The organism is Nibribacter ruber, assembly GCF_009913235.1.
Classification (GTDB): Bacteria; Bacteroidota; Bacteroidia; order Cytophagales; family Hymenobacteraceae; genus Nibribacter; species Nibribacter ruber.
On sequence record NZ_CP047897.1, the window covers coordinates 1095361 to 1326046 of the forward strand.

Consider the following 230686-nt stretch of genomic DNA (forward strand, 5'->3'; position numbering starts at 1 on the left):
GGGTGCTTCCAGTAAGGTTTAAAGAAGAAGTAAGCTATAATTCCACTTACTATCCACCCAACTACTTCAAACATTTTATATTTCTTTTATTATTGCCAACTATTGTATAACCATAGCCTCCTATTCCGGTTATAGATTTTATTCAGGTTATAAGCTCAATATATGGAATAAAACCTCCTCTTTCCATACCTACGGGAGACAATAACTTGAAAAGACGCACCTCAGCACTTATAAAAACTAAGAAACCGTTTTTGGGCTGTTTTCTGAGAAACAGCCCAAAAACGGCTTTCGTCAAAATAGGGCCTCTCCTATTTTTTGGCCTCGGCGGCAGGGGCTTCCTCGTTGATGAGGTTGATGGCTTTTTGGAGCAATTGATCTTTGCGGGCCAGAACGCCTTTCAGGGTGGGGTGCGCCTCCTGGTCAAGTCTTATGCCTTTGCGCTGGGTGGCGCTTTGGTTGGGATAATAAATGGCGTTGCCAGAGAAGGTGGCCTCGTAGCCGCCCGGCAGCGGAAACTTCTTCACGTCACCATCGGCGCCGGCGGTTTGTTCACCCAGGGTAATGCTGTTGGGGAAGAGGCGTTGCAGGCTCATGACGTTCCATTCCCCAATGCTGTGGGTGTGGCCGTTCACCAGAATCACCACCTTGCCCTCATAGGCAGTGCCCTCAGGCGTGAGGTTATTGGGGTAGTAGACCTCGGGTTGGGTGAGCAGGCGGTAAGTGCCCAGCTGGTACGGGTTCATTTGGTAATAACGCGCAAAATAGTGGTTCTTCTTCCCGAACTTCTTGTACAGGTACTGATACACAAAATCGCTGTTGTCTGGCTCGCCGCGCATGTCAAAGATGATGCCTTTGGCTTTGGCGGCCCGGTTCAGGAGGGTATCCATGAGCACGGCGTCTTCTTCTGGGGTGTCATCATTGATGAACCTAAACGTGTCATCTATCTTGAAATGCACAATGTCTTTGGCGACGTAGGACAGGTTCTTGCTTTTCTTGGCGGGCGTGGCGTGCACTTTCTTGAAGTAGGCGTCAATGAGCTTGGCCTTGGCGGGCAGCACCGGGTCCAGTAATCTGAGCGTGGTAGAAAGCGTCTCCTCCCCGCGCAACAACTGCAACTGCATCTGGGCATCTTCTGACCGGAACAGCAGGTTATCGCCCCACTCTCCTACCCGCGCCCACAGGGCCTGCTGGTTAGAGACCGCCAGCACCTGCTTCAGGGCACCCACCCACTCCTCTACGGCCACGCTGTCCAGGGCAGTGATGATATCGCCTCTCCGTATGTTGGACTGCCGGCACAGTACCGGGTCAATGATGGCTGTGACAATGATTTTCTTCTCCGCCACGCGGTAATCAAACGGCGGAAAGTAATGGTTCTTGAAAAGCTTTTCACGGTGTTGCAGCTGCCGGAAGAAGGAGAACGCCTGCGTGTCATCCAGGTGCGCGTTGACCACCAGCAAAAGGCGCTCGTACTCCTGCCGGCTGTCACACTGAGCAAACAGCGGAACGGCCACCTGAATCACGTCTTCCCAGTTTTTGTCCATGAGGTGCTTGTACGGGTACAGGTAGTCTACATAGGTCTTGAACTTGGCCAGCGCCAGCATGCGCAGCGGGTAAGTAAGGTTTTCCTGGGGTTTGCGTACGTAGGCCAGCTCATGGGGCACGGTGCCGCCGTACGGGTTGTAGCGCACATAGGTATAATGGTGTTTGGAGCCCGTGTACCGGCGTTCAAACAACTTCTCCAGGTGCTTTCTTACGTCACTGCTCAGGTATTTAGATTTGTTTCGCCAGGCATCGTCTACGTTCTTGAGCAGATACGCGCCTTTGGGGTTGTCTTCCTGCGGTTTTATTTTGTCGCCTTCGGGTAGGCCCACGCTTTGCAGCATCTCTTTGAACACCGCATTGGCCTGCTTTTCATTCTGCGCCGAGTCTACCTTGGGCAGGTACAGGAAAAACAAGGAGTCGGCCTTAAGCCTTCCTTCGGCCGAGGCCGGATGGTAGTACTTCACAAACCCCCAGATGCGGTAGAAATTGAGGTGCTTCTCTGGGTCTGCTCCCTCCTGCGCCTGGGTTTTCTGGGGCATGGCCAGCAACAGACTTCCCAGCAGAAGGCAGAAAACCGTAATGGAGCTCCTAAAAGAGTGTACTAACCGTTGACGAGAGTAAGCGTGTGTCATGAAAAGAAATGCGTGTAGTATGAAAAGCCCTTGCCGGCCCATGGCGCTAAAGATAGAACGAAGAAACGGAACCAGACGCGTGTAGCAACCCAATGCAGGCAGCAAAGTAATACACAAGCAAAGCCCACCAGCCAGATTCAGGCGCTTGTACGGAAAAACCAGAATTAAGTGCCGCCTCTGTATTTATTTTCTTACAAGCCAAGGTAGCCAGCAGCAAGGAAAACCTCGTTTTTGGCGTGTTTTCCAGAAAATAGGCCAAAAACGGCCGGCGCGGTGTCAACAGTTTTTGGCTTCCAGCGTAAAGGCACGGGTCTTTAGCATTATATTTGTAGCAGTGATTAAAAAGGAATCACTCACTTAACCCCCTTCACATGACGTTAAAAGCAATTACTCGCCTCGCCTTCGCCCTTACCCTGGCCTTGACCACGGTGGCCTGTTCCAGCAGCCGCAAGACGGGCAGCGTGACTTCCCGCTTTCCGGGCGGCGTAAAACGCGAGGGTTCTGACCGCAGCACCCGTTACCCAGACGGCTATCCGCTGCCAATCCCTGGCACTTCTACTTCCAGATCCACCAAAGGCATGCCTCCGGGACAAGCCAAGAAAGTGTATGGTGACAAGTCTGCCAAAGCCTACGCGCCCGGCCAGCAAAAGAAAAAGGGCCATGGAAAAGGAAACGGCAAAGGCAAAGGAAAGGGCAAAGGCAAAAAGCATTAAACCCAACCTGCCAACGCTTATGGCACTAAAACAGAAGAGCCGCCTTTCTTGCAAGAAAGGCGGCTCTTCTGTTTTAGGTGGTTTTAATTACTTCAGCAGCAAAATCTCCTGCTCATTCAAATAGCCGGATTAAGTGTCTACTGAAGTAGGTTTCACAACCAGTTCATATTGGTTCGATTTTTCAGGTAAGACGTCACATCAATATATTGCCTGAGCTGATTTGGGTTCTTCTGGCCTTCTCAGCTTTGGTAGAAGTTATGAGCAACCTACAAGCTTTCTCTAAACAAGGCCGCGCCGTTTTTGGCTTGTTTTCTGAGAAATAGACCAAAAACGGCGCGGCAACTTATATTACCCATGCAAATACTCCTGTACTACTATTTCTTTTGCAGGAGTTGTACCAACTGGTGGGCGGCTTCTTCAGAGGAGGCCGGGTTCTGGCCCGTGATCAGGAGACCGTCTTTCACCACATGCACGGCCCAGTCTTCTTTCTTGGAATAGGTGCCGCCTTTGACTTTCAATTCGTCTTCCAGAAGATACGGCACTACATCCGTAAGGCCCACGGCTTCTTCTTCTGTGTTGGTAAAGCCCGTCACGTTTTTGCCTTTCACCAAGGGATCGCCGTTCTCATCTTTGGCATTGAGCAGGACGGCAGGCGCATGACAAACGGCCACTACCGGCTTCTTGCTCTTCCAGAGGCTTTCTATCAGCTGGATGGAGTCCTGGTTCTTGTAAAGGTCCCAGAGCGGACCATGCCCACCGGGGAAAAACACGGCATCATACTGTTCTGCCTTCACTTGATGGAGCGGCGTTGTGGCTGCCAGTTCCTCCTGAAGTTCTTTGTCTTCCTTGAACCGCTTGGTGGCCTCTGTTTGGTTTTCGGGCGCGTCGCTTTTAGGGTCAATGGGCGGCTGTCCTCCCTTGGGAGAGGCTAAGATAATCTCTGCCCCCGCTTCTTTGAACACATAGTAAGGCGCGGCAAACTCCTCAATCCAGAATCCGGTTTTGTGGCCGGTTTCGCCCAGCTCACTGTGCGAGGTCAACACCATTAATATTTTCATAGCTTACTTCTCTTAGGTTATAATGATTTAGTCACATACGCCGTCTGGGGTGCAAGTACCGCCGGTGGATCCGTCCAAAATGGTGGGTTTTTCTTCTTCCCATACCTTTTCCAGCACTTCTTTGAACAGCTCTGTGGGTTGGGCACCTGACACGGCGTATTTGTTGTTGAACACAAAGAAAGGCACGCCGCGCACGCCTACCTGCTGGGCTCGTACAATGTCTTGCTGCACCTCATCAGCGTACGTTTGGTTTTGCAGGGCTTCCCGCGCCTCAGCACCGTCCAAGCCTACTTCTTCGGCGAGCTTCACCAAAGTGTCTATGTTGCCCACGTCCTGACCTTGGGTGTAGTAGGCGGCAAAAAGCCTTTCTTTCATCTGGTCCTGCTTGTGACGGGTGTGGGCCAAATGAATGAGCTGGTGCGCCAAGAAGGTATTGTTGATGATAGCGTTGTCAAAGTCATACACCAAGCCCTCATCTTTGGCCATGGCCGCCATCTGGTCGTTCATTTGCTTGCCCTGGGCGGTGGTGGTGCCTTTGCGCCTGCCCAAGTACTCGTGCACGCTCTGCCCCGGTATGGGCTTCAGGTCGGGGTCTAGTTGAAAGCTTCGCCATAGTACCTCTACTTTGTCTTTGGGAGAGAACTGCTCCAGGGCCTTCTCAAACTTGCGCTTGCCAATGTAACAGAACGGGCAAACCACATCTGACCATATTTCTACTTTCATGCTGTTGTTTCTAGTCTTCACGTATCAGGGAGCCGGCACCTTTCATTTGGGAGCCTGCCGTTTCTAGCCCTGGCTTTAAATTTTATACTAAGTTAGGACCAGAATGTTTATTTGGGGCGGGCATTTCATGGGGTATACCAGTATGCTTTTCTATACCCACCCTCAGTTTAGGCGGGTAAACGCTCTCCTTCTCACTGCCTGCTTCTCTCAGGTCACCATAACACGTAGCTGCCAATTCTTTTGCCGTCTGAAACTTTACCGAATTAGATAAGTACAAAAGACACGGAACAGTTGCCCTTCTGGGGCAGCCTCATCCCCTTTTCAAATTGTCTTTTTGTTTTACTAAAGCCACCAGAGGAGAATACGTATGTTAGCTATGAATTACCGCGGGCCCTTGCGGGTCCGGATAGATGAAAAGCCTATGCCCAAAATCCTGCACCCGCAGGATGCCATTGTGCGGGTAACCCGTTCCTGCATTTGCGGTTCAGATCTTCACTTGTACAACGGCAACGTGCCAGACACGCGGGTAGGATCCACCTTCGGCCATGAGTTCACCGGCATTGTAGAAGAAATAGGCTCTGAGGTGACCAAGGTGAAAGTGGGCGACCACGTGCTGGTACCGTTCAACATCTCCTGTGGCCAGTGTGCTTTCTGTAAGCAGGAACTATACGGCAACTGTCATGAGTCTAACCCAGAAGCTACGGCCGTGGGCGCCATTTTTGGCTATTCTCATACGGCGGGGGGCTATGATGGAGGTCAGGCAGAATATGTGCGCGTACCCTACGCCAACGTAGGCCCAACCATCATCCCAGAGGGCATGGACCCAGATGATGCCGTGTTGCTGACAGACGTAGTACCCACCGGCTACCAGGCCGCTGAAATGGCTGGTATTCAAAAGGGTGACACTGTAGTGGTGTTCGGGGCAGGTCCCATTGGCATCATGGCCGCCAAATGCGCCTGGTTGTTTGGTGCGGGCCGTGTCATGATCATAGACAAGATTGAGTACCGCCTGGAGTTTGCCAAAAACTATTCTCAGTGCGAGGCTTACAACTATGAATCTGTGGGAGACCCGGTGCTCTTCATCAAGAAAGCCACAGACTGGATGGGCGCCGATGTGGTGATTGACGCCGTGGGCGCAGAGGCCACCGGCAACGCCATGCAAACCATCACCGGTAGAAAACTGCTTTTACAGGCTGGTTCAGCCACGGCACTGCACTGGGCTATCAACTCGGTTAAAAAAGGCGGTATCGTGTCCATTGTAGGCGTGTATGGCCCAACAGATAACCTGGTCCCCATTGGGAATGTGCTCAACAAAGGCCTGACCATCAGAGCCAACCAGGCTTCTGTGAAGCGTCTGCTGCCCAGATTGATTGAACACGTACAGGCTGGAAGAATCAACCCTAAAGGATTGATCACGCACCGCATTCCGTTAGAGGAGGTTTCTGAGGCGTACCGCATGTTCTCTCAGAAACTGGACAACTGCATTAAGCCTATTCTTATTCCACCAAGAGCGAATGTCTAACGCATAACATATTATGGAAAATTCAAGCAGAGATTATTCTCATATCAATGGGTGGGGCATTGACGCAGACCCTAAAAACGACCCCACGTACCCTATGAAGAAGCGCACCAATGAGGAGCACCGCGGCTACAGCTGGCAACGGCCTACACAGCAGGCTGAAACGGTAGAGGTGCTGCACTCCAATGAGCGCCCCAACCTGACGGCCGTCTTCGGGACTACGGTACCGCCTTCTGGCTTGAGTGGCATGCTGCGCCGTTACGCCTTCAAACACACCGAAAACGAGTACGCCCACTGGCTTCCTTTGCTGCTGGCTGACCGCATTAACGTGGTAGAAGGCATCATAGAAGACTTCAAAAACGGCAAAGTGCCCAATATCTTCGCGGAGAAAGGCATGAAAGCCGATTTGCAGCACGACCGCGCCGGCCTCATCAAAAAGGCGGTGATTGGTGGTTTGTTGATTGGCGGAGTGGTGGCCTTTATGGCTGGTAAAAACAGCAACAAGTCCCGTAAGCTGGACTATTAACCCATACCAATTTCATTGAAAGATGCCTGACTGCTTAAAGAGCAGTCAGGCATCTTTTTTATTGGGCTTTAGGGATTTGATCCTCTTCATTTATCTGAAAACGATATAAAACATCACCGTTAAAACAATAGAAAAAAGAATGTTCAGCACCAATCCCGCCCGCATCATGTCCTTCTGGGGTACAAATCCAGAAGAGTAGACCATGGCATTAGGCGGAGTGCCTACGGGCATCATGAATCCATAGGTGGCGGCAATGGTAGCCGGGAACACCAACAGCATTGGATTGATCTGCATCTGATTGGCCATGGTATACAAAATGGGCAAAATGAGGGCAGCACTAGCGGTATTGCTCATAAACTCTGTGAGCAAAATACTAAACAAAACAATGATCCAAAGGAAGACCAATAGCGGAACTACCGTAAGCAAGCCTGCCACTTGCCCCACCATGATGGAGCCTAAGCCGCTTTTGTCTATAATCATGCCCAAGGTTAAGCCTCCGCCAAAAAGTAACAGTACCTCCCATTGAATACTCTTTATAATCTCCTCCCATTGCAGGCTGCCGGTAATAAACACTAAGAATATAGCAATCACGGCCACTAATGAGCTAAAGCTGTCTGTGATGCTAAACAGAGGTGCTAAAACTCCTTCCAACATCCAGAGGGCCACAATGATGAAGAATAGGATGCCTAAGGTTTTGAGCGGTGCCCCAAGGATAGGTTTGAGTTCCATTTCGCCTAGCCTCAGTTTTCTATCTGGCTTAAAATAAAGCGTCAACACCAATACCGTCACCGGGAAAGTCAACAGAAAGATAGGGATGCCATACAGAAGCCACTCTGAAAAAGAAATGCCCATGATGGCACCTCCAATGGCGTTTGGCGGACTTCCAATCAAAGTAGTTATTCCACCAATGTTAGCCGAATACGCAATGCCTAGGAGCAGGAACTTTGATTCTGGCGAAGACTTTTGCTTATCTACCAACACCAGCATTCCCAGGCCCAAGGGTATCATCATGGCTGCGCTAGAAGTATTACTCACCCACCAGGACACCAGGCCCGTGGCCAGCATCAGCAAGACTGAAGACCAGTAAAAATTGCCCTTAGAGAGTTTAATCAGCTTTTGCGCCAACAGCTTGTCTAAGGAATGCTTTGACAAGGCCCCTGCCAACACAAACCCACCCATGAAAAGAAAGATAACCGGATTGGCGAACTCCCTAAATGCGTCTTTGGGGCTGGTGAGTTGCAGATAGATGGCCAGCACTGGAATCATGAGCCCCGTTAATGGCAACGGAATAGCTTCTGTCACCCAGAGAACGGCTACCATGACCAACAAGGCCAGCGCTTTCTGGGCCTGGGGCTCATCTACCACCGGAAAAAACAGCAGCGCACAAAACAATCCCACGGCAATCAGAAACGAGGGAACATGTATCTTCTTTTCCATGGCTGTTATGCAGGGCAGTATGCGCCAGATGTTGACGAAGCCACCTGGACCTCAATTCGTTAAAAATAAGAATTTCTATGAAACCACTTGTTACCGCATCCATCTTCCTACAGCAAAACGGCCGACAGTCAATAAAACCGCCAGCCGTTTCTGGTTAGAATTGGTTAAAAGAGCGAAAGGAGTTCTTGAGAAACTACACTTCCGCTCCATCCCCCAATATTTTGAAAATGAGAGTTAAATCACCTCCCCTTTCTCGTTCATTTTAATCTTCATCCGCCGGTCACCGTTTTCCAGCATCAGTTTATAGACTTTGGAGGTGCCTTTGCGCTCATGGAAGCTGACCAGGTACACATCTTCAGACACGCGCCAGCCAGGGTATTTGCTCAGCAATGACTGTCCCACGGCTTTAGGCAGGATAGTGTTTTTGAACCGTTCAGCGGTGCGCAACAATCTGCCGTCACTGTCATAGGCGGCAAGAATCTTACCCTCCGGCAACTCAAAATTGACATAGTAGGTGTTGGCATCGTCTATATAGTACCGGGAGTCTTTTACATTGAATTCGGCGGCCTTGGTTTGCAACTGTTTCACTGGCGGGGCCACCTCACTAGAGTTCACAGATTCCAGGTACTTGTAATTAATGGCACCAACTTTTACTTCCGGAAAAATGACTTGTCCGTAGATAAGCCCCGGCACGCCTAACAAAAAGGTGCCTAGGATGGCCAGCACAACTATTATTTTTATGGGTTTCATGGCAATAGAATTAAAAGGATTTGTATGACTGAATAGGTAGAATAGCCGGATGCGCGCACCCAGCCCAGGAAAGTTGAAATTCTTCTGAAGACAGACACAGAACGAAGCACTCTTCTGGATTGGGTGAGGAGGCAGGTAGCGCAGTGCGCGCGCCCAAGGCAACAACAGGAAGCCAAAAAAGCAGCGACAGGCGGTCTAGGCCAGGCACATAACTTGGATTCTGTTGTCCAGAAACTTGTAAGTAAAAATAAACCTACCAAAGGGGGCTTGGTAGAAGAACAAAGTGAGAACGGGAATTCACTGTAGGGCAACTTACAGGGTACCTACTTACAGCATTCTTACACTCTAAGCAATAATGCCCTGTCACACATAATCTACGCAATCAACAAAGCACATCAGAACTCTTATAAATACCCACGGGACAGGGTTATAGGGTTCTGTTCACAATTCAATTTCAATCATCTGTCTACTTATCTTTTACGTATTTGGGGCAGGAGTGATTGTACTTTTCTTTAAAATATATTGGAAAAAATTGCCAGTTGTCTAGCCTTCTACCTTAGTAGGTTCACCACGAAATCCTTCTATGATATATCTTACTAGATATCAATGCGATATAAATTTCATTCTCAAAAAAGCTACTGTTTAATTAGTCACCTCTAAACTGGTAGATGACCGTTTTTGGCGTATTTCTGGCAAAAGAGGCCAAAAACGAAAAGGGCCGCTTCTTTTTTCGAAAGCGGCCCTTTTTAGGATATTCTTTACTTAGAAAGGAGGAGCGTCATCAAAACCCGATGGAGGGAAACCGCTGCCACCGTCATTCATCTTGCTGCCTAACCGTATGGTGTTGGGTCCGCTGCCTGATGCGGGGCTGTCAAAGTCTGAAGTTGGGAAGCCACTGCCGCCATCAAACCCGGGTCCACCCCCGAAGCCGTCTTCCAGGTTTCCGAACTTAGTATACTTGCCAATGAACTTCAAGGCCACGCTGCCCACTTCCCCGTTCCGGTGCTTGGCAATAATTACCTCGCCCACACCCTGCGTTGGATTGCCCATCTCGTCCTCAGTGATGCCGTAGTATTCAGGACGGTACAGGAACAGTACCATGTCGGCATCCTGCTCAATAGAACCAGATTCACGTAAATCTGAGAGCATTGGTTTCTTGTCGCCGCCACGGGTTTCCACGGCACGGCTCAACTGTGAAAGCGCAATCACCGGCACGCTCAATTCCTTAGCTAACTGCTTCAATGCCCGCGAGATAGACGCAATTTCCTGTTCACGGTTCCCGCCACCCTTGCTGCCTTCGGCGTTGCCGCTCATGAGCTGCAGGTAGTCAATGATGATCATCTGGATGCCATGCTGCGCTTTTAGGCGGCGGCATTTGGTACGCAACTCCCTGATGGAAAGGCCCGGCGTGTCATCAATAAAGATAGGCGCCTGGCTCAGTCTGGTGATCTTGTGGTTCAGCTGGGTCCACTCATAATCTGCCAGGTTACCCTTCTTGATTTTCTCAGAGTCCAACTCGGCCTCGGCAGAAATCAAACGATTCACCAGCTGAATAGAGGACATCTCCAGAGAGAAAATGGCCACGCCTTTGCTAAAGTCTACGGCGGCGTTGCGCATGGCACTTACCACGAACGCCGTCTTACCCATGGCGGGACGAGCCGCCAGAATAATCAAGTCAGACTGTTGCCAGCCCGAAGTAACCCTGTCTAGGGCATTGAAACCGCTTGGTACCCCCGTCAAGCCTTCTTTCTGGCTTTTCTTGGCTTCCAGTTCCTTGATGGCTTTGTGCATCAAAGACTGCATGTCGTCAAAGTTCTTCCTAATGTTGCTCTCAGACACCTCAAACAGCTTGGCCTCTGTGCTGTCCAGCAGATCAAACACGTCGGTGGTGTCTTCATAGGCCCGTCCTAACACTTCAGAAGAGATGCTGATGAGGTCCCGTTTGATGGCCGCCTCTGTAATGATACGGGCGTGGAACTCTATGTTGGCCGCCGAGTTAACGCGGGTGGTGAGCTGGGTCACGTAGTAGGCGCCGCCCACAAACTCCAGTTCGCCCTGTTCGCGCAGTTCTTGCGTAACCGTCAAAATATCAATGGGTTCTGATTTGTCGAAGAGGCTCAGAATGGCCTTGAATATGCGCTGGTGCGCGTCTTTGTAAAAACTTTGTGGCTTTAACAGGTCAATTACGGCCGTCAAGGCGTCTTTTTCCAGCATGAGCGCACCCAACACGGCTTCCTCCAGCTCCAAGGCCTGGGGCGGAAGCTTTCCTAAACCCGGGGACACGGTCTGCTTGGGGGTCCAAGGTGCCTTGCCTCTGGTCGCTTTCGTTTTCATCTCCTCCATACTAGCAAATGTAAGGGAAGAAAGCACGCAGGTAATCCACAGAACAGGCTCATTTATTCACAATTTCTTTTCCTGCGGCAAAAAGTAATTCTATGCCAAATGGGTGGCGTTTTTGGCTTATTTTCTGAAAAAAAGACCAAAAACGGCTGTTCCACAATTCACAAATCTTTTCCTATCGTTGACACTTTCTCTCTGTTTACTCCTTACTGGTTCCTAGTCGCAGTCTCTTGCTATCCACAAATAAGCACTTACATATCCATAAATCCGTTGGGGCGCAAGAGGTAGCGCATGTGTAGAAATTAGTACATTTGTTCTCTTTGATTTTGCAAGGCATGAGTACAACAGCATACCAACACATTCACATGATTGCCATTGGCGGTAGCATTATGCACAACCTGGCCCTGGCATTACACCGCAAAGGCCTGAAAGTGACAGGCTCAGACGATGAGATCTTTGAACCCGCCAAGGGCCGCCTGGCCGCAGATGGTCTTTTACCTGAGGCCGAGGGCTGGTTCCCGGAGAAGCTGCATAGCAAGCCAGATGCAGTGATTGTGGGCATGCACGCGCGGCCAGACAATCCTGAGCTGTTGTATGCCCAGGAGCACAACATTCCCATCTTCTCGTTCCCCGAGTTCATCTATGAGCAGAGCAAGAACAAGCAGCGCATTGTGATTGCGGGTAGTCATGGCAAAACGTCCATCACGTCCATCATCCTGCACGTGCTCAAGTACCACAACCGCCTGTTTGACTTCGCCGTGGGTGCCCAGCTGGAAGGCTTTGACCTGATGGTGAAACTGACAGAAGATGCGCCTATCATCATTATTGAAGGCGACGAGTACCTCTCCTCTCCTATTCAGCGCGTACCTAAGATTCACAAATACCACCACCACATTGGCGTGATCTCAGGCATCAGCTGGGACCACATCAACGTGTTCCCCACCGAGGAAAACTACCGTGAGCAGTTTAAAATCTTCGTGGACATGACGCCCAAGGCCGGAACCTTGATCTATAACCAGGACGACGAGCAGGTACAGGAAGTGTGCGTGCCCAATAACAGTGACGTGAACTACATTGGCTACACCATCCATGAGCACAAAATCAAGAAGAGCGGCAAGACCATTCTCAAGACGAAGAAGGATGATGTAGAGATTCAGCTGTTTGGCGAGCATAACCTGCGCAACATCTCTGCCGCCAAAGAGGTCTGCAAGCAGATAGGCATCAAAGGCCAAGCATTTTATGAGGCGTTGGCCACCTTCAAAGGTGCCGCCAGAAGACTGGAGAAAATTGGCGAGAACGAACACACCTTGGTGTACAAAGACTTCGCGCACGCGCCTTCCAAACTAAAGGCCACTTCAGAGGCTCTGAAAAAGCAATATACAGAACGTGAACTCATTGCCTGCCTGGAACTGCACACTTTTAGTAGCTTGAACAAGGACTTTCTTCCGCAATACAACGGCACGTTTCTGTCGCCGGACGTGAAGATTGTGTACTTCAACCCGAAGACGCTGGAACATAAGCGCATGCCGGCCCTGGACCCCGAGGATTTGAAAAAAGCCTTCGGCGATGACAGCATAGAAGTGTACACCGACAGCCAGAAACTGAAGGACTACTTGCTGGGCACCGACTGGAAAAACAAGAACCTGCTGATGATGACCTCCGGCAACTTCGGGAATCTGGACCTGCAGCAGCTAGCCGACACCATTACCGCTTCTTAGTTTCAATTTTAAATTGGCTCCGTTGGCAGCATATGCCGGCGGAGCCATTTATATTTCACCTACTCGCCAAAAAGAAGACGCAAATTTGAAGGAATCTGCGTAACATGAGCGCTCAAACCTCTGCCTATGAAATTACACCTACGCAAGCCTATTGTCTTCTTTGACCTGGAAACCACCGGCGTGGACATCTGCAAAGACCGCATTGTAGAGATTAGCATGCTCAAGGTGCTGCCCTCTGGCGAGGAAATCCTCAAAACCAAACGCGTCAACCCCACTATTCCCATTCCCATAGAGTCTAGCATGATCCACAAGATCTATGATGATGACGTGGCCGACTGCCCTACGTTTGCGCAACTGGCCAGAGGCTTGGATGATTTCCTGAAAGGCTGCGATTTGGGTGGTTTCAATCTCATCAAGTTTGACATTCCACTGCTGGCTGAAGAATTCTTGCGCGTAGACATGGACTTTGACATTGAGAACCGAGCCATTGTAGACGTCTGCCGCATCTTCCACCAGATGGAGCAGCGCACCCTCTCTGCCGCCTACAAGTTCTACTGTGACAAAACCTTAGAAAACGCCCACTCCGCTGAGGCAGACACCATTGCCACTTATGAGATTTTAAAGTCGCAGTTAGAAAAATACGAGGGGATGCCTTTACCCGGCGCTGAGGACCAGGCTACTTTTCCGGTGCAGAATGACATGCAGCAACTGCACCAGTTCACGTTCCAGAAGACCGCAGATTTGTCGGGCCGCATTGTCTACAACCACGCAGGCGTAGAAGTCTTCAATTTTGGCAAGCACAAAAACGTTTCTGTTGCTGATGTCCTCAAGAAAGAACCCAGTTACTATGACTGGATGATGAAAGGCGATTTTCCATTGTACACTAAGAAAGTCCTGACCCGCATTAAACTACGCGGCGCTCTGCAGTCCACGGCCTTTTAGTTTGGAGATACTAGACTTAGGACGCTAGATTTTAGATACTAGACATTTGTTTTTGGGGTATTTTCATTAAAACTGCCCAAAAACGGCAAGGCCAACTTTCCCTTGAAAGTTGGCCTTGCCGTTTTTGGTGGTTACTAGTTAATTTTCTCAGAATAAGCGAGCAAGTCTCATGGTTACCATCTTCCAGTACGTTGGAATAGAAGTTTAACCAAGAAGTCCATCTAAATGCTTTCAGCCAATTTGATTATAAGGCCAAAATCTTTTGTCTTACGTCTTAAATCTGGTGTCTAAAAGAAAAGGCTACTCCCCCAGAAGCCAGTAATAGGCGGCGGCTTCGTCCAGGGAAATGTTAGTTTTGAGGCGGCGGTTTAAGGACTCGTCTGCCTGCACCTTTTCTCCTATCCGGTAGATGTCCATGAGGTTGTAACTGGCTTGGTTGAGAATGTAGGAAATGTGTAAGGTCCAGTCTCTGGGCATGGCGGTGTAGATCTGCTGAAGCAGGAAATTCTGGTCTGAGAGATCCAGGAACTGTACTTTACGGCCGTCCACAAGCAGGAAATGCACCTGGCGTTCTGACACAAAGTGCACAATCTGCAAGGCAGCTTCCCTAAACTGGGCGCTGGAAGGATGCTTGAGCCAGGTAGCTTTCAGGAAACGCTTTTCAACGGTTTCTTCCAGCAGCACGGTATCATCTTTGTATACAGATATCAGGCTTTGCATACCCCACGTTGTTTAAGCTAAAATGAAAGATAACAGCGCTTCTCGCCGGGCCTCTCAAAACTTATATACGTTTAAAGCAGAAAAGCCACCGGATTAATAAACCGGTGGCTTTTCTGCTTTAAAAATGGGTAAGAAAATCGCTTTCTTATCTGGTTTTGTCAGATTTCAGAAGGAGGGCCATTAAGACCGCGCCAAATACCAGCCATTTAGAAGGAGCTTTCATGCTTAGCGGGCGTTGTAGTATTTCTTGGCTTCGGGCATGTGCTTCTGAATGTTGCTGATACGCGTGTCATTGCTAGGGTGCGTGCTCAGGAACTCAGGCGTGCCGCTTCCACCGCCGGCGGCCATGCGCTGCCAGAAAGAAATGGCTACTTCTGGGTTGTAACCGGCCATGGCCATGAAAATCAAGCCCAACTGGTCTGCTTCAGACTCCTGGTCGCGGCCGTATTTCAAAAGCCCAACGCCGGTACCAATCCCGTACACGGTGTTGGCAATTTCCTGAGCAGCGCCAGAACGGCCGCCTACCACAGCACCTAAGGCGGCGCCACCGTATTGCTGGGCCATCTGCTGGCTAATGCGTTCGTTGGAGTGCTTGGCAATGGCGTGGGCAATCTCATGACCCATTACCACGGCAAGACCAGCTTCATCTTTGGTAATGGGCAAGATACCCGTGTACACTGCCGTCTTGCCACCGGCCATCGCGAAGGCGTTTTGCTGCTTATCGTCTTGGATTAGGTTGAACTCCCACTGGTAACCTTCTAGTTGTGCAGAGTAGCCGTTCTGGGCCATATAGCGCTCTACGGCGCCTTGTATGCGTTGGCCTACGCGTTTCACCATGGCCGTCTGGGCAGCGTTGGTAGACAATTTGCTTTGTTTCAAGACTTCGTCATAGGCTTGAAAAGACATGGCAATTACTTCCTGGTCGCTTACCAGAGACAATTGTCTACGGCCTGTGATGGGAACGGTAGAACATCCAACGGTCAGCAACACTATAAAGGCAAGCATTGCACTTTTTAACTTATTCATAGTACGTATAGGGTTAAGTGATACAAAAGCAATGGTTCTGGCGGCGGCATTTCTGCTTTTACCAAGAACGTACCCATATACGCAGGTACGCATAGAAAGTGGTAAAGCCGTTAGAATCCGGTGCAAATCTATTTTTTCCTATATACAATTCCATGCCAAATTTTCAACGTGCGCCAGAATATGCCGCTAACATTCCCTCCCACAGGTATTTCCCTTATCTTTGAAAACAAAAAGAGCCATGAAAATTCTAGCCATAGGACGCAACTACGCAGAGCACATAGCCGAACTAAAAAACGAGGTTCCGGATGAGCCTGTGATCTTTTTTAAGCCAGACACGGCAATTCTGCGCAACAATGAGCCGTTCTATTACCCAGACTACAGCACAGACATTCACTATGAGGTAGAGCTGGTGTTGCGCGTGGGCAAGGAAGGAAAAAATATTCAAGCCAAGTTCGCAGACAAGTACATAGACGGCCTGGGCATTGGCGTGGACTTCACCGCCCGCGACCTGCAATCCAAAGCCAAAGCCAAGGGACTGCCCTGGACGCTGGCCAAAGGTTTCAATGGCTCTGCCCCGGTGTCTGACATGCTGCCCATGGAGAATTACCCGGCTTGGGACAACATCAACTTCGGGCTGAAGGTGAATGGTGAGCTCAAGCAACAAGGCAACTCAGGCATGATGATTCATAACTTTGGGGCCATCCTGGCGTACATGTCGCGGTTCATCACGCTTAAAAAAGGCGATCTTATTTTTACCGGTACGCCAGCGGGAGTAGGCCCCATCCAGATAGGAGACCGGTTAGAGGCGTTTGTAGAAGATAAAACCTTACTGAATTTTGAGATTAAATAGCGTACGTTCCCTCATTTTAGCTTACCTGGTAGGCAGTGGTACCTGGGCAAGCGCCCAGGCCCCCACTACCCCGCCAGCCCCGGCCTCGCCGCAACCCGTGGCCACCAGTCCGTTGTTCTTCCCCATTAAACCCGGCACCCAGAACTTTTTGTCTGGCAGCATGGGCGAGATACGGCCCAACCACTTTCACGGGGGCATTGACATCAAAACCGATGGCAAGATTGGCCTTCCCGTCTACGCCGCCGAAAGTGGCTACATTTCGCGCATCAAAGTGTCTAGCTACGGCTACGGTTGGCTCATCTACATTACGCACCCCAACGGGCTGGTGACCACGTATGCCCACCTCAACCACTTTACGCCGGCCATTGGCCAATACATGGTGCAGGTGCAGTACCAGAAGCAGGCCTTTGACGTAGATGTGACCTTGCCAGAGACCCAGTTTCCGGTAAAGCGCGGCGATATCATTGCCTACTCGGGCAACACCGGTGGCTCTGGTGGCCCGCACTTGCACTTTGAGGTGCGTGACAAGGAGGATAAGCTGTTTAACCCGCTGCGGTATACGTTCACTGAGATTCAGGATAACATTGCGCCCACGGTGTATAATTTCGCGCTGGTGCCGCAGGGCATCAAATCACGGGTGCAGGGTCAATTCCAACGCAAGATGTTCACGCCGGTGAAACAGGGCAACCTCTATACTATTGCAGACACTATTCCGGCGGCCGGGTTGCTGGGTCTTGAGATACAGGCCATAGACAAGTATGACGGCGCTCTCAACCAGAACGGCGTGCAAGCCATGGAACTCACCGTGAACGGCGAAACCATTTACCGCCACAACATAGACGGCGTGCCGTTTGAACTGCAGCGCCAAGTGTCTGCCCATATCAACTTTCCAGAACTGAAGCTGAGCAACAAGTCCTTCCAACGCTTGTATGTAGCTGATGGAAACAAGCTGCCCATCTATGAGACCGACATCAGCAAAGGCAAATTCAACATTGAAGCAGGTAAGCTCTATGAAGTGCTGGTAAACTTGTCAGACTCATATAAGAACACCTCGCAGCTCAGGTTCATGATGCGCGGCGAAGATAGCGGCTATTACGCCAGCGGTGCGCCAAAGGTCACGACTCCCAAAATCAACTATGAATTAGCTGGAAGTATTTTAAAAGTAACCGTAGCCGACACCGCCAAAACCGCCCGCAACCTGGACCTTTACATTGGCAACTACAAGTATGCGGTGATACCGTCATATACCACCACGGCCGGCTCTGTGTATTTGTACAACCTCATTGGCGGGCTGCCCGATTCTGTGGAGCTGACCGGCACCAAAACCAGGTTCAAGTTTGAGCAGACCATTCCGCCCAACACAGAGATGCTGTACTCTAACCGGTACCTGGACATCACGTTCCAGAAAGAGTCTCTCTATGACACCTTATACTTACAAACTGATCACAACGCACAGGACGTGTTCAGCATCAACAACCCGCTCACCACGCTATTTAAACCAGCCAAGGTCACCATCCGGCCCCAGAACATTCCGGCAGACAAGTCTAAGGCTGCCGTGTATGGGTTGGGCTGGGGAAAATCCAGTGGATTTCTAGGCGGAGTTTGGGAAGGAGATGCCATTACCTTCTCGGCGCGTGATTTAGGAAAGTTCAAGGTCTTGAGCGACACAGTGGCTCCTACCATCAAATTGGTGCAGAAATCACCCATCCAAATCAGTTTCAAGGTCTGGGATAACCTGTCAGGCATGGCCTCCTGGCGCTGCGAGGTGAACGGCCAGTGGCTCCTGCTCAAATGGGAGCACAAAAACTCCACCCTTACCTCAGAGCGTTTAGATAAAACAGTACCTTTGTCTGGCGACGTAGTCCTCACGGTGAAAGACGCCATGGGCAACGAAGCCGTTTATCGGACTAAAATATAAGAATCGTTGTTCGTTATTGGTTGTTCGTTGTTCGAATTGAAAAATTAGGATTCGTTTTTGGGCTGTTTTCTTGAAAATAAGGCTAAAAACGAACTTTACTCTTCAGAAGCAACAAACAATTAACAAGCAACAAAAACAATAAAAGCTATGCTAGAAGTTGGGAATGTAGCCCCGGATTTTGAGGTAAAAGACCAGGACGGAAACCTGGTGAAGCTGAGCGATTTCAGGGGCAAGAAGGTGGCCTTGTACTTCTACCCAAAAGATGACACCTCTGGCTGCACGGCCCAGGCCTGTGATCTAAGGGATAACTACCAATCACTTCTGGCAAAAGGATATGTGGTGTTGGGCGTGAGCATAGACAGTGAGAAATCACATCAGAAGTTCATCCAGAAATACGACCTCCCCTTCCCACTGCTGGCAGACACAGAGAAAGAAGTAGTAGAGAAATACGGCGTCTGGCAGGAGAAAAGCATGTACGGCCGCAAATACATGGGCACCATGCGGTACACGTTTGTGATAGATGAAGAGGGAATCATCCAGGACATCATCAGAAAGGTGGACACCAAGAACCACGCCGCCCAGTTGCTGAAATAAAACAAAGGCCATCTGCCCAGGAGCAGGTGGCCTTTTCTGTTTTTGGGCTATTTTTCAGGAAACAGGCCAAAAACGACGCATAAAAAGAGCATCTTCACATTTTAAAATCGTTTCATCTTCAAATCACTATAATGAACCCATTTAATTACACGCCTGAGCAGCTGCATGATGTAGCGCACCAGGTACGCAGAGACATTGTACGCATGGTACACGCCGTAAACTCGGGGCACCCGGGCGGTTCTTTGGGCTGCACCGAATTTCTGGTGTCCTTGTACTTCAGAGTAATGGATCACAACCCAACCTTCAACATGGACGGTACCCAGGAGGACCTTTTCTTCTTGTCAAATGGTCACATCTCGCCGGTTTGGTACAGCGTGTTGGCCCGCTCTGGTTACTTTGACGTGAAAGAACTGGCTACGTTCCGTAAGCTCAACTCACGCTTGCAAGGCCACCCCGCCACCGAAGAAGGTCTGCCCGGCATCAGAATTGCGTCTGGTTCTTTGGGTCAAGGATTATCTGTGGCCACCGGTGCCGCACAGTCCAAGAAAATGAACAATGATGACAAATTAGTCTATGTCTTGATGGGCGATGGTGAATTGGAGGAAGGCCAGGTATGGGAAGCCGCCATGTACGCCGCCCACCACAAAGTAGACAACCTCATTGCCACCGTAGACTACAACGGCCAGCAGATTGACGGACCGGTAGACGCAGTTATGAGTTTAGGTAACCTGCGCGCCAAGTGGGAAGCCTTCGGGTGGAAAGTATTGCACTGTGAGAACGGTAATGACTTTGTGCAACTGGTACCTGTATTGGAGCAAGCCAAAGCCTTGACCGGCCACAAGCAACCCATCATCATCTTAATGAACACGCAAATGGGCTTCGGGGTGGACTTTATGATGGGTTCACACAAATGGCACGGCGTGGCACCAAACGATGCTCAGCTAGAGCAAGCCCTGGTACAGCTGTCTGAAACCCTGAACGACTACTAATTTCTGGTTAGCCTAGCTTTCTCCTCATGACCTGGTTGCGCGCATTTTTTGTCTGTCTGCTCTGTCTCCTGCTCTGCGGGATGGCAACACCGTCAGGTGCGCAAAACAAGGCGGTGGCGCCCAAGAAGACGCGTTTGCTGTTTCTCTTGGATGCCTCTGGCTCTATGCAGGCCAAATGGGAAGAAAGCAACCGCTGGCAGGTGGCCAAAACCATGCTCGCTAAAATGGCCGATTCTCTGGATTCTTACGGAAACCTGGAGATTGCCTTGCGGGTGTACGGTCACCAATTCACGGTAGCGCAAAAGAACTGCAAGGACTCAAAGCTGGAAGTGCCGTTTGCACCCAAGAACGCGAAGGCCATAAAGCAGAAGCTGCAAGCCATTACTCCCAAGGGTAATACGCCCATCACGTATTCGCTGCAGCAATCGGCTAATGACTTTCCGCCCGGCGACAACACCCGCAATGTGATCATCATCATCACAGACGGCGTGGAGAGTTGCGGCGGTGATCCTTGTGCCACGTCCATTGCCTTGCAGAAAAAGCGCATCTTCTTAAAGCCGTTCATTATTGGCCTAGGCGATGACCCTGAGTATGTGAAGGCATTTAGTTGCATGGGCCAGTTTTACAGCGCTTCAGACATCAGTACGTTTAGAAAGGTGTTGGACAACGTCATTTCCATCGCGCTGAAGAAAACCACCGTATCTGTGCAGCTCACAGATGAGGCTGGCAAGCCCGTGGAAACCAACGTGAACATGACCTTCGTGAACAACGTCACAGACCAGCCCGAGTACAATTACGTGCACCACATGGACGCCAACGGCAAGCCTGATGCCCTGGAGATTGATGCTTTGCTGAGCTATGACCTGGTCGTGAATACACTGCCTTCTGTGACGTTGCGCAACCTGGACATCAAGCCCGGGCAGAACAACGTGTTCAAGGTGAAAGCGCCGCAGGGCTCTTTGTTCTTGCAGCAACTGGCACCCACGGCCTATGGCCGGGTTGATGCCTTGATCAGGCCCAAAGGAAACACCGCTTTATTGCAGCCGCAGCCCTTCCCTAGCAAAGTGAAGTACCTGGCCGGAAGCTATGAAGTGGAGCTATTAACCTTGCCTAGGATCAGGGAGCAGATAAGCATTAAGCAGGGCCAGACCACGGTACTCAACTTTCCGGCGCCGGGCATCATGAGCATTACGCAGGCGCTGGCCGGCTTTGGCAGTTTGTATGTGCTGGAGGCAGACGGCAGCCAGCGCTGGATTCATAACTTGCCAGAGACCAGTAGTAAAATTAATTTACCTTTACAGCCGGGCCGTTACCGCCTGGTTTTCAAGATGAAGAATGCCACCAGCCTCTTCACAGATGTAAAGGACTTTACCATTAAATCAAATCAAACCACATCGCTAAAACTTTTCAACTAAGATAGATGAAAGATTTCCCATACACCGAATCAAAAGACACGCGCTCCGGTTTCGGGGCTGGCCTATTGGAACTGGGCCGTACCAACCCGAACGTGGTAGCTCTTTGCGCCGACCTGACCGGCTCTCTGAAAATGGACGCCTTCCAGAAAGAATACCCAGAGCGTTTCTTCCAGGTGGGCATTGCCGAAGCCAACATGATTGGACTGGCCGCTGGTATGACCATTGGCGGTAAAATCCCGTTCACGGGTACGTTTGCCAACTTCTCTACGGGCCGCGTGTATGACCAGATCCGTCAGAGTGTGGCTTATTCTGGCAAGAACGTAAAAATCTGTGCGTCGCACGCCGGCTTAACTTTGGGCGAGGACGGAGCCACGCACCAGATTCTGGAGGATGTGGGCATGATGAAGATGCTACCTCACATGACGGTCATCAACCCATGTGACTTCAACCAGACCAAAGCCGCCACTATGGCCATTGCTGAATTTGAAGGCCCGGTGTATTTGCGCTTCGGGCGCCCGGTAGTGCCTAACTTCACGCCCGCTGACCAGAAGTTTGAGATTGGCAAGGCTTTGATGCTGAATGAAGGCACCGACGTGACCATCATTGCCACCGGTCACCTGGTTTGGAAAGCTATCTTGGCCGGTAAGATTCTGGCAGAGAAAGGCATCAACGCCGAAATCATCAACATCCACACCATCAAGCCACTAGACGCCAGAGCCATCTTGGAATCTGTGCGCAAAACAGGTTGCGTAGTTACTGCAGAAGAGCACAACTACATGGGCGGCTTAGGTGAGTCTGTAGCCCGCGTGTTGGCCCAGGAGTTGCCATCTCCGCAGGAGTTTGTGGCCACGCAAGACACCTTCGGGGAAAGCGGAACGCCAGACCAACTCATGGAGAAATACGGCCTGAACGAGCAAGCCATTGTAGCCGCCGTTGAGAAAGTTATTGCCCGCAAGAAACAGTAGTTTCGTTGCTCGTTATTAGTTGTTCGTTATTTGAATAATGGCATAATTAAGAAGGCTGTTCCAAGTTTGGACAGCCTTCTCTCGTTTTTGGGCTGTTTTCTGGAAATAGGGTCAAAAACGAGAGAATGACTATTTTGCTCAAGCATATTTCCAAACACGTAAAACTTACCCTTATCTTTAAACCTCAGCCTTTACTACCCACGTCATAATCTTCGAATAACAAACAACGAATAACCAGCAACGATTGGAAGACCACGAGATACTAGCCAAATTCCAGAACCCGGATTCCCGGAACCTGGCCTTCAACCAACTGGTGCGCAAGTACCAGCAGAAGGTGTATTGGCATATCCGGAAGATGGTGGTGGACCATGATGACGCCGATGACCTGACGCAGGAAGTGTTCGTGAAAGTGTGGACCAACCTGGAGAATTTCCGGCAGGACGCTCAGCTCTACACCTGGATTTACCGCATCGCTACCAATGAGTGCCTCAACTTCCTGAACGCCAAAAAAAAGCGGTTCTTCCTGCCCATCCATGACGTGGCCGCCGAGCTCTCTGAGAAGCTGGACAACTCAGACACGTTGTCTGGCGATGAGATTCAACTGAAGCTACAGAAGGCCTTGCTGCGTCTGCCAGACAAGCAACGGCTGGTCTTTAACATGAAATACTTTGATGAGCTCAAGTACGAGGAAATCTCGGAAATACTGGGCACCTCAGTGGGCGCTCTAAAGGCCTCGTATCACATTGCCGTGAAAAAAATTGAAGAGTTTTTGAAGACAGATTAAACCCTGACCGGTAAAACGCATCTAATCCCTTGAGTATGAAAGAAGAGTTTAACATAAACCGTTTACCCAAGCACCCCGGCTACCAGGTGCCAGAAGGCTACTTTGACAAGTTGCCCCTGCGCATCATGAAGAAGACGGCTTATGCCGCCCCGGTGGCAGAGCCGCTGAAAGCCTGGTTCTGGCAGTTGAAGACTGCCTTGGCTGGTCTGGGAATGGCCATGGTGTTCACGGCGGCTTTTCTCATCACGCAGTACACAGACCAGACCCTTTCCACGCAAGAGGCCATGGCGCAGGTGTCCCAGAAAGACATTTATCAATACCTGCTCAACAACGTGGAGCTGGAAACCTCAGATTTAGCTGAAGCCACCACGGTAAACCCCGTACAGACCCTGGAGTTCTATGACGTGCGCACCGAAGACGTGAGCGAGGTAGTCACCCAGGAACTGCTGGAAGAACAAATGACCACAACCCCTACTAAATAAGAATGAACGTCAAACGTATGATGGCCCTGTGCCTGCTGCTCTTTTGCGCAGTTTTCACGCAGGTGCACGCCCAAACCAAGAAAGAAACCCCAGAGGAACGCAAGGCGCGGTATGAGAAAATCAACAACGCCAAGATTGCCTTCATTGCCGACAAGGTGAACCTCACCGCAGAGCAGGCCCAGCGCTTCTGGCCCATCTACAATGAGCACGAGGCCCGCAAACGCGACCTGCGTCACAAAGCCAAGCAGTTCAGAGATGAGAACCTGGCCAGCATGACCGATGAGCAGATTCAGACGGGGCTTGAAAACCGCCTGGCCTACCGCCAACGCGAACTAGACATGGACAAAGAGTACATGGAACGATACCTGCGGGTCATCACCTCCAGGCAACTGGCCCTGTTCTACCGTGCGGAGCGGGAGTTCACCAAGCTTCTCTTAGACCGCCTGCAAACGGCTAGCAAATAACATTTCGTTTGGTTTATTTTTTGAGAGGGAGGCTATATGGCCTCCCTCTCGTTTTTAGCCTGTTTTCTGGGAAATTGCCCAAAAACGTATTTCCAAGGTTGCACACACCTGACGCAGGTTTCAGGACTCGCGGTGAAATCCCCTATCTTTGCGACTTAAATTGAATCCTATGCTTTCTGCCCGTCAACTCTTTCTGCAACACCAGGCCCAAACCACAGACTTCCCGTTATTGTTAGAAGTAGAGCGGGCCGAGGGCGTGTTTATGTACGGGCCCAATGGGGAGCGGTACTTGGATCTGATTTCAGGCATTGGCGTGAGCAATGTGGGGCATCGGCATCCTAAAGTCATTTCTGCAATACAAGGCCAGTTAGACAAATACCTGCACTTGATGGTGTACGGTGAGATTGTGCAGACCCCGCCAGCCCGGTTGGCGCACGCGCTGGCGCAGACCTTGCCAGCGGGATTAGACAACGTGTATTTTGTGTCTTCGGGGAGCGAGGCGATAGAAGGAGCCATGAAACTAGCCAAGCGGTTTACTGGCCGGACAGAGCTGATTGCCTTTGACAAGGCCTACCACGGCTCCACGCAGGGATCGCTTTCCTTGAACGGGGCGGAGAGTTTCAAACGGTCGTTCAGGCCCTTGCTACCCGACGTCAATCACCTTGAGCACAACCATCTGCCAGACTTGGAGAAAATCACCCGAAGAACGGCAGCCGTCATTTTAGAAACAGTGCAGGGCGAGGCCGGCGTGCGCGTTCCCAGCAAAGCCTACATGCAGGCGCTGCGGGCCCGGTGCACGAAAGTGGGAGCCTTGCTAGTGCTGGATGAGATTCAATGCGGATTTGGCCGGACCGGTACGTTTTGGGCGTTTGAACAGTTTGGCATTGTGCCAGACATTCTCACCTGTGCCAAGGGTATGGGCGGCGGCATGCCCATTGGGGCGTTCATTTCCAGGCAGGAAATCATGCATAGCTTCAAGAATGATCCCATGCTGGGCCACATCACCACCTTTGGCGGGCACCCGGTTTCCTGCGCGGCTTCACTGGCCACCTTGCAGATTATTCAGGAAGAAGGCCTGCTGGAGCAAGTGACAGCCAAGGCCGAGCGCTTCAAGCAACGGTTGGCCCACCCGGCCATCAAGAGCATCCGGAACCTGGGTTTGATGATGGCCGCCGAGATGGAGTCTTTTGAGGTCTTGAAGAAAGTCATTGACACGGCCATCTTAAAGGGTGTTCTAACGGACTGGTTCTTGTTCTGCGACAATTCCATGCGCCTGGCCCCGCCTTTGACCATCACGTTTGAAGAGATTGACCAGGCCTGCGACATTCTGCTGGAGGCCATTGATGAGCATTGCCGTTTTTAGGCTATTTTCTGGAAAAGAAGGCAAAAACGGCAAATCTTCAGCGGGTGCTAACCTTTTCTAGCCGGTAAGAGTACAACACACGAATTGAAGTATCCCCTAGTTCCGTCGGTGAATCCCTCTCAATTCTTTATCTTACCCTAGATTAAACTGCGCTGCCCTTATGGAGATTGCCTTCGTCTTGATTCTGCTTTTGGTGGCTATTATTTTGTTTGCCACTGAGAAGTTGTCAGTAGACGTGATCACGCTGCTCTTGCTCATTGCGCTCACCAGTGCCAAAATCATCACCCCAGAACAGGCCTTTGACGGTTTCAGCAGTGATTTCATCATCATCCTGGCTTCCATCTTCGTGCTGAGTGCGGCGCTGGAAGACACCGGCGTACTGGATTTTCTGGTCAACTGGCTCATGCGCAAGGTGGGCCATAACCCCAACTCCCTCCTGCTGTTCATCATGGTGATACCGGGCATAGTGTCTGCGTTCATGAACAACACCACCGTCACGGCGCTGTTTGTGACGCCCATTGTGGGCGTGGCCAAGAAAATGCACACCAGCAGCTCTAAGTTTCTCATGCCGCTGGCGTACGCGTCCATTCTGGGCGGTACCTGTACTTTGATCGGGACTTCTACCAACGTGGCTGTGAGCGGGTACATGACCAAGGCCGGCTATGAACCCTTCGGGTTCTTTGAGTTCTCGGGCATTGGCCTCATCATCTTCGTGGTGGGCATTGTGTACATGATGACCATTGGCAAACGCATGCTCCCCAAGGGCGTGTCACAGGGCCTCACCTCCAAATACAACATCAAAACCTACCTCACTGAGGTGATGATCATGCCAGACTCGCCCCTGATTGGCCAGGTGGCGTTCACCTCAGACCTGTCAAAAATGGGCTTCCGGATTCTAAACATCATCAGGGCCAAGGAAAACTTTCTGCCAGACTACCGCACCCGCATACGGGAACGCGATGTGCTGCTGGTTGAAGGCGAGATTGATGATTTGATGAAGGTTAAGGAAACCAAGGGCATTGAGATTGTAGCCGATGTGATTATAGAGGATGACCTGGTGGGCGGCGATGTGCGGCTGGCAGAGATCCTGATCACGGGCAAGTCTGACATCATCAAACGCACCGTGCGCGAGTCTGATTTCCTACGCAGGTTTGGGTTGGTGGTGCTGGCGGTGTCCCGGCAGAACGAAACCATCAGGACTAAAATTGGCGACATTCAACTACAGCTGGGCGACATGCTGTTGGTGCAGGGCACCAGTGACCGTTTGGAGTTCCTGAAGACCAACCAACACCTGGCCGTACTAGATGAGTTCAAGCCCATTCTCTTCAAAGGCCGAAAAGGTCTTTTAACGCTGGGTTTCTTTGTGCTGTCCATCATTGTGGGGAGTCTGGGCCTGTTGCCGCTTTCTGTGAGCTTTATGAGTGCGGCGGTGTTGGCCGTGTTGTTCAAATGCATTTCCACAGACCGCGCCTACCAGGTCATTGACTGGCGGCTGCTGGTGTTGATTGGCGGCATGACGGCCTTCGGGATGGCCATGCAAAACACCGGCGCAGACAAATTCCTGGCAGAGTGGATTGTGCACCTACTAGAACCGTTCGGGCTGGTGGTGATTCTAGGCGGATTCATTGTGCTCACGGTGTTCTTAACCCAGCCCATGTCCAATGCGGCGGCGGCCCTGGTGGTGCTGCCGGTGGCCTTGCAGACGGCTATTCAATTAGACGCCAACCCGCGCACGTTTGCCATTGCCATTATGCTGTCTGCCTCTGTGTCATTGATTACGCCATTTGAGCCCTCCTGCATTTTGGTCTACAGCCCCGGCAAATACAAGTTCAGCGACTTTTTAAAGATTGGCTCCGGCCTCACGCTTATTCTCATGGCCATCATTTTAGTATTGGTACCCACATTCTGGCCCTTGTAACCGATCGTTTTTGGGCTGTTTTCGCTAAAAGAAGCCAAAAACGGCTTAACCCGCCAACAGTGCTAGTTGGGTTGCGTAAGTGGTTATCTTATGAGATGGTTTCCCTTGTATCTGATGTTGCTTTTGATGGCAAGTTGCCAGCCCAAAGAGGCGACGGAAGCGGGGCTTGTCTCCACCGGACCAGACACGTTACAGTTGGACGAAACTATTGACTCGGCTAACAACACCAGGCAGGACGGCACCCAGGCCCCAACCGCTCTTCCAGAAGACCCGAAACAGCAACTGCCGCCCACCCTGGAGGTTTACCTGGATCAAACCCATGGCCTATGGCAGCTCCCGGAACTTCGCCCTAAAGACATAACCCGGCTTACTCAAGATCAGCAAGGCCCCTACTTTTTACAGACAGACCTCAACCAAGATAACCAGTTAGACTACGTAGCGCAGTTGATGGAGCGGGACTCGGTTTTTCTGTATGCCTTCATTAGCACCGGGCCAGACGAAGCCTTCAAAGAAGTCTTGTTGGACCAGCGCCCACTGGTGAAATTGGATGGTGAAGGTATAAGCCCTTGGGTTTTGTGCCTACCGCAAGAGCAGCAAACTCAGGATAAATCTGGCAAGGGAACATCGGCGCAAGCCACCGCAGATGGATTTCTGGTACTAGAGGATGAGAACACCACGCTTTACCAATGGCGAAAAGGGACGTTCAGAAAATCGCCCTACAAAGCTGCAGGATTCTAAAACTAAGAAAGGTGATGCTGGCAAGGCAGGTTGTTCTAGGCAATGACCTCAAAATGATTGGCAGGCGTAGTTAGATACTACTGCAGTTCCAGGAAATTGATGGCTTCTTCTTTGATTTCTTCGCGGCCTAAGCCGTCTTTTACGCCTGTGGTAATCTTCTTGATCAAGACCCCCACCACTGCCTTCCTGAAGCCCATTTTCATGGCCATGTCAATACAGAATTCCATCTCATGGTCGTCTACAATCCCATCAGCTAGCATCATTTCCACCAGGTCATAGATTTGGTCAAACCGGTCCATGTCATTGTTGGGCATGGTGAGTTTCACCTTGGAACTGTCAGACAAAAGGGTACGCACTTCCTGGGCGCGCATGCCTTTGCGCTCGCCAATGGAGATGATATGGTCCATCTCAGCCGAGTCAATGTGCCCATCAATTTTGGCCAGAGCTCCCAGATTGATGATATGACTCTTGAGCCGCTTGGTCTCCTCACTCTCAAATAGTGAAAACATAGGTCACTTTTGCTTTAGGTAGGTATTTTTTTGCCTGAGAACGTAGGTCTTAGGGTCAGACACTATCGCCTGATAATTTACGAGTTTCTAAAAAAAACGGTGCTGTTTTCCTGAAAAACTGCCAAAATTATAGGCATTTGTGACAAATACTGAAGACTAGCTAATGCTACTCCCCTATTACTAGGTGCCGCCGTACACCCTGGGTAGAGAGATTGGCCGGCAGCATCTTGTGAATTGTGGTACATTCCCGTAATTTGGTCTGGAGTATAAGAGTAATTATGAAAAAAATAGGAGTATTTACGTCTGGGGGAGATGCCCCGGGCATGAATGCCTGCATACGCGCCGTGGTGCGCACCGCAGTATATCATAAGTTAGAAGTGTACGGCATTGGCAGAGGCTACAACGGCATGATCCAGGGAGAGATCTACCGGCTTTTCTCGCATTCCGTGAGCAATATCATTCAAAAGGGAGGCACCATCCTTAAATCGGCGCGCAGCCCAGAGTTCCAGACGGCAGAGGGCCGCAAAAAAGCCTTTGACCAGATTTCCAAGTTCGGGATTGAGGGCATTGTGGCCATTGGCGGAAACGGGACCTTCACGGGCGCCGAGGTCTTTCACCAGGAATACGGCATTCCAGTGATTGGTTGTCCCGGCACCATTGACAACGACCTTTTCGGGACGGACTACACCATTGGGTATGACACCGCCGTGAACACCGCTCTAGACGCCATTGACAAGATACGCGACACCGCCGACAGCCACGAGCGGGTGTTCTTTGTGGAGGTGATGGGCCGCGACTCTGGCTACATTGCCCTGCCCTGCGCCATTGGCGGCGGCGCCGAAATGGTCATGATTCCAGAGACCACCACATCCATGGCCGAAGTGATTGAAACCCTGCAGCAGGGCTGGCGCCGGTCCAAGACTTCGTTCATCATCATTGTGGCTGAGGGCGACGACGAAGGCGGCGCCACCGAGATTGCTGCCAAGGTAAAAGAAGCCCTGCCGCAAATGGACGCCAAAGTAACCATCATAGGCCACGTGCAGCGGGGCGGCGCTCCAACCGCCGCCGACCGCCTTTTAAGCAGTCAGATGGGCATGGCCGCCGTTGAAGGTCTAATTGCCGGCCGCACCAATGAGATGGTAGGCGTCATGAACGGAGAGATTGTCTACACGCCTTTCCATGATACCATCACCAAGAAGAAGCCCATCAGCGAGAGCTTCCTGAAACTAGTGCAGGTATTGAGCGTGTAGAAAGCCTCACTCCTGCTGTGAGGTAGTACCGCCTCGTTTTTGGGTTATTTTCTAGAAAATAACCCAAAAACGAGGCGGTCTGCTTTGAAAGGAATCTTGGCCTGTCACCGTTTTTAGCCATTTTCTCAGGAAACAAGCTTAAAACGGCGGGCCTTCTTCATAACAAAATCCAATGGCTTGCTAATTTTTCTGGTGCATTCTTTCCTGAAGGAAAGCCAGTATTTCCTGCCGTTGCTCGGGGTGAAACCAGGTAATCTCCGGGTCTCTTCTAAACCAGGTGAGCTGTCTCTTGGCGTACCGGCGGCTATTTCGTTTTAGTAACCTCACAGCTTCTTCATAATCATAGGTGCCAGCTAGGTAATCGAAGAGTTCTGTGTAGCCCACGGTCTGCAAAGCCTGGTGATGCTGGTAGGGCAAGACGCTTTTCACTTCGTCTAGCAGGCCTTGTTCCAACATGAGGTCCATGCGCTGGTCAATGCGTTGGTACAGTTGCTCGCGGTCTCTGGTAAGGCCAATTTTAATGGTGGTAAAAGGGCGGGCCTTCTGGCTGGACTGGGTCCGGAACGAGGAATACGGCTGGCCACTGCTCAGGCATACTTCCAGGGCGCGCATGACCCGCTGCGGATTGTGCAGGTCTACTTGCTGCGCATACACGGGATCCAGTTCCTGGAGTTGTTGGCTGAGAGAGGCCAATCCCTCCTGCTCCAGCCGGGTGATTAAGGTCTCTCGTACGCCTGGTGTTACGTCGGGCATTTCATCCAATCCTTCGCACAGCGCACGCACATACAAACCAGAACCGCCCGTGGCAATCACTACCTGGTGCTCCTGAAACAAGGAATCTAGTAGAGTGAGGGCATCCTGCTCAAAAGCACCGGCGTTGTATTCCTCTGCAATGGAATGCGAGTCTATGAAATGATGAGGCACGCCCTGCTGTTCTTGCGCAGTGGGTTTGGCCGTACCTATGCTCAATTCTTTAAAAAACTGCCGAGAGTCCATAGACAGTACATGCGTGTGAAACTGCTGCGCCAACTGCACGCACAGGTCAGTTTTACCCACGGCCGTTGGGCCTACTACTACCACTAAAAACGCATCTCTCTTCATAATTGGGCATATATCTGTAGCAGGCGCTGGCTTTCAATAGACCAGTTCCAGTTTTGGCGCGCCTGCAGACAGGCGTGTTGCATGCGGGCATAGTGGGGTTGGTCCAGTAACAATCGTTGCAACGCTTCCCTCACCTGCTGTACTTCCAAATCCACTAACAGCGCTACTTCATGCACCTGGTTCAAGGCCCTGTATTCTGGAAAATTCACGCACACCTGCGGAATACCTGCCTGCACGTAATCAAAAAACTTATTGGCCAGGGAGTAATAGTAACTCAATCCAGTCTGTTCCAGAAGCATAATACCGGCAATGGCCTGTTGCGTGAGCATAATTAACTGCTCTGGCGGCACGTTGCCCATGAACTGCACCCTGTCTTCTACCTGTAGCTGTTTGGCCAGGTTCTTCAACTCTTGTTCTAAAGGACCGGTGCCGCAGATCATAAGCCTGGCTTCTGTGCCCTGCAGGGCGTGCAGCAGGCATTCCAGACCGCGGCCAACGTTCAAGGCACCCTGGTATATAAAATATGGCGGTTGCTGCGGCATAGGAAGCATCTCTACCTGAAACGGCATGTTGCGCACCACGGCCACGGGACGTTGGTATTGGTTTTGAAAATACTCGGCCAGCGAGGCGCTTACCGTGTAGGTTTGGTCTGCTCCTTTGAAGGCCAACCGTTCACACCAGGACCAGATTTTTTTGACCAAGGGGCGGTTGACTACCTCGGGCATTTGAGGGAAGAGTTCGTGGGCATCATAGGTTACTTTCAGACGTCTTACTTTAGCAGCCAGCACTCCGGACAGGGCCGTGTCTGCGTCAACTATGCCCAGAATATCCACCGGTGCACGCAAAATCCAGAAAAAGAGACGTAGGTTGAACTCCAAGTAAAACAACGGTCCCTTATGGAAGACGCAGGAAAGCCGGTGTTGGCCGTAGGGCGCAGATGGCAGCGGCTGGGAGTTGGGCAGTTTTCTACCCACCAGGGTCACCTGGCACCCCGCCTGCGCCAAAGTAGTGGCAATGCGCTGCATGCGCTGGTCATGGCGCAAGTCTGTGGTAACCGTAAAAAGGATCTTTTCAGGCATGTGGGGCAGGAAAACGGCACCTAAATTCCTCTGGCCTCTTTCCCTTGAGAATCAAAGACAACTTGCCAATTATCTGGCTTTAAAATGCTAAATTACACGTTTTCTAAACAAGTCCCGAAGAGTTTTGTATACCCCCTTGGGCCAATTGTTTTTTGATTATGACTTTTATGAAGACGTCTGCAGAAGGAAGCTCCATGGTGAAGGCAGCAGAGCACCTCATTGATTTGGCTGAGCATGTGAGCGGCAGTAGAAAAATGATGTTTGTCTGCACGCCCCAGGGAAAAGTGCTGGCTCTTAATGCACAGGCAAGTGAGGTCTTCTTTGAAGGAGAAGCATTTCCGGCGGGCATGAACATCAAAGACCTGTTGGAAGAAAAGTACCTGCCCCAGTTTGAGAAGAACCTTCGGCAGTTGCGTACCCGCAAGAACATCAGCGGCTTTCTCCAGTCAAATGCAAAGGCAGTAGGCAACGGACTTTTGTATTTCAAATCCAGCCTGGTGCACCAGGACGGGCATGAACTGCTGTACATTGCCGTCCGGTCAGCCTCTGCCGAGGTGATGCCCGTAGGCGATATGTTTGCCTCTGAGTCCAGCTACCGCAGCATTTTTGAGGACAGCAACGAGCCCATGTTCATTCTGGACAAAAAAGGCGTTTTCATAGACATCAATAAAGAGGCGCTGGGCCTGGTGCAGTCTACCAAAGAAGAACTGACCGGGCATACCGTGTTTGAAGCCTTTGACCTGAACCCTTCAGAGAAGATAGCGTTCAAAAAACGCATTCAACAAGCCTGTGAGGGCAAGAGCATCAAATTTGACTGGTGGTTTAAAGACAGCCATGACATCCTGCACCCCACCCTGCTTTCCTTTAGGTGCGGCAAGTATTTTGGGCAGGAAGTTGTGCTGGGCACGGCCAAACCCATGGAAGACAAGCGCCAGTGGCAGGAGTCTGGCAAGCAACGCCTGGACCAGCAGGAATTCATGGCTCATCTGGTGCCCGCCCTCTCTGACCTGAAAGCAGCCGATGATATTCTGGCAACCGCCCTGGACGCCTTTTTAAAACGGCCCCATATCATGGGCGGCGGCGTGTATGTGTACCAGCCCACTTCACGCATGGTGCAGTTGGTGAAAAGCAAAGGAGAAGCCTCTTTTTTACTGCAGGAACAGAGTGTGCTGGCCCTCAAGCCCGAGTTTCTGTCCCAGTTGGAAAACAAGCGTAAGAACAGGTCCATCCTGAGCATCTCGCGCAACTTTCAGCACCTTTTCAAAAAGCGGGAAGTGGTAGCCTTGCCCATCAGTACAGATAAAGGCTACGTGGCTGCCATCATTTTATTGGTGGACGATGCCAAGCACATGACCAGCACCCTCACTGAGTTTGTGAACCAGGTGGGGTTTGAGCTAAACTCGTTTCTGTCCAGGTTTGAGCTGCGCCAGGAACTGCATTACTCCGAAGGCAAGTACAAAACCTTATTTGAGTCTTCCAATGACGCCATCTTCCTGCTCAACAACTCTCAAATAGCCGACTGTAATTTTCAGGCGACCATGCTGCTGGATTGTGACAAGCAAGACATCATTGGCAAGCGTCTGGCAGATTTCTCACCAGCTTTGCAGGCAGACGGCAGCTCCTCTCTGGAGAAGTCCTTGCACATGATTGATGAAACATTACTGGCCGGCAACCCGCAAACCGTGGAATGGCGCCTGGAACGCACAGACGGCAACAACATAGACAGCGAAATCAGCTTTAGTGCCATCCAGCTGGAGGGCGTTTCTTTTGTGCAATGCATTGTGCGGGACATTACCCAGCGCAAAGAGGCCCAGGCCCTTTTGCGCAAGCAGGAAGTGCTGCGCGAGTCTATGCTTCAGTTCCGGTCTTTCCTGAGCCAAGTGAATCTCGCCTACATCAGTCTGGACCTGGACCTGCGCGTGCTGTACGTGAATGACTATTTTCTACAGTACACGGGCTATAAGCGCGAAGAAGTGGTGGGGCAGAACTACTATGAGCTCTTCGTGTCTGAGCATGAGCGGCCCAGCCGCGTGCAGGAGATTCAGAAGGCCCTGCATACGCAGTCGTTGCGCAGCTATTATGAGTGGGACCTGGTAACCAAGTCGCATTCCGTTAAAATCCTGCGCTGGAACATCATGTTTGAGATGGATGCCGAAGGTAAAGTGACGGGAATTACCGCCGTGGGCAAGGACATGACCGATAAGCGCATCGCCATGGAAGCCCTCAAGGACAACAAGATCAGGCTGCAGGACTTGTTTGACAACGCCCATGACTTGATCCAGAACATCTCCACTGACAATAAATTCATCTTCGTAAACCGGGCCTGGAAAGAGAAATTGGGCTACAACGATTATGATATTGAAAACCTTACCCTCACCGACATTGTCCACCCCTACTACAAGGCCAAGCTCATCTACCAGCTGCGCAACCTGTACAAGGGCGAGAATGTGAACAAGATAGAGACCGTTTTCCTTACTAAGAGCGGCAAGCCCATTCACTTGATTGGTAGTATCAACTGCAGCTGGCAGGACGGAAAGCCCATAGCCACCCGCGCCATTCTCCATGACATTACTGACCGCATCAAGGCCGAGCGTCTGCAGAAGGTGTACTACTCCATCGCCAACCTGGCCATCAGTTCCAAAGACTTACCCTCATTGTACAGCGCCATTCACCGGGAGCTGAGCAAGATCATTGAGACGCACAACTTCTTCATTGCGCTGTATGATGACACCAAGCATTTGATTGACTTTGTGTACTACGTAGACCAGCTCTCAGACTTGCCGGCAGAGTCTACCTCGCGGCCTTTCTCTTCTGGAATGACCGAGTACATCATCAAAACGGGCAAGCCGCTGTACGCCACCAAAGATGATTTCATGCAGTTGGAGGCAGAAGGCAAGCTATCCATCAACGGCGTCATTCCAGAGGTCATGCTCTTTTCGCCGCTGTCCATTGGCGAACGCATCATTGGCGTAATTGCCGTGCGGGATTACAAAAACCCGGAGGCGTACGTCCAAACCGACATTGAGATTCTGCACTTCATCTCCAACCAGGTGGCCTTGGCCATTGAACGGAAACGCAATGAAGAGCAGATTAACATTCAGAATGCCAGACTCAAGGCTATCTTTGAGAGCGGCACGCATTTGATGTGGTCGGTGAACCGGCAGTACAAACTCACGTCCTTCAACCAGAACTTCTCCAGCGCCGTCCAGAACTGGGGCTCAGACTCGCCAGAAGTGGGCATGCTGCTAGCAGACATGGTGCAGCCTTACATTGCCGGCGAAGACTATGCCTTAATGAAGAGTTCGTATGACCTGGCATTTTCAGGCCATGCCCGGCAGTTTGAACTGGAGCTCAAGTCCACTGACCAGCACAGCGAATGGCTGGAGATTCTGTTGAACCCTATCTATTTGGAAGACGGCAGTTTTGAAGATGTGTCTGCCATTGCCCTAGACATCACCGACAAGAAAATCTCCCAACTGGCCCTGGCTGAGAACGAGGAGAAGTTCCGGAGCATCTTTGAGTCATTTCAGGATATGTACTACAAGACGGGCATTGGCGGCGAATTCCAGTTGCTGAGCCCCTCGGTACAGGACCTGCTGGGCTTCACGCAATCAGAAGCCGTAGGCATGAACGTGAGCGACCTGTACATCCATCCGCAGGACCGTGACCAACTCCTGAACGCCCTCTACACCCAACGCAAAGTGCGCAACTTTGAAACCGCATTGCGCACAAAGGACGAAGGTGAGATTGAGGTGTTGATTAACTCGCGCCTCATCACCAACCTGGAGGGCGAGGCCATTGCCATTGAAGGCGTCTGCCGTGACATCACTGAACTCAAGAACACCCAACGCGAGCTGATACGGGCCAAAGAACTGGCAGAAAACTCCCTGCAGGTAAAAAACCAGTTTCTGGCCAACATGAGCCATGAGCTACGCACGCCCATGAACGGAATCATTGGCATGATAGACCTGCTCTACCATACCGCCTCCACTGAGGAACAGATTGACTACATTGACACTCTGCGCAAGTCCTCAGACGCCTTGCTGGACATTTTGAACGACATCCTGGACCTTTCCAAAATACAGGCCGGTAAGATGGAGGTGAATGAATCGGGCATAGACTTACACTATACATTAGATAAGATTCATTCCTTGTTTGCCAATCGGGCCCAGCAGAAAGACCTGGAGTTTACCTATTTTATTTCTAAAGACACGCCTCGGTACATTGTCACTGATGAAACCCGCCTGTTGCAGATTCTCTCTAACCTCACCTCCAACGCCATCAAGTTCACCAATGAAGGCCGGGTAAGCGTAGAAGTGGCCCAGTTAGAAGTAAAGAATGACCAGCATTTGTTGGAGTTCAGAGTGCGGGACTCTGGTATTGGCATTTCTGAGGAAGACATACAGATTCTGTTCACCAACTTCACGCAGCTGGACAACTCCTCCACAAAGACCTTTGGCGGTACAGGGTTGGGACTGGCCATTTCCAAGCAATTGAGTGAGTTGCTGGGCGGTGAGATTGGCGTGGAGTCAGAGCCTGGACAGGGAAGCACCTTCTGGTTCACCATCCAATGTCGCCTGGCAGAGAATGAGGAACAGATTAATGAGCAATTACAACTGGCCAAGGAAACGGAGACCATTGACAGATTTGACCCTGCTCCGGTGGTGTTGCTGGTAGATGACAACCAGATCAACCAGAAAGTGGCCATCAAGCTTCTGGAGCGTTTGGGCTGTACGCCAGATGTAGCCTCCAACGGGTTTGAAGCCATAGAAAAAGCGACCCAGAACCAATATGAGATCATCTTCATGGACATTCAAATGCCGGAGATGGACGGGGTTACCGCTACCAAAGAATTAAAGCGATTGCTGGGAGAAAACTGTCCGCCCATTGTGGCCATGACCGCTTATTCCATGAAGGGTGAGGCAGAGAAGTTCATAAGTGAAGGTCTAGATGATTATATCTCTAAACCTGTGAGAAGCACAGATCTGGCAGACCGGATCAATACCTGGCGCCAGAAAAATATGGCCATGGCAGACAGCACCCGTACCTTCATCCCGCAGGCTACAGCGCCAAAAGAAAAAGAGGATCAGCAACTGGTAGACCTGTCTGTGGTGGAGCAGCTGCGCAGCATTGGCGGCGTTGATTTTGCCCTTCAGTTATACGTTGATTTTGAAGAGGAAACTACCCACCTGCTGCAGGAAGCTAAAAACGAGGTAGAGGCACAACATTACGAGGCCATTTTAAGTACACTGCATCAGATTAAGGGAACAGCCTCTACGTTGGGTTTAATGACCATCACGTCCATTGCCAAAACCCTGGAGCACAACATCCGGAAGGGAGAAATGAGTGATGTGGCCACTGCGTATGCTGATTTAGAATCTAGTTTTGCTAATTTTAGAGCTCACTATCGTAATATAATCTTACCAAACTAACCATGGCTGATTCAAAAACCATACTTATTGCAGAGGATAGCTCTGTGATTCTGAACCTTACCAAGAAGATCCTGGAGTTGCAGAACTACAAGGTGCTTTCGGCCAAGAACGGCGGGGAGGTGATCAAAAGAATTAATGAGGAGAAAATTGACGCCATTCTCATGGACTTGAACATACCCGTGAAGGACGGGATGGAATGTACCAAAGAGATCCGCACTTCCTCCAATCCAGAGGTGGCCAACATTCCTATCATTGCTGTGACTGGTAACGCCAACAACTACACCCTGGAGGAATTCAAACAAGCAGGCATCAACGCCTACCTGCCAAAACCTTTGGATTTTGACATGTTGGTGCAAACCGTAAAAGAGTACGTGAAATAGCGTACCCCCTTAGAGCTTTCTACATTTATGCAGCTAAAATACACCCGGCCCTTTTTAACCCGGTTAGAGGATATTTTTGCGGAGTCTGAGTACATGCTGCGCTATGAAAAAGGCACCTTTAAGTCTGGATTTTGCATCTTGAAAGACACAAAGGTGGCGGTAGTGAACAAATACTTCCCGTTGGAAGGCAAAATCAACTGCCTGGTAGAGATCCTGCGGGCAATTGAAATGGATGCAGAGGCCCTTCGGCCCGAAAGCCGGGAACTGTACCTGGCCATTAAAAATCAAACCTTGGCGTCTGCGTGAAAATCACCTTACTAGGAACCGGCACCTCACAGGGAGTACCCGTCATTGGGTGCGAATGTGAGGTTTGCCGCTCCTTAGACTATAGAGACAAGCGCCTGAGAGTGTCTGTGCATGTGGAGGTAGAAGGAAAGAGCCTGATCATTGACTCTGGCCCCGATTTTAGGCAGCAGATGCTGCGAGAGCGCATTAAACGGGTAGACGCCCTGCTCTTCACGCACGAGCACAAAGACCACACCGCCGGCATGGATGACATACGGGCATTCAACTTCATGCAACACATAGACATGCCGGTGTACGCAGACCCGCGCGTGCTACGGCAGCTGCAGCAAGAATTCAGCTACATCTTCACCAATACCACCTATCCCGGCGTGCCCAGGGTAGAACTCAATCCCATCCAGAACGAGCCGTTCATGGTGGTAGGCCAGCAGGTGACGCCCATCGCAGTCATGCACCATAAACTGCCCGTCTTTGGGTTTAGGATTGGGGATTTCACCTATATCACAGACGCTAATTTCATTTCTGAGGAAGAGAAGGATAAGATAAGGGGATCCAAGATATTGGTCTTGAACGCCCTTCGCAAAGAACCGCATATCTCGCACTTCTCCCTGCCTGAAGCCCTTTCTCTGATAGAAGAGCTAGCCCCAGAGCAGGCCTACCTTACCCACATCAGCCATTTGCTGGGCCTGCACCGCGAGGTGGAGCAAGAGCTGCCCCCGCACGTGCGGCTGGCCTATGACGGTCTTTCCTTTACCCTGTAAGCGTGCACCAGAATTTCTATTTTATCAGGCAATTGGCCGGGCAGCTGCATACACGACTGCATGGGGCTACTTGCGTGGCAGCCTTTAGCCAGGAAAAGGATGAGTTGATGTTGGAGTTTGACCAGAAAGGAGCCTCCTTCTTCTTAAAAGCCATCCAGACGCCCACTTTCTCCAGCTTGCAGGTTCCTGGCAGTTTCAACAGAGCCCGACAGAACTCAGTAGACCTGTTCCACCCATTGATTGGCCAGCAGGTGCTTGAAGTAGTTGCCCACCAACAGGAACGGAGCTTCTACATAAGATTCACGCATGATAAAGTTCTGCTGTTCAAGCTCTTCGGGAACCGGTCTAACGTAGTACTGTTTGAAGATGACCACGCCACTGACCTTTTTCACCGCAAGCTAGCCAAAGATTTAACCTTAGATTACCGGTCCATGGACCAGCCTTGGCGGTTTGACCGGGCACAGTTCATGAACCAGCCAGGCTCGCTCAAGAAGATGCTGCCCACACTGGGAGAAGTCCCGTTTCTTTATCTGGAGGAGCAGGGATGGACTGAAAGGCCCGTGGAAGAACAGGTGAAGTTGGTAGAAGCCATGCTGGCCCAATTGGAAAACCCCGAAGGCTACTACCTGACCACAGTTCAGAAAATATTGCGCTTATCTTTGCTCCCCGTTGGCATAGTACAGGAAACGTACCAAGACCCGCTTCAGGCATTGAATGCCTTTGTACCCCAGTTCAGGGCGCAGGAATATTTCCAGAGCACCTACCGCACCACGCACCGAGCCTTGGAACGGCAGCTGGAGGTGGCCAACAAAATCTGGTACCAGATACAGGAACAGTTGGAACAATGGCATCACGGCACGCCATACGCGCAAACCGCCGATGTGATCATGGCCAACCTGAGCAACATACCGGCAGGTGCCACGGAGATGGAGTTGTTTGACTTTTACCAGGATCAGCCCCGGCTTATTAAACTGTCCCGCACCGAAACACCCCAGAAGACCGCCGAAAAGCTTTATAAGAAGGCCAAAAACCAGCAGATAGAATGGCGGTTATTGCAGGAACGCGCCCAGCGCAAAGAAGAAGAAGTAGAACGGCTGAGCCAGCAACTACAGGAATTGGAACAGATTGAGACCGCCCCGCTCCTACGCCAGTACGTCAAGAAATACACCGTCACACAGGCCGCTTATTCCCCAGATCTGCCCTATCATGCGTTTGAGTTGGACGGATTTAAGATCTGGGTAGGCAAGAACGCCAAGGCCAATGACGCGCTTACTCTTAAGCATACCCACAAGGATGACCTATGGCTGCATGCCAAAGACGTGCCCGGCTCTCACGTAGTCATCAAGCAGGTACCCGGCAAGGCCATTCCCATGCGCGTCATAGAGACCGCGGCCCAGTTGGCAGCATTCTATTCCAAACGCAAAAGCGACACGCTCTGCCCCGTCTTATACACGCCCAAGAAATATGTGCGCAAACCCAAAAGCGCCACGGCCGGCTCTGTCATGGTAGAAAGAGAGAAAGTGGTGTTGGTTAAGCCTGATAATCCTTTTAGAACTCGCCCCTAGCTACTAAAACATAACGCCCCGTTTTTGGCCTGATTCTTAGAAAACAGGCCAAAAACGGGGCGTTCAATTCTAATATGCTTTACAGCCCTAGGATTGTCTAAACTTACACATCTGCGAAAAGCCACTCCAAGGCATCTTCTTTGTCCAGGAACAGCTCAAAACGCGTCTTGATGCCTAGTGCTTCAGACCCAACCGTCAATTTATCATACACCTGTACAATGTCCATTAATTCCAAGCTCTCTTTGGTGACAAGGCGGGCAAACCTGTGGAGTTTGGACTGTCTCAACAGCGGCATCATGTCATTCAACAGCCAGTTCTGGTTTCCGAACTCCAGGTAGTGAATGGCTCTGGGATCACTCAACCAGTATTTGCACTCAGACTGGACGGTCATCTCAGCTACCTTCTGAAAGGTGGTTTTGAATTGCTGCGAATCTGGGTGCTGGGACCACTCCACGTAAATAAAGGAAAGATTGGAATCCAGTTGCGCCAGAACAAACTCGTCCTGGTACACTGTCTCAAATTGAAATGCTGGGAACATGAAAGAGTAAGGGGGAATAGTAAGCACAAGTATAAAAAGAAAAAGCCCCATAACATCTATGTTACAGGGCTTCATTTTCATTCTGTGCGCGCGGGGAGATTCGAACTCCCACACCCGAAGGCACCACCCCCTCAAGATGGCGTGTCTACCAATTTCACCACGTGCGCAATTGAAACTGCAGGTATTTCTGAGGACTCACCTACAATTCGGTCACAAATGTATTAGTTCCTTTGAATACCTGCAAGCCCTCCCCAAAATTCTTTCCAGCACCGCAAGTTTCACATCTGAACCTAAATCACGTCTATTATATTAAATAAGCAAGTAATTAGAATCTTATATCATTCTTCAAACAGGATATTGTCCATCTAAAAGTTCCCAATAATTAAATCTTTAATTAATCTTTTACGAAAGTAAAACCAACTATTATTCCATATTTTCTCAATATGGGTAGCAACTAGTCAATCATTTTATCAACACTCTATAAATACAATATTAAAAATTAAATTCTCACTCAACAGTACCGAATAAAATCAGTAATAAATCTGTGTTTAAAATTTAATTCTCTACACATACCTAATAACATGGATACTCTTCCAAATCAAGAACGCTAATTATTTATTCAAAGCACATTCCTATTTTTTTCATAAATCATCTATCCTTCCATTAATCATTATCCATTGATTCCAAAACATTACGAACCATCATTTCCTGCATACCATAAGGCATATTCATACGGCTACGAATTCTATAGCACATCACTGCATTTGATTCCGAAGGGCGGCCAACCTTGTGGCTAAAGTAGAAGCGGCATTAATTTGGTGGCAGTAAACTTCCTTTTCAAGATTCTTTTAGCAGCACACATTCCAGGATACGATCTTCCTTTGAAACTGGGATAAGAACAGTTTTCATAATCAGCTATTGGCAGCACCCAAGGAATTCAACGTTGCTTTTTTTTAAAGGCACCATACCTTAATTTTTATTTGCGATTCTATCTGATATTATGGAAGCATAACCATCCTTTCATAATTCCGTTTAGTAAAAAATACGCTTGAAATTTTGCCTACTCTTTTTAGAGGTTTCAAGCGTTTCAGGACCAAGAAGCACCGTCCCTGCACCCGAAACGCTAAGCTTTCCTCCAAAACGCCTCTTTCAGACCTTCACTTAAATCATATCTTTAGTCTGCTGCCTTTAACAATGTTATCAACCAATCATTTATACCTATTCATATAAAGCAACAGTTTATCCTATAATATTGGGTTAAACAGGCCATCACAGCCTGTCTACTCCATTATATCATCAAAATGCTAACGGTTTTGTCAAAGGGAAATAGATTTTAATAAGCTTGAGCCCTATTTTCCTCAATTACATTTTATTGGCCATCAATTCCTTCAGGCCAAGCATAAAGTAAGGTCAACTAACTTCTCTTAAGACGGATTACATTTCATTCTTAGGACACACCTTGTACAAGTCTGTCTGGGTAGATAGGCCATGCTTCCAAAACCTAGAGCCGTTAGATTACGTCCTACGCAACAGAGGCCCTGCTTCATTCGGGTATGTACCCTCTTCCTTCATGGGCAGTCTCTCCATGCTTTTAAAACCAAAACCTTAACATGCAACAGCAGAAGAAAGATTGGATCATCAAGTACGCCCGCGTAGGCTATGTAGCCAAAGGGATTGTCTATTGCTTAATTGGGATATTAACGGCGATGTACGCCCTGGGAATTGGAGGAGAAAAAGCCTCTAAGACAGATGCGTTCATGGAAGTAAAAGAATTACCAGGCGGCAGCTTTTTATTAGGCTTAATTGCCGCCGGCTTAATCGGGTATTCTTTATGGCGTTTCACACAAGCCATTGCCGACACTGAGAACAAAGGCACGGATTTTAAAGGAATAGGCAAAAGATTAGCGTATGCCTTTAGCGGACTTATTTACGGATCCTTTGCTTTTGTGGCATTTAAAATTGCTACAAATACAGGCGGAGGGTCCAGCAATGGCTCTTCGCAAAAAACCTTTTTAGCTGAACTATTAGACAAGCCATTTGGCAAGTACTTAGCTATAATCATCGGGTTAATTACCATAGGTAATGGACTGCTACAATTAAAGCGTGTCATTACCGGTTCCTTTATGAAAGACGTGCATGGCATGCCGCAGGACCAGTTCAGGATTTTGGAAAGAGCCGGCAAAATTGGGTATGCCGCCAGAGGAGTGGTCTTCGGGATTTTGGGGTACCTGTTTGCGAAGGCCGCTTGGAACCGTAATCCGTCACAGGCCCAGGACACCGAGGGAGTGTTCGGCTTTTTAAGAGACAATCCCATGGGAGACTTCCTGCTGGCCGCCGTGGCCATCGGGTTGGTGGGCTACGGTATCTTCATGTTCGTACGGGCCAGATACAGCGAGATTTCCTTCAATTAAAGGGGTAAGGTAGAACGCCAGAAAAGTGTACCTTCAGGCCATGCAAACCTTACCCTTCTACATAGTTGACGTCTTTGCAGACCAACCTTACAGAGGCAACCAACTAGCCGTCTTTTTACAGGCTGGCAACCTACGCACAGAGCAGATGCAGCAGATAGCCCAGGAGATTGGCTTCGCTGAATCTGCTTTTGTGCTTCAGGATACTGCTACTCCTGCCGGCTACCCGGCGCGGTATTTCACGGTAGAATATGAGGTGCCATTTGCGGGGCATCCTACGCTGGGCACCGCCTTCGTCCTCCAGCAAGTGTTGGAGAAGACATCAGTCCCTGAGGTGAAACTGCATTTGCCCGTAGGTACCATACCCGTCTCTTTTTCTTATGACCAGCAGGGCCAACCTGACTTTTTGATGATGCAACAAATCAATCCGGTGTTGGAGGAGCCGCTTCCGGCAGATGACCTACCGCTGGTGTTGGGACTTCCCGGTGAGGCACTGCACCCGGAGTTCCCGGTGCAGGTGGTGTCCACGGGCCTTCCGTTCCTCCTCATTCCGTTGCAACGATTAGAAGACATGCGGCAGATACACATCAAGGAAGAAGTGCTGCTCGCCTTTCTACAGAAGCACCATTTATTTAAAACTCAGCGCGAAGACGGACTATCGGTGGCGCTTTACCTGTTCTGCCCCGAAACCTACCAGAAAGACCGCCAAATCAACGCGCGCATGTTAGCCTATGAGAATGGCAAGGTAATAGAGGATGCGGCCACAGGAAGCGCCAATGGCTGTCTTTTAGGCTATCTGCTCCAACATGAATACCTGGGTCCTGGAGCGGTAGACATTTTGGTGGAGCAAGGCTGTGAAATCAACCGGCATGCCACCATCAGGCTACAAGGGCAGCAACACCCCAACCATCAATTTGACATCAGGGTGGGCGGACAAGTACAGCTCATCTCCAAAGGCGAATGGTATGTACACTAAGAGCATAAACACCATGAGGAAAGCACTTCTGGCCATCCTGATTGTAGGGAGCACCTCGTTTTTCGCTTCTTTTGGCCAAAATACGCCAAAAACGGATTCCATCTTTGTGTTGCGCCCAGACCGAGTATTTGACGGCCAGGACCTGCACCAAGGCTGGGTGGTGGTAGTAAAAGGCGACCGCATCCTTTCGGCGGGGCCGAGCAATAAAGTCTCCCTTCCGGCCAATGCCCGGACCATTTCCTTGCCCGGTCAGACCCTAATGCCCGGACTCATTGAAGGCCACTCTCATTTGCTGCTGCACCCCTACAATGAAACCTCCTGGAACGACCAGGTTTTGAAAGAGGCAGACGCCCTGCGTGTGGCCCGGGCCACAGTGCACGCCCGCAACACGCTCCTGGCCGGTTTTACCACCGTGCGGGACCTGGGCTCTGAAGGCGCCGAGTATGCAGACGTGGGCCTGAAGCAAGCCATAGACCAGAACATCATTCCGGGCCCCAGAATGCTGGTGGCGGGCAAAGCCATCATTGCCACCGGCAGCTACGGCCCCAAAGGATTTGACCCCGCGTTTGAAGTGCCCCAAGGTGCAGAATCCGCCGACGGCGTGGACAACCTCATACGCGTGGTACGCGACCAGATAGGCAAGGGCGCCGACATCATCAAAGTCTACGCCGACTACCGCTGGGGACCAAACGGAGAAGCCATGCCTACGTTTACTGTGGACGAACTTAAACTGATGGTGGAAGTAGCCAAAAGCAGCGGCCGGCCGGTAGTGGCCCATGCCAGCACTCCAGAAGGCATGCGCCGCGCCGCCGAAGCAGGCGTAGAAACCATTGAACACGGGGACAACGGCACTCCAGAAGTCTTTAAATTAATGGCGAAGAAAGGCGTTGCCCTCTGCCCTACCGTGGCCGCCGGCGATGCCATTTTGCAGTACAGCGGTTGGCGCAAAGGCCAGGACCCAGAGCCAGCCCGCATCGCGCAGAAGAGAGCCAGCCTCAAAGCCGCCCTGGCCGCCAAAGTGCCGCTGTGCGTGGGTGGTGACGTAGGCGTGTTTCCGCATGGTGAGAATGCCCGCGAACTAGAATTATTGGTAGACTACGGAGTGGCACCATTGGACGTACTGAGAGCCGCCACCGCCGGCAATGCCAAGTTGTTCCATCTGGACCAAAAACTGGGACGGGTGCAAGACGGCTTGTTAGCTGATCTGGTGTCAGTGGAAGGCAATCCTTTACAAGACATGACCACCCTTAGAAAAGTTAAGTTGGTCATGAAGGGCGGCGTCCTTTACAAGCAACCCTAACCCGCTTTCTCCCATTTTACAACCGCCTGTCGTTTTTGGGCTACTTCTTGGAAAAGAGCCCAAAAACGACAGGCGGTTGTTTTTTATCTTCAGCTACAGATTGTTATTTAACATATTTTTTTCACCCTGTGACATATCTTATTAAAAATGGCGAACTATTGGGAATGAATTGCAACTCTTCTCCTCTCAACTGTTAACTCACCAAGGTGCAAGTGTTCGCTTGTGTCCGCACGCAGGGCTGAATTGGTATACCAAGGACAAGGATTCGCTGTGCCCAAGGATAAGCTGTCTAAGAATGTGGGGGATGCGGATTGTGTGCAGACTGTCCGAGCCCTATTCCTACGGCAGAATCTGACTGCCCTGTAGAAACCATTCACTGCCTTGCCTCACACGCATCGCTCTACCCTACCCGCAGACAAACGCAGGTGTTTAGGCCCTAGCCCGCTTCAGTCACTTAAAGACCGCAACTTTAAAAAGTAAGATTCTCAATCTCCACCCACTTGCTTCTTCCCGCACTCTCAAGTAGTAAAAGCAAGAAGCCTCCCCTGTTCAAAGGAAGGCTTCTGGTTAGCGAATCGTTTTTTGGCTGTTTTCCGGAAATCTGGCCAAAAACGGCTTTACACTGTCTCTCCCTTCAGCTCCAGCATTGGACGAAGGAAGAAGTCATTAATGGGTTTTACGGCCTGCATCACCGCCAGACATTCCTCAAAAAACTGGGCACTGGTTACCACGGCATCTGGGAAGGTATGGCTGGCGTTCCAGCTCTTGTGTCTCAGCAACTCAATGGCGGGGTTCTCGCTGTCATAGCCCTTGGGCGTAGTTTTCAGTTTGTCACCGCCTAGGCCTTTGAAATATTTTTGGAACGACGGAGCCGCTACCAAGTCCTGCAACTCCTGCCAGTTGTAGTCAATCTCCTGTCTGATTGCTTTCAACTCAGGTGCGGGCGGCATCCAGACACCGCCTGCCAGAAAGGACTCGTTGTTGGGGCTGATGTGCAGGTAGAAACCCGGGTTGATGGTCTTTCTTCCGCCGTCTGCCATGTACGCACAAATATGGTCCTTATACGGACGCTTGTCGTTGGAGAAGCGCACATCGCGGTAAATCCTAAAAATAAGGTCCTTGGGCTGCTGGTTGGCCACGGCCGGCTCAAAGGCAGCCACCGCCGGCAGCAGGGTTTCCAGGAAAGCGATGAAGTCATTTTTGGCAGCCTCGTACCGAGATTTGTTCGCGGCAAACCACTCGCGGTTGTTGTTGTTTCTGAGGTCTCTGACGAAGTCTAACGTGGAGGTATCTAAGTATTTTTTCATGTAGTGGATGGAGGTCTTTATGACCTTTCAGGAAACAAGAATAGTGGGTAGTAAGTTCTTTGCTAGGAACTATTCAAAGATAATCTCTGACCTATTGAACGAGTCATTTTATTTCCGAAAGGAAAAGTAAATTACCTTTAAAATAAATTTTACCTGAACACCCAACTGCATTTTATTCAATCAATAAATCAAACACATTGACGATTAAGCAAGCTTATAGACAGTTCCTAGAACAAAATTTCCAAGGTCTGAGAATCAAAGCCCCGTTATTTTTTAATTGGGGTAAGGGATTAAGATTTGATCTCCAAGTGGGAGAAACCGACACAGACCAATACTTTCAGGAGGTGGTTAGAAGGGCAACAGCTTTGTTTGAAGCTACCTTTCAACAAACTGATACCATTTATTTAGTCCTTCAAGAGCGCACTGGCAAACGCGGCAAGATTAGGTTCTCAAATTACTGCTTCAATCAAATTAGTGGGCTTAAGGAAGAGGACGTGGCGTACTCAAAAGTAAATAGACTTTATGACTCCGCAGACAACACTGAAATCTGGAACGTGGCAGTAGTCAAACTCACAATTAACAGAGTAAATTACAAGAATATAATTGAGGCCATTAGCGTGATGGATTTTCCGCCAAGGCAACCAAGACTAGACAGCAGGGGATTCCTTACCAATAAACAGATTTTCTTTCTGAATGTAGACAAGAAACTCATTTACCATATGTATGACGACCGAGGCTTAGATATTGTAGCAAAAGAGAAAGAAACCTTACTACCCGTTTACACCGAGTTCAATGATTGGATTCTTGAATGCAACCGTGAGCAGATTGAAAACACATTTAAGAAGTAGGATCCCTGAACCTTTAAAGAATTAGAGATAAAAGTCCTCGTCCTTTACATTTTTGTCCTGAACTCCTGAAAACAACCCAAAAACGGCATCTCGCTTAAATGCCGCCCATCACATACATGGCTTCCAGCGTGGGGTTCACACTGCCACCTTTCGGTTCAAGGGTGACGGCAAAGGCCTGGGCTTTTTCAATGGTTTTCATTCTAAGCAACGCATCTGATGAAGAAGCCACTACGCCAGCATCTACGGGTTTGCCATCTACCAAGGCCCAGAGCTGGTACTGTCTGTCACTTGGGGCGGCTGGTAAAGAGGCCGGGTCCTGGAACACCTCTTTGGTTTCTTGGTTCCAGAAGACTTTGGCGGCGGCAGTGGCATGCTGAGACACTCCTTTCAAGGCAATGGACTGGGTCTGCGGGTCTCGCACCACAGACAAGAAGTTCTCAGTGCGGTCTGTGCGGTATTGTAACTGGCTAGTCTCATAGGCGTACTGCTTCATAGACTGCTGGGCTATGGCAAGTTCCTGCTCGGCGTCTTTCCATTGATAGAAGAAATAGAAGTTGGCCGCGGCGCTCAGCAAAAGTAAAATCTTGGCGGCCGCGCGTAGGCTGCTGTTCAGCTTGCTGGAGCGGTCAATGTCCTGCGTAGGTCATGTAAAAACTTTGGCCTCCTGAGAAGTACCTGTTGTAGAGGAGGTGTTATGAGAACCGGAAGCACCGGTTTCCTGATGCGCAAACTCTTCAGGAGATTCTTGCACTGACGGGTTGGGGCTTAGGTTCTGGATTTGCCCTGCTGTACCTGTATTATTACCCCGAAGACTATACGACCCTTTTCTACATCGCTTTCATTCCAGGTCTGCTGGCTATTCTGGCTACGTTCTTTTTAAAGGAAAGCAGCGCCAAAAGCGACCAGACACGTAAAGCCTCCACCCCGTTTTTCTCTTTTCTTCATTACTGGAAAGACAGTCCTGCCTCTTACAGAAAAGTGGTCATTGGGTTACTGGTCTTTACCTTGTTCAACAACTCTGACGTCTTCCTATTATTGAAAGCCAAACAAGCCGGGCTGGATGATACCCTGGTCATAGGTATTTACGTTTTTTTACAACCTGGTCTACGCCTTGCTGTCCTTCCCGCTAGGGATTCTGGCAGATAAAATTGGGTTGAAACCAGTCCTTTTAGCAGGGTTTGCGGCTTTTGCGGCCGTGTATGTGGGCATGGCATATGCCACCAACCTATACCTTTTCTTAGGGCTGTTCTTGCTTTATGGATTTTACGCCGCCTCCACCGAGGGTATCTCCAAGGCCTGGATTTCTAACATCACAGATAAAAAACACACCGCCACCGCCATTGGCACCTACACCGGCTTGCAAAGCATTTGCACCATGCTGGCCAGTTCACTCACCGGCTTTATCTGGTATAGGTATGGGGCCACGTCCGCCTTTCTCACCACATCCCTCGCCACTCTGCTGGTGGTCATATATTTCTTTACCGTACCCAGCCCGCAAACCGTTCAAGTAGAGGCTGCTTAGAACCAGAAGTGATGAGCTTACAGATGGTATACGACTCCCCTTCTCTCTTTACAAGAACAATCACCGAATGACAATGAAGAGCGTTTTGGGGCTGTTTTCCAGAAAATAGTCCAAAAACGAAAAGAGCTGCCCCGCAAAGGAGGCAGCCCTTCTGGATGGCATGCTATCTGGCTACGACCAGGCGCTGCCTGTAGGATTGCTGATTGACGGTTACCTCACAGACATAGATGCCGGCGGGCAGGTTGTGCCCGTTCAGGAAGAGTTGGTGCGCTCCTTTACCATAGGCCTTACCTTCTATTGCATGCCTAAGGTGGCCGTTCAGGTCAAGAAGTTTCACGCCCACCTGTGACGACTCGGGCAATTTTACGGTAATGGTAGCCGCCCCAGAAAAGGGATTTGGCACCACTTGAAACAGGTCATTTTTCTCATCAGAACCAATTGGTTGATTTGCCAACATTTTGGTTGGGAGCTGGCCTACGTACAGAGGGCGCATCATGTCATGGTCTTCATGGGAGAGAATATGGCAGTGCCAGGTATACAGGCCTTGTTTGTCAAACGTGGCTATCAGTCGGGTGACCTGGCCGGGCGCTACGGGGTAAGTGTCCTTTCTGCCCGCCTGGCCTGGTTCTGGCACCATGAGCGGGCCTTCTAGCTGCACGTTTGACAGCATGCCGGTCTCCTCATTCACCGTGCCATTGAATTTCTGATTACTCAAGACTCTAAAAGAGACCAAGTGCAGGTGAATTGGATGGGCGTCTGGTGTCAGGTTGTAGATTTCCCAAATCTCGGTTTTGTTCATGCCCGGGTTCTCCGTGATAGGATCATGTGAGCGCATGGCGCCTCCTTCCATGGTCCCCAGCATAGGCAGTAGCCTGCCGTACTCATCCTCGCCTTCAAACAAAATGAGTTTTCTGGTTTTGGTGGCGGGTGGCATCTTTGCCAAAGGTTTATTAAAGGTAGCCGGCAAAAAGGTTAAAGGATAGGCTTTATTGAGCGGAAGGGTCACAGAAAAGGCCATGATCTGCGAAGGGCTGTCATCTGCATCTACGTCATCACCGAAGGGGTATGGCGTACGGGCATTGTTAGTTAGAATAAGCGTCTTGCCCTGTAAGGCGGCATTAGAAAAATCAAGGATAACTTCCTTGCGCTCGCCGGGCCCCAGAAGCAGTTCGTTTTGCAGAATGGGTTGGGCCAGCAGCCCCTGGTCTGAGGCTATCTGCCACATTGCAACCCCTTCCGGAAGCTTTAAGTTATAAAACCTGGAATCTGACCCGTTCAATAACCTGAAACGGTACTGCCGAGGTTCTACTTTTAATTTAGGCCAGGCTTTGCCGTTTACCAGAATGATATCCCCAAAAAACTCTGGCAAGATGCTGGGGCCTGTCGTGCCTTCCACTTCAGACTCAGAAGGATAAAACAACTGCCCGTCTGCGGTGAACATCCTGTCCTGTATGGCCAGGCCAATGTCATAAGGTTGGGCAGGCAGCCAGTTGCTTTGCTGAAGTGCCTTTTCTATCCCATCGGTTAATAGGTAAAAACCAGCTAGCCCCGCGTAGACGTTAAGCCGTGTTATGCCCAACGTGTGGTCATGGTACCACAAGGTGGCGGCCTCCTGGCTGTTGTCATAGTAATACGGCACCTGCTCTCCTTTCTTAAATATGGGTCCTTTGCTTTGACCATAGGGAGTGTACCAGGCCTCTGGCAGGCCATCGCTCGCTGATTCTGTGTGTCCGCCATGCAAGTGAGTGACAATGGGTACTCCCGGAGAGGTGGGTTTTGCCAAATCAATAGTAGGATCTACTGGGAGCAAATGTGGCAGGGCGTTCCCGTTGGCATCTACCAGCCGGTTCAACCATTTAACAGATACCGGCTTGCCTTTGGTAGCTACAATGGTGGGGCCAGGATATTGATCGTTGTACCCCCAAACAGTAGTCAAGATAGGTTTCCCCAAGGCGTCTTTCAATCCCAACCCCAAGTCTTGCTGAAATTGAGACACGGTCATGGTAATAACTTGGTTGCCAGAACCGGGACCCGCATTAATAACCGATGGAATGGGTAAGGGATTTACAAACTTGGGTACGTCCTTTGAATTTAAAAGAATTTGAGCCTCAAGGGGTAGGCTTTGCAGAGAAAAACAAAAAAAAACAGGCATCACCCACTGGAGAGCAGGTTGGTAGAAAATTTTCATAACGCACCAAAGTTAATTTTGAGGAAGAGAGCGGACAGGTAACAAACCACTCCTCAAGGGTAAAAGAAGGGTACAACGACAAGAGAAGCCATTCTCTTGCACTTTGGGAGGAATTCTGTTTAACTACTTGTATTTACGATTTCTCTCCTAGAAAGCTGTCTTTTGCTAGTATTTCTAACTTAAATACAACAAACATGCATTTAATAACTATCAATGGCAGAGCGGATTACAAGCATATTTAAGCCTACACCCATGCAACTCAGGCATTCCTTCTCTCTAAACAAAAAACCCATATTCAACCCAACAAACGGGTGAGCATTGCTTAGAGGAAGGATAAGGAAATACTGGTTGATCCCTATGAAAGGGCTAAATCAATGGAGGAAGTGGAGATAGGTTGCTATTGCAAGACGTGTGACCTGCAGCCATCGTTTTTCGCCTTATTTCCAGAAAACAGTTTAAAAACGCTTTGTCTTTTAGATAGCACCCATCACATACATGGCTTCCATGGTTGGATTGACACTGCCCCCTTTGGGCTCAAGGGTGACGGCAAAGGCCTGGGCTTTTTCAATGGTTTTCATTCTAAGCAACGCATCTGAGGAAGAAGCCACTACGCCAGCATCTACGGGTTTGCCATCTACCAGCGCCCATAGTTGATACTGTTTGTCACTGGGGGCTTGGGGTAAAGAGGCCGGGTCTAGGAAAACTTCTTTGGTTGCTTGGTTCCAGAAAACTCTGGCTGCAGCCTTAGCGTGTTGCGGAGTTCCTTTTAAAGAGACAGGCTTGGTTTCAGGATCGCGTAACACGGCTAGAAAATTCTCAGTGCGGTCTGTGCGGTATTCTAACTGGCTGGTCTCATAGGCGTACTGCTTCACAGACTGCTGGGCAATAGTTAACTCCTTTTCAGAATCCTTCCATTGAAAGTACAGGTAGAAATTGGTAGCGGCACTTATCAAAAGCAGCAATATGGCCGCCACGCGCATACGGTCAGCGGTAGACTTCTTGCGGGCGTTGAAGAAGGCCTCCTCCATAGAGATCACCTTTGCCTCTGGTTCATTGGTGCTGGACTGCTGGGAAGGCTCATGCAACAGATTAATTTCTTGGTGTGGGACAGAACCAGACATGGAAACATCATGTCCTAATTTATGAATCTGCTGAAGAATTCTGTCTTGCAGGTACGCAGGCGGCGTCTGGGCATGGTACAGGGCATAGGCTTCCATGGCCAGATGCGCGTTTTCCAGCGCCGCTTTCACCTCTGGGTCCTGCGCCGCCCTACGGTCCACGTCTAAGCGTTCCGCGTCGTTCAGCCCCCCGGCTGCGTACACTTCCAGAATCCCGGACTCTATATACTCCTGTGTATTCAACGCTATTTGATTAATTTGCCCAATGCTTTAATGGCCATGCGGGCGCGGGTTTTGACGGTGCCTAAAGGAATGTTCAAGGTTTCGGCCACCTCTGTCTGGGTGTAGCCCCCAAAATACATCATGTCAATGATGACCTTCTGGTCTGGAATGAGCTTTTCAGTGATCTCCTTGATTCCAATATGATCTGGTCTAATGCCTTCGCTGCTTACCATGCCCCGGGTGTTGGCGTCTTCCACGGGATCTGTTTTTGAACTTACGCGATATTGCTTTGACCGGATTTTATCAATGGCCAGATTCCGGCTGATGTTGAGCATCCAGGTGAAGAGTCTTCCCTTATGGGCGTCATAGCTGTCAAAAGAAGACCAGATCTTCACAAAACTTTCCTGCAACACATCCTCTGCCACTTCTTCTACCTTTACTATGCGCAGGATCACGCCGTACAGAGCAGCCGAATAATTCTTATACAGCAAGGCGATGGCTTTTTGGTCCTGGGCCCTCAAGCGCTCCACAAGAACTTCCTCAGAATCAATATTTACAGTAGTCTCCAAAAAGAAAAGGACGTTAAACGTAGCAATAATACATAAACCAACCTGTAAGAAAAAAGAGGCGAAGATATTTTGTCTGCCCGGGTAACCATCTTAACCACCGGTTGGTAGATTTGTTTAGGCAATCTGCCGTTTCTGAATACAATGCGTATCTATACGGTACCCATTCAGAAAGACTAAGTCTAAATACGTATTTCTTTCATTTATACCCAAAACCAACGCAATTTCCTCCACTCATGGCTATACAAACCATCAACCCCTATACCAACCAAGTAGTCAAAGACTTTGAGCCCGCCAGCGCCCAACAAGTAGAAAAAGTGCTACAGACGGCAGAAGACACGTTCCAGTCCTGGCGTAGCACCCACTTTGACCACCGCGCCCAGCTCATGCACAAGGCCGGCCAGGAACTGGAAAACCGCACCAACCATTACGCCCGCCTCATCTCCCTGGAAATGGGCAAGCCCCTTAAACAAGCCCGCTCCGAAGTCCAGAAATGCGCCAAGGTGTGTCATTATTATGCAGACCACGCCCAGGAGTTTCTGCAAGACGAGGACATTGCCACAGACGCCACGCGCAGCTTCATTAGCTATGAACCCATGGGTGTGGTACTGGCCGTCATGCCCTGGAACTTCCCGTTCTGGCAGGTGTTTAGGTTTGCGGCCCCGGCTCTCATGGCGGGCAACGTGGGCATTTTAAAGCACGCCTCCAACGTGCCACAATGCGCCCTCGCCATTCAGGAAGTGTTTGAAAACGCCGGCTTCCCGAAGGGTTGTTTCCAGTCCTTGCTCATTGGTTCTAAGGAAGTAGACGCGCTCATCAAAGACCCGCGCATTAAGGCGGTCACGCTTACGGGCAGCGAAGGCGCCGGCGCCAAGGTGGCCTCCACGGCCGGGCAGGAAATCAAGAAGACAGTGCTGGAACTGGGCGGATCAGATGCGTTCATAGTTCTAGCTGATGCAGACATTGACGCCGTTTCTGAGAAAGCCGTGCAGGCCCGCCTCATCAACACGGGGCAAAGCTGCATTGCCGCCAAACGCTTTATCATTGAGCAGTCCATTGCCGAGCCGTTTTTGGCCGCTTTTTCTGAAAAGATGCAAAAACTGAAAACCGGCAACCCGCTGGAGGACGAAGACATTGACTATGGCCCTCTGGCGCGGGTTGACCTGGCCCAGGAACTCACAGACCAGGTAGAGCGCTCTATCCAAGCCGGCGCGAAACTCTATCTGAAAGGCGGCCAGAAGGACAAAGACAGCGCCGTTTTCCATCCCGCCATTCTCACGCACATTGAAAAAAGAAACCCCGCCTACGAGGAAGAGTTCTTCGGGCCAGTGGCGCTGGTGTTCATTGCCCAGGACGCCGAGGACGCCATCAGGATTGCCAATGACTCTCCCTTTGGCCTGGGCGGCTCCATCTGGACCAAAGACATTAAGCGCGGGCAGGAACTGGCCAGGAAAGTAGAGGCTGGGGCTGTGTTTGTGAACGCCGTGGTGGCCTCAGACCCTGCCCTGCCGTTTGGCGGCATCAAGAAATCTGGCTACGGCCGCGAGCTTTCTTATGTGGGCATCCGGGAGTTTGTAAACCAAAAAACCATCTGGGTGAGTACGCCTCAGGAATAGCCCAGTAGTTTGTAGGTAAGAACGCCTACCCATTCATGAAGGAGGCGGGTCCAGTCCTGGAGAGCCTCGGCAGAAGGGATGAGCAGATCATCCAAATGGAAACTCCTATCGTGGGTCTGGAAATCGGCGGGAAACGTGTCGAAGTTCAGGCCCACTTTTTCAAAGCATGCTTGAGCCCGCCGCATGTGAAACGCCGATGTAATGAGCAGCAGCCTCTGCAGTTCTGGGTGTTGGCTTAGCAGCTCCTTGGTGTACAAAGCATTTTCTCTGGTGTTGCGGCTGCGCTGCTCTATTAGGATGTCCTGCTTCGGCACCCCGGCATACAAGGCGGTCTGTTCCAGGTTTTCGGCCTCTGTCCTGACCACGTCCTTGATGGCTCCAGAACCACCCGTGATGATGATCTTTTGCACGCGCCCCATCTTGTACAGTTGCACGGCATCCAGAATCCGTTCGGCGCCTTCGTTAAAATGCACCCGGTCATGCGGCGATCTGTTCACCTCTGTCACGCCCGTGAGCACAATGGCTGCATCATAGTTTTTGACGTCTTTCATCAAAACCGCCTCGGGCTCCCAGGCCAGCCACACCTCATTGGAGATAAACGGATTTGAAAAGAAGAACAGCAGCACCAACCCCACCCGGAACGCCCATCTTTTTTTCCCCTGATTCCTGGAAAACAGGCCAAAAACGAAAACCGCCATGATCCAGAGAAACGGCGAGGTGAGGTACTGCAACAATTTTGAGAGAATGAAAAACATAGTTCGTTCACAGGAGGCCAATGCCATGTTGCATTTCAGGTAGGAATTGGCCACCGCCACCTGGGTTCTTTTTACCCGAAATGCCTACTCAAAGAAACGGCGCACCAGCCAAAGCACCAAACTCAGCAGCACGCTCAACAACAACATAGTGGTAAACGGCGCGAAAAACTTGAACTCAGGTTTGTCTATCCTTACATCGCCAGGCAGCCGGCCAAACCAATCCACCCGTGGTCCCACCAGCCAAAGGACTAAGCCCATGATGATGAGAATGGTGCCGAGGAGGATTAATGTTTTGCTCATTGGTTGCATGAGGAAGCGGAGGTTGGTGTAGCGGTTTTATACGGAAAATTAGGCTTTCGTATATCCATCCGTTTTTGGCTTGTTTTCTGGGAAACAGGCCAAAAGCCCCACCCCAACAGAGAGGGGCTTTTTTATTTACATCTGCTGACGCTGGCGTGAGTCTCCTGACTCGTAACTTTGGATGACGGGTAGTCTCCAGACTACTCTCGCGGGCATCGCGAAGCAAGTGCACATTGCTTTCTTCTGCTGGAGTTGATCAGTAATAGTATTCATGCCCTACCCCCTTCAAATAGGGACGATATGCGTGAGAGACCAGCCAGTGCCTGGTCTCTCACGCATTGCTTTATTCTACCGAGCTTACCACCCCCTATTAAAATAGAAGTGGAGCATTTGATTTGTTGATGCCCCCCTTCGCTCGCCTCAAGAGGGGAATCAGAGGCAGGAGCCGCAATTGGTGCAGAAGCTTGTAGGTTTCACAGATGGTTAGAAACCCTTCCAAAAGACACTTTACTTTAAGGAGGTTTTCAAAAGCCTTTAGATTTCGTTTTTGACCTTCTTTCCAGAGAATAAGCCAAAAACGGCAATTTACATTAACACAGAAAGCCCCTTAGTTTAATCTTAGTCAAACAGATACACTACTTTAAACTCCTCATTCAACTTTAGGGCGGCGTCAAAGCTGTTGCCGGTTTTAGGGGAAATGAAGCCTTTGATTTTAGCGGTCTTGCCTTTGGTGAGCAAGGCCGAGAGGTGGCTTTCGCTTAAAGTGCGGCCGTGTAGTTCAAAGGGAACTACAAATTGACAGCCCTCTTTGTAGCGGCTGCAACCGTAGGCACTTTTGCCTTTGAGCATCTGGCCCTGCTGGCATTTGGGGCAGATCCAGACGGAGGGCTTTTTAGTTTTGGGCTCGGCCTTTTCTGCATGAAGGGCAAAGGCGGCATCCAGCTGAAGGGCGCCGTCAAATTTTTCACCGGAGGAAGCGTCTACCAATCCTTTGATTACCGGGGTTTTGCCTTTCTTGAGCAGGGCCTGCACGTGCTTTTCGGTGAGGGGTTTGCCATGAGTTTGCATAGGCAGTCTGAACTGGCAGCCTTCCTTGAACCGCACGCAGCCGTATGCCTGGCTACCCTTAACCACGTGACCGGTTTTACAGACGGGACAAGTACCCAATCCAGCAGCAGCAGGAGCCGATCCGTTTTTGGCCTCTTTTTTGGGTTTTGCGTCTTTTTTAGCGCCGTCTTTGGGGACAGGTTTAGTGAGTTCCATGGGTTGCAAAGTGACGGACGCTCTGTCTTGCTTTACCTCCTGCACCATCTCCTCTACCAACTGCTGCAACTCGCGCAGAAACTCGGTGGCTTCAAATTCACCGGCTTCAATCTGGCGAAGTTTCTTTTCCCATTGGCCCGTCATCTCCGCAGATTTAAGGGTAGGGTTTTTAATCACCTGAATCAGGTCAATGCCGGTTTGGGTGGGAAGGATTTTCTTCTTCTCCTTCCGGATGTAGTTGCGTTTGAAAAGCGTCTCAATGATGGCGGCACGGGTAGACGGCCGGCCAATGCCGTTTTCTTTGAGCGCTTCTTTCAGTTCGTCATCATCTACCTGCTTGCCGGCGGTTTCCATGGAGCGCAACAAAGTGGCCTCAGTGTAGTCTTTGGGCGGACTGGTCATTTTACGCTCCAGCAAAGGGCTATGCGGACCACGCTCGCCGGCATCAAAATGCGGAAGCACCGCCAACTCCTCTTCCTTCTCCTCTCCATCCATTGTGGTCTTGGGAGCAGTGGGTTTGGCAGGCGTTTTGGTTTCTTCCTGGGCGTACACCACGCGCCAGCCGGGCTCTAGAATTTGCTTGCCTTTGGCCCTGAACGCATGGTTAGCCGCCTCGCCGCTCACCACCGTATTGCTCACAATACAGTCTGGGTAAAAGGCGGCAATAAAGCGCTTGGCCACCAGGTCAAACACTTTTGCCTCTGTGCCAAACAAATTACCCGAAGTCGCTCCCGTAGGAATGATAGCGTGGTGGTCTGTGACTTTGTTGTTGTTAAAAACTTTGGCGCTCTTTCTGATCTTCTTTCCTTGTAGTTCCTGCATCAAATGGCTGTACTCGCGCAAGCCGGTCAAGATGTTAGGAATCTTGGGATAGATGTCATCTGGCAAATAGGTAGTGTCTACCCTTGGATAGGAAACTACTTTTTTCTCATACAGACTTTGCACGGTTTTAAGCGTCTCATCTGCAGACATGGCAAACTTGTTGTTGCACTCCACCTGCAGAGAGGTCAGGTCAAAAAGCCGCGGAGAACTTTCGGTGCCTTTCTTGGTCTCTACGTCCTTGATTTCAAACTCAGACGGTTTGATTTGTTCCAGAATGGCCAAGGCTTTTTCTTCGTCTTTGAACCGCCCGTTGGTGCTGCTAAACGTCACGTCACGGTATACGGTCTTAAGTTCAAAGAAGGGCTCTGGCTTGAAGTTGAGAATTTCCAGGTGGCGCTGCACAATCATGGCCAGCGTAGGCGTTTGCACACGGCCCAAGGAAAGGAGCTGACGGCCTTGCGCATACTTCAAAGTAAATAGGCGCGTGGCGTTGATGCCTAGTAGCCAATCACCAATGGCGCGGCTTCTGCCGGCTTGGTACAACTGGTCAAATTCCTTGCCATCGCGCAGCTTAGAAAACCCCTGCCGAATGGCTTCTTCGGTGAGCGAAGAAATCCAGAGACGCTTGACGGGTTTGCGGCAGCGCGCCTGATACAAGACCCACCGCTGAATCACTTCTCCCTCCTGCCCGGCATCACCGCAATTGATCACTTCCTCAGCGCCGTCTATCAATTGCTTGATGACTTTAAACTGCTGGGCCACGCCTTTGTTCTGAATGAGTTTGATGTCAAACTTTTCGGGCACCAAGGGGAGGTCTGGCAGATGCCAGCGTTTCCAGTGGGGGTTGTAATCATCTGGTTCGTTGAGTTGGCAGAAGTGCCCGAACGTCCAGGTGACCTGGTAGCCATTGCCTTCAAAATAACCGTCTTTCCGGCTATTGGCTCCAATCACATGGGCAATTTCACGGGCTACGCTGGGTTTTTCGGCAATGCAGACTTTCAAGGTATTTCAGGGAAAACAGGTCAAAAACGAATCTCAAAGATACGCATTTTTACCGGCATGGGCTAGCACAAACAAATACATCATGATATAGAACTATTACTATATCACACCCTAAAACCAAGGCAATCACCAAGCAGTTTATCACTTCATTTACAGGTGTTTGTCAAATTCAAATCACTATTCTCACCCACCCTACATTTAGAATATTTTACACATAAGCCTGAACCCGTGTTTACCAGGCTCGTATTAGTTTCTACGGCCCCGTAAGGCCTGCAAGAAACCATCGTTCACCTTAAACTAACAATACACTATGAGAAATCACGAGCAATCCGGTTACGACACATTTAATTCGTACCGTTCAGGTCATGAGAATACCAACCGCCACCAATGGGGCAGCTTGGGCAACCGTGAAGAAGGACAAGGATCAAAAGACTATCAATCATATGGCGGAAGCCAGAACCGCGGAGACAACGGAAACCGCGGCGGCGAAAGCCACTACAGCAGCCACACGTCTAACTATGGCGGCAACATGGGCCAGGGAGGTCAGCATGGCAACAGCAGCGGCTGGAGCGGTCACTCCATGCAAAACCAGGGAGGCTCTGGTTCCTCCATGGGCCAGTCTGGCAGAAGCGGCTCTAGCTACGGTGGAACATCCATGGGTTCTACCATGGGCAACACGGGCAGCTCCAACTACGGCGGCTCTTCTAACTATTCTTCTGGCCAGGGAGGCTACGGTTCTTCGCAGCACCAGCAGGGAGATTCCAGAAGCTACGGCCAAGGCAGCATGAACCAGGGTGGCTACGGCTCTTCAGGATCTGGCTCTTCTTACAGAAGCGGTGCTTCTAACTACGGTTCATCACCAAGCAGCAGCTCTTCAAATTATGGATCATCCCAGCAGAGAGGTTCTTACGGCCAGTCTGGCAACAGCTACTCTGGCAACTACGGTTCTTCTGGCAGCTCTAACCAAGGTGGGTCTTCTTCTTACGGACAAGGCAACTCTAGCATGGGCGCTGGCTCAACCCGTTCTTCTAACATAGGCACTTACGGCGGTGCCAGATCTGGCTATGCCGGTTCTTCTTCTGGCAACAACCCAACCGGCGGCGCTTTAGACAGAGGCAACGCCTACGGCAACTTTGGGTCTACCAATGACTTCCACGGTTCCAATAACTATGGATCTGGTTCGTCTCAATATGGATCTGGATCCACTAACTATGGTTCAGGTTCCTCTCAATATGGCTCAGGCTCTTCTAACCAGGGCAGCTATGGCGGAAGCTCTCAATACGGGAGATCGTCACAGAACCCATCCTCAGGGTCTTCTAACTACGGCGGCTCTTACGGACACAGCGGCACTTCTTCCTACGGAGGGGGTACCGGCTCTTCTTACGGGCAGTCTTCCAGAAACTACGGAATGGGGCAGAATGTAGAGAACCGCGGTGGCTTGGGCTACACAGACCATGACCGCAGCTACACGTCTCTGAACACCAACCAATACAGCGGCACGTCTGGCAACAGACCTACCGGCGGAAGCACCAGCTGGATGGGCGACAATGACAATGAGCATGCGCAGTACAGCCATGGCAACGCCAATGAAAACCGCTATTCTGACGACTACAACCACCCATCCAATAGAAACAACATGGGTGGCCAGTATGAGCAGGACCGGTATGGCCAACACCGTGACAACTATAGAAGCAATGACAACGACCAGAACGACGAAGGCTTCTTTGAGCGCATTGGCCACGGCATAAAAGACGTCTGGAACAGCATTGCCGGCGATGATAATGACAATGACCGCGACAGAGACCATTACACCGGCCGCACTTCTGCGGGTGGCCCTCCTTACGGATATGGGTCAGGTGCCAACACCCCAGGTTGGTAATGGACCAGATTAATTTATAAAAAAAAGCCCTGCCAAATTGGCGGGGCTTTTTTGTGAACCTGAGTTTCTTATTCTCTAAAATGGAGGTTCCTTCTTATTGCATGCCGTAAATGTGTTCAAACCGCTTAATCATTTTGGTCTGCACGTTCAGGTTATGCAAGATGCCGTCATGCAGGTCATATACCAACCCGTGCAATTGCGGCGGCTTTTCATTCTTCATGGCGTTCTGGATGATGGAGGTTTTAGAAAGGTTGATCACCTGCTCAATCACGTTCAGTTCTACCAGTCTTCTAAAGCGCTGCTCCTCATTGTCCAGATCATGGAATTCATCCTCATGCAACCTGATCACGTCCTTGATGTTGGTAAGCCAGTTGTCAATCAAACCAAACTGCTTGTCGCTCATGGCGGCGGCCACGCCGCCGCAACCGTAATGCCCCACCACCATAATGTGCTTCACCTTCAATACCTCCACGGCATACTGTAGCACAGACAACAGGTTCGCATCTGTATGTACCACCATGTTGGCAATGTTGCGGTGCACGAACATCTCACCGGGCGCAGTACCAGAAATTTGGCTGGCAGGCACGCGGCTGTCTGAGCAACCTATAAACAAATACTTGGGGGCCTGGCCTTTGGCCGAGCGTTCAAAGAACCCAGGGTCGTTGAGCATCTTGGTGGCTACCCACTCACGGTTTCCTTTAAAGATGCGCTCCATGTCTGGGTGCAGCGGCTTGTCACTTTTATTAATTGCTTCCATATAGTTCATTGGTTTAGTGCATGTTCATGGTGGCCACAGAAGGAATATCGCGCAGCGTCAAGCGGATGTCTTTTTCTGAGGCAACGGTTTTAAAATTCTCAATGGCTTCTAACACATCATGGTCAATGTAGGTAGAGGCAGACCCGTCAATCAACACCTCACTGTTCTCTGGCAGGTGGTGCAGGGTAAGCGCCACGCTGGCTTTGTTCAGGAAAGTCACGTTCTCACTCAATTTGATGTGAATCTGCTCCCCCGCATGGCCTGCCACTTTCTTAAAGAAGTAGGGCGTTTTGTAGTTGGCCTTGAGGATGTAGAAGATGCCCACCACCAGACCAATGGAGATGCCTTTCAACAAGTCTGTAAACAGGATGGCCACAATGGTGATGATGAACGGCAGGAACTGATCCATGCCCAGACGCCACTGCGCTTTGTACAGTACCGGTTTGGTGAGCTTAAAACCTACCATCAACAAGATGGCGGCCAGCGCGGCCAGAGGTACATGTTGCAGCACACCCGTCAGGAACAGGATACTCATGACCAGGAACAAGCCATGGAAGAAACTGGCCAGCTTGGTTTCACCGCCCGCATTCACGTTGGCAGAGCTTCGCACAATCACCGCGGTCAACGGAATACCGCCAATCAAACCACTGATCACGTTCCCCAGGCCTTGTGCTTTCAACTCGCGGTTGGTAGGCGTGCGGCGTTTGTGCGGGTCCAACTTGTCTACCGCCTCTACACTCAAGAGACTTTCCAAGCTGGCCACAATGGCAATGGTAAAGGCCAGAATGTACACGTTGGCATTGGTCAGAACGGAAAGGTCAGGGAATCTGAGCTCTGCTAATAAAGTGGCCGGCCCTGAGATTTCTGGCAGCTGCACCAAGTGCGTGTTAGCAATAGCCAGGGCGGGGAACGAGCTTTGGAACAGGAAGTTTAACCCGATGGACAAGACCACCGCTACCAAGGCGCCCGGTATCAGTTTAATGGCTTTCACTTTCTGCATGAAGGGCCGCTCCCAGAGCAGCATGAGGGCCAGTGACACCAGTCCCACCACCAAAGAACCCAACTGCAACTGAGAGAGCGCAAAGCCAATCTCAGAGAAGGTGTTGCGGCCGTCTGACTGCAGGAAATTCAGGTCGCCCAGGAAGTCATCATCTGCCCCTAAAAAGTGCGGAATCTGCTTTAAGATAAGTATGAGACCAATGGCGGCCAGCATTCCTTTAATCACCGAAGACGGGAAATACAGACCAATAATACCGGCCTTCAAATAGCCCAGCGCAATCTGGATAATACCCGCCAACACCACGGCGGTCAGGAAGGCTTCAAAGGTTTGCATCTGGGCAATCCCATTGATCACAATCACGGTAAGGCCCGCAGCCGGTCCGCTTACACTCAACTGGGAGCCGCTGGCCCAAGAGACCACCAAGCCCCCCACCACTCCGGCAATAAGCCCAGAGAACAAGGGCGCGCCAGAGGCCAGGGAAATACCCAGACAAAGCGGAAGCGCCACCAAGAACACCACCAGCCCCGCCGAGAGGTCTTTCCCCACGGAATCAAATAATCGTTTTTCTTTCATAGTCCCTACGTCACGTTTGGTATAGGCACTCTGGCCGCGGGACTGTTGCCCAGGGACTCAGAATACACCACAAAGGTGCGGCAGGGAGATTAAGACGAAATTAAAGCCACATTAAAAAGCTATTAAAATAGCCTTAGGCCAAAAAGCCGTTTTTAGGCTCTTTTCTGGGATTTAGATTAAAATCAGATTAAAGCGTATAGACTTGCTTCAGTTTTGGAAAGGAAAGGACCACCTCGGTGCCCTGGTTCAATTGGGAATTCACCTGGATGGAGCCGCGGTGCAGCTTAATGATTTTCTCAGCCAGGGGCAGACCTATGCCATGACCAGAGATGTCGCGTACGTTCTCAGCCCTAAAGAAGGGAACAAACACCTTGCGCACATCCTCAGGGGTCATGCCGATGCCCTGGTCCCGCACTTTCAAGATCAGGTCCTGGGCCTGAACTTCAATGGTCACCGAGATGGCGGCGTCTTTCATGGAAAACTTGCTGGCATTCTCCAACACGTTGACCACGGCAATGAGTAAGAGTGCGTCATTACCCCAGACCTGCAGTTCCTTCTCGTCTTCGGGCATGTTTTCAAACTGCACGTCCAGCATGATGGCGGGTGAGCGCTTCTTGGCTTCGGTGCAGGCCTGCCATACCAGTTCATCCATCTGCAGCGCGGCCATGGGAATTTTAGAGGAGTCTGTACTAGCCTGCACCATTTGCAACAAGCCGTTGGAGAGTTGGGCCAGCAAGTGGGCGTCTTCCAGGGAGGACTGCAAAACCCGCTTGTATTCCGGGGCCTCGCGGTCTTTCATAAGGGCCACCTGTAATTCGCCTATCATGGCTGTGAGCGGCGTGCGCAACTCATGTGAGGCGCTGTACACAAACGTGCGCTGGGCTTCAAACGCGATCTCAATCCGGTCCAGCATCTTGTTGAAGGTCTGAGCCAACTGAGCTACCTCATCAGTGCCCTGCGCTTGCGTTAACCGCAAAGACAGGTCAGAGGCGTTTATCTTCTCTACTTCAGAAATCACTTTCAAGAAAGGCTTGAGCGCGGCGCGCGCAAACACCCAGCCAGACGCCACCACCACCAGCATAGAAGCCACCAGACCAGAGATTAAAAGCGTAAGCAAATGATCCAGTGTGCGCAGGTTGTATAAGTCCACTGAGGAGGCAATGATGACATGTGGCCTGCCCCGGTGCAGGTACCGGACACCCACTATCTGCCGCTCTCCCTGCATGGTGCGTACCTCACCGCTCGCCACTACCTGCTGCAGAAAACCGGGGCTGAGGTTTAAATCGTCCTCGCCTTCAGTAAAAAGCAAGTTAAGGTTCTGGTCGTACACCTGCACAATTTCCCGGGGCAGCATCTGGTGGTAGAGGCGTTGGTCCAGGGCGTGTTGCTGTTCGCTCACCGTGTCTGCATCCAGCACAAAATGAGCGGTGGCATAAGCCCGGTTTAGAATACGGCCATCATAGTCATTCTTGCGGGACAGGGAGCTGAAGTAATACACCGTCAAGCAGAAAAGCAGTAAAATCCCGGCAATGATGCCGGAGAACTGCAGCATGAGTCTGGTCTTGATTTTCATGCCTTACTCCTGTTCTTTTAACACATAGCCCATGCCCACCAGCGTATGAATAAGCTTGGGTGAAAAGTCTTTGTCTATCTTCTTGCGCAGGAAATTGATGTACACGTCTATCACGTTGCTGCCGGTGTCAAAAGACGTTTCCCAGACCTGCTCAATGATGTCTACCCTTGAGACTACGCGCTCCTTGTTGCGCAGCAAATACTGCAGCAGGGCAAACTCACGGGCGGTCAAAGAGATAGGCACGCCGCTGCGGGTCACGGTCTTCTTCTGCACGTCCAGCTCCAGGTCGGCCAACTGCAACACCTCACTGGACACTCCCTCCTGCGTCCGCCTGGTCAAGGCCCGAATCCTGGCCAGCAACTCCTGAAACTCAAACGGCTTCACCAGGTAGTCATCGGCACCGGAGTCCAGGCCCAGGATCTTGTCATCTGTGCTGCCCAGGGCGGTGAGCATGAGAATGGGCAGGTTCTGGTTTTGCTGGCGTATGGTCTTGCACACCTCCAGGCCGTTCATGCGGGGCAGAATCACGTCCAGCACCACCAGGGCGTAGTCATTCTCCAGCGCCAGTTTGGCACCGTAGAACCCATCATAGGCCAGGTCTACCTCATAGGTCTGCTCTTCCAGCCCTTTCTTGATGAAGGCGCTTACTTTGGGTTCATCTTCTATGAGCAGGATTTTCATGGCAATGGTCAGTGGAAAGGGTACGCAGAAGCGGCAAGATACAACCTGCGCGTTTCAGGACAATAGTTACTGTTCCCAGCATATCAGGCGATCCTCGTTTTTGGCCTCTTTTCCAGGAAACAGGCTAAAAACGAAGATGGCCCTCCAAATCTTGTCTTACAGAACCGGTTCCGTGGCTATTTCATCCTGCTCTTCGCGGCTCATGCGTTTCTTAATGACATTGCCGCCAATCAATAAAATGACCAGTCCGGTTACCGTGCAAAGGCCCATCACCAGTACCATGGGCAAAGCCGTGCCGTTGTGGAGCACGCTTACGGCCGCAGACACCAAGGCTCCTACGCCCATGCGTACACTCCCCATCAAGGCAGAAGCGCTGCCCGCGTGCCGGGAGAAAGGCGCCAAGGACAAAGCCGAAGAATTGGGGTTGGTAAGGCCCTGTCCGCAGAGAAAAAGAAACAGCACTACAATCAAAGTCATCAGCGAAAACCACTGCGCATACACGCCATACACCAGCAGCGCCCCAATCACAGCCTGGTACGTAAGCCCCGCCTTGATGATCTGTTCACTGGTGTATTTGCGCAGCAGCAAGTGGTTCAACTGCGGAGAACCAATCAAGGCCACCGAAAGAATGGCGAAGATCCAACCATAGTGCTGCTCACTCACCTTATAAATATTCATGAACACGTCTGGCGAGCCCGCGATGTACGCAAACGGAGCCGCCGAGGCAATGCCGCCCACCAACGTATACACCAGAAACTGCGGGTTCCTGAGCACGTTCCAGAAATTGGAGAGCACCGCCCTGGGCTTCAAGGACATGGTGGAGTCTGGACCCTTGCCCTGGGGCAGCACGAAATAAATACCCAGCAGAATAAGCCCCGTAATTAAAGCTAGCGCAATGAAAACGGCGTGCCACCCAAAGGCCGTGGTCACGTAGCCGCCCACCGTTGGGGCCACCATGGGTGACACCGCAATCACCAGCGTGAGGGTAGAAAAAACCTTGGCCGTCTCTGTCACCGGAAACAAATCCCGTACCAGCGCCTGGGCCGCCACCATGCCTGCGCAACCACCAATGGCCTGCAGAAAGCGCATGGCAATTAGCGCATCTACAGAAGTGGTGAACGCACAACCCACCGAGGCCAAAATGTACAGGAACATGCCCGCGTACAAAGGCATTTTTCGGCCGTACCGGTCCAGCAGTGGGCCATACAGCAACTGGCCGGCAGAAATACCAATCAAATACGCGGTAAGGGAAAGCTGAACCTGGGAGATGGTGGTCTGCAGGTCCTGGGCAATGGCCGGAAAGCCCGGCAAATACATGTCTATGGAAAAGGGACTGATGGTGCAGAGCGCACCCAGAATTAATATGATGGATATATGTTGTTTACGCGTCATAAAAAAAAAGCAAGGGGCAAAGATACGCTCCATTTATCCGTCACCCTACCCTGGCTCAAGATTAAGAGAATTCCGTTCAGTATCTAGGAGTATACTAGCCCTTCGGCCGGAAGTTCAAAGGATGCCTTCCTCCTCTCCTTTTGTCCTATCCGCAGCCCTCCGTTTTTGGCCTCTTTTCCAGGCAACAAGCCAAAAACGTTCGGTCACAAAACAGGGGCTCCCAACAACCGAGGGACTCCAGAGAAAGTGAGGATTGTCATGTGCCAGGGTAATCAATCTCATAGGGTCTGCCTGCGCCCGCCGGTACTTTTGTTATGTGTTACAGAGAGGTCTGTAGCAGTCCGCACCAAACCTAAAACCACCTTATGAAAACCATCCTTACGCCCACAGATTTCTCTCCCAACGCTGTCAATGCCATTGCGTACGCCGCCCAGGTGGCCAAAAAAGTGAGAGGCAAACTGATACTGGTACACGCGCTGCCGTTTCCCGTAGCCAGCACCCCTGAGCTACCCGGCGGCATCACGCCGCAAAAAGCCCTACGTGAAGCCTATCTACGGGAACTGGAGCAACTGTCCAAAAACCTGAGACTAGAGAACGGCTTTGCCTTTGACGTGGAGTGCTACTGCACCCAGGGTCCCTTGTTCCAGAGCCTGGGCACCATGGTAGAAGAACATAAAGTAGACATGATTGTAATGGGTACTAAAGGCGCTTCTGGCTTTATGCAAAAGCTGGCCGGCACCAACGCCCTTACCATCATGCGCCAGGTCAACTGCCCGGTGCTGGTGGTTCCGGCCACGGCCCAATATACGGCCTGGGAAAAGGTAGCCTACGCCTCAGACTTTGAGAAAGAAGAGAAGGTGTTTTTGCAGCAGCTCTTTACAGTGACGGCTCCCTTCGCTCCCATCATTGAGGTCATGAACGTACAAGCCGAAGAGCAACTGAACCTGGTAGCCGATCATCAGATCATCAAAGCCATGGTGCAGGACCAACCGGTACAGATCAAGCAAGTGAAGGCTGCTTCTGTACTGGCCGGCATCAAACAATATATACAGGAAAATCAGGTGCAGGTACTGGCCGTGGCCATTGAGAAACGCACCTGGCTGGAGGCACTCTTCCATCAGAGCGTGTCTGCCCAACTGGCTTTTGCCAGCAACCTACCCATTTTGGCCTTGCCACAGACGCCGTACCAAACCATAGCCCCGCAAGCAGTGGCTAGTAAAGTGGTAAACGTCAACTAATATTACTACCGTGATCGTCATGTAAGGCGAGGACATAAAGAGGCCCGGCTGCCGTTTTTGGCTTGTTTTCTGGAAAACAAGCCAAAAACGGCAGCCGGGCCTCTTGGGTTTACTTGGTTTTGTTGAGCATGCGGCGGCGCAGTTCCTGCTGCACCCGGCGGCGCATCTGGGCTTCTGAACGGTACATGGCCATTACCTGCTGCGGGGTCAGGACGGTCTTAAACTCGGCATAATAGTTTTTGCGCACGGTGCTCAGTTTTACGGCATTCTCCAATAAGGCAGCCACTACTTTGTCGGCTTCTTCATTGGAAAGGTTGGCTAGACGACCGGCTTGCAGCAAATCCTGGCGGGCGAAATGGATGGCGTTGACCTCGGCGTCATAGCGGCGGTAGATGGGGGCCAGCGCGTTCATCTTCTCCTGCGGGATGGCCAGATTTCTCTGAATCTCCCCCAGCTTGGCCTGGGTCAGGCGTTCTTGCAGTTTCACGTTGTTCCGGAGGCCCTGGGCGTGGACCATTCCTGAGAGTAAAAGGCACAAGCCCAGTACCAGAGCTTTAAAAAGGCTATTCATAGGTCAAAGTTTCTCCATATACATATTCTTCGGCTTCGGCGGCCAGGGCTAGTTGTTGCAGCTCCTCATCTGAGAGCGAAGCCAGCAGGTTATCCAGGGTTTCTGGCGCCACCGGCTTAGGTGTTTTATTCAGTTGCTTCTCCTTCTTAGCGGGGCTCACTTTGGCAATGGATTGCGGCTGATGTTTCTCCTGAGGCGCATGGGCCAATTCTTGTGGGGCATTTTCCTCCTTCTGTGCAACCGTAGCGGGCCGCAAGACTGCCGGCTGCTGGGTAACCGTGGCCATTGGCCGAGCAGACTGCTCTGTTTGGCGGGCAGTTAAGAAATAGGCGGCCACCAACAGCACGGCCACGCTGGCGGCTACAGACAACACCTTCCAGAGCGGCAGAAGCGGGGTGCGCGCAGGCTCAGGTTGCTCGCGTCTTTTGGCTTCGGCCAGCGTGGCCTGGGTGATGTCCTTGAAAAAGCCGTCTGGGACGTGGTAGGGCATCTGCTTGCCCACTTTGTCAAAATCAAATTCTTCTTTCATACTTCCTGCAGCATAAACGCCTTCACCTTGGTGCTGGCGTGGTGGTAATTGGTTTTAAGCGAAGACACAGAACTGTCCAGTATTTTGCTGATCTCTTCATACGGCAGCTCATCATAGTACCGAAGCGTAAACACCAGGCGCTGCTTTTCTGGCAGGCGCAGAATGGCTTCCTGCAGCTGCACCAGAATCTTTTCTTCCTGGTTGGGAGCAGTGGTGCTCTGCAGGGAGTCAATCAGTTTTTCGCTGATTTCCTCAAAAGAGCCCAAAAACCGCTTGCGCTCCCGCAGCAGCCGGAGGCACTCATTAGTGGCCACCCGGTACAGCCAGGTATAGAGCTTGCTGTCACCGGTAAAGGTGTGCAGGTGCCGGTACACGTTGATAAACGTTTCTTGCAATAGGTCCTGGGCGTCTTCATGGGTCACCACCAGGCGCCGTATGTGCCAGTACATGCGGGCGCTGTAGGTATCCATCAACAAGGTAAAGCCCTTGTCTTTGGTACGCGCCTCCTTGAACAAGGACAGGATCTGCTCATCTGTTGGCTCACGCATCCCTGTCCAAATAAACATCCGTCATACTGCTTAGAGGCTTCTGGCCCCGAAAGGTTAAAACTGAAAAGAAAATAATTCTTGCGCCACCAAGCTGCCTGTGCCAGCGGAAACATTTTTTCAAGGGTCATTTAACCTTTCCAGATTTTCATACTCCTAGAGATGCCTGTGCCTGGAAAGCCCGTGAGTGTAAAAGTACGGCGGGCAGTTAGCGCAAGCAATCCGTCATAAAATTCATAAACCCAAATCAATCTTACATCCAACTAAAACAAAACCCACATGAAAAAAATGAGACACACCTGGAGTTTGCTGGCCATGTCCTTGGCCCTGGTTTTTACTGCGTGCCAAAAAGAAGAGGCGCCCGCCCCAGACAGCATTGAGTTTGCCTCTGCTGAGTACCAGCTACCCGATCTCCAAGACCTGGAAACCCCAGAGATCTCCATTGGCTCAGAAACGGCTCCTTTCACCTGCACGCCGCTAGAAAACCAACGCGAAAAACTGGAGGCCCTGAAGAAGGCCCTGCAAAGTCTGCACCTGGACCAGAATCAGAGAACCGCCATCAAAGGATTTGTGCAACAGCACCATGCCTGCATTGCCCAACACCTTGCCGCCTTGCAGAACCTGCACCAAAACCTCCTGCAAAGAGCCAACGCCCAACGCGAAGCATATGTAAAAGCCTACAAAGCCGGAGAAATCACCAAGGCCCAGCTGGAGGAAAAACTAACCACCCTGCGGGCAACTTTAAAAGAGCAAATGGCCAAGCATGAGGTGAAAGAAAGGCAGATGCGCCTTCTTCGGAAATGCCGCCAGGAGCTGTTGCAAAAAATTGAGTCGGTTTTGAGCCAGGAGCAGCTCCAGAAATGGAACACCTGGAAAAGCCGCCTGGGATAAGGATTACTTCGCAAGCGAACTAACAAAAAAACGCCCTTCGTTTTTGGCTTGTTTTCTCAGAAACTGGCCAAAAACGAAGAGCGTTTTTCAAACAGAACAACGGCTTCTACCGCCCGAAATCATCCTGCACCCGCACGATGTCTTCTTCATTGGATGGGTTGGCATTGTCTGTATGCTGCCAGATTTCAGCTAGAATGCCCCAGTCCTCCAGGCCCACCAAACGGTGGCGCTCCCCCTGCCGAAGCGTGATTTTCTGGCCGGCAGATAGTTTTTGCAAAGCACCTTCCTCGTCTGTCTCACTGGTTACCACGCCCACGGTGCCCTTGATGACTTGCCAGATTTCGGCGCGACGATGGTGGTACTGCCAGGACAGGCGCTTCTGAGGAGCTACCACCAAGATCTTCGGGCTTAATTTGCCTGAAATCTTGAGGTCTTCCACTGAGATGCCATTGAAATATGTATTGGCAAACTGCTGGGCCTGGTCTTCTTCTATGACAAAAAAACCACCCCAGGGACGGCTTTGGTCCTGGGCGGCAATGGTGAATCCTTGTTGCGTGAGCTCTTGCTCTATCTCCTTAAAAAGGCGCTGTTTCTGGTTTTCTTCTGACATCTGGGGAATAAGTAAAAGTAGTTATTTGGAAGCAGGGGTTACTGCGTGCCCAAAAATAATAGGCTGACGTCGTTTTTTGGCTGTTTTCTGGAAAAGTGGCTAAAAACGGCTTTTCAGTTCTTGGCAATTAGCTAGGGTCTGATCATGTGGATGTGGTCAATGCCGTCTTCGTCATAAACGTCGCCGGCTTGAACAAACCCCAGGTTTTCATAGAACTTGCGGGCATACACCTGGGCTCCAATCTTAATAGGCCCTTCCCCGAACAATTCCTGGCAATAGGCAATGGAGGCTTCCATGAGTTTCTTTCCAAGTCCGGTGCCCCTTGCTGCCTGGCTGGTCACTACCCGGCCAATGGAAGCCTCTGGATAACTCACGCCCGGCGGCACCAGCCTAGACGATGCCTCCAGCACCCCGTTTTGGTACACGAGTACGTGGTGGCAGGCTTGGTCTTTGTTGTCCAGGTCCAGGAACACGCAGGTTTGCTCCACCACAAACACGTCGCTGCGCAAACGCAAGTTCTCATATAATTCAAAAGGCGTAAAATCCTGAAAGGGCTTACAGATAAGGGTTGTTTCCATAAAACGGAAAAAGGAATGGAATAAGGCGCAAAACTACTTAACTGCTTTGACTTTTGAGCCATTCTACCGCCGAAGGAATATCCTTGAAATTTTTGAAGGCAAAGGGAATATTGCCTTCGTCAATTACCTGCAATACGCTGTTTTCGCGCTGGTCATCTTCGGTCATGATTCTGGCAAATTTCTTTAGTTTAGTCGAATACAGATTAAGCGCGAACAGCTCCAGCACCGCTTTGTGCTGCTGAGAGCTCACATCCAAATAAGACAGCCTGGAATCTATCATGAGTTTGGTGATACCGTGCTGCAAAAGGGTCTTCACTACCTCTTTAAAGGCATTGTTAGACTCTTTCATGTTCATGTCCGTGAAATCTGGACAATACCCAAACAGGATGTCATGCGTAGCATCATACTCCAGTTTTATAAAACTGTCTTGGTCTAGGTTTATCCGTTGAGGTTTGTCCATCTTGTAGGGCTCGCGCTTATTATTTCAGGTTCAACAAATTGTAAGCTACCTCTTGTATCCTATTTCTAAGCTATTTCTTTCTGCCATGAAATTGTATCTTACGTAACCGCCCAAATCATGAAGGACTTTGAAATCAAATTGTTACTGTACAGAGGTTAAGGTGACTTTGGCCGATTGTAGCCCTTTTCCCTTTACAGTCAATTCCATGGTTCCGGCTTCCTTAATGGACTGCACCAGCACCACCAATTTGCCGCTGAAGAGTTTCATGGTGGGTAAATGGAACATTTCCAGCGAGGTGGGGTCGCCGTTGCTGGCCGCGCGGTAAGTGCCTTTGCCTTTCACTGAGAAGGCCAACTGATTTGTGGCCTTGGGGCAGGGAACGCCGTTTTTGTCCACCACTGATACCGTTACAAATGACAAGTCCTGGCCGTCCGCTGAAATCTCTTTCCTGTCGGGTTGCAGAATGATCTTGTAGGGTTTGCCGGCAGTCTTCATTTCTCTTTCCGCCACGGCTTTGCCGTCTTTGCCAAAAGCCACCACTTTGACGGTGCCGGGTTCATATTTCACGTCCATCCACATGAGGCGGTACCGGTTCTGGGGCGTGGCGCTGTGCTTTTTTTGGATGCCTTGACTTTTACCGTTTACAAACAGTTCGGCGCTGTCATAGTTGGTATACACAAACACCGGCGTAGTCTGGCCTTCTCTTCCTTCCCAGTTCCAATGCGGCAAGATATGCAAGGTTTCTTCTTGCGTGTTCCAGCGGCTGCGGTACAGGTAAAACCGGTCCTTGGGCAGACCCGCCAAATCGTTTATGCCAAAGTAAGAGCTGCGCGACGGCCAATTGTCATCATAGGGCGTGGGTTCTCCCAGATAATCAAAACCAGTCCAGACAAACTCGCCAATCACCCAAGGCTTGTCATCCTGCAGGACAAAATCGTCATCGGGTACGTTGGACCAGTTACAATATTCCAGATCATAGGAAGAGCTCTGCAGATCTGGGTACTGCTTGTCTATGCCTTTTTCTACCGGGAATTTATAAATACCGCGGGAGCTCACCGTAGAGGCCGTTTCAGAACCAAGGATGAATCCCTGCGGAAAGGTCTTGTACGCCTCTTCATACAAATGCGTGCGGTAGTTAAGCCCCGGAATGTCCAGCAGAGCGCCGAAGCCCGAGGCCATGGTGGCCTTTACCTGGTCCATGCCCACGGTTACCGGGCGGGTGGGGTCTTCGCGGTGGAAGATGTCTTGCAGCGACTTGGCGCGTTTCACGCCCTCGGCTCCCCATTGGTCGGGCACCTCATTGCCCGCGCTCCACATCACAATGGACGGGTGGTTTCTGGTGGCCTGCACCAGGTTGATAATGTCTTTCTCTGCATACTCGTCAAAGAAGCGATTGTATCCGTTTTTCACTTTGGGCTTGGCCCACTCGTCAAAACTTTCGGCTAAGAACATGAAGCCCATCTCATCTGCCAACTCCAGTTGTTCCAAGCTGGGCATGTTGTGCGAACTTCTGATAGCGTCACAACCCATGTCTTTTAAGATGCGCAATTGCCGGCGCAGGGCGGCTTTGTTCACGGCCGCGCCCAAGGGTCCCAGGTCATGGTGCAGGCAGACGCCCTTGAACTTGCGCACCTTGCCGTTGAGACTGAAGCCCACATTGGGCTTGTAGCTGATTTCCCGTATCCCGAAGCGCGTGGTCACTTCATCTTTGAGCGTGTTGCCCACATATAATTTAGTGACGGCGGTGTACAGATACGGCTTCTCGGGGCTCCACAACTGAGGATTCTGCACGGCCAGGTTCTGCTCAAACTCCCTCCCGAACACCTTACTGGTGCTGTCTGCAGCCACTACTTTCCCTTGGGCGTCCATTACCTGCGTCAACAGCCTTACCCTGTCACCAGAAACCTTGGTTTTAATATTAACTTTGGCCAGTTCTCCCGAGATGAACGGCGTGGTGACAAACGTGCCCCACTGGTCAATGCTCTCCTTATTCTTGACGATGACCTGCACCTTGCGGTACAATCCCGCTCCCGGGTACCACCTAGATGATTCGCCCTGGTTGGTGAGATGGACGGCCAAAATGTTCTTCTTGCCTTCCAGCACTTGATCTGTGATGTCAAAATAAAAGTAGCTATAGCCATACGCCCACTCCCCTACTTTCTGGCCGTTCAAGAATACCCTGGGCTCGCTCATGGCGCCTTCAAAGACTATCAACACCTTCTGCCCTTTTTTATAATGCGGCAACGTGAATTCATTACGGTACCAGGCCTCGCCAATGTAGGGTAATGCGCCCGTACGCCCGGTTTTCTCAGAGGCTACCTTTTCGCCGTTTTGCTCAATGGCGACCACCTGCTTGTCAATCTCCTTGTCAAAGGGTCCGTAGATGGCCCAGTCATGCGGCACCGTCACCTTCTGCCAGGCTTTGTCATTGAAATTGACCTGGTAGGCCTGGTCCTGCTTGCCCTTCTGAAACTTCCAGTTAGCCACTAATTCTGTGACCACTCTGCCTTGCGCCAAACCTATTTGTGAAACCAGCAGCAACAATGCCACCATCCATCTATATCTCATAAAACTGTTTATTTAATGCGATGTGAGAAAGTAAATCCTTCTGCTTTCATTTAACCTTAGGCAATAAAGGTCCAGAAAAGGAGCGCTCTTCCTTCAAGCCCTAAATATATCCAACAATTTCTGGTATTGGGTTTGGGAAGCAGTTAAGGCAAGTAAAATTGCGGGTATGCCCTTTTTCCTGATACATTTACAGCTAGAGAAATTGAAACTTCTCCTTCCTTACTTGTCAGGAAATCCGCTCCCCACCATGAAGCACAAACTGCCTTTTCTTCTCTCTTTTCTTTTTCTGAACTTCTTCCATTTCCCGGCTACGTCCCAAACTAGCTATGAGCTGAACGCAGGCTGGAAATGCCAGTCTATTGCTAAAGTGAAAGAAAACGGACACGCCATTTCTAAGGCAACATATTCTACGGCTACCTGGCAGCCGGCGGTAGTACCGGGCACGGTGCTCACCACCCAGCTCGCCAACCAGCAAATCCCCGATCCTTTCTACGGGATGAACAACCAACGCATACCTGACATCTATACAACCGGCCGGGATTATTACACCTATTGGTTTGCAAAGGATTTTCAGGAAGCGCCTCCTCAGAAAAATGAGCAGGTGTGGCTGCACCTGCGCGGAGTCAATTACAGTTGTGATGTATTCTTGAACGGCCAGAAACTGAATGACAAGACGCACGAGGGCATGTTCCTGCGGCAGAGTTACAACATCACCCAACATTTGGCCAAAGACGGCAAGAACCGGCTGGCTCTAGTGGTGTTTCCGCCGGACCCGGTGGGCAACCCCAACGGCGGACAAGGTGGCGATGGTACCATTGCCAAGAACGTGACCCACCAATATGTGGCCGGTTGGGACTGGATTCAACCCATACGGGACAGAAACACCGGCATCTGGGACAAGGTAACCATAGAGAAAACCCAGCTAATCAATGTTAAGAATCCGCATATCATCACCTTGGTGCCGGGCAAGCGGAAACCAGAAGGCACCCAGGCACCAGCCACGGTTAAAGTCTCTGCTGAATTGGAGAACAGTACAGACAAGAAAGTGACGGGCGTGTTGCAGTATACCCTGGATAGGAAAACTGTTTCTCAGAAAGTGACCCTTCCGGCAAAGGCAACCCAACTGGTACGGCTCAAGGACCTGGTGCTGCAGAACCCCAAACTTTGGTGGCCCAATACCTACGGTGCCCAGCCTTTATACCATTTGCAACTGCGGTTTCTGGTGAACGGCAAGACGGTCTCTGACGAAGAAACCGTGCAGGTGGGCATCAGGGAAATTCAGAGAGAATGGAACGTCCACACCCGAAGCATGCAGGTACTGGTGAACGGCCAGAAAATCTTCCTGAAAGGCGCCAACTGGATTATCTCTGATGCCATGCTACGGTTCAGCCCGGCGCGCTATGATGCTGAACTGCGCTTCCACCGCGACATGAACCTGAACCTGATGCGTGTCTGGGGCGGGGCCCTGGTGGAACGCCCTGAGTTCTTTGAAGCCTGTGATAAATATGGCCTGTTGGTGATACAAGACTTCTGGATTACCGGCGATGCGAACGGCAAGTGGGTAGACCCGATGAAGAAAGACGACCAGTGGACCCGCCGTAAATACCCGGATGATCATCACTTGTTCCTAACCTCAGCGGCTGACCAGGTGAAGATGATACGCAACCATCCATCTTTGGCCATGTGGTGCGGCGGCAATGAAATCACACCACCCAAAGACCTGTTAACCGCACTTGAGGATTCTATTTTACCCAGCCTGGACGGTACCCGCTGGTTTATTCCTTATTCCAACGCTGACAGTATGTCCTTCAACTCCATTGGCGGCGGTGGAGACGGACCGTACACCATCCAACCTATCAGTCAGTTCTGGGCGTATAGAACCTGGCCATTTAACTCAGAAGTCGGGTCGGTGGGCGTGGGCGACATGGAGTCCCTGCAACGCTTCCTTCCGAAGGAGAACCTAATAGCACCGCAGTACCTGGGACCAAACAGTAAGCCAACGGAGAAAGTAGATTCGGTCTGGCATTACCATAACTACACCGGCGTGGGGTACGAACAACACCTGCTCCCCTATGGCGCACCCACCAGCATAGAGGACTTCGCCAGAAAAGCGCAGTTGGTGAACTATGACCAGTACCGGGGATTGATGGAGGGCTTCAGCTCACATATGTGGGACTGGTACACGGGCACTATCATCTGGAAAACCCAGAACCCCTGGACCTCCATGCGCGGCCAGCTATACGATTACTACCTGGACCCCAATGCCGGTCTTTATGGCCTGAGGAACGGGAGCGCGCCGCTCCACATCATGTTTGACCCGGTAGACAGCATGGTTCTGGCCGTGAACAACAGCTTTGAGATCAAGCGAGACATGATGCTGGTGGCCACGGCCTATGACATGGCAGGAAAAAGCACCTCTTTGGGGCAGGTCATAGTAGAAATAGGTGCCTCTACTTCTAAGAAATACTTTCCTCTTAAGGGAAGCCTAAGAAAGCTGGCCAAAGACAAAGGCGTTTTTTTATCGCTTCGGTTACTGAATCTGGAGAAAAACTGTATCAGCAGCAACTTCTATTGGCTGGCAGACGCGAAGGGTACTTATTCCGGTTTGCAGGAACTGACGAATGCACCTTTGCAGGTAGCGGCCAAACAATCAGCCAAGAGTAAGATTGAAGTAACGCTCAGCAACCCTGCCGGCCAACCGGTGGCTTTCTTTAACCGGATTTCAGTTGTGCATTCATTGACGGGCCAGCGCCTTCTGCCCGCTTTTTACAGCGACAACTACGTTTCCATTTTACCCGGCGAAAAACAAACCATAACAGTGGAATACACGACCATAGCGGGTGCCCCCTTACCAAGTATCACAGTAGAAGGCTGGAATGTGCCTAAGCAAACCTACTTGGTTAAATAGCAAGACATCATCATAAGACAGTGGTCTTAAACTAGAAGAACATGCACGTAAACGCCTTCACAAAATCGTATTTCCGCTTGGCGGTCTTATTGGTGGTCACGGTAGCGGCCTGTACGCAAACGAATCTTCAAAAGAGCAAGGCTACCCCTCCTTCTCTCACTCAATGGGTAGATCCTTACATTGGCAGCAGCTTTCACGGACACGTGTTCATGGGCGCGAACGTGCCATTTGGGGCCGTGCAATTGGGGCCCACCAACATGTCGCATGGCTGGGACTGGTGTTCGGGGTACCACTACTCAGACTCCACCATTGTGGGTTTTGCGCACACGCACTTGAGTGGCACTGGCATTGGAGATTTGGGCGATATTCTGGTCATGCCCGCCACCGGCAACGTAACCCTGGTGCGCGGCAGTTTGAAGGACCCAAATAGTGGCTATTACTCCCTTTTCTCACATGATGAAGAACAGGCCAAACCAGGCTACTATGCCGTTAAGCTTAAGCGCTACAACATCCAAGTAGAACTCACGGCCACCGAGCGGGTGGGCCTGCACCAATATACCTTCCCGCAGGCAGATCAGGCCAGCATCATCTTTGACCTGAAGGAAGGCATTGGCTGGGACACACCCACCGAGACTTTTATTGAACAATTGAATGATACGACTATTGCTGGCTACCGCTTCTCCAAAGGTTGGGCCAACGACCAGCGCGTTTATTTCACGGCCGTGTTCTCCAAGCCCATCCAAAAATTTGAGAGCTATCAGGTCTATGATACGGCTGCCACCTCTACTACGCCAGCTCAGAAAGGCACCCGCATCAAGGGCATCGCGCGGTTTCAAACCAAGGCAGGCGAAAAGGTATTGGTAAAGGTGGGCATCTCGCCGGTGAGTTCAGAAAACGCTTTGGCTAATATTCGTGCCGAAGTCCCGCATTGGAACTTTGACCAGGTAGTACGCGAGGCAGACCAAATCTGGAACAAGGAGTTGCAGAAGGTAGAAATTGAGGCTTTGGAGGATGCCCAGATGCGCACCTTCTACACGGCGCTGTACCACTCCATGATTGCCCCATCCCTCTTCAACGACCACAACGGCGACTACCGCGGCACTGATAAAAAAGTATACCCTAAAGCCAACTTCACCAACCTTACCACTTTCTCGCTCTGGGATACCTATCGCGCCGCCCACCCGCTGTACACTATCCTGCAAACCAACCGCGTGAATGACATGATCAACTCCATGCTGGCCATCTACCAACAACAAGGCAAACTGCCCGTTTGGCATTTGATGGGTAATGAAACCAACACCATGGTAGGCTATAGCGGCGTACCCGTAGTGGCAGACGCTATCCTTAAAGGCTTTGATGGCTTTGACAAGAACCTAGCCTATGAGTCCATGAAGGCCACGGCCATGGGCAATGAATTCGAGTTGAAGAAAGTGAAGGAACTGGGTTTCATTCCGGCAGACGATGAAGTAGAAAGCGTGGCCAAAGGCTTGGAATATGCCATTAGTGACGGAGCTATTGCCCTGGTGGCCAAGAAACTAGGCAAGGAGCAAGACTATCAATACTTTAGCAAACGGGCGCAGAACTACCAAAACTATTTTGACCAACAGACGCGGTTCATGCGCGGTAGGATCTCCCAGAACAGCTGGCGCACGCCCTTCGACCCATTCAAATCTAAACACCGCGAGGATGACTATGCCGAAGGCAATTCCTGGCAGTACACCTGGCTGGTACCGCAAGACGTGGAGGGACTAGTGAAGCTTATGGGTGGTGAAAAACCGTTTGCCAACAAACTGGATTCACTGTTCACCGCGCAAGGCGATATGGGCGAAGGTGCCTCTAATGACATTACCGGCCTCATTGGCCAGTACGCGCACGGCAACGAACCCAGCCACCACATCACCTACCTTTACCCGTACGTGGGCCAGCCCTGGAAAACCGCCGAGAAAGTACGTCATATTGTGCATACTATGTACACGGATAAGCCCGACGGCATCATCGGCAACGAAGACGTGGGCCAGATGTCGTCCTGGTACATTCTCTCCACGCTAGGCTTTTACCAGGTGCACCCCGCCAACGGCGCCTTTGTCTTCGGGAGCCCGGCCGTCAAGAAAGCGACGCTTCACTTACCCAACGGGAAAACGCTAGTGATATCTGCCCCGCAAAACAGCCGCGAGAACATCTATATCCAGCGCGTGACTCTCAACAGGAAGCCCTACACCAAATCGTATATTTCGCACAAAGATTTAATGCGAGGCGGCACGTTAGAATTTGAGATGGGCAGCAAACCCAGCACCACCTGGGGAGTAGCCAAAGAAAGCTGGCCATCTTCTCAACTTACTGAGTAAACCTACCAACTTACCTGCCTTTAAAAAAGATGACCCGAAAGTGTAAACTTTCGGGTCATCTTTTTTAGCGATGGAGGATTGATTTCTTCTTACCTAATCTATTATTTTCTTCTTCCTACTTTATTGTCATCCTGAAAGGACCATGTGGGCAAGATAGAAAAGCGCTTAAGTAAACGCAGATTCTCCCCTTGACGGGAGCGTAGAGGGGTGTATGTGTCTAAGTCAAATATCTTATTCAAAAAGCTCTCTTGAAATTCTCCTTACACAACAGATAAAAACGAAGCGTTTATTCTCCTGTGTAAACACCACTCTGCGCTCCTCAAGGGGAGAATCTTCGTTGATTAAAGCTATTCGTTTTTGGCTTCTTTTCTGGAAAACAAGCCAAAAACGGCAACTCCTTACCGCTGCCACCAACTCTGCGGAATGGGTTGAGGCTGGCTGCCATCTTTGCTATAGAGCAGTTTAAGGGTGTACCCGCCACCGCCTTCAATGAAGTCCAGGGCGAAGGGTTGCAGCCCTTTCTCCAGGGCCACTTGTCCACTTTTTTCTAGAGGCGCATGCAGGCCGTCATTGTCTACCACCAACCGGTTGGCAATTTTAAGGACGCCTCCATCATCACAGGTCAGGTAAAAGCTGTAGATCCCCGGTTCAGGAATGTTTAGATACCCCTTAAACTGCACGCCGAAGCTCCCGTCCTTTATTGTCTCCGGCACTTTTAACATTTCTACCGTCATCGTTTCGGTTGGCTTTGCAACTGACTGCATTGCCTGGGTATTTTTGAAAAAGCCTTTGTAGTAGGTGGCCGTCAACCCCGGAATGGTTTTAAGAGGTTTAATGGCAGGTGCCAAAGTCTGCTTTTCATAGGCTATCGTATAGGTATCTCCCATTCGACCTTCCGGGGAAAAAGCGGCTACCTGGAGGGTCATTGATTCGGTGATCTCCAGAGGTTTTTCCAGTAATGTGGAGGTTTGGTGGGGCGTGCTTCCATCTGTAGTGTACCTGATGTTCAGGCTTTCCAAAGGCTTTTGGATAGTTAACACAGCTTTGTCAGTGAACACCATGCGGTCGGTGAAACCTTCCAAATCTGGCAGGCGGTAGTGCACATTCAACGCATCCAAGCGAGGGTAATGGTTCTTTAGGCGGTTCAGATAGTTGCCATAGTTCCTTTCTTTAGACCAGACGGCTTCAGAGAGGGCAGTCATGCGGGGCATGTACAGATACTCGGCACGGTTTTCAGAAGGAACATACTCGGTCCAGAGGTTGGCTTGGGCTCCCAGGATGGCCTTTGCTTCTTGATTGTTCAAACCCCTGGGCACCACTTGCAACTGGTACACGTTTTGGAGGGAGTTTTTGTCTGGTAGCGCATCAAAATACAGCGGCGCGTTGGGCGTCATGATGACTTTGTTGCCGTTTTGCGCGGCCAATAACGGGGCATTGGGAACCCAGTTGCGCCAAAACATGACCACCGCCTCAGAATTAATGCCTCCTTCCAGCACCTCGTCCCAGCCAATGAGGGTTTTGCCTTTGCTTTTGAAGAACTTCTGCATGCGGTATACAAAATAGCTCTGCAATTCCTCCACAGTTTTAAGGCCTTCGCGCTGCATCAATTCCTGACAAGCCGGCGCATTGGCCCAGGTGGTTTTCTCTACTTCATCGGCACCCAGGTGAATGTATTGACTGGGGAAGAGGTCTATGATTTCCTGAAAGACGTTTTCTGCGAAGGTATAGGTGCTTTCCTCACAGGGGCAGATAGGCACTGAAAACGTCTTGCCCCAACCCGCCTCTCCGCAGGTAAGGAACGGATAGGCGTCAATGGCCGCCTTCATGTGGCCGGGCATGTCTATTTCCGGGATGATCTCAATGTGTCTAGCCGATGCGTATTGTATAATCTCCCGCATCTCGGCCTGGGTATAAAAGCCCCCGTACAGCGTTTTGCCGTCTTTTTGAAGGATGTGCCGTGGGTCTAGCGCCAGGTCTGGATTCCCTTTTGACATTTTGATGACCGCTGAGTCCTGGTTGTTGAAGGTGCGCCAGGCGCCTTGCTCCGTCAGTTTGGGGTATTTCTTTATTTCCAGACGCCAGCCCTGGTCATCGGTGAAGTGCAGGTGTAGTTTGTTGAACTTGTAAAGCGCCAGCACGTCTATGTACTTCTTCAGATAAGCGGTGGTGAAGAAATGCCGGGACACGTCTAAATGCATTCCGCGCCAGCCAAACGCAGGAGCATCTTGTATCTGAACGGCCGGCAGTACCAGTGCGCCAGCAGTAACGCCGGCCCGCTCTATAGAGGCGGGTAACAACTGCCGAAGCGTCTGCACCGCCCTGAACATGCCCGCGGGCTCCCTGGCCACTAGTTTTACCTGCGTTGGTGAAATGAGAACTTGGTAGCCTTCGGGCGCGGAAATATGTTTATCAAGTAGCAGAATCACGGCATTGGAGGTCTCCCTCTTGACCAGTTTCAAAGGCCTTCCCAGGCTTCTGGAAAATAACAGTTGCACCTGCTCTACTTCGTTCTGGAAGACTTTACTTTCCCTGGGCACCACCAGCTTGGTTTGGGCCGTCACCGTGAAGCTTCCTTGCTGAGGCACCAGCGCGTTAGGATACGGAATGAGGTTGTAGGTATTCTCTGAGGCCTGACCAAAACAGACGCCAGCACCCAATACCATAGATCCAAACAAGAAGAAGAGGGGGAGAATTTTTTTCATCATACTACGGTCCTTATCAGAAGGTCAAAAGTACACAGTAAAATAAAAACCGTTTTTAGCCTCTTTTCAGGAAAACAGGCTAAAAACGGTTCCTTAATTTAACATATTTATTGCATTTGAGACATTGAAATGAGATAAAGCTGAATAACCCTAGGAATCGCATCTGCTATCTATCTAAATAGTTGTGGCACATACTCACCCGTTACAGTTCATTCAACAGCTGCCTTATTTTTCTAACCTGGGCTTCATCTGCCACCAACTGCTCAAATTCTGACAGAGGGCTGTGGCTAGACATGGGTGGATGCTCCTTCCGAAAGACCATCTCCCCGTCCACCCGGCGGCGCACCGAGGCATGCACCTCGGTCACTCCGGTGTGGGTCACTATCTCCAGCACATTCTCTGGGGTGATGCCACTGCCGGGCAGGATAATGAGTTCACCAGCCGCGCGCGCTTGCAACTGTTGTAACAAAGGAATGCCCTCCAGCGCCGTCGCCTGTTGTCCGGAGGTAAGCAAGCGATCAATGTTGAGAGCTAGCAATTGGTCCAGCGCCCGAAAAGGATCTCTGGTCAGGTCAAAGGCGCGGTGAAAAGTGATGCTCAGAGAACCCGCCGCTTCTATCAGCTCCTGAGTGCTGGCTACGTCTATGTCTCCGTCTTTGGTCAAGGCGCCTATCACCACCCCTGCCACGCCCAACTCCCGGCATAGCTGGATGTCCCGCTTCATGATGTCAACTTCTGCTGATGAGTACAGGAAATCACCACGGCGGGGCCGAACGAGAACGTGCACCGGAAGGGAAATACTTTCCTGTACCAGGCTAATCATGCCAGCGCTGGGCGTGGTTCCGCCGCCGGCCAGGTAATCACAGAGTTCCACGCGCTGGGCACCGCCTTGCTCAGCGGCTATGGCAGACGCTACAGAGTCAATGCAAATTTCTAGCGTGAACTTCTGTCTAGAGTTTGTATTTGCCATCAATCAATTTCTTGCCTTTGGCATCATGCACGGCGTAGTTAAAGCCCTTGTGGATGCAGTAGCCACCGTACTCGCCCTGCTTGTTGAGCGCAATGAATCCCACTTGCAGGTCTTTCACGTCTTTGTGCTTGGCAATGATGCGCTCCACGGCCAGCTTGCACGCTTTCTCCGGCGAGTTTCCCTGGCGCATGAGTTCCACCACCAAATGGCTTCCTACCATTCTGATGACGGCCTCACCCAAGCCCGTGGCAGTGGCCGCTCCTACTTCATTGTCCACGAAAAGACCAGCCCCAATGATGGGAGAATCGCCTACGCGGCCGTGCATTTTGAAAGCCGCGCCGCTGGTGGTGCAGGCGCCGGCCAGGTCACCGTTGGCGTCCAAGGCCAGCATGCCAATGGTGTCGTGGTTTTCAATGTTTATGACAGGTTTGTATTTGGATTCTTTGAGCCAGTTCTTCCAGTCTTTCTCAGATTCCTCGGTCAAGAGGTTCTCTTTCTGGAAGCCATTGGCAATGGCAAACTCATACGCGCCCTGCCCTACCAGCATCACGTGCGGCGTGTCTTCCATCACCTTGCGGGCCACAGAGATGGGGTGTTTGATGTGTTGCAGAAACGCTACCGCCCCGCAATTGCTGTCCTTGTCCATGATGCAGGCGTCCAGGGTTACCTTGCCTTCACGGTCTGGGTAACCGCCGTAGCCTACGGTGCGCACCTTGGGGTCGCCTTCCGGGACGCGCACGCCTGCTTCTACCGCATCTAAGGCGGTGCCGTTTTTAGAGAGCACTTCCCACGCCGCCGCGTTGGCCGGAATGCCGTGGTCCCAAGTGGAAATGACAATGGGCTTGCCCGGTTTGGCCGCACCTAAAGAACCGCCAAACGCTTTCACTACCTGAAAGCCTCCGCCCAGCAACGTGGCGCTCACCGCGGATAGCTTTAAAAATTTACGTCTGCTACTCATATGCTGCTTTGATTAAGGTCTTTCTATTTTGAGTTTTGTATTTGAGGGAAATCCTACCTGAAGATTAAGCCTGCCCTCCCTTTGATACAAGGTAAATCCAAAGGAACTTTTCCATCGTTTTTGGGCTGTTTTCCAGAAAATAGCCCAAAAACGAAGACGGTGCGGCTTTTAAGGCTTAGGCTTTTAACAGATGTGGACGCTCGGCATGAAGTTTCAGGATGAGTTCGCCAAAAAGCGTATTGGCCCAGGCAAACCATTCCCGAGTGAACTTAGAAGGATTGTCTTTGTGGAAGGTCTCATGCATGAAGCCAGTGCCGGCGTGCGTGGTTTTTAAGGTGTGCAGGCACTCCTTTATTTCCTGGTCAGACTGGCTGGTCATGGCTTGCATGATAATGCTCATGGGCCAGATCATATCAGGGCCAACGTGCGGACCGCCAATCCCTTTACCCGCTTTGCCTTCAAAATACCAGGGGTTGTCTTTGCTCAGCACAAACTTGCGGGTGTTCTGGTACACGGGATCTTGCAAGGCGCAGGCACCCAGGTATGGCATGGCCAGCAGGCTGGGAATGTTGGCATCGTCCATGAAGAGTTGGTTACCATACCCGTCCACTTCAAACGGAAACACCTTGCCATACTGCAAATGATCCGCTACGGCAAATTGCTTTAAGGCCTGCTCCACTTCCTCAGCTAAGGCAATACACTCAGAAGCCAACTGGTTGTTTTTAGTAATCTTCTGACTCATCTCGGCTAGCTGCCTAAGAGACGTGACCGCAAAGTAATTGGAAGGCACCAGGAACAGGAAAATGGTAGCATCGTCTGAGGGCCGGAAGGTGGAGCAGATCAAACCCACTGGTTGGATGGGATTGCCGTAGCCAGCGCCCGACACGGTGTCGGTTTGTTTGGGGGTGTTGCGTTGGAAGGTGTAGGGTCCTTTCCCCTCTTTCCGTTGCTGCTCCTTAAAGGTCCTTACCACCAGTTGCATGGCCTTCTGCCAGTCTTGATCAAAGGGGCTGGTGTCTTGGGTGGTTTTCCAGTAGTGGTACGCCAGTCGGATGGGATAGCAAAGCGAGTCGATTTCCCATTTGCGCTCGTGCAGTTCAGGCTTCATGGTAGTGAGGTCAGACTTCCATTCACTGCCTTTGGGACCGTCGTTGAAGGCGTTGGCGTAGGGGTCTATCAAGATGCACTGGGCCTGCCGGTTAATCACGCCGGCCACTAGTTTCTGCAGGCTTTTCTCTTCTTTGGTGAAGGGCAGATACGGCCACACTTGGGCGGTCGAATCCCGCAGCCACATGGCTTCAATGTCTCCGGTGATTACAAAGGTATCGGGCTTGCCGTTTATTTCTTTGTACTGGACGGTGGTGTCTAGCGTGTTGGGGAAGCAGTTTTCAAACAGCCAAGCCAGTTCCTTGTCATTGATTGCCTTTTTCACCTCGGCCAGTTTCTTCTCAATGGCCTTGCTGGTGAAGTGTCTTTTGGCCAACGACGGGCGCTTGCTGGTGAAGGATTCATTGGCGGCTAAGGCGTTGAATGGAATACCTACGGCGGCTACGCCCAGCGCGGCAATGCCGGTGGTCTTGACAAACTCTCTTCTAGTGGTCATGCTTTTTGATTATGAAGCATATTAGAAAGAAGTCACAGCTTTAGGAAACGTTTTCAGAAAAATTACCGCTGCACTTCATTTTTAAGCCTTTTATAAAAGCAATTCAGGCACTGGAACAAGACCGGTATCAATGGCGCTTCTCATTTCCAACTACCCACTTTTCATTCCCACCTAACGGAGAAAATCTATTTGATTTCCGCGCCTTCCCAGCTTCAAAATTTCATCCAAGCTCAATAACATTACAAGAACTTCACGGTGATGTAGCTGTTGGTGTTGCGGCCTTGGTCATCTGTGCAGGAGATTTTGAATTTACCGGCCTTGTCTGGCGCAAAAAAGACGCGTTCATTGGCGGCTGCGGCCTGCAGAAGTTTGTCGTTCACGTACCAGTAGACTTTTTTCACTTCATTGATGGTATTGCAATGCAACATGAGTTTCTGGCGTTCGTCTCGCTCCAGCAGGAATTCCATGTTGGCGGTGGGCGACGTGATGACGGGGGCAAACTCCTGGAAGATACGGTTGCAACCTGGGTTGTGCGGCGGAAGCTTTTGGAAGGGAAGATTTTCCTCGGCGTAAAAACTTAAAATCTCTGGAGCCAGGTTAGGATACCACTTCTGCATATACCCTCCGTTGGGCTGACAACTGGTGCAGTAGGCAAATTTTCCGTCTTCAGAAACGGTGACTTTTTTTAGGTGCGCGCACTTTCTTACCGACGAAGTGCCTGGGATATAAGTGTCTAGTAATTGGTCCTGGCAAAAGCTGTTCACCGACAGGCCACTCTCTGGACAAACGGCGCGGTAGCCCATCCCTTTGGGTGCCTGGTACCAGCCGTCGGCGCTGTTGTAGTCAATGGTGTTGAACAGGGAGAATAGCAACGGCGTGGCCGTATCGGTGCCGTTGAGTTCGGGCACGCCTTCACCTGAGAAGTTGCCCACCCACACGCCAATAGTGTATTTCTTGTTGTAACCAATGCTCCAGGCGTCTTTTCGGCCGTACGAGGTCCCGGTCTTCCAGGCTATCTTGGGCAGATACGCGCTGTTCTGGGCATTGTGCGGCAAATCTGGGCGCTGTAGCTGCGTGAGAATCTGGTTGACCATGTAGGCCGCGGCGGGTGACAGCAACTGCTTTTCCTGCCTGGTAGTGTCTCCCTGCAACCACTTTAGCGGCGCCTGCACCCCACTATTCGCGAAGGAAGAGTACAGATTGGTCAGTTCCTCCAAAGTGGCGCCGCAACCGCCCAGAATCATGGACAGACCCATGTGCTGGCCGCGCCGTTTCATCTCGGCAAACTCGGCCTGCTGTAGTTTCTGAACAAAAGCACTTACGCCCAGCTGGTCCAGGACTTTTACCGCCGGAATGTTCAGCGAAGTGGCCAGGGCGCGCTCAATGGTCACGTTGCCGTTGTAGGTGGCATAATAATTTTCAGGACGATACCCGGCATAGTCAATGGGCACGTCTGAGATGATGGTTTTGGGCGTGATGAGGCCTTTGTCAAAAGCGGTGGCGTACAAAAACGGCTTGAGCGTACTGCCAGGCGACCGTAACGCCCGCACGCCGTCCACCTGCCCGGCGTGCATGTCATCCAAAAAATCAGAAGAGCCCAAATAGGCTTCTACCGCCTTGGTTTGGTTGTTAATAACCAGCACGGCAGCATTGTGAATGTTCAGAGCCTTTAACCGCTGCATGTAGTTAAACGCCAGTTGCTGCACCTTCTCCTGCACGGCCGGATTGAGCGTGGTTTTTAGGATGGGTTTGCCTGGGTATTTTTGGCGCATGCGGTAGGCAAAATGCGGTGCCAGCCGGGGAGCTTGTACTCTAAACGCCTCTAAGGGTTCTTGCAAGGCGTCTTCAATGGCCTGCTGGGGGAAGGCGTTCAGTTGGCCGTACGCTTGCAGCCACTTGTTCCGGAAGGCCACAATGCGGTCGTTCTGCTCGCCAATCCTCAACGACGAAGGCTTGTTGGGAATCACCGTCAAGGCCACTGCCTGCGCCAGACTCAAAGCCCGCGGCGACTGCTGGAAATATAGCACCGAGGCCGCCTTCACCCCCTCAATGTTCCCCCCGAAGGGCACCAGGTTCAGGTACAGTTGCAGAATCTCATCCTTGCTGTATTGCCACTCAAGCTGCAGCGCCCTGAAGGCCTCAACCAGTTTGTTGCCGTACGTGCGTTTTTTGGGGTAAAGCAGCCGCGCCACCTGCATGGTGATGGTAGAAGCGCCAGAGGTTTTCCGGCCGGTGGTCAGGTTATTCACAAAGGCCCGTCCAATGGCAAACGGGTTCACCCCAGGATGGTAGTAGAAGTACTGGTCTTCTTTGAGCAGCACCGCTTTTTTGAGCACCGGATTGATTTCATCTGGCTCTAGCTGCATGCGCCACTTGTCATCTTTGCTCAAAAAGGCATTCACCACGCTTCCGTCTGATGCCGTGATGACTGGTGAGTACGAGACGCTCACCCGCAAGGGGAACACCCAGTGCATCAACAAAAGCAGCACAAAGGGAAGAATACCTGCTACCCACACCCATCCCAGCCGCTTCTTTTTCAAAAGCGAATTAAGGGACTTTTGTATGGATGGGACTAGGGGCATTCTATGGCGATTGGTTTCCTGTAAAAGTCGTTTTTGGGCTATTTTCTGGAAAACAGGCAAAAAACGAGTGATTATTTTTTTTGTGGAAGCTTGATGGTTGGCGAATACGCTCGTAGCATGCGGCCGCTAACAGCTTCTGCGCCAACCTCCTAAACCTCAACTTTCAAAAACATCCATCCTGCTGTTTTTGGGCTATTTTCTGGAAAACAGGCCAAAAACGGCACCATTTTACTTCACCCGAACCAGGCCTGCGCCATGGTACGAATGGTATTCGGCGTTGTACATGGCATCTGCGCCAATAGGGCCCATCTGGAACGCGCCTTTGCTCACGGCCCGAACCTGGTAGAAGAAATACTGGGGTTTAGGCGTGGCCGTGGCGTACAGGTTGATCCGGTCGTCGCGGATGTCCATGTACTCTGGGGTGGCGGGATCCATCTTCTGCAACCACTGGAACTCACGGGCGGTCATGAGACGAGGGTTCTCAATCTCAAAGCCAGCCGGCAACATATCTGTGATGGCCACATTGGGAATAGAACGTCTGTCCAGAGACTGCAACTCCACCCGCACAATCACCAGATCATTCTGTTTGAAGGTGTTGTTGGTTATGGCCTTTCCGTTGCGGTCAAAGAAAGTTTTGCGCACTTTCAGGAAGCTGTCCTCTTGCTTGTACGCTCCGCTCTGGCTTATGCCTTCCAGTTCCCAGTAATAATACAGGATGCCTTTACCCTTGCTCTGCAGGCTCAGTGGCACGGTATTCAGTTTGTTCACCAAGGTCAGGTCTTTTCCAGCGTAGCTGCTTATCGCTTTTCCGTTTTGCAGCACTTGCGCGGTTTGGTTGCCTTTGCTTCGGCTGGCCAGTTTGCCTAACGCCAGCAATGCAAACGCGCGTTCCTGGGTATTATACCAGCGCTTGGACTTGAGTTCTTGTGACAAGTGCCTGGACAAAGTACCTACCTGCGGATGCTCTGGATTGGCTTCTACCAAACTGTTCAAGGAAAGAGCCATGTCTCGTACCGGAGAATAGAAACTTCCGTCTAAGGCCCGCACAGATGTTTCGCCCGCAAAGGATTTTGGCAGAATCTGGCTGAAGCTTTGGTAACTCCCATTCAGGGCGTAGGTACTGGCTAATAAATAACGGGAATCCAGCGACAGTTGGTCAGGCTTGGACTTGTAATAGTTCATAGTGGGCCAATCGGGTTTGCCCGCCAAACTGAGCACGTACAATGAATAGGAAGCCTCATGAGCGGCATTCAGTTTGGTTTCTACTTTGCGTTGGGCATTGTAGTATTTGTACACCTCAGTGGCTTTAGTTTTTACCTTGTTCTGCAGATAGCCAACGGCCTTGTTGAGCACCTCCTGGCTTACTGGGTAGCCCACTTTTTTGGCCTCCAGCAAGAAATGGGTGGCGTAGGCAGTGCTCCACCAATCGGTTTGGGTGCCACCGGGCCAGTAGGTGAAGCCGCCGTCATACTGCTGCATGAGCTCAATCTTGGTAATGGCCTCCTGTACCAGGAAATTGGGGTTGAAGGCGCGACCTTTCTGCCCTTGGCTCAAGGCCCGGGCTAGATCTGCGTAATACAAGAGCGGGAACGCCGTGGACGTAGTTTGCTCCAGACAGCCGTGCGGATACTGCAACAGATACGTGATGTCATCTGTGAACTGCGCCAGCGGCGAACTGCTCACCACCAGTTTTGAGGCCACCGATGCAGGAATGAAATCATGCTTGGGCGCAATGGCCGCCGTGGCTGCATCTTTCAAAGAACCTGTTCCCGTGATTTTAGTCAAGGGTGCCGCCGGGCGGACGGTAATGTCTGTAGTACTGCTGAACTGCTCTCCCAAGGCCGCTACATTCACCACCACAGATGCCTGCCCCATGGCCGGTGCCGCCACTATCTGGTAGACTACCTGGGCCTCGGTGTTGCCGTTCACGCTGGAAGTTTTGGTTGTGGAACCCACCACCCGCAGCGGACCGGTCACAGAAATGCTGCTTTTCAGAGAGGTGGGCTTGGCGTTGGTATTGCTGATTATCACTGGTACCTGCAAAGTATCTTTCGGGCTCATGAAACGCGGCAAGGCGGCACTCAGCACAATAGGGTCGGCTACGCGCATTATTTTCTCAGCAGACCCGAACGCGTTGCCTTTGTAAGCCACGGCCATCACCCGCAAAGAACCAGAAAACTCCGGCACTTTCACGTTCACGGCCGCTTCTCCGTTGGCATTTGTCTTTAAATGACCGCTCCAGATGGACACCAGTTTGACGCGTTTAGACGTCAACGGATTCACTCGTTTCTCCAGGTCATAGCCATCTCCGCCCACGCTGGACCGACGGCTGCCAATCTCAGGGAACAAGTATGGGTACAGGTCAAAAGTGCTTACTTCCAGCGCTCGTTTCTGGTAGAAGAAGCCGTGCGGGTCTGGGGTTTGAAAGTCTTTGAGCTGCAGAATGCCTTCGTCTACCACCGCCAGGGTCACTTGCGCATTAGGGACGGTTTTCACCTTCACCAACTGCGTTCTTTTGGAGCGGGTAAGCTCAGGCGCGATTACGGATACGTTTAGTTTGGTTTCCTTTTTGGTCACGGCTATGGCCTTAAACCCTCTGGCAATGGTCATGGGCAGGCTATTGTCTTTTATTTCTCTAATGGCAATGGCCGAGATGTAGACCGTGGGCAGGAATTCGTCTTGAATGGGCAGCGTGAAAGAAGCGGCCTTCTTATCAGTGTCTAGGTAATGGTAGCTTAAGACCTTGTTTTGCTCTACCGTCACCAGAATCTTGCCCGGGAACGGAGACTTGAACAGAACCTTGGCCTTTTCGCCTACTTCATAGGTTTCCTTGTCCAGGGAGATGCCCACCTCTCCTTCTTTGCTCACTTCAAACGAGGTGCTCTGCGTGTCTCCCCAGCCGTACGCGTAGAATTGCTGTGACACGTAGTTGTAGGCATTGGGCCGCATGACCCGCAGCTCATATTCGCCGGAGGCCGAAGGTGTAAACGAGAACACCTTGCCACCCGCCGGTACATCCACCATTTCGTCTACCAGCACCAATTCCTGCCGCTGAGAATTATAGCCATAGCTTTGGTCCATGCGTTCAATCACAGACTCATAGGCGTACCGCACCACCTGCACCCTGGCCCTTGCAAACGTAGGCTTACCGGCGCTGTTCAAAGCAATGAGGGGCACGTGCATGGCGGCCTTTGTGCTCACATACGTGTCAAACTTCTTAATCCCGAAGAAGCTTTCCTGGGTGCTCACGGTAAACCGGTTGAGACGGTTCACTGGCCGACCAGTTTCATCAAACACGGTGGTGAAAACAGAACCCTCCAGCATGCCAATGTCCTTGTGGCCCATCAGGTCAAACTGCTCCTGGCCATTGCCCTGCGCGTCTGTCTGGCCCTGCCGTACGCTACTCTGGATTTCTATCTCATTGGAGGTTTTGATATCGAAGGTATAATCAGCGTAATTCTTAGGCTCTAGGAGTTTCTTCTTGAGGGTCAACTGCACTTCATAGTTACGTCCGGCGGCGGGTGGCCCAAAGAGGTTCAACGCATTCAGGTTCACTTGTACCTGCTCCCCTGTTTTGAACTCGGTTTTGTTGAGTTTGGTGGTGACTTTGAGACGGTCTGGCATGAATTCCTCCACGCCAATCTTCTGCGAGTTCAAAAGCACGTCATTGCCAGAATAGACTTCTACCGTATAGGTACCGGTCACCGCCGAGGCCGGCAGATAGAAGTCCAAGGTGCGGGCGCCTTCCTGGTTGAGCGTGCCTTTCTGGCTTCTATATTCCTTTCCGTTGGGCAGCAGCAGCTTTATTTTGATGGGCAGACCCGCCACCGTTTTCCAGTCTGGGGTGCGCACCAGCGTGTTCACGTGCACGGTGTCGCCGGGACGGTACAAGTCACGGTCGCCGTAGATGAACGCTTCATAAGCAACGCCCTGTAACCGCTTGCCGCCCACATCAAACCGAGACGTGTTCACGGTGGTCTGGCTATATGGCAAATAGTTGAAGTCCTGGCCCTGGCGCGCGGTGATTAGGCTTACGTTAAAATCAGGGGCATTCTTGGCCATATCAGGGAATTTGGCTACGCCGTCCTGGTCTGTGGTGGCCTTGTACACCACCTGGTTATTGGTACTGATGAACCTAACCTCCACACCAGAAAGCGCTTCGGCGGTCCTGATAGAATTTGCAAACACCATCACCTCGTTTTGCCCCTGCTTGGTAATCAACCCAATGTCTGACACCGAGATGATCTTGGAGTCCTGCATCCAGATCTTGTCGCTGCTGGCCACCGTCAGGACATAAAGCCCCTTGAACTGGCTGTCAAAATCTAGGTCGGCTAGGTCCAGGTTGAGCAGCGCCTGAGTGCCGCTTTTCGGTAAACTTCCCGACTCGTATTCCCGCTCATAAATCACCTTCCCGTTCTGCTCACTTACCTGGTAGGTTTCATAGTCATGGTACTCCTCGGTTTCTTCATTGTAGTAGCCATCATATGCTTTGCCCTCTTGCAGGAATCGTAAAATGTTGTTTTCAAAGACCTTGCTGATGGTCACTTTGATGCGCGGCACCTGCGCCAGATTCAAGGCAATGTTTCTGGAACCCTGGCTGCTCAAATACACCGCTTTCTGATCTACAAAAGAGAGGGTGGGCGTTGTATTCCCGAAATCAACGACGTAGTTGGAAGTCCGGCCCAGAGGCTGCCCCACTAGGCCGCCCAGATCACCGGAAACGTAGACTGTGTAGTTGGAGCTTCGGGCAAAATCGCCTCTGAGCACCAAGCCGTTGTCCAGGCGCTCCACCGTGAAAGTGCGGTGCGGGCTCATGGTAACCAAGCTCTGAATGTCTGGATTGGTAACGGGTTGCGAGGTGTAGATGTAAATGCTTTCCTGTCCCTCTTCCTGCCTGCCTACCACTTCCAGCACCTGCATCTGGGCGCGGGTGGGTAAGGATATTTGGTGGTCCATGGCCTGCGGCGTAGCATAAGAACTCCCCGCGGTGGTTAATCCTTTGGCCACCACCACTCGCAGCGGAATGGGGCCGTTGGCACTTTGATTGACCTGTTTTACTTTAAGCGTGAGCTGGTCGCGGTTGCTGCTCACCAATTCTACTGGCAAAGGCGTTTGCTCTTGATATACCTTCAGTAAATCCCGCAGTTGGGCGTACGCCACCGGGTAGTTGAAATCCAGCTGAATACTGGCCTCCAGCTCATTGGGGCTATTCTGATTCTGCACCCAGAATGTTCTCACCTTCTCCAAAGCCAAAAGAGGCGTATGGAAACTCAGCTCCTGCCCCGCCGGAATCTTGTATTTCTGTTCTGCGTGCTTCAGTAAGTTTGGCGTGAGTTCTGCCTGGTACTTGGTAGACGGGGCAAAAGGCTTGGTGGGCGAAAACACCAGTTCGTCTGGTCCGGCCCATTTAAACTTGCCTTCTACCGCCGGCGTGAATTTGATGTAAGGCACCGTGTCCCATTTGTTCAGCAGGGAATCAGACACCAGGCGTTTGTCAAAGGTGAACACCAGGTTCTGCTCCTGCGCAATCTCCTCTTCAAAGTTATTCTGGTCCAGCCGCAACTCATCACTCTTCCCTCGGCAACTGAACGTACACAAAAGAATAAAAACGCCCAGTCCCTGCAGGACTGCACGGAAAGAAGGGAAGGTCACAGAAGGCTTCATGCAAGTAGGAGAAGGAAGGGTTTCGTCTTCTAAACTTACAAATAGTCTGGTTTATTTGACGGGAACTATATAGAATAATTCTTTTGGCGGAAGAGGACTTGTCAGCAGTCTCTATGAAGGCTTATCGTTTTTGGCTGATTTCCCCGAAATAGCCTAAAAACGGCTTTAGAGATAACACTTCACCCGTCATTTCTTAGGTATAAGTGAGATCAGAATGAGGTTAGGGCCCGGCTTATATGGTTTTCATCTCAAAAAAACGAGGACTTTCTGAGAAGTTTAACCTAGCTAGCTTGCTGTCTGTAAATCATGTGCAAACAAAAAAGCCACTTACAAGTTTTACGTTGTAAGTGGCTGATTGTCAGGTGGGCCCACTTGGAATCGAACCAAGCACCTACTGATTATGAGTCAGTTGCTCTAACCGAATGAGCTATAGGCCCGTCCAAACCGTTTCTTTGATTTGGGAGTGCAATTTTACAAATTTGTACGTTAGAAATCAAAACAAAACGTACTCTCTCCGTGGACTTTTCTTCAATTAAAAATATCATCTTCGACTTGGGCGGTGTCATCATTAACCTGGACTATGCCAAAAGTACCGACGCCCTGCGCGCATACAGCAAGGCCAATGATCAGGTAGCCTTCAGTCAAAAAGCTCAGTCTGAACTCTTTGACCAGTATGAGATGGGCCAGATCTCTTCTAATGAATTCCGGCAGATGCTCAGAAAAGAGTATGACCTGGAGGCCACCGATGCCCAGATAGACGAAGCCTGGAATGCCATGTTGCTGGATATTCCGGCGGAAAGAATTGAGTTATTGCGGGAATTGGGCAAGCAGTACAAGCTGTATTTGCTCAGCAATACCAACGCCATTCACATGTTGGCCTTTAATGAAATCATTGCTCAGAGTTTTCAGATACCCAATCTGGATAGTTTGTTTGACCAGGTATACTACTCGCATTTAGTGGGCAAGCGCAAGCCAGACGCCGCCGTGTTTGAGCAGATTTTAGCGGAGAACGGCCTGAAGCGAGAAGAAACCCTCTTCATTGACGACAGCATCCAGCACATTGAGAGCGCCCACAAATTAGGCATCCAGACCCTGCACTTGGCGCCACCGCTCACCATCAACCAAGCGTTAACAGAAGCCCTGCCTGCCCATGAAGGGTAAGGTAGTTCTGCAGGTATTGCTGTTTCTCCTCACGCTGGTCACCACCACGTTGGCGGGCGCAGAATGGCAGACCGGAAAGCTTTTCTTTTTTGATGCCCAAGGCGGTTTTAGCTGGGGTGGTGATTTTACGCGTGCGCAACTCTTGCAGGGGCTGGCCTTCTCGCTGCCCTTTCTAGGCGTTCTCACAGTGCACGAGTTTGGCCATTATTTCACCGCCAGGTATTACAAGGTGAACGTGACCCTGCCCTACTACATACCGCTTTGGCTAGGCATAACCGCTAGCATTGGCACCATGGGCGCGTTCATTAAGATCAAGGATCGCATCTTCTCCAGAAAAGAGTTCTTTGACATTGGCATTGCCGGGCCTTTGGCAGGATTTGCCGTAGCCCTGCCCCTGCTGTGGTACGGGTTCACCCATTTACCGCCCGCAGAGCACATATATTCCATCCACCCAAAGTACCTGCTCTACGGCAACCACTACGCCGACTATGTGTACCAGCAGGGCGGCAACCTCTTCCTGGGCCGGAACCTGCTGTTCCTCTTCTTCGAGCGTTTCGTAGCCGACCCGGCATTGCTCCCCAATCGCTATGAGCTCATGCACTACCCGTTCCTGTTTGCCGGGTTTCTATCCCTGTTTTTTACGGCGCTCAATCTACTTCCCATCGGGCAGCTAGACGGCGGACACATCATGTACGGGCTGTTGGGGTATGAGCGTTTTAACCGGCTCTCTCCCATTCTGTTCGCGCTTTTTATTTTCTACGCTGGCCTGGGTTTGATTCCCGCTGAGATTCCCTTGCAGGAGAGTTACTGGATGTGGGGTGGCTATCTAGTATATTTGGTGATCGTGTTTAAGCCGTTGTTCCCGCAGCTGAAGCAAAGCCTGTTTCTGGTGGCTGGCGTGTTTCTGGGGCACGTGACCATGGCCTTCTTCTTCCCCGGAGTACAAGGCTACAACGGATGGCTGGTCTTCGGGCTTATTCTGGCTAGGTTCATGGGCGTCTTCCACCCTCCCTGCCCCGACGAACGTCCTTTAAGCAACTCGCGCAAATGGCTGGGATGGTTAGCTTTAGTAGTATTGATCCTTTGCTTCAGCCCCGCTCCATTTATTATCGATTGAATGAGTAATAGCCCGCAAGCGCCCGTTTAATGTGGAAATTTGAAGATGTGAAAATGGGTTGCTTCGTTTTTGTGCTGTTTTCAGGAAAAGAGGCCAAAAACGAAGCATGATTTATATGTTAATGAAACTTATACTATGAAGGTGCTTACTAAAATCCTTTTTGCTTTTCTATTGACCACTGCACTGGGGGCATGTGGCAATGAACGGAAGCAGGGCGCTTCCAAAGAAACCATTGTGCGCTATCCTAGCGGTGCTGTCAAAACCAAAACACAACTGCTGGATGGGGTTAGTCTGTATAAAATGACAGAATTTTATGAGAACGGTAAGCTCCATGGCGTTCAATACACAAAAGATGGAAAGAGGGACAGTACTTTCTTGGAACTTCAGGAAAACGGAGACACCATCATGGTAGCCTCAGCTAGAAATGATGAGCCGCATGGGGAAGTCATTGAGTATTTCCCAAATGGCAAGCGGCACAAAGTGATGCATTATGCAGATGGCGTTGCAAATGGGATGGTGGAAAGATATTTTGAAAATGGTCAAAAGGAATTTGAGCTAAATCATAAGAACGGCAAATTTCATGGCATCATGAAAGTCTATAACCAAGACGGCTCCTTGAAAGAAGAAAGACTTTATGAAAACCATGTAGAAATCTGGCGTAAGGATGCGAAAGGGTTACGCATCAATCCTAAAATAAACACCTCACACCTGAGCCCGCTGGTTAAATAAGGACTTCTACCAGTTTAACAATAACCATGCTCCCTTAAAACAAGAAATCCCCGTTTTTAGGCTGTTTTCTGGAAACGACTCTTGCCTTAATTTGCTTTCTGTTAAAGGAGTAGGTCTTTAGTTCGAATCCAAATGGGATCACTAACAGCAAGAAAGGATGCCATCAGACTATTTAAGCAACTGACTCATAATAAGTAAGTGCCTGGTTCCATTTAAAGTGGGCCCGAGCATTTTACGGTGGGAATAGGGAATTTCTCTCTTTTGTAGAGAAGGGCAAATAGTAGAATAGCAACTTCATTCAATTCTCATCCATTCCGCCTTACGCAAAACAACAAATCCCCGTTTTTGGGCTGTTTTCATGAAAACAGCCCAAAAACGGGGATTCGGCTTAAATGGCTTAACTCTTTACTTGGCCTCGTTAAAAGCGATAATGCCGCCCAGCACGTTGCGCACGTTGGTGAAGCCTTGTTGTTTAAGAATGGCCTGGGCCGTAGCAGAACGGGCACCTGAGCGGCAATGGATTAAGATTTCCTGGTCTTTGTATTCTTCCAAATCAGCGATGCGCTCAGGCAAAGTGCCTAAGGGAATCAACTGTGAACCGGCAATGCTTTGCTCTTCGTGCTCCCAAGGTTCGCGCACGTCTAAAAGAATGGGCGTCTCGTTGTTGGCCAGGCGTTGCTTTAGTTCGGCGGCGGTTATGTCTGTTACAATCATAGCTGTAGAATAAGTTTAGTGGTTTTGACTTTGTCTTTATAGTAGCCTTTCAGCAAATATACGCCATTGCGCAGACCTTGTACAGTAATTGGCTGTCCTTGGCTTACTCTCTCTAGTACCAATAACTTTTGTCCGGTGAGGGAATAGACTTCTACGCGATCAAAATTCTGCGTGAACGTGAGCTGGCCCTTACTTGGATTGGGGTACACCCAGCTGTTAGAAACCAGTTCCGCCTCCTCAAAACTGCTGGTGATCGTGCCAGACACTACCGGGCGCATGAGCAGAGCGCCGTTAAAGCCAGTCAGGGATTCCCAGGAAGTAGTGCCGTTGGTGTAGAAGATCTTGCCGTCAGCGTTTTCATTCAGATCAAAGCCCACATTCACAAAGGTAGAGCCGTTGGGCTGGCGGTAGCCCACGTAGAAGCGTCCGTTCACCAGCTGCTGTTGCTTCAGGTCAATCTCCAGCCATTGGTTTAACTCCGTGGCCGCCGGTATGGTAAAGGATTGTTCATAAAACGGTTGCTCTGCAGGTTTTCCGTTGACGTCTTTCCATACCCGAAGCGAGAGGGCCGTACCCGGCACGTTGTTGCCGGTAAAGAAGAAGCGCACTGCATCCAGCCTATCTGGCTTGCTCAGCTCAAACTGATAGGCAACCTGCACCGCGCTACTGGACGGGAAACTGAAGCCTGCTTCTGCCGTGCCGTCATCATAGGCGTAAAAATCCTGCAGATGCGTTTCTCTGGTGATGGTGTCATTGGTGAGCGTGAGGGTATTGGGTTCTTTGGTGATCAGGAAGAACGTGGTCTGTAGAGAATACGGAAGGCTCTGGCTGCTCAGGAAACTAGAATTGGGCATTCCTTGGATAGACAGCGAGGCTTCTGCATTGATGGGCGCGCTGGCCTTGAGGAAAGTGTCTACGGCCAGCGTGGTCAGATTCTGGGTGAAGCCCCGCCAGCTGATGGCCGCCGGCAAGCTGCTGAAGTTCCGGATGCTGGTACCCACTTCGGTTCTGGTCTCACCCTCTGGATTTACTAAAAACTGCCAGATGGGCATGGCGGTGTACCGGCGCAGCAAGGAAGCTATGGGCTGGGTAATGGCCACGTCCAGGTTATTCAGGATGCCCTGGCGTCTATCCTTATCTAGTTGCACGTAATCAAGGTGCCAGACATCCCGGATGGCCGCTTGGTTTCCGCTACTCACCCACCTGAACTGGAATCCGTCAAAGAAATAAGCTGGCTCTTTGATGGCCTGCATCACCGGTGCAAAATCTGTGCTCCTGCCGGTGCCTCTCTGGGTCCAGACGGTGGTCCAGGTGCCGTTGGCTTGTTTGAACTCTAGTTGTAGAGAAAACTGGGTACCACTGGAAAAATTAGGCGCATCTAGCAAACCACCGGCCTGCCAATAAAAGCTTAAATACAGTGAGTCTTTGGGAGCCAGCTTGCCCAGATACAATGGCTTGGAGGTGAGCGTATCTGTTGGTCCTACAGCGTTGATGCCGCCATACGGCTGACCATTTGCTTTTAGTCCGTCAAAGGTGGCGGCAAAGATGGTGGGTGCGTTTTTGGCGTATCGGTTGGTGACGGTGATGCCGCCTCTGTTCACCCAACGGGTAGGATCTGGAGCACCTTCGGCTTTGGAGAAATCATCAAAGAACGGCAAGGATAGCGTATCGCCGGAGGCAAGGGTTTGAGGGGTTGTTGTCCCCTTCTTGGAAAAATTTGCAGGTGGAGACTGATGCGTGAGCGGAGTTAGTAGTTGCGCTTGCGTTTGCCACCCAAGACCCAGTATCACTACAAGCATCAGTCCTTTCCGCATAGGTTTCTATTTATAGCTTTGCCTTCTCTAACGTGTGATGAAAGAACTTATTCTGCACCTTCCATTTATCGCATTTATGAATCTAGCAGCGGTTTTTGGCTTGTTGGTGATGACACCAACAAAGGCAAAGGGAAGCGTAACCCCATGTACCGTTTTTCATCAGTAATGCCTCCGTATTGCCCTCTCTTTCTGTACACTACACAATCCAGCGTTTTTGCCGTATTTTCCAGAAAACAAGCCAAAAACGAATACTAGAAAAGTCTTTAATCTTACGTCTTGCGTCTAACTGCTACTCGACCGGTGCTACGGGTTGAGGACCAGCCACCCACAGGTCAATCAACTGACCCGTTCTGATCATAGCGCCTTCGCCGGATATAGGACGTTGTTTCAATACGGTACCGTTTGCTTCTCCGTTGGGAGCCGCCATGTAAATAACCGTTCCTAGTTGCAAGTTCTGGCCGGTAATCAGGATAGTAGCCTCATCCAATGGCATGCCCAACAAGTCTGGCACCTCCAGTTCTTCGTTGCCGAGGCCGTTGCCTACTTCCAGGTCTACGCGCGAGCCTTTGGCTACCGGTTCGCCGGGCTTGATTTCACGTCCGTTCACAAACTGCTTCAAGACCGCATTTTCTGCCAAGTCTGGTACGTATTTAATTTCGCCCAGGAGCAGGTCGTAGCTTTTCAGGATCATCTCCGCGTTCTTCACCGAGCCGTCAATCAGCTTCGGCATTTTAATGAGCGGCGGGTTCTTCATGTTGATGCTGATGTAAATCTTGCGTCCTGACTTCACCTTCTCACCCGGCTTGGGGTCTTGGGTCACCACTGAGAACGGGGCAACGCCCTGCTGGTAGGTAGAGTCGCTCACGAAGTAACGCAGGTCTTTATCACCCAGGAAATCTTCTAGCTCGTCAACGGTCATGCCCGTGATTTTAGGCACGGTGATGGTGTCGCCGTGGTTGGTGGTGCTAGGCAGGTACACAAAGAAAAACAAGAACAATAGCAACAACACCAACACCATCATAATGAACAGGTGCTTCACTAAATCACCCGCGGTCTGGGCTTTGAGGAAATTAGCCATCTAAGAGATTACTTTTTTGGTTCGCTCCATGCCAAACTGCAGGATGCGGTCGATGAAATCATAAGGTTTATAGCCGTTGATAGCGGTCTGGTGGAAGATGCACGTAGCGGGCGTCATACCCGGCAGGGAGTTGACCTCAATGATGATGGTCTCCACGCTGTTGTCTGGGTGCACGCGCACAAAGGCATCTATCCGGGCGTAGCCTTCAATCCGAAGAATCTCGGCTACCCGCTTCAAATCCTGTTTCACCTGGTCAGAAATACGCTGACGCTCTTTCTGGTCTCTGGCATAACGCGCCGGGGTGATGTTTTGACCTTCGCCGGCCAGGAATTTTTCTTCCAGGCTCAACACCTCCCCTTCGGCCAGTGCCTCAGAGGCTTCAAATACCTCATACTGCACGCGTCCGTCTGGGCCGTAGCTGGTCAGCAAACCACCCGTAATTTCCAAGAAATGCTTCGCGCCTTCTCTTGAAATTAAGTTCTCAATCAGGAAATAGCCTTTCATAGGAACCTCTTCCTTGAAGCTCAGATTCAACACCCGCGCCGGGCTTTCTGGTATCTCCACGTTGCTTCTGAAGATGAGCTCCGCGAAGGCTTCCAGCTCTTCTCTGGTCTTGATTTTCTTCACCGCCGATGAACAGCCGTCATCTGCCGGCTTGGCAATGAATGGATACCTGAAGCTTTGCTCAATCTGGTTGAAGAATGCTCCTTGGTTTTCCTGGTAATCTTTCTTGAAGGCCAACATGTGGTCAGCCACCGGCACGCCGTTCTGACGAAGAATCTTGTTGGTTTCAAATTTATTGATGGTCACCTGGCTAGACTGAATTCCCGACCCATTATATGGGATATGGAATTTCTCCAGCTCAGACTGCAACACGCCATCCTCGCCAGGTCTGCCGTGCAGGGCAATGAACACCGCGTCTACCAGACCGGCCAATTGCTCATAGGTCAGGCGCTGGGGTTTCTTTAAGGTATTGCCAGCATACAGGCTGGTGATGCTGGATGCTGACTCAGCAATCTGGGCCAAAACCTGGTGTGCAGGAACGCCTGCCTCAGAGGCATCAATCTTTTCCTTAATGTCATCGGCATTGTCCTTCAACATGATGTTGATAGGAATCTGGTACAACTGGTGCGTCTGGTCATCGCCCATCAAGAAAATGGGAATGGGCTCATATTTGGTAGACGAAGACAGCTTCTCATAGATGTTACGACCACTCTCTACAGAGATATGACGCTCACTAGAGTAACCACCCATAATCACGCCCACGCGCAGTTTGTCATGGCGGTGCGCGCGCTCATCATGCATTTGCTTCTCCAAACCTTGCAACGTACGCGTCAAGGCGGCCGTATTTTTACCCGACTTGATGCGTTCTGCCAAAGACGTTCTGATAATGTAAGTCAGGAACTGAGAAGGGTTCAAGCCAATCTCGGCGGCCTGGTGGAAGAAGAACGAAGACGGCAACATACCCGAGGTGGTGTTGGGGTCGTTCAGGAAAATCTCACCAGTTTCTGTGATGAAGCCGTCCAGACGCGCATAGACGTTAAAGCCTAGGCTGGTGTAGAGGCGCTCGCATTGCTGGCGTATTTCCTGTATCTGCTCGGTGGGCAGGTCAATAGGTGTAATCTTCCGGCTTAGGCCCGGCAGGTATTTAGAACGGTAGTCAAACACCTCTCCGCCTTTTCTAATCTCAGTGGGCGGAAGCGCGATAGGATCACCGGTTTGGTCTTGCACGACTATGCAGGAGAACTCACGACCGTTGATGAAGGCCTCAATGAGCACCTGCGTCTCGCTCTCCACGTTGGTGAGGGTAAGCGATTCTGGGCCGTTTTCTGTAAAATAGCCCGAAAGCAGGCTAAGCAGTTCCTCAGGCGCATAGATGAGTTCACCCGTTTCGGTTTGCACCGGCAGGCCTATGCCCTCTCTAATATCTGTAAGCGTTTTCACGAAGTTCAGTTGCTGGGCCTCAGACTTGCTCAGCCAATCCTGTTTCTGGATGGTGAGCGAGAACAAGCTACGCGCAATGGCTTCTTCAAACAATTGCAGGTTTTTCTCTTTGATGATGGACACGCCAATGGAAGAACCCTGGTGCGGGGCCTTCATGACCAACGGCAAGCCCAAGTCTGCCACCAGGCTGTCCAGCAAGGCACCTTTGTCTTGGGTAGCATGCCACTCGGTCTGGGATAGAATGCGGTAGTCTGGCGTCGCGAAGCCATGCTGTTTTAACAGGGCTTTCTGGGCAATCTTGTCAATACCAATAGCCGACGGCAGAATACCAGAACCCGAATACGGAATACCGTACCACTCCAGCAAGCCCTGGATGCTTCCGTCTTCGCCGTACGGGCCGTGCAGGGTCAGGAACGCGAAGTCAAACAGCTCTTTGAACTGGTGCGGATGAATGCGCTGGCCTACCCTGTTGGCGATGTCGTTGATTTCTTCCTCTGACAGCTGACCCAATGACTCCAGGTACATCTGCAAGCCATGCTCGGTGGCCGGAACCACTTCTACCGGTGGGTAAAAATCACGGATGGTGCCTTTGTAGATGAAGTTCCAATCCAGTAAAATGAAGTTCCCCAGGCTGTCGGCGAATACCGGAACGGCCTCAAACAGGGACTTATCTAAGTTATCGTAGACGGTGCGACCGCCGGCGAAAGAGATTTCGCGCTCCCGGGACGGGCCACCAAAGATGATTCCAATTTTCATTAAGGCAAAGATACTGGTTTTTGCGTGTTTGGCGCTAGTGGTAGAAAATGCTTCTTTGCAGGAAACGGGAAAGGGTTGGCTGGGTTGGGAGAAGGGCGTTTTTGTGCTGTTTTGCCGGAAATAGGCCAAAAACGAAATCGCTTGAAAGCATCCTCTTATTATCCGTGTATAAGCGTGTATACTCGCGTAATAACGCGGCTACGTCCTTATCTTTCTTAAATTCCTGCGTTTTAAATCATCTACTCACTCTTTCTGGGCGGTTCCCGGCTTATTTTGCAAGCACGAAGGAAAACCCTACCTTCACTATACGATGCAAATCCCCTTTACCACCTCCGTGTATAATGCAGATAAGCGTATGTTTGCGTTTATCCGATAGTTATGCCTAATTAATAAAAATGAAGATGGTAAGAATGAAAATCATAGCTTTCCTGCTCTTATTGGTCGGCTTAAAAGAAGCACACGGCCAGAAGCTTTCATTAAATATCTCTTCATCTGACACAGTAGAATACGGCGAACCTATTAGAATCAAAGTTTCGATTCGCAATCAATCAAAAAAGCCTGTTTTACTTTTTAAGGACTTCACCTTCACCAGCAACCTGTATCCCAACCCGATTGAAATGGTGAATCAAGGAGCCTCTCTGCATTTCATAATAGAACCGATTCCTGATTTCAGCGCAACCTGGGTGGAAGGGCAAACAGTTATAACTGATAATAAATACAAGGAGCTTCTGCCTGGCAAGCATTATGATACAGAGTATAATTTAGGAAAGCACCTAAATGAGTTCATTTCAGATACTGACAAAGAAAAATGGACAGATAAGGCTTACAGAATAAAAGTTAAGTATTTGAATAGCAAAGGGCACAAATCAGTAAGAGGAGAATATGATTCTAATGAAATAGTGGTTTTTGTGAAAAAATAACAGGGCATAACAACGTGTAAAGGTCAGCATGGGCCGACGGCCTCGCCGTCCTTTACACAAGTACGTTAGGCTACAATTTAAATAATTGAAAAAGATAACAAGGATTGTCAGAACTAACTGGATTCACTTGGTCGGATTCTACATCACGACTTATTTAAGCATATTGATTTTTAAAATGTTAGGTGTCCCGCATTATGGTAGCGGGAGTTGGGGACAAGTACTTTTATTGAGCTTGGTATCAGTTCCATTTCTTTTCCTAACATATGGACTAATGATAATGGCAGGATTTTTTTCTGCCTTAGCACTATTGGATGTGTTTTGCTTTAGTTTTATCAAAAACAAGATTAAAACAATCCTTTTAATAGAGTGGATAATAATTGTTCCAATATTTATCTATTGGGCTTTTGAATATGAGTACTGGCTTTGGATTACATTAGCAATATCTTTCTTTGTCACACAACAATTAAGAGACAAAAAAATAAAAAAAATCGTAGCCTAACAACACCTAAACGTCAGCCTTCGGCCGACGGCCTCGCCCGTCGTTTAGCCCAACCGTTATGCCTCATTTTAAATTATATGAATTTATTTCCTGCGCGCGTTTACAAAATTGAATTACCAGAGGATTCTACAATAGCTTTAAATCAACTCCAACAAAATACAAAGCTTACCGACTTACTTGTTCTGGAGTCGACGGATAAGGCATTTATTGGGCAGGTAAAGGAAAATAGTTTTAAGGTAATCTCATCTGCAAAGTATGGAGCATTTTGTGTTCTAAGTGGTGACTTTGAAGGAAAAGTGGGTTCAATTGAAATAAGACTTCATCTTACATACAAAATACTGTCCTCAATTTTGATGTTGCTTCCAATTCTTTCCATTTTGTTGACACTTTTACGAAAAGAAGTAGAAAAACCTATTGAACTTATTCTTCCTGTATTATTAGTAATCTTGTTTGTGAGGTTTATTATCGTGGAATTAAATTTTAGATTAATTTCAAAAAAAGTATTGAATAGGCTAACTAAAATAATAAGAATAAGCGCAATAAAAAACGTGGCATAACAAGGTGCATAAGCCATGCTACGGCCGAGGGCCTAGCACGCCTCATGCACTAGCCGTTGGTAGCCATTTAAATAAATCCAGCAATGACAAAAAAGAAGGAAAACAAACTGAAATGTCTTTGCTGTGATGCTACAGTTTACCAAAGCGATTTAAGAAGGACACTTGGAAGAGAGGTTTGGATTTGGGGAGTCACAAGAAAGTTGGAGTTTGCCGACCTTGTACACGGACAGTACCAATTTGCCTGTGATAGCTGCCTTGAATCTGGAAGAGCAATAATCGGGACACCCCAAAGGCAATTGTACTGTGACTTCGACCCATACCTAGCGTTCTTCGACCTAAACAAGACTTGTGAGAACTGCGCCAAAGACTATGTTTTCACAAAAGAGGAGCAACAATCATGGTATGAAAAGCTAAGGTTCTGGGTTCAGTCAAAGCCAAAGTACTGCGCTGACTGTCGGAGAAAAAAAAGGCAAAGAAAGAGAATGAACAAAGAGCTTTCCGACATTCTTTCCAAAAAAGAGAATTTAGGGATAGAGGACATGGAAAGGCTCTCTGAGATATACAAAGAGATAAACAGGCCAGACAAATCACAGTATTATCAGAACCTGATTGAAAAGTATAAAAGAAAAACGGCTACCAACACTGCATAAACACCATGTTACGGCCGACGGCCTTGTACGCTGTTTATACTAAACGTTAGGGGTAATATTAAAAAGGATATTGATTGTTTAATCATTTAAAAAATAATGCAAAAGGTTGTTAACTTTATTTGTATAGTAATTTCGCTTCCACTTACTTTTTTCATTTATTCAAGTGTTGGCGGAAGTGGAGATTCTTTTCCATTTATACCAGTCTTATTCTTAGGATTTTTAGTGATTCTTTTGGTTAACTGGTTTTTCAATTTAAATAAACCGATTGAGCAGATACTTTCATTTACTTTGAAAAGCTTCTTGATAACCATAATAGCTAACTTTATATTTTTCTTCCTTGTTATTGCTTTATTCCTTTCCAGTATAAGTGCAGGCTGGTGGAACAGATAAAAGACATTTTGAGAATTAATATTTAGACGCTTTTAGATATTAACTTAAAGAACTAAAAGTACTATCCCTAACATCGTATAACCGCCAGCTTCGGCCAACGGCCTCCGCCGCCGTTTATACTAGTCCGTTGTGAGGCATTTAAAAAATGAAGAAAAAATCAAAAGAAATAAACGAACAAATTGAATTTGGCTTAGATTCGATTGACCCTGAAGCAAAGGTTGAGATAAAGTTGAAAGACTTCATGCTCATCTACAAAACAATGGAAGAATTTAATAGATTTTTTCATCAAAGAATGCATTATTCTACGATTAAGGACATTGAAACTTATATGGGCAATAGGGATGCTGGAGCTTATTCAGTCATCCACAACCTTTATTACAATGTTCTGGAAAAGTATATACCAATAGAAATTTCAGAAAACTATGGTGAGGAAAACGACCCCTTTCAGAACCCTCGGTTTCCTTATTACTATAACATAAAAAGAAAATAAAGAAAAATGCCCCACAACAAGGTGTAAACGCCAGCCTTGGCCGAAGGCCTCCGCCGCCGTTTACACAAGTACGTTGTATGGTATTAAAAATTAAATCCTTAAACTTTTTATGCAATCTAAATCGGCTTATACCATCCTATTATTTCTTATGATATCTAATCTGGCCTTTGGCCAAGAGGAAAATCTACTAGGTAATAACAAATTCAAAGATGAGAAAGTTAATAAAGCCTTTTTAACAGCAATATTAAGTGAACATCCTTGGACTTTAATTCAAATCGACACTACTTACTTTGATGCTGAGGGTAGTTCAACCAAAGTCTCAAAAAAGCATTTGTTAAGAATTAAGTCAGATGAGACCGTGAAATCTACTGACAATTTGTTTAACAGATTTATATATAATGAAGAGACTAGAGATATTTTATTTTACAATAATAATAATAATAATGAAGAATATTTCGTGCTTTCATTGACTAAAATAAAAGGAGTTTATTTGATGATAATACGTAAGCGTAAAATAAATCCTGAAGACCCGATTACTGTTAGCTATGCATTAAAGCAAATGAGAAATTAACGGTATTTAGCTACATTTCTAAAAATTTAGTTTCATAATTAGAGACAAGTGAAGTAAAACAACACCATACAACACTGTAAAAACGGCAGCATCGGCCGACGGCCTAACACATTTTTTACACGAGGCCGCTAGACAACCTCATCACAACTTACTCCCCATTTTTCAATTTAAAAATAAAATAGTTACATTCCCTCTATGAAAAAGACATGGGGAATTCTTTTGCTTTTGGCATTTACGCTGGTGCCGCAACTAAACTATGCCCAGACGGGGCCTTGGGCCAAATATGACCAGGAAATGAAGGATGGCGCTTTGTACCGTGAGGCCAGCGCCGGCAACCTGGAAGAGGTGAAAAGCATAGTGGCCGGGGGCGGAAACATTCATTATCTGGCGCCGCAGACCAAGTCCACCATCTTAATGGCCGCTGCCGGAAGCGGAAAGATTGAGGTAGTCCGTTACCTGCTTGACCTGGGCGCCGACCCAACCGCCAAAGACTGGTGGAATTATACGGCCCTGGACAAAGCCAAATTTGTAGGCGCCCAGGATATTGTAGCGCTGTTGCAAGAAAAGATAACGGGTAATCAAGCCACTTCCCCGTCGCCGCAGCCACAACCCAAAGACGACAAGAAAAACGGCAAGCAAGAAAACAAGCCTATTACCGTAACACCTAAGCCAAAACCCCAGCCGAAGCCGCTAACAAAACCAGTTCCGGCCTCTCCTACCAAATGGCCATCCTTCGGGTCTTACGCCGCTGGAGATTCTGTCTTGTATTGGGTACCTACTGGTTGGCGGCGCGCCGTTATTAAAGAAGTGGGCGTAAAAGATCCCACCGGTAGAATTTCTGTAGACTACTCACATAAGAAGTATCTGCTAGACCCAGACGCTTATGCTTTGGGCAATGACTGGTATGAATGGAGCGGCGTAGTGAAAACCAAGCGCCAGCCTTTCTGGACCAACTGGTTTATAGGCATCTGGAACATTGGCGAAGTACAAGCCCATACCAATGAGGTAAAAAACGGCAAAGAAACCGACACTTATTCTTACATGAAGGCCACTGAGAAACTACAGGTGTTTGCCAACAACACCTACAAGTGGCAACTCATGGATGGCAAAGTGATTACCGGCAAATGGAAGGCCCTTCCCAATGAACCAGGCATTGTGCTGCTCAAAGCCTACCGTGGGTTTGACTGGTCCTTGCGCAACTCAACGGGGGTGCATGACTGGTCCATCAGAAAATTAGACATGATCAACCTGAAGCCCAATGCCCAAGTCCTGTCTATTAACGGCCATCGTAAAACCACCGAGTAGCTCAAAGGTTCCTCCTCCTTCTTTAGAAAGCACTTCCTGCTATAACAGCTGTAACAAGCGTTACGCAGGCACTGGCTACGTACACTGCAACCTGCTTAAGTAATGTCGTTTTTGGGCTGTTTTCAGGAAATCAGCCTAAAAACGACTTCTTTTTAAGAATAGCCTCTTTGTGGTTTTGTCAACTGAGCGTTGCTTGGCAAAGGCAGGAATTTACAAACAGGTAGAATTTTAAACCTCTATCTTGCTTACCAAAAAAGGAAAAACCCTTTTTCATCTTCCATAAACACAAGGTACATCTCCTGCACCCGCACGGTCCAACCCTATACCCACTATGAAAGCCACTCTATTGCTTTTTCTGTTTTACGCTTTATTCTCCTATAAAGTAGACGCCCAGACCAAGGGCATTCATGAAGAAAACTACCTCACCTTGGGGGGCATTGAGCAGTGGGTGACCATTCACGGCGAAGACAAGACCAAGCCCATTGTTTTGTTTCTTCACGGCGGGCCAGGCAGCACCATGAGCCAGTATGATGATGCCATGTATGGCTCCTGGAAAAATGACTTCGTGCTGGTGTACTGGGACCAGCGCGGGGCTGGCAGAACCTTTGGCAAGAATGCTCCAGATTCTGTCACCGAAGATTACTGGATGGAAAACCCCTTGACCCTGGAGCAAATGACTAAAGACGGCATTGAACTTTCTGAGTACCTGATTAAGCACCTGGGTCAAAAGAAAACCATGCTGGTGGGCACCTCCTGGGGTTCCATTCTGGGCGCAAAGATGGCCTTGACCAGACCTGATTTGTATGCCGCCTACGTAGGGCACTCCCAGGTGGTGAATCATGCCGAAGGATTCAAGAACGCGTTTCAAAAGGTATCCATCCTGGCGCAGCAAGCAAACGATCAGGAGGCGCTCACGCAATTGCAGGCCTTGGGTCTCCCGCCGTATGAAGACGCCAGAAAAGCAGGACAGCTCATGCGCATCATCAAGAAGTATGAGAAGCTGCAGGCCGTGCCCGCGCCATCCACCTGGTGGAAAGTGAGGCAAGAATATGACAATGAAAAAGACGCCCAAGACCGGTACAACGGCGATGATTATTCCTTCCTCTATTCTGCCGGCCACAAGAAGATGGGCATAAAGTCTATGATGGCTGGTGTAGATTTTATGAAAGATGGTTTGATCTTTCAGGTGCCGGTTACCTTCATTCAGGGCGAAGTGGACATTCTAACCGCTCCAGAACTTACCAGGGCGTACTATGAGAAAGTGAAAGCGCCAAAGAAGGATTTTGTACTAGTGCCCGGCGCGGCCCACGGTCATAACCAGGCCGTAATAGATGCCCAATATGTGGCCGTTAAGAAGTTACTCAAGGTAAGGTAACCTGCAGTTTTAGTACTAAACTGCCTTTTGAAATTCTTTTCAGAGAAGCCGTTTTTTGCCTGTTTCAAGGAAAACAGGCAAAAAACGGCTTTATAGTTTCAGCTAAAAACCCAATGCTGCTTTGCACGTTTGAACAATGAACAGGATGTTTAACCCTGCAGGACCTATTGTCTTTCCAACTTCTCCAGAGCAAGCGTCTTGGCTTGTTTAGCAAGAGCAAAATTAAGGAAAGCGGCACTACTCCATGTGCGTATTCAGCACGCGCCCGTCTGCCCATTCATCAACCTACCAAACGCCAAGCAAAGCCACTCTCCTTTACTAGGCTAGCATGCCTTATCAAAAGTACTCCTGTTAAGCCGCTCAGTCATTTTGGTGACTTAGAAAAGATGGGATAAGGCCAGGTTTTCTTATAGGCGAGGCCTCTACATGACAAGAACCAAAAATTAGCCAAACATCCATCATGGAGGCAGTGCAGTACAAGGGAAATGACAAATTGCTGTTTGGGATTATCCTAGGCGTTCTGGCCTTCTGGTTGTTTGCCCAAACCACCCTCAACATCAACGTGGACATGGCCAAAGACCTTCAAATGGAGACGGCCACCATGAACATTGCCGTTTCCATCACCTCCTTGTTCTCTGGCATCTTCATAGTGGTCATGGGGGGCCTGGCCGACCGGGTGGGCAGGATGAAGATCATCAAAATTGGGTTTGTCTTTAGCATCAAAGGTTCTTTGCTGGTAGGCATCACGCCCGCGGGAACGTTGGCGGCCCCGGTTCTCATTGCCGGTCGCATTCTGCAGGGCTTGTCTGGGGCCTGCATCATGCCAGCCAGCTTGGCCCTCTTGAAAGTCTACTGGGACGGGGCTGCCCGACAGCGGGCCATCAGTCTCTGGTCCATGGGTTCCTGGGGCGGCTCTGGGTTTTGTGCCCTTTTTGGAGGGTTAATGGCCCAGAACGTAGGATGGCGGTATATCTTTTTCGGCTCCATCGTCATCTCTTTGTTAGGAATGTGGATGATCAAAGGCACCCCAGAAAGCAAGGCACCTACCACAGGAGAGCAGAAGAAACAGGACGTGGCCGGCATTCTCACGTTCATGGTGGTAATGATAGCCCTGCAGGTTTTAGTGAGCCAGGGCAGCAACCTTGGCTGGACCAGTGCGGCCTCCCTCCTGTTGTTGGCCGCAGCTATTGGGTTTGGCATCGCCTTTTTCCGGATTGAAAAGGGCAAGGACAATGCTTTCATTGATTTCAGGCTTTTCAAAAATTCTACCTATACCGGGGCCACCATCTCCAACTTTCTGCTCAATGGCGTAGCTGGCATGCTAATCGTTTCTCTGATGCTGCTCCAGGTGGGCGGAGGTCTTTCGGCGCAGACGGCCGGACTCCTTACCTTAGGCTACGCCATTGCCATTGTGGCGTTTATCAGGACGGGGGAAAAACTGTTGCAACGCTTTGGGCCGCGTAAACCCATGATCTGGGGCTGTATCATTGTGGGAATTTCCATTGCGCTGCTGTTGCCCACCAACGTCATGACGGGCACTTATAAAATCCTGGCCATCATTTCCTATACCTTGTTTGGCATTGGCCTGGCTTTCTACGCCACGCCTTCTACAGACGCCGCCCTTTCCAATCTTCCTGAGGCCCAGACGGGAGCCGGCTCCGGCATTTACAAAATGGCCTCCTCTTTGGGCGCTGCTTTTGGGGTGGCCATTTCTGCCGGCATCTTCGTAGGGATTAGCGCCATTGATACGCCCGGCAGCATCCTTGACAACGTCATTACTTTTGCCGGGCGGCAAGACAACCTAGCTTACCGCCAGGGCGCGATTTATGCGCTGCTCTTCAACCTGTTCATGGTCTTGGTGGCCATCATCTCCATCCTGAAGACCATACCTGCCAAGAAAGAAACAACCCTGCAGACGTCATTGAATACCCAGGCCCTTGAAACGCCGCCCACAACTTAAACTACCAAAGCATGAAAACGAACATTTTGGAAGGCACCAAAGCCATTCATCAGGACATGAAAGAGTGGATGGATCATATGCACCAATTCCCAGAACTGGCTATGCAGGAAACCGAAACCGCCAAATTCATTGCAGAGAAAGTGAAGTCTTTTGGCTTTGAGGTAGCCCAGGGGATAGGAAAGACTGGCATAGTGGCTTCCATGACCCTAGGCGATAACAAAAAATCCATTGGCCTGCGGGCCGATTTTGACGCCCTGCCCATTCAGGAAGACAACCAGCTGGCGTACAAGAGCAAGGTAGAAGGCAGGGCGCACCTCTGTGGCCATGATGGCCATACCACCATGCTCCTGGGAGCGGCTAAATATTTATCTCAGGCCAAAAACTTCAACGGTACGGTGCGCCTCATCTTCCAGCCCGCCGAGGAAACCATGCAGGGCGGCCCGGCCATGATCCAGGACGGCTTGTTTGAAAAGTTTCCGGTAGATGCGGTGTATGGCATGCACAACATGCCGGGGTTGGAAATGGGTAAACTCTATTTTAGAGAAGGAGAAACCATGGCCGCCGTAGACAACTGGGAGATTGAACTGACCGGTAAGGGAAGCCACGGCTCCATGCCCGAGCTGGGCATAGACCCCGTGGTGTGCGGGGCGTCATTGGTCATGGCGCTGCAAACCATTGTCTCGCGTAACGTATCGCCGTGGCAGAATTCTGTGGTGACGGTGGGTGCTTTCCTTTCTGGCAATGCCGGCAACGCGGTGCCCCAGAACGCTATCCTACGCTTAAGCATCAGAAACATGGATCCGCAGCTGCGGGAAAAGGTGCTGGATAGAATCAGGACCATGACCAAGGCCCAGGCTGAGGCTTTCAATTGCCAGTATGAGATACGGGAAGGCATACCGGGAGCGGTTTTGGTGAACACCCCAGAAAATACGCAATGGGCCGCCGGGGTTGCCCGAGACGTCTTCGGACAGGAAAAAGTGGAAGATACTCTCCATCCTTATATGGGGAGTGAAGACTTCGCCTTTATGCTGCAGAAAAAGCAGGGCACCTACTGTATGCTGGGCAACGGCGATACCCCCATGGTGCACCATCCGCAATACATTTTCAACCAGGAGATCTTGCCTATTGGGGCAGCCTATTGGGTGGGGTTAACAGAAGCGTATTTACAATAGCGAAGGCCCAAGGCTCTCAGCTTCACGTTTTAATTCGTACTAAAAGCCCGTGCCGGTACGCTCATTTACCAAATCCTCACCATTGCCAGGCATATAGTGGAGTTGGCTTTCCATGACTCTTTGAAAAAGCGCAGATACATGGCTTTAGACCGTGCACCTGCGCTATGTTTTGCTTCTATGTTGCCGCAAATGCGCTGGAGTAAAAATACCTCTTGCAGAGATTCCATATCCTTGCTAGTAAACCAACTCCCACCCTTCCTAGACTAAACCTAAACAGAGTTTTCCAGGAGTTGCAGACTTCAGCAAAGTATGCATAGTGGCTGGCTTTTTTCAGTGCCTAAGAAAAGATACTAATTAGTCGAGATGGTCCTTCCTTAAGGAAAAGAAAGTTTTGAAATTGGCTGTTCTGGGCAAGGCCAGAATTTGCTTGTGGTTTGCTTTTTCTCAGGCAAGAAGTATATATTTGAACGGCGAAATTCCCCTTTTGCCCAGCTTACAAGTATGTTTATTCTCCCGCAGGATCAGCACCAGTCAGTTTCAAAACAATGCTTCCACTCCTAATCACCTAACTGCCCTTTATGAAAAAAAAATTACTGATTCCGTTACTATTCTTTGGTAGCGTTGCTGCTTCCTTTGCCCAGACCACTCCTGACTCAACGTCAGTAGCCCGAGACTACAAACCCGTCCGCTTTCTTTTAGGAGCCGCCGTTGAGTTTGGCGGCGATAAAGTTGCCGAAACCTATTTTACCAACGGCGAAACCCAGTCTACCAGAGCCGGCCAAGGGGTGTCCATTCATGCCGGCGGACAGTTTGAATTGCCCAACCTGGACAAGTTCCTGCTGCGGGCCACCGTGGGCTTCAAGTACGTGACCACCCAGGCAGACAATGCCCATATTCGGTTAAGCCGCATTCCTTTGCATTTGACCGCCAACTACATGGCCACCGAGAAAATAAGAATTGGCGCAGGCCTGGCCTCGCACCAGAGCATTACGTTCAAGACAGACGGCCTGAGCGAGGACTTTGAATTTAAGGGAGCCAACGGCGCCATCTTTGAGATAGCCTACAGTTTCATAGGCCTTTCTTACACCCTCATGGACTATAAAGACCAGTTTAACAATTCCTATTCTGCCAACAGCATAGGCCTTACTTTCTCTGGCGTTTTTCCTAAGCGATAATCGGCTCTCCGCTTTATTGAAAGTTCCGTTCCATTTCAACTCGGCAAAACTCCGTTTTTGGGCTCTTTCCTGGAAAAGAACCCAAAAACGGAGTTTCTTTTTTAGGCAAGGCAAGCTAACATGCACCAGTAATACCAAACCAATAGACATCGACTATCGTAATTTATTTATTGTTTATCAATATTTATTTATTACTTTGGTTAAAATATTAAAGGTATATGCCATGTCTGACACAAACAATTACCTCTTCATCGGCCTTAAAATTGTGGCCTGGATCATCTTTGTTGGTTTGTGTATAGAGGCCGGTGGCTTGTTGGTTAATTTCATAGTCAGTCTTTTTCGCCCTGAGTTTGTCCAGAATCTGTACAATACGCTAGATTTAAGTGACATGTACCACCATAACAAGTGGGGGTATTTTTCTATGTATAGTTTCATACTTGTAATTGCTATCCTGAAAGCGTACATGTTCTATGTGGTGGTGGCCCTGGTCACCAAACTTGACTTAACCAAACCCTTCAACAGTGTGGTGGCGGGCCAGATCAGGCAAATCAGTTACTACACCTTCTCCATTGGATTGATAAGTTATGTGGGAAGGGAGGCTGCCCAGCACTTGCAAAGCCGGGGGTATGCCACAGACAGCCTGCAACCCTACTGGGCAGACAGCCAGGCGTTTATCTTAATGGCCGCCGTCCTGTACATCATTGCCACCATCTTCCGGAAGGGCCTGGAACTTCAGACAGAAAACGACCTAACCGTGTAACCATGCCCATAGTTGTAAACTTAGACGTGATGATGGCCAAGCGCAAAATGTCATTGAACGAGCTTTCTCAAAAAGTAGACTTAACCCTCTCCAACCTTTCCATTTTAAAGACCGGCAAAGCGAAAGCCGTGCGGTTCACTACCCTGGAGGCCATTTGCAAAGCCTTAGACTGCCAACCCGGCGACATTCTGGAATATGTGAATGAATCATAGCCAAGGCCCTTCTTATTTAACTAATCATGAAGCCGTTTTTTGGCTGTTTTCCTGAAAACAGCCAAAAAACGGCTTTACTCATAAATAGGAAACTCTACAGCCCGGTCCCACTAAATAATAAGGTTTTGCTATATTTACATTTTGCTAGCCAATAATATAGTAATCAAGTCTTTCCGAAAGTAAGCCTGCGCTTTTCAGACCTGATTAAATGGATGATTTGTATCTAATTTGTCACCCGTATGAGACACTTCTATAGCTTTCTCCTATGCATTTTATTCTTCTCCTGCAGTAAACCGCCAATTGTCAGCCAGGCACCTACTCTTCAGGATGGCGAGCGGCTCATCACACTTAACGGCGTCAAGCACTGGGTAAAGGTAGAAGGCAGCAAGCACGGCACCATACCGCTGGTAATCGTGCACGGCGGGCCGGGCGGAAACCACTATGTCTTTGAAAGAACAGCCGGTCCAGAACTTGAGAAATTTGCCACGGTGGTCTACTATGAGCAAAGAGGATCGGGCCGAAGCCAGGCGCCCACCAACCCCGACGACTACGCCCTGCCAACCCTTATCCAAGACCTAAAAGCCCTACAAGATTCATTGGCCGCACCTAAAATCACACTTCTAGGCTACTCCTTCGGGGCAGAGTTGTCTTTGCGTTATGCCGTGGCCTACCCAGAAAAGGTAGACCAATTGATTCTCTCATCGCCCGCTGAATTGTCGCCGGCCAACATGCTGGTGCAAATCCAAGGCTTTTATTCCATTGGAGACGCCGCCTTTAGAACGGCCATTGAAAACGTATTGAAAGACACCACCACGCTTACCCAGAAATACAATAAGGTATGGGGCCTGGCCAACGGAGCTACTGTAGATAAGTTTCTGTTTGTAGATGCTGCCAAGGCCCAACTCAACCGCCAACTTTGGCAGCAAAGCAAGCTTAACAACACCGGTCTCCTGGCCAAAGTCTACCTCAAAAACAACAAGGCAGACTTGTTGGAACTAGCCAAAGGACTGCGTACGCCTACCTTGCTCATTAGTGGTTTGCATGATAAAAACGGCGGCCTACACACCGCGCTCGGCTTAAAAAGCATCCTACCCAATAGCACGCATAAAATTTATGAGCAAAGCGCCCACTTCCCAGACATAGAAGAGCCCGCCAGGTTCGCCCAGGAAGTCAAGTCATTTTTGCGCAACCGCTAATCATGGGGCCGTTTTTGGCGTGTTTTACAGGAAACAGCCCAAAAACGGCCTTTCTTTGCTTAACGTAGGCGCATTGCTACCACTGCTTCTCCTGATCAAAATAGAATTACTATATTTGCTTTGCACCTGTTTCAGGTCTATTTGCGTAGCTAGAACCTAACCTTCACAGAGCCTATGATAACGATTGACCAATACAACTTCCAGGGCAAGCGCGCACTGGTGCGTGTAGATTTCAATGTACCCCTGAACAGCAATTTTGAAATCACAGATGACACCCGCATCAAAGCGGCCGTGCCCACCATCAAAAAGATTTTAAATGACGGGGGTTCGGTTATCTTGATGTCGCATTTGGGCAGACCCAAAGGTGGCCCCGAGGAGAAGTATTCTCTAAAGCACCTGATTCAGCCGCTGGAAGACATTTTTCAAACCCAGGTCATGTTCTCCCGTGACAGCATTGGCGCTGAGGCCGTAGAAATGGCCAACGCCCTGCAACCCGGCGAGATTCTGTTGTTGGAGAACCTGCGCTTCCACAAAGAAGAAGAATCGGGTAATCAAATCTTCGCTGAGAAGCTGAGCCTGCTAGGCGATGTGTACGTGAACGACGCCTTCGGGACGGCCCACCGCGCCCACGCTTCTACCTCCATTGTAGCTGATTATTTCCCGCATGACAAGGTGTGTGGTTCTGTGATGCAGGCCGAACTGGAAAACGCCCAGAAAGTACTAAGCTACGCCGACAGACCCTATACCGCCATCATGGGCGGCGCCAAAATCTCTGACAAAATCCTGGTGATAGAACAGTTACTGGACCGCGTAGACAACCTGATCATTGGCGGCGGCATGAGCTACACCTTTGCCAAAGCACAGGGCGGCCACATTGGCAACTCGCTGCTAGAGGCAGACAAAATGGACCTGACACTGGAGCTGATGAAAAAAGCTGAAGAAAAAGGCGTAAAAGTCTACCTGCCCACGGATTCTATCATCGCAGACGCCTTCAACAACGACGCCAACACAGACGTGGTGGCCAGCCACGCCATTCCGGACGGTTGGATGGGTCTGGACATTGGACCAGAAAGCCAGGCCGAGTTTGCCGAAGTAATCAAAAACTCCAAAACAATTCTCTGGAACGGCCCCATGGGCGTATTTGAGATGCCCAACTTCGCCAACGGCACCAAAGCCATTGCCGAGGCCGTGGTAGAAGCCACCAAAAACGGCGCCTACTCGCTCATCGGGGGCGGTGATTCTGCCGCAGCGGTCGCGCAAATGGGCCATACGCATGATGTATCCTATGTCTCTACCGGCGGCGGTGCCCTCTTAGAGTACATGGAAGGCAAGCAACTACCCGGCGTCCTGGCACTGCAACTAGAAGAGACTCCTTTGACCTAAGCCATTCGCTTTGAACAAACCAGCAACGGCGGCCCTCCCATAGAGCCGCCGTTGTCGTTTTTGGCCTGTTTTCTGGGAAATAGGCGAAAATCGCTGATTGTTAATTGTTAGTTGTTGATTGTTAGTTGTTGATTGTTAGTTGTTGATCGTTAGTCGATTCATAAGCAAGAATGGCTTACCCTCCACTCCCTACAAAGAGGGACGATATACGTGATATTTATACCGAAAAGTCGCGACCCGTCCTGAAACGATTTGCCCTCTTCTGCTAAATATACCTACTGATGGAAACACCCCCTTCGCCCCCTAAAGGGGGAATCCGCACTTGGCGAAGGATGATGCACAGGTTCCCCACCGGAAGAGGTTTGAGGCTGATGCCCCAGGGCAGTCTCAGACTGCCCGCCACGGTGGGTCCAAGTTATAAACTTGAACCAGACGCGGGAAAGCAGATGATTACAGCCGTGCCTCAGCACGCATGACTCTGCATCGACAGCCAAGGCCATTGCCTGAAACCAGCTAAACCAACCAACAAGCCTAAGCAGAATGGGACCCAAACCAGTCCTGGTTCTGAGCGCCTCTGGTGTTTGTGCGCCGCGCCAGCGGCGGCAGGGACGAAGTCCCACAAACAACAGCAGCGCGAAGGGCCGGGACGGGGCCCCGCGGCCGTGAGCGCTTACCGGAAGAAATAAAACAAGGCAGTGAGTGCGCACCGGAACAGACGGCACTGCCAAGGGAAAGGCCAACGAGAATGCACCAACCAAAAAGAGAAGGTCACGAAAGAAACATCCACACCAAAGAAAGACTTGCGAACGGATTCCTACGTCAACCGCTTCAAATTCCCCTCTGGGGTATACTGCACCAATTGATTCTCCAGCATCTCCTGCAACAAATCTCCCAGCAACTCCTGCTCAGAAGAACTAAAATGCGTGGCGATGGACTTGGGATGCAGGGGCATTTCTTTCAAGTGACTGAGCACCTTCGCCTCCAGGTGTAATTTATTCTCCTGCAGACGGGCCTTCTTTTTCTGCGCCAGACAATAATCGCAAATACGGCAGTTCTCCTTGGTGATTTCCCCGAAGTACTGCAAAATCTGCTGCGTTCTGCACTGCTGGCTGTTCTCCATGAAAGCAATCACCGCTTTGGCTTTGGACAGGGCCTGCTCTCTGAACTGGTTCAGGCGCTTCTGGTCTAAAGGCATTCTGTTGGCGTCATGGCGCGGTGCCAAAAACTGCACCTGCGGACCGTCATGCTGTGCCTCATACACCAACACCTGACGCTGATGCAAGTGCTGCAACTGCTGCCGAACGGTTTTCTCAGGTAGCTCCAGGTGTTTGGCTAATCCGGCTTCTGAAATTTTCACAAAATCACGGTACAGTTCGCCGCCGTACAAGCGCAACAGGCCCTTGATGAGCGGCTCCAGGGTCTCGTTCATAATCTGGAACTCATAGAGCGCCGTGTGCTCCAGCAGAAAGTACACTTTGGAGGGACTGTAAAAGCCTTCATTCATCAAGACCAACCCCTCGGCCTCCAGCTGTTTGAGAGAATGATGCACCTCTACCGGCGACAACTGGTACGTTCGGCTGAACTGTGCTAGGTCAAAATCAAACGATTGAAAAGCGCCACTGCCAGTGGCCAGCTGGTAAAAATTGGCCAGAGCCTGGTACACGCGCTTGAGAGTTTCAATGGGCGGAAACGCTTCCTGGGTTTTCTTAAGCAGCAAAGACGTGTCCTCAGGCCCCAGCAGAACGGTGGCATAACTGTATTTGCCATCGCGGCCGGCCCGGCCAGCCTCCTGATAATAGGCTTCCAGGGAATCAGGGAGGTCTAGATGCACTACCAGGCGCACATCTGGCTTGTCAATCCCCATCCCGAAGGCGTTGGTAGCCACAATGACCCGCACTTGGTCCTGAATCCAGTTGGTTTGAGCGGCGGCGCGGGTTTGGTGCGGAAGTCCGGCATGATAAGCAGCTGCTTTAATGCCTTGGCGCAGGAGCCAATCGGCTAGTTCCTGGGTGCGGCGGCGGTTGCGGACGTACACAATGGCCGTGCCCTTCATCTTCTGCAGAATTTCACGCAGACGGGCTTCCTTGTCTTCCACGGATAGCACTGAATAAGACAAATTCTTGCGCGCGAAGCTCTGCTGAAAGACCTGTTCTTTTTTGAAGCCCAGTTTCTCCTGAATATCAGCCTTCACCACCTCGGTGGCCGAAGCAGTCAATGCCAGCACCGGCACCTGCGGTAGAATCACTCTGAGCTTTACAATCTCCAGGTACGGCGGCCGGAAATCATACCCCCACTGCGAGATACAATGCGCCTCATCCACGGCTAACAGGCATACCTTCATGCGTTTGGCCCGCTCCAGAAAGAGCTCGGTCTGCAGACGCTCCGGCGATACGTACAGGAACTTGACCGCGCCAAACACACAGTTGTCAAGAATCATGTCCATCTCGCGCTTGGGCATACCTGCATGAAGCGCCGCCGCCAAAATGCCACGTTTCCTGAGGTTCTCCACCTGGTCCTTCATGAGCGCAATGAGCGGCGACACCACCAAACACACGCCTTCCTGCGCCAAAGCCGGCACCTGAAAGCAAATAGACTTCCCGCCACCGGTCGGCAGAATGGCCAGTGTGTCTTGTCCCTCCAAGACTGAAGAAATAATATCCTCCTGCCCCGGCCTGAAGCTGTCATAGCCCCAGTATTGATTTAAAATGTGATGCAGGTCTTCCATTAGCCTATCAAAGCTACGACTTTGAATCTGGGAGGTCAAGCCCTTCTTTGTCGCCACTTTCAGGAAAAGATTTATGCGCTTCCGTTGGCTGTTCCTGAGCATTGCCGCTTCTTCCGGTGCCCTATGCCGTCTTGTTGCATTTTATCCGCTAAGCGCTCGCGGCCGCGGGGCCCCGTCTTCCCGCCTCGCGCTGTACCAGCTTGCCTCTTCTGCGTGGTAATTTTTCTGAATGTTTAACTAGTCTTGCTTTGTCGTGACCGCCGTCCTGCCAGAGGCGGCAACCTGCTTAGGCGACTCGACGGAAAGACTGGAACGGTGCGTGTAGCTTAGGCTTTTACCAAACGCAGATTCCCCCTTTAAGGGGGGCGAAGGGGGGGTTTACACCAGCAGAAAAAATCAATCAACAATTGACAATCAACAATACTTCCTCGTTTTTGGCTTGTTTTCACCAAAACAGGCTAAAAACAGAAAACCCGACCAAGGGCCGGGCTTTCAAATATCATGCATTCACTCTTGTAAAAACTTACGCAGCAGCAGATTGCTCGTGCTCACGGTCTTCAATTACCTTTTTCAACTTCTGGATAGATTGCTTGGCGCGTTCTTCGTCCAGTTTGTTGATGTTCAAGAGCATTTTGGTTTTCTCTTGGCGGGTAATCACCGGGTTGTTGAGCAAGCGGATAATCTCTTCCTTTTGCTTGGCGGTAGCGTATTTCACCGCGGGATCTTCAGCTTGAGCAGGCGCGGCAGCAGCTGGTGCAGGGGCGGCGGCTTCGGCTTCTACCGGCACGGCTTTCATGGTTTTGGCAGGCGCGGCCGGTCTGGCTTGCTCTACTTTGGCGTCCTGTACGTTGCCTTGGTAGTCCATCTCCTCGGCGGGGGTTGGCTCATAGCCGGCGGCTCTGATAATCCAGGCCAGAATGTTTCTATAAGCCTTACCAATGGCTCTGGTCTGGGCCATGGACGCTATGGCGTACTCCTGATAGTACTTACGGCCTTGCTCTTTGTTAGAGCAGATGGCAAAGCCCGCTCCTACCACTTGCTCGGTGCGCAGGTTCAACAGGTTTACTTTGGCCAGGTACTTAATCTCGGTGCTATCGGTCATGCTGGTTAACTCCTCCACTATAGGCAAAATGCCCAAGCGAGAACCCGCATACTGCCAGCCTTCCACGTTCACGTACTCTTTCCCTTGGATATTTTGATAAAGTCTGTTCTCTTTGATGAACTTCGCTAAATCAATCGCCAAGTGCATTGTTTCGTCAGAACGAGAGATGTCATAGCTCTCTATTTTGTTCTTCTTCACCACTTTCTCTTCGTTGGCAACCTGATTTACTTTTGTCTGCATTTTTCCTTTAGTTTCAGTTCAGAATAATAACAGACCCGGTTTGCTAAAAGTGCATTTTAACTTCACTTTTATTACAAATAATACCATTGATAATCAATCAGTTACACACAATTGCTAAATTATTTTTAGCAAATTACAAAATATTGATATTCAACTAGTTGCCTTTCAAATAATAAAAACGGGAAAGCTTTGAGTAACCTGTTATTAGGATAAAAAAAGCCCCGGCTCGTTTTTGGCCTGTTTCCTATAAAACAGGCCAAAAACGAGCCGGGGCTTTTCTCAAGAAGGTTTACCTATATTGTTTCTTCAGAGGCTTCCTCGGGCTGAAGCAGGAAGCCGTCCTTCATGGTTAGTTTTCTATCGGCCATGTCTGCCAAAACGGGGTTGTGGGTGACCAGCACGAAGGTCTGGCCCAAGTCTTCGCGAAGTTTAAAGAAGATGTGGTGCAATTCGTCAGCGTTCTTGGAGTCTAAGTTGCCAGAGGGTTCATCTGCAAAGATGAGTTTGGGTGAGTTGATGAGCGCGCGGGCTACGGCGGTGCGCTGCTGTTCGCCACCGCTCATCTCTGAGGGCTTATGGTCCAGCCGATGGCCCAGGCCCAGCATCTCCAGCAATTCTTTGGCCCGTTGTTCTACTTCCTTCTCTGGACGGTTGGCCAGGAAACCCGGCAGGCATACGTTTTCAAGGGCCGTGAATTCTGGCAAGAGGTTATGAAACTGAAAGATGAAGCCGATGTTCTGATTCCGGAAACGAGCGACCTCTTTATTACTCAAGCCCGAGATGCGCTGGCCTTGCAAGTAGACTTCGCCGGCGTCTGGTGAGTCTAAGGTACCCAGCAAGTGCAGCAGCGTACTTTTACCAGCACCCGAGGCGCCTACAATAGACACGATTTCGGCCTCACCAATAGTAAGGTCAATTCCTTTTAACACCGGCAGTTTGCCGTACGATTTAAACAGCCCGCGGGCTTCCAATAAAACTGGTTTCTGGTCGGTCATGCAGTACAAAACAACGCGGAAGGGATGGTATTTGCAAATGCCGCGCTTGTGTGCAGGTAACGGCAAAATGAGTCCTGAGTTCTGAGCCCTGCGTCCTGAGTCAAAAAATGCGCTTCGTTTTTGGCCTGTTTTCTGGAAAACAGGCCAAAAACGAAAGCAGGTTATTTATAAGTTAAGTCCTGTACTCCACCCCAGGTTCAGTACTTTTTCTTATTAACCCACCATTCTACTCTCCAATAAATTCCGAGAATCAAAATTGTTAAAAAGATAGGTCTAAGGTCAATATCAGACATTATTGAAGCATAGCCCGTCACCTTCTTTACTTCTTCTACCTCAATCTTATCTTGGGTGTGTGTTATATTGATGCCAGTAACATCAAGATAAGGTACCCATAAATGAACCTTGAAATTATTTCCAGCCCTAAGAGGACTCAGGACAATCAATTTGGAGCTTTTACCTTGAATAGTCTTTCCGTCAGTATCTTCATACTGATAGTATCCATTGTATTTTAAGTTAATGTTAATGTCTTTAACCTCATTCTTTCCAGTGTTCTCAATGTCAAGTAAACCATAGTTTAAATCGCTATACATACCAACCAGATTGACAGATTCAGGCACTACGTAGGGGGTGACCTCTAAAGTGGCTGAGACTTTAGTTGCAGGGTGAATAAATGAGTAGCAGTAAATAATAGTTTCTATAACTGATTTACCATTAACTAACAAAAACAATAGACACCCCAAGCCCAAAACCCACTTCCATCTTTTTTTGGGCACCCTCTTCCTAATCTCATTTAATAGTAGTTCTTCCATATAGTAAAGATATATGGTTTGGTATGTTCGGCTTCTAGTAATTCTTAAATAAGCACGGTATATACATTATATAAACCATAAATAATATTTATTGATACTGAGACAGATATTATGTTTTAGTAATATATTCACACAATAACCTTAAACCTCAATTCAAATGGAGAATATTACTGACAGTGACTTACAATTCTATGCCCTTGTTTGGGTGTTCCTATCCTTTGGAGTTGCAGCTTATGGGAACTCCATGAAGGTGGGCTTCTTCCCTACCCTGCTGGCAAGTATATTCCTGAGTCCTGTGGTTGGGTTAATCATTGCAGCCGTTAGCGGTAAGAAAGAAGCAGTCAAGACCTGTCCTAATTGTGGTTGGCAGGGTTTGCTACACCCTTCAATGGCTGGCTTCTGTCCTGCTTGTGGAAAGAACAAACACGGTAAGACAAAGGCAGATTACCAAACCAATGTAGTTAGTTCATAGGGATTATGCATTCAGCCTAAAAACGGCTCATATAACTTCTCACATCTCTGACCAAATCCCCTTCCCCAGACTCAAGACTCGCGACTTAGGACTCAGGACTAGCCGCACTGCGGCTTACGTTTTGAAGTGAGCCTTGAAAGTCTTACTTTCGTGCACCTAAAAACATCAACCTAACCTCATGAATATACACGAGTACCAGGCGAAAGACATTCTGAAACGCTACGGCGTTAGAATTCAAGAAGGCATCGTGGCGGAGACCCCTGAAGAGGCGGTAGCGGCTGCCAAGCGTTTAACCGAGGAAACCGGCACTGGCTGGCACGTCATCAAAGCCCAGATTCATGCGGGCGGTCGTGGCAAAGGCGGCGGGGTGAAACTTGCCAAAAACCTGGAGCAGGTGAAAGAAATTGCCGGCCAGATCTTGGGCATGCAGTTAGTAACGCACCAGACTGGTCCAGAAGGAAAGAAAGTGCACAAGGTATTGGTAGCCCAGGACGTTTACTATCCTGGTGACTCTGAGCCGAAAGAATATTACGTGTCTATCTTGTTAGACCGTGCCAAAGGTCAGAACGTGATCATGGCGTCTACTGAAGGCGGTATGGACATTGAAGAAGTGGCTGAGCACACGCCAGAGAAAATCTTCAAGGAGTGGATTGACCCAGCAGTTGGTCTTCGTCCATTCCAGGCCAATAAAATTGCATTTGCCTTTGGTTTGCAGGGCGAGGCGTTCAAAGAATTCACCAAGTTCTTGACCAGCCTGTATAATGCGTATTTGGATACGGATGCTTCTATGTTTGAGATCAACCCGGTGTTGAAGACCTCAGACAACAAGATTTTAGCGGTAGACGGTAAAGTAGACTTAGACGACAACGCATTGTTCCGTCACAAGGACCTTGCTGACCTTCGCGACATTCTGGAAGAAGATCCTTTGGAAGTAGAAGCAAGCAAAAGCAACCTGAACTATGTGAAGCTAGACGGTAACGTAGGCTGTATGGTAAACGGTGCTGGTCTGGCTATGGCTACCATGGACATCATCAAACTTTCTGGCGGTGAGCCGGCTAACTTCCTGGACGTAGGAGGTGGGGCCAACGCGCAGACCGTAGAGGCTGGTTTCCGTTTGATCTTGCAAGACCCTAACGTGAAGGCCATCTTGATCAACATCTTCGGTGGTATTGTTCGTTGCGACCGTGTAGCGAATGGTGTAGTAGAAGCGTACAAGAACATTGGCACTATCAACGTTCCCATCATTGTTCGTTTGCAAGGAACCAACGCTGAGGAAGGTGCTAGAATCATTGACGAGTCTGGCTTGAAAGTATACTCTGCCGTTCTTTTGAAGGACGCCGCTTTGAAAGTGAAAGAAGTATTGGCCAACGCCTAATTCTTTTCACAAACTATATAGAAAAGGCTTCCTGGCAACGGGAAGCCTTTTTTTTATGGCCACCAAGCAACCTTTCTCTATTCACAGACATCCTTCTAAAAAACACGACTATGAAAACCAAAAACCTTCTTACCCTCTGTCTGGCTACTCTGCTGAACGCAGGCACCGCTCTTACTTTATTCGCGCAAGACGCCGTGCCTCAGACCAAAGTCCTCACGTTTGACCGTACTCCGCAGCTAAATCCAACGTATCAGTACAGCACACCAGACAACGCCTACCTTACCAAGCTGCGTACCAGTTACAATTTAGACAAAGTAGTAGCCGGCAAGAAAACAGATTTTGACAAGGTGAAAGCTATTTGTGGCTGGGCCAGAAAACGCTGGGAACACAACGGCGACAATACGCCCCTCAAAAACGATCCTATTTCCATTCTGGAGGAAGCGGCCACCGGCAAACAGTTCAGATGCGTAGAATACGGCATTTTGGTGAGCGGGGCCCTGAATGCCATAGGCATACCCGCCAGAACGCTGGCGCTCAAGATGGAACACACAGACACCATTGCTTATGGCGCAGGACACGTGGCTGCCGAGGCTTACCTGCGCGATCTGAAGAAATGGGTGATGGTAGACGGGCAGTTTGATGTGATTCCCATGCTCCAAAATACGCCCTTGAACGCCGTGGAACTGCAACAGGCGCTCTCTGCCGGCGCGCCAGACCTGAAAGTGGTTTCCTTCTCGGGCACCAAAGCCGCCGACTACTTCTCCTGGATTGCTCCCTACCTCTTTTATTTTGACACCAAACTAGACAACCGCTATGACGTGGAGCGTGTGTTGGGCAGCATTATGTTAGTGCCCAAAGGCTATAAAAACCTGACGATCTTCCAGAAGGTGAATCCCATTAAAAACATGGTGTATACGCATTCCCTGGCAGACTTTTACCCAGAGATAAAGTAAACAAGTCCAGGATGTGGTGAGGTTCGTAAGTGTATTGGTACCAACCCACTACGGCATGAAAGCAATCATCTTACTAGGCACCTTGAAAAAGACAGGCCTGTCCAACACAGAGGTTCTGTGCGAGTTCTTCCAAAAACACTTAGAGGTGCAAAACATAGAATGCTCCATCCTTAAACTGGTGGAGCATTCTATTTTGCCTGGCACTTACAATGACATGGGCGAAGGCGATGACTGGCCCCACATCTTGGAACAAATCCTAGCCTCAGACATCCTCCTGCTGGCCTCTCCTATCTGGTGGAACAACCATTCTTCAGAAACGCAGCGCGTCATTGAGCGCCTGGATGAACTACATGACGAGATTCTGGAGGGAAAAGAATCCAGGCTGTTAGGAAAAGTGGGCGGCGTGCTGGTCACCGGCGACTCTGACGGGGCGCAGACCATCATTGCCAACGTGGGCAATTTCTTCAACGCCGTGGGCATCACCCTTCCTCCGTTTGCCACCTTAACCGTGCTTTGGGACAGGCAGGCCAAAGACAAGAAACCCACCAAACAAGAACTCCTGGCCAAGTATGAGAAGGAGTACAAAGCCACGGCAGAAAAGATGGCAACACAGCTTATCACCTATGCACAGCTAAAAAAGAAGGTGACCGCCTAACTGTAGCTATGCTAACTCTCAACTATGGCAAAGAGACAGGAACGGGTTTCCTGTTGGAAATTTGTGCACGCATTGATCATAACACCAAAAAAAGAATGAGGGCACTTTGCAAAGAGTGCCCTCATTCTTTTTTGGTGTTATGCGCTTGATTCAGGGCTGGGGTCTAGGCCAGCACGTTCAGTTGCACATCAATGTTTCCGCGGGTACCCACAGAATACGGGCACACCTCATGCGCCTGCTCTACGAGTTCCTGCGCTTTTTCTTTGTCTACGCCGTCAATCTTCACGTCTAGCTGCACGGCCAGCCCGAAGCGCCCGTCCTCAAACTGGTCCAGGCCCACATGCGCCGTCACGGTTGACTTCTCGTCAAGTCTGATTTTCTGTTTGCCCGCCATCAGTTGCAGGGCGCTTTGGAAACAAGCTGCGTAGCCAGCGGCAAACAGCTGCTCTGGGTTGGTGGCCCCACCTTTGCCGCCCATACCTTCCGGAAGCTGTACAGGAATGTCAATGATGCCATCAGATGATTTAACCTGGCCGCTGCGGCCACCGGTAGCGGTTACTTCCGCTGTATACAATCTTTTCATAGTGTTGTGGTCTTTTTAGGTAAGCCAATGTATAGGTTTAACTGCTTTTGCCCTTAAATGTTGAAAGAAAAATCACGTACTGCGTTTTTGGCTTCTTTTACCGAAAACAGGCAAAAAACAGATTTGCAGGCTTTCATACTAGCCGCGCATTTCCTACTTTTGCCCCAGCAATACTCAGGCCGCGTAGTACAACGGATAGTATTGGAGTTTCCGAAGCTCTCGATTCAGGTTCGATTCCTGACGCGGCCACTACAATTGAAAATGCCTCTCAGCTGGATGTTGAGAGGCATTTTTGTTTAAGGCAAACTATATGCATAGAATGCTAATTATTCCCATTACCTTACTACCTGAAAACCTGATGCAGAAATCACATTAGTCCCCGCTCATGAAGAAATCACTCTATTTGCTTTATATTCTTGCTCTTCTTTTTTCTTCCTGGACATGCTCTAGAAGAGGTGAGCCACAACCACGATCTTTCATGAACGCCACTCTCAATGGAACCTCATGGAGTTTATCTGGAAAAGCCACTATCCACCAGGTACCCAACACCAATGAATTCCAGCTGAGAATATCTGGGGGAGACAGTCGTATTCTGATCAACAATACTTCTTACGAATTGGACTTAATCGTCAACGCACCCGCATTCAGTGGCACCTATCCGCTCATTGACTACTCTGCTTCCTTGGCTACAAGAAATACTGCGGGAGTAAGATTGAACGGTTTAAGACAGAACGTCTCTTTTTATAGTGAAGGCAATAACGGGTCCTTAGAGCTAAAGCAATATAAAGACTACTATGGCAAGGGTGACTTGTATATTAGAGGAGACTACCATTTTGAGGCTACCGTCCCCAATGCAGGTTCTCCAGCTGGACAGGAGAAGATACAGGTAACCAATGGCCAATTCTTTGTGCCCGTTGACACTACCACCGCAGACTACCGTGCCTGGAAGAAAATGAATTAGAAAGAGGTTCATGGAAGGAAAGCTTTCCTTCTGTGCTTTATTTGAACATCTGAGACAGTTAACTTACCACAGGATTTTACAATCAAAAATGCCACTCCCAATCCAGAGTGGCATTTTTGTTTTACTATATAGAATTCTACGTGGTTTTCTTTTCATAATTTAGAGGGTCAGAAATGATATATGCCTTATTCTGCTTTGAAAACGCCGTTTTTGGGCTGTTTTCTGAGAATCTGGCCAAAAACGACCACGCTTACCTACCTGCTGCCTGCCAAGGCATTTTTCATGTACATTGAGGCCTTTCTGCTTCTCTCCTTTTGCATTGATTAGAATACCCAACCCTGTTCCACACTACCAAATCTAAGCCTATTTTACACGTTTACTCTCTCCTGTCATGACCGTTTCTATCAACGTACCCTTGCGGGTAAAGCACTTCAATGCCCAGATAAAGCAGAAGGAAGGCAAACTCAGGTTCAACAAAGCCCTGGGCAAGGACAAAGACAACCCGCTCAATTATACCTCTACCCTTTTAGAAGAAGCCCTGGCCAACCAAGGATCTCTGGAGGTACAAGAAAAAGACGTGCGCTTGTACGGCACCTATCCCAACGGGGAGAAATACCTACTGGCAGATGCCCAGAGCTTTCTGCACCTGTTGTATTATCTGGCATATGAGCATGATCAGAAGCTACTGGAAGCCAAACTGGCCCAGAAACTTCGTCTGAGAGAAGAAAAAGAACAGGCAAAGGCAGCCAAGAAAAAGACCACTCAGCTTTCTTTGCTAAACTTCTCCTTAGAGCAGGAAGAAAACGCCCAGAACGCACCCGTTCCAGGCAAGGCCGTTGGGTTTGAGCTGGTAGAGGAAGACGGCGTGACCAAAATTAAGGGAACCAACTTCGTGCTCTCCAAATTTTTGTAAGTTTAAGGGTAGCAACCTCCCAAGCAGATGAACGTCATTACCTTGCACTTGTCAGACACCGTTAAAATTGAGGTAGACAACTCCTTCTCAGGCCTAGAAACCGTGAAGTACAACGGCGAGATTGTCTCTGAGAAGAAATCACTTCTAGGCGAAGTCCACAGTTTTACCCAGGAAGAAAACGGGGAGCCGGTGCAGTATGAGGTACGCATCGGGATTAAAAATCTGGGTCGCATCAGCGTGGCCATTTACCGCAACAACAAGGTCATTTTGCTCAGCTAGCCCATCTCTGATTGGTTTACCTTTGGAAGCACTTCTAACCATGACTGCCCCAGCAAGACGCCCTTGCCCCTATATAACTTTGTATAAAATATAACTATCTCACATTTCATACATGTATAAAATATACCGTTTACTGGCAGGCAGACTTTGCTTTTTACTTCCCTTGGCCTGCCTTGGGCTTTTCACGGGATGTGCAGAAAACCTGGAACCAGAACCTGACAAACCCACAACGCTACTTCTTAAAACTGCCCGCATCGGTAATGAACCAACCAGAGAGTACGTCTTCAATCGTGATGGGAAACTAACCAGAATCCTCACTCAGGGAGATACTACCTTACACCGCGTTGAGTACTTTTATGATGCCCAAGGCCGGTTTTCCATCCAAAAAGACAGTCCGTATACCATTGTAGGCGAATACAATGCCCAGAGCCAACTGGAGAAGCACGTGGTGGAAATGTCCATTGGCGGGGTTTCTGAGTTTCATTTTTACCAGCACACGTACAACACGCAAGGCCAGTTAATAGAAACCACCTACCACAGTGAGCAGGAGCCCGCGTATGTACAGTACCGGTTCAAGTACTTTTATGAGAAGGGCGTGAATACCCGCATTGAAAAGACGATGTACGCAGGAGACGATGCTTACATAGAAGACATTTACATTACCTATGACAGCAAAAAACAGCCCACGCCGCCCATGCCTTTGATGGGCGTGACCCCGCTTTTCAGGGAGACGCCACTGATTGAAGGCAACGCCGGCAACGTGCTGGATTATCTCATTGTCAATAGAAGCGACGGCTCCAAGAACCGAACCAGTTATAAAATCACTTATGTCTACAATGACCAGGGATATCCCATTGAAGCCCTGAAGGAAAGCGGATATTACACCGCCAAAACCACCTATACCTACACCTATCAATAAGGACAAAGCGTAGTTTACCAGTTTCAAAAGGGAAACCTGGTGGAGGTAAAGAAAGAGGCGCCGCCTCGTTTTTGGGCTGTTTTTGAGAAATCAGCCTAAAAACGAGACGGCGCCTCTTTTATAAGATTGAAGTTATTTTACTCTTTGGGCACTTCCATGTAGAAGGTAGCGCCCTGGCCTTCCTGGCTTTCAAACCAAACCCTGCCTTGGTGCAGCTCCACAATTTTCTGGATGATGGACATGCCCAGGCCAATGCTTTTCTCACCTTTTATGCCTTCGCGCCGAGACGAGGTGAACTTGTCAAAGAGCGCCGGTTGCAGGTTCTCCGGAATGCCAATGCCATTGTCTGCCACGGTGAACAGTACTTTAGACACTTGGTCTTCTATGGTGACCTTGATGGTTCCCTGGTCATGCGTGAACTTAATGGCGTTGGAAATGAGGTTGTTGAACGCCTGCATGAACTTCATCACGTCCAGGTACATGAACACGGGCTCCTGGGGCATCTCCAGCACAAAGTTCTTAGAAATGAGGCCGCCGCTCATCTCATTGTAGTTGTCAATCATGATCTGCGCGCGTTCACAGATGTCTACGCGCTCTTTGTGCAGCACAATCTCAGAAGACTCCAGAAACTCGTTGTCAATAAAGTCCCGGATCATGTCTGAACCCTTCTTGGCGTTTTCTTTAATATAATGCACCAGGTTGAGCACCACTGATTCTGAGTTTTTCAGCTCGGTCTCCAGCAGCTCAATCATGCCCTCAATGTTGTTGAACGGCGCGGCCAGGTCATGGGAGAGAATCTCCAGGGTGGAGTTCTTCTTGGAGTTGAATTTGAGAATGTTAGCCTGGTATTCCTTGCGTTGCGAAATATCCTCGGCGAAACCGGTGACCAGAGCGCCCTCCTTGCTTTCATACAGCTGGCAGCACAGGCAGATCCATTTCTCCTGCTGGTGCGGAATCTGAATCCTGAACTCAATGCCCTCTTGCTCCTTCTCTGTTAACAGCTTGGCATACTGGTCATATAAAAAAGGGCGGTCGTCTTCGTGCAGGTAGCCCAGCAGCTGGGCGGCATCTGCCAGGGCAATCTCCTCTGAGAGGCCAAACAGGTGCGAAAAAGCTCTGTTCAGGTATTTGAACCGGTTAGTTGTGAGGTCATACACAAAATAAGCCTGTCCAAAGGTTTCAGCCACCCGCTCTACCAGCGGCGCATGCTGAAAGGTTACTTCACTTTCCATGGTTGCATTTTAAAAAGGTAGCGTCTCTGGCTGGTTCACAGCATAGAAACATCTAAGTATAGGCGTTTTACTATTTTTACGAGGATCGTGTTGCTTCTGGAGCTATATCATTTTATCCTTTTCTTCTTCATAATTTTGTACCTTTGGGCACACCCCTAGTTGTATGCCCCTACAAAACAGCCTCCTTCCCCATCCGTTAGAAATTGGAGAGATTCTGGTCATTGATGATGACGCCTCCAGCCTGTACCTGATCAAGGATTTGTTGACCACCATGGGGCTGGGCGACAAGGTCACTACTACCAACAACGTTCCAGACGCCTTGCACATCCTGAGCCAGCGGGCGGGCACTGAGAAATTCCCTGAACTAGTACTGCTGGACATTAGAATGCCGGAGAGTGATGGCTTTGATTTTCTGGAGAAACTGGAAACCCTGCCGCTACAGGCCAACGCCGCCCCCAAAGTGGTGGTGCTGAGTTATTACGGCAACCGTGACTATCAAAACAGAGCCGCCGACCTGGGCGTAGCCGCTTACCTGCGCAAGCCTCTCACCCGCGAGAAGGTGCTGGACATCATCAACCTCAACTAGATTTCAGGTACTGCTTACCTGCGCCGGATTCATTTCTTTCTCCTCTGGGCCACCTCCGGGGGATGGAACGGGCTTTTATAGAGGCTCTGGGAGGTAGTACCGGCTGCAAGACGCGGTACGTTTGTCATTTCATTTTTGTGAACTTCTTCGTTTTTAGGCTATTTTCTGTAAAACAGCCTAAAAACGGTATTGTTGCATCTTTCTAGCGTATACGGCGTTAATTGCTCTCCTGTAACGTGGAAGTAGGATCTAGGTTAAAGTATTTTTCCAGGAGCTGCTCTAGCTGGCTTACCCGCAGGGGTTTGTTGAGGAACTCTCCAATGTGAAACTCCTGGGCCTGTTGCAAGTCTTTGGGGTTGGTGGAGGTGCTCAGCATGATGATGACCGGTTTCTGGCTTTCTTCCAGGGCAAGCATCTCATAATTGCGCAAGAACTCAAACCCATCCATGACCGGCATTTTCACGTCCAGCAGTATTAGTTGGGGACATGGCTTGGTAGAACCCGCCACGCATCTTTCTTGCAGGATGGAAAGGGCCTCGGCACCGTTCAAGGCTACCAGTACTTCTTCGGTACAGTCTACCCTGCTTATGATTTTCTTGGTGATGAAATTTGCCGAGTGATCATCATCTACCACCAATACACACTTAATCCGCTCCATGGTTTTCCTTTGAAGGGGAACAGGCCTGTTCTGCATTTGTTTTGAGCGGCCGCCCTTACCCGTAGGTCCCTTCTACTGGAAAACTAGCACAATGTTGCCTAAGAACTTTGCCTTTTTATGTTATGGCAGGTCAATTTTTCTGATTGATTACTTACTGAATCTCTGTTTTTCTTTGTACCAGTCCATCATCCTTGGTGGAAGTTGCCATGGGAGCATTGCCTCCTGAGCTTTCCCCCTCTACCCTGCCTGCTACAAACCAAAAAACCGTGGCACCCCACTTCTCTAAACAGGCATCTCTTTACCACATGGCCGCTCCATAGGTGATTCGCGTAAGAAGAATACACACCTGATCACGTGCAATTTAATCTGACAAGCCTATGGGTTCTTCCTGGCGACGGTTCATGGCCTATGTTTTACGGGCCCGGTCTGAAGACTTCACTACCCCAGAGGTCTGGGCCTTTTACGCCTTGCTGGCACTCACCGGGCTCATGCTGGTGTTGGTTTTCTGACTAGCCGTTTAATATTAGCTGAGCTAAAGAATGGACACATATAAAACGCAAAAGGGTCCTGCCGTTTATAGGCAGGACCCTTTTGTGTTAGTGGTAGGCTATGCTACTTAGATGGAGTCCGTGACTACCAGCAAGGCATAGATGATACCCGGTATTACAAACAGCAGCGTTAAGAGCACGCTTACCCAAAACCTGGTATTTAGTTCGCCCTCATGCAAGAACACGCCTAGCGGCGGAATCAAAATGGCGAAGATGATTTCTATAATGTTGGTGGCTTGTCCCGCACGCAGTGCCGTTTTTACCTCTTTTTCCAAATTCGCCTTTTCAACCTTGGTCATGCTCGCCACGCGGTCTTTCACCAGGGCAACGGCCTCTGCTTTGGAAAGCTCTTCGGCTTTCACCGTAGCGCCAGTCTGAGCGGGTGCCGAAACGGCAGGTTTGGCAAAATGCTTTTTCTCCAACAACACTGGCGTAGGGGCTGCGGCAGATGCTTCTAAGACCGGTTCTGCTTGCACTTCTGGTGCAGGGGTAGCTGCTACTTGCTCAGGGGCAGGAGCCTCGGGAGCCGGCTTGGTTGCTGCCTTGGAGTAGGCATCTCCCTTCATGGGGGCAAATTTGTAGTATTCAGCTGAACTACAAGAAAATAGCATCTGACCAACGACCAGAATCCAGACAAAGTGGAGTAGTTTTTTAATGTTCATAGTGTTTAAGTAAAGCGTGAAAGAATGAGATGTTGGAATAAGCAGTTCCCTCAATGCCTTCAAGGCGATGAGTACCATATATTTCTTATCATTCTTCTACTTGTTTTCCCTGCTTTTGTTCATCTATGAGCAGAAATATAACCTAAACCAGACAATGCCCTTGGTAGGAACCGTCTCAACTACCAGCTATTCTGATTATTCTGGAAGACTACCGGCTTGGAAAAAGGAATTAGAAAGTAGATTTGTACTCAAACTTTGCTCCTTTTGCAACTTGAACAGCGGTGTCTGGAGAACGATAAAACTGCCGTATTCAAAGGTCATTGAGCAATATTCTGCTTAGAATTACGCTAAAGAAGAGATTCTCCTCTTTTCTTATAAATAAAGGCGGGCACCAGTTTCTATTACCTCCATGTCAGAAATCAAAGATATTTGCCGGCAGTTGTATTCCATCAGGGAGAAGCTTACTGCGGCGCTCACGGAACCACCGTACACCGCCGGCTATGTGCAGCAACTCATTCATCTGGCCATAGAAATTGTGGAGCAGTCGTCTCTTTCTACCCAAATACCGGCTCACGTGGCAGAGAATGCGCGGTTGGGGCTACAGAAGGCCCAAATATTGGCAGACCGCCATGATACCATGAACCACCACCACACCGGGCTTTATGACATCTCTGATGTGCTGCAACCCGCATTGGGCGCTTTAGACCAGTTTTTGGTAACGTGCCAGAATCTCCTGGAAAATGAGTAAGCATCCTACGCTTCAAAGATTTCTTCTTCCTGTTTTGCTAAGATGGCAGCAGTAGGTTTAAAGGATGAACTGGATTGGATTTAATACCGAGGTTTTAGCTGCACGGCTTCCAGCACCATTTCCCAGTAATCCAGAAAACCCGCCTCTAGCCGTACAATCATTTCGCAGCGCAGGCTTTCCTTGATTTCCTCTATATCCTCTGAGCTGTAATGGTCCATCTCTTCAAAGAAGATGCCGTACAGAAACTCAAGCTCTGAAGGAGAAACACCCTGCAGCAGAAAATATACTAGCTCGTCTTTAGAAAATGTGGTGGCTCTATTTTTCATACCTTTCCTTTCCTGCCCTTCCATTTTAATACGCACCTCCCTTTCTAAGTACTTATACTATCTCTAGAATATTTTCTCCTATCCTGGCGTTGGCATATATATGACTTAGGGGTACCAAGGCAATCCGGAGCCGTCATCAAACATCAACAAACCGGCTCCCATTTGCTTTTCTGCAGGCGCTTTCGTATTCTTTCTTACATTTACCTAAACAAACAACCATGGCAAAAGGAAAATCACCGGTCAAAGACACCAGCAAGAAAACGGCCACCAAGACCTTAAAAGAAAAGAGGGCCGAAAAACAACAAAAACGCGACTCTAAACGCGACTAATAACCCCAACGGCGAGAAGTCGTTTTTGGGCTGTTTCCTGGAAAACAGCCCAAAAACGACTTCATGTTTTAATACCCAGGCTAATGTCACTTACGCTTGAAAGTCCCGTCTTTCAATAATCTGAGCAGCACGCCGTTGGTCCACCCGAACCCGTCCTGGTTGGGGTACTCGCCACCACCACCTTCCTGCCCGGCCTTTTCTACGTTGTATTTCTCCGTCAGCTTACCGGTCTCCTTGAATACGGCCAGGTTCTGGTGCACCCAGCGAGCTGTTATGGTGTCTGCCAACTCATTCTTCCGGTAGGCTCTCAATCCTTGTATGCTTATCCATTGCAGCGGGGCCCAGCCGTTGGGCGCATCCCATTGCTGTCCGGTGTGCACAAGGGTGGTGCGCAAACCGCCGGTCTGCAGAAAATCTCGCGCTAGCTTCTGGGCCACGCCCGCGGCCTGCTCTTTGGTGGCCATGCAAAAATATAACGGGAATGCCGCTGCCAGCGTGGCCGCGGTGCTTTGCCTGTTTTTAACCCAGTTGTAATCATAGAAAAACTTCTCCTGGGCATTCCAGCAATACTGGAGCAAGGCCTGCTTTCTGTTCTTGGCTTTCTGCATAAAGGCGCGGGCCTCTGCTTTGTCTCCGTTGAGTTGGGCCATCTCTGCCAGAGTCATTTCCAGGTGGTAGAGCAGGGCGTTTAAATCAAGGGGTATAAAGTCAGTGGTTTCAATGGTCTCCAAGCCCTGCCCGTCACCAAACCATCGGCTGCTGAAATCCCAACCAGACTCTGCGGCGGCTCGCAGGTGCCGGTACACTTGCTGGGGATTTCGATCGGAGGCTTTGGCAACGGCTACGTCTTCTTTGTAGGCTTCGGGGCGGGGGCTGGGGTCGTCATCCCAGTACCGGTTCAGGAGGACGCCGTTGGGCATTCTCACCACGCGCCTGGCCGCAGGATTCTGTGCGGAGAGTTCCTGGCTCCCCGCCATCCAGAAATCATATTCTTTTTGGAGGGCGGGTGCGTACTGTTTCAATATACTTTTACCTTTCTCCTGGGCCAATACGCGCAGCATGAGGGCGTAAAAAGGCGGCTGCGAACGGCTCAGGTAATAGCTTCGGTTGCCGTTTGGGATATGGCCAGTGGTTTGGATGAGGTGCGTGAAGTTGTCTACCATGTTCTGGATTAGCTCTGTTTGGCCGCTCACCTGCAGCCCCAGCATGGTAAAGTAACTGTCCCAGTAATAGATTTCCCTGAATCTGCCGCCCGGTACCACATAGGCATGGGGCAGAGGCAACAGCGAGCTTTGCTCCGGCACGGGCCTCCGTGTAAGCACCGGCCACAGTGCCTGAATATGTTCTTCTACGGATGCTTTGGGGTCAGACTTGAAATGCGTGGTTGGTTCTGTCGGCAGCTTAAAATACTGCATCACAAAGCGTTTCAAATCAAAGCCTGGAAGAGACTTTTCACGCTGGTACGCCTGCGCAATCTGGGTGGGCGGCGCCAGGGGAATACAGTCAGGAAACGTCTTGGAGTCTGGGAAAAGGCCACTCAGCTGCACGTCTTCAAACAAAGGGCCAAGATCCTGGTAGGGCTTGTATTGCCCAAACACAAGGCCCTGCGCCCCAACAAAGAACAGCCAGAACAGCAGAACGGCAAAGTTTCCCTTAAGGCGTTTATGGGTAAAATGAGACATACGCTTTTTACCGGTTCTACGCAGACATGCCCATAAGGATAAACAAGAAGCTTGTATCCCTTACCCGGTTTTACTCATGCAACAGCCTGTCAATGTCCTGGATTTTGCCAAACACCACCAGTATGTCTCCGGCCTCAAAAATGGTATTTCCTGTTACCACTCCCATCACCTTGGGCTTGAGGTGCGACCTCCCAAACATGTTACGCGTCTCCTGGTTGCGTAGAATGGTGAGCACGTTTACCTGGTACCGGGCCCTGAAGTCAGTTTCGGCGATGGTCATGCCCGCATATTTTTCTGGCACTGTGGCTTCAATGATGTTATAGTCTTCGCTCAGGTCAAAGGAATCAATCACGCCGCGCATTTCCAGCTTCTTGGCCAGACGCTCGGCGCTTTCCTGCTCTGGCCGAATGATCTGGTCAACGCCAATGGCCTCCAGCACGGTCTGGTGCAAGGGAGAGATGGCCCGGCTCATGAGGCGCTTCACGCCCAGCTGTTTAAAGATGGCCGTAGCCATGACAGAAGCCCCAAAGTCTTCGCCTATACCCACCAGTACCACGTCTGTGTCTGCCACGGGCAGGGTAGAAATGGCCTGGGCGTCACTAGCATCCAGGGCCACGGTGTGGGTCACCCGGTCTTTGTACATTTCCACCTTTGCCAGGTCCTTATCCACGGCAATGACCTCATGCCCCATGTCTGTCAGTTTCATGGAAAGCGATGACCCAAAATATCCTAAGCCAATTACAATGTACCGCATACTGATTTTTACGTGATGATGATGGTTTCTTTAGGGTAACGGTAGCGCAATGTTTTCACTTTCTGCAACAGCCCCACCAAAAGCGTGAGCGTGCCAACCCGACCTAGAAACATAGCACAAATGATGACCACCTTGCTGGGCACGCTCAGCAAAGAGGTAATGCCCACGGTGAGGCCCACGGTGGCAAACGCAGAAAAGCTCTCAAACGCCACAGCGGTCAACTCCAACTGCGGGTCAAAGAGCGTCACCAGGAACACGGCCAGGCCGATGACCAACAAAGACAGCAGAATGACGGCAAACGCCTTGTGAATAGATTCCTGGGGAAGCTCCCGCCTAAACACCTCCACCCGATCCTTGCCCTTGGCCAGACTAATGATGTTGAGAATGGCAATGGCAAACGTTGAAGTCTTGATACCACCCCCCACTGAGGCCGGTGAAGCCCCGATCCACATCAGGAGCAGGTACAATAAAATGGTGGGCGCGCTCAGGGCCGCCAAATTGACAGTATTGAAACCCGCCGTTCTAGGCGTAACCGCACCAAAGAAAGCGCCTACCACCTTCCCGTAGAGGGAATGCTCTGCCAGCGTGTTTTCTTTTTCCAGCAGAAAGTAAAGCACCGTTCCCACCACCAACAAAACCGCAGTGGTAATGAGCACCAACAAAGTATTTATGTTCAGCAGACGGGCTTTGTGATCCAGCTTTTTCTTGAACAAAACCCTGCTATAAATTCTATTGAGGTGGTACCTAAGGTACCTAAAGGTATTGAACACAATGGGAAAGCCTAGACCGCCAAAGATGATAAGCAAGGCGATGACCAATTGCAAAGAGTAATTCTGCCGGATGATAGGATCATACAATCCAAGGCTCAGAGTAGAAAACCCTGCGTTGCAAAAGGCAGAAATGGCATGGAAGATAGAAAATGAAACCTTCTCCGGAATGGCCGTGGCCGGCAGATCCTGTAAACAGAGAAATACCAAAAACGCCCCTATGGCTTCTACCACCAAGGTAAAAGCGATGATTTTGAAGAGAGTTCTGGTAATCTGGCCCAGGTTGTCCTCACTCAACCAATCCTTCATGAACAGCGCGCTCTTGATAGAAGATCCCTGGAAGAAGATGCCAAAGAAGCTGGCAAAGGTCATGATGCCTAGGCCGCCCACCTGAATGAGCAACAACACAATCGCCTGGCCGGTGGGCGTGAAAACGGTGGCAGGGTCTACGCTCACCAGACCCGTCACGCAAACGGCACTGGTGGCAATGAACAAGGCATCAATGAACGAGATGCTTTGGTACGTAGCTTGTGGCAATAAGAGCAACCCGGTACCCAGGGCAATCAAGAACAAGAAACTCAGTACAAAAAGTTGGGCTGGATTGAGGGCAGACCTGTAAAAGAGCAGCGTCTTTTTGGATAGCTCTACTAAGAAAACGTAGAAGATGATAAGGTAGACCAGGTGGTCACTGTCAAAGAAGTGTAGCAGGCTGTGGGTTCTGGTAAGGCTGTTGTCCAGAAAGAACCGCACCACCAGGGCCAGCACCATGAACGCTAAAAGTATTCCCTCAAAGATCAGGGAAGGCCTTCTTACCCCTTTCTTCAGAAGTAAGAACATCCGCAGGATAAGGCTGACAAGCACCACCAGGAAAAACCCGTGGTAGAAATTGTGCAGCAAGACTTCTTCGCCAGCCGCCAGTTCTCTAAACCCAACTTCATATAAGAACACTAGCAGTCCCAGCACACTCATGTAAAGAAGAAACCGGTCTATGGCCTCTGCCAACCAGGGCAATTGTTGCAGCGTGACAATCAGGGAACTGTGAACCTTCTTTTTTGGGGGCATGCCTACTCAGTATGGTGTGGGTGTATCTGGTGAAATCCAGAAGCGCCGAATGTCTCTACGAATGTTGCAAGATAACGGAACATTTTCCTTAGTGCATAGTAAGAAAGGCCATACCTTACCTAACACGAGAAACTACCATGGATACCTATAACCTGAAACCAGAGAACATGCGCGCCCCGGAGCACTTGAACCAGGAAGAAGCAAAAAAGAGTTTGGAGGAGCTGGACGCCAAGATAAAAGTGCTGAAAGGCCGGGCCAACGCCACCACCGCCGACGCCAACCACACTTACCATGAGCACATTGCAGCCCTGGAGGCCAAGCGCGGCCTTATTGCCCAGAAACTGGAAGGCAGCAATCACACCACCACAGACAGCACCTGGCAAGAAATCAAAAACGGCCTGGAAGACCTCAGCGACAGCATCAAGAAACTGTTTTAAGTTATTTCTCTATTCTTCCGTTTTTGGGCTGTTTTCTGGAAAACAGCCCAAAAACGGCTTACTCTGGTGCGTAGACTTCAGAGATGATGTGCAGGATTTCGGTGGTGAGGGGTTTGGAGAAGAAATCGCGCACCTCAGACAGGCTGCGGGCGTACGTAATGTCTTTTTTATCTACCGCAGAGGAAAGCACAAACAGGTTGCATTTGTCTGTGAGTTCTTTGGGTAGTTTGCGGTACTCCTCTATAAATTCCCAGCCGTCCATGCCGGGCATGTTGATGTCCAGGAAGATGATCTCCGGAAACTTCTCCGGGCTCTCCTGCACAATCTTGGCTAGTGCCTTCAAGGCCTCCTCGGCCCACAGGAAGCTAAATACCTCGTCGGCAAACTTATGGTTCCTGATGACGCTTTCACATAAAAAGTTGTGAATCTCATCGTCATCAATTAGAAATACCCGATGATAGTTGTTCATTTCTTGGGTGTGCTTGAAAATACACTTTAAAAGTTGATCCCTGGTCTACGGTGCTGTCCACGTCAATCCAGCCGCCAATAGATTCTACCTGCGTCTTGCTCATGTGCAGCCCCAGTCCTTTGCCTTCAATGTGCGGGTGAAACCGCCGGTACAGGCCGAAAACCTTGTGCTGCTGCCTGACCATGTCTATCCCCAGGCCGTTATCTTGTAGCAATAAACACAAATATCCCTCTGAAAATACTGTTTTAATCTTAATTTTCAATCCCCGCTCCAGGCTTCTGTACTTTATGGCGTTGGTGATCAGGTTGAAAAGAATGCTGTGCACATAACTTTTTACGCCCAGCACCAGGGTGCCCCCAGAAAAATCCACTTCAAAATAAGCGTGGCTGCTCTGTAATTGGCTGGCGAGACTTTCCCGCACGTGGGCCAGGATATGCTGTAGGTCTACCGTTTCCAGGACCTTTTGCGTCTGGCTTCTGATGGTAAGTATCTCGTTGAGGTCTTTGATGGTAGCATCCAGGCGCTGGCTGGTCCGTTCCAATTTATTAATCAAAACCGGATTGATGGGGTCTTGCAGGTTGTCTCTGTTGTACAGGCTGGTAAGGCCCACAATATTGGCCACCGGTGCCCGCAAATTATGAGAGACAATGTACGCGAACTGCTGCAAATGCTCATTCTGCCGTACCGTTTCCTCAATAAGGCTGTTGCGCTCTTCCTCAGCCTGCTTGCGGGCACTTATATCTTTTACAGAGATAAAGCAGTAGTTGTCATCCTCAAACAGAAAGTGGTTTAAGTGGAGCTCTACGGGTAAAAGCTGCCCAGACTTGCCTTTAAAAACCGTTTCATGAGACAGGGCTTTGTCATTCTCCTTCCATTTCCATACCTCTGCCTTAAAGTTATGGTCCACTTCCAGAATGGACAGCGTGAGCAACTCTTCTTTGGTGTAACCCAATAAGCTGCAGGCAGCAGCATTGGCCCGCATAATGGAACCGTCTGCCCTGGTCCACAAAAAAGCCTCTGCCGCCCTTTCCACTGAAAAATCTGAGAACTGCAGTTTTTGCTCGGCGGCTTTTCGTTTACTGATGTCTATGAGACTGCCGTCTAGCCTACTGATGCGGCCGTTCTGGTCTAAGGTTGCCGCGCATTGGATCAATTGCCACCGTTCCCCCTTGTTGGCGGTTAAAAACCGGCACTCCACCTGAAAATGATTGGGCGTTGATTTTAACCTCGGAAGGAATCTCTTGAATATCTGCCGATCCTCAGGATGTATGATTTTAAACCACAACCCTTTGTCCTGGTAAAACTCCTCTGGCGAGTAACCTAAGTTGGATTCGCACTGCGGGCTTACGTAGACGGGCTCCAGTTCTTCATTGAGCGTGAAAACAATTTCCTCAATATTCTTTAAAATGGATTGCGCCAGTAACTCTGCCGCCTGCAACTGCTGCTCCGTTCTTTTACGCGCGCTTAGGTCATGAATCACTACTAGGCGGCGCCCCCGGCCCTCATGCTCTGGAAGCGTGTGTGAAGCCACCTCTACGTATAGTCTTTTGCCGTCCTTGGTGGTATGCACCCATTCGCCGGCTCTGTTATAAGCCGTTCTACCTTTATTTAAGACTTCCTCCAGAGCTGCCAGTTCTTCTTTGGGCCTAATGTCCATGATGGACTTCTGCAGAAACTCCTGCTCTGAGTAGCCATACAGCTCTATGGCCGCATGGTTCACCATCAAAAAACGGTAGGTTTCTGTGTCAAACACCCACATGGGTAATGGGTTGTTCTCAAATAATAAGCGGTATGGATGCTCTGGCGTCAAAACAGTTAATTGGTACTCAAGCTTATAGCAAGTGTAAAAGCCAAGGGGGGATTTAAATTACAGGATAGCAACCACTCCTGTTTGCCGAATTAGCAAACATCTCCTTCTCAATAGGAGTCAATATATAAAAGAAAACCTCAACCATCTAGCAAGACGGTTGAGGTTTTACGTAAAATAGAAGGGTTCTTAATTGGCTGCCGGCTCTCTAAAGCCCACCCAGGTAAAGCGCTTAATCACAAACTCTGGGTTAGTGAAAGACGCGTTGCCCGCCGGGTTGCCGCCCGTCACGTGGAAGTCTGAGAAACTGGCGTTTTGGTTCACGTAAATGCCGCCGGTCAGGTTAAAGCTCACGGGCGTTCCCGCCAGCCCCATCTGGTCCATGATCTCTTCTTTGATGGCAGGGTCTGTGGTGTAGGCGCCGCAAGAAATGGCTCCGTGCTGCATGGCCATTTCCTGGGCCAGGTGAATGGATTCTGCCGTATCTTTTGTTTTGATGATCAAGGCAATCGGGCCAAACAATTCCTGGCTGTACTGCTCTTTCTCAGTGGCGTCTACCTCATACAGAACAGGAGAACAGATGCGTGCGTTGGCAAACGCTGGGTTGGCTACGTCACAGGTGGTCAGGACGCTGCGGCCGTTGCCGTTCTCCAGATCTTTCACGCGCTGCTGCGTCAGTTGGTTCTGGATGGCGCCAAGTACGTGCGGACCTGCCTTTGGATTGTTCACCAGTCCTTTCACTGCCTCTGCCAACTTGTTCACCACCTCCTCATATGGCACTTGTTCACCAGCTACGGTTACGCCATTGGCCGGAATGAAGAAGTTCTGCGGCGCGGTACACATTTGGCCCGAGTACAGCGTCAGAGAAAAGGCCAGGTTCTGAACCACTTTATCCAGGTCCTCGGCAGAATCCAGGATGATGGAGTTCACGCCGGCCTTCTCTGTGAAGACGGTTTTGCCTTTCAGGCCTTCCAGGTAGTTCCCAAAGGCGGTACCGCCGGTATAGTCTATTAGTTTGATGGCCTCGTGCTCTGCCAGTTCTTTGGTGATTAGTTTGTCATCTGGGTCAACGGCCAATTGGCAGATGTTAGGATCCAGGCCGTATTCTGCCAACACCTTCTGCACTTCGGCAATAACAATGGCAATGGGAAGAACGCCCTTAGGGTGCGGCTTTACAATCACGGGGTTGCCGGTGACCAAGCTGGCATACATGCCGGGTACCGTGTTCCAAGTGGGAAACGTGGAGCAGCCTACCACTAGGCCCAGACCTTTCGGCACGGCCTTCCAGCTTTTGTTTAGTTTCAAGTTGAACTTGCCCATGGGCTTTTCCCAGACCTGGGTCTCAGGGAAGCGGGTCTGTTCTTCATACCCGGCGGCAATGGCTTCCAGGGCTCTGTCTGCCGCGTGCGGGCCAGAGGCTTGGAAAGACATTAGAAAGGCTTGGCCGGTGGTGTGCATGGTGGCATGGGCAATCTCAAAGAAACGGCCTTTCATGCGCTCTAATGACTCTACCAGAATAGCTGCTCTCTCTAAGGGGGATACTTTTCTCCAAACGTGGAAGGCTTTCTGCCCACGGGCCACCAAGGTTTCTACAGAGAAGGTAGGGTAGCTGATGTTCAGCTTCTCCTGTTCATAGGGAGACTCCTCCTGCCCGGCCCATCCTTCAGGACTTTCCTGCAACAATTCTTCAAAGCGCTTGCCCAACTGGCCCTTGTATTGCTCAAGACCCGCCTGGTCCGCTCCTTCTCCGTAAATGGCCGGCGACGGGTGCTCTGGGTACTGTGAAAAGAAAGTACGCTCATGCAAGGCCTGTACGGCACGATTTAACGTTTCACGGTGTTGCACCGTCAAGTTCTCTAACTCTTTGGTATTCTGTGAAATTGCCTCTTTCATGTTTTATTTATGTGGTATCTTTGTAAACGGTAGATTGAAACTTAAATTTACTTGAATAGTATGTAAGTACCTATTCTCCCATGGGTTTTTACACACCGCATCTCCTTCTCCACCATCAACCAGAGACAGGCATTTATTTTACTTTTAACACTTTTACATGAAGCTATTTTACCGGTTTCTCCTGCTGTGGGTAGGCTTTTACGGGGTTACGTCATCTTTGCATGCGCAAACGAAACCCCAGACCGAGCCTAATTTAGTTATTTTCAAGTTGAAGGCTTCGGCCACTTCTGGGACGCAGGCCCGTTCCGGGCAAAACAACCTGGCCCAGATTCTCAGACCGGTGGCGGTTACCTCCGTGCAGCGCAAGTTCCCCAAAGCGGCGGCCCTGCCAACTGGTGCACAAGCTAAGATTACCACTGCCCCGTTGGTAGACCTTTCGCTGTTGTATGAGTTGAGGTATGAGCCTGGTCAGTCTTTTGAGCAAGTGAAGAAACAACTGCTGGCCTCCGGTCAGGTAGAATACGTGGAACCGCTGTACAACTACGCTCCTCTCTACACTCCCAATGATCCCCAAGCCAACCCCAACACGGGCGGCCAGAGATCCTACCTCTCCAAAATTAAAGCGTATGACGCCTGGGACATCACCATGGGAGACACCACCGTGGTTATTGGTATTCTGGACACCGGCGTGCGCCTTACCCAGGAAGACCTGGTAGGCAACATCAAATACAACTACGCAGACCCCATTGACGGCATTGACAACGACAACGACGGTTATATTGATAATTATAGAGGCTGGGATTTGGCAGACAATGACAACAACCCATCTTCTGATGCCAACGGCCATGGCACCAACGTGGCCGCCATTGCCGCTGCCCAGGCAGACAATGGCAAAGGCATGGCGGGCGTAGGATTCAAATGCAAATTCCTGCCGGTTAAAATCTATGCTTCTCCCGGTTCTTCAGGAGCTTTCAAAGGCTATGACGCCATCGTGTATGCAGCAGACCACGGGTGCAAGGTGATCAACCTTTCCTGGGGTGGCCCAGGCTCCCCTTCTGCGTTTGAGCAGGACATCATCAATTACGCTGCCATCAATAAAAACGTGACCATAGTGGCGGCGGCCGGCAACACCAATGAAGAACTCAACTTCTACCCTGCCTCATACCAGAATGTGCTTTCTGTGGCCGCCCTGGATGGGAATGATGTAAAAGGAAGCAGCCATACCTTTAGTTACAACGTGGACATAGGGGCCTTGGGAGTGAATGTGCTTACCGCCCGTGACGAGAACAACAACAGCTATGCCATGGGTAGCGGGTCTTCTATGGCCACACCTATTGTGGCAGGAGCCGCTGGTTTGCTACGGAGCAAGTTCCCCAACATGAACTCTCTGCAAATTGCAGAACAGCTTCGGGTAACAGCAGATGATATTTATTCTATTGATGCCAATCAGAATTATCTTGAGAAACTGGGTAGAGGCCGGTTGAACATTCACCGCGCCCTGCGCGAAACAGACGCGAAATCCGTGAGAGCAACTTCCTGGCAGATTGGTACGGCGGGGGTGGCGTATTCTGGCGAGGCGACCGAGGTGAGCGTTTCTTTCACCAATTACCTAGCACCTGTTTCTGGCCTATCCGTTTACCTGAGCTCTACCAGCCCTTTTGTAGACGTGGTGGAGGATGAGTTCATAGCAGGTAGCCAGGCTACATTGGCCACTTTTACCAACCAGGGTAAAAAATTCAAGATACGCGCGACGGATGATGCCCCAGTCAACTCTGAAGTGTGGTTGCGTCTGGGTTTCATGGACGGAGCATATACAGACTACCAATACATTAAAGTGGTGGTAAACCCAGACTACCTGACCACCAACGTGAACAACCTGCGCGCGTCTGTGATTAGCCGAGGCAACATTGGCTATGACGGACAGAATTTGAGCATCGGGCAGGGCGTGACGTATAAATCCACTACTCCGCTTTTGTATGAAGGCGGCTTATTGATAGGTTATTCTGCCACCCAAGTGTCTGACAACATCAGAAACGAAAAAGGCACGACAGACAAGGATTTCTATGCCCTCACGGCTTTGCAACGGAGACCTTCCTCCCCACTGGCTAACTTCTCTGCCAATAACATGCTGGAAGACTCCCTTAACACCCGCAAGCCTCTGAGCATGCGCATCCAGCAGAACGTATTTGCCTGGGCAGATGCACCCAACCAAGACTTTGTAGTGCTGGAGTACCTGCTCACCAACCGCACCCAACAAACCATTTCCAATGCCTACGCGGGCTACTTTGCTGATTGGGATTTGGTGACCGCCGCCAGAAACGTAGCGGAGTACAAGGCTGACCTGAAGATGGGCATGGCCTACCCTAAGGCAGACGCCAAGGTATTCATTGGCATTCAGTTGCTTTCTAGAGGCGCACCCGGTTTTTATGCCTTTGACAATTCAGGCGCTCCTTCTGGTACCATCATCATTGAGGACGGCTTTACCACCGCTGAGAAATATAAGGCCTTGTCTGGTGGTCTACAACGCACCAGCGCTGGCCTCACAGATACCAACGGCAAGGATATCTCCTTCATGATTTCATCTGCCATTAAAACCCTGGCCCCAACTCAAACAGACACGGTGGCGTTTGCCATAGTGGCGGGCAATACCAAGGAAGCCCTTTTTGAAAACGCTGCCGCCGCCCAGCAGAAATACCTGCAGATGACCTCAACCAGAACCGTCACCGGATTGCCTGAAGAGGCGCTGGCCACGGAAGTGAAGGTATATCCCAATCCTTCTACGGGCCGTGTCACGGTAGCTTTCCCGGCGAGTGCGCAGAGACAGTCCAGCCAGTTGCATGTGTTAGACAGCCAAGGCAGAACAGTTTACCAGATGCTAGTCCCTACGGGTAGCAAGGCAGATCTTGACCTGAGCCACCTGGCCAAAGGAATGTACTTCCTGAAGATTTCCACCGGCAAAGAAGTGACTACCAGAAAGCTGGTGCTCATTCACTAATTGTGAGCATCTGAGTATTTAAAGAAAATTCGTTTTTGGCCTGTTTCCTGGAAAACAGGCCAAAAACGACAAAAAGAAAGGGCAGCCAATTGTGGCTGCCCTTTCTTTTTTATGTAAACCAGAAGCTTACGCCTGGTTTTGCTGTAATCTGATCAAGTTCAAAGCAGAACCCGCTTTAAACCACTCAATCTGTCCTTCATTGTAGGTGTGGTTGGCGTCAAAGGTGTAGGTAGAACCGTCTTTGTGCGTCAATCTCACTTTCAATGGCACACCAGGCGTGAAGTTGGTCAGGCCAATGATGTCCAACACGTCATCCTCTTCAATGCGCTCGTAATCTTCTTTGTTGGCGAAGGTCAGGGCCAGCATTCCTTGCTTCTTCAGGTTGGTTTCATGGATACGGGCGAAGGATTTCACCAATACCACCTGCACCCCCAGGAAGCGAGGCTCCATGGCTGCGTGCTCTCTGGAAGAACCTTCACCGTAGTTCTCATCTCCTACTACCACAGATCCAAGACCAGCGGCTTTGTAAGTACGGGCTACTTTAGGAACTTCGTCATAACCGCCACCGCGTACCAGTTGGCTCTTCACGCTGTTGGCTTCGCCGTTGTAGGCATTGATGGCACCAATCAACATGTTGTTGGAGATGTTGTCCAGGTGACCGCGGTATTTCAACCATGGACCTGCCATAGAGATATGGTCAGTGGTACATTTGCCTTGCGCTTTGATCAACAGTTTCAAGCCCATCAGGTCTTGTCCGTTCCATGGTTTGAACGGCTCTAACAACTGCAATCTGTCTGAGCAAGGATCTACCACTACGCTTACGGCGCTTCCGTCTGCCGCTGGGGCTACGTAACCGGCGTCTTCTACGGCAAAGCCTTTCACTGGGAACTCAATACCCATTGGCTCGTCTAACATCACTTGCTCGCCGTTTTTGTTTGGCAGCGTGTCGGTTAGCGGGTTGAAGGTCAGGTCGCCGGCAATAGCAAACGCAGTCACGATCTCAGGAGAAGCCACAAACGCGTGGGTGTTCGGGTTACCGTCGTTCCGCTTGGCGAAGTTACGGTTGAACGACGTGATGATGGAGTTCTTGCGCTTAGGGTCATCTGTATGACGGGCCCACTGACCAATACACGGACCACAGGCGTTGGCTAGTACTACCCCGCCAATCTCAGCAAAGGTGTCCAGGATGCCGTCACGCTCTGCTGTGTAACGAACTACCTCAGAACCTGGGGTGATGGTGTACTCTGCGTTCACCGCTAAGCCTTTGTCAATGGCCTGCTGGGCCAAAGAAGCGGCGCGGGTTAAGTCTTCATAAGAAGAGTTGGTGCAAGAACCAATCAAACCTACCTCAAGTTTGGCCGGCCAGTTGTGCTCACGCACGGCAGCGGCAAACTGAGAAATTGGCCAGGCTGCATCTGGTGTGAACGGTCCGTTCACGTGTGGCTCCAACTCGCTCAGGTTGATTTCAATTAACTGGTCGTAGAAGGCTTCAGGGTTGGCCATTACCTCGTCATCGGCACGCAGGTGCTCAGCAACCTGGTCGGCCAGTTCGGCAATCTCAGCGCGCTCAGTACCCACCAGATAGTCTCTCATTTTCTGGTCATAGGAGAAGACAGAGGTAGTAGCCCCAATCTCGGCACCCATGTTACAGATGGTAGCTTTACCAGAGCAAGAGATGTTGTTGGCACCCTCACCGAAGTATTCTACAATGGCACCGGTACCGCCTTTCACAGTCAGGATACCCGCCACTTTCAAGATAACGTCTTTGGCCGCTGTCCAACCGCTCATCTTGCCGGTAAGTTTCACGCCAATCACTTTCGGGAATTTCAGTTCCCAGGCCATGCCGGCCATTACGTCAACGGCGTCTGCACCGCCCACGCCAATGGCAATCATACCAACACCACCCGCGTTTGGCGTGTGCGAGTCAGTCCCGATCATCATACCGCCCGGGAAGGCATAGTTTTCTTGTACCACCGTGTGGATGATACCCGCACCCGGCTTCCAGAACCCGATGCCGTATTTGTTAGACACAGAGGCCAGGAAGTCATACACTTCTTTGTTCTCAGTGTAGGCTTCAGACAAGTCTTGCTCAGCACCTACGCGGGCCTGGATCAAGTGGTCACAGTGTACCGAAGATGGCACTGCCACCGTTGGTCTACCGGCCTGCATGAACTGTAACAAAGCCATCTGGGCAGTAGCATCCTGCATGGCAACGCGGTCTGGCGCAAAATCTACGTAAGACTTGCCACGCTCATAAGCCTGCGTAGCCGCACCGTTATATAAGTGTGCGTAAAGGATTTTCTCGGTAAGAGTTAAGGGGCGGCCCACCGCCGTGCGTGCTGCTGCCACCCGGTCTCCCAGCTGCGCATACACGCCCTTGATCATGTCTACATCAAATGCCATAGATCTGCTTCGTATTTATTTTAGGTAAGTACTTAAGGATGTCCGCAAATGTCGCAAACAGAACCCTTTTACACAAATAATTAAATATCTCCTAACTCTATAGGGTTTTCTACCTGAAATGTCTGATATTTCACGGTTGCCCTATACCTTTGCTGCATGAGCTTTAAATCAAAGACCCATTTTTTTCTATCCTCGTTCCTGCTTTCCACAGGCCTTTTTATGACCGCGTGTAACTCCAACTCAGACAGCACGTTGCCCGCCGGCCCTTGGCGCGGCACCATTGAAGTGAGCGGCCATACCATGCCGTTCAACTTTACCGTGGCAGAGGAGAATGGAAAGCAGGTAGCCTATTTGGTTAACGGAGAAGAGAAAATTTTGATTGACGAAATCACGTTTGACCAGGATAGCGTGCGCCTGCAGATGCATATTTTTGACGCCACGCTGCACGCCAAGGTAGACAAAGGCCAACTCACCGGCCGCTGGGAACGCCGCGACCAGGCCCAACCGTACAGCCTACCCTTTGCGGCCGAGCATGGCAAGACCAACCGCTTCGTAGAAAAGCCGGCCAAAGCCGACGTTGATATTTCCGGTAAGTGGGAAGTACTGTTTCAGGGCGAGGAAGGAAACAGCTATCCGGCCATTGGCGAATTCACCCAGAACGGCAATACCCTGACCGGCACTTTTTTAACCCCCACCGGCGACTATCGCTTTCTGCAAGGCCAGGTAGCAGGCAAAGAAATAGGCCTCTCTACGTTTGACGGCTCACATGCCTACCTTTTCACCGCAGAAGCCCAACCCGACCAAACCCTGAAAGGTGATTTCTACGTGGGCCTGGCGGGGCATGAGACCTGGACGGCTAAACGCAACGAAAACTTTGAACTTCCCTCTGCCGACACCCTCACGCACCTGAAGCCGGGTTATGACAAACTCTCTTTCGCCTTCCCAGATTTAGAAGGCAAACAAGTTTCTTTAGAAGACCCAAAATTTAAAGGCAAACCGGTGGTGGTGCAGATTTTTGGATCGTGGTGCCCCAACTGCATGGATGAGACGGCGTTTCTGGCACCTTGGTACGCCAAGAATAAAAGCCGAGGCGTAGAAATCATTGGCCTGGGGTATGAGCTGAGTCCTGAGTTTGCGAAAGCCCAAACCAGAATCTCAAAAATGAAAGACCGCTTTGACGTGGAGTACACCTTGCTGGTAGCCGGCACCAAAGACAAAGAATTGGTGGCCAAATCATTACCAGCCCTGAGCAAAGTTGTCTCCTTCCCTACCACCATTTTCATTGACAAACACGGCAAGGTACGCAGAATCCACACTGGTTTCTCTGGCCCTGGCACCGGTAAATACTATGAGACCTTTGTAAAGGAGTTCAACCAAACCATTGATAAGCTGGTAGCTGAGAAATAACCCACCTCTTGATTGCAAAACGAAAGCGGCGCAGTTCTCAAAAGGACTGCGCCGCTTTCGTTTTTGGCCTGTTTTCTGGAAAATAGGCCAAAAACGGTTAAGGCTACTTTTATTTGAAAGAAATCACTTTGCATAGGTGCGCAGGATAGAATTAGCTCGTTTTAAATATTTAGTATTTTCTATATATTTAACCTTCAATTTATTATACCATTAGCAATTTATCACATGAGAAGACTTTTACTATTCTGTCTTGGCTTATTTCTTGTGTCTTCTTGCGGCGGCAATGCTGGCAAAGAGCGTGTAGACGAGCTTACCTCTACGGGGGTGAAGGTAGAGAATGAACGGGTGACCGCCTGGTTTCCCAAAGACTCTGTGCAAGACATTAGAATGAAGGAGATTGCAGATTCTTTACAGCAAATCATCATTGCCTCAGAACAGATGATTGGCAATCAGCCTTGGCAACAGTTCAAAGGCAAAAAAGATAAACTACTATTTCAACGAAGGCAATTTTGTGTCTGTGGCTAATGCAGACGGAGATGTGTTTATACCCCTTTGGCGCATCACGTCTGGCCAGGCTCCAGTGCATCATGAGACCATGCACGTGCTGTTGCGTACCAAGGAAGGCAACTGGAACTCCGTGTCCAAGGTGGTTTCTTTCTTCACCATACCCATGTGGTTCACAGAAGGCGTAGCCGAATACCTGGCCATGAAAGTCTCTCATGACACCAAGGTTCCCAAGTTGGATTTGCAGAAAAGTGGCGGTTATTTAAAAGTGGATTCTACCTGCAGTGCCGCGCTTAAAACCGAAGTGGGCCAGTATGTGGTAGATTACATTGGGGAGGAAGGCGCCATGCTCAAACTCTTCACCTCTGACCGCAAGACCTATGCCCCTCCCTTCTACAACTGCTCCTGCTCTTTCACTAAATACTTAGGCGAAACCTATGGCACTGAGGTTCTTTTGCGAAGCAACGCCCAGTTCAAAGATGAGCAGGAAACATTGGAACAGCTTACCAAAAAAGACCTATCTACTCTTAAAGAAGAATGGCTTACTAATCTTAAGAAACAGTACAAATAAGAAGACACTTCTCTAAAACGGAAGTGGCGCAGTTCTTAAAAGGACTGCGCCACTTCCGTTTTTAGCCTATTTTGGCGAAAACAAGCCAAAAACGACATGCCTTGAAGGCCCACGTTGCTGGTTACTGCTCCAAAGGCTTGCCTGCTTCCTTCCAGGCTTTGAGGCCGCCGTCTAAATGCGCCACGTTGGTATAGCCCATCTGCTTAAGGGTAGTAGCCGCCAAAGCTGAACGTCCGCCCCCGGCGCAATGCAGAATAAGGCGCTTTTTCCGGTCAAACTCAGGTTTATGGTAGGGCGTGGTGTCATCTGCCAGAAACTCAAGCATACCCCTGGGCGCATGCGTGGACCCGGCAATCTTGCCACTCTCTTTCAGTTCTTCGCTTTCCCTGATGTCAATCAAAGTAGCATTGCCCTGGGCCAGTTCTCGTTCCACCTGGTCAGGAGAGAGGTTCTCTACATTTTTCTTGGCCTCTGTGACCAGGTCTGAGGCGGTTCTGTTTTCCATAGTTTCTATGTTTTTAGGTTGGCTTTTTAAGTTTTAACGTGTGTTTACAGATGTGTGCAGAGAAGTCAGATGGGTACGTAAGCTAAACAGGTAATACCGTTCCGTTTTTAGTCTGTTTTCTGGAAAATCGCCTAAAAACGACGATCCTTGCATAGTAGGAGGAGTGTCTTGCTTTATACTCCATTGTGGGCAAAAAAGCTACCTTTTTACTTGCCTAGAGACTCGTCTGTGAAATGCTCCCGGTGCTTGGGTTTGGAGAATTTATCCTGATTAAACGCCTTGGAACCACCTCTGGGAATGGACAAAGACGACCAGCCGCCTTCAGAGGCCATTTTGCCAATGTACACTATCTGCCCAACGTGATATGGGTAATGCGCCAGCTGCCGGTTGATGGCCTCCAGGACCGTGTGGCCTTGGTTTCTGATGTAGATGGTTTGGGAAAGGTCTTCTGGAGTCAGGGATTTAAGCGTAGCCAGGAAGCAATCCCAGCCTTCGTTCCACTTTTGGAGCACCTCTTGCGGGGTGACAAGGTCGTTGTCAAATTCGGCTTCGCGGTCTCGCCAGTCTTTTTCACCGTCTGTGGTCAGGAAATCTGTCCACCGCGAGAGCATATTGCCCCAGAGGTGTTTCACAATAGTGGCGATGCTGTTGCTGTCCTCGTTGTATTGCCAGAAAAGCTTCTCCTCAGGCACTTGCTGAAACGTCTTCTCTCCCAGCATCCGGTAATATTCAAACTGTTTTACAACACTTTCCAGGTACTCGCTTGTCATAGCACTGTCGTTTAAAGTATGGTATACGGTTACATTGTGTCTGAATACTTATTCCACTATCCTAACTTTAGCCTAGGTAGATAAGGGCCTTAAAGCAGTGTTGTTTAGTACTATGCGGCATTGGTAACGGCTTACTGTTTTAAAGCCCGGCGCAGGTAATTTATTTGCCCCAGATGGTACGAGAGGTGTGCAGACAGATGCATTAAGAAAAAGCCCGTGGTCATTTCTTGGCCTAACACATTCTCTGGATAGGTTTCTGTCAACGCTTCTTCCTGCATCTGTCCAAGCGTGGCTTTTACAATGCGTTTGGCTTCTTCTACTTGCTGGAGCAGTTTCTCTTTGGGGATATTCATCAGGGTAAACTCCGCTTCCCGGTCTCTCACATAGCTGTCGCTCCCCAGGTTCTTCCCGATGTAGGTGCGCAAATTTCCTACCAGGTGCAGACACAGATTACCTGCCGAATTCTTAATGCTGCCCGTAGTCTGCCATAGGTCATTCTCTTCTCTAAACTCACTGATTTCGCTTGTAAGTTTGTCCAGGTCACGTGAGAATATCTGAATAAATTCTGTAATCATTGGATTAGAGTTGGGGGGGAAAGACTTTATAACTGTTAGTATAAAAAACGTGTGAGGTCGTCGGCCGAAACATGGTTTTTATACAGTGTTGTGGTGCGCTATTTTTCTTTCCAAGTTATCTGAGTTATTTTCCAATTATCCTTCTCTTTTTCAAGCTTCACAATCGGGTGGTAGTGGTCTGCGTAACTTTTCTTGCCTTCATAATTATCGAAGAACCTTAATGTGGCAAGCCAATTGTCACCGCTCTTTTCCAGATTACTAACTTCCACGTCGGCAAAGGGTTCTTGGGTTCTTGGCTCCTTATCCAATAGTAATAGTAGAGCCAGTCGCAGTATTTGTCGAACTCGTAGGCGTCCGCTTCACTATAAACTGACCAGTCTACTTTGGCCATATTTTCAGCACACCCTGAAATTCTTTGTTTCTCTTGCTTAATGAATTTATCTGAAACTGTGGGCAGCTTTCTTAGCTGTTCAAAGTATGGCTCGTACTCTACTTTACTTTTTCCTGCATTGCCTTCCACGATTCTTACTTCAATCGGTGTATTGGGGTCAGGATTGTTTACATTCTTTATATACCAGCGGTGGAAAGAAGTCGCAATTTTTTTAAGCTGTCGTGTTTCAGCTGTCTCTTGAGTAGATGCCACAGACTTCTCAGATGGTTGACTATCGGTTGAATCCTTTATAGATATGGCTTCTTGAATAAAAACCGCGTTATCCTTTACAGTAATATTTTCTTTTGGCTGTTCCGTGGAGCAACTAAGCAATCCCAAAACCGAGAGCAACAGAAGTATCCTTTTCATATTTAAAATTACCAAAACGGCTAGTATAAAAAACGTGCTAGGCCGTCGGCCGTAGCATGATTTTTATACAGTGTTAGCAACAGTAATTTTATTTTTTATCAGGAAAGCAATCACTGCCAAAGGCTGGGCCGCCGTACTGCACTAATATTCTTTTGTTGATTTTCTTGAAGTTACAACCTTTGACAATTTCATCTATAATTGCCTGTTCGGGTATTGTATCAAAGATGAGGTATTCAAGGCCATACAAGTCATTAGTTGGATAGCCAATGGAAGAGTAATCAATTTTCAATTTGTCTGGAATCGAGAAACTGTTACTTATTGAGTTACAGTTTGCCTTATCCAAATAGGTTCTAAGCTTTTCGATTTTCTCTTTATCCAAATTCACAATTTTGAAAGCATCCTCCAATTCTTTGTTGTCCAAGTCTATGTCAAACCTATGGAACTGTCCGTAATCATCAAATATGGCTTCTGTGTACCAAGTGGTTTTGTCGTGATAATTCTTCTGGTCTAACTTAAAATCTATATTATCATCAGAGTTGAACCTTATGAAAAGAACTAATTCTTTAGGCTTTATTTTATTGAAATAGCTTGCCAAGGAATCTATTTCGCTCTTCTTCTCTTCGTAGTTAGTGAAAACTCCCTTCGTGGCGTCACCACAACTTGTGAGACATAATGCAATCACAAACAGCACTAAAGAGATTATTTTCATTCTTATTGTTGCTAACTATCTACTAGACCGAACTGTTCGGCTTATCTTCACTATATGTGGAGGAAATCAAAAGTAATACTCTAAGATAGTCGTTATTTGAAGGAGTTCTACTATAGTCTTTACTAGTGTATTAGTTATAAAGTAAATCCGTTTTTAGCCTATTCCCGCCAAAACAGACCAAAAACGAGTACAGCATAACAAGCCAGACTATAAGTCTTGCTTCTTGCCAAGCACTACTTGATTCTATTTTTCGCGCTCTATGGTGTAGCGGATGAGTTGCTCCAAGGAGTCTCTGGACGGGGAGGCGGGAAAGGTATGCAGCAGTTGTAGCGCCTCCTGGTGGTAGGCGTTCATGACCTGGATAGCATAGTTGAGGCCGCCAGAATTCTTCACGAAGTCAATGACCGTATTGATTCTGTCTGCCTTGCCGTTGTTGTTTTTGACGTTGTAAATGATGCGGCGCTTGGTGAGCCAGTCGGCTTGTTGCAGGGCGTAGATTAGGGGCAGTGTCATCTTCTTTTCTTTGATGTCAATGCCCACGGGTTTGCCAATTTCGGCGGTGCCATAGTCAAACAAATCGTCTTTGATCTGGAAGGCAATGCCCACTTTCTCCCCAAACAGACGAGCGCGTTCCACGGTCTCGGCATCAGCGCCCACCGATGACACGCCCACGGCACAGCAAGAGGCAATCAAAGAAGCGGTTTTCTGCCGGATGATGTCAAAGTACACAGACTCGTCAATGTCCAGACGGCGGGCCTTCTCCATTTGCAGGAGCTCGCCTTCGCTCATCTCCCTAACGGCGTTGCTCACTATCTTGAGCAGGTCAAAGTCATTGTTGTTGAGTGAGAGCAAGAGGCCTTTGGAGAGCAGGTAGTCGCCTACCAGCACGGCAATCTTGTTTTTCCAGAGGGCATTGACGGAGAAGAAGCCGCGGCGGTAATTGGCGTCATCTACCACGTCATCATGCACCAGCGTGGCGGTGTGCAGCAGCTCAATGAGGGCGGCACCGCGGTAGGTGGCGTCTGTGATGTTTTCCTGCAACAGCTTGGCCGTGAAGAACACAAACATGGGCCGCATCTGCTTGCCTTTGCGTTTGACAATGTAGCCCATGATCTTGTCCAGCAACAAAACATTGGATTGCATAGACTGCCGGAATTTCTTCTCGAATTCCTGCATCTCTGCCGCAATGGGGGCTTGTATCTGGTTTAAGGGGCTGCTCATCTCTGCGTCGCAATATTACCATCCTAAACCCGCTAAAGCAAACCGGCCGTTTGCTTTTCACGGGTTTGTGGCCGTACTTCGCTATGTTTCACCTAAGCGCACTTTCTACCCGCATGATACAGTACTCAGAGTTTGTTCTTTCCTCTGCCCACGGCCGTGATTTTTCTGTGGATGCCCGCTGGGTTTCTGACAACGAGCCGAAGCCCGTGGTCCTCTTCGTGCATGGTTTTAAGGGCTTCAAGGACTGGGGCCACTTTAACCTGCTGGCAGATTATTTTGCAGCGCACGGCTTTGTGTTCATAAAGCTGAACCTGTCTCACAACGGTGTGGAACCCGGCGGAAGCGACCTCACCAACATGGAGGCCTTCGGGAACAACAACTTCTGCATTGAACTAGACGATCTGGGCACGCTCATAGACCAGTTAACCGCTGGCTCCACGCCCATTCCCGCCCAGGAACTGGACGCATCTCACCTGCTCTTGATTGGCCACAGCCGCGGTGGCGGACTGGTGCTCCTGAAAGCCGCCGAAGACGCCCGCGTTTCTGGCGTGGCCACCTGGTCTGCCATCAGTGACATTGATCAGCGCTGGTCTAAGGAATTGATGGAAGAATGGAAGCGCACCGGCGTACAGTACATTGCCAATGCTCGTACCGGCCAGCAAATGCCCTTGTATTACCAGCTGGTAGAAAATTTTGAAGCCAACCGGAAGCGCCTGGACATCTTGAAAGCGGTAGAGAAACTGTCTGTTCCGGTGCTCATCATCCACGGCGAACAGGACGAAACCCTGCCCTTGTCTATGGCACACGAGCTGCATGCCCAAAACCCTTTCGCAGAACTGTACCTGATCCCAGAGGCGGACCATTCCTTCGGGGGGCGGCACCCGTACGAGGCTACGGAACTTCCCGCCTTCGCCAAAGCCGCCGCCGATAAAACCATCCAGTTCTTTCAAGCCGCGTTGTCATGAGGCCGCTGTACTTGCTTTTGGGCAGCAACCTGGGTGACCGGGTTTCTTTCCTCCAGGAAGCGTTTGATCGTTTATCGGGTATTTTTGGGGAATCAGGGCAAAAGTCCAGCCTCTATGAAACGGCTGCCTGGGGCCTTGAAAATCAACCGGCCTTCTTAAACCAGGCCCTCTTGTTCCAGACAGACCTTCCGCCAGACCAGGTATTGGCCCATACCCAACAGATTGAGCAGGACCTGGGCCGTGAGCGCAAAGAACGCTGGGGCGCCCGCGTCATAGACATAGACATTCTTCTGTATGGGAACACTATTCTAGAAACCCAAAACCTTACCATTCCCCATCCCCATTTGCATCAGCGCCGCTTTACGCTGGCCCCTTTGGCAGAACTGTCGCCTTCCTTTGTGCATCCGGTTTTAAAAAAGACCATCGCCCAATTATTGGCAGATTGTCCAGATCCGCTGGAAGTGACATTAATGTGCTAGTTTTGAGGTGGGATTTGAAGATGTGGAGATGTGGAGATTTGAAGATGGTGAAATGATTGAATAGCCGTTTTTGGGCTGTTTCCAGGAAATCAGGCAAAAAACGGCACTCACTCACTCACTCACTCACTCACTCACTCACTCATTACTTGTCATCCTGAAAGGATCTTGTGGGCAAGTTATAAGGACGTTGGCTATAACACCTCCCGCAAGTTTGAGCGCAGCGGAAACTTGTGGATAGGCTTAGGAGCAAGTTTATCAACTTGCCTGATCCTTCCGCCAACCCACGCAAGTTGATAAACTTGCGCCATGATTAGCTCCAAGTCACAGACTTGAAGCAGGAGAGTAAGCGTTTTTGGGCTAATTTTCAGGAAACAAGCAAAAAACAGCCCTCCAAGAATTTCTTAAAAACCTCATCTTCACATCTTCACAATTCCAAATCTTCACATCTGAAGAATCAGCATCTTACTTCCGTTGGTCAAACTTCTGGTAAATGGAGTTCTGGCTGATGTACTCGGGGACCAATTGCTTCATCTTTTTGATGACTTCCACATTGTTCTGAGAATGGAAGAGGTCAATGAGGACCTGGATTTCATGAAGGACCAGGTGCACCTGTTGGGCGGGTACGTTGGCGAGGCGAATTTTGGGGTGATCAGTGGCCTGAACGGATTCGTTTTCATGGAAAAGCTCTTCTTCCAGCTTTTCGCCGGGGCGCAGGCCGGTATACACCAGCTGAATGTCTTTGCCCAGGGTGAGGCCAGAGAGCTTGATCATCTTCTTTGCCAGGTCTACTATCTTGATGGAATCGCCCATGTCAAAGATATAGATTTCGCCACCACGGCCCATGGCGGACGCCTCTAACACCAATTGGCAGGCCTCCTGAATGGTCATGAAATAGCGCGAAATGTCTGGGTGCGTGACCGTGAGCGGGCCGCCTTCCATGATCTGGTTCCTGAATCTGGGAATGACAGACCCGGTACTGCCCAGCACATTGCCAAACCGCGTGGTGATGAAGCGCGTGCGGTTGTTGCCCGTGTCCCGCAGATAATGGTCCAAAGACTGCACGTACATCTCACAGAGACGTTTGGAAGCCCCCATCACGCTGGTGGGGTTTACGGCCTTGTCAGTGGAGAGGAGTACAAACTTCTGAGCCTGGAACTTGATGGCCAGATCTGAGAGAATCTTGGTGCCCAGAATGTTGGTATTGAGCGACTCCGTGGGGTTCTCTTCCATCACAGGCACGTGCTTGTAGGCGGCGCAATGGAAAACCAGCTCGGGCTTGAAGGTTCTGAACACGGCTTCCATGCGGGCGGCATTGCAGATATCGCCCAGCACTACCTCAAACCTTAGCTTCTGGTACAGTTCCGTCAGTTCCAGTTCCAGGTCGTACAAAGGAGACTCGGCTTGGTCAAGAAGAATGAGTTGCTTGGGTTTGAACCGAATGAGCTGCCGCACCAGTTCGCTGCCAATGGAACCAGCGGCGCCCGTGATTAAAATGGTTCGGTTCTGGAGTTCCTTGTGCAGCAGCGGCGAATCAATCTCGGCGGCGGCGCGGCCTAAGACGTCTTCAATGCGCACCTCCTTGATCTGCTTGAAACTCAGCTCGCCGTTGATCCATTTGTACGTAGGCGGCACAATTAACACCTGCACTCCGGCCTTGAGACAAGCTTCAACCAATTGCCTTTTGCGGGAGATAGACAGCCGCTGCACTGCCAGAATAAGAAGGTCTACCTTCAGGTTGGTCAGTTGGTCGGCGAGGGTTTGCGTGGGTTGTAATATGGGAATGCCATTGATGGCCAGGCCAGTCTTTGACGCCTCGTCATCCAGAAAAGCCAGAATGCGGTAATAGGTGCCCATGTCCTGCTGCAGGGTGCGCTGAGTAATGGTCCCCACCTCGCCGGCGCCAAAAATGGCCACGTTGATTTTCTTGCTGTTGGTGTGGTTCCATTCATAATGCAGAATCTTGGCCCAAACGCGCACCATAGAGGTGGCCATGAGACTCAAGGCATAGTCAATGAGTAACACCGAGATGGGAATGAAATTCTGGTACCCGAAACCTTTGTTGTACACCAGCTGGGCGGCCACCAGCACCAATGAGCTGCCCGTGAGCGCGAAAAAGAGTTTACGCAGGTCGTCAATGCTGGAGTAGCGCAGGATGCCCCGGTGGGTTTTGAAATAATACGCAGCCAGGCCTTTTATCACCAGCACAATGGGCAGCATCCACCCTACTGACAGCTCTGTAAAAACCGGCAGGCTGAAGTTGAACCGAAGCAGGTAGGCCGCTAAAAAGGACAGGGCACATAAACAGAGGTCTATGGCAAACACCAGTTGCTTTGGCATTTTCTGAGTAAACATCTGCTGCATGTGCCCCATCTTCTTTTGCAAAATCTATAGCGCCGAGGATTATCCTACCTGGGAAACCTCAGCGTTTTTGTCAATTTTCTTCACCAGACCTTGCAACACCTTGCCCGGGCCGCACTCTACAAACAGCGTGGCACCGTCAGCGATCATTTGCTGCACAGACTGTGTCCAACGTACGGGAGCCGTTAATTGCTGGATGAGGTTTTGCTGAATTTCTTGCGGATCTGTATGCGGCTTGGCGTCCACGTTCTGGTACACCGGGCAGATACCCTGCTTAAACTCTGTGTTACGGATGGCCGCTTCCAGTTCTGCTTCGGCAGATTTCATGAGCGGTGAATGGAAGGCTCCGCCCACAGGTAAGACCAGGGCGCGCTTGGCACCGGCGGCTTTCATGGCTTCGCAGGCTTTTTCTACGCCGGCAATGGAACCAGAAATTACCAATTGGCCTGGGCAGTTGTAATTGGCGGCTACAACCACGTCGTCCACCTCGGCGCATATCTGCTCCACCTTTTCGTCTTCCAGGCCCAAGATGGCGGCCATGGTAGAGGGTTGCTCCTCGCAGGCTTTTTGCATGGCCAGGGCACGTTTAGACACCAGGCGAAGGGCATCTTCAAAGGAAAGCACTTTGTTGGCGACCAAGGCAGAAAACTCACCTAAAGAGTGACCAGCTACCATCTCTGGCGTAAAATCCTGAGCCACGGCGGCCTGAATAACGGAATGCAGGAAAATGGCGGGCTGGGTGACTTTGGTTTGCTTGAGTTCTTCGTCGGTGCCAGAGAACATGATGTCGGTGATCCTGAAACCCAGAATCTCGTTGGCTTGCTCAAACAGGCGTTTGGCTTCTTCATGCTGGTCATACAGGTCCTTGCCCATGCCCACAAACTGGGAACCCTGCCCCGGAAAAACGTATGCTTTCATAGCTTTTGGTTTTTTGTTTTTGGTCTCTTTTCTGGAAAACAGGCCAAAAACGGCGGTTTTCTCTAGAAAAGAAAACAAAGATAAGAAAAAGGCGCCCATTCTAAGAAGGGGCGCCTTTTCTATGATGGGCTTAGTGGATGATCTCTACCCAGCCCTTGAATACTCTGACGTCTGGCGTGCTGGACCTTCCGTAGAATTCCACCTCCACCTGGTAGAAGTAGGTACCGTCTGCCAGGGCTTTGCCGCCATCGTCTACGCCTTTCCAGTTCAGGCCTGGTTCTGAGTTGCCTTCAAACACCTTGTTGCCCCATCGGCTGAACACTTTCAACCTGGCAGATTTAATAAAGGCCGCACCTTGTTTAGGCGTGAACACGTCATTGACCCCGTCATTGTTGGGCGTAAAGATGTTAGGCAGAATAAACACAATACAGTTGTCTTTGCAGGCCACGTCCGTCTCCTCAAATACACTGGTATTGCCGGTCACATCCGTGGCGGTCACGGCATAGCATCCCGCAAAGGACTGTAAGCCGGTATGTGTGAACGTCATAGCCTTGGTAGTCCCAATCACCTGGAAGGGGTCATCATCTTTGGCTTTATAATACACGGTGTAGAGGGCAATGTCTGCCGTGTTACAACCTTCTGGCAGGGTCCAGCTCACCACGTTCTGGAACGGCGGGTTGGTTGGCTCCGTGATTTCAGGACATGGATCCAGGGTGACGATAGGCTTGCAGACCTGCACCAGACAGGCAATCTGGCTGTTGTTGAGGATTGGGTCTGGCAGCAACGGATTCTGGTAGGTCCCTTTGGTCACCACGTAAGCACAGTATTCCTCTCCCACCAGCAACGGAATGTTTTTGGTATAGGTACCGCTGGTTGGACCGGCGGCCACGCTGTCATAGCGCTCAAAGTTGCCACCGGGCTTCTTAAGGTAAATGACATGGTGGTATTTCCGGTCTTGCTGCGCGTTGTCCCAAGGCACGTTATAGGTCCAGTTCAAAATGAGGGAGGTGCCGTTGGCCTTGGCCGTAAGTCTTACACTAGACGCCGAGGCCGAGTCTGCCAGCACGGTAGCCGCCCCTGCCCCATCGCCACGGTATAATTCCACGCGGTAGATGTAGGAGGTGTCCTGGGTGTTGAGCCCGTTGTCTACAAAGATGGTGTCATTCAAGCCCAGGTTAGGACGCACCTCTGTGAAGACCGCCGCTGGGCCGCGGCCTTGGCCTAGGGCTCTCAGCAACCGGTACCGGTACGGGCCAGGCAACTGATCTATCAAGGTTTTGGGTTTGTTCCACTCCACGCGCATCTTACCGGTGGTGGTGCTGGTTTCTGTTACGCTGACCTTGGTCATGGCCAGGGACTCCAGCGTGGCGCACACTTCATTAGAGGCTAGGCTTTCTCCGCCTCCGGGCGCTCCAAACTCCACATAGATCCGGTAGCAGTAGGTTTTGTTGCGCGGCAGGCCTTGTCCGTTGTTGGTGTCTGTGAAGGTGGTGGCGTTGGCATTCACCTGCCCTACGCGCACGAACCCAGAAGACGCCGGAATTCCGGTCTCGCAGTAGCCAGGCACAAACGTAGAAGGCCCTTCTTTTCTATATATATAAATGCGGCTGGCGTTGACGCAGTTGTAGGCCTGCCAGTTGATGGTGATGGTATTACTGCTCTGTACCACTGCGGTGGTGAGCACGGGCGGCGGCCCGATGACCGTAATGCGCCAAGGCTGGATGTCTACCAGCGGCTGCACCCCGGCTGGCGGAATATCAACCGCCCTGAACGTGACCTGGTACGGCTGACGACGCACGTCTAAACAAGCCAGAGTCTGCCAGTTGAACACGTAGGCGGTATCTGGAGTGCTTGCTTTGGTAAAGGTGGCCGGCGGCAACATCTCCCCAAAGGCAGACACGTTTACCTTGTGCCGGTCTGGGTCTGTTACTATAATGGTGTCCCGCAGTCTGGTGCCGGCTATAATACAGGTGTCTCTGGGCACAAACAGCCTGGGCGGCCTGTTGGGAATGTCCTTTACTAGAATCTGCATGTCGCGCACCACGCGTCCAATGAGCCGCTTGTTGCGCCACTCCTCTACCACGAAGGCAATGTTGAACTCTCCCAAGACGCCGGGCGTGTTCCAGGTGATCTGACCAGTGACGGGGTCTAACCTAAAGAAGGGCGCGCCCGAGTTGACCGGAATGCCCAAAAAGTTTTCCAGACCGCGGTAACCAGGAGCAATGGTGGCAATGGGGTTGCCACAGGCATCACGGCCGCCGTCTATCCTGGGCTCAAACATCCTGAACACCAGGCTGTCGCCGTCCTCGTCATATGCACCGGGGTTGTGCACGAAAATGTTGTTGATGTCTGCCACGTCAATGGGCGGCACCAGCAAGACCGGAGACCGGTTAATGCCCAAAAACTGGTCAATGGTTACGGTAGAAGTCAGGAAAAACGACTGCTGCACCGAGTTGGACAGGTTGATGATGCTGGCGTTTCTATTTTCCCCAATGAAAGAGACGGTGAACGTACCGTCCCCAGAATAGGTGTGCTCAAAGAAATAGGTATTGACCAACGTGTTGTTCTCTCCGTTCTGCAACAACACCCTGGAGGCTCTCACCGACGTCTGAGGCGTGCTACAGTCGCCGAAGTACAGTGTGGCCTGCTCGTCTTCAATGCCGCCGGCCACCGTGTAGGTAACCAGCTTAAAGAAGAAACGAAGAGGGTTCCTGGCAGCGGTGGTGTCACTTTTGGCAAAGATGTTCCCCGCCCGTATGTGGGTGGCCTGCGCGGCAGGAGCAGAAAACAGTAAAAACGCGAACAACCCAAGCAGGAAACCAAGCCGGGCGAGCAGTCCTTGACGTTTTAAAGGCATAGAGTAGAGTTTTGCATGCAGTAACAAAGATAAAATAAGACGCCAGAAGGCCATAAGATGACATGGCAGCGGCGCACGAATCTTCGCTGAAATATAGGTTCTTTTCTATAACGTATTCTAAAGTTTCCTGTTGTAATACTTCAACGGCATTCTGGTTTTTAGCCAATTTTTCTGAAAACAAGCTAAAAACAACTTTGTTTAGTCAGGAGAAGGCGCTGCGCAGACGGCAATTTAGATTAATTCAAAATTGCTTTGCACGTTGCGTAACAAAGGCACGCCGTGTACCTTTGGAAAGATTTTACCAATCCTGTTACCCTAATTCTACAACCTTAACACAGCAAAATGAGTTGGTTTTCAAAAACGTTTTCCAGTACCATTGGGCGCAAGCTTTTAGTGGCTGTCACTGGACTGTTTCTCTGCTCTTTTTTGGTAGTGCACCTGGTGGGAAACCTCCAGTTGTTCAAAGGTGATGGCGGCGCGTCCTTCAACATCTACTCCCATTTCATGGCAACAAACCCTATCATCCGCACTATGGAAATTGTGCTGGTCTTGGGTTTTGGATTTCACATTTATGAGGCCCTGGTACTTACCAGAAGAAACAAAGGCGCTCGTACTACAGAGTACGCGTACAACCGCCCGCAAGACAACAGCAACTGGTCTTCGCGCAACATGGGTCTGCTAGGCACCGTGATCCTGGTGTTCTTGATCATCCACTTGTACAACTTCTTCTGGAGAGCCCGCTTTGGCGAGCCCAACATGATTCCCATTGAAGGCACGGACTATGATGACCTGTACTCAGTGGTAGTGCAGTCGTTCCACTTATGGTGGTATGTGTTGATTTATGTGCTGGGTCAGATTGCCCTGGGTTATCACCTGTTCCACGGGTTCCAAAGCGCCTTCCAGACCCTGGGATTGAACCACAAGAAGTACACGCCGGCCATCCAGATGTTTGGGGCCTTCTTCTCCATTGTGATCGCAGCGGGCTTTGCCTCTATGCCACTCTATTTTTTCATCAAAGACGTTGTTTTGTAATAAGCGAACGCTATGATTCTAGATTCTAAGATTCCCGAAGGGCCACTGGCCGAGAAATGGGACAAGCATAAATTCAATGTGAAGCTGGTTAACCCAGCTAACAAGCGGAAATACGATGTGATTGTGGTAGGAACCGGTCTGGCCGGTGCTTCTGCCGCCGCTACTCTAGGTGAACTGGGCTACAACGTGAAAGCGTTCTGCTACCAGGACAGCCCGCGCCGCGCGCACTCCATTGCCGCGCAGGGTGGTATCAACGCCGCCAAGAACTACCAGAACGACGGTGACAGCGTGTACCGCCTCTTCTATGACACCATCAAAGGCGGTGACTACCGTGCCCGCGAAGCCAACGTGTACCGTCTGGCCCAGGTGAGTGTGAACATCATTGACCAATGCGTGGCCCAAGGTGTTCCTTTTGCCCGTGAGTACGGCGGATTGCTGGCTAACCGCTCTTTTGGTGGTGCCCAGGTAAGCCGGACGTTCTACGCCCGTGGCCAAACAGGCCAGCAATTGTTATTGGGTGCCTATTCTGCCTTGAACCGTCAGATTGCCTACGGTAAAGTAAAAATGTACCCACGCACCGAGATGCTGGACCTGGTAATGGTAGACGGCAAGGCTCGTGGTATTGTAACCCGTAATTTGGTTACGGGTGAGATTGAGTCGCATAGCGCGCATGCCGTTATTTTGGCCACAGGTGGTTATGGTAACGTATTCTTCTTGTCTACCAACGCCATGGGTTCTAACACCACGGCCATCTGGAGAGCGCACAAGAAAGGTGCTTTGTTCGCTAACCCTTGCTTCACGCAGATTCACCCAACCTGTATTCCGGTTTCGGGTGGTCATCAGTCTAAACTGACCTTGATGTCTGAGTCGTTGAGAAACGATGGACGTGTTTGGGTACCTAAAGCAGTAGGTGACAACCGCATTGCCAGCGACATTCCAGAAGACGAGCGTGATTATTTCCTGGAACGCAAATATCCATCCTTCGGTAACCTAGTACCACGTGACGTGGCTTCGCGTAACGCTAAATTGGCGTGTGACGAAGGACGTGGCGTTGGAACCACCAAACTGGCTGTTTATCTTGATTTTGCAGACGCTATCAAACGCGAAGGCTTAAACGCCATCAGCCAGAAGTACGGCAACTTGTTTGAGATGTACGAAAAGATCACTGGTGAGAACCCGTATGAACAACCAATGCGCATTTACCCAGCGGTGCACTACACCATGGGCGGCCTTTGGGTAGACTATAACTTGATGACCACCATCCCTGGCTTGTACGCCACGGGTGAGTGTAATTTCTCTGACCACGGTGCCAACCGCTTAGGGGCTTCGGCTTTGATGCAAGGTCTGGCAGATGGCTATTTTGTGATTCCGTACACCATTGGTGACTACCTGGCGCAAAACCCAACTGCCCGCGTGGAGACCAGCCACCCTGCTTTTAAAGAAGCAGAGCAGGCCGTTCGCGCTGATGTGGATCGTTTGTTGAGCATCAATGGTAGCCGCACGGTAGATGATTTCCACAAGGCGCTGGGTCTATTGATGTGGGATTACTGCGGTATGGCCCGTAACGCCGAAGGCTTACAGTATGCCAAGCAAGAAATCAGAAAACTTCGTGAAGACTTCTGGAAAGACGTGAAGATTCTGGGTACCAACGAAGAACTGAACGTGACCCTGGAGAAAGCCGGTCGTGTGGCTGACTTCCTGGAGTTAGGTGAACTGATGGTAGACGACGCCTTGAACCGCAACGAGTCTTGTGGTGGTCACTTCCGCGAGGAATACCAGACCCCAGAAAACGAAGCCCTGCGTGATGATGAGAACTACGCCTACGTAGCCGCCTGGGAATATACCGGCCCTAACCAACAGCCGGTGTTGCACAAAGAGGATCTCAAGTTTGAGAACGTAAAACTCACGCAGCGGAGCTATAAATAACGATTAATTAAAAATTAGGAATTAAAAATTAGAAATGGGTTTCTATCAGAAACGGCAACCATCTCTTCCCTTAATTTCTAATTCATAATTTATAATTTCTAATTAGAAAGATAATGGCTGGTAATAATCCTAACAGCAAACCCATGAACCTGACGCTGAAAGTTTGGAGACAGAGAAACTCCCAGGCGGCCGGTAAATTGGAGACATACCAAGTAAAAGATATTTCGCCTGAGATGTCTTTCCTGGAGATGATGGACGTGCTGAACGAAGACCTTCTTCGTAGCGGGGTAGACCCAATCGCATTTGACCATGATTGCCGTGAAGGTATCTGCGGAATGTGCAGTTTATACATCAACGGCCGTGCGCACGGCCCAGAAAGAGGAACCACCACGTGCCAGTTGCACATGCGTAAGTTCTCTGACGGAGACACCATCACCATTGAGCCTTGGCGCGCGGGCCCCTTCCCTATCTTAAAGGACCTTTGCGTAGACCGTTCAGCCTTGGACAGAATCCAGCAGGCAGGTGGGTACGTGTCCATCAATACCGGTGGGGTGCCAGACGCCAATGAGATTCCAATCCCGAAGCTGATTGCAGACAAAGCCTTTGATGCGGCTACCTGTATTGGTTGCGGTGCCTGTGTGGCAGCTTGCAAAAACTCTTCGGCCATGTTGTTCACCAGCGCTAAGATTTCTCAGCTTGCTATGTTACCGCAAGGCAAGGTGGAGCGCAAGACGCGTGTAGAGAACATGGTGGCCCAGATGGACATTGAAGGCTTTGGTGCCTGCTCTAACATTGGCGCTTGTGCCGCTGAATGCCCGGTTGGTATTTCTCTGGAGAACATTGCCATGATGAACCGCGAGTACATCTCTGCCAAGTTCACCTCTGAGAACGTATAGTTTTACTTCATTCATTTTGAAAAGGCGGAGCTTCCATGGCTTCGCCTTTTCTGTTTTTGGCTTGTTTTCCAGAAAACAAGCCAAAAACAGAAAATCCCATTCCCGTAGGCATTGCCTGAAACCTGTAACTTTGAGCGGCCTTCTGGGTTAAAGAGGCTAAAGACCAACCACGCATGATTCTGATCATTTCCGGCACCAACAGACCTGATTCCCTATCCTTGCAGATTGCGCAGCTGTACCAGACGCTACTCACCCAACGCCACCAGCCCTCTGAAATCCTGGACCTGCAAGACCTGCCCCTGGATTTCGCCTCCCCGGCGCTTTACAACCGCGAGTTGTACTCACAAGAATTCCTTGATTTGAGAGCTCAGGTGGCCAGCGCCCAGAAAATAGTATTCATCGTACCCGAGTACAACAACTCTTTTCCTGGCGTCTTAAAAGCATTCATAGACGGCCTGGAATACCCCCATGCCCTCCGGAATAAAAAGGGTGCCTTGGTAGGTCTCTCTACCGGAAGCCAGGGAGGCGCCTTAGCCCTCAGCCACCTCACTGACATCCTGAACTATTGCGGCCTGCACGTGTTGGCCCAGAAACCCCGCTTGGCTTTTGTACATAAACATCTGCAAGCTGGCATTTTCACAAATCCCCTCTACCTACAATTGCTGGAAGAGCAGGTAGAAGCCCTTATCCCGTTTTAACTTTCTAATTCCACTTTAATACGTTTTTGGCTTGTTTTCTGGGATCTAGGCGAAAAATGGCAGGTTTGAAATTTATATTAAAGTGACAATCAAGAAGCTTATAGGCTCCAAGCAGTTGAAAACCGCGTGCCAAAGTAGGATTAAGCAGGAATTATAATTCAAAGATTCATCATCAACGATAGTCTCGTCGGAAGTTGCAAATTCCCTCTACTGCGCTCGCTGCTTCAAACTCTCGTTTGTTCAATCCTCATGGGGAATTTGCCAGTGGCAATAGCCATTACAATCCGCACATGCTCCAACTGAATTTAGGATAGGCCTTTACTAAACGCACCATTTCCAGTCTTTCCGTCGAGCCGCCTAAGCAGGTTACCGCCTCAGATTAGATCAGCGGCAAAGACGGAGAGCCGGCCGTTCCTCTCCCAAAACTGCATCCACGCAGAAGAGGCAAGCTAGTACAGCGCGAGGCGGGAAGACGGGGCCCCGCGGCCGCGAGCGCTTGGCGGTGACAATGAAACAAGGCGGCATAAGGGCACCGGAAGAAAGAACCTTCTCAGGAGCAGCCCACGGAGGCGCACGGCAGAAAGTCATGGATGTAACATCCACACCAGAGATACATAAGCAAAGCCCTAAGAAGAGTTGCAGTAGGAGAAGAGGCCTTAGGCGCGTCTTTGGCAAATTTACCGCCAACAACGCCCAGCGGCAACCCAAACAACAGCAAGGACAGAAGACAACGATATGAAGCCCTCACTTCCACATAACTCCTCCATCAAAAAAACAGCCCAAAACCGTTTCCGATTTTGGGCTGTTTCCTGAGAAATAAGCGAAAAACGCTTAGTCTACATTATCATGCAGGAAACGATTGTCTCCTAATAATTCATTGTCATCATTCAGGTTGAAACGAGAAATCTGCTGCTCAGTAGATGGCGTCACTGTCTCCAGATTCACGTTGCGGCGCAGGTACGCAGGCACTTCTAGTTTCTCTTTGATGGCAGCATCTGAGTACATGTCAGCACTTAGGCCGCGTAAACGTTCTCTGCGCTCATTGATACGGCTGGCATCTCTGGACTCGCGCAGGGGCTCTGCTACGGGCGCATAAGCAGGCTCTTCAAAGGCGGTAGTGAAGATTTCGCTGTTACCTAAGTCAAAGATGATCTTGCCTTCGGTGACCGGTTCTGGTCTGCGCACAGGTTCCGCTGCAATCACAGTAGACGGAGAAGCCGTTGGGGCCACGCTATGCGTGGGAACTACAATAGGTGCGGCAGGTTCAGAAATAACAACGGGAGCTACCTGAGGCTGAGATACCGCTACTGGCTCTGCCTCAATCTCTTTTTTTGGCTGTGGAAGATTCTCGTGGTTACGGGCAAAACCAGTGGCAATCACCGTTACTCTAATGCTGGCACCCAGCGAAGAATCAATGCCATGCCCGAAGATCACCTCAGAATCATCACCGGCTTTCTCCTGGATGTAATCCGTGATTTCGGTCAACTCATCCATTTCCAGTTCTGCCTGATCACCAGACATGATGGAAAGAAGGATTTTCTGAGCGCCATGAATGTCGGTGTTGTTTAACAGCGGGGAAGACAAGGACTCCTCGGCGGCTCTTAGCGCTCTGTTCTCACCTTCCGTGATGGCAGAACCCATCACAGCGGCACCAGAGTCTTTCATGACCGTCTTCACATCTTCAAAGTCCACGTTCACCTCAGAAGTCACCGTGATGATCTCCGCGATAGACTTGGCAGCCGTGGTCAAAACGTTGTCTGCTTTGGCAAACGCAGCTCTGATGGGCAGATTCCCAAACATCTCGCGCAGCTTATCATTGAGGATGACCAGGACGGTGTCACAGTTCTCGCTCAGTTCTTTGATACCATTGTCAGCGGCGGTGCGCTTCTTTTTGCCTTCAAAGGCAAAGGGAGCGGTCACTATGCCCACGGTTAAGATGTCCATTTCCTTGGCCACCTTGGCAATGACTGGGGCGGCGCCGGTACCGGTTCCACCACCCATCCCTGCCGTAATGAACACCATTTTGGTATGGGCACCTAACAGTTCTCTAATCTCTTCTTTGCTTTCCAGGGCGGCCTGCTTGCCACGCTCAGGGTTGGCACCAGCACCCAGACCTTCGGTCAAGGTAGTGCCTATCTGCAGCTTGTTGGGCACACTGCTACTTTTCAAAGCCTGTTCATCGGTATTGCACACCACAAACTCCACGTCTTTAATGCCTTGGCTGAACATGTGGTTCACGGCATTACTTCCTCCTCCACCAACACCAATCACCTTGATGATTGACTTGGAGTGCGATGGCACATCAAACTTGTACGATGAAAAACTCATTTCTTACCCTCCTGAATTACTCGTTAATAATTTTGTTGCTTGTCATCGAAGTCATCGATCAACATGCTCTTGGTACGCTCCACAATTTTGTTGAAGAACCCACCGCTGAAAGATGATTTCTGCTGCGCGGGCCTGGCCTCGTTCACCGGTCTGGCCTCAGAGTTGTTGTTCAGCTCTGAGTACCGGTTGGCGCGCTCGTCCAGGGCCTGGTAACCAGCCAACACTAGGCCAACGGTAGTCGCATACATCGGGCTCTTCACCGAATCAATCTTGCTCTTACCCAAATGCTCGTTCGGATACCCGAGGCGGGCATCAAGGCCGGTCAGATACTCTACCAATTGCACCAGGTTCTGCAGCTGAGCACCGCCACCCGTGATGACAATACCTGCTGCCAGTTGGTTGGCATACCCGCTTCTAACAATTTCAGAATAAACGAGTTCAACAATCTCCTCCATTCTTGCTTCTATAATAAAAGCAAGGTTTTTAAGAGAAATTTCTTTTGGTGTTCTGTCTCTCAGGCCTGGAATGGAAACTATCTCATTCTCAGAGGCTTCGTCTGCAATGGCTTTTCCAAAGCGCACCTTCAGCTGCTCTGCCTGGTTCTGCATGACCATGCACCCCTGCTTGATGTCTGAGGTGATGATGTTGCCGCCAAACGGAAGCACCGCCGTGTGCCGGATGATGTTGTCCTTGAAGATGGCCAGGTCTGTGGTGCCGCCTCCAATGTCAATCAGGGCCACACCGGCTTCGCGCTCTTCATCGCTGAGCACAGACATACAAGATGCCAGAGGCTCCAGGATTAATTGCTCAATCTCCAGGCCGGCACGATGTACGCACTTGTTAATGTTTTGAATGGCGCTAGACTGGGCCGTGATGATGTGGAAGTTGCCTTCCAGCCGCACACCAGACATGCCCACCGGGTCCATGATACCATCTTCATAGTCTACTTTGTAGTCTTGAGGCATTACATGGATGATCTCACTACCCGGGGGGGTCACCAGACGGTACATGTCATTGGTGAGGCGGTTGATGTCCTCTACCGTGATTTCACTGTCAGTGGAGGTGCGGGTGATACTACCGTTGTGCTGCAGACTTTTGATATGCTGACCGGCAATCCCTACATTCACCACCTTGATGTCTATCCCAGACTGCTCCTCTGCCTGCCTGATGGCTTTCTTGATGGCGTCTACGGTTTTATCAATGTTAGACACCATGCCCCGCACTACGCCCTCAGACACGGCTTTGCCCATGCCCAGAATCTCTAGCTTTCCGTACTCGTTCTTACGGCCCACTAAAGCGCAGATTTTGGTGGTCCCAATGTCTAAGCCTACAACTATTTTGTCGTTGTTCTGCATATCGTTATCTATTCACAAATAATCTGATCCTTGTACTCCACATTCAGGCGGCTGTATTTCTCCCACCCTACTACCGGCAACACCTCCTTGTAAAAAATGAACAGCTTCCTGAACTTCTCCTCTAGGTGGTGGGGCTTGCCAAACTCAATGCGCTGGTCGCCTACCTGCGTTAAAAAACTTACTTTCCCCTTGGCGTCTATGTCCATATGGGCCAACTGAGCATCCCAGAAGGGGTCCTGCTCAATGAAGCGTAAAAGCTCCAGGTATGGCCTGCCCACTGAATCCTGAAAGAAGGAGGGGGCTAAGGTTGGTTTCACAGCTGACGAAGTCACTGGAATGACATGCGCCGTGTACAGTGAAGACAGAGGCAGCACATTTCCTTCTTCGTCCAGGTACACATCGCGTTCTGAACTCAGCAGCCGGGCAATGGGCCTGTTTTGTTTTATCAGGACGTTGATGTTGCCATCAAGATCGTGATATACCTCCGCTTCTCTTACAAATTTATGCGATTTAATTCGCAATTCAAGTCGCTTGAGGTCAATCTCCCCTTTTTTCGTTCCCTCCAGCGGCTGGTCTCCATTTCTGGTGAGCAGCGCTAGAACTTCCGTCTCACTAAGAAAGTAATTGTTGTATTCATTATCAATTTTAATATTGACTTTTTTACATATTTTATCCTGTTGCCGAGACTTGGAAAAGCCTGCCAAAAACAGGAAGCCGCTTAAACACAAAACGGCAAAGAGCAGGGCTTTTACTTTTCTATTCCACAACATGGGCTCTCTCCTCCAGAAGGTGCTTTATACCAGACACTAAGGTGTCAATGTCTCCGGCGCCCACCGTGGCCAGCACCGCAAAATCCAAATCATTTTCTAAGGCCGCCAACACATCTTTTTTTTCAAGCAGACGCTTCTCTGGTCCCTCTATTTTGTCAAAAATCAGCTGGGTGGTCACCCCCGGCAGCGGCAACTCCCGGGCCGGGTAAATTTCCAGCAACCAAACCTCGTCTGCCAGGCTCAAACTCTCGGCGAAGCCTTCCAGAAAATCACGGGTTCTGGTGAACAGGTGCGGCTGAAAAATAACCCTCAGCTTCTGCCCTGGGTACAAGGCCCGCACCGACCTCAGAAAGGCTTCAATCTCCCGTGGGTGGTGGGCGTAGTCATCTAAGAAAACCTTGCCATTATCTGCCCATACGCGCTCAAAACGACGTTTCACCCCTACATACGCCTCTATGCCCTCCTGAATCTTTTCTGGGCTTAACCCTACCAGTGATACAGCCTGCGCGGCGGCCACGGCATTCTCTACATTGTGGAAGCCCGGCACCTGCAAAGACGTTTCAGGGAGTGCAAAGTTCCGACCTTTCACAGAGAATTTCATAGCTCCGGCCGCAATTTTTATAGGCCCAGAGGCAAGCTCTTCATGCTCAAGACCATAGGTAATGACCTGCACCGTAGGGTGCACCGAATCTTTTAAAGATTGGTCTGCGGTATGGTTCAACAACAGGTATCCGTTGGGCTTTATCTGGCTTACAAACTGCTTGAATGACTCTACCAGCGCCTCCTTTTCCCCATAAATGTCCAAATGGTCTGGATCTGTGGAGGTGACGATGGCAATGTCTGGATGCAGAGTTAAAAAAGACCGGTCAAACTCATCTGCCTCTACCACGGCCAGCGCTCTTTCCTCATGTTCATGCGGCAGCAACAGGTTAGAACCAAGGTTGGTAGAAATGCCGCCCAAGAACGCCGAGGTGGAAACCTTTGCATGCTGTAAAAGGTGCGCCACCATGGATGACGTTGTGGTCTTACCATGGGTACCCGCCACGGCAATGAGGTATTGGTCTGCCGTCAGTAAGCCCAGCACCTGGGACCGTTTCATAATGGTGAAGCCGTTCTCTTGCAGGTATTGTCTTTCTGTTTGCGCCGCCGGAACGGCAGGCGTGAGCACCACCAGCGTTTTTTGCTTGTTTTCCAGAAAAGAGGCCGGAATCAACCGGATATCATCTTCATAGTGAATCTGGGCGCCTTCTTCCGTTAGTTTCTGGGTAAGGGGCGTCACCGTACGGTCATACCCTGCCACTGCAAAGCCTTTGGCCAGAAACCAGCGGGCAATGGCGCTCATGCCAATGCCTCCAATGCCCAGAAAGTAGATATGACGGTAGTGGCTCAGGTTCATTTTACTAGTTTCAAGAGTTCCTGTACAATGGTTTCGGCGGCGTGGGGCTTGCCCAACTGCGCAATGTTCTGGCTGAGTTGGGTTTGCTTCTCAGCATCTTGGGCAAGCGCAAGCGCCGTGTCCCACAACGAGTTTTCAGCTTCTACATCCTTTACCAGGAGGGCAGCGTCTTTCTGCACTAAAGCCATGGCATTTTTAGTCTGATGATCTTCGGCTACGTTAGGAGAAGGAACCAGAATAGACGGCTTCTGCGCCAGGCACAGCTCAGAGATGGACAAGGCTCCCGCTCTGGAGACTACCACGTCTGCGGCGGCATAGGCCAAATCCATGCGTTGGAGGAAATCAAAGGCTTTGATCTGGTCTTGCGGCAAATGCTTTACTGCTTCCTCTGCCGTAGCAAAATAAACTTTGCCGGTCTGCCAGATGAGGTTGTAGCCGGCGTCTTGAATCTTCTGTAAGGCCGCCTGCGTGCTTTGGTTAAGGGTTCTGGCCCCCAGGCTGCCGCCAATGACCAGAAACGTTTTCCGGGAAGGCTCCAGCCCAAAGAAAGCCATGGCCTCTTCGCGCTTGCCCAGGCTGTCCACTATGTCGCGGCGAACGGGGTTGCCTGTCAGTTCAATCTTGCTGGCCGGGAAGAACTTGTACATGGTATCATAGGCCACGCACACTTTATCTACCTTATTGGCTAACAACTTGTTAGTGATGCCCGCGTGCGAGTTCTGCTCCTGGATGAGCGTGGGTATGTGCTGTTTGGTAGCCGCGTACAAGGTAGGCCCGCTGGCGTAGCCGCCCACGCCCACCACGGCATCGGGTTGAAAATCTTTAATGATCTTATGGGCCGTCCTGATGCTGGAAATCACCTTCAAAGGGAAGGACAAATTATCCAAAGTCAAACGACGTTGCAAGCCACTGATCCACAGACCTATGATTTTATAGCCCGCCTCTGGCACGCGCGTCATTTCCATGCGGCCCTTGGCACCTACAAACAGAATTTCTGCCGTTGGGTGCACGCGTTTTATCTCATTGGCAATGGCCACCGCCGGGTAGATGTGACCGCCCGTACCCCCCCGCTGATGATGAACTTGTAAATCTTATCCGGCATGGCTCATGACGTTAGGTTTGTTGGAAACCGGGGCTGCCGCCAGTTTGGCTTCATACTCGCTTCGGCTCACGCTCAGAATAATACCAATGGAAATACCCGTGAAGATGAGGGACGTACCACCCATACTGAGCAGTGGCAAAGGCAGACCCGTGATAGGCCCCAGGCCCACGGCCACGCCCATGTTCACCATGGCCTGTATGACCAGACTGAAACTGATGCCCGCTGAGAGAAGGCCGCCGAACGCTCCAGAGCTGTTCGTGACGGCCACCATCCCTCGATAGAGGAAGGCCAGGTACAGAAAGAGCACCAGCGCCCCACCTATCATGCCATACTCTTCAATGATGATGGCATAGATAAAATCTGAGTATGGGTGCGGCAGGAAATTACGCTGGTCAGAGTTGCCCGGGCCTTTCCCCACCACGCCGCCGGTGGCAATGGCAATGTAGGACTGCTCCAACTGGAAGACCGTCTGTGTGGGGTCCATGAAGTTCTCAATCCTGCTGATGGCCGTCTGCATACGTTGACCAATGGTCAAGGCGATGGTCCCAAAGATGGCACCCACCACAATCATGATCATGATCTGCTTGAACGGCACCCGGCCAATGAACATCAAGAGCAAACAGGTCATGAACAATAATAAGCCCGTAGAAATGTTACTCATGGCAATGAGGCCGCAAATCAAGCCGCTCCACAACACCAAGGGAATCAAGGTCTCCTTGAAGTTGGTGATGTTCATCTGGCGCTTGCTCAACATGCTGGCCAGGTAAGAAATCAAAGCCAGTTTGGCTAAATCTGAAGGCTGGAACGTCTGGTTGATGATGGGAATAGTGAGCCAGCGCGAAGCCTCGTTGATGTTAGAGCCTTTCAGGTAGGTATAGATGAGCAATGGCACCGAGAAGACCAGCGCCAGCAAACTCAGTTTAGCGTAATACTTATAATTCACTTTATGAGCCAGCCACACAAAGGCCAGACCCAGGAAGATAAGGCTGGAGTGCTTGAAGAGGTAATACTCCGTGTTTCCGCTCATTTTCTTGTACGCCAGCGTACCCGTAGCTGAATACACCACCGCAATGGAAATCAAGGAAAACGACAAAACGATGCCCCACAGAATAGGGTCGCCTTTCAGGTTGTCACGCAGCCAATTCTTCACCTCATTCATATCCCAGCGCTTTTAAGATTCTGCACCGCCTCCGCAAACGCGCGGCCTCGGTGTTCATAGTTATTAAACAAGTCAAAACTGGCGCAGGCCGGCGACAGCAATACCACGTCCCCTTCCTCCGCGAAGTCTTTCGCCAATTTGACGGCCTCGTTTACATCTTGCGTTTCTACCAAGGCTGGGCAGGTGGCTGAGAAGGCAGCTACTATCTTGCTGTTGTCCACGCCCAAAGCCACAATGGCTTTCACTTTTTCCTGCACCAACGGCAGCAAAGTGGAGTAGTCATTGCCCTTGTCTTTGCCGCCCACTACCCACACAATAGGCTGCTTGATGCCGTCCAGGGCGTACCAAACCGCTTCCACATTGGTGGCTTTGGAGTCATTGATGAAGGTAACGCCGTCTATTTCGCCCACGGGTTGCATGCGATGATCTGCGTTTTTAAAGGTGCCTAACCCCTGCTCAATCTGCTCTGGCGTCAAGCCCACTAGCAAAGCTGCCCCTACGGCCGCCATGGAATTATACTGGTTGTGCTGCCCAATCAAAGGAGAGTTGGCGGTTTCTACTTTTGCCGAGATTCCGGAAAAAGTGGCCAAAATCGACTGTCCTTCATACCGGATGGCCAGGCCATCTGCCTCCTTCAACCCGAACGGAACCGCCGTACCCGGCACCTCATGGCCGGCCTTGTATTTCTGAATTTCAGCATCATCCTGATTGAACAGGAAATAGTCTGCCGCCGTCATGTTCTGTGCCAACTTGAACTTGGCTGCCGCATACTTTTCCATCTGGTAGGCATAGCGGTCCAGGTGGTCTGGCGTGATGTTGAGCAGAATGCCAATGTGCGCTTTGAACTGGTACATGTTGTCTAGCTGGAAACTGCTCAGTTCCACTACATAATAGTCATAGCCGCCTTCCAGCACTTTGCCCGCCAGGCTTTCGCCTACGTTGCCCGCCAAGGCCACTTTTAACCCGGCACTTTTCAACAAATGGTAAGTCAACAGCGTGGTAGTGGTTTTGCCATTGGTACCCGTAATGCAGATGAACTTACCATCTGCGTATCTGCCGGCAAACTCAATCTCAGAGATGACCGGGATGGTTCTTTCCAAAGCGCCTTTGATGACAGGAGCCGTATCTGGAATGCCCGGGCTTTTGATGATTTCCTGTGCGTTGTAGATGCTGTCTAATGTGTGCTCCCCTTCTTCAAAGGCAATGCCGGCTTTGGTCAACTCCGCGCGGTACTTGTCTGAGATGGCGCCTTTGTCAGACACAAACACGTCATAGCCTTTGGCTTGTGCCAACAAAGCCGCGCCTACGCCGCTCTCTCCTGCTCCCAAAATGGCTACTTTCATATTCGTTGCTCGTTATTGGTTATTCGTTGTTCGAGGATTTGCTAATCCTCTGAAATAATTGATAAAGCCGTGCACCAATTGTTTGCAGGCGGTAATTTCTTCTAAGGTTTTATCTAACTCAGTACTACCTATGTATTGTTGGTCAAAAGCAATATAGACCTGTGTTTCTAACTCATACAAGGAGCCTCTGCTCATATATAAAAACTGAACTGCCTCTTTGGCTGTCTGCCTCCCACATCCTTCTGCAATGTTAGACACAACAGACACAGCCGCTCGTCGCATCTGGTTCGCTAAACCAAACAACTCCTCTTTGGGAAATTGTTTAGTGATGGAATAAACAGTGCTGGCTAGCTGTCTACACTTAATCCAAACATCAAGCTCTGTATATGATTTCATCTTCTCTTTCGAATAACGAACAACCAATAACGAGCAACGACCCTAGCGAAGCTTCAAAGTAGCTAAGGTCAAAATGGCTAGCATGATGCCCACCGTCCAGAAGCGCGATACGATTTTGGCTTCATGATAGCCTAGTTTCTGGTAGTGGTGGTGCAGAGGTGACATCTTGAAGATTCTTCGGCCCTCGCCGTATTTCTTTTTAGTGTATTTGAAGTAGCCTACCTGCAGCATAACAGATAAATTCTCAATCAAGAAGATGCCGCACAGCACTGGAATCAATAATTCTTTGCGCAGAATCAAGGCCAAAACGGCAATGATACCGCCAATGGAAAGAGAACCGGTATCACCCATGAACACCTGCGCCGGATAGGAGTTGTACCACAAGAACCCCACGCAGGCGCCCACAAAGGCGGTACAGAAAATTACCAGCTCCCCGGTGTTGGGAATGAACATGATATTGAGGTAATCTGCGAAGATGGCGTTGCCAGACACCCAGGCAAACACTATCAAGGTAGTAGCAATGATGGCCGAGGTACCAGCCGCCAGACCGTCAATTCCATCAGTGATATTGGCGCCATTGGACACTGCCGTGATGATGATGATGACCAGCGGGATGTACAGGAAACGGGCATATGAACCTAGAACAGGGCTGGCAAAACTGAAGAAATGATGGTAGTCTAACTCATTGTTCTTGGCAAACGGAATGGTGGTGATCATTTGGCGCACGTCTGTGTAGGTAGAAGACGCCTCTACCGCAGATAAGCCATGAGAGGTCAGGTACTGTCGTACCACCACGTCATCAGAGAAAAATAGCGTCAAACCAACAATCAGGCCCAGACCAATCTGGCCCATAACCTTGAACCGTCCGGCCAGGCCTTCTTTGTTTTTCTTGAAGACCTTGATGTAGTCATCCAAAAACCCGATGGCCCCCAACCAAATAGTAGACACGATCATGAGGAGAATATACACGTTGTCCAGTCTGGCCAGCAGAAGCGTGGGCACCAGAATGGCCAGTAGGATAATCAAACCACCCATGGTAGGCGTGCCCCTCTTCTCCATCTGACCGGCCAATCCCAAATCCCGGATGGACTCTCCTACTTGCTTGCGGTGCAGCATCTTGATGAGCCTGCCCCCAAAAATCATGGCAATGAGCAAAGAGATGAGCGCCGCCAAGCCTGCCCTAAACGAGATGTACCGGAAAACGCCGGCCCCGAAGAGGTCAAAGTGTTGGTCTAGGTAGTTAAAAAGGTAGTAGAGCATCTGGTTCTTTTAAGAATAAGAAGCGGCACGGCATTGGCCACTTCGCCGTAGAATCTAATATCTATTTCTTTCTATTTCTGGAGCAGGGCAAACGTCTCCTGCAAAATCTGCTTGTCGTCAAAAGGCGAGCGTTGGCCTTTCACTTCCTGGTAAGTTTCATGTCCCTTGCCGGCTACCAGAATGATGTCATCGGCATCGGCGAGCATTACCGCCGTTTTAATGGCTTCTTTCCGGTCCACTACGCTCAAGGCCTTTCTCAAATCTGTGTGCTTTACGCCGGCCTGCATCTGGTTCAGGATTTCCTGCGGATCTTCATCCCTCGGGTTGTCTGACGTCAAAATGACTCTGTCACTCAGGCGTGCGGCTATGTCTGCCATGATAGGACGCTTGGTCGCATCGCGGTTGCCGCCGCAGCCCACAATGGTGATGACTTTCTGCTCGGGCTTTCTGATCTGCTGGATGGTCTGCAACACATTCTCCAGCGCGTCTGGGGTGTGGGCATAATCCACAATACCGGTTATCTGGCCAGGGCTCACCACGTAGTCAAACCGTCCGGCGGCTGAGGTGAGAGAAGATAGACTGGTTAACACCTCCTGCGCATCCTCGCCTAACAAAACCGCCGCGCCGTACACGGCCAGCAGGTTATAGGCGTTAAAAGTGCCAATGAGCTTGAACCACACTTCCTGCCCTTCCAATTCCAGTTGCAACCCTTGGATGGAGTTGTCCAGCAGGCGGGCCTTGAAATCAGCTTCTTTGCGCAGGGCGTAGGTTTTCTTGTCGGCTTTGGTGTTTTGCAGCATCACCATGCCGCGCTTGTCATCTGAGTTTACCAGCGCAAATGCCTTAGTTGACAGATTGTCAAAAAAGAGCTTTTTGGCCTTGATGTACTCGTCAAACGTCTTGTGGTAGTCCAGGTGGTCATGCGAGATGTTGGTGAACACGGCGCCGGCAAATTCCACCCCGGTCACTCTGTGCTGAACCAAGGCATGCGAGCTCACTTCCATGAACGCATGAGTGCAGCCCGCTTTTACCATCTGGGCCAACAAGGCTTGCAAAGTGATGGCGTCTGGTGTGGTGTGCGTGGCCGGAATTACCGTTTCATTGATTTGATTCTGCACCGTTGACAGCAGACCAGCGTTGTAGCCCAGCTCCCGGAACAGTTTATGCAGTAAAGTCACGCAGGTGGTCTTACCGTTGGTTCCCGTTACCCCCACCAGCTTCATTTTCTGGGATGGATGTCCGTAGAATGCGGCAGCCACGTGGCCCATGGCCTCGGCCACGTTGGGCACAATCACAAAGGTGACTCCTTCTGGGGCGTTTTTGGGCTCTTTTTCGGAAAACACGACAGAAACGCCCTGCTCCAGGGTCTGGGGTATGAAGTCATGGCCGTCGCGCACGGTTCCCTTGATGGCGAAGAACGCCACCCCCGGTCCCGCCTGACGGGAGTCCATAGTTAACGCAGAAAGCTCGGGGTTAGTAGGCCCGAGCAATTGCGAGGACGGTATCGCCTGCAGTAGGTTTTGTAGTTGTGCCATTTCGTTCTAAGGTAATTGTAATCCACATGCCTTTTTTCACTGGTACTCCAGCGGGCACGCTTTGCGCCTTCACCCGGCCCAGGCCGGCGGCTCTCACCCGTAGGCCTTGGTTTTCCAACAGGTAAAGAGCGTCTTTGAGGGTCATGTCCTTCACATCGGGCACGCGGCCTTCTTTCACCGGAACCGGTTTCATGGCCACCGAATGCTTTTGGGTATCTATTCTTATCCAGTCTTCTTCTGGGTTCACAGGGTGCGCGCTCACGCCCAGTTTATTGCAAAGAAGCGTCAGTTCTTCTTGGTTGCCCGCGTGCAGGCTAGGCAGTTTAGGCGTCACGTTGGCGGGTCTGCGCACCATGGGGGTGTGAATGGCCAGATCCTGTGCGTAGGCTTTGTCTGCTAATTCTCTGAACACCGGTGCCGCCACGTCACCACCATATTGGGCGTTTTTGTTAGGGCTGTCAATGATCACGATGCAGCTGTACTTAGGCCGGTCTGCCGGGAAATAGCCCACAAACGAGGTGGAGTATTTCTTGGTGTACTGCCCGTTAATTACTTTTCTGGCGGTACCGGTTTTACCGGCCACTTTGTAGTCTTTGCTGCGCAGGTTCTTAGCGGTTCCCTTCTCTACTACGCCTTCCATCATCATTTTCAACTCCGCCAGAGTCTCATCAGAGCAGATTTTAGGGTTCAGCACTTTGGCTTCAAACTTCTCCAACACCTGGTCGGCACGCTTGATTTCCTTCACGATGATGGGCTGCACCTTCACTCCGTTGTTGGCCACGGCATTGTAAAACGCCAGGGTCTGCAGCGGCGAAATCTTCAACTCATAGCCAATGGCCATGGTAGACAAAGAAGGACGGCTCCAGCTTCGGTCTTTAGGCGTTTTGATGTAAGGTACGGCCTCGCCGTTCATCTGGAAGCCAAGTGGCTGGTGCAAACCAAACTTGAAGAGGTAGTCTACATACTTCTGTGGATCATTGCCGAAATGGTCCTGAATTAGTTTGGCAATCCCCACGTTGGAGGACTTTTCAAAAACCTGCTGAATGGTGATTTTGCCATTCCCGTGGGTGTCTGTCTTTACCGCGCCCCCAATGCGCATAGAGCCGTTGCCAGTGTCTATGGTGTCGGTGAGTTTCAGGTCAGAGTCTTCCAGCAGCGCCATCATAGAGGCTAGCTTAAAGGTAGAACCCGGCTCGGTGCGGCCTTGGTTACCCACGGCGTAGTTATAATCTTCTACATAAGTACCCAAGCCCGCCTTGCCTAAGTTGGCGATGGCTTTGATCTCACCCGTGCTCACTTCCATCAAAATTACACACCCGTGGGCGGCGTCATTGGTGGTTAAGGCTCTGCGCAGGGCACTCTCGGCTACGTCCTGCAGGTTGATGTCAATGGTGGTTCTGATGTCAAAACCGGGCAATGGCTTCACTTCGGTGCCGTCATAGATGGGCTTGTTGCCACCCGCCATGCGCTCATAAAGAGCTTCGCCGTCTTTACCGGCCAGATGACGGTTGAAGCTGAACTCAAGCCCCGCGCCCTTCTTGTCCTCGTTCAGGAAACCAATGGTACGCTTGGCCAACGACCCAAACGGCAGGAACCGGCGGTCCAGTTTCTCAAAAATCACCCCGCCCCTATTTTTACCGGCTCTGAAAATGGGCCATTTGGCCATCATCTTCTTCTCCTGGTAATTAATTAAGCGGTTGTTCAGGCGCACATACTTGCGTTTGTTGTGCCGGGCGTTCTTAATCTTGCGCTTATAATAGTCGGCTGAGCGGTCTCCGTAGAACCGTGACAACTTCAAGGCCAGAGAGTCTATTCCTTCCCTGAATTCATCTTCCTTGGTAATGGACGGGTCAAAAGCCACCCGGTAGAACGGCAGCGACGTGGCCATGATGCGCTCATCATCTGAGTAGATGTTGCCGCGCGTGGCAAAGATGGGCTGGTAATGGAACCGCTTCTCATCTGCCAGTTCTTTCCACTTGTCCCCGTCTTTGAACTGGATGTAGCCTACTTTGTAGATAATAGCGAACGCAAACAGACAGATAGCCAAAAAGGCCAACCGTACGCGCGTTACGATGGACCTCTTAATATTCATCTTTCTTGATTACTACTTGAATGGGCGGTGAAGAACTCTCTATGATGCCGGTGGGCGCCACGTTGCGGGCCACCTCAGACTGCTTGCTCGCCTCCATGTAATCAGACTTGAGCGTGGTGAAATCAGCGCGCAGATCCTCGGTCTCTGACTTGGTTCTGTCTATCTGCCGAAGGGTGCGTTCTGCATAGTGGCTATTGCCGATGTAAAAGATGATGATGCACATCAAAAACAACACCTTTGGCAAATATTTAACGGGTAGGCCGTCGGCAAAAAACCAGTCTACCTTGGTGTAGCGATCCAAGAGCTCAAACAGGCTGGTCCCTTTCTGACGAGGCGGTCTTGGCGGACGCACCGGTTCCACCTGAGGCACCTCACGCAGGGTGTTGGCCTTAGATGGGCTGGTTCGCGGACGTACAGTGTTGACTGCCATGTTCTATAAATCGTGTAAGTGTTTCTTCCCTTCTTCCTTCCCCTCTATTTCTTGGACGATGTCTCTGGGGTCTCTCTTTTCTCGGCTACCCGAAGTTTGGCACTGCGGGAGCGGTTATTTTCTTGCAGCTCTTGGGCGCTGGGCACAATCGGCTTGCGGGTCACAGAATCCAAAGGCTTGATCTCATTGCCAAAAAAGTCTTTCTCCACCTCGCCAAAGAATTTGCCTTTGTTGATGTAGTTTTTCACCAAGCGGTCTTCCAGGGAATGGTAAGAAATAACAGATAAGCGACCGCCGGGCTTTAAAACCTCCACGGCCTGTTCCAGCATTTCTTCCAATGCCTTCAACTCATCGTTGACTTCAATTCTTAAGGCCTGAAACACTTGGGCCAAATACTTGTTCTCTTTGCCTTTGGGCGTACAGCCTGAGATGGCTTCTTTGAAATCTGCGATGGTCTCAATGTCGCGCACGTTGCGGGCAGACACTACCTCACGGGCCAAGGTTTTGGCGTTCTTCACCTCACCATACAGCCCGAAAATGCGGTGCAGTTGGTCCTCTTCATAGGTCATGATGACATCCTTGGCGGTCAAGGGGCTATCCTTATCCATGCGCATGTCCAGAGGGCCGTCAAAACGGGTAGAGAAGCCACGCTCTGCAGTGTTGAATTGGTGAGAAGAAACGCCTAAGTCGGCTAGTATGCCATCTACTTGGCGTACGCCGTACAGTCTCAGGTATTTTTTAAGGTACCGGAAGTTGGCTTTTACAAACGTGAACTGGTCAGAGATGAGGCGTTCAGACTGGCGCTCAGCATCGGTGTCCTGGTCAAAGGAATACAGTTGGCCGCCTTGCATCTGCTCCAGAATGCGGGCAGAGTGGCCGCCGCCGCCAAAAGTGACGTCCACGTAAATGCCTTTGGGTTTTATAGCCAAAGCATCTACCGATTCCTGTAACAAAACGGGGTTGTGGTATTGCATGGCTCGGGTTATTCTATAATGGTGGAAGCCGGCGGATTCCCCAGGTATTTCTGGGCCAGCTGTGAGAAGTTTTGTTGGTCTTTTTCCAGGAACGCGTCGTATTTCTCCGGATTCCAGATTTCTACCCGATTGCCCAATCCCACTACAATCGCTTCTTTGTCAATCTCGGCATAGCGCACCATAGTCCTGGGCAGGATAAACCGGCCCGCATTGTCCAGTTCTACCTCTGTGTTGCCCCTAAAGAAATTCCTTTGAAAGTGGCGGTACTCCTCATTGAACTCATTCAAACCGGCAACGCGGTCATAGATGGCTTTCCACTCAGTTCTAGGGTACAACACCAGACAAGGCTCAAACCCTCTGGTCAAAACCACCTGGTTGCCGGAGTCTTCTGGCAGATTGGTTTTGATTTTAGAAGGCAGCACCAATCTTCCCTTGGGGTCTAGCTTACATTCATATTCGCCGGAGAGGAAGTTCATTGGTGTAGGGAGATAACTCTAGTCTTTGGTACAAAACAAAAGTAATAAAGGGTGCACCAAAGTCAACCACCGTCTCCCACTTTTTCCCACTTTGTGGATAAATCATGGTTATCCACCCCACTTATACACATTATCCACATTTTTCTCTGCCACTTCGGGAAAACTTTCTGATAACTATATAGAAAAAATCTTTTATTAAACACGCGAAAAAAATTTCATCTGTTTGACTTTCAATTATTTATACAGAAAAACACCAATCACCTGCGGGCTAAACAAGCAAGTGGAGTGAAAGTGGTACAAAGTGGGGCGTTTTTCCGTATCTTTGCTACATGCGGCCTTCTTACCGACACATTATCCTTCTTTTGCTGGCATTTAGCGTGCTGACCGGCTCTGTGGGCATTGCTGCCACTCAGCGGTTCTGCGCTATGATGGGCATGGAACTTCCGGCTGCCAAGGCCGAGAAAATGAAGGAGATGGACTGTTGTAAAAAGAAAGCGCAGCCTAAGAAATCCTGCCAAGAGGCCGCAGCCCAGGTGGACAAAAAAGAGTGCTGTTCTTCTTCTACTACTTACCACAAGCTAGACAACCTGGCGCTTAAACTGTCTGACAAGGTTGTTTTCTATGCGTTACAGCCAGCGCTGGTTAGTTCTTTCCTGACGCCGCCCACCACCGCGGTGATAATTTCCTCTTCCTGGCCTTCTTTCACAGACACGTCGCCCCCACTAACCGGGCGTGACCTGCTGACAAGACTGCACATCCTTAACATTTAAAGACTCTATTTCCCACACATTAGAGGCGGCGGCTTAGTATGCCTATCTGCTTCTACCCCAAGGAAATAATGTATTCTTTAAATGATTATCCCATATGTATTCAACTAATTACCGCGTCTTCTGGACTATGGTATTTCTGGGCCTTTGCCTGCCCTTTTTATCGGTTGCCCAATCGCTTTCGGGTAGGGTGTTAGACGCCACCTCCTCTTCCCCCCTCATTGGTGCCACTGTCACCTGGCTGGGCACTACCCAAGCCACCAGCACAGATGCCACAGGATACTTCCAGTTAAAAGCCGCCCCATCGGGTGAGTCATCATTACTGGTAACTTACATTGGTTATAAATCAGACACCATTCAGGTGCAAGGCCGCTCCAACTTGGTGATCAAGCTCCAGTCTAGCGGTTCTCTGAAAGAAGTGACCGTGACGGCCAAGCAGGACCGCTACAATGCCATGACGCCCACCAACTCCCAAGTCATCACGGCCATGGACTTGACCAAATCTGCCTGCTGTAACCTAGCCGAAAGCTTTGAAACCAACGCCTCTGTTGAGGTTTCTACCTCAGACGCGGTCTCTGGGGCCAAGCAGATTCAGATGCTGGGCTTGGACGGTTCTTACACGCTCATGACCACGGACAATGTGCCGGCTCTTAGAGGCTTGGCCACGCCCTACCGTTTGAACTACCTGTCGGGCACCTATATTGAGGCCATTGACATCATCAAAGGAACCGGGAGTGTGCTGAACGGCTATGAGTCCATCTCGGGGCAAGTGAATGTGCGTTTGCGCGACCCTGAGAAATCTGACAGGCTGTATGTGAACCTGTACGGCAACAGTTTTGCCAAATGGGATGCCAACGTGAATGCCTCCGCTACGCTCACGCCCAAGTTGAGCACCATCCTTATGTTGCACACAGACCAGATGGCAAACCGCATAGATGGCAATGACGACGGCTTTCTGGACTTACCCCTGGGCAAGCACTATAATGTGTTCAACAAATGGAAGTACAACACCGGCAAGCAATGGGTGGCAGAACTAGGCTTACAAGCCCTGCGCGAAACCCGCACCGGCGGCCAGGTGGGCTACCGAAGCGGCATGCCCCAGGTAGAAGGCAGTTTCTATGGCACCGAGTCTGAGACTGACCGCTACAGCGCCTATTCAAAAACGTCTTACACCTTCAAAAACCGACCGTATCAAAGCCTGGGACTGATTTTATCTGGTTCTCACCATGCCTTTGATTCTAACTATGGAGCCAGAACTTACAACGGACGGCAGAACAGCGGTTTGGCCAACTTGATTTTCCAATCGGCGTTTGGCAATACGGCCCATACTTATAAAACTGGTTTGAGCTATCAACTGGAAGATTATCAAGAAGAACTGGCTGGCAAAGACTACACCCGCAAAGAGCAGGTGCCGGGTGCCTTCTTTGAGTACATCTACCAGAACAGCACCAACCTTACCTTGGTAGGCGGCGTGCGCGCTGACCATCACAACCTGTATGGCTGGGTATACACGCCGCGCTTCAACGTGAAGTATGATTTCACACCCAACACCATTCTGCGGCTGGCGGCGGGCAAAGGCTTTAGAGTAGCCAACCCCATTGCCGAAAACGTGGCCTCGCTCATCAGTAACCGGGAGTTTGTACTAAAGGATAATCTGGCCCCCGAGAAAGCCTGGAACCTAGGCGGAAGCTTCACCCAGTACTTTGAGGTGGGTGCCCGCAAAGGCGCTTTCATCACAGACTACTACTATACCAGTTTCCAGAACCAAGTGGTGCCAGACATGTACAGCAGCCCCTACCAGGTGGTGTTCAGCAACCTGGACGGACGTTCATTCTCCAAGAGCTTCCAGGCCGAGTTGCAGTATGAACTCACCGAAATGCTGGATGTGAAAGCCGCCTACAAGTATTTTGATGTGCGCACCACCTACAATGACCAGCTGCTGCAACGTCCTTTCATTCCCAACCACCGTGCCTTCCTGAATCTGGGTTTTGCCACCCCGTTTGACAAATGGCGCGCTGATTTGACGGCTCAGTGGTTTGGTCCGCGCCCGGTTCCTGATATGGAGGGAGGACATCTAAATGGCGGCAACTCCCCTGATGGAATTATCAAAACTAGAACTGTTAGCCCCTACGCGGTGTTTAATGGACAGGTCACCAGAGCGTTCAAGAAATGGGAAGTGTACTTGGGCGGTGAGAACCTCTTGAATTACAAACAAAAGAACCCAATTATTGCCGCCGACCGACCTTTCAGTCAGAACTTTGACGCCAGCATGGTCTGGGCCCCTATTACGGGCAGATTGATTTACGCCGGCATGCGCTTTACTATTAAGTAATTGTTGATTGCTGAAGAAATAATCTATTAACAATCAGCAATTGACATTCAACAATAAAAACCGTTTTTTGGCCTGATTTTGGTAAAAGAGGCTAAAAACGGAATTGAAATTGAAAACTTTTAACTCATAAATTAAACTCTTAACTCACTAAAATGAAAACGTTAAAAATCTGGATGCTCGCTTTGGTAATGACTGGTTTCGCAACTGTAGGCTTTGCGGCCAACGGAAAGAAAGGCGATGAAGTGAAATTCAAAACCTCTGCCGTGTGCGGCATGTGCAAAGCCACTATTGAGAAAGGCCTGGCCTATGAAAAAGGCGTGGAGAAAGCCGTTTTAGATGTAGACTCTAAAATTGTGACAGTGACTTATGATGCCAAGAAAACCTCCCCAGAAAAACTAAAGAAAGCAGTGAATGAGTTAGGCTATGACGCCGACGACAGCCCGGCTACCCCGCGTGCCTATGATCGTCTGGATGAGTGCTGCAAAAAAGACTCGGCTCACTAATCGTTTCTTCTTACCTATTTTAAAGCCTGCTCTAAAGCAGGCTTTTTTTGTGCCTTCTTTTTTGGCCTGGTTTCCAGAAAATAAGCCAAAAACGACCTGCTCGCCTAAAACAGAAGCCCAGCCAGCACACGCAAACCAAAGAATTTCATCTTACCTTTAGCGCACCATCTCCTAGCTAGCAGATGCCTTCATCACCCAAATCATCCTTCATGAACCTCAATGTCAAATCCCTTCTCGTTGCCTTCCTTTTACTGGGGGCTTTCCAGAGTGTGGCTCAGCAACTGCCCATGCCGCGCAACATTGCCGCCGCGTACCAAAAAGGCACCCGTAGCGTAACTGGCACGCCCGGCGCTTCCTACTGGCAGAACACCGCTGACTATACCATCAACCTCAACTTTGACCCTGCGTCTAGAAAAGTAACGGGTACGGTAGAGATTGACTATACCAACAATAGTCCAGACACGCTCAAGCAGATCGTCTTCAAACTGTATCCCAACCTGTACCAGGAAGGCGCTCCCAGAGCCGGCGGCATCTCGCCGGAAGATGTGAGCGAAGGCGTGAAGATTGAGAAACTGAGCTACAACCAGCAAGCCCAGGACGTGCAAAAACTACGCATGGACAACACCAACATGACGGTGCGCATCAAACCCTTGGCGCCTAAGCAAAAAGGCATCTTCAGCATTGCGTATAATTACGAGCTAAATGCGGGCTCGCATAACCGGACGGGGCAGGTAGATGAGCAGGGCGCTGCGTTTCTGGCCTATTTCTTCCCGCGCATTGCCGTGTATGATGACGTAGACGGCTGGAACCGTACGCCTTATTTAGGACCTCAGGAGTTTTACAATGACTTCTGCAATTTCAAGGTGAACATCACGGTGCCGCAGCATTTTGTGGTCTGGGCTACCGGCGATTTAAAGAATGTAGACTATGTGCTCACCAAAAAATACGCCAAGCGATTACAGAGTGCAGAGAAGAAGGACGCCATCATCGCCATCATTGACAGCACTGATTTAAAACGCCGCGACATCACCGCCAAAAACGCCCAGAATACCTGGAAGTTTGAAGCCAGCAATGTGGTAGACTTTGCTTTCGCCACTTCAGACCATTATCTATGGAACTCCACCAGCTTGGTAGTGGACCCTAAAACCAAACGCCGCACCCGCGTGGACGTGGCCTTTAACCCTATTCACCATGACTTCAAGGAGGTGATTGACTTCTCAAGAAAGACCGTAGAGGCTATGAGCTACACTTTCCCTAAATGGCCTTTCCCCTACCCGCACATTACCGTGTTTGACGGCCTGGACCAGATGGAATACCCCATGATGGTGAATGACAACCCCGTAGAAACCCGCGAAGACGCTATCACCCTAACCGACCATGAGATCTTTCATACCATGTTCCCGTTTTACATGGGCACCAACGAGACCAAGTACGGCTGGATGGACGAAGGCTGGGCCACTATTGGCGAGTGGATTATCTCTACCATCATTGAGCCTAACCTGAAAGACGATTACGGCGTGGCACCTTACTCCATGATGGCTGGCACCGAGGCAGATATGCCCATCGCCACGCTTTCCACGCAACAGTCAGGTACTCCGTTCTTCCTAAACTCCTACCCTAAGCCGGCGCTTGGTTATTTATATGTGAAAGAAATGCTGGGGGACGAACTGTTCACCAAAGCGCTGCACACCTACATCCGGAACTGGAATGGCAAACATCCGCTTCCTTGGGATTTCTTCAATTCTATGAACGCGGGTGCCGGAAAAGACCTCAATTGGTTTTGGAAACGTTGGTTTTTTGATGAAGGAACCCCAGACTTAGCCATCGCTCATGTGCAACAACTAGCAGGACAGTATGTAGTAACCGTGGAAGCCAAAGGCACCAAGCCCGTGCCCGTAGAACTAAACGTTACCTACGCAGATAATACCACAGAGAAAGTGAAGCGCAGTATTGGCGTTTGGGAAAAAGGAAACACTACCACCCAGGTAGAATTCAAGCCTACAAAAGCCGTGAAGAAGCTGGAACTGAAAGGCACCTATATTCCAGACACCAATCCCAAGGACAATGTCTACGAAGTAAAGTAACAAAGCCTTTTAAACGCGAAGCCCCGCTAACTCTTTTGAATTAGCGGGGCTTCGCGTTTTTGGCCTATTTTCCATAAATCAGCCTAAAAACGAAAAACAGCATGGGTTAAAACTGTTAATTGGTCACTTATGACTGTTTACTAATTCCTGCTAACTGTTCCCTGAAAGTCGGTCTTTCTCCTGGTATAGTTTCCACCAAGGTAAGTAGGGTTTATCATGGTGCTCATAATGGTACCCAAAGAAGTAACAGCTGATAAACGCCCATAAGTGATTTCTTCCCTGGGTAGAAGATTTGTGCTTGTTATCTGGTTCATGCTCTCCCTTATGCGGCAGATACGTTCCGAAGTAAAACAACTGAAACGTGGCCAGAACCGCCGGTACCATCCAGAAAAGGATGATATTCTCCACCGGAAACCATAGTTGTAATAGATTGTAAGTACCCGCCATTAAGAGAACTTGAATAATGGTGATGTACTGCCGGGCAAAGCTTAAGAACCACAGAAAGAAGTTGCCGCCATGGTAATCTGGATCTTCTTCGGTGGCGACGTGTTTGTGGTGCAGGTGATGTTTGGGGTACAGCCTGCCGTAATAATTATAGGCGAACAAGCCTGCGGTGATAGTGCCAATGATGCTGTTCAATCGCTCGTTACCGGGAGCTACTACGCCGTGCATGGCATCATGCGCCGTAATGAACAAGCCCGTGTACAAATGCGTCATGACTAGCACCGCCAAGTAAGTTAGCGGCGAGGCAAAAGAAACCTCCCAATGCAGCAGAAACCACAGCAAACTAGCCCACGCCGTTAAGATGAGCAAGGCGATGATGACTCCGGTATGTTGCTGGGTGAAAGATTTCAATGCGTTTACGGCTGGTTTGGTTTTTCTTACGAAGGTAGGGCTTGGTTTGGCTTATTGCGCAAAGAGGTCTTACTCGTTTTTGGGCTAATTTCTGGAAAACAGGCCAAAAACGATGATTCTATACGATTTGGCCTATAACGTCTGCAAAGCGTCCCGAACTTCTTCCATGAGCCACATGGGCGTGGAAGTAGCCCCGCAGATTCCTACGGTTTCGCCGTTGGCAAACCAGTCAGGTTGTATTTCTTCTACTTTAGACACAAAGTAGGTATTGGGGTTGGTGTCCTTGCAGACTTGGTACAACACTTTTCCATTAGAAGACTTGGTACCTGATACAAACACAATCCTGTTGTATTTCTGGGCAAACAGACGCAGTTCCTTATCACGGTTAGATACTTGCCGGCAGATGGTGTCATTGGCGTCTACGGCGTACCCTCGCGTCTCTAATTCATTTTTGATGTTGTAGAAACTGTTGGTGCTTTTGGTGGTTTGGCTGTAAAGCGTGATGTTCTGGGGTAACTCATGACGTAGCAACTCGTCCAGGTTCTCAAAGACTACCGCCTCATTACTGGTTTGGCCTAAGAGTCCCAATACTTCGGCGTGGCCGTGCTTGCCGTAAATAAAGATTTGCTCTTTCTTGTCAAAGGAGGTCTTGATACGGTTCTGTAATTTGAGCACCACCGGGCAGGAAGCGTCAATTAAGGTGAGGTTGTTTTGCATGGCCATCTGGTAGGTAGACGGCGGCTCGCCGTGCGCCCTAATCAGCACATGCTCGTCCCGGAGTTTCTGCAATACGTCATAGTTGATGATGCGCAGGCCTTTCTTCTGCAAGCGCTCCACTTCTTCGTCATTGTGTACAATATCGCCTAAGCAATACAAGTAGCCACGTTCTTCCAGCAGGTCCTCAGCCATCTGAATGGCATAGATTACCCCGAAGCAGAATCCTGAGTTGGCGTCAATGGTTACCTGTAGTTGTCGCATATGCTAGTTAACAAGGGCTGCGGTGACTTTGTTTGCAGGTGCTTCGGCTTTTTGCTTCAAGAACTCATAAATAAGGATGGTCATGAGCAAAAGCAACATAGAGTACATGGTGTCTTCGGCGGGAATAGTAGTTATACGGAACCCCGTGTTATGTGCGTTGTTGTACCTGACCACGGGCAAAGCCGTGAGCACTCCGTTTACCAGCAGAAACGGCACTAGATGCACCAGATACGCCAGGTAAAACCTCCCCATCTTTCTGTACCTGAACAGCGCATAATACACCACCAGCAGTACCGGCACCAGTAGGCAGGTGAGCATGGTATACCATCTTCCCCAGAAAAACAGTCCTATGGCCAGGTTGGCAATCACTAAAAACCAGGTAATGGCCGGGGCATAAGGCTGAAGCCATTCCCTTGATATATACGTGTTTAAGCATTCATAGATAAAAACGCAGGCGTAGGGGACGGTAATAAAGAAAAGTATTTCCTCCAGAGGCAGATTGCCGATGTAAAAGCCAAGGAGATAGTCGGGGTTAAAGCTCCAGACGCCGTGTTGGGTAAAGGCCATGTCCCAGGAGATGAAGCAGAAGGCTGTCACAGCCATGGCGGGGAAGAGATGGCGCCAGTTGGTATAAAAGTGCACCCGCTTGTCAAAGGAGAGCACCAGGGGGAAAAAGATGGTGAAGATGTTTAAGTAGAGGTAGATGTAGTTCATAGCTTCAGGTTGGTCACCTGCTCGCGCTCTTCTGGGGTCAAATGCTCTGGGTGCCTCAGCAGAAAATCTTTCATGATCTTTAAAGACTCCACCGGCATGCCAGACTTGGGATGACGCAGCATGGCGCTCAGGAATATGTTTTTATCGTCTTGCAAATGCCCGCTCATGTTCAGGTAGCGGGGCACGAAGAATTCAATAGAATACCGCAGAAACCTTACTTCTGGGTCTTGTTTGTCCAGTGCCACCGCCTGCTCAAAAATCTGACCCGAGGTGCGCAGGTACTTTAGCTTAGCGTACGGGCTCCAGGTGTGCTTGGCCATGACGGCGTTAGACACCGCTTTGTATCCTAGTTTCAAAGGGTCTTTGCCTTTGTACTTCTCCATTAAGGCATGAAAATCATCTGCCAGCTCTTCGTTCTTGGCTGATTTTTGATAGAAGCTCAGCAACACCGAGTGCCGGTAGGCGTCTGTTTCTTGGGCTACAGGCACCAACACTAGACTAAGGGAGAGGAGAACCGCGGGTAAAAGCATAAGCGCATTAGAAAGTATTGAACTGGTACCTAATATACGAACTAAGCAGTAAAGCTAGCTTGGTATTATCTGGCACTCTTACGCGTTCTGCTAAAATTTGGGCGGCTGGCGCCTTCTTTATTTTCTTGAAAAGCTTTAAATAATAAATATACGCCAGGTACACGCCCATCTTGGCACCTTTGGGCAAGGCCATGATTCCCACGTAGGCATCGTCAAAATCACGTTGGATGTCTGCCTCAATCTCTTCTTTGTCTTTGGTGCAGAAGGACAGGAAATTCACCTTCGGGAAGTACACGCGCCCGCGGTCATGGTAGTCACTTTTAATGTCCCTGAGGAAGTTCACTTTCTGGAAAGCCGCTCCCAGTTTACAGGCAGGTGCTTTCAAGCGCTCAAACATGGCTTCATCTCCTTCGCAGAATACTTTCAGGCACATCAGGCCTACTACTTCAGCCGAGCCATAGATGTATTCCTCATAGCAGTCACAGTTGTACTCGCGGTCTGTGAGGTCCATGGCCATGCTGTTCAAGAACGCGTCAATGTAGGCATGGTCAATCTTAAATTCGTTTACCACCAATTGGAAAGCATGCAACACCGGATTCAGGCTGATTTTCTCCTCCAAAGCCTGGTAGGTGTCCTTTCTGAAGCGCTCTAGCAGTTCGGCCTTGTCATGGTCATGGAAGGTGTCCACAATCTCGTCGGCAAACCGCACAAACCCATAGATGGCGTAAATGGAATCATGAAACTTGGGGCTGAGCGTCTTGATGCCCAACGTGAAGGACGTGCTGTAGCGCTGAGTGATGAGCTTACTGCATTCCAGCGTGGTGGTGTCAAAAAGTGTCTTAGGTGGCAGCATGCATTAATGGGTTAAGGACGCTTTTTGCGGGGCAAATTCTTTCACAACTTCGGCCGCTACTACCTGCCCTGAGATGAGCGAAGGCGGCACGCCTGGTCCAGGAACAGTCAATTGGCCTGCGTAAAACAGGTTCTTTATTTTTTTGCTCTTCAGGCTGGGTTTTAGCACTGCCGTCTGAGTGAGTGTATTGGCTAAGCCGTAGGCGTTGCCTTTAAAGGCATGGTAATCCTGTATAAAATCCTGATGCGCGTAGCTGCGTTTGTACACCACGTGACTTCTCACGTCCTGGCCCGTAATCTGCTCCAGGCGGGTCATCACCATATCATAGTAGCGCTCCCGGGTTTCCTCAGTGTCGGTCAAGTCTGGCGCCACGGGTATCAAGATGAATACATTCTCCATTCCTGCTGGGGCAACGCTGGCATCTGTCTTTGACGGCACTGATACGTAAAACAATGGTTTCTTAGGCCAGGCTGGCGTTGTATAAATCTCCTGCGCGTGCGGCCCAAAGTCTTCGTCAAAAAACAGATTATGGTGGTGCAGTCCGGTAAGCTTCTTGTCAATGCCTAAATAGAAAATGAGCGATGACGGCGCCATCACGCGGCTGTCCCAGTATTTGTCCGTATAACTACGATAGGCTGGCGGCAACAGTTGGGTTTCCAGGTGATGGTAATCGGCGGCACCTACGACTACTTCTGCGGTGTAGGTGCCTTTGTTGGTGATAAGTTGAGTGATTTGTCCATCCTGAATGTCAATCTTCTGGACCTCCTCGCCTAAGCGCATCTCTACGCCCAGTTCCTCGGCCAAGGCTACCATGCCTTCCACAATCTTGTGCATGCCACCCATGGGGTACCAGGTACCCAGTGACATGTCTGCGTAGTTCATGAGGCTGTATAAGGCGGGGGTGTTTTCTGGCAAAGCACCCAAGAATAGAATGGGAAACTCCATCAACTGAATAAGGCGCGGGTGCTTGAAGAACTTGCGCAAGTGCTTGGCCATGGACTGAAACACATCCAGGCGCATGACGTCTACCAGCAGTTTCAGGTCCACAAACTCGGTCAGGGAGCGGCTGGGTTTATAGACTAGTTGATTGATGCCTACCTCATATTTATAGGCGGCTTGCTTTAAGAAATCTCTCAGTTTTAGGCTAGAGCCCGGTTCCAGTTCTTCAAAGAGCGCCTCTAGTTTTGCCATAGAAGCAGGCAACTCTAAGGTATCTCCTTTACCATACAGTACTTGGTAGGATGGATCCAAGCGCACTAAATCATAGTAGTCTGCCGTGGTTTTCCCGAATTTCTGGAAAAACTGCTCAAAAACGTCTGGCATCCAATACCAGCTGGGGCCCATGTCATAGGTGAAGCCTTGCGCGCTGAAGGTTCGCGCACGACCTCCGGCAACATCGTTTTTCTCTAAGACGGTCACGTGATAGCCGGCTTGCGCCAGACTGGCCGCGGTAGAAAGGCCGGCAAACCCGGCGCCTATGACAATGGCTTTGTTTTTGGGGAGGGATTCACCCATGGGGACTGAGGTCGTTTAGATCAAGTTACTCTTCTACGGATTAAATGCCGTACGCGTACACCCGCAACTGTTGTTTCAATTCTTTGCGGGCCAAGTGGATTCTGTTCTTCACGGTTCCAATTGGAATCTTCAACTTCTCGGCAATCTCCAGGTACTTGTAGCCCACATAATACATCATGAACGGCGTCTTGAACTCCTCTGGCAACTGCTGTACCGCGTCTTCAATGTCCTGCGCAGCAAACTCGCCCGTGGCGCCGTTGTACGCGACCATACGGTCATCGTTCGGAAAGTACTGAAAATAGTCGGTGGTATCAAGGGTGCTGGTACGTTTGGTCACCTTGTTGTAGTGGTTGATGAACGTATTGCGCATGATGGTGTATAGCCAGGCCTTGATGTTGGTACCCGTCTTAAACTTGTCTCTGTTGGCAAACGCCTTAAGCAAAGTCTCCTGGACCAGGTCTTTGGCGTCATCTGAGTCTCTGGTGAGATTATAGGCGGCCGGCCGAAGCGTAGGGGCTATGTTCTCTACAACGGTTGAAAATTCTACGACTGTCATTTTTGTTTAACGTTTAAAGTAAAACATTAAACAATTATACGCACAAAAAATTAATGTAGCTACTTCTGTTTAATATTTTTTTCAAAAAAATAAACACACCGAATCATCCTCCCAGAGTGGGAGACCTACGTAAAAAGAAAGGGGCGTAGATTTAGGCGAGAGCCGAATTTCTCTGGATCCAGTTCTCCAATTCTTCAATCTCTTTAAAGAAGGAGACTTTGGCCGGAAGTTCTTTCACCGGGAAGTAATGCAGCAGGGAGCCGCTTATCAAGATTTGCTTAACCGGCAAGGTATTGTTCATCTCTTCCAGATAGTCTGACACGGTGGTCCGGAGGAAGGGCGTGGTGAAAACAGAATACACAAAGGCCGGCTTAAAGTATTGGACGGCCTTTGCCAGGTCTGTCAAGGGCAGGTGCTGCCCCAGGTACAAGGTGTACATACCCGCTGAGCGCAAGAGGTAGTGCACATACATCAAAGAAATCTCATGCATTTCACCTTCCGGCAGGTAAAGAACCACGCGTGGCGCGTCTGGCTTGGTCACTACTGGCAAGGCATCTATGGCCACCAGCATTTTCTGGCGTACCAGCTGGCTCATGAAATGTTCATGCGCCGGGGTGATGTTGCCGGTTTGCCAAAGTAGGCCAATCTTGTTTAAAAACGGGTAGATAACGGAGCGCACCGTGGCAGAAAAACCCAGTTGCAGAATGGCCCGGCTCAGGACGCGCTCAAACAGCACCTCGTCCAGCTCTACCATGGCCACAATCATCTGGTTGATCAATTGTTCCTGGCCTGGTTCATCGCCGGTAATTTTCAACACCTCCTGGGCTACCAGGTCTGGGGGCAGCTGGGCAATCTTGGAGATTTTGTAGCCGTCCTGGTAGAGCAGCGCCACGTTGAGCAGGTTTTTAAGGTCTGCGTCATCATAGTACCGGATATTGGTCTGCGTGCGCTTGGGTTGCAACAGTTGGTACCGCTGCTCCCAGATGCGAAGAGTATGTGCCTTAATGCCGGATAAATGCTCCAACTCCTTGATAGAGTATTGCGCCACAGGTGTGAGAAATTAAGTTAAACCGCAATTTAGCGCTTCTTAGCCAGCCGAAAGAATTTAGGATGCACCCACAGCATGCCAAAGGACTCTGAGCCGTCTCTGCCTTTGGTTTTGTGGTGTACTTTGTGCGCTATGTCCAAGGCTCTCAGGTAGGTGTTTCTTGTCTTGCCAAACAGCTTCATGCGCCTATGAATAAACAAGTCATGCACCAGAAAGTACGCCAACCCATACAGGGTAATGCCCACTCCCACCCAGAACCGGTAGTCCAGCGCCTCTGTCCCGTAGATAAAACAAAGTGCCGCAATGACCCCGTAAAAGACAAATGACACGTCATTCAGCTCAAACTTGTGGGCATGCGGTTTGTGGTGCGACTCATGGATATTCCACAAGACGCCGTGCAGCACATACTTGTGCACCGCCCAGGCCACCAGCTCCATCACCAGGAACGTTCCTAACACTATCGCCGCGTTCGTCAGCATATTCTCTCAACCGTGGGGGTACGCAAATGTTTTTCCTAATTTGAAAATTTGAAGATATGGAGATGTGGAGATTAAGGAATGTGAAGATGTGAAAATGATTTTTGGGAATCGTTTTTGGCCTGACTTCTGGAAAACAAGCCAAAAACGAGGTTCGGCAAGTTTTACTCTACTTAAAACAGTTTTTCCTTACGCTTTACCTTTCTTCTCCCATTTGATACACAAGGACGCAGTCACGCATTATGCTTGTTGGTGATAACACCAACAAGGGCGGTATTGCTTATTATAATTTCCCTTTCAAAAGGCCCATTCTCAGAGTTCTCGATTAGAAAATAGCACATCAGCACATTAACCCATTAGCACCCTGAAGACTCATTTTCACATCTCCACATTTTCAAATCTTCACATTAAAAATAGCACATTAAAAAGCTACCACGTCAAAGGTTCCTTGTCCAGGAAAGACTGAATACCGCGCTGGCAATCTTCAGTAGAGCGCGCGAAGGCGTTTTTCTCAGCGGCGTACTCCAGGGCAGACTTAAGCGGAAGTTCCTGCACGCGGGCAATCATCTCTTTGGTGGTTTCCATACTCTGACCCGAGTTCTGGGTGCATAAACGTTGCGCCAGTTCCTCTACGCGGTTTGCCAGCTCATCTTCCCCCACCACTTCATTGATCAACCCGATAGCCTGCGCCCGTTCCGCCGAAATTAAATCACCGGTCAGCAATAATTCCTTCGCTTTAGACTCGCCGATTTTGCGCAACAAGAAAATCTTGACGATGGCCGGAATGAACCCAATCTTGACCTCGGTGTAGCCAAACTTGGCGCTAGGAATAGTATAGGCAAAATCACAGACGGTGGCCAGACCGCAACCTCCGGCTATGGCGTGGCCGTGCACTTGGGCAATGACTACTTTCTTGAGCGTATAGATTTGGTAGAACAGCTGCATGAGGTGCGTAGAGTCCTCCAGGTTTTCTTGAAACGTGTTCTGCTGCAACTGCTGCAAATATTCTAAATCTGCACCCGCACAAAACACCGCACCCGCCGCCTTGAGCACGATTACTTTGCAGTCCTCGTCATTTTCAGCGAAGTCAAAGGCTGCTTTCAGTTCTGTGACCACCTGGTAATTGAGCGCGTTGCGCTTCTCTGGGCGGTTGAGTGTAATATACCCCACACGATTAGCACACTGGTACTGAATGTATTGCAGGGATAAGGTTTCAGCGATGTTCATATCAATGTCGGTCATAGTCTAATTACCTACGAATTGGCTAAGCTTAAAGGTATGAAAATTAAGAAACCCACCTTAAAAAGTGATGACGGGCAAGGGAAAATCTACCCTGGTTTACCGTAATCTCAAAGTCCAGGCACCATCTTCCTCCAGGTTGTGGACCGTATAGCCAGCGGCCCGCAACTCCGTGGATTTGCGTTGCACATACCAAGGCGCGTTGGTCTGGTCCATAACCACATATGCACAGTCTATGACTTGCCGTAGTTGATCAACTTTAGCCCAGACATTCTTCTGCAACACCAGCACATCTACTGGTACCGGTTTAGCTAAATTACGAGGTAGTTTCTGCAGCCAAAGAATCCGTTTGCCTTGCCAGACCATTAACCTGTTGCCTTCTTCCGTTGCATGCACCGCCAGCTCGCGTTTTTGGCTTGATTTCTGGAAAAGAGGCCAAAAACGATGCCCCTCTTGAACACCCTTCGCCCACCAGTGCGGCTGGATGGTATAGGTAAAGTTGCGGGGCTGGGCATGGAAAGCAGAGTCTGCCAGCAGCGTGGCGCTTCGGCCTTCAATTATTCCAACGGCACTGCTTTTTCTAGCGCTGTAGATAACTAGCTCTTGGATGTGCCGCTGCCGTTGGGCTTCGGCTATTTCAGTGGCAGAGAGGAAGGCCAAACAGACTGTGGCCAGCCCGAGCCAAGGTAGCTTTCTGTATACTAGAAACAAGACTAGGCCAATCATCAACACATATAAGGCCAGCACCTGACCAATGGAAATGACAAACCCGTCCAACACTGAAAAAGGCCACTGCTCCAACCAAAGCAGAAACCTGTTCAACCCAAAAAGCGTCCATTGCAGCAGAAACCCCAGTAAGACATTCAAATAAGGCACCCAGAACAAAAGCATGAACGCCACGCCCAGATATAAACCAGCAGAAGTCAAGGGCACTGCCAGCAAATTGCCTACCCAGAAGTACACCGGAAACTGATGGAAGTAGTACAAACTCAGAGGAAACGTAGCCATTTGCGCGGCAATGGAAATGGCGAAGAGCTCCCAGACCATGCGCATTGGTTTCTGCTCTGGGTTCCAGAGTTGAAGGAAAAGCGGTTGCAGCAAAACAATGCCCGCCACCGCCAGAAACGACAGCTGGAAGCCCACGTCAAACAAGAAATTGGGATCCATCAAGAGCAGCAGCATGGCCACGGCCGCCAAGGTGTTCAAGACAGAAGATTTCCTTCTCAGCAACATGCCCAGCTCTACCAGAGAGAACATCCACACAGACCGCAAGACCGAAGCCGACAAACCCGTCACGAAGGCATAAAACCACACCACGCCCACAATGAACAGGAAGATAACCACCCTGGACTTTCGGCCACGCCGAAGATGCTTAAGGAAGAACAACAGCACACCGTAAAGCAAGCCCACATGCAAACCGCTCACCGCCAACACGTGCATGGTACCAGTTCTGGCGTAGGCATTGCGTAACGAGGCATCTAGATCATCCTGCACGCCTAAGACCAGGGCATTGGCAATGGTGGCTTCGCGCTTGAAAGGAATGTGCTCTTTAAAGGCCGCTTCTAGCGTTTTTCGGACTTGTAAACTGATGGCCTCCAGTGCACTTTCTGGGTGTAGGCCTATCACTTGCCAGGAGCCTTCGGGGAGGTAAGACTGCCACTGAATGTGCTTGAGCGTGAGGTAGCGGCGGTAGTCAAATTGGTGGGGATTGGCGGGTTTGGCAGGTGGCATCAAGGTGCCTTTGATGAGCAATTGATGTCCGTATTGCAGGGTATCTGCCTCTGGTGAATGGGGCAGAAAAACGGCCACTTGTCCAGAAGCGGCATGCCAATTACCCAGTGAGTCCCGCACCGCCTCTACCCTGCCCACAGAACTCACCGAAGTAGGTTTCAAGGCAACTGCTTTAACCAAAGTCACTTTGTAATGCGTGATGGCGCTTGCCGGGACCTGAAGCGTTTTTGGGCTGTTTTTCAGAAAAGAGACCAAAAACGCCAGGGATAGAAGGGCCGCTAAACCTGCCCAGCCTGTGTACGTCCTAAATTTCCGGTTGGGCTTTCTTAACGTAAACCACCAGGCCGCAAGAAACAAGAGCACCAGGCCAGCCGTCACCAAAGCCACATAAGAACCAGCCTGACCCAGGTAGTTGTATAGCAGAATACCCGACAGGAAAGCTGTCAAGGGACGTATCATGCCAGTTAAAAGGTGTCTTCCTTTCAATGCCAGGCTCCTTTGGTAATAGCGTTTTACTTATGTGACTACCAAAGGAATACGAGGTTTGAAACTGGAGCGTTTCTGAGCAAAAATGTCGCAAGGCATTACCCGCAAAAACAGAAAGGGCACGCTTGGCGTGCCCTTTCCTACAAATGAAATTGTGGTTGTTAATCTTCTCTGCGGTACTGCTGCCGGCGGCGGGCGGCGTCTTGGTGACTGTCATTGCCCTCGTTTTGCTCGCGCTCCTGGGCGCGGCGCTCATCATGCTTGGTGTAGGCATCCACAATGCTTTTCACCAATCTATGGCGCACTACGTCATCAACGGTCATCTCCACGAAACCAATGCCCTGCACCTCCTTCAAGACGTTGATGGCCTCAATAAGACCAGACTTCTGGTTGCGCGGCAAGTCAATCTGGGTTCGGTCACCGTTGATCATCACTTTAGAGCTGGGGCCCATGCGGGTCATGAACATCTTGATCTGCATAGGCGTGGTATTCTGAGCCTCATCCAGGAGCACAAAGGCGTTGTTGAGCGTGCGCCCGCGCATGTAGGCCAGCGGAGCAATCTCAATCACCTTGTTCTCATAATAGTACTTGAGTTTTTCAATCGGAATCATTTCCTCCAGGGCGTCGTAGATGGGGCGCAGGTAGGGATCTACCTTGTCCTTCATGTCGCCGGGCAAGAAACCCAGGCTCTCGCCGGCTTCCACCACAGGTCTGGAGATGATGATCTTCTTCACCTCTTTGTTTTTGAGCGCGCGCACGGCCATGGCCACCGAGATAAACGTCTTACCAGAACCAGCCGGACCTAGGGCAAACACCAGGTCATACTTGTTGATCATGTCCACCAGCTTCTGCTGGTTAGGCGTCTTGGGCTTGATCACGCCGCCCTTGCTGCCGTACACAATCACGTCCGGACTGGTGATGACCACATCGTCCTCAAAGTCGTTGTCGGCGGTCAGGAACTTGTGAACGCTTTTGTCCGTGATTTTGCCAAACTTGTGGTAATGTTCAATTAGCGAAGAGAGGATCTCATGGATCTTGGTGATCTCCGGCGTCTGGCCCTGGATCTTGATCTCATTGCCCCTTGAAATGATTTTGCTGCTAGGAAAAGCGGCGGCTAATTGCTTTATGTTTTGATTCTCTGCCCCCAGGAAGTCTATCAAAGAGATATCCTCAAGGGTTATCGTTTTTTCTACCAAAGGCTTTGTTTGTTTAAAAGGGTTATGAACCAATCTACCGAAAAAACAGTAGTTTTGTTATGAAACATATATAGAATTTTTAAAGTTCTTCTGACCGACCGTTCCCATGGGTTTTATCACTTTCCTGTCTGATTTTGGCACCACAGACCACTATGTGGCCGCAGTTAAGGCTAAGATCCTGACTATCAATCCCGCACAAGTCATTGTAGACATCACCCACCAGGTAGAACCTTACAACATTGCCTACGGGTACCACGTGCTCAACTCCGTTTTTCAGGACTTTCCGGTGGGCACGGTGCATTTGATAGCCGTAGATACCCACGGAAGCAAGCAGGGACGGTTTCAGGTGGCTCGCCACCAGGGTCATTATTTTGTATGCGCAGACAACGGCCTGCTTTCCCTCTTAACCGACGGCGACCCAGAGCAGCTCATAGACCTGCCCATGCAGCCAGACTCTCCCTCACCGGCCAGAGACATTATGGTACCGGCGGCGGTGGCTTTGGCCCAGGGCGCTTCCATGGCCGAGGTAGGCGAACTGGCAGACGGCATGTTGCAACTGATCAACCGCCAACTCAAGCTCAATGACCATTCCGTATCTGGGCACGTGGTGCACGTAGACCATTACGGCAACCTCATCACCGACATCACCAAAGACAGCGTGGAAGCCATCGGTCACGGACGTCCGTTCCTGGTCAAGTTCGCCCGCGAAAAAGTAGACCGCATGTACTCGCGATTCAACCAGGTAGGCGAAGGTGATTGCGTCATCCTCTTCAATCGCCAAGGCTTCCTAACCATCGGCATCAACAAAGGCCACGCCTCAGAACTTCTGGGCATGTACTTTGACTCTAGCGTAGAGATCCAGTTCGCGCAAAACGCCAATTAATTAAGAATTAATAGTTCTTGGTTGTATAATGCACTGGGGACCGTTTTTGGCCTGTTTTCTGAAAAAGAAGCTAAAAACGCCCAATCCGTCAGCAAGTTTGCAGTTTGTTGGTTGAATGGAGCAGGCTCCTAAACATGCGTGACCATGCAAACGGTTACCATGGCGCAGGCGTCCGCCTGTGTCAGAACACGTTGGGTATCTGATAGGAATGCAGACATACACCGTTTTGGGCTGTTTTCTGGGAAAGAGGCCAAAAACGGCTTTAGGTTTTTAGCCAGCCCCTGCCTGGTTTACCCACAAGATCCTTTCAGGATGACAGAGTAAGTGAGTGTTTGAGTGAAGGAATGCTTGAAAAAGTTTGTCGCCCAAGCGGAGCTTAGTTCTTAATCAACCTTATTACTAATTTTGAATTTCTAATTTCCAATTAAAGAGAAATGTTAATCAGAATAGTGCGCATGACGTTTCATCCAGAGAAGGTAGAGGAGTTTCTGGCTATCTTTCATGCCTCTAAACACAAGATTGCAGCCATGCCGGGCTGTCATGGCGTTGAATTGCTACAGGACTACCATCAGGCTAATATTTACCATACATACAGCACCTGGGATTCTGACGATGCCTTGAATCAATACCGACAGTCCACTTTGTTCGGGATGGTCTGGAAGCCTACTAAAGCCTTGTTTTCAGCCCCAGCCCAGGCCTTTTCCATGAAGAAGGGATAAGAAGACCTTTGTATCTTCCTGCTGTCCACTTACGTCTAGTATAATAAACCTCACACCTAGCCCACCTACACTGTGAACTACTTTAGCTTTTACCAGATACCAGAAAGCTTCCTCCCCGATGAGAAGGCCATTCAAACCAAATATTACGCCCTCAGCCGCGAGTACCACCCCGATTTCTACACGCTGGAGCCTCAGGAGAAACAGCAGGAAATCCTGGAGAAGTCTACCCTTAACACCAACGCCTATCGCACGCTCTCCAATTTTGACAAGCGCATGCAGTACATCTTGGAGCAGCACGGGATGTTGGAAGAAGGCGGCGCCAATGACCTGCCTCAGGACTTTTTGATGGAAGTGATGGAGCTCAACGAGCTGCTCATGGACCTGGAAATGGAGTACAACTCCACCACCTTTAAGATTGTCTCTGACCAAACCGGTGAAATTGAGGGCCATATCAAGTCTGAGATCTGGCCGGTGCTGGAAGCCTATGAAACTTTTCCCCCTGAAAAACAGGCAGAAGCGCTTAAGCAGATAAAAAATTACTACTTAAAAGAGCGCTACCTCTTGCGTATAAAGGAATCATTGAATAAGTTTGCATCCTCTTCTGACAGATAAACCAATCAAAACGGTTTCTCATTCAGAATCTACCAAACAGTAAATGCCCAGATGGCGGAATTGGTAGACGCGTTGGTCTCAAACACCAATATCTTTGATGTGCCGGTTCGACTCCGGCTCTGGGTACAGAAACAAAATAAGCCGCTGATAATCAGCGGCTTATTTTGTTTATAGGTGGCAAAATATGTAGTTAAAAACCAATAATACAAACTATATCACCTAACTTTTCTGCCTGGTGGTCAATTAACCTGAATCACAATCTTACCGAACGCACCCTGGTTTAGATGTTCGTATGCTTTCAAGGCATCTTCGAATGGATAGACTTTGTCAATCACTGGCTGTATTTTGAGCTGTTGGAATGCTTTGACCACATCTTCCAATGCTTTGCGGTGGCCTACGTTGATACCTTGCACACGTACACGTTTAGCGAGCAAGGTGAAAAGATTGACCTCGGCCATCATGTCTTTCAGGAACCCGATGATGTAGATATTGCCCTGCAGTGCAACAGCCTCCAATGATTTATTCACGTTGTCACCGCCTACTACCTCCAGTATGTGTTGTACACCCTCACCGTTGGTCAGCTCTAGGACTTTCTTTTCCCAGTCCGGATTCTCCACGTAGTTGATCACATCAGTCGCTCCCAGTGATTTTATCTTTTCGGCTTTGGCATTGCTGCTGCTGGTGGCAATGACCCTTGCCCCGAGTGCCGCCGCAATTTGAACTGCCGATACCGACACCCCACCGGTACCCAGCACCAATACCGTATCACCGGCTTTAATATTACCGTACTCCACCAACGAGAACCATACCGTCAAAGCAGCAATAGGCAAACTGGCAGCCTCTTCATAGGTCATATAGTCAGGTGCCTTCACCGTCGCATCTTCCTCCAAGAGTAGGTATTCCGCCAACCCGCCGTCTTTCGGACCGCCAAGTGCCGACGGCCCATAGTCCTGGTTGGGCGCCCCATCGAGCCACTTGATGAACATATGTGATATCACGCGGTCCCCGGCCTTGAATTTTGTTACGTTGTCCCCAATGGCAACCACCTCTCCTGCGGCATCAGATACTGGGATAAACGGTTCAGTCATCAGGTGCGGCAGATAAATCCCGTCAGCGACTGCCTTATCCCTGTAGTTGAGTGACACTGCTTTCACTTTGACTAAAACCTGACCTGGCCCAACGGTGGGGACAGGTAATTCTACCCGTTTGATGTTATCAAGCCCGGGACCTTGCCTTTGCCATGCTTTCATGGTCGATTTGTGATTTCCCATTGTATAATCTCTAAACTAATTCTTATTGGTTGACAAGCATTTTACTAGGTCAGGAAGCTGTAGTCCCCCCTGATGAGGTACATCCTCCTTAATTTTTTAAGCCCTTAGCTGAGGCCGAACGGTTTAAGGCGACAATTTCCTCGTGTGGGGGTATCGGGTCGACCTGGAAGTTATTAAGTTCAGCCATGACAAAATCCCTTGCCGCGGGTGCCTTGCCCTTTTCGGCTCTGGCCAGCGCTTCTTTTAGCTCACCCGCGTTCAGTTCGGTGCAATAGGCGGGAGTGCCCGGCTCCTGTCTCCAGGACTCGGCAAGGATCCCGCCGCCCACAGCATCAAAGCCTGTCTGGTCTACCAGTCCTGCGGCTACTTTCTTGTGTTCCTCATTATCACCCGCAATTGAGATAGCTATTCTGCCTTCCTCCCCGGTAGCCTTCCCTTTGTGTTTCAGGGTGTACTCCATGATGTTGTTGAACACCTTGACAACCGGTCTTCCAAGAGTTTCAGAGATGTACTCGCTTTCGGTCTTGCCTTGTAAGCCGGGCAGCTCGCCATCGCGCAGAGGGTAATAGTTTGAGGTATCCATAATAACGACCTCCTGCGGCACGCCCAGGAGCAGGTTTTTCGGAAGGTCCGTATACGCCTTGAATGGGATGGAGAAAATAATGGCTTCCACGTCCTTCACCACCTCCTCTAAGGTAGCCGCCTCGGCGCCCAGATTGGTAGCAATTTCTTTGAGAGTGGACATGTCCCTAGTGTTGGTCACCTTTACCTGATGTCCGGCAGAGGAGAATTTTTTGGCCAGTATGCTCCCGATGGCACCGGTCCCAATGATTCCTATTTTCATATATGTGAAGTTTAGAAAGTTCTCTTATAAAGCTTTTGCTCGTCGGTCCGTTCCGGCAGACCGTTGATGGCACGGGCAATGTCTACCCCATGGTCAACGAACCCCTCAGGGTAATTACCTGACATAATAATTTTGAAAAATTCATCGCCGTACTCCCCCATCTTGCTGAACAGCAATGCCTGCTTGTCCCTCAAGGTTTCCCTTTCAGCCGACTTCCGCGCCTTGACGAGCTCGGGCAGGGTCAGGTCCGTGCAGTACGCCGGGGAGCATGCCTGCTGGCGCCAAGAGTCCTCCAGCGGCCCGGCATCCAAAGCGTCGAAACCATCGTCATCCACAAGGCCCAGCACTACGTCTTTGGACTTTTGCTCGTCCCCAGAGACGGCCAGGGCGATCCGGCCCTCGCTCCCCTTCGGTTTTCCTCCCGTGGCCAGGCTGTAGGCACCTATGTTGCTGAAGGCTTTCACCACTGGACGGCCGAACTGCTCCTGCACCCAGACACTGTTCACTTTCCCGTTCTCCACTTCCTCCACGATACCGTCCCGGTTAGGCCAGTAGTTGGTCGTCTCCACGATCACTACATCGGCACCGATCTTGCCCTCCAGGGTTTTTGCCAAGTCAGGGATGTTACCGAACGGGATAGATAAAACAAGTACATCCACATCTTTTACCACATCCTCCATTTCTACTGCTGTTATACCGGCGGCATCCGCGATGGCTTGGATGCTGGCCACCCCTCTGGCATCTGCGAGGGTGACTTCGTGTCCTGCGGCCTTAAAATTTCTTGCTAGGCCCTTGCCGATCACGCCGGCACCAATGATTCCTATTTTCATATTCTTAGTCGTTTATTTTCGTTGGTTGATTTTATCTGTATTAAACACGCGGGTCAATTCCATACTGTTCCGGCGCACCGAGGTGCCCCCGTAAGGTCTTGCTTTCATAGTCCTGGTGGAAGAGCCCACGCTCCTGTAGGATCGGCACTACCTCGTCCACAAAGGCGTCAATCCCGTCTGTATTAACGTCGGGCGAGATCCAGAACCCATCAGCCGCGCCTGCCTCAAACCAGGCCTGCATGTGGTCGGCGGCCTCTATACCCGGCCCTACGATCACGGGATGGTAGTCTATCACGCCGTGGGCTAGTATATCGCGCAGGCTCCAGCCTTCTTGCGCAATCTTCAGGGCATGGGACGAGCGTGGGTCGTAAGGAGATGGGCGGGCAACGGCCAACTGGGCTTTGGAGAGCGGCTCGTCCAGTCGGGTGGGATCAAGCGGGATGCCCAGCATCTGTTGCAGGTAGCCCACTCTTTCCGGGAATAAATCCCCCGTCAATTGAATACGCCGATCCAGCGCCGTGCGCCTGTCCTTGGCAATGGTGGTCATCAGGCCCGGGATGTATTTAATCTCATCGGGGTCGCGCCCGTAGCGTTTGGCGGCCGCCCTGAAGGCGTTGCGCTGGGCGCGGGCGTCCTCAATGGTGAAGGCCGCCCCAATCACCGCATTTGCAAAACGGCCGGCCAGCTCATGCGCGTTGGGACTGCCACCAGCGTGAAAGATGATGGGCTGGCCCTGCTCGGATGGAGGAATATAGAGCGGTCCCCTAGAGCCGACATATTTGCCTTTCAAGTTAACCGGGACAATCTGGTCCTTCTTGGCGAACTGGCCAGTTTCTTGGTCGTGCACCCAAGCGTCTTTTCCCCAACTGCCCCAAAGCGCCTGAATGAGTTGAATGACCTCATGTGCGCGGCCATAGCGCTCTTCGTTAGAGGGAATAACCCTTCCATAGTTCGCGGCCACATCGTTACCGCTGGAGGTGACCGCGTTCCAGCCTGCCCGCCCGTGGCTCATAACGTCCAGTGCTTTGAACTGCCTGGCCAGGTTGTAAGGCTCGTTGAAGGTGGTGGACCCCGTGGCGACCAAACCGATGCGTTCGGTTTCTCGCGCCACGGCGGCCAGGGTGAGCATCACATCCAGATTGAAGCTAGGCGACTCGGTCTCTATGTCCGTCAGCATGGCGCCGGGGCCGTCAGGAAGGAATATGAACTGGAACTTGCCCCGCTCGGCTGCCTGCGCCTGTTTTACCCGGGCGTCGAAACTGATGTAGTTCTTTGGGTCTACCCCCGGCATGCGCCAAGCCCCCGGCTGGGAGCCGTATCCGTTCCCGAGATGGAGGCCGATAAGCATCTGCTTACCAGAAGCAGGAATGTTATGTGTCTTTTCTTCTGAAGAGTCCATGATTCTGCTGTGCTTTACTGAAAGCTATGGTTGACCTGACTGGAAAACCTTTTGCAAATTTACGGATATTTACTTTCCTTTGTAAAGTGCTTTCCAAAAGGAAAGTGAAAATACTTAATTGGAAGACGTATGGCCAATAAAATGGGGTACCTGTCCTGCCTAGACACGGTGAAGCCGGTGCGGGACGCGATAGACGTGATAAACGGGAAGTGGAAGCTGCCCATCATCATTTCTGTGATGACCGGCAACGAGCGGTTCACCGACATCCAGGAGAGTATTCCCGGCATCACGCCTAAGGTATTGGCGAAGGAACTAAAGGACTTGGAACAGCACCAGCTGATTAAGAGAGTAGTGATAGAGGATTACCCTGTCAAGATTCTTTACAAGCCCGAACCCTACGCCGATACCTTGACACCGATCATCGACGCTTTGAAGGGTTGGGGGCTGAACCACCGTAAGAGGATATTCAGCAAGACATAAACTAGCCTTTATTTTATTAGCCCTAAACCCTTTATGACGAACTACCGCATAAAGAATAGGTGGCAGGAAAGGTGGCAAAACTTAGGGTAAATTATGTTTACATTTAGTAAACAATATCAACAACAATTATAACGGCCTCCAAACTTGTGCTTACAAGAACCTAAAAATGGTAAAAACCCAGTGAAGAACGGCTCTGGGTACATTTAAGAAATAAGCCACTGAAAATCAGTGGCTTATTTCGTTTATAGGTGGCAGAGATGGCAGCGGAATACCTATTAAACAACAATCGCCTCCAAGAGAGGCGATTGTTGTTTAATATAGAGTTATAATAAAAGCAGGTTTAGGTTTTGAAATTTTGCTTTACAAGATCAGTTGTACCTTTCCACTTGAGATTTGATGTCTGATTGGTCAAAGTGAGCCCGCTTTTCAATAATCTTTCCCTCTTTGATGGTTAACCACATACACAGAGAGAAGCGGACAAAATTCCCTTTGGGCTCAATGCCGAACGCTGGCATTTTTGTGTGCTTCCCTTCAAAAATCATGTAGGCGGCCACTCTATCACCCTCGGCCAGGATGTCCAGAATGCGGAAGGAAAAGTCTCCAAACGCATCAAAGTTCTTCTTCTCTGAGGCTACAAAGCCATCGGCACCCGGTATAGGGCTGTCCACCTGAAAGTAAAACACAAAGTCATCATGCAGAAACTCAGACGCGGCATCATAATCCTCGCGGTCAATGGCTTCGTAGAACCCACGGACTAGCTCTTTATTATTTTCAACATTCATTTTCAGGAAGGGTTAGAGTGTAATCAATTCACCGTCTTCAGGAATGATGACCCTATCCTGAATTCCGTTCTCCGCTACAAATTCTCTTAGTTCCTTTCTGCTCAGGATGCTGTGGTTCACTGCTTCCATATGCATGGCAATGATAGTAGCATTAGGTAAAAGCTTGCTGATTTTCAGGATGTCTTCTTTCCCCATGATGATGGCGCCCAAGCCCTCGTCCTCAAAGCTTGCGAACCCTGCGTTCACTACCACCACATCTGGCCGCCAGTTCTTCAGGTTATCCTCCACCTCGTCAATCCAGATGGTGTCACCCAGGAAGTAGATGGACTTTTCACCTTCTGCGTTGAAGTAGAAACCCGAGGCTTTCCCTAATGCCTCCGCTAATGCTGGGATAGAATAAGCTACATCTGTTCCGTGCTGGCAGTGTGTTTTCTTAAGGTTGAGACCTTCAATGTTTGCGCTCTCGCCCAGTGCCTCTACGTTGGTGAAACCCTGTGACTTTATAACGTTGGCATCGTCCTCGTTCTGCGCCATCACTTTGATATCCTTAGGAAGGACTTGCACGGCCACTTCGTCCCAATGATCAGGGTGCAAATGTGATACCAGCACGGCATCTACATCAATCAGGCTCTCCGGCTTAACTGGCATTTCTACCAGTGGGTTGCTCAGGTGCGAGTTGGCACTCCCTGGGAAACCTGGGTATCTTCCTTTCTCGGCAAAGAAAGGGTCTATTAGTATTCTCTTGCCTGCATAGTTTAAAACGGCAGTGGCATTTCTGATAAACTGGATATTAGGTGACATGACTTTTTACTTTAGTTACTAAATACATAAATACTTAATACAAAAGTACATGGCTACTTAGGGAGAGCTTATACCAGTTATATCCCAAATACTACCTTTTTGATAAGCACCCTAATCTAAGCCGTGAAATGTCTCCTAAGACGAGATGATATTTTGGTAGTCAGCTATAAACTCGGAAGTAGTCATGCCAGTTTGACTTTTAAAGAACCGCATTAAATGGTTTGGCTCTGAGTAACCTAGTGCATAAGCGATTTCACCGATGCTTTTGTCCGAATAAATCAATTCATTCTTTATTTCTGTAAGTAACCGCTGCCTCAATAGCTCTGTAGCAGTGATGTTGAACTGCTTTTTTACCGCCGCGTTCAGCGTGATGCGACTTATACCCATCATTTCGGCGTAATCATTTATGCGTTGGGCTTCCTTGATATGTGACTCCATCAACTTCTTGAAAGTGTAGGCGTGATTGGAAGTATCAACTTGGAACGGCAGGTTATTTTGAACCGCGTAATCCCGGTTAAGGCGCTGCAGTAAATAGTAGATCAGGGAGCGAATAATATGGGCACTATCTAAATTTGGCTGAACTAGCTCTGCTTTTACCTCTGCAAGGATGTTGCTGATACTTTGGGCCTGTTTCTCTGTAGAGTTGAGGACAAGTGGATATTCGTGCTGGTAGAAATAAAGCAGGCGGTAGGTGAATAACTTATCTGTGAAGAATTCATTCAAGAAGTCTTCCTGGAAGATAAGAATAGTAAAATCCAATCGTGAAAGATCCAGGCTCCACTTTTTCTTTTGGAATGGGGAAACAAACAGGATGGTATTGTCTTCAATTTGAATGCGCTGATTATCTAAGAAAAGCTGCCCACTCCCTTTTCTAAAAAACAAGATTTCAAAATAGTCCGCATTATGGACAGAGGGTAATAAGTATTCTTCTGCCACTTCATTACCATTGATGACGTTGATCAGAAAGTCAACGCCGCATTCTGTTTTATTGAACTTAATGGTTTTCAATCTATTAGTTAATTTATACAGCTTTATTAATACTACTAAACCTAATCACGGAATAAAAGTTGATACCTTTTTTGCTGAACATGCTTTGTAAGAAATCACCACTTCTACAAAGAGCAGAATTATTTGGGATTAATATTTATCTTTCATAAAGGCTGGGTGGCAGAATAGGTGGCAAAACATCAGCTAAAATCAGTTAACGTATATTAAGGCTTGTTAAAAACCTGCATAAGGCACTATAAACGCATATTTTTAGATACTTACAGCCGTTAAAAACCCACGGAAGAACGGCTCTGGGTACTAAAACAAAAAAGCCACTGAAATTCAGTGGCTTTTTTGTTTTGATGGGATGTTTGAGGGGAGATTACAGTTTTAATTCAACACTGATTCAGCAAATTATAACCCTGATTATATTATCAACTATACATTAAGCTACCATTGAGTATTTCTTTAAGATTTAAGATATAGCTGTGTACTTCTAGTAGTATTGGTTTACTTGGCAGATGAACACCCAATATTTCAAGACTTTTCTCCTAGGCACCGTCTAATGTGCCATGTAGTCAACCACTTTAGCGCAGAAGTTCCTCTGCTCTTTTCCGCACTTCGCGATCCATCCACTTCTCCTTTGATAGCCTCCTCAACGTTAAGCGTGTCCAGTGAGCCCACCTTGGTAGATACTGAGTCAATGCCCGTGTGGCGTTCAAATTCTGTATTAACTATATCCCTGGCTGCGTTAGTAGCGGCATCAGTGGCTGCTGTTGTAACTGATTCACATGAAGAGGCCATAAAAGCAACAATGGCAAAAGGAGCAATATTTTTCATAATGTCTAACTATAGGGCGAAGAGGGATAACCTTTAAAGATGGAGAGGCCGCAGCATCAATCGTTTTTGAGATGAAATTGGAAAGGTCTCACCGTCCTGAGCGTAAGGCCGTCAGCCTACCTGGGTTAGTAGATCTTGATGCAGGTACTTAACCTGGAGAACGACCCTATAGCGAATTTAGTGTCTTCCTCCTGCCATGGCACGTGCCTCCTATCAGGGAGCGTCTGCAAAGCGGGCTTTTCATTCGGGGGTTGCCTGCCGCTCCATTGATGATGATTGGCCGCTTTTTTATGAACACTATATAAAAAGGCGGAACGAATTGGGTATGTAGTTATCCTAATAGAAGAAACCCGTTCAAGCGGCAATGTAGAAAGCTAAGATTGTCTTTCTACAGAAAAAAGGCTGTTAAACAGGGCTTTGAGCCTAAGGCAATTTCCTCACGCTACTTTAAGTAAACATTCTACAGGTTAGACTTCTGGAAGCTTGTTTGTGAGTTATTCTTAAAATGAAAAAGGAGCAGCTGTGACAGCTGCTCCTTAGTAGTTATACTTTATTAATTTTTGTTACTTCTGAATAGTGAACTTGATGGAGTACGCAGGCGCAGTGGCTGTACCAACTTTGTCCTTAGTACCTGTGTAAGTGGTAGCACTTAGCGTATAGCTTCCGGTTTTGGCTGACCATGAATTGTAGTCACCATTTCTATCATCTCCAAACAGAGCATAAGGCACTACGTCATCCAATCTGGTCTTGCTGTCTGCCCCAGACAAGTTGAATTTCACAACACCTGCAGTAGACTTGCTGGTATTTGCTCTGATGTTGAACTTGTAGGTACCCACTTTGCTGATATCAATCACGCCGCCATTAGCAATGGTCATGATATCTTTATTTGTGGAGGCATTTACCAGCGTGAAGCTTACCACTTTCTGAACGTCTGTAGTGGTGGTGGTGGTTGTGGAACCAGTTGTACCGCCAGTAGTGGTAGTTCCTCCGGTAGTAGTAGTAGTACCGCCAGTGGTAGTGGTAGAGCCAGTAGAAGTAGATCCTGAAGCAGTACCAGAGGTCATGTCAGCGAAGGTGGCGTTGCTGTTACCTACTCTAATGTTATCCAGGTAAAGAACGCGGTTGCTTACAATAGACTTGTCATATTTGAAGGCAGACTTATAAAGACCTACTTTCCATTTCGGCAATACGTCATTGTACATGTTACCACCGGTGATGGTTTTCACCTTTGCGCCGTTGATCCAGATTTCCACTAATCCGTCAGAACCGTAAGAGTGGATGAAGTGCAAAACAAACTCAGTCCAGGCGTCTTTCTTGATGGCACCTAAATCATGCAGCTTTCTTGTCTCCGGAGTGTTTCCTACCTCAAAAGTGATTCTGTCTTTGTCAGTTCTAAGTGAGGTAGACGGGCTACCGCTCTGGTACCACTGGTTGATGATCTCGCGCTCTGTGTCATACTCATAGCCCTTGGAAGGGAAATAGGCGGCAAAAGAATACCAGGTGTTTTTGGTGATGTCACCTTCTGAGCCTTTTACAATAGTCACCTCAGATCTTTTCCCGTCCTGCACCAACGGCTGGTCTTTTCTAATCTCAAAGCGGGCGGCCTTGGTGCCTCTCCATACCGGCGTGCTCACCACCTGGAAAGCATAGTCCCAAGAACCTATCTCCTTGGCATGAGCAGTAGAGAAGGGCGAAGATCCTTCCAAGGTCTCCTCAAAAATAAGGTTGCTTGACAGGTTGGATGTGGCAGAAACTTCTGCGTTTGGGGCCATTTCATCTAATTCATTCTTATCACAAGAGGCTGAGATGAAACCTACTAGCAATGGCAATACGATATATTTGGTGTTAAACTTCATGTGAAATAGTTAATAAAGGGGTTTATTTAGGGATAGTGGGATGCAGCCCAGACTCCATGAAATAATTGGGTAGTCTAAGCGTTTAAAAAACAGCCAGAAAGGATTCCTGACCTCATTACTCTCCTTCTAAAAGTGCCTCATATACGCCTATCTGTTTTTAGTTTCTTCTCTCTATCTTTCTGCACAAAACCCAGATTTAACATCTGTACCCAGTGAGCATAATTAGGATTTTACCCTCTTTAAGCAATTAATAATTTTCTTTGGGTTATTGCAACCATCTTATTATCAATTCCGTAGCTACAAAGTTAGAAACATTATGTTTATATTTTTCAAACACCCTCCACAATTACCAAATTGTATTCAAATGTTATAAAAAAGCCTTAATTTTCTTTATTAAAACCAACACTTTCTTTAAATAAGCCAAAACCTTTTCCTAGGGCCCAATTATAGCAAAATATTACTGACCAAGTAGTTACAATAATTTAAAGGGTAAATCGTTGCCAAAATTCAGCTGTTTCTAGCAAAAAAACTCTTACCTGCCCAAACATATATTGAACGATACCAAGAACGCTTTTTTAATACCAATAATTAGATTAGCATTTAAAAGGACATCGCGCAGTGCTACACTTCATCAAATCTATTGCTAACCTACTGACCTACAAATCCTTAATCTTCACCTTTATGCTTTCAGAAAGTATCTACCTGGATGTGACTATCGCTGGAACTTAATGCGGCAAGTCATGGTCCTAAAAGACCCTGATTACACGTAGGTGGTGCTGTAAAAAAGAGAACACTCACCCTCTTATGTAGGGCGTTAAAATCACCCCTGCAAAACACCAACCAAAGAATGGTGCACAAAAAAAGGCGCTCCAGCTAATGCCAGAGCGCCTTTTAAAGGGTCAGAAGAATTACACTTACATCTTCAGTTCTTCCAGTACCAGGTTAATGGTTTGCGTTTTTTTGTCATAATGGTACATGCACACATAGCCGGGCTTAGATTGCAAGGCACCGGTTTTGGCATCGTCGGGGCTGATAGAGGTATACTGCGACAGCTTTTTGGTCAATGGTATCTTGGTGGTCTTGGAAGCCTCACCCATCTTAATGGAAGAAACGCCCACGTACGGGTTTCCTTTGCCCAACGTAGCATCTTCAAAATTGCTATACACAATCACCTGCTCATCTGAACCCTGCAAGCGGGTGGTGAAGTCAAAGGTAAACATCTTGTATTTTCTAAGATAGTAGGCCAGAGAAACACCACCCAAAGAAGCAATGCTGCCATCTACGTAAATAGACTTATACGGCTTCTCAATCTTATTCACGTCCAGGGGCTTACCCATCTTGTCATAGTTAAAGATGATGTAATCCATCACGGTAAATCCCCAGGGAATGGAGGCGCTGTTGCCGCCGGCCGCCATGGCCAGAACAGTACCAGCCTTCACCGTTTTCCTGAACGTCTCGGCTACAATCTGGTAATCGCCTTTGGCGTCTTCTACAATCTCATGAAACAGAACCTTAGGCTTAGACCCTATGCTAAACTTGCGCGAAGTGGCTTTTAGCGTATTCTGGATGCCGTTGTCCCAGTCCATGGTGTTGTAGGCTAGCTTCTCGCCGGTGCTGGACAGCTTCATGAAGAAGATACCGTCAGAGTTCACCGCGTCCCATCTGTCGCCGTCAAAGTACATGCCCGCCGTGGTGATGTTGCCGCTCTTGTCAATCAGGAACGCAGAGGGAATGCCGGTTACTTTGCCGTCAAATAGTGGTTGCTCAAACTTCTTTTCGCCCGCTGTGCCGTCAAAAGACACAATCTTGCCCAGCACTTTGGTTGAAAAAGCATTAGGGCGCTCAGCCGTGATGGCCACCAGTTGTCCGTTGCCCGCTTCTACCGCCTCAATAGCGATCATGCCACGATCATTGGTCACTGTCTTCTCCCAGATGGGCAGCAGATTGCGATCCAACTTCTCAATGCTGTAGCCCCATTTCTTTTCTTTTACAGATTGGGTCACAAAGAAGCCGTCACCGTCCATGGAGGGATAAATAGCGGTGCTGCCGGCGGTAGCCAACTTTCGGTTCTGGCGCACCTCCTGCTTGATCAGGTTGCCTTGCTGGTCTACGGTCACAAACGTGTTCTGCGATTTAGAAAAATCAGAGAAGGCAAACAGGAAGTCCTGGCCGTTGAATTCGCCGCCAATCAGTTTTGAGGATCTGGTAATGGTGATGGGAGTTTTCTTGATGAGGTTCAGGTCCAGGTCAAAGATTTCCAAAATGAACTCCATCATGCCGTTTTTGGCCTTCTCGTTCACATAAAACGTGTAGTAGCCTTTGTCTTTGATGGCTTCCACGCCCCTGAACTCGGCTTTTCGGACGCCGCTAATCTGGGCCTGCTGTGCATAGCCTGCCGCGCCCACTAGCAGCATGGCTGCCAATGCAAGTAAATGTTTTCTCATACGGTAATAAAGGGTAAGGTAAGGTTGGTAAGGAGTTGACTTAGAGTTGGTGTAAATTCTGCTGATACAGGCGAAAACTGGAAAATTCTAGCTTTGCCGAGGTATTTGTTGACTAACATAGCAGCGCCATGATTGGAAAAGCACTTCCGCGGGGTTCATGCCAAGCCATTTTTGTCGCCCGAATGGCAAAATCAAACAAGCTCTAAGTTTTACTAATGCAAAATAGGACAATCTGATTTAATCTTTAGATACTCAGTTTGTTTTCTTACAAGAAAAGCTAAAATTTACCTTTGTTTTTCATCAGTCACCAGACCCAGGCATCTGTCCCGCGCAGCGCACATCCATATGAACTTCTTTTCTTCTAACGCCAAGCTACTCCTGCCCTGCCTGTTGTTGTTTCTTTCCTTTAAAACCCTTGCTCAGGGAAGAGAGGAAACCTTCTGGCCCAACGGCAACCCCAAAGTTCTAGGTTACTATGATGACAAGCACTACAAAGACCGCGAGTGGAAGGAATGGTATGAGAACGGCCAGCTCAAGCGGTCAGAGACCTTTTACAGAGGCCGCCGAAACGGAACCGTCACCGAATACTATGAGAACGGCCAGTTACGGTACCAGCAGAAATACAAGCCCAGCGTAGACTTCAACGGGTCCATTGTAGTGGATGGTCCATGGGTGGAATACTACGCCAACGGCCAAAAAATGAAGGAAGGCCTTTACCTGAACGGCGGCCGCGAAGGCCAGTGGCAGGAATGGTATGAGGATGGCAAACCCCAGAAGAAAGAGTTCATCCTGCAAAAGAAACGCAACGGCCAGTACCAGGAGTGGCACCCCAACGGGCAGCTCAGACTTGCCGGCACCTATGTTCAGGACAATAAACAGGGCCTCTGGCAAGAGTGGCACCCCAACGGCCAGATCGCCAAAGAAGAAACCTATGACCTCAACGGCACCGTGGCCGGCAAGTCTGTGAGCTACTATGCCAACGGCCAGAAGAAAGCCGAGGGCCTCTACCACCTAAGCACCAAGACCGGAGAATGGCAAGAATGGCACGAGAACGGCCAGCCCAGAATCAAGTCTTTCTACAGCGCCTACGGGCTGGATGGTCCCTATGCCGAGTGGCACCCCAACGGCACCAAGAGCCTGGAAAGTCATTACCTACAGGGCAAGCTCCACGGCACCTGGCAAGAATGGTTTGAGAACGGCCAACCCAAGACCATCGGGTTTTACAAATACGGTCTGCGTGATGAGAACTGGCAGGTGTACAATCCAGAAGGCCTTAAAACCAAGGAGACGGTCTACCAGAACGGAAAGAAGAAAAGCGAAAAGAACCTCTAGCTTCTCACCAGAAAATGCTTGAAATTTTGATGGCCAACCAAGCAGCACCAATCTAACTATTTGTCTCCTCAAAGTGCTTAAAAGCCGTTTTTGGCCTGTTTTCCAGAAAATAGGCCAAAAACGAAATTTCCATTACCAACGCTTTATTGGACCGCTAGCAACGGCATTTCTACTGCATCCCAACCTCAACCCTATGAAGAATATTTTTGAACCCGCCATTTCACAGGAAATCATCCAACGCATAGAACAGCTCACGCCAGAATCTACCCCGCAATGGGGTACCATGACCGTTGCGCAGATGCTGGCGCATTGCAACGTCACCTATGAGATGGTCTATGAAGACAAGCACCCTCGGCCCAACCTCTTCATGCGGTTTCTCTTGAAACTGCTGGTAAAAAACTATGTGGTCAATGAGAAGCCCTACAAACACAACAGCCACACCGCCCCGCAGTTTATCATCAAAGAAACCAAAGACTTTGAGGCAGAGAAAGCCAGGCTAGTTCAGCACGTCTTGCAAACGCAAGCCTTGGGCGAAGCGCATTTTCAGGGCAAAGAATCTCATTCGTTCGGGCCGCTCACCAGCCAGGAATGGAACAACATGTTTTTTAAACACCTGGACCACCACCTGCGCCAGTTTGGGGTGTAAGGTACCCGCCAGGCGTAGGCAGACGGTCGTTTTTGGCCTCTTTTTCAGAAAATAGGCCAAAAACGACGCGCTGGACAAGCAGTAAGCAATCGTTTAGACTCTTTCCAAAAATAGAGTACCTACCACCCTAAACGTACATGTTGTCTCTTTTGGATTTCTAAAAAACAACCTTGTCGCCGGCAGGCCAGAGGCGCTTGTGTGACATTTGTCACCTACCTTGTCCCTAGAAGAGGCCACCTTTGCCCAAGCCTTCCCTCAATGCAAGCGTGCCAGGAAGCGTTGAAGAATTGCGGCGGCAATCCAATGAGGATTGCGCCCTGGTACACGCCCGCAAGTAAAAGAAGCACGTACTCTTTTAGACCAACCACTTTCTTGACCATGAACCAAGACACCATCAGTCTCATTCAACAGAAGTTTCCGCAGTTTGAACCGGCTTTGCTGCAAGAAGTGATACAGGCGGGCGTCATCAAGCACCTGGAGCCCGAGGACGAGGCCCTGCGCACGGGTCAGTTTTTGACGTCTAATGTTTTGGTGCTAGATGGCCTGGTGAAAGTCTACCGCGAAGACGAGGAAGGCGACGAGTTCCTGATGTACTACCTGGAGAGCGGCAGCGCCTGCGCCCTGTCCATGATGTGCACCGCCCGCAACGAGCAGAGCCAGGTCATGGCCAAGGCCGTCACGCCCTCGGCGGTGCTTATGATTCCGGCGCACGTCTCTGAGTTGTGGCTGGCCAAATACCCCAGCTGGCATACGTTCATCATTGCCTCCTACCGTGCCCGTTTTGACGAACTGCTCCAGACCCTGGACAGCATCGTGTTCAAGGGCCTGGACGAGCGTCTGGTCTTCTACCTCAAACGCCATCAGAAGGTGATGGGCAAGGAAGTGCGCCTGTCGCACCAGCAGATCTCCGAGGAGCTCAACACCTCCCGCGAGGTCATCTCCCGGCTCCTCAAAAAACTGGAGCAGACGGGGGCCGTGGTGCTGCACCGCAACTTCATTGAAATAATTAATCTGAACCTATTCTAGGTATGTGACAATAGTCACTGTACCCGCCTGGCTCCTGCTCTACCTTTGTATTGTTCATTCACCAACCTCCCCAAGAAATGGAAATACTAGGATACGCGGCGGCATTGTTAATCGGGATTTCCCTGGGACTTACGGGAAGCGGCGGCTCCATTCTGACGGTTCCTATTCTGGTCTACCTCATCGGCTTGACGCCGGTCACGGCCACCGCCTATTCCCTGTTCGTGGTAGGGTCCACCAGCCTGGTGGGGAGTTTTAAGATGTACCGCAAGAAGCTGGTGAGCTTTAAAACCGCGCTGGTGTTTGGCATTCCCTCTCTGCTGACCGTGCTGTTCACGCGCGCCTTTGTCATCCCGGCCATTCCAGACACGCTCTTCACCGTGGGCGCGTTTACGGTCACCAAAGACATCATGCTCATGGTTCTTTTTGCCGTCTTAATGGTGGCCGCCTCCTATAGCATGATTCATAAAAAGAAATCCAAATCCCCTAAGGAGACCGCCGCAGAAATCCGCTACCTGCCGGTGATGGGGCAAGGCATGCTGGTGGGCCTCATCTCTGGTTTGGTGGGCGCCGGGGGCGGGTTCCTGATCATTCCGGCGCTGGTGCTGTTCACGGGCCTGGAGATGAAGCTGGCGGTGGGCACCTCGCTGTTCATCATCGCGGCCAACTCTCTGTTCGGTTTCCTGGGCGACGTTCTGCATTCCCATATTGACTGGGTCTTCCTGCTGGCCTTCTCCTCCCTTTCCATCGCCGGCATTTTCATAGGCACGGCCCTGTCCACCCGAATCGACGGCGAACGTCTCAAGAAAGGCTTCGGCTGGTTCATTCTAGCGATGGGCGTGTACATCATCGCCAAAGAGCTCTTCTTTTAATTTATCTCAAGAACCTGGCCCTGTGTAACCTAAGTCACTGACCAGACCTTTCCTGGCCTGTACCTTTGTACTATAAATTTCAACCACCAAAAACAAAACACCATGTTAGTAGAACAAATATATACCGGCTGTCTGGCGCAAGGCGCCTACTATGTAGAAAGCAACGGCGAGGCCGTGATCATTGACCCGCTCCGCGAAACCCAGCCCTACCTGGACAAGGCCGAAAGCCGCCGCGCCAAGATCAAATACGTCCTGGAGACCCACTTCCACGCCGACTTCGTGAGCGGCCACGTGGATCTGGCCAAGGCCTCGGGCGCGCAAATCGTTTTTGGGCCCAACGCCGAGACCAGCTATGAGGCCTACATTGCCCAAGACGGCGAAGAGTTGAAGGTAGGCGATGTGACCATCCAAGTGCTGCACACCCCCGGCCACACCATGGAATCTACCACCTATCTCCTGAAAGACGAAAACGGCAAAGACTACGCGCTCTTCTCCGGGGACACCCTGTTCATTGGAGACGTGGGCCGTCCAGACCTGGCCGCCAAGTCTGAGTTAACCCAGGAGCAACTGGCCGGCCACTTGTTTGATTCGCTTAGAAACAAGATCATGCCCTTGGCGGATGACGTGCTGGTGTACCCCGCGCACGGCGCGGGCTCTGCCTGCGGAAAGAATATGAGCAAGGAGACCTTTGACACCCTGGGCCACCAGAAGGAAACCAACTACGCACTGCGCGCAGACATGACCCGCGAGGAATTCGTGAAGGAAGTGACAAACGGCCTTACCCCTCCGCCCAGCTACTTCCCGCTCAACGTGCAAATGAACAAGCAGGGCTATGCCAACATAGCCGACGTGCTGGAGAAAGGCCTGCAGGCCCTGAACCCCGAGGCGTTTGAGGCGGCCGCCAACGAGACCGGCGCTTTGGTGCTGGACACCAGAAAGCCGGAGGACTTCGCCAAGGGCTTCATCCCCAACGCCGTCAACATCGGCATTGACGGAAACTTCGCACCGTGGGTAGGCACCTTGATCCCAGACATCAAGCAGCAGATTCTGCTAGTGACGGAAGAGGGCCGTGAGGAAGAGGTAGTGACCCGTCTGGCGCGCGTAGGCTATGACTACACCATCGGGTATCTGCAGGGCGGTTTCAATGCCTGGCAAGCCGCGGGTAAGGAGACAGACGCCATCGCGTCCATCTCGCCGCAGGAGTTTGAACAGCGCTACAAGCGGGACGGCAACTTAAAAGTAGTGGATGTGCGCAAGCCCAGCGAGTACCAGTCTGAGCACGTGGAGACCGCCAGCAACGCCCCCCTGGATTACCTGAATGACTATCTGGCAGAAATCCCGAAGGACCAGCAAGTGTACCTGCACTGCGCCGGCGGGTACCGCTCCATGATTGCGGCCTCCATCCTGAAAGCCCGGGGTTATGACAACCTGGTGAACGTGCAGGAAGGCTTCAAGGGCATCTCGGGCACCAGCGTGCCTAGAACCGCCTTCGTGTGCCCTTCTACCCTTAAGTAAGTAAAAAGTCCAGCGCCCACGTTCATTCATTGTCTTGGGTGCTGGCACTACTTACCAACAATTTTGCCAGCGTGACATAAGTCACTGAACCAGGGACCCAGAACCCCGACCTTTGTACCATAAATTGAAACAGTCAGGTGATACGCATCTGAGACAAAAAGAAATATCGTCGTTTTTGGGCTGATTTTAAGGAAACAGGCTAAAAACGAACAAGACAGACAAAACAAAAAAGGGCCGGCCTTGTGGCTGGCCCAAACTAACTTAAAAAGACAGACAGCCATGTTTAACTTATTTAAATCAGCCCCTAAGAACTACCAAGACTTAGACGGCAAAGCTTTTAAAACAGCCTTTACGCAAGCCGGTAAAACCGAACTGTTGGACGTGCGCACTTCTGGAGAGTTTGCCTCTGGCACCATTCCGGGCGCTAAGAACCTGGACGTCATGTCTTCTGGGTTTGCAACCGCCATTGCCCAACTGGACAAGGACAAGGAATACTTCGTCTTCTGCCGAAGCGGCAACCGCAGCGGTACTGCCTGCAAACAATTAGCTGCCCTGGGCCTGAAGGCCTATAACCTAAAGGGCGGCGTGGGGGCCTGGCCCCGGTAATTCAAAAATAGTAACCACAGAAGCGAACCCACTTCTTTAGAAAGACTTACAATATGTTAGAAATACTCAGTCAGCCCTGGCCTTGGTACGTGTCTGGGGCGGTGATTGCCCTGATCATGGTCATCATGCTCTTCTTCGGGAAGTCTTTTGGCTTTTCCTCCAACCTGCGGGTGATCTGCGCGGCCTGCGGGGCCGGCAAGAAGGTGCCGTTCTTCAACTATAACTGGAAAAACCAGCGCTGGAACCTGCTGTTTCTGGTAGGTGCCATTCTGGGCGGTTGGATTTCCTCTACCTTCCTCTCTACTGGTGAGACCGTGCAAATCTCCCAGGCCACCATCCAGGACCTAAAACAGTTGGGTTTCTCTGCGCCGCAGGGCATGCAGCCTCAGGAGTTGTTCGGAATGGAGTCGCTGCTCAGTTTCAAGACCATTGCACTGCTATTGGGCGGCGGTCTGTTGATTGGCTTCGGCTCACGGTATGCAGGAGGCTGTACGTCTGGGCACGCCATCAGCGGCTTGTCAAACCTGCAGTGGCCGTCTTTGGTAGCGGTGATTGGCTTCTTTATTGGCGGCCTTATCATGACGTTCCTGCTGTTCCCGCTTATTTTTTAACCCATACTCTCTTTAAAGACAGAAAGACATAGCCTTATGAAAGGACTTAAATTTATAGTGACGGGGATCCTCTTCGGGATTGTGATGAGCAAGTCTGAGGCCATCTCCTGGTACCGCATCCAGGAGATGTTCCGGTTCCAGTCGTTCCACATGTACGGCATCATCGGGACGGCCGTCATCCTAGGCGTCATTGCCGTGTACCTGATCAAAAAATACCAACTACGCGACTACCAGGGCAATCCCATCACGTTCACGCCCAAGGAGAAGTCGGTTCCCAGGTACCTGTACGGGGGCATCATCTTCGGGTTGGGCTGGGCGCTGGTGGGTGCCTGTCCAGGGCCGCTGTTCGTGAACCTGGGCTACGCGTACTGGCCCATCCTGATCGCCATCTTCGGCGGCGTGGTGGGCACCTACCTGTACGGCGTCCTCAAAGACCGACTGCCTCACTAATCTCTTTTCCGTTTTTGGCCTGTTTTCATGAAAACAGGCCAAAAACGGTTTACTTTGACCATGGTTCTATGACGTTTCACTTTCTATGAATGCCCTCCCTGAAACAAGACTTGGCTTAAAAGAAAACGCGCTGCAGTTCTGGCTGCTGGTACTGGTAAACGGGTTTGTGGGTGCCATGGTGGGCCTGGAGCGATCCGTGATTCCTGAGTTTGCCGAAACCGTTTTTAACCTGAGCGGGCATACGGCCTTGCTGTCCTTTATTGTGGCGTTTGGGCTGGCCAAGTCGTTTGCCAACCTCATGATGGGCAATTTGGCTAAGCGATACTCCCGCAAGCAGCTATTAACGCTGGGTTGGTTATTTGCCTTGCCCGTGCCGTGGCTCTTATTCTACGCCGAGAGTTGGAGCTGGGTCATCTTCGCCAACGTGCTGTTGGGCCTCAACCAGGGTTTAGCCTGGTCTTCTACGGTGGTCATGAAAATTGACCTGGTAGGTGAAAAGAACCGCGGGTTGGCCATGGGCATCAATGAGTTTGCGGGCTATCTGGCCGTGGGGCTGGTGGCGTTTCTGGCGGGCTACATTGCCTCAGAAACCGGCCACGTGACCTACGCATTTCTACCGGGCATCGGGTTTTCTATTCTAGGGTTGCTGCTCACCATCTTTCTGGTGAAAGACACCAAATCGCACGCCAGAACCGAAGCCGCGCAAACCAAGATTCCGTTGCTCTCTAACATCTGGCAAGACACCACCTGGCGGCATGGCAACTTGGGCTCGGTGACCTTGAACGGCTTTGTCAACAACCTCAACGACGGCATTCTCTGGGGACTTTTACCTGTATTGCTGGCGTCTAAAGGCTATTCGCTGGCACAGACTGGACTTTTGGCGGGTATCTATCCGGTGGTCTGGGGATTGGGGCAGTTGGTGACGGGCAAGCTAGGCGATGTGTACTGTAAAAAGCAGTTGCTCACGCTGGGAATGGTCTTGCAGGGCGTGGCCATTGGCTTATTGTTGCTGGCGGGCAGCAGTCCGGTACTTGTGACGGCTTTGGTTTTGCTGGGTGCTGGCACGGCCTTGGTGTACCCTAATTTCCTGAGTGTGGTGGCTGAGAACACGCATCCTTCGCAAAGGCCGCAGAGCCTGGGCATCTTTAGGTTCTGGCGAGATTTCGGCTACGTGGCCGGAGCCGTGGCGGCAGGCGTGTTCAGTGATTTGTTTGGCTTAGATGCAGTGCTGCTGGGCACGGCGGCATTAACCGTTGGGGCCGGCGTTCTGTCTGAAGTGCGCATGTGCTGTACTAAGAAAACGCTGTGGCCAAGCCAAGTTTGCACTTCGGCTCAATAAAAAAGAATAAAACGAGTTAATAGAAATAGACCGCGTTCACAGGCGAAAGAATATATGAAGAGTTACCTGCTTTTAGGCATCAGCGTGTTGCTTCTGCTGTTCACCCTGCCCAAGCCGCCCCAGGCGGTGAGCCGGTGGGAGAGCCCAGAAACGTCTGTGCTCAAAAAAGCTTGTACCCACCAGAAATATTCTACCAAGCGCATTTGCAAAAAGAAGTGTCTGCGTCGTCAAACTCACTCCGGTCCAGAAAACAAGTCCGGGACCGTCACTGACTGCGGCACGCATATCTTTGCCTTGGCCGCCGCTCTTTTGCAGATGCCGGCACACCACTTCTTCCCAGAGGCGAAAGCGAAGGCAGGCGCAATAGCCGTGGCATATCTTCCTCCGCCTTTGGAGCGAGACCCCAACCCACCCCGGTTTTCTTAATCTGATGTTTTCGCGGTACCTCATCCTGTCTAAACTTTTAAGACTGGCAGCGAGGGTACGGCGCATTTGCCTTACAGGAAATGTAGGCTTGGCTTGTCCTTGCCTTGTCAATTCATTTTAAGAAACCAACCCAATGGAAAATACCCCTTTGCAAAAACTATCCTACCTGGTACTTCGGGTGATGGGTAGTCTCATTTTTATCATGGCCGGCTTCAACCACCTGTTCCAGACCCAGGACGCGGTGGCCAAACTGCAGAAGGCGCCTTTTGGGCACCTCACGGCGGGACTGGCCTCGCCAGAGACACTTATCATACTGTCTGGCGTTGGTCTGCTGCTGGGCGGCGTGTTGCTGCTCTTGGGTTTCATGACCAGATGGACGGCCCTGGCTCTGGCCCTGATTCTGATTCCCATCACGCTTACCGTGCAGGTGAACAGCCCGCAGGGCAGCGGCCCTTTGTTCAAGAACATAGCGCTGCTGGGCATGCTGTTTTTCTTTTTCGTGAACGGATCCCGCTACTTCAGCCTGGACCAGTTCCTACAACCTAAACTTCCCAATAAAATGAACCTATTCAATACAGGTAAACTGGTAGCCTTTTTTGCCATCGCCCTACTGCCATTTCTTTCTTCTTGTGCTACTGTTGAATCTGCCACACAAGCATCCTCAAAAGCTGCAACTAAAAACTACGCAGTGCTCATCAGTCAGCCCAACCACGTAAAGGCCGCCGTACACACCGCCCAGACCATGACGCCGGGCAGTTCTTATAAACGAGGTACCTTTGTGGTAATGGCCTGCGCCAAGTCTGTAGAGGCTTTTGTGGAGGGCAGCGATTTGGCCTCAGAGATTGAGAAAGGCAGAGCGGCGGGCGTGCAGTACAAAGTCTGCGGCATGTCCCTGAAGCAGTTCAACATTGACCCGGCCACGCTGGTAGAAGGCGTCACCGTCATCCCCAACGGCCTCACCTATATGTTTGACCTGCAGAATCAGGGTTATACCACGGTAGAACTATAGCCGTTTTTGGCTTATTTTCTAGAAAACTCCCTAAAAACGAAAAATATGAACAGAGATAAATTTTCCTTCAAAAGCATACCCGGCTGGGTCTATACCTTGGCCATTTTCGGTTTGTTGTACGCTACCGGCCTACACACCGAAGTCCTGGGCGGGGCTCAGCGCCTGCTCCTGGCCACCGGCCTAAAGAACGCCGACGTACCCACGCAAACGGAACCTGCCACGCCGGCTACGTTGACGGCCACCTCTCAACCAATGGTGGGTGCCGGCTTCCAGATGACAGATTTAGACGGTAAGCTGGTATCATTTGAGTCTTTGAAAGGCAAGGTCATTTTCCTGAACGTCTGGGCTACCTGGTGCCCGCCGTGCATAGCGGAGATGCCCAACATCCAAAGCCTGTATGAAAAAGTAGGCTCAGACAAGATTGCGTTTGTGATGCTGTCTGTTGACCAGAAAAGCCGGGAGAAGGTCAAGAAGTTCATTGAAAAAAAGGGCTTCACGTTCCCGGTGTACATGCCGGCCAGCGGGTTGCCAGAGGCGTTCAACAGCCCTGCCATTCCTTCTACCTACATCATTTCACCGGCCGGGCAGATTGTGGCCCAGCAGAGCGGCATGGCTGAGTATGACACGCCCGAGGTGATTGACTTTTTACAGAAGCTGGCCAAATAACCTACCCTCCATTTTTAGAAAATCTGGCTTTGTCAACGGGCAAGGGTGGGAAAGGTATGCCTTACTTGTAGCGCATAGCTTCTTCCTCTCTTCTGCCGGTTTGCCTATCCTATCTCCTTATTTAGGCTCTTTAAACCTTACCTATGATTCATCTCAAAATAAGAAACTATATCACCAGCCTCTTTTTATTGGCGACAATGGGCGTGATCTATTCTTGCCAGACGCAGCCTCAAAAAAGCGCTGCCACAACACCTGCCCATAATGGCGTAGAAACCATTACCATCTTGCAGACCGCTGACATCCATGGCCAGTTGCTACCGCACCAGGAGTTCTTTATAGAAAACGGCGAGTTTGTCTTTAAGGAGCGCGGCGGCGTGGCCCACATCCAGACCATTTTCAACCAAGTAAAAACAGAAAACCCAAACGGCACTGTGATTGTTGACGGCGGCGACCTGATTCAGGGAAGTGCCGTGGCGGCTTTGTCTGAAGGAAAAGTCTTCGGGCCGGTCATCAGCGCCATGTCCTATGACTTTTTGATTCCGGGAAACTGGGAAGTCATCTTCGGGAGCCAGAAAATGCAGGCGGTGCTCAAATCCTACAACAAGCCTGTAGTCTGCGCCAATATTTATGACGAAGCCTCTTCTAACATACTGTACCCGCCTTACATCATCAA

At 50.1% G+C, this 230686-nt stretch carries 198 protein-coding genes and 4 tRNA genes (2 of these 202 running past the window's edge); 97 read left to right on the top strand and 105 right to left on the bottom strand.

From position 1 onward, the window contains the following. Nucleotides 1-74 carry the 5' end (the start) of a hypothetical protein gene (locus GU926_RS04620; protein ID WP_160689466.1) on the bottom strand. It extends 349 nt beyond the left edge of the window, so the window shows 74 of its 423 coding nt (coding positions 1-74); it begins with the start codon at nucleotides 72-74; the stop codon falls past the left edge of the window. A gap of 234 nt (nucleotides 75-308) precedes the next feature. Continuing rightward, complete coding sequence (locus GU926_RS04625; protein ID WP_160689468.1) at nucleotides 309-2174, bottom strand: S41 family peptidase; 1866 nt, start codon at nucleotides 2172-2174, stop codon at nucleotides 309-311. Between the two features lie 371 nt (nucleotides 2175-2545). Between GU926_RS04625 and GU926_RS04630 the strand changes: the two genes are divergently transcribed. Beyond that, nucleotides 2546-2887, top strand: a complete 342-nt coding sequence (locus GU926_RS04630; RefSeq protein ID WP_160689470.1) for a hypothetical protein — start codon at nucleotides 2546-2548, stop codon at nucleotides 2885-2887. 374 nt (nucleotides 2888-3261) lie between these two features. Here GU926_RS04630 and GU926_RS04635 read toward each other — a convergent pair whose 3' ends face one another. Together GU926_RS04635 and GU926_RS04640 are read right to left on the bottom strand one after the other, a co-directional pair. Next, nucleotides 3262-3945, bottom strand: a complete 684-nt coding sequence (locus tag GU926_RS04635; protein ID WP_160689472.1) for a type 1 glutamine amidotransferase domain-containing protein — start codon at nucleotides 3943-3945, stop codon at nucleotides 3262-3264. Nucleotides 3946-3972: 27 nt separating this feature from the next. Then, on the bottom strand, nucleotides 3973-4668 hold the full coding sequence (locus GU926_RS04640; protein WP_160689474.1) for a DsbA family oxidoreductase: 696 nt from the start codon (nucleotides 4666-4668) through the stop codon (nucleotides 3973-3975). A 367-nt stretch (nucleotides 4669-5035) separates the two neighbouring features. Between GU926_RS04640 and GU926_RS04645 the strand changes: the two genes are divergently transcribed. Both GU926_RS04645 and GU926_RS04650 read left to right on the top strand, forming a co-directional pair. After that, the gene (locus GU926_RS04645) at nucleotides 5036-6190 is read left to right on the top strand and encodes a zinc-dependent alcohol dehydrogenase (RefSeq protein ID WP_160689476.1); all 1155 of its coding nucleotides are present in this window, start codon (nucleotides 5036-5038) and stop codon (nucleotides 6188-6190) included. 13 nt (nucleotides 6191-6203) lie between these two features. Continuing rightward, the gene (locus GU926_RS04650) at nucleotides 6204-6713 is read left to right on the top strand and encodes a hypothetical protein (RefSeq protein ID WP_160689478.1); all 510 of its coding nucleotides are present in this window, start codon (nucleotides 6204-6206) and stop codon (nucleotides 6711-6713) included. A gap of 90 nt (nucleotides 6714-6803) precedes the next feature. On the opposite strand, the gene GU926_RS04655 is transcribed toward GU926_RS04650, so the two are convergent. The 3 genes from GU926_RS04655 to dnaB all read right to left on the bottom strand — a co-directional run bounded on the left by GU926_RS04655 (nucleotide 6804) and on the right by dnaB (nucleotide 11243). Then, nucleotides 6804-8150 (bottom strand): SLC13 family permease, encoded by a 1347-nt coding sequence (locus GU926_RS04655; protein WP_160689480.1) that lies wholly within the window; start codon nucleotides 8148-8150, stop codon nucleotides 6804-6806. A gap of 234 nt (nucleotides 8151-8384) precedes the next feature. Further along, a complete protein-coding gene (locus tag GU926_RS04660) occupies nucleotides 8385-8900 on the bottom strand; it encodes a nicotinate-nucleotide adenylyltransferase (RefSeq protein WP_160689482.1) in 516 nt (171 codons plus the stop codon). Nucleotides 8901-9662: 762 nt separating this feature from the next. After that, the gene (gene dnaB / locus GU926_RS04665; RefSeq protein ID WP_160689484.1) at nucleotides 9663-11243 is read right to left on the bottom strand and encodes a replicative DNA helicase; all 1581 of its coding nucleotides are present in this window, start codon (nucleotides 11241-11243) and stop codon (nucleotides 9663-9665) included. Nucleotides 11244-11575: 332 nt separating this feature from the next. Between dnaB and GU926_RS04670 the strand changes: the two genes are divergently transcribed. Together GU926_RS04670 and GU926_RS04675 are read left to right on the top strand one after the other, a co-directional pair. Continuing rightward, nucleotides 11576-12958: a UDP-N-acetylmuramate--L-alanine ligase gene (locus GU926_RS04670; RefSeq protein ID WP_160689486.1), complete on the top strand. Its 1383-nt coding sequence runs from the start codon at nucleotides 11576-11578 to the stop codon at nucleotides 12956-12958. Nucleotides 12959-13084: 126 nt separating this feature from the next. Beyond that, the gene (locus tag GU926_RS04675; RefSeq protein WP_160689488.1) at nucleotides 13085-13900 is read left to right on the top strand and encodes a 3'-5' exonuclease; all 816 of its coding nucleotides are present in this window, start codon (nucleotides 13085-13087) and stop codon (nucleotides 13898-13900) included. A 300-nt stretch (nucleotides 13901-14200) separates the two neighbouring features. On the opposite strand, the gene GU926_RS04680 is transcribed toward GU926_RS04675, so the two are convergent. Next, nucleotides 14201-14620: a hypothetical protein gene (locus GU926_RS04680; RefSeq protein WP_160689490.1), complete on the bottom strand. Its 420-nt coding sequence runs from the start codon at nucleotides 14618-14620 to the stop codon at nucleotides 14201-14203. 225 nt (nucleotides 14621-14845) lie between these two features. Beyond that, nucleotides 14846-15646, bottom strand: coding sequence for a M48 family metallopeptidase (locus tag GU926_RS04685; protein ID WP_160689492.1), 801 nt, complete (start codon nucleotides 15644-15646; stop codon nucleotides 14846-14848). A gap of 238 nt (nucleotides 15647-15884) precedes the next feature. Between GU926_RS04685 and GU926_RS04690 the strand changes: the two genes are divergently transcribed. The 12 genes from GU926_RS04690 (at nucleotide 15885) to GU926_RS04745 (ending at nucleotide 28126) form a co-directional block, all read left to right on the top strand. Then, entirely contained in the window at nucleotides 15885-16496 is a 612-nt protein-coding gene (locus GU926_RS04690) for a fumarylacetoacetate hydrolase family protein (protein ID WP_160689494.1), read from the top strand. Then, nucleotides 16483-18414 carry a M23 family metallopeptidase gene (locus GU926_RS04695; RefSeq protein WP_160689496.1) on the top strand — a complete coding sequence of 644 codons (1932 nt, stop codon included), beginning with the start codon at nucleotides 16483-16485 and terminating at the stop codon, nucleotides 18412-18414. The genes GU926_RS04690 and GU926_RS04695 overlap by 14 nt, the downstream gene beginning before the upstream one ends. 147 nt (nucleotides 18415-18561) lie before the next feature. Then, a complete protein-coding gene (gene bcp / locus GU926_RS04700) occupies nucleotides 18562-19008 on the top strand; it encodes a thioredoxin-dependent thiol peroxidase (RefSeq protein WP_160689498.1) in 447 nt (148 codons plus the stop codon). Nucleotides 19009-19139: 131 nt separating this feature from the next. Beyond that, nucleotides 19140-19997: a transketolase gene (locus GU926_RS04705; RefSeq protein ID WP_160689500.1), complete on the top strand. Its 858-nt coding sequence runs from the start codon at nucleotides 19140-19142 to the stop codon at nucleotides 19995-19997. Nucleotides 19998-20077: 80 nt separating this feature from the next. Beyond that, the gene (locus GU926_RS04710) at nucleotides 20078-21412 is read left to right on the top strand and encodes a vWA domain-containing protein (RefSeq protein WP_232058432.1); all 1335 of its coding nucleotides are present in this window, start codon (nucleotides 20078-20080) and stop codon (nucleotides 21410-21412) included. Nucleotides 21413-21417: 5 nt separating this feature from the next. After that, complete coding sequence (locus tag GU926_RS04715; RefSeq protein WP_160689504.1) at nucleotides 21418-22377, top strand: transketolase family protein; 960 nt, start codon at nucleotides 21418-21420, stop codon at nucleotides 22375-22377. A 244-nt stretch (nucleotides 22378-22621) separates the two neighbouring features. Beyond that, the gene (locus GU926_RS04720; RefSeq protein ID WP_160689506.1) at nucleotides 22622-23161 is read left to right on the top strand and encodes an RNA polymerase sigma factor; all 540 of its coding nucleotides are present in this window, start codon (nucleotides 22622-22624) and stop codon (nucleotides 23159-23161) included. 35 nt (nucleotides 23162-23196) lie between these two features. After that, nucleotides 23197-23643 (top strand): hypothetical protein, encoded by a 447-nt coding sequence (locus GU926_RS04725; RefSeq protein ID WP_160689509.1) that lies wholly within the window; start codon nucleotides 23197-23199, stop codon nucleotides 23641-23643. Between the two features lie 2 nt (nucleotides 23644-23645). Then, the gene (locus tag GU926_RS04730) at nucleotides 23646-24107 is read left to right on the top strand and encodes a hypothetical protein (protein ID WP_160689511.1); all 462 of its coding nucleotides are present in this window, start codon (nucleotides 23646-23648) and stop codon (nucleotides 24105-24107) included. 169 nt (nucleotides 24108-24276) lie between these two features. Further along, nucleotides 24277-25470, top strand: a complete 1194-nt coding sequence (locus GU926_RS04735) for an aspartate aminotransferase family protein (RefSeq protein WP_160689513.1) — start codon at nucleotides 24277-24279, stop codon at nucleotides 25468-25470. A gap of 160 nt (nucleotides 25471-25630) precedes the next feature. Next, the gene (locus GU926_RS04740) at nucleotides 25631-27388 is read left to right on the top strand and encodes an SLC13 family permease (RefSeq protein ID WP_160689515.1); all 1758 of its coding nucleotides are present in this window, start codon (nucleotides 25631-25633) and stop codon (nucleotides 27386-27388) included. 90 nt (nucleotides 27389-27478) lie between these two features. Next, nucleotides 27479-28126: a hypothetical protein gene (locus GU926_RS04745; RefSeq protein ID WP_160689517.1), complete on the top strand. Its 648-nt coding sequence runs from the start codon at nucleotides 27479-27481 to the stop codon at nucleotides 28124-28126. A gap of 77 nt (nucleotides 28127-28203) precedes the next feature. Here the strand turns inward: GU926_RS04745 and GU926_RS04750 are convergent, their stop codons facing one another. Further along, the gene (locus GU926_RS04750; protein WP_160689519.1) at nucleotides 28204-28635 is read right to left on the bottom strand and encodes a tellurite resistance TerB family protein; all 432 of its coding nucleotides are present in this window, start codon (nucleotides 28633-28635) and stop codon (nucleotides 28204-28206) included. A 278-nt stretch (nucleotides 28636-28913) separates the two neighbouring features. Here GU926_RS04750 and pfkA point away from each other — a divergent pair, with 278 nt between their 5' ends. Next, nucleotides 28914-29885, top strand: a complete 972-nt coding sequence (gene pfkA / locus GU926_RS04755) for a 6-phosphofructokinase (protein ID WP_160689521.1) — start codon at nucleotides 28914-28916, stop codon at nucleotides 29883-29885. A 180-nt stretch (nucleotides 29886-30065) separates the two neighbouring features. Here the strand turns inward: pfkA and miaA are convergent, their stop codons facing one another. Both miaA and GU926_RS04765 read right to left on the bottom strand, forming a co-directional pair. Continuing rightward, the gene (miaA, locus tag GU926_RS04760) at nucleotides 30066-30986 is read right to left on the bottom strand and encodes a tRNA (adenosine(37)-N6)-dimethylallyltransferase MiaA (protein ID WP_160689523.1); all 921 of its coding nucleotides are present in this window, start codon (nucleotides 30984-30986) and stop codon (nucleotides 30066-30068) included. Further along, complete coding sequence (locus GU926_RS04765; RefSeq protein WP_160689525.1) at nucleotides 30983-32065, bottom strand: glycosyltransferase; 1083 nt, start codon at nucleotides 32063-32065, stop codon at nucleotides 30983-30985. Before GU926_RS04765 ends, miaA begins: the two co-directional genes overlap by 4 nt. 167 nt (nucleotides 32066-32232) lie before the next feature. On the opposite strand from GU926_RS04765, the gene GU926_RS04770 reads away from it, so the two are divergent. Genes GU926_RS04770 through GU926_RS04790 form a run of 5 tightly spaced genes read left to right on the top strand, consistent with a single transcriptional unit; the run spans nucleotide 32233 to nucleotide 40506 of the window. Continuing rightward, a complete protein-coding gene (locus GU926_RS04770) occupies nucleotides 32233-37497 on the top strand; it encodes a PAS domain S-box protein (RefSeq protein ID WP_160689527.1) in 5265 nt (1754 codons plus the stop codon). Nucleotides 37498-37499: 2 nt separating this feature from the next. Beyond that, nucleotides 37500-37877, top strand: coding sequence for a response regulator (locus GU926_RS04775; RefSeq protein WP_160689529.1), 378 nt, complete (start codon nucleotides 37500-37502; stop codon nucleotides 37875-37877). Nucleotides 37878-37904: 27 nt separating this feature from the next. Then, nucleotides 37905-38183, top strand: a complete 279-nt coding sequence (locus GU926_RS04780) for a hypothetical protein (protein WP_160689531.1) — start codon at nucleotides 37905-37907, stop codon at nucleotides 38181-38183. Beyond that, complete coding sequence (locus GU926_RS04785; protein WP_160689533.1) at nucleotides 38180-38941, top strand: MBL fold metallo-hydrolase; 762 nt, start codon at nucleotides 38180-38182, stop codon at nucleotides 38939-38941. The genes GU926_RS04780 and GU926_RS04785 overlap by 4 nt, the downstream gene beginning before the upstream one ends. Before the next feature lie 2 nt (nucleotides 38942-38943). Then, nucleotides 38944-40506: an NFACT RNA binding domain-containing protein gene (locus tag GU926_RS04790; protein WP_160689535.1), complete on the top strand. Its 1563-nt coding sequence runs from the start codon at nucleotides 38944-38946 to the stop codon at nucleotides 40504-40506. A 103-nt stretch (nucleotides 40507-40609) separates the two neighbouring features. Here the strand turns inward: GU926_RS04790 and GU926_RS04795 are convergent, their stop codons facing one another. Together GU926_RS04795 and GU926_RS04800 are read right to left on the bottom strand one after the other, a co-directional pair. Further along, a complete protein-coding gene (locus GU926_RS04795) occupies nucleotides 40610-41044 on the bottom strand; it encodes a hypothetical protein (RefSeq protein WP_160689537.1) in 435 nt (144 codons plus the stop codon). Nucleotides 41045-41129: 85 nt separating this feature from the next. After that, nucleotides 41130-41211: transfer RNA gene (locus GU926_RS04800), tRNA-Leu, on the bottom strand. A 1443-nt stretch (nucleotides 41212-42654) separates the two neighbouring features. Here GU926_RS04800 and GU926_RS04805 point away from each other — a divergent pair. The 3 genes from GU926_RS04805 to GU926_RS04815 are packed head-to-tail and all read left to right on the top strand — an operon-like array spanning nucleotide 42655 to nucleotide 45728. Beyond that, on the top strand, nucleotides 42655-43455 hold the full coding sequence (locus tag GU926_RS04805; RefSeq protein WP_160689539.1) for a DUF1206 domain-containing protein: 801 nt from the start codon (nucleotides 42655-42657) through the stop codon (nucleotides 43453-43455). A 40-nt stretch (nucleotides 43456-43495) separates the two neighbouring features. After that, entirely contained in the window at nucleotides 43496-44428 is a 933-nt protein-coding gene (locus tag GU926_RS04810; protein ID WP_160689541.1) for a PhzF family phenazine biosynthesis protein, read from the top strand. Between the two features lie 13 nt (nucleotides 44429-44441). Further along, nucleotides 44442-45728, top strand: coding sequence for a metal-dependent hydrolase family protein (locus GU926_RS04815; RefSeq protein ID WP_160689543.1), 1287 nt, complete (start codon nucleotides 44442-44444; stop codon nucleotides 45726-45728). A gap of 617 nt (nucleotides 45729-46345) precedes the next feature. On the opposite strand, the gene GU926_RS04820 is transcribed toward GU926_RS04815, so the two are convergent. After that, complete coding sequence (locus tag GU926_RS04820) at nucleotides 46346-47035, bottom strand: DUF2461 domain-containing protein (RefSeq protein ID WP_160689545.1); 690 nt, start codon at nucleotides 47033-47035, stop codon at nucleotides 46346-46348. 197 nt (nucleotides 47036-47232) lie between these two features. Here GU926_RS04820 and GU926_RS04825 point away from each other — a divergent pair, with 197 nt between their 5' ends. Then, nucleotides 47233-47883 (top strand): DUF3885 domain-containing protein, encoded by a 651-nt coding sequence (locus GU926_RS04825; protein WP_160689547.1) that lies wholly within the window; start codon nucleotides 47233-47235, stop codon nucleotides 47881-47883. Between the two features lie 94 nt (nucleotides 47884-47977). Here the strand turns inward: GU926_RS04825 and GU926_RS04830 are convergent, their stop codons facing one another. Beyond that, nucleotides 47978-48457: an anti-sigma factor gene (locus tag GU926_RS04830; RefSeq protein ID WP_160689549.1), complete on the bottom strand. Its 480-nt coding sequence runs from the start codon at nucleotides 48455-48457 to the stop codon at nucleotides 47978-47980. A gap of 525 nt (nucleotides 48458-48982) precedes the next feature. Here GU926_RS04830 and GU926_RS18360 point away from each other — a divergent pair. Continuing rightward, complete coding sequence (locus GU926_RS18360; protein ID WP_262886163.1) at nucleotides 48983-49405, top strand: MFS transporter; 423 nt, start codon at nucleotides 48983-48985, stop codon at nucleotides 49403-49405. 163 nt (nucleotides 49406-49568) lie between these two features. On the opposite strand, the gene GU926_RS04840 is transcribed toward GU926_RS18360, so the two are convergent. The 3 genes from GU926_RS04840 to GU926_RS04850 form a co-directional block, all read right to left on the bottom strand. After that, the gene (locus GU926_RS04840) at nucleotides 49569-51407 is read right to left on the bottom strand and encodes a multicopper oxidase domain-containing protein (protein WP_232058433.1); all 1839 of its coding nucleotides are present in this window, start codon (nucleotides 51405-51407) and stop codon (nucleotides 49569-49571) included. A 659-nt stretch (nucleotides 51408-52066) separates the two neighbouring features. Beyond that, complete coding sequence (locus GU926_RS04845; RefSeq protein WP_160689551.1) at nucleotides 52067-52954, bottom strand: anti-sigma factor; 888 nt, start codon at nucleotides 52952-52954, stop codon at nucleotides 52067-52069. Nucleotides 52955-52956: 2 nt separating this feature from the next. Further along, on the bottom strand, nucleotides 52957-53502 hold the full coding sequence (locus GU926_RS04850; RefSeq protein WP_160689553.1) for an RNA polymerase sigma factor: 546 nt from the start codon (nucleotides 53500-53502) through the stop codon (nucleotides 52957-52959). Between the two features lie 233 nt (nucleotides 53503-53735). On the opposite strand from GU926_RS04850, the gene GU926_RS04855 reads away from it, so the two are divergent. Beyond that, the gene (locus GU926_RS04855; protein ID WP_160689555.1) at nucleotides 53736-55115 is read left to right on the top strand and encodes an NAD-dependent succinate-semialdehyde dehydrogenase; all 1380 of its coding nucleotides are present in this window, start codon (nucleotides 53736-53738) and stop codon (nucleotides 55113-55115) included. Here the strand turns inward: GU926_RS04855 and GU926_RS04860 are convergent. The 3 genes from GU926_RS04860 to GU926_RS04870 all read right to left on the bottom strand — a co-directional run bounded on the left by GU926_RS04860 (nucleotide 55106) and on the right by GU926_RS04870 (nucleotide 59257). Then, nucleotides 55106-55870, bottom strand: a complete 765-nt coding sequence (locus tag GU926_RS04860) for a YdcF family protein (protein WP_160689557.1) — start codon at nucleotides 55868-55870, stop codon at nucleotides 55106-55108. The two genes, GU926_RS04855 and GU926_RS04860, sit on opposite strands and share 10 nt — an antisense overlap. A gap of 84 nt (nucleotides 55871-55954) precedes the next feature. After that, entirely contained in the window at nucleotides 55955-56170 is a 216-nt protein-coding gene (locus GU926_RS04865; RefSeq protein ID WP_198001463.1) for a DUF2905 domain-containing protein, read from the bottom strand. 618 nt (nucleotides 56171-56788) lie between these two features. Further along, nucleotides 56789-59257: a type IA DNA topoisomerase gene (locus GU926_RS04870; RefSeq protein WP_160689561.1), complete on the bottom strand. Its 2469-nt coding sequence runs from the start codon at nucleotides 59255-59257 to the stop codon at nucleotides 56789-56791. A 310-nt stretch (nucleotides 59258-59567) separates the two neighbouring features. On the opposite strand from GU926_RS04870, the gene GU926_RS04875 reads away from it, so the two are divergent. Next, nucleotides 59568-61136, top strand: a complete 1569-nt coding sequence (locus tag GU926_RS04875; protein ID WP_160689563.1) for a hypothetical protein — start codon at nucleotides 59568-59570, stop codon at nucleotides 61134-61136. A 94-nt stretch (nucleotides 61137-61230) separates the two neighbouring features. On the opposite strand, the gene GU926_RS04880 is transcribed toward GU926_RS04875, so the two are convergent. From GU926_RS04880 to GU926_RS04900, 5 genes are all read right to left on the bottom strand, one after another. After that, complete coding sequence (locus GU926_RS04880) at nucleotides 61231-61893, bottom strand: carbonic anhydrase (protein WP_232058434.1); 663 nt, start codon at nucleotides 61891-61893, stop codon at nucleotides 61231-61233. A 13-nt stretch (nucleotides 61894-61906) separates the two neighbouring features. After that, entirely contained in the window at nucleotides 61907-63466 is a 1560-nt protein-coding gene (locus GU926_RS04885) for a SulP family inorganic anion transporter (protein WP_160689565.1), read from the bottom strand. A 187-nt stretch (nucleotides 63467-63653) separates the two neighbouring features. Further along, nucleotides 63654-65039 (bottom strand): sensor histidine kinase, encoded by a 1386-nt coding sequence (locus GU926_RS04890; protein ID WP_160689567.1) that lies wholly within the window; start codon nucleotides 65037-65039, stop codon nucleotides 63654-63656. 3 nt (nucleotides 65040-65042) lie between these two features. Then, entirely contained in the window at nucleotides 65043-65720 is a 678-nt protein-coding gene (locus tag GU926_RS04895; RefSeq protein ID WP_198001464.1) for a response regulator, read from the bottom strand. A 156-nt stretch (nucleotides 65721-65876) separates the two neighbouring features. After that, nucleotides 65877-67112 (bottom strand): multidrug effflux MFS transporter, encoded by a 1236-nt coding sequence (locus GU926_RS04900; protein ID WP_160689569.1) that lies wholly within the window; start codon nucleotides 67110-67112, stop codon nucleotides 65877-65879. Between the two features lie 365 nt (nucleotides 67113-67477). Between GU926_RS04900 and GU926_RS04905 the strand changes: the two genes are divergently transcribed. Then, complete coding sequence (locus GU926_RS04905) at nucleotides 67478-68350, top strand: universal stress protein (protein WP_160689571.1); 873 nt, start codon at nucleotides 67478-67480, stop codon at nucleotides 68348-68350. 109 nt (nucleotides 68351-68459) lie between these two features. Here GU926_RS04905 and GU926_RS04910 read toward each other — a convergent pair whose 3' ends face one another. The 3 genes from GU926_RS04910 to GU926_RS04920 are packed head-to-tail and all read right to left on the bottom strand — an operon-like array spanning nucleotide 68460 to nucleotide 69998. After that, nucleotides 68460-68921 carry a hypothetical protein gene (locus tag GU926_RS04910; protein ID WP_160689573.1) on the bottom strand — a complete coding sequence of 154 codons (462 nt, stop codon included), beginning with the start codon at nucleotides 68919-68921 and terminating at the stop codon, nucleotides 68460-68462. Continuing rightward, nucleotides 68914-69450 (bottom strand): hypothetical protein, encoded by a 537-nt coding sequence (locus GU926_RS04915; protein WP_160689575.1) that lies wholly within the window; start codon nucleotides 69448-69450, stop codon nucleotides 68914-68916. The genes GU926_RS04910 and GU926_RS04915 overlap by 8 nt, the downstream gene beginning before the upstream one ends. Further along, nucleotides 69447-69998 carry an RNA polymerase sigma factor gene (locus GU926_RS04920; protein WP_160689577.1) on the bottom strand — a complete coding sequence of 184 codons (552 nt, stop codon included), beginning with the start codon at nucleotides 69996-69998 and terminating at the stop codon, nucleotides 69447-69449. Before GU926_RS04920 ends, GU926_RS04915 begins: the two co-directional genes overlap by 4 nt. Before the next feature lie 276 nt (nucleotides 69999-70274). Here GU926_RS04920 and GU926_RS04925 point away from each other — a divergent pair, with 276 nt between their 5' ends. Continuing rightward, nucleotides 70275-70886: a hypothetical protein gene (locus GU926_RS04925; RefSeq protein ID WP_160689579.1), complete on the top strand. Its 612-nt coding sequence runs from the start codon at nucleotides 70275-70277 to the stop codon at nucleotides 70884-70886. A 106-nt stretch (nucleotides 70887-70992) separates the two neighbouring features. On the opposite strand, the gene GU926_RS04930 is transcribed toward GU926_RS04925, so the two are convergent. From GU926_RS04930 to GU926_RS04945, 4 genes are all read right to left on the bottom strand, one after another. Continuing rightward, the gene (locus tag GU926_RS04930; protein ID WP_160689581.1) at nucleotides 70993-71496 is read right to left on the bottom strand and encodes a cupin domain-containing protein; all 504 of its coding nucleotides are present in this window, start codon (nucleotides 71494-71496) and stop codon (nucleotides 70993-70995) included. Nucleotides 71497-71627: 131 nt separating this feature from the next. Next, nucleotides 71628-72074: a GNAT family N-acetyltransferase gene (locus GU926_RS04935; RefSeq protein WP_160689583.1), complete on the bottom strand. Its 447-nt coding sequence runs from the start codon at nucleotides 72072-72074 to the stop codon at nucleotides 71628-71630. Between the two features lie 37 nt (nucleotides 72075-72111). Further along, nucleotides 72112-72534 (bottom strand): hypothetical protein, encoded by a 423-nt coding sequence (locus GU926_RS04940; RefSeq protein ID WP_160689585.1) that lies wholly within the window; start codon nucleotides 72532-72534, stop codon nucleotides 72112-72114. A gap of 141 nt (nucleotides 72535-72675) precedes the next feature. Then, entirely contained in the window at nucleotides 72676-75102 is a 2427-nt protein-coding gene (locus GU926_RS04945) for a DUF4982 domain-containing protein (RefSeq protein WP_160689587.1), read from the bottom strand. Nucleotides 75103-75349: 247 nt separating this feature from the next. Here GU926_RS04945 and GU926_RS04950 point away from each other — a divergent pair, with 247 nt between their 5' ends. Both GU926_RS04950 and GU926_RS04955 read left to right on the top strand, forming a co-directional pair. Next, complete coding sequence (locus GU926_RS04950) at nucleotides 75350-78010, top strand: glycoside hydrolase family 2 protein (RefSeq protein ID WP_160689589.1); 2661 nt, start codon at nucleotides 75350-75352, stop codon at nucleotides 78008-78010. Between the two features lie 41 nt (nucleotides 78011-78051). Then, nucleotides 78052-80355 (top strand): GH92 family glycosyl hydrolase, encoded by a 2304-nt coding sequence (locus tag GU926_RS04955; protein ID WP_160689591.1) that lies wholly within the window; start codon nucleotides 78052-78054, stop codon nucleotides 80353-80355. 398 nt (nucleotides 80356-80753) lie between these two features. Here the strand turns inward: GU926_RS04955 and GU926_RS04960 are convergent, their stop codons facing one another. From GU926_RS04960 to GU926_RS04990, 7 genes are all read right to left on the bottom strand, one after another. Continuing rightward, nucleotides 80754-83060, bottom strand: a complete 2307-nt coding sequence (locus GU926_RS04960) for a family 20 glycosylhydrolase (protein WP_232058435.1) — start codon at nucleotides 83058-83060, stop codon at nucleotides 80754-80756. A 199-nt stretch (nucleotides 83061-83259) separates the two neighbouring features. Continuing rightward, nucleotides 83260-84027, bottom strand: a complete 768-nt coding sequence (locus tag GU926_RS04965; protein WP_160689593.1) for a copper homeostasis protein CutC — start codon at nucleotides 84025-84027, stop codon at nucleotides 83260-83262. Beyond that, a complete protein-coding gene (locus GU926_RS04970; protein ID WP_160689595.1) occupies nucleotides 84008-84985 on the bottom strand; it encodes an isoaspartyl peptidase/L-asparaginase family protein in 978 nt (325 codons plus the stop codon). The genes GU926_RS04965 and GU926_RS04970 overlap by 20 nt, the downstream gene beginning before the upstream one ends. A 175-nt stretch (nucleotides 84986-85160) precedes the next feature. Further along, on the bottom strand, nucleotides 85161-86588 hold the full coding sequence (locus GU926_RS04975) for a glycoside hydrolase family 125 protein (RefSeq protein ID WP_160689597.1): 1428 nt from the start codon (nucleotides 86586-86588) through the stop codon (nucleotides 85161-85163). A 239-nt stretch (nucleotides 86589-86827) separates the two neighbouring features. Continuing rightward, nucleotides 86828-89128 (bottom strand): penicillin-binding protein 1C, encoded by a 2301-nt coding sequence (gene pbpC / locus GU926_RS04980; protein WP_232058436.1) that lies wholly within the window; start codon nucleotides 89126-89128, stop codon nucleotides 86828-86830. 270 nt (nucleotides 89129-89398) lie between these two features. Next, nucleotides 89399-94834, bottom strand: coding sequence for an alpha-2-macroglobulin family protein (locus tag GU926_RS04985; RefSeq protein ID WP_160689601.1), 5436 nt, complete (start codon nucleotides 94832-94834; stop codon nucleotides 89399-89401). 363 nt (nucleotides 94835-95197) lie between these two features. Then, nucleotides 95198-95271 (bottom strand) — tRNA-Ile (locus GU926_RS04990). A 79-nt stretch (nucleotides 95272-95350) separates the two neighbouring features. Between GU926_RS04990 and GU926_RS04995 the strand changes: the two genes are divergently transcribed. The 3 genes from GU926_RS04995 (at nucleotide 95351) to GU926_RS05005 (ending at nucleotide 97841) form a co-directional block, all read left to right on the top strand. Next, nucleotides 95351-95995, top strand: a complete 645-nt coding sequence (locus GU926_RS04995; RefSeq protein WP_160689603.1) for an HAD family hydrolase — start codon at nucleotides 95351-95353, stop codon at nucleotides 95993-95995. Further along, a complete protein-coding gene (locus GU926_RS05000; protein WP_160689605.1) occupies nucleotides 95985-97112 on the top strand; it encodes a site-2 protease family protein in 1128 nt (375 codons plus the stop codon). Before GU926_RS04995 ends, GU926_RS05000 begins: the two co-directional genes overlap by 11 nt. Nucleotides 97113-97247: 135 nt before the next feature. Beyond that, nucleotides 97248-97841 carry a toxin-antitoxin system YwqK family antitoxin gene (locus GU926_RS05005; protein ID WP_160689607.1) on the top strand — a complete coding sequence of 198 codons (594 nt, stop codon included), beginning with the start codon at nucleotides 97248-97250 and terminating at the stop codon, nucleotides 97839-97841. Nucleotides 97842-98246: 405 nt separating this feature from the next. On the opposite strand, the gene GU926_RS05010 is transcribed toward GU926_RS05005, so the two are convergent. From GU926_RS05010 to GU926_RS05025, 4 genes are all read right to left on the bottom strand, one after another. Continuing rightward, on the bottom strand, nucleotides 98247-98555 hold the full coding sequence (locus tag GU926_RS05010; protein ID WP_160689609.1) for a rhodanese-like domain-containing protein: 309 nt from the start codon (nucleotides 98553-98555) through the stop codon (nucleotides 98247-98249). Continuing rightward, on the bottom strand, nucleotides 98552-100369 hold the full coding sequence (locus tag GU926_RS05015) for a T9SS type A sorting domain-containing protein (protein ID WP_160689612.1): 1818 nt from the start codon (nucleotides 100367-100369) through the stop codon (nucleotides 98552-98554). Before GU926_RS05015 ends, GU926_RS05010 begins: the two co-directional genes overlap by 4 nt. Before the next feature lie 289 nt (nucleotides 100370-100658). Next, nucleotides 100659-101447, bottom strand: a complete 789-nt coding sequence (locus GU926_RS05020; protein WP_160689614.1) for a PASTA domain-containing protein — start codon at nucleotides 101445-101447, stop codon at nucleotides 100659-100661. After that, nucleotides 101448-104147, bottom strand: a complete 2700-nt coding sequence (locus GU926_RS05025; protein WP_160689617.1) for a D-alanine--D-alanine ligase family protein — start codon at nucleotides 104145-104147, stop codon at nucleotides 101448-101450. It lies immediately after the preceding gene. 410 nt (nucleotides 104148-104557) lie between these two features. Between GU926_RS05025 and GU926_RS05030 the strand changes: the two genes are divergently transcribed. The 15 genes from GU926_RS05030 to GU926_RS05100 all read left to right on the top strand — a co-directional run bounded on the left by GU926_RS05030 (nucleotide 104558) and on the right by GU926_RS05100 (nucleotide 118762). Beyond that, nucleotides 104558-105067 (top strand): hypothetical protein, encoded by a 510-nt coding sequence (locus tag GU926_RS05030; protein ID WP_160689619.1) that lies wholly within the window; start codon nucleotides 104558-104560, stop codon nucleotides 105065-105067. A gap of 277 nt (nucleotides 105068-105344) precedes the next feature. Next, nucleotides 105345-105566, top strand: coding sequence for a hypothetical protein (locus tag GU926_RS05035; protein ID WP_160689621.1), 222 nt, complete (start codon nucleotides 105345-105347; stop codon nucleotides 105564-105566). 77 nt (nucleotides 105567-105643) lie between these two features. Then, nucleotides 105644-106123 (top strand): hypothetical protein, encoded by a 480-nt coding sequence (locus GU926_RS05040; protein ID WP_160689623.1) that lies wholly within the window; start codon nucleotides 105644-105646, stop codon nucleotides 106121-106123. Between the two features lie 83 nt (nucleotides 106124-106206). After that, entirely contained in the window at nucleotides 106207-106773 is a 567-nt protein-coding gene (locus GU926_RS05045; protein WP_160689625.1) for a zinc-ribbon domain containing protein, read from the top strand. 535 nt (nucleotides 106774-107308) lie between these two features. Then, a complete protein-coding gene (locus GU926_RS05050; protein WP_160689627.1) occupies nucleotides 107309-107653 on the top strand; it encodes a hypothetical protein in 345 nt (114 codons plus the stop codon). 148 nt (nucleotides 107654-107801) lie between these two features. Continuing rightward, a complete protein-coding gene (locus GU926_RS05055) occupies nucleotides 107802-108224 on the top strand; it encodes a hypothetical protein (protein ID WP_160689629.1) in 423 nt (140 codons plus the stop codon). A 195-nt stretch (nucleotides 108225-108419) separates the two neighbouring features. After that, complete coding sequence (locus GU926_RS05060) at nucleotides 108420-109529, top strand: ankyrin repeat domain-containing protein (protein WP_160689631.1); 1110 nt, start codon at nucleotides 108420-108422, stop codon at nucleotides 109527-109529. Between the two features lie 331 nt (nucleotides 109530-109860). Next, complete coding sequence (locus GU926_RS05065) at nucleotides 109861-110904, top strand: alpha/beta hydrolase (protein ID WP_160689633.1); 1044 nt, start codon at nucleotides 109861-109863, stop codon at nucleotides 110902-110904. A 460-nt stretch (nucleotides 110905-111364) separates the two neighbouring features. Next, a complete protein-coding gene (locus GU926_RS05070) occupies nucleotides 111365-112864 on the top strand; it encodes an MFS transporter (RefSeq protein WP_160689635.1) in 1500 nt (499 codons plus the stop codon). A gap of 11 nt (nucleotides 112865-112875) precedes the next feature. Beyond that, nucleotides 112876-114036 carry a M20 aminoacylase family protein gene (locus GU926_RS05075; protein ID WP_160689637.1) on the top strand — a complete coding sequence of 387 codons (1161 nt, stop codon included), beginning with the start codon at nucleotides 112876-112878 and terminating at the stop codon, nucleotides 114034-114036. Between the two features lie 578 nt (nucleotides 114037-114614). Further along, nucleotides 114615-115211 (top strand): hypothetical protein, encoded by a 597-nt coding sequence (locus GU926_RS05080; protein ID WP_198001465.1) that lies wholly within the window; start codon nucleotides 114615-114617, stop codon nucleotides 115209-115211. A gap of 223 nt (nucleotides 115212-115434) precedes the next feature. After that, complete coding sequence (locus GU926_RS05085) at nucleotides 115435-115971, top strand: DUF2975 domain-containing protein (RefSeq protein ID WP_160689639.1); 537 nt, start codon at nucleotides 115435-115437, stop codon at nucleotides 115969-115971. A 2-nt stretch (nucleotides 115972-115973) separates the two neighbouring features. Next, nucleotides 115974-116183: a helix-turn-helix domain-containing protein gene (locus GU926_RS05090; RefSeq protein WP_160689641.1), complete on the top strand. Its 210-nt coding sequence runs from the start codon at nucleotides 115974-115976 to the stop codon at nucleotides 116181-116183. Between the two features lie 239 nt (nucleotides 116184-116422). After that, nucleotides 116423-117379, top strand: a complete 957-nt coding sequence (locus GU926_RS05095) for an alpha/beta fold hydrolase (RefSeq protein ID WP_160689643.1) — start codon at nucleotides 116423-116425, stop codon at nucleotides 117377-117379. A 174-nt stretch (nucleotides 117380-117553) separates the two neighbouring features. Further along, complete coding sequence (locus GU926_RS05100) at nucleotides 117554-118762, top strand: phosphoglycerate kinase (protein ID WP_160689645.1); 1209 nt, start codon at nucleotides 117554-117556, stop codon at nucleotides 118760-118762. A gap of 814 nt (nucleotides 118763-119576) precedes the next feature. Here GU926_RS05100 and GU926_RS05105 read toward each other — a convergent pair. From GU926_RS05105 to GU926_RS05120, 4 genes are all read right to left on the bottom strand, one after another. Then, complete coding sequence (locus GU926_RS05105) at nucleotides 119577-121487, bottom strand: RecQ family ATP-dependent DNA helicase (protein WP_160689647.1); 1911 nt, start codon at nucleotides 121485-121487, stop codon at nucleotides 119577-119579. 523 nt (nucleotides 121488-122010) lie between these two features. Further along, nucleotides 122011-122829, bottom strand: coding sequence for a hypothetical protein (locus GU926_RS05110; protein ID WP_160689649.1), 819 nt, complete (start codon nucleotides 122827-122829; stop codon nucleotides 122011-122013). A 293-nt stretch (nucleotides 122830-123122) separates the two neighbouring features. After that, the gene (locus GU926_RS05115; RefSeq protein ID WP_160689651.1) at nucleotides 123123-123824 is read right to left on the bottom strand and encodes an ABC transporter ATP-binding protein; all 702 of its coding nucleotides are present in this window, start codon (nucleotides 123822-123824) and stop codon (nucleotides 123123-123125) included. A 197-nt stretch (nucleotides 123825-124021) separates the two neighbouring features. Further along, complete coding sequence (locus GU926_RS05120) at nucleotides 124022-124633, bottom strand: hypothetical protein (RefSeq protein ID WP_160689653.1); 612 nt, start codon at nucleotides 124631-124633, stop codon at nucleotides 124022-124024. 157 nt (nucleotides 124634-124790) lie between these two features. On the opposite strand from GU926_RS05120, the gene GU926_RS05125 reads away from it, so the two are divergent. The 4 genes from GU926_RS05125 (at nucleotide 124791) to GU926_RS05140 (ending at nucleotide 128088) form a co-directional block, all read left to right on the top strand. Next, nucleotides 124791-125105 carry a hypothetical protein gene (locus GU926_RS05125; RefSeq protein ID WP_160689655.1) on the top strand — a complete coding sequence of 105 codons (315 nt, stop codon included), beginning with the start codon at nucleotides 124791-124793 and terminating at the stop codon, nucleotides 125103-125105. A 178-nt stretch (nucleotides 125106-125283) separates the two neighbouring features. Next, entirely contained in the window at nucleotides 125284-126480 is a 1197-nt protein-coding gene (gene sucC, locus GU926_RS05130; protein WP_160689657.1) for an ADP-forming succinate--CoA ligase subunit beta, read from the top strand. A gap of 110 nt (nucleotides 126481-126590) precedes the next feature. Beyond that, entirely contained in the window at nucleotides 126591-127433 is an 843-nt protein-coding gene (locus GU926_RS05135; RefSeq protein WP_160689659.1) for a transglutaminase-like domain-containing protein, read from the top strand. Between the two features lie 55 nt (nucleotides 127434-127488). After that, nucleotides 127489-128088 (top strand): flavodoxin family protein, encoded by a 600-nt coding sequence (locus tag GU926_RS05140; protein ID WP_160689661.1) that lies wholly within the window; start codon nucleotides 127489-127491, stop codon nucleotides 128086-128088. Nucleotides 128089-128251: 163 nt separating this feature from the next. Here GU926_RS05140 and GU926_RS05145 read toward each other — a convergent pair whose 3' ends face one another. Next, nucleotides 128252-128671, bottom strand: coding sequence for an organic hydroperoxide resistance protein (locus GU926_RS05145; RefSeq protein ID WP_160689663.1), 420 nt, complete (start codon nucleotides 128669-128671; stop codon nucleotides 128252-128254). Between the two features lie 177 nt (nucleotides 128672-128848). Here GU926_RS05145 and GU926_RS05150 point away from each other — a divergent pair. The 5 genes from GU926_RS05150 to GU926_RS05170 all read left to right on the top strand — a co-directional run bounded on the left by GU926_RS05150 (nucleotide 128849) and on the right by GU926_RS05170 (nucleotide 131743). Beyond that, nucleotides 128849-128920: transfer RNA gene (locus GU926_RS05150), tRNA-Arg, on the top strand. 229 nt (nucleotides 128921-129149) lie between these two features. Continuing rightward, nucleotides 129150-129632 (top strand): hypothetical protein, encoded by a 483-nt coding sequence (locus GU926_RS05155; RefSeq protein WP_160689665.1) that lies wholly within the window; start codon nucleotides 129150-129152, stop codon nucleotides 129630-129632. Nucleotides 129633-130023: 391 nt separating this feature from the next. Next, nucleotides 130024-130545: a hypothetical protein gene (locus GU926_RS05160; protein ID WP_160689667.1), complete on the top strand. Its 522-nt coding sequence runs from the start codon at nucleotides 130024-130026 to the stop codon at nucleotides 130543-130545. 27 nt (nucleotides 130546-130572) lie between these two features. Next, nucleotides 130573-130824 carry a hypothetical protein gene (locus tag GU926_RS05165; protein WP_160689669.1) on the top strand — a complete coding sequence of 84 codons (252 nt, stop codon included), beginning with the start codon at nucleotides 130573-130575 and terminating at the stop codon, nucleotides 130822-130824. A 112-nt stretch (nucleotides 130825-130936) separates the two neighbouring features. Continuing rightward, nucleotides 130937-131743, top strand: coding sequence for a hypothetical protein (locus GU926_RS05170; protein WP_160689671.1), 807 nt, complete (start codon nucleotides 130937-130939; stop codon nucleotides 131741-131743). A gap of 137 nt (nucleotides 131744-131880) precedes the next feature. Here GU926_RS05170 and GU926_RS05175 read toward each other — a convergent pair whose 3' ends face one another. Further along, a complete protein-coding gene (locus GU926_RS05175) occupies nucleotides 131881-132975 on the bottom strand; it encodes a PAS domain-containing sensor histidine kinase (RefSeq protein WP_160689673.1) in 1095 nt (364 codons plus the stop codon). 163 nt (nucleotides 132976-133138) lie between these two features. On the opposite strand from GU926_RS05175, the gene GU926_RS05180 reads away from it, so the two are divergent. After that, on the top strand, nucleotides 133139-133561 hold the full coding sequence (locus GU926_RS05180) for a response regulator (RefSeq protein WP_160689675.1): 423 nt from the start codon (nucleotides 133139-133141) through the stop codon (nucleotides 133559-133561). A 217-nt stretch (nucleotides 133562-133778) separates the two neighbouring features. Here the strand turns inward: GU926_RS05180 and GU926_RS05185 are convergent, their stop codons facing one another. Further along, nucleotides 133779-134219, bottom strand: coding sequence for a response regulator (locus GU926_RS05185; protein WP_160689677.1), 441 nt, complete (start codon nucleotides 134217-134219; stop codon nucleotides 133779-133781). 377 nt (nucleotides 134220-134596) lie between these two features. Between GU926_RS05185 and GU926_RS18565 the strand changes: the two genes are divergently transcribed. After that, a complete protein-coding gene (locus tag GU926_RS18565) occupies nucleotides 134597-134728 on the top strand; it encodes a hypothetical protein (protein ID WP_262886155.1) in 132 nt (43 codons plus the stop codon). A 107-nt stretch (nucleotides 134729-134835) separates the two neighbouring features. Here the strand turns inward: GU926_RS18565 and GU926_RS18450 are convergent, their stop codons facing one another. Beyond that, on the bottom strand, nucleotides 134836-135429 hold the full coding sequence (locus GU926_RS18450) for a YqaE/Pmp3 family membrane protein (RefSeq protein ID WP_232058437.1): 594 nt from the start codon (nucleotides 135427-135429) through the stop codon (nucleotides 134836-134838). A gap of 409 nt (nucleotides 135430-135838) precedes the next feature. On the opposite strand from GU926_RS18450, the gene GU926_RS05195 reads away from it, so the two are divergent. Beyond that, a complete protein-coding gene (locus GU926_RS05195) occupies nucleotides 135839-136177 on the top strand; it encodes a hypothetical protein (RefSeq protein ID WP_160689679.1) in 339 nt (112 codons plus the stop codon). A gap of 80 nt (nucleotides 136178-136257) precedes the next feature. On the opposite strand, the gene GU926_RS05200 is transcribed toward GU926_RS05195, so the two are convergent. From GU926_RS05200 to GU926_RS05215, 4 genes are all read right to left on the bottom strand, one after another. Then, a complete protein-coding gene (locus GU926_RS05200) occupies nucleotides 136258-136503 on the bottom strand; it encodes a hypothetical protein (RefSeq protein ID WP_160689681.1) in 246 nt (81 codons plus the stop codon). Between the two features lie 415 nt (nucleotides 136504-136918). Beyond that, the gene (gene treF / locus GU926_RS05205) at nucleotides 136919-138514 is read right to left on the bottom strand and encodes an alpha,alpha-trehalase TreF (RefSeq protein ID WP_160689683.1); all 1596 of its coding nucleotides are present in this window, start codon (nucleotides 138512-138514) and stop codon (nucleotides 136919-136921) included. A 70-nt stretch (nucleotides 138515-138584) separates the two neighbouring features. Further along, entirely contained in the window at nucleotides 138585-139268 is a 684-nt protein-coding gene (locus GU926_RS05210) for a potassium channel family protein (protein WP_160689685.1), read from the bottom strand. An 8-nt stretch (nucleotides 139269-139276) separates the two neighbouring features. After that, nucleotides 139277-141097 (bottom strand): TrkH family potassium uptake protein, encoded by a 1821-nt coding sequence (locus GU926_RS05215; RefSeq protein ID WP_232058438.1) that lies wholly within the window; start codon nucleotides 141095-141097, stop codon nucleotides 139277-139279. Nucleotides 141098-141234: 137 nt separating this feature from the next. Between GU926_RS05215 and GU926_RS05220 the strand changes: the two genes are divergently transcribed. After that, nucleotides 141235-141534 (top strand): sll1863 family stress response protein, encoded by a 300-nt coding sequence (locus GU926_RS05220; RefSeq protein WP_160689687.1) that lies wholly within the window; start codon nucleotides 141235-141237, stop codon nucleotides 141532-141534. A gap of 58 nt (nucleotides 141535-141592) precedes the next feature. Here the strand turns inward: GU926_RS05220 and GU926_RS05225 are convergent, their stop codons facing one another. From GU926_RS05225 to paaN, 3 genes are all read right to left on the bottom strand, one after another. Then, nucleotides 141593-142003: a response regulator gene (locus tag GU926_RS05225; RefSeq protein WP_160689689.1), complete on the bottom strand. Its 411-nt coding sequence runs from the start codon at nucleotides 142001-142003 to the stop codon at nucleotides 141593-141595. Continuing rightward, the gene (locus GU926_RS05230; RefSeq protein WP_160689691.1) at nucleotides 141972-143813 is read right to left on the bottom strand and encodes a PAS domain S-box protein; all 1842 of its coding nucleotides are present in this window, start codon (nucleotides 143811-143813) and stop codon (nucleotides 141972-141974) included. Before GU926_RS05230 ends, GU926_RS05225 begins: the two co-directional genes overlap by 32 nt. A gap of 186 nt (nucleotides 143814-143999) precedes the next feature. Next, on the bottom strand, nucleotides 144000-145703 hold the full coding sequence (gene paaN / locus GU926_RS05235) for a phenylacetic acid degradation protein PaaN (protein WP_160689693.1): 1704 nt from the start codon (nucleotides 145701-145703) through the stop codon (nucleotides 144000-144002). Nucleotides 145704-145860: 157 nt separating this feature from the next. Here paaN and GU926_RS05240 point away from each other — a divergent pair, with 157 nt between their 5' ends. Further along, the gene (locus GU926_RS05240; RefSeq protein WP_160689695.1) at nucleotides 145861-148698 is read left to right on the top strand and encodes a S8/S53 family peptidase; all 2838 of its coding nucleotides are present in this window, start codon (nucleotides 145861-145863) and stop codon (nucleotides 148696-148698) included. Nucleotides 148699-148824: 126 nt separating this feature from the next. Here GU926_RS05240 and GU926_RS05245 read toward each other — a convergent pair whose 3' ends face one another. Beyond that, nucleotides 148825-151101, bottom strand: a complete 2277-nt coding sequence (locus tag GU926_RS05245) for an aconitate hydratase (RefSeq protein WP_160689697.1) — start codon at nucleotides 151099-151101, stop codon at nucleotides 148825-148827. A gap of 219 nt (nucleotides 151102-151320) precedes the next feature. On the opposite strand from GU926_RS05245, the gene GU926_RS05250 reads away from it, so the two are divergent. The 3 genes from GU926_RS05250 (at nucleotide 151321) to GU926_RS05260 (ending at nucleotide 153583) form a co-directional block, all read left to right on the top strand. Beyond that, nucleotides 151321-152508: a peroxiredoxin family protein gene (locus GU926_RS05250; RefSeq protein ID WP_232058439.1), complete on the top strand. Its 1188-nt coding sequence runs from the start codon at nucleotides 151321-151323 to the stop codon at nucleotides 152506-152508. Nucleotides 152509-152733: 225 nt separating this feature from the next. Then, nucleotides 152734-153033, top strand: a complete 300-nt coding sequence (locus tag GU926_RS05255) for a hypothetical protein (RefSeq protein WP_160689701.1) — start codon at nucleotides 152734-152736, stop codon at nucleotides 153031-153033. A 13-nt stretch (nucleotides 153034-153046) separates the two neighbouring features. Beyond that, nucleotides 153047-153583 carry a hypothetical protein gene (locus GU926_RS05260; protein ID WP_160689703.1) on the top strand — a complete coding sequence of 179 codons (537 nt, stop codon included), beginning with the start codon at nucleotides 153047-153049 and terminating at the stop codon, nucleotides 153581-153583. 121 nt (nucleotides 153584-153704) lie between these two features. Here GU926_RS05260 and GU926_RS05265 read toward each other — a convergent pair whose 3' ends face one another. The 6 genes from GU926_RS05265 to GU926_RS05290 all read right to left on the bottom strand — a co-directional run bounded on the left by GU926_RS05265 (nucleotide 153705) and on the right by GU926_RS05290 (nucleotide 158162). Continuing rightward, nucleotides 153705-154088: a rhodanese-like domain-containing protein gene (locus GU926_RS05265; RefSeq protein WP_160689705.1), complete on the bottom strand. Its 384-nt coding sequence runs from the start codon at nucleotides 154086-154088 to the stop codon at nucleotides 153705-153707. A 206-nt stretch (nucleotides 154089-154294) separates the two neighbouring features. After that, the gene (locus GU926_RS05270; protein WP_160689707.1) at nucleotides 154295-154858 is read right to left on the bottom strand and encodes a DUF1572 domain-containing protein; all 564 of its coding nucleotides are present in this window, start codon (nucleotides 154856-154858) and stop codon (nucleotides 154295-154297) included. A gap of 131 nt (nucleotides 154859-154989) precedes the next feature. Next, entirely contained in the window at nucleotides 154990-155433 is a 444-nt protein-coding gene (locus GU926_RS05275) for a DinB family protein (protein WP_160689709.1), read from the bottom strand. Nucleotides 155434-155650: 217 nt separating this feature from the next. Next, the gene (locus GU926_RS05280) at nucleotides 155651-156232 is read right to left on the bottom strand and encodes a hypothetical protein (RefSeq protein ID WP_160689711.1); all 582 of its coding nucleotides are present in this window, start codon (nucleotides 156230-156232) and stop codon (nucleotides 155651-155653) included. A gap of 88 nt (nucleotides 156233-156320) precedes the next feature. Further along, on the bottom strand, nucleotides 156321-156941 hold the full coding sequence (locus tag GU926_RS05285) for a hypothetical protein (protein WP_160689713.1): 621 nt from the start codon (nucleotides 156939-156941) through the stop codon (nucleotides 156321-156323). 243 nt (nucleotides 156942-157184) lie between these two features. Next, nucleotides 157185-158162, bottom strand: coding sequence for a polyprenyl synthetase family protein (locus GU926_RS05290; RefSeq protein WP_160689715.1), 978 nt, complete (start codon nucleotides 158160-158162; stop codon nucleotides 157185-157187). A gap of 113 nt (nucleotides 158163-158275) precedes the next feature. Between GU926_RS05290 and GU926_RS05295 the strand changes: the two genes are divergently transcribed. Further along, nucleotides 158276-159127 carry an alpha/beta hydrolase family protein gene (locus tag GU926_RS05295; RefSeq protein WP_160689718.1) on the top strand — a complete coding sequence of 284 codons (852 nt, stop codon included), beginning with the start codon at nucleotides 158276-158278 and terminating at the stop codon, nucleotides 159125-159127. Then, nucleotides 159124-159606: a 2-amino-4-hydroxy-6-hydroxymethyldihydropteridine diphosphokinase gene (gene folK / locus GU926_RS05300; RefSeq protein ID WP_160689720.1), complete on the top strand. Its 483-nt coding sequence runs from the start codon at nucleotides 159124-159126 to the stop codon at nucleotides 159604-159606. The genes GU926_RS05295 and folK overlap by 4 nt, the downstream gene beginning before the upstream one ends. A 462-nt stretch (nucleotides 159607-160068) precedes the next feature. On the opposite strand, the gene GU926_RS05305 is transcribed toward folK, so the two are convergent. The 3 genes from GU926_RS05305 to GU926_RS05315 form a co-directional block, all read right to left on the bottom strand. Next, nucleotides 160069-161967 (bottom strand): polysaccharide biosynthesis protein, encoded by a 1899-nt coding sequence (locus GU926_RS05305; RefSeq protein WP_160689722.1) that lies wholly within the window; start codon nucleotides 161965-161967, stop codon nucleotides 160069-160071. A 39-nt stretch (nucleotides 161968-162006) separates the two neighbouring features. After that, entirely contained in the window at nucleotides 162007-162882 is an 876-nt protein-coding gene (fabD, locus tag GU926_RS05310) for an ACP S-malonyltransferase (RefSeq protein ID WP_160689725.1), read from the bottom strand. 130 nt (nucleotides 162883-163012) lie between these two features. After that, on the bottom strand, nucleotides 163013-165739 hold the full coding sequence (locus tag GU926_RS05315) for a T9SS type B sorting domain-containing protein (protein ID WP_160689728.1): 2727 nt from the start codon (nucleotides 165737-165739) through the stop codon (nucleotides 163013-163015). A 342-nt stretch (nucleotides 165740-166081) separates the two neighbouring features. Between GU926_RS05315 and GU926_RS05320 the strand changes: the two genes are divergently transcribed. From GU926_RS05320 to GU926_RS05335, 4 genes are all read left to right on the top strand, one after another. Further along, nucleotides 166082-166771: a succinate dehydrogenase cytochrome b subunit gene (locus tag GU926_RS05320; protein ID WP_160689730.1), complete on the top strand. Its 690-nt coding sequence runs from the start codon at nucleotides 166082-166084 to the stop codon at nucleotides 166769-166771. Between the two features lie 12 nt (nucleotides 166772-166783). Further along, complete coding sequence (locus tag GU926_RS05325; RefSeq protein ID WP_160689732.1) at nucleotides 166784-168697, top strand: fumarate reductase/succinate dehydrogenase flavoprotein subunit; 1914 nt, start codon at nucleotides 166784-166786, stop codon at nucleotides 168695-168697. A 143-nt stretch (nucleotides 168698-168840) separates the two neighbouring features. Continuing rightward, a complete protein-coding gene (locus GU926_RS05330; protein ID WP_160689734.1) occupies nucleotides 168841-169593 on the top strand; it encodes a succinate dehydrogenase/fumarate reductase iron-sulfur subunit in 753 nt (250 codons plus the stop codon). A gap of 173 nt (nucleotides 169594-169766) precedes the next feature. After that, complete coding sequence (locus tag GU926_RS05335; RefSeq protein WP_160689736.1) at nucleotides 169767-170291, top strand: NADPH-dependent FMN reductase; 525 nt, start codon at nucleotides 169767-169769, stop codon at nucleotides 170289-170291. Nucleotides 170292-171122: 831 nt separating this feature from the next. Here the strand turns inward: GU926_RS05335 and ftsZ are convergent. The 14 genes from ftsZ to mraZ form a co-directional block, all read right to left on the bottom strand. Further along, on the bottom strand, nucleotides 171123-172619 hold the full coding sequence (gene ftsZ / locus GU926_RS05340) for a cell division protein FtsZ (RefSeq protein ID WP_160689738.1): 1497 nt from the start codon (nucleotides 172617-172619) through the stop codon (nucleotides 171123-171125). A gap of 23 nt (nucleotides 172620-172642) precedes the next feature. Beyond that, nucleotides 172643-173974 (bottom strand): cell division protein FtsA, encoded by a 1332-nt coding sequence (ftsA, locus tag GU926_RS05345; RefSeq protein ID WP_160689740.1) that lies wholly within the window; start codon nucleotides 173972-173974, stop codon nucleotides 172643-172645. 8 nt (nucleotides 173975-173982) lie between these two features. Continuing rightward, nucleotides 173983-174744: a cell division protein FtsQ/DivIB gene (locus tag GU926_RS05350; RefSeq protein WP_160689742.1), complete on the bottom strand. Its 762-nt coding sequence runs from the start codon at nucleotides 174742-174744 to the stop codon at nucleotides 173983-173985. Beyond that, on the bottom strand, nucleotides 174731-176140 hold the full coding sequence (gene murC / locus GU926_RS05355; protein ID WP_160689744.1) for a UDP-N-acetylmuramate--L-alanine ligase: 1410 nt from the start codon (nucleotides 176138-176140) through the stop codon (nucleotides 174731-174733). The genes GU926_RS05350 and murC overlap by 14 nt, the downstream gene beginning before the upstream one ends. Then, on the bottom strand, nucleotides 176137-177177 hold the full coding sequence (gene murG / locus GU926_RS05360) for an undecaprenyldiphospho-muramoylpentapeptide beta-N-acetylglucosaminyltransferase (RefSeq protein WP_232058440.1): 1041 nt from the start codon (nucleotides 177175-177177) through the stop codon (nucleotides 176137-176139). Before murG ends, murC begins: the two co-directional genes overlap by 4 nt. Before the next feature lie 54 nt (nucleotides 177178-177231). Continuing rightward, nucleotides 177232-178401 (bottom strand): FtsW/RodA/SpoVE family cell cycle protein, encoded by a 1170-nt coding sequence (locus tag GU926_RS05365; protein ID WP_160689746.1) that lies wholly within the window; start codon nucleotides 178399-178401, stop codon nucleotides 177232-177234. Beyond that, nucleotides 178398-179744, bottom strand: a complete 1347-nt coding sequence (murD, locus tag GU926_RS05370) for a UDP-N-acetylmuramoyl-L-alanine--D-glutamate ligase (RefSeq protein WP_160689748.1) — start codon at nucleotides 179742-179744, stop codon at nucleotides 178398-178400. The genes GU926_RS05365 and murD overlap by 4 nt, the downstream gene beginning before the upstream one ends. A gap of 12 nt (nucleotides 179745-179756) precedes the next feature. Next, entirely contained in the window at nucleotides 179757-180140 is a 384-nt protein-coding gene (locus GU926_RS05375; RefSeq protein WP_160689750.1) for a four helix bundle protein, read from the bottom strand. A gap of 42 nt (nucleotides 180141-180182) precedes the next feature. After that, a complete protein-coding gene (gene mraY, locus GU926_RS05380; RefSeq protein WP_160689752.1) occupies nucleotides 180183-181400 on the bottom strand; it encodes a phospho-N-acetylmuramoyl-pentapeptide-transferase in 1218 nt (405 codons plus the stop codon). Nucleotides 181401-181471: 71 nt separating this feature from the next. Further along, nucleotides 181472-182935 (bottom strand): UDP-N-acetylmuramoyl-L-alanyl-D-glutamate--2,6-diaminopimelate ligase, encoded by a 1464-nt coding sequence (locus GU926_RS05385; RefSeq protein WP_160689754.1) that lies wholly within the window; start codon nucleotides 182933-182935, stop codon nucleotides 181472-181474. After that, nucleotides 182874-185027, bottom strand: a complete 2154-nt coding sequence (locus tag GU926_RS05390; protein WP_160689756.1) for a penicillin-binding protein — start codon at nucleotides 185025-185027, stop codon at nucleotides 182874-182876. The genes GU926_RS05385 and GU926_RS05390 overlap by 62 nt, the downstream gene beginning before the upstream one ends. Further along, nucleotides 185017-185457: an FtsL-like putative cell division protein gene (locus tag GU926_RS05395; protein ID WP_232058441.1), complete on the bottom strand. Its 441-nt coding sequence runs from the start codon at nucleotides 185455-185457 to the stop codon at nucleotides 185017-185019. Before GU926_RS05395 ends, GU926_RS05390 begins: the two co-directional genes overlap by 11 nt. 44 nt (nucleotides 185458-185501) lie before the next feature. Then, entirely contained in the window at nucleotides 185502-186431 is a 930-nt protein-coding gene (rsmH, locus tag GU926_RS05400) for a 16S rRNA (cytosine(1402)-N(4))-methyltransferase RsmH (RefSeq protein WP_160689758.1), read from the bottom strand. Nucleotides 186432-186439: 8 nt separating this feature from the next. Continuing rightward, entirely contained in the window at nucleotides 186440-186907 is a 468-nt protein-coding gene (gene mraZ / locus GU926_RS05405; RefSeq protein ID WP_160689760.1) for a division/cell wall cluster transcriptional repressor MraZ, read from the bottom strand. A 329-nt stretch (nucleotides 186908-187236) separates the two neighbouring features. Here mraZ and GU926_RS05410 point away from each other — a divergent pair, with 329 nt between their 5' ends. From GU926_RS05410 to GU926_RS05425, 4 genes are all read left to right on the top strand, one after another. Continuing rightward, nucleotides 187237-187677 carry an HYC_CC_PP family protein gene (locus tag GU926_RS05410; protein ID WP_160689762.1) on the top strand — a complete coding sequence of 147 codons (441 nt, stop codon included), beginning with the start codon at nucleotides 187237-187239 and terminating at the stop codon, nucleotides 187675-187677. A gap of 94 nt (nucleotides 187678-187771) precedes the next feature. Further along, nucleotides 187772-190006 carry a TonB-dependent receptor gene (locus GU926_RS05415; protein WP_160689764.1) on the top strand — a complete coding sequence of 745 codons (2235 nt, stop codon included), beginning with the start codon at nucleotides 187772-187774 and terminating at the stop codon, nucleotides 190004-190006. Nucleotides 190007-190158: 152 nt separating this feature from the next. Continuing rightward, entirely contained in the window at nucleotides 190159-190509 is a 351-nt protein-coding gene (locus GU926_RS05420; protein ID WP_160689766.1) for a heavy-metal-associated domain-containing protein, read from the top strand. A gap of 182 nt (nucleotides 190510-190691) precedes the next feature. Further along, entirely contained in the window at nucleotides 190692-192593 is a 1902-nt protein-coding gene (locus GU926_RS05425) for a M1 family metallopeptidase (RefSeq protein WP_232058442.1), read from the top strand. A gap of 150 nt (nucleotides 192594-192743) precedes the next feature. On the opposite strand, the gene GU926_RS05430 is transcribed toward GU926_RS05425, so the two are convergent. From GU926_RS05430 to GU926_RS05485, 12 genes are all read right to left on the bottom strand, one after another. Next, nucleotides 192744-193448, bottom strand: a complete 705-nt coding sequence (locus GU926_RS05430) for a fatty acid desaturase (RefSeq protein WP_160689768.1) — start codon at nucleotides 193446-193448, stop codon at nucleotides 192744-192746. Nucleotides 193449-193580: 132 nt separating this feature from the next. Continuing rightward, the gene (locus GU926_RS05435; protein ID WP_160689770.1) at nucleotides 193581-194426 is read right to left on the bottom strand and encodes a 4-hydroxy-3-methylbut-2-enyl diphosphate reductase; all 846 of its coding nucleotides are present in this window, start codon (nucleotides 194424-194426) and stop codon (nucleotides 193581-193583) included. Nucleotides 194427-194429: 3 nt separating this feature from the next. Next, nucleotides 194430-195140, bottom strand: a complete 711-nt coding sequence (locus GU926_RS05440; protein ID WP_160689772.1) for a lycopene cyclase domain-containing protein — start codon at nucleotides 195138-195140, stop codon at nucleotides 194430-194432. Continuing rightward, nucleotides 195137-195670, bottom strand: coding sequence for a hypothetical protein (locus GU926_RS05445; protein WP_160689774.1), 534 nt, complete (start codon nucleotides 195668-195670; stop codon nucleotides 195137-195139). Before GU926_RS05445 ends, GU926_RS05440 begins: the two co-directional genes overlap by 4 nt. A 7-nt stretch (nucleotides 195671-195677) precedes the next feature. Continuing rightward, nucleotides 195678-196523 (bottom strand): phytoene/squalene synthase family protein, encoded by an 846-nt coding sequence (locus tag GU926_RS05450; protein ID WP_160689776.1) that lies wholly within the window; start codon nucleotides 196521-196523, stop codon nucleotides 195678-195680. Between the two features lie 3 nt (nucleotides 196524-196526). After that, nucleotides 196527-198038 (bottom strand): phytoene desaturase family protein, encoded by a 1512-nt coding sequence (locus GU926_RS05455; protein ID WP_160689778.1) that lies wholly within the window; start codon nucleotides 198036-198038, stop codon nucleotides 196527-196529. A 40-nt stretch (nucleotides 198039-198078) separates the two neighbouring features. After that, nucleotides 198079-198594: an RNA polymerase sigma factor gene (locus GU926_RS05460; protein ID WP_160689780.1), complete on the bottom strand. Its 516-nt coding sequence runs from the start codon at nucleotides 198592-198594 to the stop codon at nucleotides 198079-198081. Between the two features lie 151 nt (nucleotides 198595-198745). Further along, nucleotides 198746-199642, bottom strand: coding sequence for a MerR family transcriptional regulator (locus GU926_RS05465; protein ID WP_160689782.1), 897 nt, complete (start codon nucleotides 199640-199642; stop codon nucleotides 198746-198748). Nucleotides 199643-199671: 29 nt separating this feature from the next. Then, a complete protein-coding gene (locus GU926_RS05470) occupies nucleotides 199672-200121 on the bottom strand; it encodes a sterol desaturase family protein (RefSeq protein ID WP_160689784.1) in 450 nt (149 codons plus the stop codon). 426 nt (nucleotides 200122-200547) lie between these two features. Then, nucleotides 200548-201360 (bottom strand): enoyl-CoA hydratase/isomerase family protein, encoded by an 813-nt coding sequence (locus GU926_RS05475; RefSeq protein ID WP_394350775.1) that lies wholly within the window; start codon nucleotides 201358-201360, stop codon nucleotides 200548-200550. Between the two features lie 96 nt (nucleotides 201361-201456). Further along, on the bottom strand, nucleotides 201457-203547 hold the full coding sequence (locus GU926_RS05480; RefSeq protein WP_160689786.1) for a ComEC/Rec2 family competence protein: 2091 nt from the start codon (nucleotides 203545-203547) through the stop codon (nucleotides 201457-201459). A gap of 188 nt (nucleotides 203548-203735) precedes the next feature. After that, entirely contained in the window at nucleotides 203736-204770 is a 1035-nt protein-coding gene (locus GU926_RS05485; RefSeq protein WP_160689788.1) for a PhoH family protein, read from the bottom strand. Nucleotides 204771-204876: 106 nt separating this feature from the next. On the opposite strand from GU926_RS05485, the gene GU926_RS05490 reads away from it, so the two are divergent. From GU926_RS05490 to GU926_RS05505, 4 genes are all read left to right on the top strand, one after another. Beyond that, nucleotides 204877-205653, top strand: coding sequence for an SAM hydrolase/SAM-dependent halogenase family protein (locus GU926_RS05490; RefSeq protein ID WP_160689790.1), 777 nt, complete (start codon nucleotides 204877-204879; stop codon nucleotides 205651-205653). Nucleotides 205654-206087: 434 nt separating this feature from the next. Beyond that, a complete protein-coding gene (locus GU926_RS05495; RefSeq protein ID WP_160689792.1) occupies nucleotides 206088-206372 on the top strand; it encodes a putative quinol monooxygenase in 285 nt (94 codons plus the stop codon). Nucleotides 206373-206444: 72 nt separating this feature from the next. Then, on the top strand, nucleotides 206445-206984 hold the full coding sequence (locus tag GU926_RS05500) for a DnaJ domain-containing protein (RefSeq protein WP_160689794.1): 540 nt from the start codon (nucleotides 206445-206447) through the stop codon (nucleotides 206982-206984). Nucleotides 206985-207029: 45 nt separating this feature from the next. Beyond that, a tRNA-Leu gene (locus GU926_RS05505) sits at nucleotides 207030-207110 on the top strand. Between the two features lie 113 nt (nucleotides 207111-207223). Here GU926_RS05505 and GU926_RS05510 read toward each other — a convergent pair. From GU926_RS05510 to GU926_RS05525, 4 genes are all read right to left on the bottom strand, one after another. Beyond that, entirely contained in the window at nucleotides 207224-208234 is a 1011-nt protein-coding gene (locus GU926_RS05510; protein ID WP_160689796.1) for a zinc-dependent alcohol dehydrogenase family protein, read from the bottom strand. Nucleotides 208235-208343: 109 nt separating this feature from the next. Further along, entirely contained in the window at nucleotides 208344-209099 is a 756-nt protein-coding gene (locus tag GU926_RS05515; protein WP_160689798.1) for an NADPH-dependent F420 reductase, read from the bottom strand. Nucleotides 209100-209110: 11 nt separating this feature from the next. Continuing rightward, complete coding sequence (locus tag GU926_RS05520) at nucleotides 209111-209929, bottom strand: NADPH-dependent F420 reductase (protein WP_160689800.1); 819 nt, start codon at nucleotides 209927-209929, stop codon at nucleotides 209111-209113. A gap of 40 nt (nucleotides 209930-209969) precedes the next feature. Next, complete coding sequence (locus GU926_RS05525; protein ID WP_160689802.1) at nucleotides 209970-211328, bottom strand: NtaA/DmoA family FMN-dependent monooxygenase; 1359 nt, start codon at nucleotides 211326-211328, stop codon at nucleotides 209970-209972. Nucleotides 211329-211469: 141 nt separating this feature from the next. Between GU926_RS05525 and GU926_RS05530 the strand changes: the two genes are divergently transcribed. Next, nucleotides 211470-211808 (top strand): winged helix-turn-helix transcriptional regulator, encoded by a 339-nt coding sequence (locus GU926_RS05530; RefSeq protein ID WP_394350776.1) that lies wholly within the window; start codon nucleotides 211470-211472, stop codon nucleotides 211806-211808. Nucleotides 211809-212176: 368 nt separating this feature from the next. Here the strand turns inward: GU926_RS05530 and GU926_RS05535 are convergent, their stop codons facing one another. From GU926_RS05535 to GU926_RS05555, 5 genes are all read right to left on the bottom strand, one after another. Continuing rightward, on the bottom strand, nucleotides 212177-212590 hold the full coding sequence (locus tag GU926_RS05535; protein WP_160689806.1) for an ester cyclase: 414 nt from the start codon (nucleotides 212588-212590) through the stop codon (nucleotides 212177-212179). Between the two features lie 12 nt (nucleotides 212591-212602). Continuing rightward, nucleotides 212603-213391, bottom strand: coding sequence for an MBL fold metallo-hydrolase (locus GU926_RS05540; protein ID WP_160689808.1), 789 nt, complete (start codon nucleotides 213389-213391; stop codon nucleotides 212603-212605). Nucleotides 213392-213526: 135 nt separating this feature from the next. After that, complete coding sequence (locus GU926_RS05545) at nucleotides 213527-214399, bottom strand: AraC family transcriptional regulator (protein ID WP_160689810.1); 873 nt, start codon at nucleotides 214397-214399, stop codon at nucleotides 213527-213529. Nucleotides 214400-215781: 1382 nt separating this feature from the next. Further along, entirely contained in the window at nucleotides 215782-217074 is a 1293-nt protein-coding gene (locus GU926_RS05550) for a polysaccharide lyase (RefSeq protein WP_160689812.1), read from the bottom strand. A 914-nt stretch (nucleotides 217075-217988) separates the two neighbouring features. After that, entirely contained in the window at nucleotides 217989-219518 is a 1530-nt protein-coding gene (locus GU926_RS05555; protein WP_160689814.1) for a DUF6770 family protein, read from the bottom strand. Between the two features lie 345 nt (nucleotides 219519-219863). Here GU926_RS05555 and GU926_RS05560 point away from each other — a divergent pair, with 345 nt between their 5' ends. From GU926_RS05560 to GU926_RS05620, 13 genes are all read left to right on the top strand, one after another. Then, nucleotides 219864-220850: a toxin-antitoxin system YwqK family antitoxin gene (locus GU926_RS05560; protein WP_160689816.1), complete on the top strand. Its 987-nt coding sequence runs from the start codon at nucleotides 219864-219866 to the stop codon at nucleotides 220848-220850. A 193-nt stretch (nucleotides 220851-221043) separates the two neighbouring features. Continuing rightward, nucleotides 221044-221496, top strand: a complete 453-nt coding sequence (locus GU926_RS05565; protein ID WP_160689818.1) for a DUF1569 domain-containing protein — start codon at nucleotides 221044-221046, stop codon at nucleotides 221494-221496. A 378-nt stretch (nucleotides 221497-221874) separates the two neighbouring features. Next, nucleotides 221875-222522 carry a Crp/Fnr family transcriptional regulator gene (locus GU926_RS05570; protein WP_160689820.1) on the top strand — a complete coding sequence of 216 codons (648 nt, stop codon included), beginning with the start codon at nucleotides 221875-221877 and terminating at the stop codon, nucleotides 222520-222522. A 77-nt stretch (nucleotides 222523-222599) separates the two neighbouring features. Further along, nucleotides 222600-223391: a sulfite exporter TauE/SafE family protein gene (locus tag GU926_RS05575; protein WP_160689822.1), complete on the top strand. Its 792-nt coding sequence runs from the start codon at nucleotides 222600-222602 to the stop codon at nucleotides 223389-223391. Between the two features lie 102 nt (nucleotides 223392-223493). Further along, nucleotides 223494-224906, top strand: coding sequence for an MBL fold metallo-hydrolase (locus GU926_RS05580; protein ID WP_160689824.1), 1413 nt, complete (start codon nucleotides 223494-223496; stop codon nucleotides 224904-224906). A 279-nt stretch (nucleotides 224907-225185) separates the two neighbouring features. Further along, nucleotides 225186-225512: a rhodanese-like domain-containing protein gene (locus GU926_RS05585; protein ID WP_160689826.1), complete on the top strand. Its 327-nt coding sequence runs from the start codon at nucleotides 225186-225188 to the stop codon at nucleotides 225510-225512. 53 nt (nucleotides 225513-225565) lie between these two features. Beyond that, on the top strand, nucleotides 225566-226123 hold the full coding sequence (locus tag GU926_RS05590) for a YeeE/YedE family protein (protein ID WP_198001466.1): 558 nt from the start codon (nucleotides 225566-225568) through the stop codon (nucleotides 226121-226123). Nucleotides 226124-226159: 36 nt separating this feature from the next. Continuing rightward, entirely contained in the window at nucleotides 226160-226573 is a 414-nt protein-coding gene (locus tag GU926_RS05595) for a YeeE/YedE family protein (RefSeq protein ID WP_160689828.1), read from the top strand. A gap of 85 nt (nucleotides 226574-226658) precedes the next feature. Continuing rightward, nucleotides 226659-227912, top strand: coding sequence for an MFS transporter (locus GU926_RS05600; protein ID WP_160689830.1), 1254 nt, complete (start codon nucleotides 226659-226661; stop codon nucleotides 227910-227912). A gap of 54 nt (nucleotides 227913-227966) precedes the next feature. Then, on the top strand, nucleotides 227967-228338 hold the full coding sequence (locus GU926_RS05605; RefSeq protein ID WP_160689832.1) for a hypothetical protein: 372 nt from the start codon (nucleotides 227967-227969) through the stop codon (nucleotides 228336-228338). A gap of 133 nt (nucleotides 228339-228471) precedes the next feature. Further along, entirely contained in the window at nucleotides 228472-229347 is an 876-nt protein-coding gene (locus tag GU926_RS05610; RefSeq protein WP_160689834.1) for a DoxX family membrane protein, read from the top strand. Between the two features lie 45 nt (nucleotides 229348-229392). Next, on the top strand, nucleotides 229393-230013 hold the full coding sequence (locus tag GU926_RS05615) for a TlpA family protein disulfide reductase (protein ID WP_160689836.1): 621 nt from the start codon (nucleotides 229393-229395) through the stop codon (nucleotides 230011-230013). A gap of 143 nt (nucleotides 230014-230156) precedes the next feature. Beyond that, on the top strand, nucleotides 230157-230686 hold the 5' portion of the coding sequence (locus tag GU926_RS05620) for a bifunctional metallophosphatase/5'-nucleotidase (protein WP_160689838.1). 1132 nt of this gene lie beyond the right edge of the window; only the first 530 of its 1662 coding nucleotides appear in the window; the start codon lies at nucleotides 230157-230159; the stop codon falls past the right edge of the window.

Bases quoted from the DNA above. Each gene is read 5' to 3' on its own strand.
- GU926_RS05460 (WP_160689780.1), bottom strand. From the start codon at position 198,594: ATGACAGTCGTAGAATTTTCAACCGTTGTAGAGAACATAGCCCCTACG.
- GU926_RS05075 (WP_160689637.1), top strand. From the start codon at position 112,876: ATGAAAACGAACATTTTGGAAGGCACCAAAGCCATTCATCAGGACATG.
- GU926_RS04655 (WP_160689480.1), bottom strand. From the start codon at position 8,150: ATGGAAAAGAAGATACATGTTCCCTCGTTTCTGATTGCCGTGGGATTG.
- GU926_RS05415 (WP_160689764.1), top strand. From the start codon at position 187,772: ATGTATTCAACTAATTACCGCGTCTTCTGGACTATGGTATTTCTGGGC.
- GU926_RS04915 (WP_160689575.1), bottom strand. From the start codon at position 69,450: ATGAAAGAAGAATTTGATTTTGACAAAGTGGGCAAGCAGATGCCCTAC.
- pfkA (WP_160689521.1), top strand. From the start codon at position 28,914: ATGAAAAAAATAGGAGTATTTACGTCTGGGGGAGATGCCCCGGGCATG.
- GU926_RS05315 (WP_160689728.1), bottom strand. From the start codon at position 165,739: ATGCCTTTAAAACGTCAAGGACTGCTCGCCCGGCTTGGTTTCCTGCTT.
- GU926_RS04935 (WP_160689583.1), bottom strand. From the start codon at position 72,074: ATGGAAACAACCCTTATCTGTAAGCCCTTTCAGGATTTTACGCCTTTT.
- GU926_RS18565 (WP_262886155.1), top strand. From the start codon at position 134,597: ATGGGTTCTTCCTGGCGACGGTTCATGGCCTATGTTTTACGGGCCCGG.
- ftsA (WP_160689740.1), bottom strand. From the start codon at position 173,974: ATGCAGAACAACGACAAAATAGTTGTAGGCTTAGACATTGGGACCACC.
- GU926_RS04985 (WP_160689601.1), bottom strand. From the start codon at position 94,834: ATGAAGCCTTCTGTGACCTTCCCTTCTTTCCGTGCAGTCCTGCAGGGA.
- GU926_RS05420 (WP_160689766.1), top strand. From the start codon at position 190,159: ATGAAAACGTTAAAAATCTGGATGCTCGCTTTGGTAATGACTGGTTTC.
- GU926_RS05440 (WP_160689772.1), bottom strand. From the start codon at position 195,140: ATGAACTACATCTACCTCTACTTAAACATCTTCACCATCTTTTTCCCC.
- dnaB (WP_160689484.1), bottom strand. From the start codon at position 11,243: ATGGAGGAGATGAAAACGAAAGCGACCAGAGGCAAGGCACCTTGGACC.
- GU926_RS05295 (WP_160689718.1), top strand. From the start codon at position 158,276: ATGATACAGTACTCAGAGTTTGTTCTTTCCTCTGCCCACGGCCGTGAT.
- GU926_RS04715 (WP_160689504.1), top strand. From the start codon at position 21,418: ATGAAAGATTTCCCATACACCGAATCAAAAGACACGCGCTCCGGTTTC.
- GU926_RS04960 (WP_232058435.1), bottom strand. From the start codon at position 83,060: ATGATGAAAAAAATTCTCCCCCTCTTCTTCTTGTTTGGATCTATGGTA.
- GU926_RS05375 (WP_160689750.1), bottom strand. From the start codon at position 180,140: ATGAAATCATATACAGAGCTTGATGTTTGGATTAAGTGTAGACAGCTA.
- GU926_RS05330 (WP_160689734.1), top strand. From the start codon at position 168,841: ATGAACCTGACGCTGAAAGTTTGGAGACAGAGAAACTCCCAGGCGGCC.
- GU926_RS05520 (WP_160689800.1), bottom strand. From the start codon at position 209,929: ATGAAAATAGGAATCATTGGTGCCGGCGTGATCGGCAAGGGCCTAGCA.
- GU926_RS05365 (WP_160689746.1), bottom strand. From the start codon at position 178,401: ATGAATGAGGTGAAGAATTGGCTGCGTGACAACCTGAAAGGCGACCCT.
- GU926_RS05160 (WP_160689667.1), top strand. From the start codon at position 130,024: ATGACCGTTTCTATCAACGTACCCTTGCGGGTAAAGCACTTCAATGCC.
- GU926_RS05455 (WP_160689778.1), bottom strand. From the start codon at position 198,038: ATGGGTGAATCCCTCCCCAAAAACAAAGCCATTGTCATAGGCGCCGGG.
- GU926_RS05395 (WP_232058441.1), bottom strand. From the start codon at position 185,457: ATGGCAGTCAACACTGTACGTCCGCGAACCAGCCCATCTAAGGCCAAC.
- GU926_RS04690 (WP_160689494.1), top strand. From the start codon at position 15,885: ATGAAAATTCTAGCCATAGGACGCAACTACGCAGAGCACATAGCCGAA.
- GU926_RS05435 (WP_160689770.1), bottom strand. From the start codon at position 194,426: ATGCGACAACTACAGGTAACCATTGACGCCAACTCAGGATTCTGCTTC.
- GU926_RS04885 (WP_160689565.1), bottom strand. From the start codon at position 63,466: ATGAAAGAAAAACGATTATTTGATTCCGTGGGGAAAGACCTCTCGGCG.
- GU926_RS04685 (WP_160689492.1), bottom strand. From the start codon at position 15,646: ATGAATAAGTTAAAAAGTGCAATGCTTGCCTTTATAGTGTTGCTGACC.
- GU926_RS04910 (WP_160689573.1), bottom strand. From the start codon at position 68,921: ATGAATAGCCTTTTTAAAGCTCTGGTACTGGGCTTGTGCCTTTTACTC.
- GU926_RS05550 (WP_160689812.1), bottom strand. From the start codon at position 217,074: ATGAAGTTTAACACCAAATATATCGTATTGCCATTGCTAGTAGGTTTC.
- GU926_RS04725 (WP_160689509.1), top strand. From the start codon at position 23,197: ATGAAAGAAGAGTTTAACATAAACCGTTTACCCAAGCACCCCGGCTAC.
- GU926_RS05610 (WP_160689834.1), top strand. From the start codon at position 228,472: ATGGAAAATACCCCTTTGCAAAAACTATCCTACCTGGTACTTCGGGTG.
- GU926_RS05155 (WP_160689665.1), top strand. From the start codon at position 129,150: ATGAACGCCACTCTCAATGGAACCTCATGGAGTTTATCTGGAAAAGCC.
- GU926_RS05090 (WP_160689641.1), top strand. From the start codon at position 115,974: ATGCCCATAGTTGTAAACTTAGACGTGATGATGGCCAAGCGCAAAATG.
- GU926_RS04780 (WP_160689531.1), top strand. From the start codon at position 37,905: ATGCAGCTAAAATACACCCGGCCCTTTTTAACCCGGTTAGAGGATATT.
- GU926_RS05245 (WP_160689697.1), bottom strand. From the start codon at position 151,101: ATGGCATTTGATGTAGACATGATCAAGGGCGTGTATGCGCAGCTGGGA.
- GU926_RS05200 (WP_160689681.1), bottom strand. From the start codon at position 136,503: ATGAAAAATAGAGCCACCACATTTTCTAAAGACGAGCTAGTATATTTT.
- ftsZ (WP_160689738.1), bottom strand. From the start codon at position 172,619: ATGAGTTTTTCATCGTACAAGTTTGATGTGCCATCGCACTCCAAGTCA.
- GU926_RS04705 (WP_160689500.1), top strand. From the start codon at position 19,140: ATGAACCCATTTAATTACACGCCTGAGCAGCTGCATGATGTAGCGCAC.
- GU926_RS05010 (WP_160689609.1), bottom strand. From the start codon at position 98,555: ATGATTGTAACAGACATAACCGCCGCCGAACTAAAGCAACGCCTGGCC.
- GU926_RS05115 (WP_160689651.1), bottom strand. From the start codon at position 123,824: ATGACCGACCAGAAACCAGTTTTATTGGAAGCCCGCGGGCTGTTTAAA.
- GU926_RS05005 (WP_160689607.1), top strand. From the start codon at position 97,248: ATGAAGGTGCTTACTAAAATCCTTTTTGCTTTTCTATTGACCACTGCA.
- GU926_RS04930 (WP_160689581.1), bottom strand. From the start codon at position 71,496: ATGTCAGAAGAAAACCAGAAACAGCGCCTTTTTAAGGAGATAGAGCAA.
- GU926_RS04820 (WP_160689545.1), bottom strand. From the start codon at position 47,035: ATGAAAAAATACTTAGATACCTCCACGTTAGACTTCGTCAGAGACCTC.
- rsmH (WP_160689758.1), bottom strand. From the start codon at position 186,431: ATGCAATACCACAACCCCGTTTTGTTACAGGAATCGGTAGATGCTTTG.
- GU926_RS04880 (WP_232058434.1), bottom strand. From the start codon at position 61,893: ATGGAAGCAATTAATAAAAGTGACAAGCCGCTGCACCCAGACATGGAG.
- GU926_RS05490 (WP_160689790.1), top strand. From the start codon at position 204,877: ATGGGTTTTATCACTTTCCTGTCTGATTTTGGCACCACAGACCACTAT.
- GU926_RS05495 (WP_160689792.1), top strand. From the start codon at position 206,088: ATGTTAATCAGAATAGTGCGCATGACGTTTCATCCAGAGAAGGTAGAG.
- bcp (WP_160689498.1), top strand. From the start codon at position 18,562: ATGCTAGAAGTTGGGAATGTAGCCCCGGATTTTGAGGTAAAAGACCAG.
- GU926_RS05250 (WP_232058439.1), top strand. From the start codon at position 151,321: ATGACCGCGTGTAACTCCAACTCAGACAGCACGTTGCCCGCCGGCCCT.
- GU926_RS04675 (WP_160689488.1), top strand. From the start codon at position 13,085: ATGAAATTACACCTACGCAAGCCTATTGTCTTCTTTGACCTGGAAACC.
- GU926_RS04970 (WP_160689595.1), bottom strand. From the start codon at position 84,985: ATGAGTAGCAGACGTAAATTTTTAAAGCTATCCGCGGTGAGCGCCACG.
- GU926_RS05575 (WP_160689822.1), top strand. From the start codon at position 222,600: ATGGAAATACTAGGATACGCGGCGGCATTGTTAATCGGGATTTCCCTG.
- GU926_RS05110 (WP_160689649.1), bottom strand. From the start codon at position 122,829: ATGCAGACAAAAGTAAATCAGGTTGCCAACGAAGAGAAAGTGGTGAAG.
- GU926_RS05070 (WP_160689635.1), top strand. From the start codon at position 111,365: ATGGAGGCAGTGCAGTACAAGGGAAATGACAAATTGCTGTTTGGGATT.
- GU926_RS05135 (WP_160689659.1), top strand. From the start codon at position 126,591: ATGAAAACCAAAAACCTTCTTACCCTCTGTCTGGCTACTCTGCTGAAC.
- GU926_RS05065 (WP_160689633.1), top strand. From the start codon at position 109,861: ATGAAAGCCACTCTATTGCTTTTTCTGTTTTACGCTTTATTCTCCTAT.
- GU926_RS04945 (WP_160689587.1), bottom strand. From the start codon at position 75,102: ATGAGATATAGATGGATGGTGGCATTGTTGCTGCTGGTTTCACAAATA.
- murC (WP_160689744.1), bottom strand. From the start codon at position 176,140: ATGAACCTGAGCCACTACCGTCATATCTACTTTCTGGGCATTGGAGGC.
- GU926_RS04895 (WP_198001464.1), bottom strand. From the start codon at position 65,720: ATGAAAATCCTGCTCATAGAAGATGAACCCAAAGTAAGCGCCTTCATC.
- GU926_RS05125 (WP_160689655.1), top strand. From the start codon at position 124,791: ATGGAGAATATTACTGACAGTGACTTACAATTCTATGCCCTTGTTTGG.
- GU926_RS05080 (WP_198001465.1), top strand. From the start codon at position 114,615: ATGAAAAAAAAATTACTGATTCCGTTACTATTCTTTGGTAGCGTTGCT.
- GU926_RS04630 (WP_160689470.1), top strand. From the start codon at position 2,546: ATGACGTTAAAAGCAATTACTCGCCTCGCCTTCGCCCTTACCCTGGCC.
- GU926_RS05270 (WP_160689707.1), bottom strand. From the start codon at position 154,858: ATGACAAGCGAGTACCTGGAAAGTGTTGTAAAACAGTTTGAATATTAC.
- GU926_RS05215 (WP_232058438.1), bottom strand. From the start codon at position 141,097: ATGCCCCCAAAAAAGAAGGTTCACAGTTCCCTGATTGTCACGCTGCAA.
- GU926_RS05000 (WP_160689605.1), top strand. From the start codon at position 95,985: ATGAAGGGTAAGGTAGTTCTGCAGGTATTGCTGTTTCTCCTCACGCTG.
- GU926_RS05020 (WP_160689614.1), bottom strand. From the start codon at position 101,447: ATGGCTAATTTCCTCAAAGCCCAGACCGCGGGTGATTTAGTGAAGCAC.
- GU926_RS05595 (WP_160689828.1), top strand. From the start codon at position 226,160: ATGAAAGGACTTAAATTTATAGTGACGGGGATCCTCTTCGGGATTGTG.
- GU926_RS05210 (WP_160689685.1), bottom strand. From the start codon at position 139,268: ATGCGGTACATTGTAATTGGCTTAGGATATTTTGGGTCATCGCTTTCC.
- GU926_RS05285 (WP_160689713.1), bottom strand. From the start codon at position 156,941: ATGAAAATAATCTCTTTAGTGCTGTTTGTGATTGCATTATGTCTCACA.
- GU926_RS05540 (WP_160689808.1), bottom strand. From the start codon at position 213,391: ATGTCACCTAATATCCAGTTTATCAGAAATGCCACTGCCGTTTTAAAC.
- GU926_RS18450 (WP_232058437.1), bottom strand. From the start codon at position 135,429: ATGAACATTAAAAAACTACTCCACTTTGTCTGGATTCTGGTCGTTGGT.
- GU926_RS04635 (WP_160689472.1), bottom strand. From the start codon at position 3,945: ATGAAAATATTAATGGTGTTGACCTCGCACAGTGAGCTGGGCGAAACC.
- GU926_RS04955 (WP_160689591.1), top strand. From the start codon at position 78,052: ATGCACGTAAACGCCTTCACAAAATCGTATTTCCGCTTGGCGGTCTTA.
- GU926_RS05025 (WP_160689617.1), bottom strand. From the start codon at position 104,147: ATGAAAATTGGAATCATCTTTGGTGGCCCGTCCCGGGAGCGCGAAATC.
- GU926_RS05120 (WP_160689653.1), bottom strand. From the start codon at position 124,633: ATGGAAGAACTACTATTAAATGAGATTAGGAAGAGGGTGCCCAAAAAA.
- GU926_RS05175 (WP_160689673.1), bottom strand. From the start codon at position 132,975: ATGGAAAGTGAAGTAACCTTTCAGCATGCGCCGCTGGTAGAGCGGGTG.
- GU926_RS05350 (WP_160689742.1), bottom strand. From the start codon at position 174,744: ATGTTGTGGAATAGAAAAGTAAAAGCCCTGCTCTTTGCCGTTTTGTGT.
- GU926_RS05385 (WP_160689754.1), bottom strand. From the start codon at position 182,935: ATGGCACAACTACAAAACCTACTGCAGGCGATACCGTCCTCGCAATTG.
- GU926_RS05565 (WP_160689818.1), top strand. From the start codon at position 221,044: ATGAAGAATATTTTTGAACCCGCCATTTCACAGGAAATCATCCAACGC.
- GU926_RS05050 (WP_160689627.1), top strand. From the start codon at position 107,309: ATGAAGAAAAAATCAAAAGAAATAAACGAACAAATTGAATTTGGCTTA.
- GU926_RS04645 (WP_160689476.1), top strand. From the start codon at position 5,036: ATGTTAGCTATGAATTACCGCGGGCCCTTGCGGGTCCGGATAGATGAA.
- GU926_RS05275 (WP_160689709.1), bottom strand. From the start codon at position 155,433: ATGATTACAGAATTTATTCAGATATTCTCACGTGACCTGGACAAACTT.
- GU926_RS05035 (WP_160689621.1), top strand. From the start codon at position 105,345: ATGGCAGGATTTTTTTCTGCCTTAGCACTATTGGATGTGTTTTGCTTT.
- GU926_RS05100 (WP_160689645.1), top strand. From the start codon at position 117,554: ATGATAACGATTGACCAATACAACTTCCAGGGCAAGCGCGCACTGGTG.
- GU926_RS05015 (WP_160689612.1), bottom strand. From the start codon at position 100,369: ATGCGGAAAGGACTGATGCTTGTAGTGATACTGGGTCTTGGGTGGCAA.
- GU926_RS05615 (WP_160689836.1), top strand. From the start codon at position 229,393: ATGAACAGAGATAAATTTTCCTTCAAAAGCATACCCGGCTGGGTCTAT.
- GU926_RS05590 (WP_198001466.1), top strand. From the start codon at position 225,566: ATGTTAGAAATACTCAGTCAGCCCTGGCCTTGGTACGTGTCTGGGGCG.
- GU926_RS04865 (WP_198001463.1), bottom strand. From the start codon at position 56,170: ATGAGCAAAACATTAATCCTCCTCGGCACCATTCTCATCATCATGGGC.
- GU926_RS04625 (WP_160689468.1), bottom strand. From the start codon at position 2,174: ATGACACACGCTTACTCTCGTCAACGGTTAGTACACTCTTTTAGGAGC.
- GU926_RS04950 (WP_160689589.1), top strand. From the start codon at position 75,350: ATGAAGCACAAACTGCCTTTTCTTCTCTCTTTTCTTTTTCTGAACTTC.
- GU926_RS04900 (WP_160689569.1), bottom strand. From the start codon at position 67,112: ATGACGCGTAAACAACATATATCCATCATATTAATTCTGGGTGCGCTC.
- GU926_RS04640 (WP_160689474.1), bottom strand. From the start codon at position 4,668: ATGAAAGTAGAAATATGGTCAGATGTGGTTTGCCCGTTCTGTTACATT.
- GU926_RS04890 (WP_160689567.1), bottom strand. From the start codon at position 65,039: ATGAAAATCAAGACCAGACTCATGCTGCAGTTCTCCGGCATCATTGCC.
- GU926_RS04805 (WP_160689539.1), top strand. From the start codon at position 42,655: ATGCAACAGCAGAAGAAAGATTGGATCATCAAGTACGCCCGCGTAGGC.
- GU926_RS05510 (WP_160689796.1), bottom strand. From the start codon at position 208,234: ATGAAAGCATGGCAAAGGCAAGGTCCCGGGCTTGATAACATCAAACGG.
- GU926_RS04745 (WP_160689517.1), top strand. From the start codon at position 27,479: ATGAGATGGTTTCCCTTGTATCTGATGTTGCTTTTGATGGCAAGTTGC.
- GU926_RS05480 (WP_160689786.1), bottom strand. From the start codon at position 203,547: ATGATACGTCCCTTGACAGCTTTCCTGTCGGGTATTCTGCTATACAAC.
- paaN (WP_160689693.1), bottom strand. From the start codon at position 145,703: ATGAAAGAGGCAATTTCACAGAATACCAAAGAGTTAGAGAACTTGACG.
- GU926_RS04875 (WP_160689563.1), top strand. From the start codon at position 59,568: ATGAGAAATCACGAGCAATCCGGTTACGACACATTTAATTCGTACCGT.
- GU926_RS05185 (WP_160689677.1), bottom strand. From the start codon at position 134,219: ATGGAGCGGATTAAGTGTGTATTGGTGGTAGATGATGATCACTCGGCA.
- GU926_RS05470 (WP_160689784.1), bottom strand. From the start codon at position 200,121: ATGCTGACGAACGCGGCGATAGTGTTAGGAACGTTCCTGGTGATGGAG.
- GU926_RS05335 (WP_160689736.1), top strand. From the start codon at position 169,767: ATGATTCTGATCATTTCCGGCACCAACAGACCTGATTCCCTATCCTTG.
- GU926_RS05585 (WP_160689826.1), top strand. From the start codon at position 225,186: ATGTTTAACTTATTTAAATCAGCCCCTAAGAACTACCAAGACTTAGAC.
- murD (WP_160689748.1), bottom strand. From the start codon at position 179,744: ATGAAAGTAGCCATTTTGGGAGCAGGAGAGAGCGGCGTAGGCGCGGCT.
- GU926_RS05320 (WP_160689730.1), top strand. From the start codon at position 166,082: ATGAGTTGGTTTTCAAAAACGTTTTCCAGTACCATTGGGCGCAAGCTT.
- GU926_RS05410 (WP_160689762.1), top strand. From the start codon at position 187,237: ATGCGGCCTTCTTACCGACACATTATCCTTCTTTTGCTGGCATTTAGC.
- GU926_RS05560 (WP_160689816.1), top strand. From the start codon at position 219,864: ATGAACTTCTTTTCTTCTAACGCCAAGCTACTCCTGCCCTGCCTGTTG.
- GU926_RS04795 (WP_160689537.1), bottom strand. From the start codon at position 41,044: ATGTTCCCAGCATTTCAATTTGAGACAGTGTACCAGGACGAGTTTGTT.
- GU926_RS05525 (WP_160689802.1), bottom strand. From the start codon at position 211,328: ATGGACTCTTCAGAAGAAAAGACACATAACATTCCTGCTTCTGGTAAG.
- GU926_RS05325 (WP_160689732.1), top strand. From the start codon at position 166,784: ATGATTCTAGATTCTAAGATTCCCGAAGGGCCACTGGCCGAGAAATGG.
- GU926_RS05165 (WP_160689669.1), top strand. From the start codon at position 130,573: ATGAACGTCATTACCTTGCACTTGTCAGACACCGTTAAAATTGAGGTA.
- GU926_RS05140 (WP_160689661.1), top strand. From the start codon at position 127,489: ATGAAAGCAATCATCTTACTAGGCACCTTGAAAAAGACAGGCCTGTCC.
- GU926_RS05555 (WP_160689814.1), bottom strand. From the start codon at position 219,518: ATGAGAAAACATTTACTTGCATTGGCAGCCATGCTGCTAGTGGGCGCG.
- GU926_RS04855 (WP_160689555.1), top strand. From the start codon at position 53,736: ATGGCTATACAAACCATCAACCCCTATACCAACCAAGTAGTCAAAGAC.
- mraY (WP_160689752.1), bottom strand. From the start codon at position 181,400: ATGCTCTACTACCTTTTTAACTACCTAGACCAACACTTTGACCTCTTC.
- GU926_RS04920 (WP_160689577.1), bottom strand. From the start codon at position 69,998: ATGCGTGAGCCAACAGATGAGCAGATCCTGTCCTTGTTCAAGGAGGCG.
- GU926_RS05180 (WP_160689675.1), top strand. From the start codon at position 133,139: ATGCCCCTACAAAACAGCCTCCTTCCCCATCCGTTAGAAATTGGAGAG.
- GU926_RS05600 (WP_160689830.1), top strand. From the start codon at position 226,659: ATGAATGCCCTCCCTGAAACAAGACTTGGCTTAAAAGAAAACGCGCTG.
- fabD (WP_160689725.1), bottom strand. From the start codon at position 162,882: ATGAAAGCATACGTTTTTCCGGGGCAGGGTTCCCAGTTTGTGGGCATG.
- GU926_RS05095 (WP_160689643.1), top strand. From the start codon at position 116,423: ATGAGACACTTCTATAGCTTTCTCCTATGCATTTTATTCTTCTCCTGC.
- GU926_RS04735 (WP_160689513.1), top strand. From the start codon at position 24,277: ATGCTTTCTGCCCGTCAACTCTTTCTGCAACACCAGGCCCAAACCACA.
- GU926_RS04740 (WP_160689515.1), top strand. From the start codon at position 25,631: ATGGAGATTGCCTTCGTCTTGATTCTGCTTTTGGTGGCTATTATTTTG.
- GU926_RS04940 (WP_160689585.1), bottom strand. From the start codon at position 72,534: ATGGACAAACCTCAACGGATAAACCTAGACCAAGACAGTTTTATAAAA.
- sucC (WP_160689657.1), top strand. From the start codon at position 125,284: ATGAATATACACGAGTACCAGGCGAAAGACATTCTGAAACGCTACGGC.
- GU926_RS05290 (WP_160689715.1), bottom strand. From the start codon at position 158,162: ATGAGCAGCCCCTTAAACCAGATACAAGCCCCCATTGCGGCAGAGATG.
- GU926_RS04925 (WP_160689579.1), top strand. From the start codon at position 70,275: ATGAAAAAAATGAGACACACCTGGAGTTTGCTGGCCATGTCCTTGGCC.
- GU926_RS05390 (WP_160689756.1), bottom strand. From the start codon at position 185,027: ATGAATATTAAGAGGTCCATCGTAACGCGCGTACGGTTGGCCTTTTTG.
- GU926_RS05515 (WP_160689798.1), bottom strand. From the start codon at position 209,099: ATGAAAATAGGAATCATTGGGACCGGTGCCATCGGGAGCATACTGGCC.
- GU926_RS05030 (WP_160689619.1), top strand. From the start codon at position 104,558: ATGAAAATCATAGCTTTCCTGCTCTTATTGGTCGGCTTAAAAGAAGCA.
- GU926_RS04840 (WP_232058433.1), bottom strand. From the start codon at position 51,407: ATGACCGTGTCTCAATTTCAGCAAGACTTGGGGTTGGGATTGAAAGAC.
- GU926_RS05040 (WP_160689623.1), top strand. From the start codon at position 105,644: ATGAATTTATTTCCTGCGCGCGTTTACAAAATTGAATTACCAGAGGAT.
- GU926_RS05535 (WP_160689806.1), bottom strand. From the start codon at position 212,590: ATGAATGTTGAAAATAATAAAGAGCTAGTCCGTGGGTTCTACGAAGCC.
- GU926_RS05570 (WP_160689820.1), top strand. From the start codon at position 221,875: ATGAACCAAGACACCATCAGTCTCATTCAACAGAAGTTTCCGCAGTTT.
- GU926_RS04660 (WP_160689482.1), bottom strand. From the start codon at position 8,900: ATGAAACCCATAAAAATAATAGTTGTGCTGGCCATCCTAGGCACCTTT.
- GU926_RS05530 (WP_394350776.1), top strand. From the start codon at position 211,470: ATGGGGTACCTGTCCTGCCTAGACACGGTGAAGCCGGTGCGGGACGCG.
- GU926_RS05450 (WP_160689776.1), bottom strand. From the start codon at position 196,523: ATGCTGCCACCTAAGACACTTTTTGACACCACCACGCTGGAATGCAGT.
- GU926_RS05305 (WP_160689722.1), bottom strand. From the start codon at position 161,967: ATGCAGCAGATGTTTACTCAGAAAATGCCAAAGCAACTGGTGTTTGCC.
- GU926_RS05265 (WP_160689705.1), bottom strand. From the start codon at position 154,088: ATGGAAAACAGAACCGCCTCAGACCTGGTCACAGAGGCCAAGAAAAAT.
- mraZ (WP_160689760.1), bottom strand. From the start codon at position 186,907: ATGAACTTCCTCTCCGGCGAATATGAATGTAAGCTAGACCCCAAGGGA.
- GU926_RS05225 (WP_160689689.1), bottom strand. From the start codon at position 142,003: ATGAACAACTATCATCGGGTATTTCTAATTGATGACGATGAGATTCAC.
- GU926_RS04670 (WP_160689486.1), top strand. From the start codon at position 11,576: ATGAGTACAACAGCATACCAACACATTCACATGATTGCCATTGGCGGT.
- GU926_RS04680 (WP_160689490.1), bottom strand. From the start codon at position 14,620: ATGCAAAGCCTGATATCTGTATACAAAGATGATACCGTGCTGCTGGAA.
- GU926_RS04775 (WP_160689529.1), top strand. From the start codon at position 37,500: ATGGCTGATTCAAAAACCATACTTATTGCAGAGGATAGCTCTGTGATT.
- GU926_RS05170 (WP_160689671.1), top strand. From the start codon at position 130,937: ATGTATAAAATATACCGTTTACTGGCAGGCAGACTTTGCTTTTTACTT.
- GU926_RS05475 (WP_394350775.1), bottom strand. From the start codon at position 201,360: ATGACCGACATTGATATGAACATCGCTGAAACCTTATCCCTGCAATAC.
- treF (WP_160689683.1), bottom strand. From the start codon at position 138,514: ATGTCTCATTTTACCCATAAACGCCTTAAGGGAAACTTTGCCGTTCTG.
- GU926_RS05105 (WP_160689647.1), bottom strand. From the start codon at position 121,487: ATGGAAGACCTGCATCACATTTTAAATCAATACTGGGGCTATGACAGC.
- folK (WP_160689720.1), top strand. From the start codon at position 159,124: ATGAGGCCGCTGTACTTGCTTTTGGGCAGCAACCTGGGTGACCGGGTT.
- GU926_RS05220 (WP_160689687.1), top strand. From the start codon at position 141,235: ATGGATACCTATAACCTGAAACCAGAGAACATGCGCGCCCCGGAGCAC.
- GU926_RS05060 (WP_160689631.1), top strand. From the start codon at position 108,420: ATGAAAAAGACATGGGGAATTCTTTTGCTTTTGGCATTTACGCTGGTG.
- GU926_RS05145 (WP_160689663.1), bottom strand. From the start codon at position 128,671: ATGAAAAGATTGTATACAGCGGAAGTAACCGCTACCGGTGGCCGCAGC.
- GU926_RS04975 (WP_160689597.1), bottom strand. From the start codon at position 86,588: ATGACCACTAGAAGAGAGTTTGTCAAGACCACCGGCATTGCCGCGCTG.
- GU926_RS05445 (WP_160689774.1), bottom strand. From the start codon at position 195,670: ATGCTTTTACCCGCGGTTCTCCTCTCCCTTAGTCTAGTGTTGGTGCCT.
- GU926_RS04905 (WP_160689571.1), top strand. From the start codon at position 67,478: ATGAAAACCATCCTTACGCCCACAGATTTCTCTCCCAACGCTGTCAAT.
- GU926_RS04730 (WP_160689511.1), top strand. From the start codon at position 23,646: ATGAACGTCAAACGTATGATGGCCCTGTGCCTGCTGCTCTTTTGCGCA.
- GU926_RS04750 (WP_160689519.1), bottom strand. From the start codon at position 28,635: ATGTTTTCACTATTTGAGAGTGAGGAGACCAAGCGGCTCAAGAGTCAT.
- GU926_RS04650 (WP_160689478.1), top strand. From the start codon at position 6,204: ATGGAAAATTCAAGCAGAGATTATTCTCATATCAATGGGTGGGGCATT.
- GU926_RS05605 (WP_160689832.1), top strand. From the start codon at position 227,967: ATGAAGAGTTACCTGCTTTTAGGCATCAGCGTGTTGCTTCTGCTGTTC.
- GU926_RS05240 (WP_160689695.1), top strand. From the start codon at position 145,861: ATGAAGCTATTTTACCGGTTTCTCCTGCTGTGGGTAGGCTTTTACGGG.
- GU926_RS04860 (WP_160689557.1), bottom strand. From the start codon at position 55,870: ATGTTTTTCATTCTCTCAAAATTGTTGCAGTACCTCACCTCGCCGTTT.
- miaA (WP_160689523.1), bottom strand. From the start codon at position 30,986: ATGAAGAGAGATGCGTTTTTAGTGGTAGTAGTAGGCCCAACGGCCGTG.
- GU926_RS04710 (WP_232058432.1), top strand. From the start codon at position 20,078: ATGGCAACACCGTCAGGTGCGCAAAACAAGGCGGTGGCGCCCAAGAAG.
- GU926_RS04810 (WP_160689541.1), top strand. From the start codon at position 43,496: ATGCAAACCTTACCCTTCTACATAGTTGACGTCTTTGCAGACCAACCT.
- GU926_RS04765 (WP_160689525.1), bottom strand. From the start codon at position 32,065: ATGCCTGAAAAGATCCTTTTTACGGTTACCACAGACTTGCGCCATGAC.
- GU926_RS05055 (WP_160689629.1), top strand. From the start codon at position 107,802: ATGATATCTAATCTGGCCTTTGGCCAAGAGGAAAATCTACTAGGTAAT.
- GU926_RS05195 (WP_160689679.1), top strand. From the start codon at position 135,839: ATGTCAGAAATCAAAGATATTTGCCGGCAGTTGTATTCCATCAGGGAG.
- GU926_RS05280 (WP_160689711.1), bottom strand. From the start codon at position 156,232: ATGAAAAGGATACTTCTGTTGCTCTCGGTTTTGGGATTGCTTAGTTGC.
- GU926_RS04770 (WP_160689527.1), top strand. From the start codon at position 32,233: ATGAAGACGTCTGCAGAAGGAAGCTCCATGGTGAAGGCAGCAGAGCAC.
- GU926_RS05425 (WP_232058442.1), top strand. From the start codon at position 190,692: ATGCCTTCATCACCCAAATCATCCTTCATGAACCTCAATGTCAAATCC.
- GU926_RS05045 (WP_160689625.1), top strand. From the start codon at position 106,207: ATGACAAAAAAGAAGGAAAACAAACTGAAATGTCTTTGCTGTGATGCT.
- GU926_RS04815 (WP_160689543.1), top strand. From the start codon at position 44,442: ATGAGGAAAGCACTTCTGGCCATCCTGATTGTAGGGAGCACCTCGTTT.
- GU926_RS05255 (WP_160689701.1), top strand. From the start codon at position 152,734: ATGAGAAGACTTTTACTATTCTGTCTTGGCTTATTTCTTGTGTCTTCT.
- GU926_RS05580 (WP_160689824.1), top strand. From the start codon at position 223,494: ATGTTAGTAGAACAAATATATACCGGCTGTCTGGCGCAAGGCGCCTAC.
- GU926_RS04965 (WP_160689593.1), bottom strand. From the start codon at position 84,027: ATGGCAAATACAAACTCTAGACAGAAGTTCACGCTAGAAATTTGCATT.
- GU926_RS05085 (WP_160689639.1), top strand. From the start codon at position 115,435: ATGTCTGACACAAACAATTACCTCTTCATCGGCCTTAAAATTGTGGCC.